At 71.4% G+C, this 226,213-nt stretch carries 212 protein-coding genes, 6 tRNA genes, 3 pseudogenes and 1 other annotated feature (1 of these 222 cut by a window edge); of the genes and pseudogenes, 127 read left to right on the forward strand and 94 right to left on the reverse strand.

The genetic code is table 11. The features are described 5' to 3' along the window. The first annotated feature begins 204 nt into the window (after positions 1–204). The gene (gene dnaA, locus GFH29_RS00005; RefSeq protein WP_153321474.1) at positions 205–1,689 is read left to right on the forward strand and encodes a chromosomal replication initiator protein DnaA; all 1,485 of its coding nucleotides are present in this window, start codon (positions 205–207) and stop codon (positions 1,687–1,689) included. On the opposite strand, the gene GFH29_RS00010 is transcribed toward dnaA, so the two are convergent. Further along, positions 1,680–2,165: a MarR family winged helix-turn-helix transcriptional regulator gene (locus GFH29_RS00010; RefSeq protein ID WP_153321475.1), complete on the reverse strand. Its 486-nt coding sequence runs from the start codon at positions 2,163–2,165 to the stop codon at positions 1,680–1,682. The genes dnaA and GFH29_RS00010 overlap by 10 nt on opposite strands. A 54-nt stretch (positions 2,166–2,219) precedes the next feature. On the opposite strand from GFH29_RS00010, the gene GFH29_RS00015 reads away from it, so the two are divergent. From GFH29_RS00015 to GFH29_RS00075, 14 genes are all read left to right on the forward strand, one after another. Beyond that, complete coding sequence (locus tag GFH29_RS00015) at positions 2,220–2,636, forward strand: organic hydroperoxide resistance protein (protein ID WP_153321476.1); 417 nt, start codon at positions 2,220–2,222, stop codon at positions 2,634–2,636. A gap of 453 nt (positions 2,637–3,089) precedes the next feature. Then, on the forward strand, positions 3,090–4,226 hold the full coding sequence (gene dnaN, locus GFH29_RS00020) for a DNA polymerase III subunit beta (RefSeq protein ID WP_153321477.1): 1,137 nt from the start codon (positions 3,090–3,092) through the stop codon (positions 4,224–4,226). 91 nt (positions 4,227–4,317) lie between these two features. Next, entirely contained in the window at positions 4,318–5,253 is a 936-nt protein-coding gene (gene gnd, locus GFH29_RS00025) for a phosphogluconate dehydrogenase (NAD(+)-dependent, decarboxylating) (protein ID WP_153321478.1), read from the forward strand. A 6-nt stretch (positions 5,254–5,259) separates the two neighbouring features. Beyond that, the gene (gene recF / locus GFH29_RS00030) at positions 5,260–6,414 is read left to right on the forward strand and encodes a DNA replication/repair protein RecF (protein WP_153321479.1); all 1,155 of its coding nucleotides are present in this window, start codon (positions 5,260–5,262) and stop codon (positions 6,412–6,414) included. Continuing rightward, positions 6,404–6,982, forward strand: a complete 579-nt coding sequence (locus tag GFH29_RS00035; RefSeq protein ID WP_228387657.1) for a DUF721 domain-containing protein — start codon at positions 6,404–6,406, stop codon at positions 6,980–6,982. Before recF ends, GFH29_RS00035 begins: the two co-directional genes overlap by 11 nt. A 260-nt stretch (positions 6,983–7,242) precedes the next feature. Further along, positions 7,243–9,414 (forward strand): DNA topoisomerase (ATP-hydrolyzing) subunit B, encoded by a 2,172-nt coding sequence (gene gyrB, locus GFH29_RS00040; RefSeq protein ID WP_153321480.1) that lies wholly within the window; start codon positions 7,243–7,245, stop codon positions 9,412–9,414. Positions 9,415–9,465: 51 nt separating this feature from the next. After that, a complete protein-coding gene (gene gyrA / locus GFH29_RS00045) occupies positions 9,466–12,204 on the forward strand; it encodes a DNA gyrase subunit A (RefSeq protein ID WP_194289570.1) in 2,739 nt (912 codons plus the stop codon). Further along, the gene (locus tag GFH29_RS00050; protein WP_153321482.1) at positions 12,204–12,878 is read left to right on the forward strand and encodes a DUF3566 domain-containing protein; all 675 of its coding nucleotides are present in this window, start codon (positions 12,204–12,206) and stop codon (positions 12,876–12,878) included. Before gyrA ends, GFH29_RS00050 begins: the two co-directional genes overlap by 1 nt. 115 nt (positions 12,879–12,993) lie before the next feature. After that, positions 12,994–13,070: transfer RNA gene (locus GFH29_RS00055), tRNA-Ile, on the forward strand. A gap of 53 nt (positions 13,071–13,123) precedes the next feature. Then, positions 13,124–13,267 carry a DLW-39 family protein gene (locus GFH29_RS20370; RefSeq protein ID WP_194289050.1) on the forward strand — a complete coding sequence of 48 codons (144 nt, stop codon included), beginning with the start codon at positions 13,124–13,126 and terminating at the stop codon, positions 13,265–13,267. A 27-nt stretch (positions 13,268–13,294) separates the two neighbouring features. After that, positions 13,295–13,367, forward strand: a tRNA-Ala gene (locus GFH29_RS00060). A 500-nt stretch (positions 13,368–13,867) separates the two neighbouring features. Continuing rightward, on the forward strand, positions 13,868–16,549 hold the full coding sequence (gene mobF / locus GFH29_RS00065; RefSeq protein WP_153321483.1) for a MobF family relaxase: 2,682 nt from the start codon (positions 13,868–13,870) through the stop codon (positions 16,547–16,549). 171 nt (positions 16,550–16,720) lie between these two features. Further along, a complete protein-coding gene (locus GFH29_RS00070; RefSeq protein ID WP_153321484.1) occupies positions 16,721–16,966 on the forward strand; it encodes a hypothetical protein in 246 nt (81 codons plus the stop codon). Further along, a complete protein-coding gene (locus GFH29_RS00075) occupies positions 16,959–17,156 on the forward strand; it encodes a helix-turn-helix domain-containing protein (RefSeq protein ID WP_153321485.1) in 198 nt (65 codons plus the stop codon). Before GFH29_RS00070 ends, GFH29_RS00075 begins: the two co-directional genes overlap by 8 nt. 320 nt (positions 17,157–17,476) lie before the next feature. Here GFH29_RS00075 and GFH29_RS00080 read toward each other — a convergent pair whose 3' ends face one another. Both GFH29_RS00080 and GFH29_RS00085 read right to left on the reverse strand, forming a co-directional pair. After that, on the reverse strand, positions 17,477–19,153 hold the full coding sequence (locus GFH29_RS00080; RefSeq protein ID WP_153321486.1) for a DNA glycosylase AlkZ-like family protein: 1,677 nt from the start codon (positions 19,151–19,153) through the stop codon (positions 17,477–17,479). A gap of 76 nt (positions 19,154–19,229) precedes the next feature. Beyond that, a complete protein-coding gene (locus GFH29_RS00085; RefSeq protein WP_153321487.1) occupies positions 19,230–20,405 on the reverse strand; it encodes a tyrosine-type recombinase/integrase in 1,176 nt (391 codons plus the stop codon). Between the two features lie 518 nt (positions 20,406–20,923). On the opposite strand from GFH29_RS00085, the gene GFH29_RS00090 reads away from it, so the two are divergent. The 4 genes from GFH29_RS00090 to GFH29_RS00105 are packed head-to-tail and all read left to right on the forward strand — an operon-like array spanning position 20,924 to position 24,580. Next, entirely contained in the window at positions 20,924–22,264 is a 1,341-nt protein-coding gene (locus tag GFH29_RS00090; RefSeq protein WP_194289045.1) for an SURF1 family cytochrome oxidase biogenesis protein, read from the forward strand. Next, positions 22,261–22,701 carry a DUF3817 domain-containing protein gene (locus tag GFH29_RS00095; RefSeq protein WP_153321489.1) on the forward strand — a complete coding sequence of 147 codons (441 nt, stop codon included), beginning with the start codon at positions 22,261–22,263 and terminating at the stop codon, positions 22,699–22,701. The genes GFH29_RS00090 and GFH29_RS00095 overlap by 4 nt, the downstream gene beginning before the upstream one ends. Before the next feature lie 26 nt (positions 22,702–22,727). Next, a complete protein-coding gene (locus tag GFH29_RS00100) occupies positions 22,728–23,552 on the forward strand; it encodes a patatin-like phospholipase family protein (RefSeq protein ID WP_153321490.1) in 825 nt (274 codons plus the stop codon). Further along, a complete protein-coding gene (locus GFH29_RS00105) occupies positions 23,549–24,580 on the forward strand; it encodes a 1-acyl-sn-glycerol-3-phosphate acyltransferase (protein WP_228387658.1) in 1,032 nt (343 codons plus the stop codon). Before GFH29_RS00100 ends, GFH29_RS00105 begins: the two co-directional genes overlap by 4 nt. A 31-nt stretch (positions 24,581–24,611) precedes the next feature. On the opposite strand, the gene GFH29_RS00110 is transcribed toward GFH29_RS00105, so the two are convergent. After that, positions 24,612–25,334, reverse strand: coding sequence for a hypothetical protein (locus GFH29_RS00110; protein WP_153321491.1), 723 nt, complete (start codon positions 25,332–25,334; stop codon positions 24,612–24,614). Positions 25,335–25,547: 213 nt separating this feature from the next. On the opposite strand from GFH29_RS00110, the gene GFH29_RS00115 reads away from it, so the two are divergent. Together GFH29_RS00115 and GFH29_RS00120 are read left to right on the forward strand one after the other, a co-directional pair. Further along, complete coding sequence (locus GFH29_RS00115) at positions 25,548–26,060, forward strand: peptidylprolyl isomerase (RefSeq protein ID WP_153321492.1); 513 nt, start codon at positions 25,548–25,550, stop codon at positions 26,058–26,060. A 129-nt stretch (positions 26,061–26,189) separates the two neighbouring features. Next, positions 26,190–27,008 (forward strand): rhomboid family intramembrane serine protease, encoded by an 819-nt coding sequence (locus GFH29_RS00120; protein WP_228387659.1) that lies wholly within the window; start codon positions 26,190–26,192, stop codon positions 27,006–27,008. A gap of 72 nt (positions 27,009–27,080) precedes the next feature. Here the strand turns inward: GFH29_RS00120 and GFH29_RS00125 are convergent, their stop codons facing one another. Together GFH29_RS00125 and GFH29_RS00130 are read right to left on the reverse strand one after the other, a co-directional pair. Then, positions 27,081–27,659, reverse strand: coding sequence for a hypothetical protein (locus GFH29_RS00125; protein ID WP_228387660.1), 579 nt, complete (start codon positions 27,657–27,659; stop codon positions 27,081–27,083). Between the two features lie 478 nt (positions 27,660–28,137). Further along, entirely contained in the window at positions 28,138–28,587 is a 450-nt protein-coding gene (locus tag GFH29_RS00130; protein WP_228387661.1) for a cell division protein CrgA, read from the reverse strand. Between the two features lie 192 nt (positions 28,588–28,779). Here GFH29_RS00130 and GFH29_RS00135 point away from each other — a divergent pair, with 192 nt between their 5' ends. Then, positions 28,780–29,481, forward strand: coding sequence for a DUF881 domain-containing protein (locus GFH29_RS00135; protein WP_228387662.1), 702 nt, complete (start codon positions 28,780–28,782; stop codon positions 29,479–29,481). On the opposite strand, the gene pknB is transcribed toward GFH29_RS00135, so the two are convergent. The 7 genes from pknB to GFH29_RS00170 are packed head-to-tail and all read right to left on the reverse strand — an operon-like array spanning position 29,423 to position 38,200. After that, positions 29,423–31,267 carry a Stk1 family PASTA domain-containing Ser/Thr kinase gene (gene pknB, locus GFH29_RS00140; protein ID WP_153321494.1) on the reverse strand — a complete coding sequence of 615 codons (1,845 nt, stop codon included), beginning with the start codon at positions 31,265–31,267 and terminating at the stop codon, positions 29,423–29,425. The genes GFH29_RS00135 and pknB overlap by 59 nt on opposite strands. Continuing rightward, positions 31,264–32,823, reverse strand: a complete 1,560-nt coding sequence (locus GFH29_RS00145) for a Stk1 family PASTA domain-containing Ser/Thr kinase (protein ID WP_153321495.1) — start codon at positions 32,821–32,823, stop codon at positions 31,264–31,266. Before GFH29_RS00145 ends, pknB begins: the two co-directional genes overlap by 4 nt. Beyond that, the gene (locus tag GFH29_RS00150; protein WP_153321496.1) at positions 32,820–34,292 is read right to left on the reverse strand and encodes a peptidoglycan D,D-transpeptidase FtsI family protein; all 1,473 of its coding nucleotides are present in this window, start codon (positions 34,290–34,292) and stop codon (positions 32,820–32,822) included. Before GFH29_RS00150 ends, GFH29_RS00145 begins: the two co-directional genes overlap by 4 nt. Then, complete coding sequence (locus GFH29_RS00155) at positions 34,289–35,689, reverse strand: FtsW/RodA/SpoVE family cell cycle protein (RefSeq protein WP_153321497.1); 1,401 nt, start codon at positions 35,687–35,689, stop codon at positions 34,289–34,291. The genes GFH29_RS00150 and GFH29_RS00155 overlap by 4 nt, the downstream gene beginning before the upstream one ends. Before the next feature lie 3 nt (positions 35,690–35,692). After that, positions 35,693–37,012: a PP2C family protein-serine/threonine phosphatase gene (locus GFH29_RS00160; RefSeq protein WP_228387663.1), complete on the reverse strand. Its 1,320-nt coding sequence runs from the start codon at positions 37,010–37,012 to the stop codon at positions 35,693–35,695. After that, positions 37,009–37,485 carry an FHA domain-containing protein gene (locus GFH29_RS00165; protein ID WP_153321498.1) on the reverse strand — a complete coding sequence of 159 codons (477 nt, stop codon included), beginning with the start codon at positions 37,483–37,485 and terminating at the stop codon, positions 37,009–37,011. Before GFH29_RS00165 ends, GFH29_RS00160 begins: the two co-directional genes overlap by 4 nt. Next, positions 37,478–38,200, reverse strand: coding sequence for an FhaA domain-containing protein (locus GFH29_RS00170; RefSeq protein WP_153321499.1), 723 nt, complete (start codon positions 38,198–38,200; stop codon positions 37,478–37,480). Before GFH29_RS00170 ends, GFH29_RS00165 begins: the two co-directional genes overlap by 8 nt. A 194-nt stretch (positions 38,201–38,394) precedes the next feature. On the opposite strand from GFH29_RS00170, the gene GFH29_RS00175 reads away from it, so the two are divergent. Then, positions 38,395–38,478 (forward strand) — tRNA-Leu (locus GFH29_RS00175). 164 nt (positions 38,479–38,642) lie between these two features. Here the strand turns inward: GFH29_RS00175 and GFH29_RS00180 are convergent. Next, on the reverse strand, positions 38,643–39,416 hold the full coding sequence (locus tag GFH29_RS00180; RefSeq protein ID WP_153321500.1) for a hypothetical protein: 774 nt from the start codon (positions 39,414–39,416) through the stop codon (positions 38,643–38,645). Positions 39,417–39,583: 167 nt separating this feature from the next. On the opposite strand from GFH29_RS00180, the gene GFH29_RS00185 reads away from it, so the two are divergent. Next, positions 39,584–40,840: a hypothetical protein gene (locus tag GFH29_RS00185; RefSeq protein WP_153321501.1), complete on the forward strand. Its 1,257-nt coding sequence runs from the start codon at positions 39,584–39,586 to the stop codon at positions 40,838–40,840. Between the two features lie 33 nt (positions 40,841–40,873). Here the strand turns inward: GFH29_RS00185 and GFH29_RS00190 are convergent, their stop codons facing one another. Then, positions 40,874–41,680, reverse strand: coding sequence for a hypothetical protein (locus GFH29_RS00190; RefSeq protein ID WP_153321502.1), 807 nt, complete (start codon positions 41,678–41,680; stop codon positions 40,874–40,876). A 221-nt stretch (positions 41,681–41,901) separates the two neighbouring features. Between GFH29_RS00190 and GFH29_RS00195 the strand changes: the two genes are divergently transcribed. Together GFH29_RS00195 and GFH29_RS00200 are read left to right on the forward strand one after the other, a co-directional pair. After that, the gene (locus tag GFH29_RS00195) at positions 41,902–42,579 is read left to right on the forward strand and encodes a hypothetical protein (RefSeq protein ID WP_153321503.1); all 678 of its coding nucleotides are present in this window, start codon (positions 41,902–41,904) and stop codon (positions 42,577–42,579) included. A 52-nt stretch (positions 42,580–42,631) separates the two neighbouring features. Next, complete coding sequence (locus GFH29_RS00200; protein WP_153321504.1) at positions 42,632–43,111, forward strand: glutathione peroxidase; 480 nt, start codon at positions 42,632–42,634, stop codon at positions 43,109–43,111. Positions 43,112–43,173: 62 nt separating this feature from the next. On the opposite strand, the gene GFH29_RS00205 is transcribed toward GFH29_RS00200, so the two are convergent. Both GFH29_RS00205 and GFH29_RS00210 read right to left on the reverse strand, forming a co-directional pair. Beyond that, on the reverse strand, positions 43,174–45,501 hold the full coding sequence (locus tag GFH29_RS00205) for an MMPL family transporter (protein ID WP_153321505.1): 2,328 nt from the start codon (positions 45,499–45,501) through the stop codon (positions 43,174–43,176). A 79-nt stretch (positions 45,502–45,580) separates the two neighbouring features. Then, complete coding sequence (locus tag GFH29_RS00210) at positions 45,581–46,177, reverse strand: TetR/AcrR family transcriptional regulator (RefSeq protein WP_153321506.1); 597 nt, start codon at positions 46,175–46,177, stop codon at positions 45,581–45,583. 94 nt (positions 46,178–46,271) lie between these two features. On the opposite strand from GFH29_RS00210, the gene GFH29_RS00215 reads away from it, so the two are divergent. Beyond that, the gene (locus GFH29_RS00215) at positions 46,272–47,348 is read left to right on the forward strand and encodes an alkaline phosphatase family protein (RefSeq protein ID WP_153321507.1); all 1,077 of its coding nucleotides are present in this window, start codon (positions 46,272–46,274) and stop codon (positions 47,346–47,348) included. Positions 47,349–47,704: 356 nt separating this feature from the next. On the opposite strand, the gene ppgK is transcribed toward GFH29_RS00215, so the two are convergent. After that, positions 47,705–48,493, reverse strand: a complete 789-nt coding sequence (gene ppgK / locus GFH29_RS00220; RefSeq protein ID WP_153321508.1) for a polyphosphate--glucose phosphotransferase — start codon at positions 48,491–48,493, stop codon at positions 47,705–47,707. Positions 48,494–48,626: 133 nt separating this feature from the next. Between ppgK and GFH29_RS20855 the strand changes: the two genes are divergently transcribed. Further along, on the forward strand, positions 48,627–50,060 hold the full coding sequence (locus GFH29_RS20855; RefSeq protein ID WP_153321509.1) for a fatty acid desaturase: 1,434 nt from the start codon (positions 48,627–48,629) through the stop codon (positions 50,058–50,060). Positions 50,061–50,110: 50 nt separating this feature from the next. Next, on the forward strand, positions 50,111–50,689 hold the full coding sequence (locus tag GFH29_RS00230; protein ID WP_153321510.1) for a TetR/AcrR family transcriptional regulator: 579 nt from the start codon (positions 50,111–50,113) through the stop codon (positions 50,687–50,689). A 15-nt stretch (positions 50,690–50,704) separates the two neighbouring features. Here GFH29_RS00230 and GFH29_RS00235 read toward each other — a convergent pair whose 3' ends face one another. Both GFH29_RS00235 and GFH29_RS00240 read right to left on the reverse strand, forming a co-directional pair. Further along, positions 50,705–51,367, reverse strand: a complete 663-nt coding sequence (locus tag GFH29_RS00235) for a pentapeptide repeat-containing protein (RefSeq protein ID WP_194289046.1) — start codon at positions 51,365–51,367, stop codon at positions 50,705–50,707. A gap of 25 nt (positions 51,368–51,392) precedes the next feature. Further along, positions 51,393–51,599, reverse strand: coding sequence for a hypothetical protein (locus GFH29_RS00240; protein WP_153321512.1), 207 nt, complete (start codon positions 51,597–51,599; stop codon positions 51,393–51,395). A 91-nt stretch (positions 51,600–51,690) separates the two neighbouring features. Here GFH29_RS00240 and GFH29_RS00245 point away from each other — a divergent pair, with 91 nt between their 5' ends. Next, complete coding sequence (locus GFH29_RS00245; protein ID WP_153321513.1) at positions 51,691–51,870, forward strand: hypothetical protein; 180 nt, start codon at positions 51,691–51,693, stop codon at positions 51,868–51,870. Between the two features lie 183 nt (positions 51,871–52,053). Here the strand turns inward: GFH29_RS00245 and GFH29_RS00250 are convergent, their stop codons facing one another. Further along, positions 52,054–53,157, reverse strand: a complete 1,104-nt coding sequence (locus GFH29_RS00250; RefSeq protein ID WP_153321514.1) for a hypothetical protein — start codon at positions 53,155–53,157, stop codon at positions 52,054–52,056. Between the two features lie 291 nt (positions 53,158–53,448). On the opposite strand from GFH29_RS00250, the gene GFH29_RS00255 reads away from it, so the two are divergent. The 11 genes from GFH29_RS00255 (at position 53,449) to GFH29_RS00305 (ending at position 65,299) form a co-directional block, all read left to right on the forward strand. After that, entirely contained in the window at positions 53,449–54,729 is a 1,281-nt protein-coding gene (locus GFH29_RS00255; protein ID WP_228387921.1) for an HNH endonuclease signature motif containing protein, read from the forward strand. A gap of 57 nt (positions 54,730–54,786) precedes the next feature. Continuing rightward, positions 54,787–56,043 carry a M15 family metallopeptidase gene (locus GFH29_RS00260; RefSeq protein WP_153321516.1) on the forward strand — a complete coding sequence of 419 codons (1,257 nt, stop codon included), beginning with the start codon at positions 54,787–54,789 and terminating at the stop codon, positions 56,041–56,043. Positions 56,044–56,079: 36 nt separating this feature from the next. Further along, on the forward strand, positions 56,080–57,057 hold the full coding sequence (locus GFH29_RS00265; RefSeq protein ID WP_153321517.1) for an NADPH:quinone oxidoreductase family protein: 978 nt from the start codon (positions 56,080–56,082) through the stop codon (positions 57,055–57,057). 93 nt (positions 57,058–57,150) lie between these two features. Then, the gene (locus GFH29_RS00270) at positions 57,151–57,495 is read left to right on the forward strand and encodes a hypothetical protein (RefSeq protein WP_153321518.1); all 345 of its coding nucleotides are present in this window, start codon (positions 57,151–57,153) and stop codon (positions 57,493–57,495) included. A 75-nt stretch (positions 57,496–57,570) separates the two neighbouring features. Continuing rightward, positions 57,571–59,529, forward strand: a complete 1,959-nt coding sequence (locus tag GFH29_RS00275; RefSeq protein ID WP_153321519.1) for a M13 family metallopeptidase — start codon at positions 57,571–57,573, stop codon at positions 59,527–59,529. Continuing rightward, positions 59,526–60,305: a 2-phosphosulfolactate phosphatase gene (locus GFH29_RS00280; RefSeq protein ID WP_228387664.1), complete on the forward strand. Its 780-nt coding sequence runs from the start codon at positions 59,526–59,528 to the stop codon at positions 60,303–60,305. Before GFH29_RS00275 ends, GFH29_RS00280 begins: the two co-directional genes overlap by 4 nt. A gap of 29 nt (positions 60,306–60,334) precedes the next feature. Further along, complete coding sequence (locus GFH29_RS00285; RefSeq protein WP_228387665.1) at positions 60,335–61,249, forward strand: alpha/beta hydrolase fold domain-containing protein; 915 nt, start codon at positions 60,335–60,337, stop codon at positions 61,247–61,249. Between the two features lie 21 nt (positions 61,250–61,270). Beyond that, positions 61,271–61,573 carry a DUF2470 domain-containing protein gene (locus tag GFH29_RS00290; protein WP_153321520.1) on the forward strand — a complete coding sequence of 101 codons (303 nt, stop codon included), beginning with the start codon at positions 61,271–61,273 and terminating at the stop codon, positions 61,571–61,573. Positions 61,574–61,793: 220 nt separating this feature from the next. Continuing rightward, entirely contained in the window at positions 61,794–62,174 is a 381-nt protein-coding gene (locus tag GFH29_RS00295; protein ID WP_153321521.1) for an SHOCT domain-containing protein, read from the forward strand. An 80-nt stretch (positions 62,175–62,254) separates the two neighbouring features. Further along, positions 62,255–64,390, forward strand: coding sequence for a RecQ family ATP-dependent DNA helicase (locus tag GFH29_RS00300; RefSeq protein ID WP_153321522.1), 2,136 nt, complete (start codon positions 62,255–62,257; stop codon positions 64,388–64,390). Positions 64,391–64,411: 21 nt separating this feature from the next. After that, a complete protein-coding gene (locus GFH29_RS00305; protein WP_153321523.1) occupies positions 64,412–65,299 on the forward strand; it encodes an LLM class flavin-dependent oxidoreductase in 888 nt (295 codons plus the stop codon). Positions 65,300–65,388: 89 nt separating this feature from the next. Here the strand turns inward: GFH29_RS00305 and GFH29_RS00310 are convergent, their stop codons facing one another. Next, positions 65,389–66,873 (reverse strand): DHA2 family efflux MFS transporter permease subunit, encoded by a 1,485-nt coding sequence (locus GFH29_RS00310; RefSeq protein ID WP_153321524.1) that lies wholly within the window; start codon positions 66,871–66,873, stop codon positions 65,389–65,391. A 96-nt stretch (positions 66,874–66,969) separates the two neighbouring features. After that, a complete protein-coding gene (locus tag GFH29_RS00315) occupies positions 66,970–67,458 on the reverse strand; it encodes a glutathione peroxidase (protein WP_153321525.1) in 489 nt (162 codons plus the stop codon). 79 nt (positions 67,459–67,537) lie between these two features. Here GFH29_RS00315 and GFH29_RS00320 point away from each other — a divergent pair, with 79 nt between their 5' ends. The 3 genes from GFH29_RS00320 (at position 67,538) to GFH29_RS00330 (ending at position 71,945) form a co-directional block, all read left to right on the forward strand. Next, positions 67,538–70,429: a DEAD/DEAH box helicase gene (locus GFH29_RS00320; RefSeq protein ID WP_228387666.1), complete on the forward strand. Its 2,892-nt coding sequence runs from the start codon at positions 67,538–67,540 to the stop codon at positions 70,427–70,429. Beyond that, entirely contained in the window at positions 70,426–71,130 is a 705-nt protein-coding gene (locus GFH29_RS00325) for an SWIM zinc finger family protein (RefSeq protein ID WP_153321527.1), read from the forward strand. Before GFH29_RS00320 ends, GFH29_RS00325 begins: the two co-directional genes overlap by 4 nt. Before the next feature lie 248 nt (positions 71,131–71,378). Beyond that, positions 71,379–71,945 carry a hypothetical protein gene (locus GFH29_RS00330; protein ID WP_153321528.1) on the forward strand — a complete coding sequence of 189 codons (567 nt, stop codon included), beginning with the start codon at positions 71,379–71,381 and terminating at the stop codon, positions 71,943–71,945. On the opposite strand, the gene GFH29_RS00335 is transcribed toward GFH29_RS00330, so the two are convergent. From GFH29_RS00335 to GFH29_RS00345, 3 genes are all read right to left on the reverse strand, one after another. Then, a complete protein-coding gene (locus GFH29_RS00335) occupies positions 71,926–72,492 on the reverse strand; it encodes a TetR/AcrR family transcriptional regulator (RefSeq protein WP_153321529.1) in 567 nt (188 codons plus the stop codon). The genes GFH29_RS00330 and GFH29_RS00335 overlap by 20 nt on opposite strands. Positions 72,493–72,572: 80 nt before the next feature. Further along, the gene (metX, locus tag GFH29_RS00340) at positions 72,573–73,682 is read right to left on the reverse strand and encodes a homoserine O-acetyltransferase MetX (RefSeq protein ID WP_153321530.1); all 1,110 of its coding nucleotides are present in this window, start codon (positions 73,680–73,682) and stop codon (positions 72,573–72,575) included. Next, positions 73,679–74,965: an O-acetylhomoserine aminocarboxypropyltransferase/cysteine synthase family protein gene (locus GFH29_RS00345; RefSeq protein ID WP_153321531.1), complete on the reverse strand. Its 1,287-nt coding sequence runs from the start codon at positions 74,963–74,965 to the stop codon at positions 73,679–73,681. The genes metX and GFH29_RS00345 overlap by 4 nt, the downstream gene beginning before the upstream one ends. 199 nt (positions 74,966–75,164) lie before the next feature. Here GFH29_RS00345 and GFH29_RS00350 point away from each other — a divergent pair, with 199 nt between their 5' ends. Further along, a complete protein-coding gene (locus GFH29_RS00350; protein WP_153337627.1) occupies positions 75,165–75,665 on the forward strand; it encodes a DUF1648 domain-containing protein in 501 nt (166 codons plus the stop codon). Between the two features lie 12 nt (positions 75,666–75,677). Here GFH29_RS00350 and GFH29_RS00355 read toward each other — a convergent pair whose 3' ends face one another. Further along, positions 75,678–76,628, reverse strand: coding sequence for an MBL fold metallo-hydrolase (locus GFH29_RS00355; protein ID WP_153321533.1), 951 nt, complete (start codon positions 76,626–76,628; stop codon positions 75,678–75,680). A gap of 73 nt (positions 76,629–76,701) precedes the next feature. Between GFH29_RS00355 and GFH29_RS00360 the strand changes: the two genes are divergently transcribed. The 4 genes from GFH29_RS00360 to GFH29_RS00375 are packed head-to-tail and all read left to right on the forward strand — an operon-like array spanning position 76,702 to position 82,300. Continuing rightward, entirely contained in the window at positions 76,702–78,285 is a 1,584-nt protein-coding gene (locus GFH29_RS00360; protein WP_153321534.1) for a carboxyl transferase domain-containing protein, read from the forward strand. A gap of 4 nt (positions 78,286–78,289) precedes the next feature. After that, a complete protein-coding gene (locus GFH29_RS00365) occupies positions 78,290–80,239 on the forward strand; it encodes an acetyl/propionyl/methylcrotonyl-CoA carboxylase subunit alpha (RefSeq protein WP_153321535.1) in 1,950 nt (649 codons plus the stop codon). 7 nt (positions 80,240–80,246) lie between these two features. Further along, the gene (locus tag GFH29_RS00370; RefSeq protein WP_153321536.1) at positions 80,247–81,194 is read left to right on the forward strand and encodes a hydroxymethylglutaryl-CoA lyase; all 948 of its coding nucleotides are present in this window, start codon (positions 80,247–80,249) and stop codon (positions 81,192–81,194) included. Continuing rightward, positions 81,191–82,300: a hypothetical protein gene (locus tag GFH29_RS00375; RefSeq protein ID WP_153321537.1), complete on the forward strand. Its 1,110-nt coding sequence runs from the start codon at positions 81,191–81,193 to the stop codon at positions 82,298–82,300. Before GFH29_RS00370 ends, GFH29_RS00375 begins: the two co-directional genes overlap by 4 nt. 158 nt (positions 82,301–82,458) lie before the next feature. Here GFH29_RS00375 and GFH29_RS00380 read toward each other — a convergent pair whose 3' ends face one another. Further along, complete coding sequence (locus tag GFH29_RS00380; protein ID WP_153321538.1) at positions 82,459–83,160, reverse strand: EcsC family protein; 702 nt, start codon at positions 83,158–83,160, stop codon at positions 82,459–82,461. Between the two features lie 55 nt (positions 83,161–83,215). Between GFH29_RS00380 and aat the strand changes: the two genes are divergently transcribed. The 3 genes from aat to GFH29_RS00395 all read left to right on the forward strand — a co-directional run bounded on the left by aat (position 83,216) and on the right by GFH29_RS00395 (position 85,557). Then, complete coding sequence (gene aat, locus GFH29_RS00385; RefSeq protein WP_228387667.1) at positions 83,216–83,902, forward strand: leucyl/phenylalanyl-tRNA--protein transferase; 687 nt, start codon at positions 83,216–83,218, stop codon at positions 83,900–83,902. A 923-nt stretch (positions 83,903–84,825) separates the two neighbouring features. Continuing rightward, on the forward strand, positions 84,826–85,224 hold the full coding sequence (locus tag GFH29_RS00390; RefSeq protein WP_153321540.1) for a hypothetical protein: 399 nt from the start codon (positions 84,826–84,828) through the stop codon (positions 85,222–85,224). 120 nt (positions 85,225–85,344) lie between these two features. Next, the gene (locus GFH29_RS00395) at positions 85,345–85,557 is read left to right on the forward strand and encodes a hypothetical protein (RefSeq protein ID WP_153321541.1); all 213 of its coding nucleotides are present in this window, start codon (positions 85,345–85,347) and stop codon (positions 85,555–85,557) included. 192 nt (positions 85,558–85,749) lie between these two features. Here GFH29_RS00395 and GFH29_RS00400 read toward each other — a convergent pair whose 3' ends face one another. Beyond that, positions 85,750–86,079: a rhodanese-like domain-containing protein gene (locus GFH29_RS00400; RefSeq protein WP_323368673.1), complete on the reverse strand. Its 330-nt coding sequence runs from the start codon at positions 86,077–86,079 to the stop codon at positions 85,750–85,752. Positions 86,080–86,227: 148 nt separating this feature from the next. Between GFH29_RS00400 and GFH29_RS00405 the strand changes: the two genes are divergently transcribed. Further along, the gene (locus GFH29_RS00405) at positions 86,228–86,908 is read left to right on the forward strand and encodes a DUF4396 domain-containing protein (RefSeq protein ID WP_228387668.1); all 681 of its coding nucleotides are present in this window, start codon (positions 86,228–86,230) and stop codon (positions 86,906–86,908) included. Here GFH29_RS00405 and GFH29_RS00410 read toward each other — a convergent pair. Beyond that, positions 86,901–87,767, reverse strand: coding sequence for an Fpg/Nei family DNA glycosylase (locus GFH29_RS00410; RefSeq protein ID WP_153321543.1), 867 nt, complete (start codon positions 87,765–87,767; stop codon positions 86,901–86,903). The two genes, GFH29_RS00405 and GFH29_RS00410, sit on opposite strands and share 8 nt — an antisense overlap. A 179-nt stretch (positions 87,768–87,946) precedes the next feature. Here GFH29_RS00410 and GFH29_RS00415 point away from each other — a divergent pair, with 179 nt between their 5' ends. The 3 genes from GFH29_RS00415 to GFH29_RS00425 are packed head-to-tail and all read left to right on the forward strand — an operon-like array spanning position 87,947 to position 90,888. Next, the gene (locus GFH29_RS00415; RefSeq protein ID WP_153321544.1) at positions 87,947–89,140 is read left to right on the forward strand and encodes an ATP-binding protein; all 1,194 of its coding nucleotides are present in this window, start codon (positions 87,947–87,949) and stop codon (positions 89,138–89,140) included. Between the two features lie 24 nt (positions 89,141–89,164). Further along, positions 89,165–89,944 (forward strand): glycerophosphodiester phosphodiesterase, encoded by a 780-nt coding sequence (locus tag GFH29_RS00420; RefSeq protein ID WP_153321545.1) that lies wholly within the window; start codon positions 89,165–89,167, stop codon positions 89,942–89,944. A gap of 11 nt (positions 89,945–89,955) precedes the next feature. Then, complete coding sequence (locus GFH29_RS00425) at positions 89,956–90,888, forward strand: DUF5926 family protein (protein WP_153321546.1); 933 nt, start codon at positions 89,956–89,958, stop codon at positions 90,886–90,888. Positions 90,889–91,050: 162 nt separating this feature from the next. Here the strand turns inward: GFH29_RS00425 and GFH29_RS00430 are convergent, their stop codons facing one another. The 4 genes from GFH29_RS00430 to GFH29_RS00445 are packed head-to-tail and all read right to left on the reverse strand — an operon-like array spanning position 91,051 to position 95,148. Beyond that, positions 91,051–92,307: an arginine deiminase gene (locus GFH29_RS00430; protein WP_153321547.1), complete on the reverse strand. Its 1,257-nt coding sequence runs from the start codon at positions 92,305–92,307 to the stop codon at positions 91,051–91,053. A 49-nt stretch (positions 92,308–92,356) separates the two neighbouring features. Continuing rightward, positions 92,357–93,595 carry a nickel pincer cofactor biosynthesis protein LarC gene (gene larC, locus GFH29_RS00435; protein WP_153321548.1) on the reverse strand — a complete coding sequence of 413 codons (1,239 nt, stop codon included), beginning with the start codon at positions 93,593–93,595 and terminating at the stop codon, positions 92,357–92,359. Then, the gene (gene larB, locus GFH29_RS00440) at positions 93,592–94,275 is read right to left on the reverse strand and encodes a nickel pincer cofactor biosynthesis protein LarB (protein ID WP_153321549.1); all 684 of its coding nucleotides are present in this window, start codon (positions 94,273–94,275) and stop codon (positions 93,592–93,594) included. The genes larC and larB overlap by 4 nt, the downstream gene beginning before the upstream one ends. A gap of 33 nt (positions 94,276–94,308) precedes the next feature. Then, positions 94,309–95,148: a prephenate dehydratase gene (locus tag GFH29_RS00445; protein WP_153321550.1), complete on the reverse strand. Its 840-nt coding sequence runs from the start codon at positions 95,146–95,148 to the stop codon at positions 94,309–94,311. A 23-nt stretch (positions 95,149–95,171) separates the two neighbouring features. On the opposite strand from GFH29_RS00445, the gene GFH29_RS00450 reads away from it, so the two are divergent. Then, a complete protein-coding gene (locus GFH29_RS00450; protein ID WP_153321551.1) occupies positions 95,172–95,582 on the forward strand; it encodes a DUF4446 family protein in 411 nt (136 codons plus the stop codon). A gap of 162 nt (positions 95,583–95,744) precedes the next feature. Here GFH29_RS00450 and GFH29_RS00455 read toward each other — a convergent pair whose 3' ends face one another. Together GFH29_RS00455 and GFH29_RS00460 are read right to left on the reverse strand one after the other, a co-directional pair. Next, complete coding sequence (locus GFH29_RS00455; RefSeq protein ID WP_153321552.1) at positions 95,745–96,527, reverse strand: GIDE domain-containing protein; 783 nt, start codon at positions 96,525–96,527, stop codon at positions 95,745–95,747. 97 nt (positions 96,528–96,624) lie between these two features. After that, positions 96,625–98,199: a YegS/Rv2252/BmrU family lipid kinase gene (locus GFH29_RS00460; RefSeq protein ID WP_228387669.1), complete on the reverse strand. Its 1,575-nt coding sequence runs from the start codon at positions 98,197–98,199 to the stop codon at positions 96,625–96,627. 100 nt (positions 98,200–98,299) lie between these two features. Here GFH29_RS00460 and serS point away from each other — a divergent pair, with 100 nt between their 5' ends. From serS to GFH29_RS00485, 5 genes are read left to right on the forward strand one after another with little or no spacing between them, the layout of a single operon-like run. After that, a complete protein-coding gene (serS, locus tag GFH29_RS00465) occupies positions 98,300–99,595 on the forward strand; it encodes a serine--tRNA ligase (protein WP_153321553.1) in 1,296 nt (431 codons plus the stop codon). A gap of 53 nt (positions 99,596–99,648) precedes the next feature. Next, positions 99,649–100,455, forward strand: a complete 807-nt coding sequence (locus GFH29_RS00470; protein ID WP_153325549.1) for an HAD family hydrolase — start codon at positions 99,649–99,651, stop codon at positions 100,453–100,455. Beyond that, positions 100,452–100,937 (forward strand): GNAT family N-acetyltransferase, encoded by a 486-nt coding sequence (locus tag GFH29_RS00475; RefSeq protein WP_153321554.1) that lies wholly within the window; start codon positions 100,452–100,454, stop codon positions 100,935–100,937. Before GFH29_RS00470 ends, GFH29_RS00475 begins: the two co-directional genes overlap by 4 nt. Continuing rightward, positions 100,934–101,785 (forward strand): Cof-type HAD-IIB family hydrolase, encoded by an 852-nt coding sequence (locus tag GFH29_RS00480; protein ID WP_153321555.1) that lies wholly within the window; start codon positions 100,934–100,936, stop codon positions 101,783–101,785. The genes GFH29_RS00475 and GFH29_RS00480 overlap by 4 nt, the downstream gene beginning before the upstream one ends. Before the next feature lie 17 nt (positions 101,786–101,802). Continuing rightward, positions 101,803–102,435, forward strand: a complete 633-nt coding sequence (locus GFH29_RS00485) for a hypothetical protein (protein ID WP_153321556.1) — start codon at positions 101,803–101,805, stop codon at positions 102,433–102,435. A gap of 23 nt (positions 102,436–102,458) precedes the next feature. Here the strand turns inward: GFH29_RS00485 and GFH29_RS00490 are convergent, their stop codons facing one another. The 4 genes from GFH29_RS00490 to mobA all read right to left on the reverse strand — a co-directional run bounded on the left by GFH29_RS00490 (position 102,459) and on the right by mobA (position 105,326). After that, the gene (locus GFH29_RS00490) at positions 102,459–103,103 is read right to left on the reverse strand and encodes a bacterial proteasome activator family protein (protein ID WP_153321557.1); all 645 of its coding nucleotides are present in this window, start codon (positions 103,101–103,103) and stop codon (positions 102,459–102,461) included. A 248-nt stretch (positions 103,104–103,351) separates the two neighbouring features. Beyond that, a complete protein-coding gene (locus GFH29_RS00495) occupies positions 103,352–104,329 on the reverse strand; it encodes an NAD(P)H-quinone oxidoreductase (protein WP_153321558.1) in 978 nt (325 codons plus the stop codon). Positions 104,330–104,358: 29 nt separating this feature from the next. Further along, positions 104,359–104,685, reverse strand: a complete 327-nt coding sequence (locus GFH29_RS00500; RefSeq protein WP_153321559.1) for a DUF6457 domain-containing protein — start codon at positions 104,683–104,685, stop codon at positions 104,359–104,361. Positions 104,686–104,732: 47 nt separating this feature from the next. Then, positions 104,733–105,326, reverse strand: a complete 594-nt coding sequence (mobA, locus tag GFH29_RS00505; RefSeq protein ID WP_228387670.1) for a molybdenum cofactor guanylyltransferase — start codon at positions 105,324–105,326, stop codon at positions 104,733–104,735. A 61-nt stretch (positions 105,327–105,387) separates the two neighbouring features. On the opposite strand from mobA, the gene GFH29_RS00510 reads away from it, so the two are divergent. The 3 genes from GFH29_RS00510 to GFH29_RS00520 are packed head-to-tail and all read left to right on the forward strand — an operon-like array spanning position 105,388 to position 107,582. Continuing rightward, positions 105,388–106,179, forward strand: a complete 792-nt coding sequence (locus GFH29_RS00510) for a carbon-nitrogen hydrolase family protein (protein ID WP_228387671.1) — start codon at positions 105,388–105,390, stop codon at positions 106,177–106,179. An 11-nt stretch (positions 106,180–106,190) separates the two neighbouring features. Then, complete coding sequence (locus GFH29_RS00515) at positions 106,191–107,315, forward strand: hypothetical protein (protein WP_153321560.1); 1,125 nt, start codon at positions 106,191–106,193, stop codon at positions 107,313–107,315. A gap of 39 nt (positions 107,316–107,354) precedes the next feature. Next, entirely contained in the window at positions 107,355–107,582 is a 228-nt protein-coding gene (locus GFH29_RS00520; protein WP_153321561.1) for a biotin/lipoyl-binding carrier protein, read from the forward strand. A 40-nt stretch (positions 107,583–107,622) separates the two neighbouring features. Here the strand turns inward: GFH29_RS00520 and GFH29_RS00525 are convergent. Then, a tRNA-Ser gene (locus GFH29_RS00525) sits at positions 107,623–107,710 on the reverse strand. Positions 107,711–107,808: 98 nt separating this feature from the next. On the opposite strand from GFH29_RS00525, the gene GFH29_RS00530 reads away from it, so the two are divergent. From GFH29_RS00530 to GFH29_RS00540, 3 genes are all read left to right on the forward strand, one after another. Then, positions 107,809–108,282, forward strand: coding sequence for a hypothetical protein (locus GFH29_RS00530; RefSeq protein ID WP_153321562.1), 474 nt, complete (start codon positions 107,809–107,811; stop codon positions 108,280–108,282). A gap of 78 nt (positions 108,283–108,360) precedes the next feature. Further along, positions 108,361–108,451: transfer RNA gene (locus GFH29_RS00535), tRNA-Ser, on the forward strand. Between the two features lie 211 nt (positions 108,452–108,662). Next, positions 108,663–108,809, forward strand: a complete 147-nt coding sequence (locus GFH29_RS00540) for a hypothetical protein (RefSeq protein WP_153321563.1) — start codon at positions 108,663–108,665, stop codon at positions 108,807–108,809. 229 nt (positions 108,810–109,038) lie between these two features. On the opposite strand, the gene GFH29_RS00545 is transcribed toward GFH29_RS00540, so the two are convergent. After that, the gene (locus GFH29_RS00545; RefSeq protein ID WP_267128520.1) at positions 109,039–110,037 is read right to left on the reverse strand and encodes an IS30 family transposase; all 999 of its coding nucleotides are present in this window, start codon (positions 110,035–110,037) and stop codon (positions 109,039–109,041) included. Positions 110,038–110,391: 354 nt separating this feature from the next. Then, positions 110,392–111,411 (reverse strand): LuxR family transcriptional regulator, encoded by a 1,020-nt coding sequence (locus GFH29_RS00550; protein ID WP_153321565.1) that lies wholly within the window; start codon positions 111,409–111,411, stop codon positions 110,392–110,394. 134 nt (positions 111,412–111,545) lie between these two features. Here GFH29_RS00550 and GFH29_RS00555 point away from each other — a divergent pair. From GFH29_RS00555 to GFH29_RS00565, 3 genes are all read left to right on the forward strand, one after another. Continuing rightward, positions 111,546–111,618 (forward strand) — tRNA-Arg (locus GFH29_RS00555). Positions 111,619–111,833: 215 nt separating this feature from the next. Next, positions 111,834–112,070: a helix-turn-helix domain-containing protein gene (locus tag GFH29_RS20375; RefSeq protein WP_194289113.1), complete on the forward strand. Its 237-nt coding sequence runs from the start codon at positions 111,834–111,836 to the stop codon at positions 112,068–112,070. Next, positions 112,063–113,307 carry a tyrosine-type recombinase/integrase gene (locus GFH29_RS00565; RefSeq protein ID WP_153321567.1) on the forward strand — a complete coding sequence of 415 codons (1,245 nt, stop codon included), beginning with the start codon at positions 112,063–112,065 and terminating at the stop codon, positions 113,305–113,307. Before GFH29_RS20375 ends, GFH29_RS00565 begins: the two co-directional genes overlap by 8 nt. A 65-nt stretch (positions 113,308–113,372) precedes the next feature. On the opposite strand, the gene GFH29_RS00570 is transcribed toward GFH29_RS00565, so the two are convergent. Beyond that, positions 113,373–114,572: an IS110 family transposase gene (locus GFH29_RS00570; RefSeq protein ID WP_228387672.1), complete on the reverse strand. Its 1,200-nt coding sequence runs from the start codon at positions 114,570–114,572 to the stop codon at positions 113,373–113,375. A 489-nt stretch (positions 114,573–115,061) separates the two neighbouring features. Further along, complete coding sequence (locus GFH29_RS00575; protein WP_153321568.1) at positions 115,062–116,138, reverse strand: hypothetical protein; 1,077 nt, start codon at positions 116,136–116,138, stop codon at positions 115,062–115,064. A gap of 417 nt (positions 116,139–116,555) precedes the next feature. Here GFH29_RS00575 and GFH29_RS00580 point away from each other — a divergent pair, with 417 nt between their 5' ends. Both GFH29_RS00580 and GFH29_RS00585 read left to right on the forward strand, forming a co-directional pair. Beyond that, positions 116,556–117,398, forward strand: a complete 843-nt coding sequence (locus tag GFH29_RS00580; protein ID WP_153321569.1) for a hypothetical protein — start codon at positions 116,556–116,558, stop codon at positions 117,396–117,398. Between the two features lie 69 nt (positions 117,399–117,467). Next, the gene (locus GFH29_RS00585) at positions 117,468–118,247 is read left to right on the forward strand and encodes a hypothetical protein (RefSeq protein WP_153321570.1); all 780 of its coding nucleotides are present in this window, start codon (positions 117,468–117,470) and stop codon (positions 118,245–118,247) included. Between the two features lie 164 nt (positions 118,248–118,411). Here the strand turns inward: GFH29_RS00585 and GFH29_RS00590 are convergent, their stop codons facing one another. Beyond that, on the reverse strand, positions 118,412–118,879 hold the full coding sequence (locus GFH29_RS00590) for a hypothetical protein (protein WP_153321571.1): 468 nt from the start codon (positions 118,877–118,879) through the stop codon (positions 118,412–118,414). A gap of 336 nt (positions 118,880–119,215) precedes the next feature. Further along, a pseudogene (locus GFH29_RS00595) lies at positions 119,216–119,725 on the reverse strand (transposase); the annotation flags it as partial. A 3-nt stretch (positions 119,726–119,728) separates the two neighbouring features. Between GFH29_RS00595 and GFH29_RS00600 the strand changes: the two are divergent. The 4 genes and pseudogenes from GFH29_RS00600 (at position 119,729) to GFH29_RS00615 (ending at position 124,087) form a co-directional block, all read left to right on the forward strand. After that, positions 119,729–120,918, forward strand: a protein-coding gene (locus GFH29_RS00600; RefSeq protein ID WP_228387673.1) for an IS3 family transposase whose coding sequence is annotated in 2 segments (ribosomal slippage) — positions 119,729–120,007 and positions 120,010–120,918 — 1,188 coding nt in all. Because the reading frame shifts where the segments join, the coding sequence is not laid out codon by codon here. A 348-nt stretch (positions 120,919–121,266) separates the two neighbouring features. Next, positions 121,267–121,665: a hypothetical protein gene (locus GFH29_RS00605; RefSeq protein ID WP_153321572.1), complete on the forward strand. Its 399-nt coding sequence runs from the start codon at positions 121,267–121,269 to the stop codon at positions 121,663–121,665. A 239-nt stretch (positions 121,666–121,904) separates the two neighbouring features. Beyond that, positions 121,905–122,471, forward strand: coding sequence for a hypothetical protein (locus tag GFH29_RS00610; protein WP_153321573.1), 567 nt, complete (start codon positions 121,905–121,907; stop codon positions 122,469–122,471). Positions 122,472–122,824: 353 nt separating this feature from the next. Continuing rightward, positions 122,825–124,087, forward strand: a pseudogene (locus GFH29_RS00615) (IS3 family transposase). Beyond that, positions 123,103–123,245 (forward strand) — a sequence feature (AL1L pseudoknot). (Overlaps the previous pseudogene by 143 nt.) Before the next feature lie 378 nt (positions 124,088–124,465). On the opposite strand, the gene GFH29_RS00620 reads toward GFH29_RS00615, so the two are convergent. Next, a protein-coding gene (locus GFH29_RS00620) for an IS3 family transposase (RefSeq protein WP_153325552.1) occupies positions 124,466–125,730 on the reverse strand; the annotation gives its coding sequence in 2 pieces (ribosomal slippage) (positions 124,466–125,373 and positions 125,373–125,730; 1,266 coding nt in all). A 33-nt stretch (positions 125,731–125,763) separates the two neighbouring features. Between GFH29_RS00620 and GFH29_RS20560 the strand changes: the two are divergent. Beyond that, positions 125,764–126,863, forward strand: a pseudogene (locus tag GFH29_RS20560) (IS3 family transposase); the annotation flags it as partial. Here GFH29_RS20560 and GFH29_RS00635 read toward each other — a convergent pair. Beyond that, on the reverse strand, positions 126,860–128,191 hold the full coding sequence (locus GFH29_RS00635) for an ISL3 family transposase (protein ID WP_153325553.1): 1,332 nt from the start codon (positions 128,189–128,191) through the stop codon (positions 126,860–126,862). The pseudogene GFH29_RS20560 and the gene GFH29_RS00635 overlap by 4 nt on opposite strands. Between GFH29_RS00635 and GFH29_RS20780 the strand changes: the two genes are divergently transcribed. Then, positions 128,090–128,512 (forward strand): integrase core domain-containing protein, encoded by a 423-nt coding sequence (locus GFH29_RS20780; protein WP_267128529.1) that lies wholly within the window; start codon positions 128,090–128,092, stop codon positions 128,510–128,512. The two genes, GFH29_RS00635 and GFH29_RS20780, sit on opposite strands and share 102 nt — an antisense overlap. Positions 128,513–128,536: 24 nt before the next feature. Here GFH29_RS20780 and GFH29_RS00645 read toward each other — a convergent pair whose 3' ends face one another. Beyond that, positions 128,537–128,698: a hypothetical protein gene (locus GFH29_RS00645; RefSeq protein WP_153321576.1), complete on the reverse strand. Its 162-nt coding sequence runs from the start codon at positions 128,696–128,698 to the stop codon at positions 128,537–128,539. A 1,022-nt stretch (positions 128,699–129,720) separates the two neighbouring features. On the opposite strand from GFH29_RS00645, the gene GFH29_RS00650 reads away from it, so the two are divergent. Next, positions 129,721–131,049, forward strand: coding sequence for a hypothetical protein (locus GFH29_RS00650; protein WP_228387674.1), 1,329 nt, complete (start codon positions 129,721–129,723; stop codon positions 131,047–131,049). Between the two features lie 118 nt (positions 131,050–131,167). Here GFH29_RS00650 and GFH29_RS00655 read toward each other — a convergent pair whose 3' ends face one another. The 10 genes from GFH29_RS00655 to GFH29_RS00695 all read right to left on the reverse strand — a co-directional run bounded on the left by GFH29_RS00655 (position 131,168) and on the right by GFH29_RS00695 (position 139,805). Continuing rightward, positions 131,168–131,407 carry a hypothetical protein gene (locus GFH29_RS00655; RefSeq protein ID WP_153321577.1) on the reverse strand — a complete coding sequence of 80 codons (240 nt, stop codon included), beginning with the start codon at positions 131,405–131,407 and terminating at the stop codon, positions 131,168–131,170. A 386-nt stretch (positions 131,408–131,793) separates the two neighbouring features. Continuing rightward, positions 131,794–133,659: an ABC transporter ATP-binding protein gene (locus GFH29_RS00660; protein ID WP_153321578.1), complete on the reverse strand. Its 1,866-nt coding sequence runs from the start codon at positions 133,657–133,659 to the stop codon at positions 131,794–131,796. After that, a complete protein-coding gene (locus tag GFH29_RS00665; RefSeq protein WP_153321579.1) occupies positions 133,656–135,386 on the reverse strand; it encodes an ABC transporter ATP-binding protein in 1,731 nt (576 codons plus the stop codon). Before GFH29_RS00665 ends, GFH29_RS00660 begins: the two co-directional genes overlap by 4 nt. Before the next feature lie 190 nt (positions 135,387–135,576). Next, the gene (locus GFH29_RS00670) at positions 135,577–135,765 is read right to left on the reverse strand and encodes an LxmA leader domain family RiPP (RefSeq protein WP_153321580.1); all 189 of its coding nucleotides are present in this window, start codon (positions 135,763–135,765) and stop codon (positions 135,577–135,579) included. Between the two features lie 56 nt (positions 135,766–135,821). Beyond that, positions 135,822–136,001, reverse strand: a complete 180-nt coding sequence (locus GFH29_RS00675; RefSeq protein ID WP_153321581.1) for an LxmA leader domain family RiPP — start codon at positions 135,999–136,001, stop codon at positions 135,822–135,824. 66 nt (positions 136,002–136,067) lie between these two features. Further along, a complete protein-coding gene (locus GFH29_RS20380; RefSeq protein ID WP_194289069.1) occupies positions 136,068–136,244 on the reverse strand; it encodes an LxmA leader domain family RiPP in 177 nt (58 codons plus the stop codon). Between the two features lie 272 nt (positions 136,245–136,516). Then, positions 136,517–137,779 (reverse strand): M16 family metallopeptidase, encoded by a 1,263-nt coding sequence (locus GFH29_RS00680; RefSeq protein ID WP_153321582.1) that lies wholly within the window; start codon positions 137,777–137,779, stop codon positions 136,517–136,519. Positions 137,780–137,781: 2 nt separating this feature from the next. Then, entirely contained in the window at positions 137,782–139,026 is a 1,245-nt protein-coding gene (locus GFH29_RS20785) for a M16 family metallopeptidase (protein WP_153321583.1), read from the reverse strand. Positions 139,027–139,044: 18 nt separating this feature from the next. Continuing rightward, positions 139,045–139,509, reverse strand: a complete 465-nt coding sequence (locus GFH29_RS00690; RefSeq protein WP_153321584.1) for a hypothetical protein — start codon at positions 139,507–139,509, stop codon at positions 139,045–139,047. Further along, entirely contained in the window at positions 139,506–139,805 is a 300-nt protein-coding gene (locus GFH29_RS00695; RefSeq protein WP_153321585.1) for a helix-turn-helix transcriptional regulator, read from the reverse strand. The genes GFH29_RS00690 and GFH29_RS00695 overlap by 4 nt, the downstream gene beginning before the upstream one ends. A 136-nt stretch (positions 139,806–139,941) precedes the next feature. Here GFH29_RS00695 and GFH29_RS00700 point away from each other — a divergent pair, with 136 nt between their 5' ends. The 5 genes from GFH29_RS00700 to GFH29_RS00720 are packed head-to-tail and all read left to right on the forward strand — an operon-like array spanning position 139,942 to position 144,624. Then, positions 139,942–140,850, forward strand: a complete 909-nt coding sequence (locus GFH29_RS00700; protein ID WP_153321586.1) for an ABC transporter ATP-binding protein — start codon at positions 139,942–139,944, stop codon at positions 140,848–140,850. After that, positions 140,847–142,073 carry an ABC transporter permease gene (locus GFH29_RS00705; RefSeq protein ID WP_153321587.1) on the forward strand — a complete coding sequence of 409 codons (1,227 nt, stop codon included), beginning with the start codon at positions 140,847–140,849 and terminating at the stop codon, positions 142,071–142,073. The genes GFH29_RS00700 and GFH29_RS00705 overlap by 4 nt, the downstream gene beginning before the upstream one ends. 58 nt (positions 142,074–142,131) lie before the next feature. Continuing rightward, positions 142,132–143,118 (forward strand): LLM class flavin-dependent oxidoreductase, encoded by a 987-nt coding sequence (locus GFH29_RS00710; RefSeq protein WP_153321588.1) that lies wholly within the window; start codon positions 142,132–142,134, stop codon positions 143,116–143,118. Beyond that, positions 143,115–143,741 (forward strand): flavoprotein, encoded by a 627-nt coding sequence (locus tag GFH29_RS00715; RefSeq protein WP_153321589.1) that lies wholly within the window; start codon positions 143,115–143,117, stop codon positions 143,739–143,741. Before GFH29_RS00710 ends, GFH29_RS00715 begins: the two co-directional genes overlap by 4 nt. A 10-nt stretch (positions 143,742–143,751) precedes the next feature. Beyond that, on the forward strand, positions 143,752–144,624 hold the full coding sequence (locus tag GFH29_RS00720; protein ID WP_153321590.1) for a hypothetical protein: 873 nt from the start codon (positions 143,752–143,754) through the stop codon (positions 144,622–144,624). On the opposite strand, the gene GFH29_RS00725 is transcribed toward GFH29_RS00720, so the two are convergent. The 8 genes from GFH29_RS00725 to GFH29_RS00760 form a co-directional block, all read right to left on the reverse strand. Beyond that, positions 144,621–145,307: a response regulator gene (locus GFH29_RS00725; RefSeq protein WP_153321591.1), complete on the reverse strand. Its 687-nt coding sequence runs from the start codon at positions 145,305–145,307 to the stop codon at positions 144,621–144,623. The genes GFH29_RS00720 and GFH29_RS00725 overlap by 4 nt on opposite strands. Positions 145,308–145,334: 27 nt before the next feature. After that, positions 145,335–146,102 (reverse strand): class I SAM-dependent methyltransferase, encoded by a 768-nt coding sequence (locus tag GFH29_RS00730; protein WP_153321592.1) that lies wholly within the window; start codon positions 146,100–146,102, stop codon positions 145,335–145,337. A 42-nt stretch (positions 146,103–146,144) separates the two neighbouring features. After that, positions 146,145–147,080 (reverse strand): T3SS effector HopA1 family protein, encoded by a 936-nt coding sequence (locus GFH29_RS00735; RefSeq protein ID WP_153321593.1) that lies wholly within the window; start codon positions 147,078–147,080, stop codon positions 146,145–146,147. Then, positions 147,077–148,195, reverse strand: coding sequence for a class V lanthionine synthetase subunit LxmK (gene lxmK / locus GFH29_RS00740; protein ID WP_153321594.1), 1,119 nt, complete (start codon positions 148,193–148,195; stop codon positions 147,077–147,079). The genes GFH29_RS00735 and lxmK overlap by 4 nt, the downstream gene beginning before the upstream one ends. A gap of 165 nt (positions 148,196–148,360) precedes the next feature. After that, positions 148,361–149,068: a hypothetical protein gene (locus GFH29_RS00745; RefSeq protein WP_153321595.1), complete on the reverse strand. Its 708-nt coding sequence runs from the start codon at positions 149,066–149,068 to the stop codon at positions 148,361–148,363. A 79-nt stretch (positions 149,069–149,147) separates the two neighbouring features. After that, positions 149,148–149,864 carry a response regulator gene (locus GFH29_RS00750; protein ID WP_153321596.1) on the reverse strand — a complete coding sequence of 239 codons (717 nt, stop codon included), beginning with the start codon at positions 149,862–149,864 and terminating at the stop codon, positions 149,148–149,150. Further along, positions 149,857–151,167 (reverse strand): sensor histidine kinase, encoded by a 1,311-nt coding sequence (locus GFH29_RS00755; protein ID WP_153321597.1) that lies wholly within the window; start codon positions 151,165–151,167, stop codon positions 149,857–149,859. Before GFH29_RS00755 ends, GFH29_RS00750 begins: the two co-directional genes overlap by 8 nt. Before the next feature lie 122 nt (positions 151,168–151,289). Further along, positions 151,290–151,508: a hypothetical protein gene (locus tag GFH29_RS00760; RefSeq protein WP_153321598.1), complete on the reverse strand. Its 219-nt coding sequence runs from the start codon at positions 151,506–151,508 to the stop codon at positions 151,290–151,292. Between the two features lie 327 nt (positions 151,509–151,835). Between GFH29_RS00760 and GFH29_RS00765 the strand changes: the two genes are divergently transcribed. The 4 genes from GFH29_RS00765 to GFH29_RS00780 all read left to right on the forward strand — a co-directional run bounded on the left by GFH29_RS00765 (position 151,836) and on the right by GFH29_RS00780 (position 154,497). Then, a complete protein-coding gene (locus GFH29_RS00765; RefSeq protein WP_228387675.1) occupies positions 151,836–152,303 on the forward strand; it encodes a DUF2867 domain-containing protein in 468 nt (155 codons plus the stop codon). A 14-nt stretch (positions 152,304–152,317) separates the two neighbouring features. Then, positions 152,318–152,761 (forward strand): SRPBCC family protein, encoded by a 444-nt coding sequence (locus tag GFH29_RS00770; RefSeq protein ID WP_153321599.1) that lies wholly within the window; start codon positions 152,318–152,320, stop codon positions 152,759–152,761. After that, a complete protein-coding gene (locus tag GFH29_RS00775; RefSeq protein WP_153321600.1) occupies positions 152,758–153,342 on the forward strand; it encodes a TetR/AcrR family transcriptional regulator in 585 nt (194 codons plus the stop codon). Before GFH29_RS00770 ends, GFH29_RS00775 begins: the two co-directional genes overlap by 4 nt. A 207-nt stretch (positions 153,343–153,549) precedes the next feature. Continuing rightward, complete coding sequence (locus tag GFH29_RS00780; RefSeq protein WP_153321601.1) at positions 153,550–154,497, forward strand: TIGR03619 family F420-dependent LLM class oxidoreductase; 948 nt, start codon at positions 153,550–153,552, stop codon at positions 154,495–154,497. A gap of 2 nt (positions 154,498–154,499) precedes the next feature. Here the strand turns inward: GFH29_RS00780 and GFH29_RS00785 are convergent, their stop codons facing one another. From GFH29_RS00785 to GFH29_RS00795, 3 genes are read right to left on the reverse strand one after another with little or no spacing between them, the layout of a single operon-like run. Next, complete coding sequence (locus GFH29_RS00785) at positions 154,500–155,036, reverse strand: nuclear transport factor 2 family protein (protein WP_228387676.1); 537 nt, start codon at positions 155,034–155,036, stop codon at positions 154,500–154,502. Then, positions 155,033–155,485 (reverse strand): VOC family protein, encoded by a 453-nt coding sequence (locus tag GFH29_RS00790; RefSeq protein ID WP_153321602.1) that lies wholly within the window; start codon positions 155,483–155,485, stop codon positions 155,033–155,035. Before GFH29_RS00790 ends, GFH29_RS00785 begins: the two co-directional genes overlap by 4 nt. A 27-nt stretch (positions 155,486–155,512) precedes the next feature. Further along, a complete protein-coding gene (locus GFH29_RS00795) occupies positions 155,513–155,851 on the reverse strand; it encodes an STAS domain-containing protein (protein WP_153321603.1) in 339 nt (112 codons plus the stop codon). Positions 155,852–155,957: 106 nt separating this feature from the next. Between GFH29_RS00795 and GFH29_RS00800 the strand changes: the two genes are divergently transcribed. From GFH29_RS00800 to GFH29_RS00835, 8 genes are all read left to right on the forward strand, one after another. Beyond that, positions 155,958–157,010 (forward strand): SGNH/GDSL hydrolase family protein, encoded by a 1,053-nt coding sequence (locus GFH29_RS00800; protein ID WP_228387677.1) that lies wholly within the window; start codon positions 155,958–155,960, stop codon positions 157,008–157,010. A 200-nt stretch (positions 157,011–157,210) separates the two neighbouring features. Next, entirely contained in the window at positions 157,211–158,620 is a 1,410-nt protein-coding gene (locus GFH29_RS00805; protein WP_194289070.1) for an ABC transporter substrate-binding protein, read from the forward strand. Positions 158,621–158,690: 70 nt separating this feature from the next. Then, positions 158,691–160,994, forward strand: a complete 2,304-nt coding sequence (locus tag GFH29_RS00810) for an ABC transporter permease subunit (protein WP_153321605.1) — start codon at positions 158,691–158,693, stop codon at positions 160,992–160,994. After that, positions 160,987–161,730, forward strand: coding sequence for an ABC transporter ATP-binding protein (locus GFH29_RS00815; RefSeq protein WP_153321606.1), 744 nt, complete (start codon positions 160,987–160,989; stop codon positions 161,728–161,730). Before GFH29_RS00810 ends, GFH29_RS00815 begins: the two co-directional genes overlap by 8 nt. Next, positions 161,727–162,473, forward strand: a complete 747-nt coding sequence (locus GFH29_RS00820) for an ABC transporter ATP-binding protein (protein WP_153321607.1) — start codon at positions 161,727–161,729, stop codon at positions 162,471–162,473. Before GFH29_RS00815 ends, GFH29_RS00820 begins: the two co-directional genes overlap by 4 nt. 8 nt (positions 162,474–162,481) lie before the next feature. Further along, positions 162,482–162,871: a hypothetical protein gene (locus tag GFH29_RS00825; RefSeq protein WP_194289071.1), complete on the forward strand. Its 390-nt coding sequence runs from the start codon at positions 162,482–162,484 to the stop codon at positions 162,869–162,871. Between the two features lie 111 nt (positions 162,872–162,982). Then, a complete protein-coding gene (gene pcaC / locus GFH29_RS00830) occupies positions 162,983–164,161 on the forward strand; it encodes a 4-carboxymuconolactone decarboxylase (protein ID WP_153321608.1) in 1,179 nt (392 codons plus the stop codon). 63 nt (positions 164,162–164,224) lie between these two features. Then, positions 164,225–164,758: a nuclear transport factor 2 family protein gene (locus tag GFH29_RS00835; RefSeq protein WP_153321609.1), complete on the forward strand. Its 534-nt coding sequence runs from the start codon at positions 164,225–164,227 to the stop codon at positions 164,756–164,758. Positions 164,759–164,762: 4 nt separating this feature from the next. On the opposite strand, the gene GFH29_RS00840 is transcribed toward GFH29_RS00835, so the two are convergent. After that, positions 164,763–165,164 carry a universal stress protein gene (locus GFH29_RS00840; protein ID WP_194289072.1) on the reverse strand — a complete coding sequence of 134 codons (402 nt, stop codon included), beginning with the start codon at positions 165,162–165,164 and terminating at the stop codon, positions 164,763–164,765. A gap of 173 nt (positions 165,165–165,337) precedes the next feature. Here GFH29_RS00840 and GFH29_RS00845 point away from each other — a divergent pair, with 173 nt between their 5' ends. The 5 genes from GFH29_RS00845 (at position 165,338) to GFH29_RS00865 (ending at position 175,210) form a co-directional block, all read left to right on the forward strand. Then, positions 165,338–165,832, forward strand: a complete 495-nt coding sequence (locus GFH29_RS00845) for a PGPGW domain-containing protein (RefSeq protein ID WP_153321611.1) — start codon at positions 165,338–165,340, stop codon at positions 165,830–165,832. 69 nt (positions 165,833–165,901) lie between these two features. Continuing rightward, positions 165,902–169,279 carry an exodeoxyribonuclease V subunit gamma gene (recC, locus tag GFH29_RS00850; RefSeq protein WP_153321612.1) on the forward strand — a complete coding sequence of 1,126 codons (3,378 nt, stop codon included), beginning with the start codon at positions 165,902–165,904 and terminating at the stop codon, positions 169,277–169,279. Positions 169,280–169,290: 11 nt separating this feature from the next. Then, positions 169,291–172,698 (forward strand): UvrD-helicase domain-containing protein, encoded by a 3,408-nt coding sequence (locus tag GFH29_RS00855; RefSeq protein ID WP_228387678.1) that lies wholly within the window; start codon positions 169,291–169,293, stop codon positions 172,696–172,698. Continuing rightward, complete coding sequence (gene recD, locus GFH29_RS00860; protein WP_153321613.1) at positions 172,695–174,530, forward strand: exodeoxyribonuclease V subunit alpha; 1,836 nt, start codon at positions 172,695–172,697, stop codon at positions 174,528–174,530. The genes GFH29_RS00855 and recD overlap by 4 nt, the downstream gene beginning before the upstream one ends. Before the next feature lie 83 nt (positions 174,531–174,613). Then, positions 174,614–175,210, forward strand: a complete 597-nt coding sequence (locus tag GFH29_RS00865) for an ACT domain-containing protein (RefSeq protein ID WP_416224786.1) — start codon at positions 174,614–174,616, stop codon at positions 175,208–175,210. 7 nt (positions 175,211–175,217) lie between these two features. Here the strand turns inward: GFH29_RS00865 and GFH29_RS00870 are convergent, their stop codons facing one another. After that, a complete protein-coding gene (locus tag GFH29_RS00870; RefSeq protein ID WP_153321615.1) occupies positions 175,218–176,672 on the reverse strand; it encodes an MFS transporter in 1,455 nt (484 codons plus the stop codon). A 383-nt stretch (positions 176,673–177,055) separates the two neighbouring features. On the opposite strand from GFH29_RS00870, the gene GFH29_RS00875 reads away from it, so the two are divergent. Beyond that, positions 177,056–178,003 carry a glycoside hydrolase family 26 protein gene (locus tag GFH29_RS00875; RefSeq protein WP_228387679.1) on the forward strand — a complete coding sequence of 316 codons (948 nt, stop codon included), beginning with the start codon at positions 177,056–177,058 and terminating at the stop codon, positions 178,001–178,003. Here the strand turns inward: GFH29_RS00875 and GFH29_RS00880 are convergent. From GFH29_RS00880 to GFH29_RS00895, 4 genes are all read right to left on the reverse strand, one after another. Continuing rightward, complete coding sequence (locus tag GFH29_RS00880; protein ID WP_153321617.1) at positions 177,996–178,613, reverse strand: sortase; 618 nt, start codon at positions 178,611–178,613, stop codon at positions 177,996–177,998. The two genes, GFH29_RS00875 and GFH29_RS00880, sit on opposite strands and share 8 nt — an antisense overlap. Further along, positions 178,613–178,756 (reverse strand): hypothetical protein, encoded by a 144-nt coding sequence (locus GFH29_RS00885; RefSeq protein WP_153321618.1) that lies wholly within the window; start codon positions 178,754–178,756, stop codon positions 178,613–178,615. The genes GFH29_RS00880 and GFH29_RS00885 overlap by 1 nt, the downstream gene beginning before the upstream one ends. A gap of 6 nt (positions 178,757–178,762) precedes the next feature. Next, positions 178,763–179,875, reverse strand: coding sequence for a glycosyltransferase (locus GFH29_RS00890; protein ID WP_153321619.1), 1,113 nt, complete (start codon positions 179,873–179,875; stop codon positions 178,763–178,765). A 135-nt stretch (positions 179,876–180,010) separates the two neighbouring features. Beyond that, entirely contained in the window at positions 180,011–180,451 is a 441-nt protein-coding gene (locus tag GFH29_RS00895; RefSeq protein ID WP_153321620.1) for a nitroreductase family deazaflavin-dependent oxidoreductase, read from the reverse strand. A 56-nt stretch (positions 180,452–180,507) separates the two neighbouring features. Here GFH29_RS00895 and GFH29_RS00900 point away from each other — a divergent pair, with 56 nt between their 5' ends. Then, positions 180,508–181,452 (forward strand): 1,4-dihydroxy-2-naphthoyl-CoA synthase, encoded by a 945-nt coding sequence (locus GFH29_RS00900; protein ID WP_153321621.1) that lies wholly within the window; start codon positions 180,508–180,510, stop codon positions 181,450–181,452. A gap of 129 nt (positions 181,453–181,581) precedes the next feature. Here GFH29_RS00900 and GFH29_RS00905 read toward each other — a convergent pair whose 3' ends face one another. Continuing rightward, positions 181,582–182,361 (reverse strand): SDR family NAD(P)-dependent oxidoreductase, encoded by a 780-nt coding sequence (locus tag GFH29_RS00905; protein ID WP_153321622.1) that lies wholly within the window; start codon positions 182,359–182,361, stop codon positions 181,582–181,584. Positions 182,362–182,593: 232 nt separating this feature from the next. Between GFH29_RS00905 and GFH29_RS00910 the strand changes: the two genes are divergently transcribed. Together GFH29_RS00910 and GFH29_RS00915 are read left to right on the forward strand one after the other, a co-directional pair. Next, positions 182,594–183,763, forward strand: a complete 1,170-nt coding sequence (locus GFH29_RS00910; RefSeq protein ID WP_153321623.1) for a thiolase family protein — start codon at positions 182,594–182,596, stop codon at positions 183,761–183,763. Positions 183,764–183,790: 27 nt separating this feature from the next. After that, positions 183,791–184,747, forward strand: coding sequence for a hypothetical protein (locus tag GFH29_RS00915; RefSeq protein ID WP_153321624.1), 957 nt, complete (start codon positions 183,791–183,793; stop codon positions 184,745–184,747). 51 nt (positions 184,748–184,798) lie between these two features. Here the strand turns inward: GFH29_RS00915 and GFH29_RS00920 are convergent, their stop codons facing one another. The 3 genes from GFH29_RS00920 to GFH29_RS20790 are packed head-to-tail and all read right to left on the reverse strand — an operon-like array spanning position 184,799 to position 187,171. Then, positions 184,799–185,209 carry a MaoC/PaaZ C-terminal domain-containing protein gene (locus GFH29_RS00920; RefSeq protein ID WP_153321625.1) on the reverse strand — a complete coding sequence of 137 codons (411 nt, stop codon included), beginning with the start codon at positions 185,207–185,209 and terminating at the stop codon, positions 184,799–184,801. Positions 185,210–185,222: 13 nt separating this feature from the next. Further along, positions 185,223–185,747 carry an FAS1-like dehydratase domain-containing protein gene (locus tag GFH29_RS00925; protein WP_228387925.1) on the reverse strand — a complete coding sequence of 175 codons (525 nt, stop codon included), beginning with the start codon at positions 185,745–185,747 and terminating at the stop codon, positions 185,223–185,225. A 56-nt stretch (positions 185,748–185,803) separates the two neighbouring features. Continuing rightward, the gene (locus GFH29_RS20790; protein ID WP_153321626.1) at positions 185,804–187,171 is read right to left on the reverse strand and encodes a VWA domain-containing protein; all 1,368 of its coding nucleotides are present in this window, start codon (positions 187,169–187,171) and stop codon (positions 185,804–185,806) included. 27 nt (positions 187,172–187,198) lie between these two features. Between GFH29_RS20790 and GFH29_RS00935 the strand changes: the two genes are divergently transcribed. Then, on the forward strand, positions 187,199–187,864 hold the full coding sequence (locus tag GFH29_RS00935; protein WP_153321627.1) for an alpha/beta fold hydrolase: 666 nt from the start codon (positions 187,199–187,201) through the stop codon (positions 187,862–187,864). Between the two features lie 10 nt (positions 187,865–187,874). On the opposite strand, the gene GFH29_RS00940 is transcribed toward GFH29_RS00935, so the two are convergent. Together GFH29_RS00940 and GFH29_RS00945 are read right to left on the reverse strand one after the other, a co-directional pair. Further along, positions 187,875–189,329, reverse strand: coding sequence for an MFS transporter (locus tag GFH29_RS00940; RefSeq protein WP_228387680.1), 1,455 nt, complete (start codon positions 189,327–189,329; stop codon positions 187,875–187,877). A 75-nt stretch (positions 189,330–189,404) separates the two neighbouring features. Further along, a complete protein-coding gene (locus tag GFH29_RS00945) occupies positions 189,405–190,268 on the reverse strand; it encodes an AAA family ATPase (RefSeq protein WP_153321628.1) in 864 nt (287 codons plus the stop codon). A gap of 93 nt (positions 190,269–190,361) precedes the next feature. On the opposite strand from GFH29_RS00945, the gene GFH29_RS00950 reads away from it, so the two are divergent. Both GFH29_RS00950 and GFH29_RS00955 read left to right on the forward strand, forming a co-directional pair. After that, positions 190,362–191,492 carry an acyl-CoA dehydrogenase family protein gene (locus GFH29_RS00950; protein ID WP_153321629.1) on the forward strand — a complete coding sequence of 377 codons (1,131 nt, stop codon included), beginning with the start codon at positions 190,362–190,364 and terminating at the stop codon, positions 191,490–191,492. 31 nt (positions 191,493–191,523) lie between these two features. After that, positions 191,524–192,762, forward strand: coding sequence for an acyl-CoA dehydrogenase family protein (locus tag GFH29_RS00955; RefSeq protein ID WP_153321630.1), 1,239 nt, complete (start codon positions 191,524–191,526; stop codon positions 192,760–192,762). 76 nt (positions 192,763–192,838) lie between these two features. Here the strand turns inward: GFH29_RS00955 and GFH29_RS00960 are convergent, their stop codons facing one another. Next, positions 192,839–194,323, reverse strand: coding sequence for a class I adenylate-forming enzyme family protein (locus GFH29_RS00960; RefSeq protein WP_153321631.1), 1,485 nt, complete (start codon positions 194,321–194,323; stop codon positions 192,839–192,841). A gap of 168 nt (positions 194,324–194,491) precedes the next feature. On the opposite strand from GFH29_RS00960, the gene GFH29_RS00965 reads away from it, so the two are divergent. Together GFH29_RS00965 and GFH29_RS00970 are read left to right on the forward strand one after the other, a co-directional pair. Then, the gene (locus tag GFH29_RS00965) at positions 194,492–195,931 is read left to right on the forward strand and encodes a carboxyl transferase domain-containing protein (protein ID WP_153321632.1); all 1,440 of its coding nucleotides are present in this window, start codon (positions 194,492–194,494) and stop codon (positions 195,929–195,931) included. Between the two features lie 72 nt (positions 195,932–196,003). Beyond that, entirely contained in the window at positions 196,004–197,002 is a 999-nt protein-coding gene (locus tag GFH29_RS00970; RefSeq protein ID WP_153321633.1) for an alpha/beta hydrolase, read from the forward strand. Between the two features lie 48 nt (positions 197,003–197,050). On the opposite strand, the gene GFH29_RS00975 is transcribed toward GFH29_RS00970, so the two are convergent. Beyond that, a complete protein-coding gene (locus GFH29_RS00975) occupies positions 197,051–197,716 on the reverse strand; it encodes an alpha/beta fold hydrolase (RefSeq protein WP_153321634.1) in 666 nt (221 codons plus the stop codon). After that, entirely contained in the window at positions 197,713–198,090 is a 378-nt protein-coding gene (locus GFH29_RS00980) for an ankyrin repeat domain-containing protein (protein WP_228387681.1), read from the reverse strand. The genes GFH29_RS00975 and GFH29_RS00980 overlap by 4 nt, the downstream gene beginning before the upstream one ends. Positions 198,091–198,236: 146 nt before the next feature. On the opposite strand from GFH29_RS00980, the gene GFH29_RS00985 reads away from it, so the two are divergent. After that, positions 198,237–198,989: an SDR family NAD(P)-dependent oxidoreductase gene (locus tag GFH29_RS00985; RefSeq protein ID WP_153321635.1), complete on the forward strand. Its 753-nt coding sequence runs from the start codon at positions 198,237–198,239 to the stop codon at positions 198,987–198,989. On the opposite strand, the gene GFH29_RS00990 is transcribed toward GFH29_RS00985, so the two are convergent. Further along, a complete protein-coding gene (locus tag GFH29_RS00990; RefSeq protein ID WP_153321636.1) occupies positions 198,950–199,969 on the reverse strand; it encodes a DUF2889 domain-containing protein in 1,020 nt (339 codons plus the stop codon). The genes GFH29_RS00985 and GFH29_RS00990 overlap by 40 nt on opposite strands. 96 nt (positions 199,970–200,065) lie before the next feature. Between GFH29_RS00990 and GFH29_RS00995 the strand changes: the two genes are divergently transcribed. The 10 genes from GFH29_RS00995 to GFH29_RS01040 all read left to right on the forward strand — a co-directional run bounded on the left by GFH29_RS00995 (position 200,066) and on the right by GFH29_RS01040 (position 212,954). Then, positions 200,066–200,353: a hypothetical protein gene (locus tag GFH29_RS00995; protein ID WP_153321637.1), complete on the forward strand. Its 288-nt coding sequence runs from the start codon at positions 200,066–200,068 to the stop codon at positions 200,351–200,353. 142 nt (positions 200,354–200,495) lie between these two features. Beyond that, a complete protein-coding gene (locus GFH29_RS01000) occupies positions 200,496–202,022 on the forward strand; it encodes an aldehyde dehydrogenase family protein (RefSeq protein ID WP_153321638.1) in 1,527 nt (508 codons plus the stop codon). A gap of 233 nt (positions 202,023–202,255) precedes the next feature. Continuing rightward, positions 202,256–203,482 carry a CaiB/BaiF CoA transferase family protein gene (locus GFH29_RS01005; RefSeq protein ID WP_228387682.1) on the forward strand — a complete coding sequence of 409 codons (1,227 nt, stop codon included), beginning with the start codon at positions 202,256–202,258 and terminating at the stop codon, positions 203,480–203,482. A 112-nt stretch (positions 203,483–203,594) separates the two neighbouring features. Next, positions 203,595–205,250: an FAD-binding protein gene (locus GFH29_RS01010; RefSeq protein WP_153321639.1), complete on the forward strand. Its 1,656-nt coding sequence runs from the start codon at positions 203,595–203,597 to the stop codon at positions 205,248–205,250. 193 nt (positions 205,251–205,443) lie between these two features. Next, positions 205,444–205,635, forward strand: a complete 192-nt coding sequence (locus GFH29_RS01015; RefSeq protein WP_153321640.1) for a ferredoxin — start codon at positions 205,444–205,446, stop codon at positions 205,633–205,635. Between the two features lie 28 nt (positions 205,636–205,663). After that, positions 205,664–207,055: a cytochrome P450 gene (locus GFH29_RS01020; protein WP_153321641.1), complete on the forward strand. Its 1,392-nt coding sequence runs from the start codon at positions 205,664–205,666 to the stop codon at positions 207,053–207,055. Positions 207,056–207,090: 35 nt separating this feature from the next. After that, positions 207,091–208,476 (forward strand): cytochrome P450, encoded by a 1,386-nt coding sequence (locus GFH29_RS01025; protein WP_153321642.1) that lies wholly within the window; start codon positions 207,091–207,093, stop codon positions 208,474–208,476. A gap of 88 nt (positions 208,477–208,564) precedes the next feature. Beyond that, the gene (locus GFH29_RS01030) at positions 208,565–210,229 is read left to right on the forward strand and encodes a thiolase C-terminal domain-containing protein (protein WP_153321643.1); all 1,665 of its coding nucleotides are present in this window, start codon (positions 208,565–208,567) and stop codon (positions 210,227–210,229) included. 54 nt (positions 210,230–210,283) lie between these two features. After that, positions 210,284–211,744, forward strand: a complete 1,461-nt coding sequence (locus GFH29_RS01035) for an NAD-dependent succinate-semialdehyde dehydrogenase (RefSeq protein WP_153321644.1) — start codon at positions 210,284–210,286, stop codon at positions 211,742–211,744. Positions 211,745–211,754: 10 nt separating this feature from the next. Continuing rightward, the gene (locus GFH29_RS01040; RefSeq protein ID WP_194289075.1) at positions 211,755–212,954 is read left to right on the forward strand and encodes an NAD(P)/FAD-dependent oxidoreductase; all 1,200 of its coding nucleotides are present in this window, start codon (positions 211,755–211,757) and stop codon (positions 212,952–212,954) included. A gap of 80 nt (positions 212,955–213,034) precedes the next feature. Here GFH29_RS01040 and GFH29_RS01045 read toward each other — a convergent pair whose 3' ends face one another. The 3 genes from GFH29_RS01045 to GFH29_RS01055 form a co-directional block, all read right to left on the reverse strand. Then, positions 213,035–214,636 carry a GMC family oxidoreductase gene (locus GFH29_RS01045; protein WP_153321646.1) on the reverse strand — a complete coding sequence of 534 codons (1,602 nt, stop codon included), beginning with the start codon at positions 214,634–214,636 and terminating at the stop codon, positions 213,035–213,037. A gap of 123 nt (positions 214,637–214,759) precedes the next feature. Further along, positions 214,760–215,017, reverse strand: coding sequence for a hypothetical protein (locus GFH29_RS01050; RefSeq protein WP_153321647.1), 258 nt, complete (start codon positions 215,015–215,017; stop codon positions 214,760–214,762). A 99-nt stretch (positions 215,018–215,116) separates the two neighbouring features. Further along, positions 215,117–216,337 (reverse strand): ABC transporter substrate-binding protein, encoded by a 1,221-nt coding sequence (locus tag GFH29_RS01055; protein ID WP_153321648.1) that lies wholly within the window; start codon positions 216,335–216,337, stop codon positions 215,117–215,119. Positions 216,338–216,675: 338 nt separating this feature from the next. Here GFH29_RS01055 and GFH29_RS01060 point away from each other — a divergent pair, with 338 nt between their 5' ends. The 4 genes from GFH29_RS01060 to GFH29_RS01075 are packed head-to-tail and all read left to right on the forward strand — an operon-like array spanning position 216,676 to position 221,239. Next, on the forward strand, positions 216,676–218,655 hold the full coding sequence (locus GFH29_RS01060; RefSeq protein ID WP_323368674.1) for an ABC transporter permease: 1,980 nt from the start codon (positions 216,676–216,678) through the stop codon (positions 218,653–218,655). A 17-nt stretch (positions 218,656–218,672) separates the two neighbouring features. Further along, a complete protein-coding gene (locus GFH29_RS01065; RefSeq protein ID WP_228387683.1) occupies positions 218,673–219,521 on the forward strand; it encodes an ABC transporter ATP-binding protein in 849 nt (282 codons plus the stop codon). Continuing rightward, entirely contained in the window at positions 219,518–220,240 is a 723-nt protein-coding gene (locus GFH29_RS01070) for an ABC transporter ATP-binding protein (RefSeq protein WP_153321651.1), read from the forward strand. Before GFH29_RS01065 ends, GFH29_RS01070 begins: the two co-directional genes overlap by 4 nt. Before the next feature lie 12 nt (positions 220,241–220,252). Next, a complete protein-coding gene (locus GFH29_RS01075; RefSeq protein WP_153321652.1) occupies positions 220,253–221,239 on the forward strand; it encodes a LacI family DNA-binding transcriptional regulator in 987 nt (328 codons plus the stop codon). Here the strand turns inward: GFH29_RS01075 and GFH29_RS01080 are convergent. From GFH29_RS01080 to GFH29_RS01095, 4 genes are all read right to left on the reverse strand, one after another. After that, the gene (locus GFH29_RS01080) at positions 221,236–222,030 is read right to left on the reverse strand and encodes an enoyl-CoA hydratase/isomerase family protein (RefSeq protein WP_153321653.1); all 795 of its coding nucleotides are present in this window, start codon (positions 222,028–222,030) and stop codon (positions 221,236–221,238) included. The genes GFH29_RS01075 and GFH29_RS01080 overlap by 4 nt on opposite strands. Continuing rightward, entirely contained in the window at positions 222,024–222,401 is a 378-nt protein-coding gene (locus tag GFH29_RS01085; protein WP_194289076.1) for an ArsR/SmtB family transcription factor, read from the reverse strand. The genes GFH29_RS01080 and GFH29_RS01085 overlap by 7 nt, the downstream gene beginning before the upstream one ends. 124 nt (positions 222,402–222,525) lie before the next feature. After that, complete coding sequence (locus GFH29_RS01090) at positions 222,526–223,608, reverse strand: 2-oxoacid:ferredoxin oxidoreductase subunit beta (RefSeq protein ID WP_153321655.1); 1,083 nt, start codon at positions 223,606–223,608, stop codon at positions 222,526–222,528. Further along, the gene (locus GFH29_RS01095; RefSeq protein ID WP_153321656.1) at positions 223,605–225,509 is read right to left on the reverse strand and encodes a 2-oxoacid:acceptor oxidoreductase subunit alpha; all 1,905 of its coding nucleotides are present in this window, start codon (positions 225,507–225,509) and stop codon (positions 223,605–223,607) included. Before GFH29_RS01095 ends, GFH29_RS01090 begins: the two co-directional genes overlap by 4 nt. 253 nt (positions 225,510–225,762) lie before the next feature. On the opposite strand from GFH29_RS01095, the gene GFH29_RS01100 reads away from it, so the two are divergent. After that, positions 225,763–226,213, forward strand: partial view of an NAD(P)-dependent oxidoreductase gene (locus GFH29_RS01100; protein ID WP_194289077.1) — the 5' portion only. It continues 428 nt past the right edge of the window; 451 of the gene's 879 nt are visible here — the first part of the coding sequence; it begins with the start codon at positions 225,763–225,765; the stop codon falls past the right edge of the window.

Below are 226,213 nucleotides of genomic sequence, written 5' to 3' on the forward strand. Positions count from 1 at the left end.
CGGACTCGGTCCAGGCGGGATTCACCAAGTCCGGAAAAGTGCCGCTGACCAGCACCGATGTCGACACCATGGCCCTGCGGGACGACCGGAGGGTGCGGTTGGCCCGCCGAGGCGGACCGAGGTCCACAGCCTGTGGACAAAGTTGTGGAGACACCGAGCGTGCGGGTGAGCGAGACGTAGGACACCAAGGAAGGGCAGGAACCCGTGGACCAGGACGCCACCGAGCTCCATGTTGCGTGGCACGGCGTGGTCGAGGACCTCCAGCCCAACCAGCGTGCCTGGCTGCGTGCCAGCGAGCCGGTCACGCTGCACGGCAACACCGCGATCATCGCGGTCGCCAACGACTTCACCCGCGGCCAGCTCGAGGGCCGGCTGCGCGGACAGCTCGAGGACGCGCTCACCGTCGCCTTCGACCGGGAGATCCGGATCGCGGTCACGGTGAACCCCGCCCTCGAGGAGGAGCGCCGCGACGCGGCGGCGGTCGCGCCGCCGCTCGCCGCCGAGCCGGCGTCGACCTCGGCTCCCGAGCGCAACGAGACGTCGAATCTCCATGTCGATATGTCGACAAATATCAGCGACCTCTCGCCCACGCCGGTCGCAGACACCCAGCTGCTCCCGCCGCCGTCCACGGGCCCGAAGCCCTCGGCGCTCGAGACCCGGCTGAACCCGAAGTACACCTTCGAGACCTTCGTCATCGGCTCCTCGAACCGGTTCCCGCACGCCGCCGCCGTCGCGGTGGCCGAGGCACCGGGCAAGGCCTACAACCCGCTGGTCGTCTACGGCGACTCCGGGCTGGGCAAGACGCACCTGCTGCACTCGATCGGGCACTACGTGCGCTCGCTCTACACCGGCGCCAAGGTGCGCTACGTGTCCAGCGAGGAGTTCACCAACGAGTTCATCAACGCGATCCGCGACGACCGGCAGGACCGGTTCAAGCGGCGCTACCGCGATGTCGACGTGCTCCTCATCGACGACATCCAGTTCCTGGAGGGCAAGACCCAGACCCAGGAGGAGTTCTTCCACACCTTCAACACGCTCCACAACGCCAACAAGCAGATCGTGCTGACCAGCGACCGACCGCCCAAGCGCCTCGAGACACTCGAGGACCGGCTGCGCAACCGCTTCGAGTGGGGCCTGATCACCGACGTCCAGCCCCCGGACCTCGAGACCCGCATCGCGATCCTGCGCAAGAAGGCCGCGATGGACCGGCTCACCGCACCCCCGGACGTGCTGGAGTTCATCGCCTCCAAGATCCAGACCAACATCCGCGAGCTCGAGGGCGCGCTGATCCGGGTCACGGCGTTCGCGAACCTCAACCGCCAGGAGGTCGACATGACCCTGGCCGAGATCGTGCTCAAGGACCTGATCCCCGAGGGCGGCGAGCCGGAGATCACCGCCGCGCTGATCATCGCCCAGACCGCGGCGTACTTCGGGCTCTCCATCGAGGAGATCACCGGCCCCAGCCGAGGGCGCCACCTGGTGATGGCGCGTCAGATCGCGATGTACCTGTGCCGCGAGCTCACCGACCTGTCGCTGCCCAAGATCGGCGCCCAGTTCGGCAACCGTGACCACACGACCGTGATGTACGCCGACCGCAAGATCAACCAGCTGCTCGCCGAGCGCCGCGCGGTCTTCAACCAGGTCAGCGAGCTCACCAACCGCGTCAAGATGCAGGCGCGTCAGTCCTGAGCTGACCCGCGTCCCGGTGCCGGGGCGGCGTCGAGGTCCTCCAGCAGCCGACCGAGCAGGTCGCGCAGCTGCGCCGCCTCGGCGGGGGCGAAGGTGAGCCCCTCCACCAGGCGGGCCGGTACGTCGGCCACGCGCTCGCGCAGCGACCACCCCGGCTCGCTCAGCTCGACCAGCACCCGGCGCTCGTCGGCCGCGTCGCGCCGGCGCGTCAGCAGCCCGGCGGCCTCCATCCGCTTGAGCACCGGCGTCAGCGTCCCCGAGTCCAGGCGCAGCCGCCGGCCCAGCCCGGAGACCGTGAGCGGGTCGGCGTCGCGGCCGTTCTCCCACAGCGCCAGCAGGCAGAGGTACTGGGGGTAGGTCAGCCCTGCCTCGGCCAGCAGCGCGCCGTAGCGACGCGTCAGCGCGCGCGTGGCGGCGTACAGGGGGAAGCAGAGCTGGGCGTCGAGGTCGAGCTGAGGGAGGTCGGGGTCGGGCACACCGAAATCCTAGACCCCTTGCCCGATCCAATTGTGCGCAATAGGTTTGCGCGCATGAAGCCTCTCTACACCGCCTCCGCCGTCGCCACCGGCGACGGCCGCAACGGCCACGTCCAGTCCGTCGACCAGATGCTCGACCTCGACGTCCGGATGCCCCCCGAGATGGGCGGCGCCGGCGGCGGCACCAACCCCGAGCAGCTCTTCGCCGCGGGGTACGCCGCGTGCTTCCACTCCGCGCTGCGCGCCGTCGCCGGCAAGGCCGGCGCTGACGTCACCGACTCCGAGGTCGCCGCCGACGTCAGCATCGGCACCCGTGACGACGGCGGCTTCCAGCTCGCCGTCCGCCTCGAGGTCGCACTGCCGGCGGTCGATGAGGAGCGCGCCCGCGAGCTCGTGGAGCAGGCCCACCAGGTCTGCCCGTACTCCAACGCCACCCGCGGAAACATCGACGTGGAGCTCGCGATCGCCTGATCCGACCCCGCCACCGACGGCGAACCACACGAATCCGGCACCCCTCGCAGGGTGTGGACTTCCTGTGGTTCGCCGTCGTCATTTCCGGGAGGGGTTGTGGAGGAACAGTGGTCCGGCGCGGAACTTGTCATTCGACTGCACAGGCGGCCGTGAGCTGTCCGGAGTTCCTCCACACCCCCTGTGGGATTGGATTGAGCGTGCTGACCTGCGTTTATTCAGTTCATCCACAGTTTCCACCGACCCTATGACTCCGACCTACCTCTACATGGATCGATTGCCAGTGAACTTCCACTCGGGCTCCAACCTGGGGACAACCTCTCCGACGACAGGTCGAGACCACCGCCGCACGACCCGGTCGAAGAACAAGTTCTGCCCCACCTCCGCTGCCGGTGCCGACCACGGCGTGGCAGGATGCGGATCCCCAGCAGCCCTCCTCCTCGAAGGACCACCACCGTGAAGTTCCGCGTCGAACGCGACGTGCTCGCCGATGCCGTCGCCTGGGCTGCCCGCAGCCTGCCGGTGCGTCCCAGCGCGCCCGTCCTCGCTGGCCTCCTCATCGAGACCAACGACGAGGGCCTGGTGCTGTCGACGTTCGACTACGAGACCTCCGCCCGCGCCACGCTGCGCGCCGACGTGACCGAGAACGGTCGCGCGCTCGTCAGCGGCCGGCTGCTCGCCGACATCTGCCGCAGCCTCCCGGCCAAGCCGATCGACATGGTGATCGACGGCACCCGCGTCTCGCTGACCTGCGGCTCGGCCCGCTTCAGCCTGCAGACGCTGCCGGTCGATGAGTACCCGACCCTGCCGGACATGCCGACGGCGACCGGCACCGTGCAGAGCGACGTCTTCGCCCACGCCGTCGCCCAGGCCGTGACCGCGGCCGGGCGCGACGACATGCTCCCGGTGCTGACCGGCGTGCGGATCGAGATCGAGGGCTCGACGATCTCGCTGCTGGCCACCGACCGCTTCCGCCTCTCGCACCGCGAGCTCGGCTGGGACCCCCGCACCCCCGACGAGTCGCTCGCCGCGCTGGTGCCGGCGAAGGTGCTCGGCGAGACCGCGAAGTCCCTCACCGCGGGCAGCGAGGTGACCATCGCGCTCGCCGCCAGCGGCGCCGGCGAGGGCATCATCGGCTTCGAGGGCGCCTCGGCCGGCGGCGTACGACGCACGACCACGCGGCTGCTGGACGGGGAGTTCCCCAAGGTCCGCAGCCTGTTCCCCAGCGAGCACCTCACGGTCGCCCGGGTCAAGAAGTCCGAGCTGGTCGAGTCGGTCAAGCGCGTCGCGCTGGTCGCCGAGCGCAACACCGCCGTCCAGCTGAAGTTCAGCGACGGCGTGGTCACCCTCGACGCGGGCTCGGGCGACGAGGCGCAGGCCTCGGAGTCGATCGAGGCGCAGATCGACGGCGAGGACATCGTGACCGGCTTCAACCCGCAGTTCCTGCTCGACGGCCTCACCGCCATCGACGAGGAGCACGTGGAGCTCGCCTTCACCCAGTCCTCCAAGCCGGTCGTCATCAGCGGCGCTCGGGAGGACGGCACCACGCCGGCCTTCCGCTACCTGCTGATGCCGCGCCGGCTGCTCTCCTGAGCCCACGCCTGCCGTCGTCTCACACGCCACGGTCTAGCGTGGGTCGGGCGAAGGACCCCGCAACCACTCCCTGATCTGGAGGAGATGTGTGATGGAGATCGGACTCATCGGCCTGGGCAAGATGGGCGGCAACATGCGCGAGCGGTTGCGCCGCGGCGGGCACACCGTGGTCGGGTTCGACCACGACCCCGAGCGTCGCGACGTCGACTCCCTCGACAAGCTCGTCGCCGCACTGCCCGCACCCCGCGTGGTGTGGGTGATGGTGCCCGCCGGGGAGCCGACCCGGCAGACGATCGCCGACCTCGGGGACCTGCTGGAGGCCGGCGACGTGGTCGTCGACGGCGGCAACTCGCGCTGGACCGACGACATCGCGCACGCCGAGCAGCTCGCCGCCAAGGGCATCGGCTTCGTGGACTGCGGCGTGTCCGGCGGAGTCTGGGGCCTGGAGAACGGCTACGCGCTGATGTACGGCGGCGACCTCGAGCACGTCGCGCTGGTCCAGCCGGCGTTCGACACCCTGCGCCCGGAGGGCGAGTTCGGGTCGGTGCACGCCGGCAAGGTGGGTGCCGGGCACTTCTCCAAGATGGTCCACAACGGCATCGAGTACGCGATCATGCAGTCCTACGCCGAGGGCTGGGAGCTGCTCGAGAAGGTCGACATGGTCGAGAACGTCACCGAGGTGTTCCGCTCCTGGCGCGAGGGCACCGTGATCCGCTCCTGGCTGCTGGACCTGCTGGTCGCCGCGCTCGACGAGCAGCCCAACCTGGAGGGCATCCGCGGCTACGCCGAGGATTCCGGCGAGGGTCGCTGGACCGTCGAGGCCGGCATCGAGCACGCGGTCGCGACCCCCGCGATCACCGCCGCGCTCTACGCCCGGTTCGTCTCCCGCCAGGACGACTCCCCTGCCATGAAGGCGGTCGCGGCGATGCGCAACCAGTTCGGCGGCCACGCGATGCACACCGCGCCGCCGGTCGGCGGCGACGCGCCGGCGGCCGCGGCCGGCGACCCCAGTCCGGTGGAGAGCTAGGCGGCGTTGTACGTCTCGCACCTCACCCTGCACGACTTCCGGTCCTACGCGTCCGTCGAGGTCCCGCTCGAGCCGGGCGTCACGGCGTTCGTCGGGCGCAACGGGCAGGGCAAGACCAACCTCGTGGAGGCGATCGACTACCTCTCGCGGCTGAGCTCGCACCGCGTCGCCTCGGACGCGCCGCTGGTGCGCGCCGGCGCCGAGCGCGCGGTGGTGCGAGCAGCGGTGGTGCGTGACGGTCGTACGGCGGTGCTCGAGGTCGAGCTGATCCCGGGCAAGGCGAACCGGGCGAAGGTCAACCGCTCGGCCCTGCCGCGCTCGCGCGACCTGATCGGCCTGGTGCGCACGGTGGTCTTCTCCCCCGAGGACCTGGTGCTGGTCAAGGGCGACCCGTCGGACCGGCGGCGCTTCCTCGACGACCTGCTGGTGCTGCGCGCGCCGCGCCTGGCGGGGGTCCGCGCCGACTACGACCGGGTGCTGCGGCAGCGCAACTCGCTGCTCAAGACCGCCGGGGCGGCCCGGCGCGGCAGCTCCTCGCAGGAGGCGGCGCTCTCGACGCTCTCGGTGTGGGACGCCCACCTGACCCGCATCGGCGCCGAGCTGCTGGCGCACCGGCTGCGGGTGGTCGAGGACCTCGCGCCGTATGTCGGCAAGGCCTACGAGACCGTCGCGCGGGGCGCGCGCCGCGACGACGCAGCGATTGCCTACCGGCCCAGCCTCGACCTGGACGGGGCACGCGAGCCGGCCGAGCTGGAGGCGGCACTGCTCGCCGAGGTGGAGCGCCGGCGCGGCGACGAGCTCGACCGCGGCGTCTCCCTGGTGGGGCCGCACCGCGACGAGCTGCTGCTCAGCATCGGCCACGGACCCGACGAGAGCCGGCTGCCGGTGAAGGGCTACGCCTCGCACGGCGAGTCGTGGTCCTTCGCGCTGGCGCTGCGCCTGGCCTCCTACGACCTGCTGCGCTCCGAGGGCGACGACCCGATCCTGATCCTCGACGACGTCTTCGCCGAGCTCGACACCGAGCGCCGCGAGCAGCTCGCCGGGCTGGTCGCGGGGGCCGAGCAGGTGCTGGTCACCGCGGCCGTCCCGGAGGACGTGCCGCCCGCGCTCGCCGGCGTGCGGTACGCCGTGGCCGGCGGTGAGGTGCGCCGTGACTCCTGACCCCGACGGCCCGGACGGCCCCGAGGTCCCCGCGCCGGGGACCGGCGGGCTGCTGCCGGAGGCCGCGGAGGAGGTGGAGCGTCGCGACGACGGCCTCGACCTGGCCCGCTCGCTGACCCGGTCGACCGCGTCCAGCTCGCCGGCCGCGCGGCGCCGGCCGCGCTCGAAGTTCCGCGCGCCGGGGCGGGTGAGCGGCTCGCACCCCGACGATCGCGACCCCCAGCTGCTCGACACCACGCTGAGCCGGCTGGTCGGGGACCGCGGCTGGGAGCTCGACCTGCGCATGCAGGGCGTCTTCGGCCGCTGGGAGCAGCTGGTCGGCGCGGAGATCGCACAGCACTGCCAGCCGGAGTCGTTCGCCGATGCCAAGCTGGTGGTCCGCACCGATTCCACCGCCTGGGCGACGCAGCTGAGGCTGCTCGCCCCGAGCCTGGTGAAGCGGCTCAACCAGGAGCTCGGGCACGGCACCGTGAGCGTGATCGACGTGCTCGGACCGCATCTGCCGACCTGGAAGAAGGGCCGGCTCTCGTCCCGGGACGGGCGTGGCCCGCGCGACACCTACGGCTGATCCGTATCGCGGGGGTCGCGCCGCACGGGCGCCCTGGTGGACATACCTCTCCCTGTCCGACCCCCTGTGCGGCGCTTCTCGGGCCGTTTGCGGACCGCCCAGGGGCATCCGGGGGGTCCAGACGACCCCACGGGCGCGGCCCGGTCCGTGTTTCCGGGCGTTCTGGCGGGTAGGATGCTCGTTGGGTCGCCGTGCGCGACCCGTCCCATGTCGGCCCGGCGTTCGCTGGGTCGCGCCCGCGTTTCCAGGAAGAGGTGGCCATGCCAGGGGAGAACGACGTCGAGCAGGGGTCCGGAACGACCCCCGAGACCAGCACCTCCCCCGCAGTCGAGACCACCGAGGACGCGATCCCGGAGGTCACCGGCCTGCGCAGCACCGCCGTCGACACCGAGTACGACGCCTCGGCGATCCAGGTGCTCGAGGGCCTCGAGGCGGTGCGCAAGCGCCCGGGCATGTACATCGGCTCCACCGGTGAGCGCGGCCTGCACCACCTGATCTGGGAGATCATCGACAACGCGGTCGACGAGGCGCTCGCCGGCCACTGCGACCGGATCGTGCTGACCCTGCGCGAGGACGGCGCGATCAGCGTCGAGGACAACGGTCGCGGCATCCCCACCGACACCGCGCCCGGCCAGGACATGCCGGCCGTCACGATGGCCCTCACCATGCTGCACGCCGGCGGCAAGTTCGGCGGCGGCGGCTACAAGGTGTCCGGCGGTCTGCACGGCGTGGGCGTCTCGGTCGTCAACGCGCTGTCCACCCACCTGATCGTCGACGTCAAGAACCGCGGCCACCTGTGGCGCCAGTCCTTCACCATCGGTGAGCCCGACGGCCCGCTCGAGCAGGTCCGCCCGCTCGAGGAGGGCGAGGAGACCGGCACCACGGTGACCTACTGGGCCTCGGAGGAGATCTTCGAGACCACGACGTACTCGTTGGAGACCATCACCAACCGCGTGCGCGAGATGGCCTTCCTCAACAAGGGCCTCGAGATCGTGGTGCGCGACGAGCGCCCCGCGGCCGAGGAGGTCGTCGACGCGGTCGAGGGCGACGCGGTGGCGGATGCCGCCGAGGGCGCCGAGACCGGTGACGGCGCGGCGATCCACCGCGCCCACACCGGCGGGCTCGAGCAGGTCTTCCGCTATGACCGCGGCCTGGTCGACTACGTCGAGCACCTCAACAAGCGCAAGGACAAGGCCAACCCGACGGTCATCTCCTTCGAGGCTGAGACGCCGCCGTCGGTCGAGAACCACATGAGCCTCGAAGTGGCGATGCAGTGGAACACCAGCTTCACCGAGTCGGTCCACACCTTCGCCAACACCATCAACACCCACGAGGGCGGCACCCACGAGGAGGGCTTCCGCGCGGCGCTCACCTCCCTGGTCAACCACTGGGGTGAGGAGTGGGGCCTGATCAAGAAGCCCGAGGACCGGGTCAAGGGCGACGACATCCGCGAGGGCCTGACCGCGATCGTCTCGGTCAAGCTCGGCGAGCCGCAGTTCGAGGGCCAGACCAAGACCAAGCTCGGCAACACCGAGGCCAAGGGCTTCGTCCAGCGCCTGATGAACGACCAGTTCGGCGCCTGGCTGGAGCAGAACCCGGCCGAGGGCAAGGACATCGTGCGCAAGGCCCAGGCGGCGGCGTCGGCGAGGATCGCGGCCCGCAAGGCCCGCGACCTGGCGCGCAACCGCAAGGGCATCCTCGGTGGCGGCGGCCTGCCCGGCAAGCTCTCGGACTGCCAGTCGACGAACCCCGCCGAGTGCGAGGTCTTCATCGTGGAGGGTGACTCCGCAGGCGGCTCGGCGCGCCAGGGCCGCGACCCGCGGATCCAGGCGATCCTGCCGATCCGCGGAAAGATCCTCAACGTCGAGAAGGCCCGCCTGGACCGGATCCTGGGCAACCAGGAGGTGCAGTCCATCGTCTCCGCGATGGGCACCGGCATCCAGGAGGACTTCGACATCGACAAGCTGCGCTACCACAAGGTGGTGCTGATGGCCGACGCCGACGTCGACGGCCACCACATCAACACCCTGCTGCTGACGCTGCTGTTCCGCTTCATGAAGCCGCTGATCGACCACGGCCACGTCTACATGGCCCAGCCGCCGCTGTACCGGCTGCGCTGGAACAAGCCCCACGAGCACGAGTTCGTCTACTCCGACGCCGAGCGCGACGCGCTGATGGCCGCCGGCATCGCCGCGGGCAAGAAGCTGCCCAAGGAGAACCCGGTCCAGCGCTACAAGGGTCTGGGAGAGATGAACGCCAAGGAGCTGTGGGAGACCACGATGGACCCCGACCAGCGGCTGATGCTGCAGGTCACCCTCGAGGACGCCGCGCAGGCCGACGAGATCTTCTCGATCCTGATGGGCGAGGACGTCGAGCAGCGCCGCTCGTTCATCCAGCGCAACGCCAAGGACGTCCGATTCCTCGATATCTAGCTCTCTAGCGCCAGAACTAGATTCCCGTAGACACGACCAGAAAGCTCCATCGTGACTGAGACACCCACCTCCGGCGGCACTCCCCCGATCCCGCCGCCCGGCGGCCGGATCGAGCCCGTCGAGCTCAAGACCTCCATGCAGCGCGCCTACATCGACTACGCGATGGCGGTGATCGTCGGGCGCGCGCTGCCCGACGTACGCGACGGTCTGAAGCCGGTGCACCGCCGCGTGCTCTACGCGATGTACGACGGGGGCTACCGCCCCGACCGCGGCTTCTCCAAGTGCAGCCGCGTCGTCGGTGACGTCATGGGTCAGTACCACCCGCACGGCGACACCGCGATCTACGACACCCTGGTCCGCCTCGCGCAGCCGTGGGTGATGCGCGCGCCGATGATCCAGGGCCAGGGCAACTTCGGCTCGCCGGGCAACGACTCCGCCGCGGCCATGCGGTACACCGAGTGCCGGATGGCGCCGCTGGCGCTGGAGATGGTCCGCGACATCGAGAAGGACACCGTCGACTTCCAGCCGAACTACGACGGTCGCTCCCAGGAGCCGACGGTCCTGCCCTCGCGGATCCCGAACCTGCTGGTCAACGGCTCGGCCGGCATCGCGGTCGGCATGGCGACCAACATCCCGCCGCACAACCTGCGCGAGGTCGCCGAGGGTGCGAAGTGGGCGCTGGAGCACCCCGACGCCACCCGCGAGGAGCTCCAGGACGCGCTCATCGCCCGCATCAAGGGCCCGGACTTCCCCAACGGTGCGCTGATCGTCGGCACCCAGGGCATCGAGCAGGCCTACCGCACCGGTCGCGGCTCGGTCACCCAGCGCGCGGTGATCGAGGTCGACGAGGACGCCAAGGGCCGCACCTGCCTGGTGATCACCGAGCTGCCCTACATGGTCAACCCCGACAACCTCGCGGTGAAGATCGCCGAGCTCGCCGACTCCGGGCGGGTGCAGGGCATCGCCGACGTGCGCGACGACACCTCGGACCGCACCGGCCAGCGCCTCGTCGTCGTGCTCAAGCGCGACGCGGTCGCCCGGGTGGTGCTCAACAACCTGCTCAAGCACACCGAGCTGCAGACCAACTTCAGCGCCAACATGCTGGCGCTGGTCGACGGCGTGCCGCGCACGCTCTCGATCGACCAGTTCATCAGCCACTGGGTCACCCACCAGGTCGAGGTCATCCGCCGGCGCACGGAGTTCCTGCTCCGCGAGGCCGAGGCGCGCGCCCACATCCTGCGCGGCCTGGTCAAGGCCCTCGACATGCTCGACGAGGTCATCGCGCTGATCCGCCGCTCCCCCGAGGTCGACGACGCCCGCCAGGGCCTGATCGCGCTGCTGGAGATCGACGAGCTCCAGGCCAACGCGATCCTCGACATGCAGCTGCGCCGCCTGGCCGCGCTGGAGCGCCAGAAGATCATCGACCAGCTCGCCGCGATCGAGATCGAGATCGCCGACTACCGCGACATCCTCGCCAACGTCGCCCGACAGCGCCAGATCGTCGCCGACGAGCTCGCCGAGATCGTGGAGAAGTACGGCGACGAGCGGCGTACCCAGATCATCGCGGCCTCCGGCGACATGTCGATGGAGGACCTGATCCCCGACGAGGACCTCGTCGTGACGATCACCCGCGGCGGCTACGCCAAGCGCACCCGCGCCGACCAGTACCGCACCCAGAAGCGCGGCGGCAAGGGCGTGCGTGGCGCGACCCTGCGCGGCGACGACGTGGTCGAGCACTTCATCGCGACCAGCAACCACCACTGGCTGCTGTTCTTCACCACCGCGGGCCGGGTCTACCGCACCAAGGCCTACAACCTCCCCGAGGCGCTGCGTGACGCCAAGGGCGGACACGTCGCCGGGCTGCTCTCCTTCCAGCCCGACGAGCACATCGCCCAGGTGCTGGCGATCCGTGACTACGAGCAGGCGCCGTACCTCGTGCTCGCCACGCGCAACGGCCTGGTCAAGAAGACCCGGCTCGGCGACTACAACAGCCCCCGCCAGGCCGGCGTCATCGCGATCAACTTCCGCGACGAGGACGACGAGCTGATCGGTGCCGAGCTGGTGAGCTCCGAGGACGACATCCTGCTGGTCTCCCGCAAGGGCCAGGCGATCCGGTTCCGCGCCGACGACACCCAGCTGCGCCCGATGGGTCGGGCCACCTCCGGTGTGAGCGGCATGAAGTTCCGCGACGGCGACTCGCTGCTCTCGCTCTCGGTGATCCGGGCCGTGCAGGTCGCGGCCGAGGAGGCCGCCGGGCTCTCCGATCACGACGAGGACTCCGCCGGCGTAGAGGCGACCAGCGAGCAGGTCGAGGAGGTGAAGGCGCAGTACGTCTTCACGATCACCGACGGCGGCTTCGCCAAGCGCACCCGGATCAGCGACTACCGCCTGCAGTCCCGCGGCGGTCTGGGCATCAAGGCGATGGCCCTGGCCAATGAGGCGCGCGGCCACCTGGTCGGTGCGTTCATCGTCGAGGACGGCGACGAGGTCCTCTCGATCACCGAGAGCGGCCAGGTCGTACGCAGCCCGATCAACGAGGACTTCCGCCCGACGGGTCGCTCGACGCAGGGCGTGAAGTTCGTGTCGCCCAAGTCCGGGGACTCGGTCAAGGTCGTGGCCCGCTCGATCGAGGCCAAGACCGAGGAGGCCGACGAGGCCGAGCCCGGCGCAGAGCCCGGCGCAGGACCCGACGAGGTCCCGACCAGCGCGTCGCCCGATGAGGACGGCAGTGCAACAATCGTGGGGACCGACACCGACGAGGGTGATGTGGACCCTGGGGATGAGGCCTGATGCCCGACCGTTCCGTCGAGAGCACCTCGACCCGCCTCCCGGCGCAGGGGACTGACGCCGCCCAGAAGCAGGGTGCCAAGCCGAAGGGCCGACCCCAGGTGTCCCCGACGGACGCGCCGACGGGCGAGACCCCCGAGGCTGGGACGGCCGCCGAGACGGACACCGAGAAGACGGCGGTACGCCCCGGACTGGGTGAGCGGATCCAGGCGAAGCTGACCGGTGCCGCTGACGAGCACCGCGCCAGCGCGAGCGCCGGTGCCGGCGCCGAGGCACCCGCTGCGGCCCCGACCGCGTCGGGCCGCCCGCCGCGCCGGGCCCGGTTGCGCCTGACCCGCATCGACCCGTGGTCGGTGATGAAGACGGCGTTCCTGCTCGCGATCGCCTTCGGCGTGGTGACGATCGTGTCGGTGCTGATGGTGTGGTCGGTGCTCGGCGCCGCCGGCGTCTGGGACTCGATCAACTCCTCGGTCCGCGACATCGTCGGCGGCGAGCAGGCCGACGAGTTCAACATCGAGAACTACCTCGGCACCGCGCGCGTGCTCGGTTTCACGACCTTGGTGGCCGTGGTCGACGTCGTACTGCTCACCGCGATCGCGACCCTCGGCGCGTTCCTCTACAACATGGCCGCGGCGCTGCTCGGTGGCATCGAGGTCACCTTGGCCGAGGACAACTGAGGTCTGCGCCACATCCCGCGCGCGGGAGCGGACCTCGTTTTGTCCGCCTCCGCGCGGGTGGGGTAACGTCTCCCCTCGGTTGCCCCGTGCGACCGCGACCGGCTTGTCCGGTTGCGGGCCTATAGCTCAGACGGTTAGAGCGCTTCCCTGATAAGGAAGAGGTCACAGGTTCAAGTCCTGTTAGGCCCACCAGTTCCACCCGCACCGCCAGCTCCACCCACGTCCGCGAAGCGCCGGGAGGCATGATGAAGAAGATCATCCTGGTGGCGCTCGCCGCCCTCGGGGCCGTGGCCGCGAAGCGCAAGATCGACGCGGGCCGCGCCGAGCAGGCTCTCTGGGCCGAGGCGACCGACTCGGTCACCGGCGCCCGTACCGCCGACCGGGTCTGAGCTCGCTCCACCGCTCTTTCCCAGCCGGGGGCCTTGGCGCAATTGGTAGCGCACCTGCTTTGCAAGCAGGGGGTTAGGGGTTCGAGTCCCCTAGGCTCCACTGAAAGACCCGAGGGCTCCACCTCGGGTCTTTCTTCATTTTGGGCCCTTGGAGGCCCTAACCCCCTGCTAAGTCGTATCGGGCTGTGGGGGACTGGTGGGGGATAGCGCTGTGGGCATCGTCTCAAGCGCCATGGACCTTGATCAGCGGCTTCAAAGCCTCGTCGCGGCTCTGGGGCCCGTGGGCGTTGCGCGACCCGACGGGACGCCATAGGGGGCTGGCGGCCTGCAGCAGGCGTGTGTCGGGAGAAGTGGCGTAGAGCTCGAAGTCGTTGAGGAGCTTGCCCAGGACGTGCTGCTTCCTCGTCCCGGGGTCGTTGCTCTGACGACACATGACGAGTTCCGACGGACCTCAGATGAGCTCCCGTTTGATCGCTTCCAGCGCTCACCAAACAGCGGCACGCATGCTACGAAGGTCCGTAGATCGGTCCGTCCCCCCGGGGCGGGCCGAGCGTCATTTCAAGGCTAGATGACGAGTACTGACGGGCGGTGACGAGGCCGATGCACGGGGGAGTGAAGTTCTACCGCGGCTCTGCAGCCGCTGCGCGCTCCTACGTCGAGGCCGACCATTCCCGCGCTGACGACTACTACCTGGCCGAAGGCAGCGGCCTGGCCGAGCACTACCTCGCCGGCCCCGGAGCTGTGCGGCGCGTCGGGGACCTCGACGGCCCGGCATACGAGCGCTGGGTCGGCGGGTACGACGTCCTGACAGACACAGCCAAGGGGCGCCTGCGCGACGACGCACGTGCGCTGCGGTTCGTCGAGGTCGTCGTCAACGGGCCGAAGTCCTGGTCGCTCGCCGCCGCACTCCACCCCGACATCGCCGCGGCGTACGACGCGGCCATGGGTCGGGCCGCGAGCGAGGTGATCGGGTGGGTGGCCGACCATGCCACCACCCGGGTCGGACCACGCGGCCGACAGGTGCAGGTGCCGGTCGAGATGATCGAGGCGGCCGTGGTGCGTCACTACACCTCGCGGGCCGGCGACCCGCACCGCCACCTCCACGTGCAGATCAACGCACGCGTCTTCGCGCGCGGAGCGTGGCGGGGCCTGCACTCGGTTGGCGTCGTCGACAGCATCGAGGCGCTCAACGGCATCGGTCATGCTGCCGTGATGTGCGACCCCGAGTTCCGGGCCGCGCTCGCTGCGCGCGGCTACAGCCTCGACGAGGACGGCGAGATCCAGCAGCTCGCGCCGTACTCCGGCCGGTTCAGTCAGCGCGCGGCCCAGATCAACCGCAACGTCGACCGGTACGAGGCCGCCTGGCGAGCCGAGCACCCAGGCCAGGAACCGGGCCCGCGGCTGCGGCGTACCTGGGATCGGCGCGCGTGGGCGGACGCGCGGCCCGACAAGGTCGTTCCCAAGGACGGCGGCGATCTGGTGACGCGATGGAACGAGGAGCTGCACGACCTCGGCTTCTGTGCGCCGGCGCCGCCGGCTGCCGAGCCATGTTTAAAGGATTTAGAGACATTGAAACGGCGTGCGCCGGCCATCGGCGCGATCAACCGCGACGTGGCAGTCGAGCTGATCCTCCTTCGACTCGACGCCAAGCGGTCGGCATGGAACGCGGCTGACATCCGCGGCGAGGCCGAACGACTGATCGCCTCCGCCGGCGTGGTCGCCGAGCGACCCGTCCGTCGCGAGCTGGTCGAGGACGTCGCCGACCGTGCCGTTGCACGATGCGTGCCGCTGCTGGACCGCGATGACGTCCCGGAGCACGTCCGCAGTCTGACGTCCGAACGTGTCCTCGCCGTCGAAGCCGACCTGGTCGACAGCATCGCTTCACGCTCCACACGGCCGGTCACTGACGCGGTCCGGCTCCGCGGCGTCGCGCACCTGGACCCCGCGCAACAGCGAGTCGTCGCCGCCCTCGCCGGCGACGCCTGCGACGCCGGTCTGATCGTGATCGAAGGCGCCGCCGGCACCGGCAAGACCACCACACTGGCCGCCGCGCGCGACGTTCTCGACGACGCCGATCGCCGGCTCGTGGTGGTCACCCCCACCCTCAAGGCAGCCCAAGCAGCGCAACAGCAGGTCGGCACCGCCGCCTTCTCCGCCGCCTGGCTCATCCATCAGCACGGCTATCGCTGGGACGAGGACGGGCACTGGTCGCAGACCGAGGCCGCGCCCGAGGCCCGCGCCCGACTGCCACCCGGCGATGTCCTCCTCGTCGACGAGGCCGGCATGCTCGACCAGGACACCGCCCGTGCGCTGTTCGCCATCGCCGACCGAGCGCACGCCGTCGTCGCGCTCCTCGGCGATCGCCACCAGCTCCCGGCCGTCGGCCGGGGAGGGGTCCTCGACCTCGCCGCACGCTGGGTGCGACCCGAAGGGCACCACGAGCTCGAGTCGGTCCACCGGTTCCGCGATCCCGCGTACGCCGACCTCAGCCTGCTCATGCGAACCGGGGAGCGGTCCGGTGAGGTCTTCGACGCCCTACTCGAACGCGGCGAGGTCGTCGTCCATGCCACCGAGGTCGAACGCACGGCGGCCCTGGCCATGATCGGCGCCGAGGGCGACCAGCTCGTCATCACCGACACCCGCGAGCAGGTCGGGACCCTCAACTCAGCCATCCGCGACCGCCGCCACGGCGAGCCTGGTGAGCGCACTGGTGAGCTCACCACACGCCGTGGTGAGCAGATCGCGCTCGGCGACCGGGTCGCCACCCGACGCAACGACCGCAACCTCGAAGTGGCCAACCGCGACACCTGGACCGTGGCCGGAGTCGGCGACGACGCCAGCCTGTTCGTCACTGGCCGCGCCGGCCAACGCACCCTGCCGGCTGCGTACGTCAGCGATCACGTCGAGCTCGCGTTCACCACCACCGCCTACGGAGCCCAGGGAGAGACCGTCGACTCCGCACACCTCGCACTCGGCGAGACCACCGGCGCCGCGTCGGCGTACGTCGGGATGACCCGTGGCCGCCACCGCAACGTCGCCCACCTCGTCGCCGAGACGGTCGACGACGCCCGCAGCCAATGGGTCGACATCTTCAACCGCGACCGCGCCGACCTCGGGCCCACGCACGCCGCAGAGAGAGCAGCGGACGACATCGACCGGTACGGACCGAACGTGGGGCCGCCCGCCCTGGGACTTCAGGCTGCGGTCTTGCGCGACGGCCCGCGTCGTCCACCCCCGCCGATTCCGGCTCCTCGACCGAGCTCCCGCGGAGTAGGTCGCTGACCTACTTCCCACGTCGACTGATCGTAGGGATCAGGCCGGTGGACATAGGTGACCAGAGAGGCTGGGGTCCCGACGGCAGCGGTCACAGGTGGCCGATCCGTTGACCGCGATGTCGCTTCTCAAGGCACCGAGTCGTCGAATCCGTCGGCGACCACAGCGAGAGGCGAAGTCATGGTGACCCCCATCGGCATCCCGGACGACTGGGACGACAACAACCTGATCCTGTTCGAGGAGTTCTGCGAGCTCATCCGTACACCGCAGCGCACCGTCCGCGACTGGCGCCGGCGCGGTGTCGGCCCGCGGTGGACCCGCTTCCAGGGAGTGGGCCGGCTCTACATCACCGTCGCCGAGGCCCGACGCTTCCTCGCCCCTGCCTCTGCCACTACCTCCCGGCCGGAGGTGCGTTCCGATGGCTGAGCGGCGCCCTGTCCCGGTCTACCTCAGCCTCGAGGAAGCGGCCGAAGCCATGTCGGTCTCGGTCAAGACCATCCGGCGCTGGATCGCCGCCGGCACGCTTCCGGCCTACCGCTGCGGCAAGCGGGCCATCCGGATCAAGCTCGAAGACCTGGAGGCCGCGCCTCGGCAGATCCCCTCAGCGCGGTGGTGACGGGCGCAACCTAGAGCCGACCCTGCGCCCTGTCCCGGGCGAGGTTCGCGGGTTCCGAGTACGTCTGGACCTGCACGGCGCGAAGCCCCCGGCCTGGCGTTGGCTCGAACTGCCCGGCGACATCGATCTGCCGGTCCGCTGGCGCGAGACCACCGGCGTCGACCTTGCCGTCGCGGCCACCGCCCGCGCGGCGATCGTTGGCCACGGAGGGCCGCCTGGAGAAGCTTGACGATTCTTCCTCCGGTAAGCCACAAATCGATGCCTCGATGCGTCGCTCCGGTTCACCCCGGGCTCTTCGGCGAGCCTGTGGGGTCGGGAGGTTAGGTGCGTGTCGCCCGGACGTAGTAGGAGCCTCGTCGTTCCCCCCGCAGTTCAAGCTCGCCAGCTTCCGTCAGCCGCTTCAGGACGGTACGAGCCTGGCCCGGACTGAGGTGACACAGTTCTGCCGCCTTGCTTCGCGTGATGCTTCCGAACTGGTCTACGTAGGCAAGGATCATGTGCTCCTGCTGGATCGGATCAGTGTCCTGGAGCCGCACGTACTCGCTCGACTGCGCGAGCCGGTAGAACGCTGCCGTCAGGTGGTGTCGCCTATTGCGTCCAGGTCCCCGTGACTCGACGAATCCCATCTCGATGAGGCGGGCGAGGTGGGTCCGAACTGACGACTCGCCCTCGTTGAGCGCCTCGACCAGTTCGCGCGTCGTCTCTGGCCCCATCGCCTTGAGTTCGTGGAGTATCTGCAACTGTGGAAGTAGGAGGACTCGGCCGTCCGCGTCCTCGTACTCGAGTACGAACCGCACCATTTCCAGGTCGGCATCGCTCGTGCTGATCTGCACGATCACGGCGTTGGCGTTCGTCGCTGAGTAGTCCGGAACACCCCGGCCAGTACGCAGCAGTTGAACGTACATCTCGCGGATGCCGCGGCCCGCGCGATCGACGATCCCCGCGCGCTTGAACGCCTCCGCCAGGATCGGGCTGCGTGGCTTCGAATCGTCGAGGAAGTTCTGGAGTGTGATGCCCGCCGGGAATCCACCGGGACTGCGCACGCGGAAGCGGTCCTCGCTGAGTTGCACCGCGACAGGACCGACCTCGGAGTAGTCGCGGTGGACAAGGGCATTAGCGATCGATTCGCGGATGGTTCCATCAGGAACTCTCGGAACGCCGATCCGGTGGAGCCCCACTATCAGCTCCTGCTCGGAGTTGCGGACATCGATAAGTTCGAAGAGGCGCTCGGCAGCTCGGAGCAGGGGAAGTCTGATCGTCTCGTTGGCGGTGACCGTGGTGCCGCGCAACTCTTGGAACACGGCTTCGGCAGTCGGCACGAAACGTTCTAGGGACGTGGATGTACCGAAGAGCAGGATCGCGCCAAGAGTGAGTTCGTTGCCGTGTTCCGGCAGTACGAGACGAAGGCTCCGCAGAAGTTCCTGGTCACTGAGTTCTGCGAGCGTGCGGTCGCCCTTGCCGGCCGCACACATACGGCGGAACCTGTCGAACTCGACGGGGTCGAGGTCCTCGATCCGCGCGCCGCGAGCGGGAGTCGCTGCGTAGTCACGACCCTGTGCCGTCAGTCCTACCGACAACATCTCGTGCAGGGGATAGGCGACGCACTCGGGCTTGCCGTCCGCGCGGAGCGAGCGCCTCACGTACTTGCCGGACTTGGAGCCGACGGGAATCGGTGCCTTGGGTACGTCGATGACTGCTACCGGCAGGCCGTCCAGTTCCACCAGCTCGATCGCCGTTGCCAGCGGCGACTCGGTCCTGTTGAGGATCATCGCTTGGAGCAGGTTTGGCTGCGTGCTCGTGCCGTGCCTGGGCTCCAGCCCGGTGATCCTGCCGTCGTCCTCGACCCCGATCAGCAGCAGGCCGCCGTCGCCGTTCGCCAAGCAGATGACGGCGTCCACGATGTCGTTGTCGCTCATCGCCGACCGCTGGCCGCGCTTGAACTCCACGGTGAAGGATTCACCTGCGGCGACCAGGTCAGCGAGTTCGTCCGGGGTCATGCCGACCATAGTTATACATAGTTATGGCGCTGGCAAGGCGACAGGCTGGTGACCTCCATAAATATGCATAGACCGTTCATTGGCGGGCGTGACTCCAAGCGTCGTACGTCTCGCCGATCCGCTCCGACAGCGCCTTGTCCCGATCGAGGGTGGCGTGCTGGTAGATCGCCATGGCGGCCTGGGATGCGTGGCCGGCACGCGCCTGCAGTTCGGCGGCGGTCGCGCCGTGTTGGCCGGCCAACGTCAGCGCGGTGTGGCGCAGGTGGTGGATGGTCAGGTCCGGGCGCCCGGCCTTCTCCCGCGCCGGCCGGTAGCGGTCCATCAGGTACCGCACGCTCATGTGGTCGGTCCGATCGCCGCCGAACAGCAGTCCAGCCGGACCGGGAGCGGTGTGCTCGAGCAGGTGCTTCTGCAGCATCGGGAGGAACGGCGGCGGGACGTGCACGGTGCGCACTCCGCTGGCGGTCTTCGGTGCGCTGATGACCCGACCGCAGTGGGGGCAGGCGTCCTTGGTCCCAGGGATCACGTCCTTGTCGACCTTGCGGGTCACGCTGACCCGACCGCTGATGCCCTCGACATCGGAGCGTCGCAGCTCCAACAGCTCACCCTGGCGGAGTCCGACGAACGCGGCGAGCACGATGAACAGGCGCAGCCGCTCGGGCATCGCCTCGGTGATGACCGCCAGCTCGTCGAGGGTCGCCGGCACGGCGACCCGCTTCACGCGAGCGGAGCCGGCGCCGCGGATCTTCGGTGGCGCACGGAAGATGAGCTCCTCCTCCTCGGCCGACTGGAGGATCGAGCGCACGAGCCGGTAGGCCGCGGCGTTGCTCGACTCGGTGGCGGGATCGAGCGAGGCGCGCCACTGCTTGATCTCCGACAGGGTGACCTCGATCAGCGGCATCTCATCGAAGTACGGCAGGATCCGCGACCGCAGCAGCTGCCGGTAGTTCCGCTGGGTGGTCGGCCGCAGGCCGCGCTCCACCACGAAGCGCTCGGCAAACGAGCCGAACGTGTTCCAGGCCGCGGCGGCCTGCCGCTTGGACTCCGCCGCCTGGCGGGCCCGGGGCGGAGTCCACTCCTCCCGGTCGACCAACGCCCGCTCGGCGGCAAGCCACGCCTCGGCGTCCATCTTGGTGGCGAGGGTGCGGGAGTAGCGGGTGCCGTCGGGCATGGCATAGCGAGCGCGGTGGGTCACCGTGCCGGTGGCGCTGACCCGCCGCTCGACCTCACCGAAGCCTCGTCGTCTGGCCATCCGAGTGCCGCCCTTCGAGCCCGATCCCTAACCCCCCTGCTTGGTTGGCAACGGGAGTCCCTGTGGGGGACTGGTGGGGGAAAGAATGTCCCCAATGGGGGAATCTTGTCCACCCGTGTCCGACGTTTCTGCAGGTCAGAGCCATCTTGCGCCTGCTCCAGGCCGATTTGCAAGCAGGGGGTTAGGGGTTCGAGTCCCCTAGGCTCCACTGAAGGACCCGGGGGCTCCACCCCGGGTCCTTCTTCATTTTCGGAGTCTTCTGGCCAAGGGCCATCGACCTCGCCGTCACAGCCACCGTCCGCGCGGTGATCCGGTCGACCTGACGCGACAGCGGGCCCGGGGCCCGGTGTCTTTTGGCGCAATTGCTGGGGAAAACACCTCCCCGGGCCGCAGACAGGTATCAATCCCAGCAATTGCGCCGATAAGGACGCACCCCCCGCCGCCCGCCCGAGTGGCGTCGGTCTCGATCGCGCCCGTGGACGTGGGGAAGCCGGGGCCGGCTCCGTACCATGAAGGTCGTGTCCAGACTGCTCGCGCCGCGTGCCTGGGGCGCGCATCTCTTCGCTCTGCTCGCCTTGGTCGTGACCGTGTGGCTCGGGGTGTGGCAGTTCCAGTCGTGGCAGGCCACGCGGGAGGCCGAGGCGGCCGACCTGACCCGGCTCGACCCGGTCCCGCTCGAGGACGTGTTCGGCCCCGACGACCCGTTCCCCGGCGACAAGATCGGCCAGCCGGTGCTGCTCGACGGCACCTGGGTGCCCGACGGCACCGTCTACATCTCCGGGCGCGAGTCGGACGGCGAGGCCGGCTACTGGGTGGTCACGCCGCTGGCGATCGGCGGCGGCGCCGACGCCCCGGCGCTGCCGATCGTGCGTGGCTGGACCGCCGACGTCGACAGCGCGCCCGCGCCGCCGTCCGGTGAGGCCGAGCTGGTGGGCTGGCTGCAGCCGGGCGAGGGCACCACCGAGGTCGACACCGACCGCAGCGACGACATCCTGCCGCAGGTGCGCCTCGCCGACCTGGTGCAGCACGTCGACCAGGACCTCTACGGCGGCTACGCGATCGTCGCCGCGCCCGAGCACGTCGCGGCGGGGAACTGGCCGACCGGCGACCGGGCCACCAACGACGGCTCCGCGGGCCTGGTGCCCGCCGAGCTCGACCAGCTGCCGAAGTCGGAGGCCTTCACCGGCCTGCGCAACTTCCTGTACGCCGTGGAGTGGTGGCTCTTCGCCGCGTTCGTGGTCTTCATCTGGCTGCGCTGGACCCGCGACGAGCTCGCCGAGGAGCGGGCCGAGAGCCTGGGCGCCGTCGGCGCCGGGCCTGACCCCGACGCGGGGGACGACCTCGTCCCGGCGGCCGCCGGGACCGGCACCGCCACCGGCGTGGCCACCGAGCCGGTCACGCCGGTGACGCCCGGGCACTCCCGCACCGACCTGGGCTTCCTGCTCTACCGGGTGATGGCGAGCGTCGTCGGCGTGCTGCTGGTGGTGCTGTGCCTGGTCGGCGTACCGCTGGCCAACTTCGACGGCACCGGCATGTGGGGGCTCTTCGACAGCACCCCCGGCCTGGTCACGCCAGGGTCGTCGGTGCAGCAGTTCGGCGATGAGATCACCACCAACCTCGGGGTGCTGCACGGCTGGCTCTACATGGGCTTCCTGCTCACCGCGATCTCGCTGGCGCGTCGCGAGCGGTGGCCGCTCGGCTTCACCGTCGTCACGCTGCTCTCGGGCACCGTGCCGGTCCTCAGCTTCTGGGCCGAGCACCGGGCGGTCGCCCGGGTGCGTGCCCGCCGCGCGGTCGCCGCGCAGGGCGAGGCCGGGACCGTTGAGACCGCCGCCACGGGAGTACGGTCGGACTCGTGAACCGCTCTCTCGTGGCCTACCGCGTGATGGCCCTCATCGTCGGTGTCCTGCTGATCGTGCTGTGCCTGGTCGGCGTACCGCTGGCCAACTTCGACGGCACCGGCATGTGGGGGATCTTCGACAGCACCCCGAGCTGGGTCGCCCCCGGCGGCTCGGCCCAGGAGGCCGGGGAGTGGATCACCGGCACCCTCGGTGTGCTGCACGGCTGGCTCTACATGGGCTTCCTGATCGCGGCGTTCAACCTCTCGCGCAAGGAGGGCTGGGAGGCCGGCTTCACGATCGTCACCCTGCTCTCCGGCACGGTGCCGGTGCTGAGCTTCTGGGCCGAGCACCGCGCGGTGAAGCGGGTGCGCGCCGACGAGGCCGCCGACCTCGCCGAGGCACAGGCCGCCGCGGCCGCCGCGTCCTCTTCTTCCTCCTCCGGCCCGCGCGGCTGACGGCCCACGGGTCAGGACCGGCGCCGATGAGGACTGCATACGTGCTCGGCGGCGGCGGCGTGCTGGGCGCGGTCGAGGTCGGGATGCTGCGCGCGCTGCTCGAGCGCGACCTGCGCCCTGACCTGGTGCTCGGCACCAGCATCGGCGCCCTCAACGGCGCGCTGGTCGCCCAGGACCCCAGCCTCGCGGTGGTGGACCGGCTCACCGAGCTGTGGCGCACCGCCAACGCCCCCGGCCGCGAGGTGTACGGCGGGCGCCCGCTGGACGCCCTGAAGCGCGCGGTCAGCAGCGGCACCCACGTCTACTCCGCCGAGCCGCTCAAGCAGCGGCTCGTCGAGGAGCTCGGCGACACGACCTTCGCCGAGCTGGCGGTGCCCTTGCAGGTGTGCGCCTCCAGCATCGAGCGTGCGGCGGAGCACTGGTTCGACACCGGCCCGGTCGTGGACGCGGTGATGGCGAGCGCCGCCGTACCCGGGCTGCTGCCCCCGGCCCGGGTCGGCGGGGAGCACTATCTCGACGGCGGCATCGTGAACTCGATCCCTCTCGAGCGTGCCGTGCGCCTCGGCGCGACCCGGATCTTCGTGCTCCAGGTCGGACGGGTCGACCGGCCGCTGACGGTGCCGCGCAAGCCCTGGGACGTCGCCCGGGTCTCCTTCGAGATCGCGCGGCGCCACCGCTTCCACCGCGAGCTGGCCGAGCTGCCCGAGGGCGTGGTCGCGCACGTGCTGCCGGTCGCGGGCACGTCCGAGCGCGACGACAAGCTGCGTTCGGCCTTCGACTTCTCCACGGTGCAGGAGCGCATCGACGACAACCATCGGGTCTCCGCGGCCTACCTCGACGGCCTCGCGTGACGGCCCGCTCGGTGGGCACCTGGCTGCTGCGGCGCTGGGTCCTCGCCCCTGCCGTGATCGGGCTGACCGCGCTGCTGTGGGTGACCGCGCCGCTGTGGCTGGTCGTCACGTTCGCGCTCTCGCCGCTGCTGCCCGGCCACTGGCGCGCGCTGCGGCTGGCCTGGATCGCGCTGCTCTACCTGAGCATCGAGAGCCTGCTCCTGCTGGTGATGCTGGGCTTCTGGGTGTCCTCCGGGTTCGGTGCTCGGCTGCGCACGGCGTACTGGGAGGGCGTGCACTACGACCTGATCCAGGGCGTGATGTGGGTCTTCTTCACCGAGGCCCGGCGGGTGCTGCGGCTGCGGATCGTGACCGACGGGCCGACGCCGGCCGCGCACCCCGGCGTACCGATCCTGGTGTGCTGTCGCCACGCGGGCCCGGGCGACTCCTTCACGCTGATCCACGCGCTGATGCACTGGTACTCGCGCGAGCCGCGGGTCGTCCTCAAGGACACCCTGGCCTGGGACCCGATGATCGACGTGGTGCTGCGGCGGGTGCCTGCGCGGTTCATCTCGCCGAACCCGCGGGCGGGGGAGGACCTGGAGGCGCAGATCGCCTCGCTGGCGCGGGGGCTCGACGAGAACGACGCGTTCGTGATCTTCCCCGAGGGCGGCAACTTCACCCCGCAGCGGCGCGACCGGGCGATCGTGCGGCTCCACCGGCTGGGGATGCACCGGATGGCCCAGCGCGCGGAGGCGATGGAGCACGTGCTGGCGCCCCGGCCCGGCGGGTTCCTCGCCGCGCTGGACGCGGCGCCGGAGGCGGACGTCGTACTCGTGGCGCACACCGGGCTGGACCACCTGCTGACGGTGGGCGACCTGTGGCGCGAGCTGCCGATGGACAAGCAGATCGTGATGCGCTGGTGGCAGGTGCCGCGCGAGGAGATCCCCGACGGCCGTGAGGAGCGCATCGACTGGCTCTACGGGTGGTGGGAGCGCATCGATGCCTGGATCGAGCAGAACCGGCCGGAGGAGCTGCGCCCGCGCTGAACGGGTGAGTCCTCCGACCGGTCCGGGGTGCTCAGGAGCGGCGCTGCTCGTCGAGGTCGACGACCTCGGCGGGGGCGTCCGGCGTGGTCGGCGCGTGCGGAGTCTCGGCCTGGTCGGCCAGCGCCTCGTCGGGCGAGGCCCCGGCCGGGTCGTCCTCCGAGGTCACCTTCGGCGCGCCGGGCGCCTTCGGCGAGGTCGGGCCGGCCGGCGGCGGCGCCGGGACGTAGGAGGACTGCCAGCTGTCGTTGCTGCCGCCCTGGAGCTTCTTGGCCACCACACCCGCGGCACCCGCGACGAGCGCGAGCAGCGCGACCTTGCGCAGCTTGCCGCCCTTCTTCTTCGGGGGCGGCGCGGGGGCGTTGAACTCCGCGATCTTGGCGTCGGCGGCGCTCTTGGCCGCGGCCGCCTTCTCGCCGGCCAACGCGACGCTCGTGGCGATGACCGGTGCGGCCTTGGCGCGCGCGTCGGCGAGTACTGGCGCGGCCTTCTCGCGTGCCTCGACAGCCTGCGCCAGCGCCTTCTCGCGCGCCTCGACGGCTTGCGTGAGCGCCTTCTCGCGGGCGTCGGCGAGCGCGGGGCCTGCCTTCGCACGGACCTCGATCAGGGTGGGGCGGGCGGTGTCGTCGACGAACTCCTGCACGGCGTCGCGTGCATGGGCGACGGCGTGCTCGACCTGGGGACGCACCACCCCGACGTAGGACTCCACGGTCTCGCTCGCCTGCTCGAGAAGGGACTTCTTCTTGCGGAGACGCATCGCGTCACTTCCTCTCGTTCGGTGCTGCCATTCGACCACGTCGCGCAAACGGCCTGTCCAGGATCGACCTTCCGGGTCGGGCTCTGGGTGGGCGTGCAAGGATCGACGGCGCGACGAGCGACGTGAGTCGTTCGTTGTCCAGCAGTACCCAGCCGGCGTACCGAAACAACGCGCCGGCCCATCCAAGACATCGGCACCATCAGAAGGGCAGCCATGGCGCAGCAGCAGGCCATCCTGAAGACCAACCGGGGCGACATCGTCCTCAACCTCTTCCCCGACCACGCACCTGAGACGGTCGCCAACTTCGTCGGTCTCGCGACCGGCGAGAAGAAGTACGACGCGGGCAACGGCCGCAGCGGCCCGTTCTACGACGGCCTCGGCTTCCACCGCGTCATCGACGGGTTCATGATCCAGGGCGGGTGCCCGCTCGGCACCGGCACCGGCGGCCCGGGCTACACGTTCAAGGACGAGCCGCACCCCGAGCTCACCTTCGACAAGCCCTACCTGCTCGCCATGGCCAACGCCGGCCCGGGCACCAACGGCTCGCAGTTCTTCATCACCGTGGGCGCGACCCCGTGGCTGAACTTCAAGCACACGATCTTCGGCGAGGTGGCCGACCAGGCCTCGCGCGACGTCGTCGACGCGATCGCGACCACGAAGACGGGCCCCGGCGACCGCCCGGTCGAGCCGGTCGTCTTCGAGAAGGTCGAGATCGTCGAGGCCTGAGGCCTCGCAGATCCGCACATGAGCGACCCGACGACTCCCCAGGCCGGGGTGCCAGTCTGCTATCGGCACCCCGGCCGGGAGTCGCACATCCGCTGCCAGCGGTGCGGGCGTCCGATCTGCCCGGACTGCATGCGCGACGCCGCGGTGGGCTTCCAGTGCCCCGAGTGCGTCGCCGAGGGCGCGCGCACCACGCGCCAGGCCCGCACGACGTACGGCGGCGTACGCCCGGGGCGGCCCGGGGTCGTCTCGCTCACCCTGATCGGCATCAACCTCGCGGTCTACGCCGCGATCATCGTCACCGGGTGGGGCAACAGCCGGCTGCTCGACTGGCTGATGCTGCGCCCGAAGGGCCTGTGCTTCATCGACCGCCGTGGCGGCTTCGATATCAGCAGCTCCCAGTGCGCCGACGTCCCGAACGGCGAGTGGCTGCCCGGCGTCGTGTCCGGCGCCCCGTGGCAGCTGCTGACCGGTGCGTTCACCCACATCGAGCTGTGGCACATCGGCTTCAACATGCTCGCGCTCTACGTGCTCGGCCCGCAACTGGAGTCGCTGCTGGGCCGCTGGCGCTTCCTCGCGCTCTACCTGCTCAGCGCCCTCGGCGGCTCCGTGGCTGTCATGTGGCTGGGCGCGGAGTACGGCGCGGTCCTCGGCGCGTCGGGCGCCATCTACGGCCTGATGGGCGCGCTGCTCGTCGTCATCCGCAAGATGGGCGGTGACGCCTCGCAGCTGATGCTGTGGATCGGCATCAACGTCGTGATCACTCTCGTCGCCGCGAAGGTCTCCTGGCAGGGCCACCTCGGCGGCTTCGTCGTCGGCGCCGCCGTCGCCGCGGTGCTCGTCTACGCCCCCCGCGGCCCCTCCCGCACCCGGGTCCAGGTGAGCGGCCTCGTCGCCGTCACCGTCCTCATCCTCGCGCTCACCGCCGCCCGTATCGCCCAGCTCGCCTGACCCCTGCGCCGAGTCGGCGCCAATGGCGCGCCCAGTCGGCTCTCGTGGCGGCGCGACGTCGTACGACGGGTCTCAGCTGCGCAGGGTCGCCAGTCGCTCGCGCACCCGGAGGTAGGCCAGCGCCCCCTCGCGTTCGGGCGCGGCGACCCGCACGACCGGCGGATGGCCCATCGCGGGGACGGCGAGGTCCCGGAGTGCATCGTGGTAGGCGCGCTGCGCCTGACGGCCTCTCGGCCCGAACGCCACGGCGCTCTTGGAGGCGCGGTAGCGGTCAGCCCGGGACGCCCAGTCGCGGCACAGGGCGCGGTACTCCCCGCGGTCGAAGCCGAGGGCTGCGGCCTCCGGATAGAGGTCCAAGGTGGCGACCCGTCGGCTGGTGAAGTGCTGGTGCTCGTCCACCTCGATGAACGTCATCGACTCCGGATGCAGGAAGTCGCCCGGGAGCGCGGTGAGCCGCTTGGCCGCCTGGTCCGCCTCCACGCCGCCGAGAGCGGTGAAGATGCGGTGCAGCGCCGGTGCAGCGGCGTGCGCCTCGGCGGGCAGGCCCAGGTGTCCGCGCTGGTTGAGCCAGGGGACGCGCGCTCGCACCAGCACGATCCCGTCGGCCGCCGCCGCATGCTGGAAGGCGTTCTCGGTGTCCCCTTGAGGCATGCGCCGACCCTAGGCCGCTCAGCTCCCGCGGCCGGCAGTTGCCGGATCCGAGCTGCGCAACCACACGCGCCGACTCGGCACGCCACACGCGCCGACTCGGCACGCCGCACGCGCCGACCCGCGCAACCACACGCGCCGACTCGCGCAACCACACGCGCCGACTCGGCGGTGGGGGGCGGGAGAGTTGTCCACAGGGGGAGGTGGGGCGGGTGGGGCCTGTGGGTCTTTCGTACCCAGGTCTCTCCCCAGCTGTGGACAACGCAGTGAAGAGGCAGGCCGGGCGGGGGTGGGCCAAATGAGGGCTGGGGAAATCTGTCCACACCTGTGCAATCACATGTGGATAACTACACGCGTGTAGTTCTCCACAGGGTTCTCCACCGCGGTGCATAACTCTGGTTGTGCACAGGCAGGGGCCCCGAAACGCCGAACGGCCCGCCGCTCAGAGCGACGGGCCGTTCGAGACGAGAAGGGGGGAGGACTACTCCCACTTGGTGGCGTAGGCGAAGCCCACGGCCATGAAGCCGATGCCGACGAAGAGGTTCTTCTGGCCCAGGTCGTTGAAGACGGGGATGCTGGAGAGGTCGTTGCTGAAGATGTAGAACAGGCAGATCCAGACCAGTCCGATGAGGAAGCAGCCGAGCATGCCGACCACCACGCCGTTGCCGCGTCCCAGCGGCGTCGAGGGGTGCGCGGCCAGGATCAGACCGATGAAGACAGCACCGAAACCGATCAGGTAGTTCCAGTTGCCGAGGTCGGCCATGAACGCCGGGGAGCCGGGGTCGCCGGTCTCCGCGCGCACGGCGAGGTAGTAGTAGGCCATCCAGGCGATGCCCGCCACCATGGCCGCGAGCGACACCAGGAACCGCACCGAGAACCGGGGCCCCGCGGTGGGATCGACCAGGTTGCTGTTCGGCTTCGACTTCGACACGCGTCGCTCCTCGTTCATCCACTTGCCGTGGCGTCGGTCCACGGGTCCCCGGCTACCCTAGTGGTCGTGGTATCTGGAACCCACGCGAGGCCGCAACCGCCTGCCGAGCGTCAGCCTGAGGCTCCCGCGCCTTCGGGCCGTCGGTGGCTACGCCGGCCGTTCAGCGCGTGGTCGCTGGGTACCCCCGTCGTCGTGCTGCTGTGCGGCGCACTGTTCATGGTGAGCGCGGAGAACAGCGACGGGACCGACCTGCGACCGGGTCGCTACACCGACCTGGCGTCCCTGGTCGCCTCCGAGTCGCGCGCCTACGAGCGGCTCCAGGAGCGGGTCGATGAGCTGAACGCCGACATCGAGACGCTCACCGGCCAGGTCGACGACCGCGACGTGAACCGCTACCGCGCGCGCATCGACGAGCTCGAGGACCCCGCCGGGATGGTCCCGCAGACCGGGCCCGGGGTCACGGTCACGCTGACCGACAGCGACCCCGAGCTCGCCGACGACGCGGCCCAGAACGCCGACAGCGGTCTGGACGTCAACTGGTTCCTGGTCCACCAGCAGGACATCCAGGCGGTCGTCAACGCCATGTGGAAGGGCGGCGCGAAGGCGGTCACGGTGCAGGGCAAGCGGATCATCTCCACCACCGGCATCAAGTGCGTCGGGAACTCCGTCACCTTGCAGGGACGCCCCTACTCCCCGCCGTACGTCATCACCGGCGTCGGCGACCAGGGCGAGATCATCAACGCCCTGCAGGAGGACAGCTACCTCCAGGAGTACCGCGCCCAGTCCGAGCGTCCCGAGATCGCCATCGGCTGGGACCTCGCCCTCAAGGACGAGGTCACAGCACCGGCGTACGACGGCCTGCTCGACCTGTCGTACGCCGAGCCGATCCGCTGAGCACGGCCGGCTCGCGACGCTCCAGCTGGCTGGGCTGGTCGGTGGGGGTCTCGTCGTCCCCGTCCTCGGGCTCCTCGGTGGGCTCCGTCGGCGAGGGCTCGGCGGTCTCGCTGGGCTCCACGAAGCTCGAGACGGTGATGTAGACGCTCGCGCCGTCGTCGGCCTCCTGACCCGCGGGCGGGTCCTGCTCGATGACGGTGCCCGCCGGCTCCCGGGTGTCGTCGGAGCGCACGACCTTGGGCACGAAGCCGCGCTCGCGGATCTTCTGCTCCGCGATCCGCTGCCGGTCGTTGACGACGTCGGGGACCTGCTCGCGCCCGTCGGAGTAGTAGACGACGACAGTGGTGCCGGTCTGCACCTGGGTGCCGGGGACCGGGTCGGTGCTGACCACCTGGTCGGCCGGCTCGTCGGACTCGGTCTCCTGCAGGTCCGGGACCAGGTCGAGCGCGACCAGCTTGGCGCGCGCCTCGTCGCGGGTGCTGCCGACGATGTCGCCGGGGATGGCCACCTCGGGCTTGCCGGTCGAGACGGTGAAGGTGACGGTCGAGCCGGGATCGACGTAGCGCCCGGCGGCGGGGTCCTGGGTGCCGGGGATGACCCGGTTGGGCCGCACGGTGTCGTGCGGGGCGGTGTCGATCGGACCGACCGCCAACCCCGCCTCACCGATCGCGGCGCGGGCCTGGTTCTCGGTCATGCCGCGCAGGTCCGGCACCTGCTCCTTTGGGGGAGCGCCCGGGAAGAGCTTGGGCCACAGCACGAAGCCGGCCACCACCAGCGCGAGCACCAGCAGCACCGCGGCGATCAGGCCGCCGCGGCCGCGACGCTCCTCGGCCTCGGGCAGCGCCGGGCGCTCGGCGGTCGGGTCGGCGATCGGCGTGCCGGCGACCGCGGTCGGCGCGGTGTCGGGGAGCGGCGGCGGCACCGTGGCCTGCACGGGGTTGCCGGCGAGGTAGCGCTCGATGTCGCTGCGCATCGCCGCGGCCGACTGGTAGCGGTCCTCCAGGCGCTTGGCGAGCGCCTTCATGACGATCGCGTCGACCTCGGGCGGCAGGTCGGTGTCGTGGTCCGACGGGGGCCGGGGCTGTTCCCGCACGTGCTGGTAGGCCACCGCGACCGGGCTGTCGCCGACGAACGGCGGGCGACCGGTGAGCAGCTCGTAGAGCAGGCAGCCCGCGGAGTAGACGTCCGAGCGCGAGTCCACGGTCTCCCCACGCGCCTGCTCGGGGGAGAGGTACTGCGCGGTGCCGACGACGGCGGCGGTCTGGGTCATCGTCGAGGAGGCGTCGCTGATCGCGCGGGCGATGCCGAAGTCCATGACCTTGACGTCGCCGGAGGGGGTCAGCATGACGTTGCCGGGCTTGATGTCGCGGTGGATGATCCCCGCGCGGTGGCTGTAGTCCAGCGCCGAGAGCACGCCGCTGGTGAACTCCAGGGCGCGCTCGGGCAGGATCTTGCGCCCCTCGCGGAGGATCTCGCGCAGCGTCCGGCCGGCGACGTACTCCATCACGATGTAGGGCTGGTAGACCCCTGAGCCGTCGGCCGCCGGCTCCTCGCCGGTGTCGTAGACCGCGACGATCGAGGGGTGGTTGAGCGAGGCCGAGGACTGCGCCTCGCGCCGGAAGCGTGCCTGGAACGTCGCGTCGCTGGCGAGGTCGGTGCGCAGCCGCTTGACGGCCACCACCCGACCCAGACGGGTGTCGACGCCCTTGCGGACCTCGGCCATGCCGCCGCGGCCGAGGAGCTCGCCGAGCTCGTACCGACCGCCCACGACGGTGGGGTTGCTCATCCGGTGGTGCCTCCCTCGGAGGGCTCGGGGGTGTCGTCGTCGGTCGGCGCCGACGAGCTGGGGGTGCGGGGGGTCTGGGTCGGCGTGGCCGGGGGTGCCCCCCAGTAGCGGACGGTGATGAGGGAGCCGCGCTCGACGTCGCCGGAGGGGCTGACGCTCTCGACGGTCCCCTCGGAGCGGTCGCCGGGGTTGTCGATCTCGACCAGCGTCACCTCGAGGCCGAGGCCCCGCAGGGCCGACTCGACCTCGCGGACGTTGCGCCCGATGTAGGTGCCCGCGACGACCTCGACGGTGTCGGGCGCCGGGGGCGCGGAGGTGGTCGGCGGCGGCGCGCTGGTGGTCGGCGGCGCGCTCGTCGTGGTCTCGGTCTGCGTGGGAGAGGGCCGCTCGGTCGGCGAGGAGGTCCGGTTGGGCTCGCGGGTCACGGAGGTGCCGGGCCGCGTCGGCCGCTCGTCGGTCGGGTCCTCGTCGTCGCCTCCGCCGAGCAGGACGAAGAGGAGTATGCCGAGCGCGACGAGCAGGAGCACGGCGAGCACCGGGACCCAGGGGAACCGGCGCTTCTTCTCCTCGCCCTGCTCGTCGGCGTCCGCGAGCGAGGTGCCGCGGGTGGGCGGCGCGAGCGGTGCCGCACCGGTGCTCAGCACCTGGGTCTGCTCTGCGGTCGAGGTCAGCGGCGCGACGCGGGTCGCCTGCTCGTCGGCCGCTGCCGGGTCGCGCAGCGCCGCGGCGAAGGCGGTGCCGTCGGGGTAGCGGGCCGCGGGGTCCTTCTCCAGCGCCCGTCGTACGACGTGGGCCAGCGCGGGCGGCACGCTGTCGGGGAGCTCCGGCACCGGCTCGCGCAGGTGCGCGAGCGCCGTCGCGACAGGGGTGTCGGCCTGGAAGGGGCGGTGCCCGGTCAGGCACTCGAAGGCGACCACGCCGAGGGAGTAGACGTCCGAGGCAGGGGTCGCGACCTCGCCGCGGGCCTGCTCGGGGGAGAGGTACTGCGGGGTGCCCATCACCTGGCCGGTCTGGGTCAGGCCCACCGTGTCGCTGGCGCGCGCGATGCCGAAGTCGGTGATCTTGATCCGGCGGTCCGGGGTGACGAGCAGGTTGGCCGGCTTCACGTCGCGGTGCACGATCCCCGCGGCGTGCGCCGCGCCGAGCGCCGCAGCCGCCTGGGCCAGCAGGTCGCGCGCGGCGTCGGGGTCGAGCGGCTGCCCGGCCCGCAGCAGGTCCGACAGCGGCCGGCCGTCGACGAGCTCCATCACCAGGTAGGGCCGCGGGGCGCCGGAGCCGTCGTCGTTGTGGGCCTCGCCGAAGTCGTACACGGAGGCGATCCCGGGGTGGTGCAGGGCCGCGGCGTGCTGGGCCTCGGTGGCGAAGCGGGCGCGGAAGTCGGCGTTGTCGGCGTACTCGGCCTTGAGCACCTTGATCGCCACGTCGCGGTGCAGCGTGGTGTCGGTGGCGCGCCAGACCACGCCCATGCCGCCGGTCGCGATGCGCGACTCGAGGCGGTAGCGGCCGGCGTCGTCGACGAAGCTGCCGGGACCGGTGCCGGTGGGTGGCGTCGTCATCGCAGCACCGCCTCCATCACGGCCTTGGCGATGGGGCCGCCGATGCGACCGCCCGCGATCTCGCCGCGGTCGATCGCGGCGGACTCGATCATCACCGCGACCGCGACCTGGGGGTCGTCGGCGGGGGCGAAGGACATGAACCAGGCGTACGGAGGGTCGTCGGTGCCGCTCTGGGCGGTACCGGTCTTGCCGGCGACGCTGCGCCCGGGGATGGCCGCGGGGCTCGCGGTGCCGGAATCGACGGTGTAGACCATCATCTTGGTCAGCTCCGCCGCCGTGGCCGGCGAGACGGCCTCGCTGCTGAACTCCTCGATCGGGGTGGTCGCGACCACGTCGAGGTCGGCCGACTGGACCTCGTCGACGACGTAGGGGCGCATGACGGTGCCGTCGTTGGCGATGCCGGCCGCGACCATCGCCATCTGCAGCGGGGTGGCGCGCACCTCGAACTGGCCGATGCCGCTCTGGCCGGTCTCCGCGGCGTCGGCGTTCTCGGGGTAGCGCGAGATCGCCTGCGGGCCGGTGCCCTCGAGGTACTCGCGGTTGAAGCCGAACTTCTCCGCCTGCTCCAGCATCTTGTCCGCCCCGACCTCGACCGCGAGCCGGGCGAAGGTGGTGTTGCACGACTGCGCCATCGCCTGGGTGAACGGGATCCGGTCGGTGCCGCAGGAGCGGCCCTCGTTGTCGATCAGGCCGGTGTCGCCGCTGGTCAGCGGCAGCTGGTAGGTCGACCCGCCGGGCACCAGGTCGTCGGCGGCGGTGTAGTCGCCGCTCTCGATCGCGGCGGCGGCGGTGACCAGCTTGAAGATCGACCCGGGCGGCAGGGTCTTCTGGATGCCACGGTTGAGCAGGGGCTCGGCGGGGTTGTCCCGGAGCTCGGCCCAGTACTTGTTGACCTCGGCGAAGTCGTGCGAGGCCAGCTTGTTGGGGTCGTAGGTCGGCAGCGAGACCATCGCCAGCACCTTGCCGGTGCGCGGCTCCAGGGCCACCACCGAGCCCTCGACGTCGCCGGGCAGCGCCGAGAGCGCCTCGTACGCCGCGTCCTGCGCCGCGCGGTCGATGGTGAGGGCGACGTTGCCGCCCTGGGTGCCGTCGTTGCTGAGCAGGTCGACCAGGCGGGTCACGAAGAGCCGGTCGTCCTCGCCGGAGAGCACGTCGTTCTGGCTGCGCTCGATGCCGCTGGCGCCGTAGGCGTAGGTGAAGTAGCCGGTGAGCGGGGCGTACTTGAACGGCTGGGGGTAGGTGCGCAGGTACTTGTACTGGTCGTCGATCGGGCGGCTGGTGGCCACCGGGTCGCGTCCGACGATGATCGACCCGCGCTCGCGGGAGTACGCCGCGTTGAACACCCGCGCGTTGCCGGCGTGGTCGTTGAGGTCGTCGGCGCGGAAGTACTGCAGATAGGTCACGTTGGCCATCAGGGCCAAGAACAGCACGAGGCAGAAGATCGAGATGGTGCGGATGGGCTTGTTCACGACAGCTTCACCACCTGGGTGGCCTCAGCGTCGGCGGCACCGTCCTCGGGCTCGGCGGACAGGTCCGGCACCGGCCGTCGGGCCTGGTCGGAGATGCGCAGGAGCAGGGCGATGATCACCCAGTTGGCCACGAGGGAGGAGCCTCCGTAGGAGAGGAACGGTGTGGTCAGTCCGGTCAGGGGGATGAGGCGGGTCACGCCGCCGATGACGACGAAGATCTGCAGGGCGAAGACGGCGGCCAGGCCGGTGGCGAGCAGCTTGCCGAAGCCGTCGCGCGAGATCAGCGCCGCGCGCAGCGCCCGCTCGACGATCAGGCCGAACATCAAGAGCACGGCGAGCACGCCGGTCAGCCCGAGCTCCTCGCCGATGGCGGCCATGATGAAGTCGGACTCGGCGTAGGAGATCCGCCACGGGCTGCCCTCGCCGAAGCCGCGGCCGATCAGCCCGCCCCAGGCCATGCCGAACATCGACTCCACGATCTGGCGGCCCTTGTCGCTGGTGCCCTCGCCGTAGTAGGCGAACGGGTCCACCCACAGGTTGACGCGGGTCTGCACGTGGCTGAAGATCGTCGCCGCCACGAAGGCGCCCGCCATGAACAGCAGCCCGCCGACCACCAGCCAGCCGGGCCGCTCGGTGGCGACGTAGAGCATCACCAGGAAGAGCCCGAAGAACAGCAGGCTGGAGCCGAGGTCCTTCTGCAGGACCAGCACCCCGAGGCTGACCGCCCACATCACCAGGATCGGGCCGAGGTCGCGGCCACGGGGCAGGTCGATGAAGAGCACGCGGCGCCCGGCCAGGGCGAGGGCGTCGCGGTGTAGCACGAGGTAGCCGGCGAAGGTGACCACCAGCAGGACCTTCGCGATCTCGCCGGGCTGCAGGCTGAACGGGCCGACGCTGATCCAGATCCGGGCGCCGTTGATCTCGCGGCCGATGCCCGGGACCATCGGCAGGATCAGCAGCACGATCGCGGCCAGGCCGCTGGTGTAGGTGAAGCGCTGCAGCACCCGGTGGTCGCGCAGCACCAGCAAGGTGATGATGAACAGCACCACGCCGACCGTCATCCAGGTCAGCTGCTGGCGCGCGAAGCTGGTCTCGCCGGCGGCCAGGTCGAGGCGGTGGATCACCGCCAGGCCGAGCCCGTTGAGCGCGGCGACCAGCGGCAGCAGCACCGGGTCGGCGTACGGCGCGACGACGCGCACCACGATGTGGGCGAGGATCACCAGCGCGGCCAGCCAGCCGCCGTACCCGACGATGTCGGCGGGGACCTCACCCTGCACCCCGATGCCGACCGCGGCGTAGGCGCCGATGCCGACCACGAGGGCCAGGAAGAGCAGGAACAGCTCCGCGCCCCGGCGCCGCCGGTGCACGAAACCCATGATCGCGCCTTGCTGAGCCATGCCTCAGCCGTCCGTCCTGGCCGCGCTCGGCTCGACCGGTGACATCTCGTCGGCGAGGTTCTGCACGATCGTGCGGGCCCGGTCGCGGTCGTCGGCGGCCATGCCCTCGGCGACCTGATCGCGCAGGTGGTCGGGGAGCCGGTCGACGACGACGTCGGTGGTCTCGTAGGGCTCGGACAGGGAGACGCCGGGCAGGTCGGCGTTGAGGCCGCGGAAGATCACGACCAGGCCGTCCTGCTCGCCGACGAAGTACTGGTGCTGGCTCCACGACCAGGCGGCCGCCGCCGCGATCCAGCCGAGGCCGAGCAGGACGAGGGTCACCATCACGCGGCGCAGCCACAGCAGCCGGTCCGGGGGTCGCGGGGCGTAGCGGGCCTGCTCGGGGTCGATCGGGTCGGCCGGGATCGCGTGCACGTCACCGGGCAGGTCCGGGACCGGCTCCAGCTCGCCGGTGTCGCCGGAGCGGTGGGCGCGGAAGATCCCGGTCATGGGGGCCCGGCCCGGACGGCGGCGCAGCTCGGCGGCTGCGCCGACCAGCATCGGGGCCAGCTCCTCGCCCTCGGCGTCGACGACGGGGGAGCCGTCGTCGGCCACCACGTCGGCGACCACGCAGGTGACGTTGTCGGAGCTGCCGGCCTCGAGAGCGACCCGCACCAGCTCGAGGGCGGCGTACGCCGCGGTGCCGTCGCCGAGCACGGCGGCCAGGCGCGGGTCGGGGAGCACGCCGCTGGCGCCGTCGCTGCACAGCAGCAGCCGGTCGCCGGGGAGCAGGTCGAGCAGGAACAGGTCGGGCTCGGTGTCCCCGGGGCCGCCCAGCGCACGCAGGATCAGGTTGCGGTGGGGGTGGACGCGGGCCTCGTCCTCGGTGATCCGGCCCTCGTCGATCAGGCTCTGGACGAAGGTGTGGTCCTTGGTGAGCTGGCTCAGCTCGCCGTCGCGCAGCAGGTAGGCGCGGCTGTCGCCGACGTGGCCGAACGCGGCGCGGTGGCCGTCGAAGAGCGCGACCGTGGCCGTGGTGCTGGTGCCGTTGAGGGAGGCGTCCTCGTCGACCAGCTCGTTGATCCGGTCGTGGGCGCGGTGCAGCGCGCCGGAGACCAGGCCGAGCAGGTCCTCGGGCGACTCGACCGTCGGCTCGGTGTCCAGGCGGCGCAGCTGGCTGATCGCGGTGGAGGAGGCGATGTCGCCGCGCGCGGCCCCGCCGACGCCGTCGCAGACGGTGAGCAGCCAGGGCCCGGCGTACCCGGAGTCCTGGTTGTCCTTGCGGACCCGGCCCACGTCGGAGACGGCGGCGTAGGAGAGGCGGAGCATCGTGGTGGCCGTCACTTGCGCAGCTCGAGGATCGTCTTGCCGATGCGGACCTGGGTGCCGAGCGTGAGCGTGGTGGGCTGGGTGATCCGGCTGGTGCCGATGTAGGTGCCGTTGGTGGAGCCGAGGTCCTCGACGAACCACTGGTCGCCGGAGGCGGCGATGCGGGCGTGGCGGGTGGAGACGTAGTCGTCGTCGAGGCGGATCGCGGCGTCCGAGCCGCGCCCGATCAGCACCGGGGCGTTGTCGAGGCTGGCCTGCTCCCCGGCGTTGGCGCCCTCGACCACGAGCACGTGGGTGGGCGAGCCGCGCCGGCGGCTGGGCGCCTTGGGCGCCCGCTCCTTCTTCGCCCGAGGACCGCGGCCCCGGTCGGCCTCGGGCACCCGGGCGCCGAACATGTCGGAGCGGATCACCGAGACGGCCGAGAGGACGAAGATCCACAGGATCGCCAGGTAGGCGATCTTGACGAGCAGGAGGGTCAGCTCAGACAACGTGGTCCTCCTCGACCACCCGCACGGTGAGGGTGGTGGTGCCGATCTTCACGACCGAGCCGTCGTGGAGCCGGGCGCGGGGCACCTTCTGCCCGTCGACCAGCATGCCGTTGGTGGAGCCGAGGTCGCGGACCTCGATGTGCAGGTCCGCGGCGCGGCCGGCCTCCTCACCGACACGGAACTCGACATGGCGCCGGCTCACGCCGGGGTCGTTGATCCGCACGTCCGCGTCGGTGCCGCGCCCCACGACCACGCCGGGCGCCTGGAGCGGCTGGCGGGTGCCGTTGACCTCGAGCAGCGCGCGGGCCCGGCGTACCTGGGTCGGGGAGGAGTGGGAGGTGACCTTGGCCTGCACCTGGCTGCGGACCCGGAACCGGCCGGTGGTGAGGTCCTCGGCTCCCTCGAAGGACAGCGTGATCGGCCCCGGGAAGGAGTAGCCCTGCTCGCGGGCGTGCTGCTGCACCTGCGAGACCAGCTCGTCGGCCATCGCGGTGTCGTACGGCGCGAGCCGCTCCAGGTCGGTGGCGGAGAGCTCGACGTGGAAGTCGTTGGGGACCAGACGACGCTCGCGCGAGAGGATCTGCGCGTTGTTGTCGCACTCGCGCTGCAGCGCGGCCGCGATCTCCACCGGCTGCACCGCGGAACGGAAGGCACGGGCGAACGCGCCCGAGATCATCTCTTCCAGGCGCTGCTCGAAGCGCTGCAACCCACGCACGTCGCCTCCTCTCGCCGGAACCCCGGATCGTGCCTCGTGCCGGTCGCGATCCGTGCCGGTTGGCCGCAGACCGAGGACCCCGGACCTGCCGGGGTACGGCCCCGATCGTAGCCATGCCCTCTCGGTCGATCTCGTTACCCGTACGCCGGTTTGGGAATCTCAGCGCGGCTGGGCTAGCCTGACGACGCTTCGGAGCGCGAGTGGCGGAATAGGCAGACGCGCACGGTTCAGGTCCGTGTGTCCGAAAGGACGTGGGGGTTCAACTCCCCCCTCGCGCACAGAAGCGAAAGGCCCCAGGTCGATGACCCGGGGCCTTTCGCCTTTTCTCTGGCTGTTCTCGGCTGGTCCTCGACTGGGCCCGCGGACTCCGGCGCAGAGACCGAGGGCCGGACCCAGGGCAGGTGATCTGCCCCGAGCCCGGCCCAGAGACGTGTGTCGCAGGTCAGCCGGCGGCGCCGAGGTCGACGACCTCGTCCTTCGCAGGGGCCTGCACGTCGAGGGGCTCGTTGAACTCCGAGAAGGTGAAGTGGCCGGGCTCGTCGCCGCCCACGACCTCCAGCTTGAGGATGTAGTGCTTGTCCTCCTCGCTGCCGACCCAGACGGTGGTCTCCTCGCCGTCCTCCTCGGAGACGATCTCGATCGCCGGGGTGCCGTCGAGGTCGGTCTCGCCGACGACCTCGCCCTGGTCCTCTGCCGAGTCGGACTCGTCGTCGTCGAGGTTGTCGAGGAAGTCGTCGAGGTCGCAGATCTCGGTGAAGTCGCCGCCGGGGACCTTCGCCCACTTGTCACCGATCAGCCCGATCAGGGCCTCGGCCTGCTTCTCGCCACCGGGACCCGCGCTCTGGGTCCAGAACTCCTTGGAGCCCTTGAGGTAGGACTCCTGACCGAGCCCGATGATCTCGGCCTCGGCGCCGTCGCTGGTGATGCTGCCGGCGCAGTCACCGGAGGTGGTGAGCCGCAGGTCCAGCGACATCTCGGCGCCGTCGCTGGTGATGGTGCCGGCCATCCGGACCGAGTCGAGCGCCTTCATGTCGGCGATCGCAGCTTCCTGGATCTCCTTCATCGGCTTGTCGGCGAAGCCGTTCTCCGAGGACTTCGACGAGGATTCCCCGGACGAGTCCTTCGACTCCTCGTCGTCGCCGCAGGCGGCCGTGGCAGTGAGCATCACGGCCCCGGCCACGGCTGCGGCCAGGCGGGTACGCCTCTTGTACGTCACGTTGTTCCTCTCAGTTCTGTGGCTTGTCGACCTCAGTGTCTCCTGTGGCCCCTGAGGTCATGCGGGGGGTGATCTCGGCCTCGTGCGCCGGATCCGCGAAACCGCTCCCGGTGCGCCCCCTGCGCTCCTAGGGTGGGTCGACTCTCCAGCGGCGAAGGAAAACCCCGATGTCCACCTCCACGTCGACGTCGGGGCGGCTGTGCGCTGCCCTGGTGTCCGCGCTCCTGCTCCTCACCCTGCCGCTCGCCGCCCCGGGCGCCCGCGCCGACGAACCGGTCCCCGAGCCGTCGGGGCCTTCCGGGCCGATGGTCGTCGGGAACCTCGGTGCCCCGGCGACTGGTGTCACCGGCCGATGGGTCCGCCTCGACGGCGGCTGGACGGTGGTGCGGGACGACGGACGGTTCGCCGTCGCGGCGCCCTCCGCGCCGGCGCGGCTGGTCGTGCTGCAGGAGTACGGCGCGGAGACGTCGCGCCTGCGGATCGAGACGGCACCGACGAACCTCTCGGCCGGGGCCGACCTGGGCGTGCTCGACGTGCCGGTGCTCGAGCCGGTCACCGTGCGGGTGGTCGACGCCGGTGGCCGCGCGGTCCCCGGCGCCGCGGTCACCCACCTGTGGAGCCTGCCGCAGTCCCCGGTGCCGGGTGCGGCGACGTGGGAGCACACCGGGCACGTCCTGTCGCATGGTCTCCCGGTGGAGCGGGCGACCATGGGGGCGTCCCTGACCACCGATGCGTCCGGCGAGGTCAGCCACAGCTTCGCCCGGTCCGCGGACGGCCGGATCCTGTCCGGCTCGGCCTCGTTCACATCCGAGAGGCACCTGCCTACGCACGTGGCGAAGTTGACCGGCGCGCAGCCGCAGCCCGACGGCAGCCTCCTGGTGCGGCTCGCGGACCTGGTGCTCCCCGAGCCGCCGGGTCCGGTCCGCAACCTGCGGGCCACCCCGGGCGATGGCGGGGTGCTCCTGCAGTGGGACCCGCCCGCGGTCGCGGGGACCTGGCGGCACTACGTGGTCACCGACGTCGCCACCGGCGTCGAGCAGAAGGTCATCTCCGAGCACGCACGGGTCGCCGCGCCCAACGGGGTGGCGGGCCGTTTCCGGGTGCGCGCGGTCGGGCTCGGTGGCGAGAGCCCGGAGGCCCTCTCCGCGCCGGTGACGCCGCGACCGCTGCGGGTCCGCCTGGTCGGCCCGCGCGACGGTGCCCTGGTGCGGGGCCCCGCGACGTACCGCGTGGTGTCGTCGCTGCCGCTGGTCTCGCTCGACTGCACGCCACGACGGCCCCAGCGGGTCCGGGTCCGCGGGTGCGCGACGGGGCGGATCACGGTGCGCGCCCAGCGCGTGGCCCGGGTGCGGTTCACGGTGACCGCGCGGGACTCCGTGGGCACCTCGGTGCGCCTGCGTCGGTCCTTCGTCCGACCGGGCTGACCCGTCCCGCCCGCCGCCCGCGGCGGGGAGAGGTCAGTCGTCGGGCTCGTCGTCGGCGCTGCCGAGGTCGACGACCTGGTTCTTGGGCGGCGCCTTCACCTTGAAGGCGTCGTTGAACTCCGAGAACGTGAACTCCCCGGGGTTCTCGCCGTCCTCGACGCGCATCTTGAGGATGTAGTGGCGCCCCTCCTCGGTGCCGACCCAGACCGTCGAGACCTCGGCGTCGTCGTAGATCTTCACCTCCACCGCGGGGGTGTCGGCGACGCTCGTCTCGCCGACGACCTCGGTCTGCGGGTCCGCGGACTCGCTCGCGTCGTCGGGGTCGTCGAGGTCGTCGAGGAACGAGTTGAGGTCGCAGAACTCGTTGAAGTCGCCGCCGGGGATCTTGGCCCACTTGCCTGCGAGCGCCGAGATCAGGGCGTCGGCCTGCTGCCCGGCGTCGTCGCCGGCGCTCTTGCGCCAGAACTCCTCGGTGCCCTTGAGATAGGAGGTGTTGCCGACCCCGATGATCTCGGCGTCCGCGCCGTCGACGGAGACCTTTCCGTCGCAGTCGCCCTGGGCGCTGAGCCGCAGGTCCACCGCCAGCTCCGAGGCGTCGTCGCGCAGCGTGCCGGCCACCCGCACGAACTGCAGGGCGCGCATGTCCTTGACCGCCGCGGCCTGGATCTCCTCCACCGACTTGTCGGCGAAGGCCTCGCTCTCGGAGTCCTCCGAGCCCGAGGCCGACGGGGACGCAGAGGCGTCGGACGCCTCCGAGGCCGACGGGGAGTCCGCGGACGAACCGTCGTCGGAGTCGTCACCGCACGCCGCCACCCCGGTCAGCAACACGGCCCCGGCCACGGCTGCGGCCAGTCTGGTTCGCCTGTTGTACGTCGTCACGTCGTACCTCCTGGGTCCAGGACCGCAGCCGGTCCCGGGTCTGCGAGTGGCGCAGCTGTGGTGCCCTGGGTTCTCCTCAGGCTCTCACGCCGCCCGCCGCCCGTCAGGGCCCGACGCCATGGGTCCTTCGGCACTGGTGCACCTGTATCCCGGGTCGTCGACGGCCCCGGGATACTGGGTCCATGCCCTCCTCGAGCGACCCAGGCCGCACCCGACGGGGCCGCGGGGCGCTGCTCCTGCTGCTCGTGCTGGTGCTGGTGAACGTCCCGACGCTGATCGGCGTGTGGAACCGCCAGCAGGTGGAGCGCTCCGGGGAGGACGTCGCGGCGAAGGTCCTGCAGACCCGGCCCACGGACTCCGGGGTGCTGGTGAGCTTCACCTATCCCAAGGACTCGGGGATCGAGGCGGACACCGCGTACGCCGTCGAGGTGGACCGCGAGACCGGCGAGCGCGCCGGCGAGACGGGCACGCTGAGCGTGCGGGTGCGCCCCGAGAACCCCGCGACGTACGTCGTGGACGGCGAGGTGAGCGACCGCTCCGCGCTGGTGCTGCCGCTCGTCCTCAACGGTCTGGTGCTGCTGATCGCACTGCTGCTGTGGCGGGTGCGCGGGCGGATGCGCCCGGAGCTGGTGCTGCGCGCCGGCGGCGACCTCGAGCCCGGCGAGGCCGAGCCGCTGCTGGAGCGCGTGGCCGGGCTGGAGTACGTCGTGCAGGGCCGGGTCGCCTCGGTGTCGGGCGGCGAGGACGGGGAGGTGCTGCTGGAGGTCGCCGACCGGCGGGTCCGGGTGCTGCTCGACGGGCACGCGAACCCGGTCGAGGTGGGCGCCGACGCCCGGGTGCAGGGGCTCATGGTCGGCTGAGCCCGCGCGCCGCTGACCAGACCGGCTTGCGGGGCACCACCAGACTGGCGCCATGCACACGCTCGCCGACTTCTCCGCCCGCTCCATCGAGGGCCAGGACATCGATCTCGCGGACTACCTCGGCCAGGTGGTCCTGGTCGTCAACACGGCCTCGAAGTGCGGGCTGACCCCGCAGTTCGAGGGTCTGCAGTCGCTCTACGACCGGTTCGGCGAGCAGGGGTTCACCGTGCTCGGCTTCCCCTGCGACCAGTTCCGCGACCAGGAGCTCGACGACGACGCGGAGATCGCGGGGTTCTGCCAGCGCAACTACGGCGTCAGCTTCCCGATGTTCTCCAAGATCGACGTCAACGGCGACGACGCGCACCCGCTCTACCGCTGGCTGCGCGCCGAGCAGAAGGGCGTGCTCAGCGACCGGATCAAGTGGAACTTCACCAAGTTCCTGCTCGACCGGGACGGCACGGTCGTGGCCCGCTACTCGCCCACGACCAAGCCGGAGAAGATCGCCGCGGACATCGAGCGCGCGCTGGGCTGAGACGGCGTACGGCCCAGGAGCACCGGAGTGCGTCCTGGGCCGTACGGCGGGTAGGGCGGGGGTCAGGCGTTGACCGGCTCCCGCTCGTCGAGGTTCATGTGCGGGCGCTCCAGGCTCTCGCCCTCGACGTCCACGTTGGGCAGGATCTTGTCCAGCCAGCTCGGCAGCCACCAGGCCTTCTCGCCGAGCATGTACATCAGCGCCGGGACCAGCGCCATGCGGACCACGAACGCGTCGAGGAACACGGCGACGGCGAGCGCGAAGCCCATCGACTTGATGATCGGCTCGTCGATCAGGATGAAGGCCGCGAAGACCGAGATCATGATCAGGGCCGCCGCGGTCACCACACGGGCGCTGTTGCGGAAGCCGTCGACCACCGCCTCGCGGGTGCTCATGCCGTGCACGTGCGCCTCGCGCATGCGGGTGACCAGGAAGACCTGGTAGTCCATCGCCAGGCCGAACACCAGCCCGATCAGGAAGATCGGCATGAAGCTGACGATCGGCTGGCCCTCCATGATGCCGAACGCGCCCTCCTGGAAGACCGCGACGGTGACGCCGAGGGTGGCGAGCACGGACAGCAGGAAGCCGAACGTCGCGGTGAGCGGCACCAGGATCGAGCGGAAGACCAGCATCAGCAGGATGAACGCGAGGCCGATGACGACGGCCAGGTAGACCGGCAGCGCGTCGTCGAGGCGGTCGGAGACGTCGGTGGTGATCGCGGTCAGGCCGGTGATGCCGATCTCGGCGCCGGTGTCGGACTCGAGGGCGTCCTGGCCGTCGCGCAGCGAGCCCAGCAGGTCCTTGGTGGCCTTGTCCTCGGCGCCGGACTCCGGCGTGATCATCACCTGCGCGCCCGTGGCCGGCTCGGTCACGGCGCCCTTGTCGTCGGTGACCTCGTTGGTGGCGATGATCTGGGCGTTGGCCACGTCGTCCTGGCCGGCGGCCCAGGCGGCGACCTCGCCGAACACCTCGCCGCGCTCCTCGGCGGGCACGTCGCCGGCGTCCACGACCACCAGCAGCGGGGCGTCACGGCCCGGGCCGAACGCCTCGGCGGTCAGGTCGGAGGCCTTGCGGGCGGTGGTGTCGCTCGAGGCGGTGCTGTCGGTCGGGAAGGCGAGGTAGAGCTCCTTCATCGGGATCGCCAGCGCGCCCAGCACGATCACCGAGACCAGGGCGACCGCCCAGGAACGCTTGCCGACGAAGCGGGCCCAGCGCACGCCGTTGTTGACGATCTTGCCGTCGTCCTCGCGGGCGGGGGCGTACTTGCGGACCTGGCCGCCGAAGGCCTTGGACTTCAGCAGGCCGAGGAGCGCCGGCAGCAGTGTGAGCGCGACCAGCACCGCGATGAACACGGTGCTCGCGGCCGCGAGACCCATGGTGGTGAGGAACGGGATGCGGACGACGGCGAGCGCGGCGAGCGCGATGAGGACCGTCAGTCCGGCGAAGACCACCGCGGAGCCGGCGGTGCCGACGGCGACGCCGACCGCCTCCTCGCTGTCGTCGGTGTGGTCGTGCTCGGCGCGGTAGCGGGCCAGGATGAACAGCGCGTAGTCGATGCCGACCGCGAGGCCGATCATCGTGGCGAGCATCGGGGTGGTGGAGCCGATCTCGGTGAACGCGGTCATGGCGGTGACCCCGGCGATGCCGATGCCGATGCCGAACACCGCGGTGAGGATCGGCAGGCCGGCCGCGACCAGCGAGCCGAAGGTGAGGACCAGCACCAGCAGTGCCACGGCGATGCCGACGAGCTCGGAGGTCATGCCGATCTCGAGCATGCCGGTCGAGCCGGAGCCGTTGGCCTCGATCTCGAGACCGTCGACGCGGTGCTCGTCCATGACGTCCCGCAGTGCCTCGATGGTCTCCGGCTCGACGTCGGCGACGGCCTCGACGTCGAACTCGAAGCTGATCTGGCCGACCCGGCCGTCCGGGGACAGCGGCGAGAGCGCCTCGGCGTTGTCCTCCGCGACGTCGCGCGGGGTGCCGGCCTGGGTGGCCTGGTCGACGATCATCTGGCGCTGCTGCTCGGCCGCCTGCACCGGGTTGGCCAGCGGGGCCTTCTCCGGCATCTGCGGCAGCGCGGCCAGGTCCTCGACGAGGTCGTCGACCTCCGCGGCGTACGCCTTGTCGGAGAGGGTGCTGCCCTCCGGGGCTGCGACCACGACGTTGACGGTGGCCTGGTCGAAGGGGTCCTTGGCGCCCGGGAAGAGCTCCGCCTGCATGTCGGCGGCCTTCTCCGAGGGGATGCCCGGGATGGAGAAGGAGTCGCTCATCGGCTTGGACTGGGTGGCCGCGAAGCCGCCGACGGCGACGAGCACGACGAGCCAGCCGACGATGAAGAACGGCCACCGCCGGAAGGCGGTCCTGCCGAGTCGGTACAAGAGGGTGGCCACGGGGGTCTCCTGGAGGAATGGGTGTGGTGCGGGGTGTGCCCGGGAGGGCGGGACGGGCCGAGGCCCGGTGGTCAGGTGGTCAGGTGAAGAGGTCGCGGGCCGCAGCCAGCGTGCGGTCGAACAGGTCGGGGATCGATCGCTCGTCGCCGGCGACGTAGGTCCCGATCGCCGACTCGAAGACGGTGACGAGCAGCCGGACGAGCAGCCGCGCGCGCACGGCGTCGACCCGCCCCTGCTCGCGCTCGACGATCAGGTCGACGAAGCCGCCGACGAACTCCTCGAACCGGTCGATCACCGCCGTGAGCAGGCGCGGCGTCGTGGTGATCAGGTGGGTGATGCGGGCGATGTCCTCGCGGTCCAGCGCGTCGCTCTGGCCGTCGAGCAGCTCGTGGGCGAGCACGGCGAGGTCGTCGACGAGCCGGCCGTGCGGGCCTCCCTCGACGAACCGCGCGCGGGTGTCCTCGGCGATCACGGGTACCGGGCCGAGGACGGCGTCCAGCTTGCCGGGGAAGTAGTTGAACAGCGTGCGGCGCGACAGCGCGGACGCCTCGGCGAGGTCGTCCATGGTGAAGCCGTCGAGACCACGCTCGGCCGTGAGGATCTGGGCGCAGCGCGCGATCCGGATCTCGGTCGCCAGGCGGCGGGCCTCCCGGGTCGAGAGGGCGGGGCTGGTCATGGCGCGATTCTTGCACTATGGCCCAAAGAGTGCAGAAATGTGACGGTGGTCACGGCCCTTGCCTCGGCGGTGGTCGGAGGCGGATCGTGGCCCGATGACCTCTCCTCGCCTGCGCTCCGCCGTCGCCCGAGCGGTGCCGGCACTCACGCTCGTCGTCACGGTGGGTCTCGCGTGCAGCCCGGGGACGGGTGCGGAGTCGGGGCCGGGTGCGGCGGAGGTGGCGCCGCGGGTGTCGGAGTCGGTGGGCGTGGCGCCGGCGGGGGTCCGGCACCGGGTGCTGGCGATCTCGGTCGACGGTCTCGCGCCCGGCGTCGTACGCCGGCTGGGGCCGCAGGGCGCGCCGACGTTCCACCGGCTGCTGCGCCGGGGCGCCTCGACCCTCGAGGCGCGCACCGCTGTCGAGATGACCGTGACCCTGCCCAACCACACGAGCATGCTCACCGGGCGGCGCATCGACGCCGGTCGCGGCGGGCACGGCGTGACCTGGAACGACGACGAATCGGACCGGGTGATCCCGCGTGACGCACGGGGGCGGCGGGTGCAGTCGATCTTCACCCAGGCGCACCGGGCCGGGCTGCGCACGGCGCTCTTCGCGGGCAAGCAGAAGTTCCACACGTTCCCCAACACCTGGCCACGCGCGATCGACCGGGTGCTCGTCGATGACGACCAGGCCCGGCTGGTGCGGGCGGTGCGCCGCGACCTGGTGCGCGGGGGGCGCGCCTTCACCTTCCTGCACCTGCGCGGTCCCGACAGTGCCGGGCACGAGGAGGGCTTCGGCTCCCCGGCGTACGTCGCGGCGGTGCGGGAGGTGGACCGGCAGCTGCGCGGGGTGCTGCGCACGGTGCGCGCCCACCCGCGGCTGCGGCGCGACGTGGTGGTGGTGCTGACCGCCGACCATGGCGGCCGCGGCGACGACGGGCACTACGTGGCGACGCGCGCGGCGAACTTCCGGGTGCCGTTCCTGGTCTGGGGGCGCGACGTGGCCCGCGGCAACCTCTACCGGCTCAGCCCCCGGCGCCAGCACCCAGGCCGGGCCCAGCCGGGCTACGCCCGGCCGCGCCAGCCGGTCCGCAACGGCGACCTCGCCAACCTCGCCGCCGACCTGCTCGGCCTCCCCGCCGTACCCGGCAGCACCATCGGCACCCGCCAGGACCTCCGCGTCCTGCGCTGACCTCCCCCGCGAGTCGGCACGAATGGCGCGCCGAGTCGGCACGAATGGTGCGCCGAGTCGGCACGAATGGTGCGCCGACTCGGCACGAATGGTGCGCCGAGTCGGCACGAATGGTGCGCCGAGTCGGCGCGAATGGCGAAGTTGTCCACAGAAGGCTGTGGAAAAGCTGTGTACAACGCGCGGCCGTGGATCCGCGCGCCAGGTGGCGGCCCCGGGCTGCGGGCATGCGCGGGGTGAGCCCCGGCTTCCCCAGAGTTATCCACAGGTTGTGGAGAGCGCCGCCATGGGCGCCGACTCGCGCAACCACGAGCGCCGACTCGCGCAACCACGAGCGCCGACTCGGCGAGGGAGCAGGGTCAGCCGCGGGCGGCGAGGAGGGCGGCACCGACGATGCCGGCCTCGTTGCGCAGGGTCGCGGGAACGATCTCGGTCTCCAGCTCGAGCAGCGGGAGGAACTCGTCGGCGCGCTTGCTGATCCCGCCGCCGATGACGAAGAGGTCGGGGGAGAAGAGCATCTCCAGGGTGGAGTAGTAGCGCTGGAGCCGCTGCGCCCAGGCCTTCATCGACAGGTCCTCGGCCTTGCGGGCGCTGTTGGCCGCCCGGCTCTCCGCGTCGTGCCCGTCGATCTCGAGGTGTCCGAGCTCGGAGTTGGGGACCAGCACCCCGTCGTGCACCAGCGCCGAGCCGATCCCGGTGCCGAGCGTCGTGACGATCACCAGTCCGCGGCGCCCGCGCGCGGCGCCGTACTCCACCTCGGCGAGGCCGGCGGCGTCGGCGTCGTTGACCACGTGCACCTCTCGCCCGGTCGCCTCGCTGAAGAGCGCGTCGGCGTCGGTGCCGAGCCAGGAGCGGTCGATGTTGGCGGCCGAGTGCACCACCCCGTGTCGTACGACGCCGGGGACCGTCACCCCCACCCGGCCCGTCGCCTCGGGGAACCGCTCGAGCAGGGCGGCGACGGTCGCGGCGACCGCCTCCGGGGTGGAGGGCTTGGGGGTCTCGACGCGGGCGCGCTCGCCGGGCTCACCGGTTGCGAGGTCGACCGGGGCGCACTTGATGCCGCTGCCGCCGAAGTCGATGCCGACCGGCGCTCCCTGGCCGGGGGAGCCCGGGGAGTCCGGGGAGCCTGGAGTGAGTGGGGTGCCCATGAACTCACGGTAGAGCCTGCCTCCACTTGACAGAAACAACCCTCTTGTCAAGCAGGTTGACATTCCCTAGGGTCTTGTCAAGCACGTGGCATGACCGCCGCCACACTCGCGGCCCGATCTCGCAGGAGGCTCCATGACGGTCCAGAGCACCATCCCGCCCGGCTCGACCGAGAAGTGGCGCGACCCCAAGCGCCGCCTGTGGCTCATCGGGCTGGTGGTGCCCTCCCTGGCGTTCGTGGCGTACGCCGGCTGGGGGCTCACCGGCTTCGGCGGGTTCTTCTGGATCGGGCCGATCGTGATCCTCGGGGTGGTCCCGGTGATCGACCTGCTCACCGGCCTGGATCGCTCCAACCCGCCCGACGACGTGATCGAGCAGCTGGAGCAGGACCGCTACTACCGCTGGATCACCTATCTCTTCCTCCCCGTGCAGTACGTCGGCTTCCTCGGCGCGATGTATCTCGTGGCGCGCGGCGACCCTTTCCTCGGTCAGGGCGACCTCGCGACCTGGGAGAAGATCGGCCTGGCGGTCTCGATCGGCTGCATCGGCGGGATCGGCATCAACACCGCCCACGAGCTCGGTCACAAGAAGGAGAGCCACGAGCGCTGGCTGTCCAAGATCGCGCTGGCGCAGAGCTTCTACGGCCACTTCTACATCGAGCACAACCGCGGCCACCACGTGCGGGTCGCGACCCCCGAGGACCCGGCGAGCAGCCGGCTCGGCGAGAGCTTCTACGCGTTCTGGCCGCGCACCGTGCTCGGCTCGCTCAAGAGCGCCTGGCGCCTGGAGAAGCGCCGCTACGCACGGCGCCAGCAGCACCCGTTCCGCCTGGGCAACGACGTCCTCAACGCCTGGGCGATGTCGGTGGTGCTGTGGGCCGCGGTCATGGTCTGGCTCGGTCCGGGCCTGCTGCCCTACCTGGTGATCCAGGCCGTCGTCGGCTTCTCGCTGCTCGAGGTCGTGAACTACCTGGAGCACTACGGGATGCTGCGCCAGAAGGTCGGCGTCGGGAAGCGCGAGCGCTACGAGCGCGTCGACCCCTCGCACTCGTGGAACTCCAACAACATCGCCACCAACGTGCTGCTCTACCACCTCCAGCGCCACAGCGACCACCACGCGAACCCCACCCGGCGCTATCAGACCCTGCGCGACTTCGAGGAGAGCCCGGTGCTTCCGACCGGGTACGCCGGGATGATCGTGCTGGCGCTCGTCCCGCCGCTGTGGCGCCGGGTGATGGACCCCCGGGTGCTCGCGCACGTCGACGGCGACGTCACCCGCGCCAACATCTCCCCGCGCCGCCGCGAGCAGGTGCTCGCGGCGTACCCGCCGCCGGTCGTGGAGACGGTCGACGCGCCGCGCGCCGACGTGACGGCGGTCGATGCCGACGAGGTGCTCGCCGCGGCCTGCCCGAGCTGCGAGTACGTCTACGAGGTCGCCGCGGGCGACGAGCACGAGGGCTTCGCGGCCGGCACCGCGTGGGCCGACATCCCCGCCGACTGGTGCTGCCCGGACTGCGGGGTGCGCGAGAAGGTCGACTTCGTGCCCCGCGAGCGGGCGATGACCGGCTGAGCCGTACGGCGGCCGGGCCGGCGCGGGGGAGCTCTTCCTAGACTGGTGCCATGTCCCTGACCACTCGCGAGCGAGTCCTCGATGCTGCGGTGGTGATGACGACCGAGGAAGGCTGGGCGAAGGTCACCATGGCCCGGCTCGCCGACCGGGTCGGGGTCAGCCGGCAGACGGTGCACAACGAGATGGGCACCAAGGCCGGCCTGGCCGAGGCGATGGTCCAGCGCGAGCTCCAGCGGTTCCTCAGCGAGGTCAGCGCGGCCTTCGACGCGCACCCCGACGACCTGGTCGCCGCGGTGCGCGCGGCCTCCCTCGGCGTGCTCGAGCACGCTCAGGACAACCGGCTGCTGCACGCGGTCGTCTCCGCCACCCACGGCGCGGACACCGAGCTGCTGCCGCTGCTGACCACCCACTCGGCGTCGCTGCTCGCCGGCGCCAAGGCGGTGGTCGCGCTCCGGGTCGCGGCGTACGACGTGGCGCTGGTGCCGGTCGAGCTCGACGCCGGTATCGACATGATCGTCCGGGTCGTGCTCAGCCACGTCATGCAGCCCTCCGGTACGCCCGCCGCCACCGCCGACTCGATCGCGTGGGTCGCCGCGCGGGTGCTGGGCGCCGAGGTGCCGGGCCGTTAGATCTGGGCCGCCGGCTCAGCGCTCGACGCGGATTCCTAGGGCGTCGGCGAGCGCCGGCGCGAGCCGGGAGAGCTGGTCCGGGCTGACGGTCGCGCCGCGCAGGTCGAGCAGCCCGTCGACGACCGCGAGGTCGGCGCCGCGCAGGTCGAGGTCGCTCAGCGTGCTGCCGCGGACGTCGAGCTGCGCCACCCGGGTGTCGGTGAGCCGCACCCGCCGCGCCTTGGCGCTGCTGAGGTCGAGCTCCTCGATCAGGCAGTCGGTGAACGCCACGTCGAGCAACTCGGCGCCGCGCAGGTTGACGAAGCTCAGCTTGCACCCGACGAAGTGCACCGAGCGCCACTGCGACTCGTAGGCCTCCAGAGACCCCAGTCGCCCGCTCACGCGTACGTCGCGCCACTGCCCGCGCGCGGCACGCACGACCGGCATGACGACGCGGTCCAGGTGCACCTCCGAGAGCCGGGCGCCCTTGAGGTCGGTCTCGTCGGCGGAGACGCTGCTCAGCTGGGTGGACGCCAGCACGGCGCCGGTCAGGTCGAGGTGGCGCAGGGTGAGGTCGGCGTACCGCACCGACTCCAGGTCGGCGTTCCGCCGCAGGTCCGCGGGGTCACCCTCGGCGAGGGTGCCGAGCCGGAGGTCGTCGATCTGGGGCGGCCGGGTGGACTTGCGGGCGGGGGGCAACGCGCGCTCCTTGGCAGGGGGTGGCTCAGCGGTGGGTGGGGTCCTGGGGCTCGCTCGGCGCCGGCGGGCGGGCGGCAAGGAGGGCCGGGTTCATGCGGATCGCGTCGTTCACGCCGTACCGCACGGCGAGCCGGATGATCCAGAACACCGCCCAGACGCAGGCGAGGGCGAAGACGGCGGTGAAGAGCGGGAGGGCGAGGGTGAAGAGCGGGAGGTCGAGGGTCTCGGACACCGGCCAAGAGTAGGTGCGGGCGGCCTGCGCACCTCTTTTCCCGGCCGCGGGCCATGGCGGTCGCGCCGGTGCCGGCGCTAGCGTCACGGGGATGGTGACCTACCGCTTCCTCGACGGCTTGGGAGAGACGCTGCTCGAGCGCGAGTTCGTCGACCACGCCGCGGCTCTTGGCTGGGCCGCCGAGGAGGACGAGCTCGACGAGGACGTGCAACGGGTCGAGTACCGCGGGCCGGATGGTGACTGGCGGTGGGCCGGGCCGTTGTTGGGGTGAGGTGGTACTGCGTTCGCGGTGAGATGACTCCAGGAAGTGCAGTATCGCGTCGCCCGGATCTCGGCGGAATGGGCTCGATCCTTCCAAGCGACCGTGGTGGCGGCCTACGCGCACATCCTCACTCGACGTTCGTGGCGACTCATGGCCAAGCGATCTGGCACCTGCGCGGGGCCTGGTCGCGTTTCAGTTCGGCGCGTCCGTCTCCATGCCCTCACCAGTGTCGTGGTCTTCGACGACTTCCACCCCGACTCCGTCGACGACTTTGATCAGTGCAAGAAGTTGTTCGGCGACCGCATCCTCGGTCGCGCCGCGCTCGGCTCCAAGGGGGAGACCAAGCGGAACGAGTACATCTCGACCGTCGGTGGGCCGCGGATAGTTCTCGATTCCGGCGGCCGTCATTGCTTCGGACAACAGTGAGACGTCCTGCGCGGTCTTTGATTGTGCTTGCGCGAACAAGGGGCCAGGCCCGTAGTGCCCCCATTGGGTCAGCCAGATACCCACCCAAAGCTTGTTTCCTTTCGGGGTCGTGACGTATCTGCCTGGGCCGGCGTCGCTACTTCCGTTCTTGGTCTTACCGGTCGAGGTTCGGTTGGCGACCGTACGAACCAAGTCCGTCAGCGCCGATAGTTGTCGGCCAACACGCTGAGGTAGGTCTCCGGGCACTGGGGGCACCCACCCTGTACGAGTCCGCCACTCCACGAGACCCCGAACCTGGGCTAGCTCTGAATCGGCATCGATGTCGCCGAACTTTGTGACAGCAGCCTGCAAACGGTTGAGCAGCGACTCCCAGGACGCCACGACAAGGACGTGCCCGGAGTGAGGAAGTGGCATCGAAGCCTGCCCGCCGTCGACCGCATCTGGTGTCAGAAGCGGCGCGGACGACGCGCCTCCGAGATTGACCGATACTGTGTTCCACACGTTTTGCATCCGGTCCATCGGGACCAGGAACACCAACGCTGCCTGAGCGCCCGTTGCGAGTTTTGCTGAATAGGCGCCACTGATCTGAGCAAGCGTCAGGTCAGCGTCAAACTTGGCTTCGAGGACCATTCGCACGCCCAGGGCGTCTGCTGCCACCATGTCCGGCCGCCCCTTGGTGCTCGGATCGATGTCTTGACCGGTGAAGACCAAGGCGTCTGTGATGACCCCGGGACAAACCTCCGCTATTAGGTCTGCGATGGCGGAAGCCGCCGCTTTCGACGTGGAGCACAAGTGCACTAAGGCGTCCGTGGCCACCGGCTCGGGCTGCAGGCCTCGAGAGGCCACGATCTGTGCGAGAAGTCCACCCATGTTCGGATGGTGCCACCTGCCGACGCGTGCCGCTCGGCCTTCGCCCATGGCGCCCACCAAATCGGGGGCGGACCCTGGAGCATCGCCGGGAAGTTTGAGCTTGTTCGCGAGGATGGTCGCTGAAGTGCTGGCCGTGACGAGGTCGGACTCGGCCAGCTTGTGTTGCTGCCAGCCCAGAGTGGGTGGATTGGCGTCTTCCCGAGCACCGGCCGGGCGCTTTCGACTCGCGCAGAAGTGTCGGTGGTCACTGCTTGACTAGACCTCAGTCGACGCAGGGAGACGACCGTGAGCATGCAGGCGGTGGCGGAGCACCCGGTGAGCCGGTGCGTGGCCGAGATGGCCGCGTCGCTGGCGGCCGTGCGCGACGTCGACGCGGCGTACCTGCCCGCCGCGGCGCACCGTGACGCGCTGGTCGAGCTCACCCGGCTCAGCGGCCAGCTCGAGGAGCTGCGGATGAGGGTCATCGACGCCGCCGGCGGTCCCGGTGGGCTGGCGCAGGACGACGGGGCGCGCACGGCGGCGGCCTGGCTGGCCTCGCGCACGTTGACCGGGTACGGCGCCGCGCGGCGGGCCGAGCTGCTGGCCTCGGCGGTCTCGCAGCGCTGGGGGCGGGTGGGAGAGGCGCTGGCCGACGGTCGCATGCGCGTCGAGCAGGCCCACGTCATCGTGAAGGCGCTCGACGACCTGCCGACCGACGAGGTGGACGCCGACGTGCTCGACCGTGCGGAGGCCCACCTGGTGGCGCTCGCGGAGACCTACGAGCCGCGCAAGCTCGAGCTGCTCGCCAGCCGCATCCTCGAGGTGGTGGCCCCCGAGCACTACGACGAGCTCGAGCGCCAGGCCCTGGAGCGCGCCCAGCGGCGCGCCAACAACGCCACCCGTCTCACCATCCACCCCCGCGGCGACGGTGCGAGCGACGTCAAGGCCCGGGTCCCCGACGCGGTCGCCTCACGCCTGCGCACCCTGCTGGAGGCCTGGGCCTCGCCGCGGCACGCCGGGTCCAGCGGCGACATCAGTGGACGCGACCCGGCCACCGGCGCGCGGCTGACCCAGGAACGCCTCATGGGCCTGGCCTTCTGCTCCCTGCTGGAGTCCGTCGACCCGGCGCGGCTTCCCGTCCACGGTGGCGCGTCCACCCAGATCGTCATCACCATCGACCTGGAGGCCCTGCGCAGCGGCCTCGGGCACGGCACCCTTGCGACCAGCGGCGACCGCGAGACCCCGGTCAGCGTCGGGGAGGTACGCCGCCTCGCCTGTCACGCCGGGATCGTCCCGGCCGTGCTCGGCAGCCGCAGCGAGGTGCTTGACCTCGGTCGCAGCAGCCGGCTCTTCAGCCCCGCCCAACGCCGGGCCGCGCTCCTGCGCCGCCACACCTGTGCCGGTGAGGGCTGCACGATCCCGGCCACCTGGTGCGAGGCCCATCACCGCCGCGACCCCTGGTCCCGCGGCGGCACGACCGACCTCGACGACCTCGAGTTCCTGTGCCTGTGGCACCACCAGCGCGCCCACGACCCGACGTACACCACCGAACGGCTGGCCAGCGGCGACGTACGGTTCGCGCGGCGGACGTGAGGTCTCGGCGGCTACCGTCGGATGCCAACACAGCATGGGTCGGACGGGGGTACGACGATGGGACTGCGGCAGACACTCGCCGCCGGCGGCATGGCCGGCGTGCTGGCCTTGGCCGCAGCGTGCGCGGAGTCGCCGTCCGAGAGCCCCGAGGGCTCCGGGCCGCCCGCGGCCGAGCGCGGATCGGGGTCCGCACCCACCGTCGACGACCAGGATCCGAAGAGCCCCGACACCTCCGCGGCCTCCACCGCGGACAACCCGTTCGCCGAGTACGCCGTGGAGCGGCCCGGTCCGCTGCGCGAGCGGCTGCTCTCCGCCGACATCCTGATCTCCACCGAGGAGACGATCCCGCGCGAGACGGTGCAGCGGATCCGCCGGCTGCCGGGCGTGACGGCGGTGGAGCCGTTGTCGGTGGCGCTGGTGAGCGTCGAGGACCGGGTGCTGTCGGTGGCCGCGGTCGACGCGGCGGGCTATCGCCGCTTCACCGGGCTCGCGACCGCGGAGGAGCAGGCGGTCTGGGACCGGGTGGCCGGCGGCGAGATCGCGGTGCGCCCGGCACTGCAGGCGCGGCTGCCCCTCGACGAGCAGGACTTCGTGCGCCTCGGCAGCGAGGAGGGCTCGCCCAGCGCCCACGTCGGGGCGTGGGCGCCGCAGGTGCCGACGATCGATGCGGTGGTCAACGAGCGCTGGGCCGAGGAGCTCGGCATGGAGCCGGGCAACGCCCTCGTGGTCTCCACGACGATCACCGCCCCGCAGGCGATCCGCGGGCCGGTCAAGCGGATCCTCGGCGCCAACGCCTCCGTGCAGCTCCTCGACATCGCGACCCGCCTCGGCCTGGACCCCGACGCCGTACAGACAGCGGTCGTGGTCGGCACCGTCGCCGACGCGGTCGGGTCCTTCAGCTACCGCACTCTCGGCGGCGGCCGGATCGCGCCCGACCCGGCCTGGGTGGCCAGCCACATCAGCACCGAGGCGGTGCCGATCCTCGGGACGATGACCTGCAACCGGGCGATCTTCCCCCAGCTGCGCGCGGCGCTCGAGGAGGTCGTGGCCAGCGGGTTGGCGGGCGAGATCCACCCCGAGGAGTACGCCGGGTGCTACTACCCCCGCTTCATCGCCGGCACGACGACGCTGTCCAACCACTCCTTCGGCCTCGCCTTCGACATCAACGTCCCCGGCAACCAGCGCGGCACCGCCGGCGAGCTGCACCGCGGCGTCGTCGCGATCTTCCAGAAGTGGGGCTTCGCCTGGGGCGGCGACTGGCGCTGGACCGACCCGATGCACTTCGAGCTCGCCCGGCTGGTCGACCCGGATTGAGCGTCGCGGGCGCTCCGGCTGGGTAGCGTGCGTCACATGCGAGCCGTCCAGGTCATCACCACCACCGGTCCCACCGACATCGAGCTGCGCGACGTACCCGAGCCGAAGGCCGGGCCCGGGGAGGTGCTCGTCGACGTGCACAGCGTCGGGGTCTCCTTCCCCGACCTGCTGCTGAGCCGCGGGGAGTACCAGCTGCGCCCCGAGCCGCCGTTCACCCTCGGCGTCGACTTCGCGGGCACCGTGGCCGCGCTCGGCCCGGGCGCGGAGGAGCGTTTCGCGGTCGGTGACCGGGTCGCCGGGGTGGGCGGGTACGGCGGCGCGGCCGAGCAGGTCGTCAACCCGGTGGACTTCACCTTCGCGCTCCCCGAGGCGCTGTCGTACGACGAGGGCGCGGCGCTGCCGATGAACTACCTCACCGCCCAGTTCGCCCTCGACGAGCGGGCCGGGCTGCGCGCCGGGGAGACGGTGCTGGTGCACGGCGCCGCCGGCGGGGTCGGTACGGCGACCCTCCAGGTGGCCCGCGGGATGGGCGCCCGCACGATCGCGGTGGTCAGCACCCCCGAGAAGGGCGACTTCGCCCGGGCGGCGGGCGCCGACGACGTGGTGCTGCTCGAGGGGTTCCGGGAGGCGGTAGGCGAGCTGACCGGGGGACGCGGCGTCGACGTCGTGCTCGACCCGGTGGGCGGCGACGCCTTCACCGACTCGCTGCGGGTGCTCGCGCCGCTCGGGCGGCTCCTGGTCGTCGGGTTCGCCTCCGGCCAGGGGATCCCGCAGGTGAAGGTCAACCGGCTGCTGCTCAACAACGTCGACGTCCGCGGCGTCGGCTGGGGCGCCTACGCGATGGCGCGCGCGGGCTACCTGCAGCAGCAGTGGGCGGCGCTGGTGCCGATGATCGCCAGCGGCGCGGTGCGCCCGCCGGTGGGCACGACGTACCCGCTCGAGGACTTCGGGCGCGCGCTCATCGACATGGACGAGCGGCGCACGCTGGGCAAGTCGGTCGTGCGCGTCCGCTGAGCCCCGGGCGCGCCGAGCCCCCGGTCGACTGAGTCAGGTCCGCGGCCCGCCCCCGTGGCGGCCGGTTCAGGTCGGGCGGGGCAGGATTGCGCCATGAGCATCGACGACATCACCCGCCAGGCCGGCCACATCATCCTCGACGGCATCACCGCCGCCGACGTGGAGACGGGCGAGGCCATGGAGGCCGCGTTCGGCAAGCTGCTCGAGATCGAGGCCATCGAGGTCACGATGGACGAGGAGGAGGGCGAGCTCGAGCTCGACATCTCCCCGCTCATGGGCGGCGTGCTCGCCGTCGTGCGCGAGCTCGTCGACGAGGTCGCCCGCCGCGACGGCTCCAGCGTCGAGGACGTCCTCGCGCTGATGCGCGGTCGCCTCGACGCGATCGAGCGCGCCGAGCCGCACGACCACGACCACGGCCACGAGGGCCACCAGCACTGAGCGACCACCAGCACTGAGCGACCCGAGCGACCGGCCCCCGGCGATGTGTCGGGGGCCGCGGCTATCGTCGTCGGGGTGAGCATCCTCGACGACGCCCGCCCGGGCATGAACCCCGACATCCGGCCCCAGGACGACCTCTTCGGCCACGTCAACGGACGCTGGCTGGAGGAGACCGAGATCCCTGCGGACCGCTCGAGCTGGGGGCCGTTCGTGCAGCTGGCCGACGCGGCCGAGACCCACGTGCGCGAGATCATCGAGCACCTCGCCGCCGGCGGCGCCCCGAGCGCCGCTGACGCCAGCGCGGCCGAGGACGCCCGCAAGATCGGCGACCTGTTCGCCTCCTTCATGGACACCGAGCGCATCGACGCCCTCGGTCTCGCCCCGGCCCAGCCGCTGCTCGATGCCGTCGCCTCGCTGCGCGAGGTCCGCGACGTCGCCCCGCTGCTCGGCGAGCTGGAGCGCCTCGGCGGGCACGGCCTGTTCGGCTCCTACGTCAGCACCGACGCTCGCAACTCCGAGCGCTACCTGTTCCACCTCAGCCAGGGCGGCCTGGGCCTCCCCGATGAGTCCTACTACCGCGAGGACAAGTTCGCCGAGATCCGCGCGACGTACGTCGACTACCTCACCCGGCTGCTGAGCCTTGCCGGCCACGCCGACCCCGAGGGCGCCGCGCGCACCACCCTCGAGCTCGACACCCGGCTGGCCGCCGGCCACTGGGAGCGCGCCGAGACCCGCGACGTGCAGAAGACCTACAACCTGCTCGGCGAGGCCGAGCTCAAGGAGCTCTGCCCGGCGTTCGACTGGGACTCCTACATCACCAACCTCGGCGGTGACGACCAGACGGTCGCCGAGGTGATCGTGCGCCAGCCGTCGTTCTTCGCCCACCTCTCCGGTCTGCTCAGCGAGGTCCCGCTCGCCGACTGGCAGGCCTGGCTGACCACCCGGGTGCTGCGCTCGGTCGCGCCGTACCTCACCGACGACTTCGTCGAGACCAACTTCGACTTCTACGGCCGCACCCTCAACGGCACCCCCGAGCTGCGCGCGCGCTGGAAGCGCGGCGTCTCGCTCGTCGAGGGCGCGGTGGGCGAGGCCGTGGGCCGCGAGTACGTCGCGCGCCACTTCCCGCCGCGCGCCAAGGCGATGATGGACGAGCTGGTCGCCAACCTGATCGAGGCCTACCGCCGCTCGATCACCGAGCTCGACTGGATGACCGAGGAGACCAAGCAGCGGGCCTTCGCCAAGCTCGACACCTTCCGGCCCAAGATCGGCTACCCCGAGAAGTTCCGCGACTACAGCGCGCTCACGGTGACCCGCGACGACCTGCTCGGCAACGTCGCGGCGGTCTCCGCGTTCGAGACCGACCGCCAGCTGGCCAAGATCGGCAGCCCCGTCGACCGCGACGAGTGGTTCATGCTCCCGCAGACCGTCAACGCCTACTACAACCCCGGCACCAACGAGATCTGCTTCCCCGCCGGCATCCTGCAGAAGCCGTTCTTCAGCCCCGACGCCCACCCCGCGGAGAACTACGGCGGCATCGGCGCGGTCATCGGCCACGAGATCGGCCACGGCTTCGACGACCAGGGCGCGCAGTACGACCCGCTGGGCAACCTCGAGGACTGGTGGACCCCCGCCGACAAGGCCGCGTTCGAGGTCAAGACCAAGGCGCTCATCGAGCAGTACGACGGGTTCTCCCCGCGCAGCCTGCCCGGCGAGAAGGTCAACGGCGCGCTGACCGTCGGGGAGAACATCGGCGACCTCGGTGGCCTGACCATCGCGCACCGCGCCTACCTGATCTCCCAGGGCGGCAGCGCCTCGGTGGAGGACCGGCGCACGCTGTTCTCCAACTGGGCCTTCGTGTGGCGCACCAAGCGCCGCCGCGAGCAGGAGCAGCAGTACCTCACCGTCGACCCGCACAGCCCGCCGGAGTTCCGCGCCAACATCGTGCGCAACCTCGACGAGTTCCACGAGGTGTTCGAGACCCGTCCTGGGGACGGCCTGTGGCTCGAGCCCGAGGCGCGGGTGCGCATCTGGTGAGCCGCGGCTCCCCGGGCCTGCGAGGCGGGACGCAGCCGGCGCACACCCAGCGCCAGGCCGTCCGCTTCGACTGGGGTCTGCCCGGGGCGCTCGCCCAGGACACCGACGTGACGGTGGTGGTGGACGTGCTCTCGTTCACCACCACGCTCACCCTCGCGCTCGAGCACGGGATCGAGGTCTTTCCGTTCGGCTCGAACGACCTGCGCGCGACCAACTATGCGCTGACCCGCGGCGCCATGCTGGCGGTCGGGCGGGGGCGGGCGCTGCCCGGTGAGGTCAGCCTGTCGCCGAGCTCGCTGTCCAGCGCCGATCTCGGCATGCACCGGCTGGTGCTGCCCTCCCCGAACGGCTCCTCGATCTGCTTCGCCCTGGCCGCCGCCCGGCCGGGCAGCACCGTCCTCGCCGCCTCGCTGCGCAACGCTGACGCGGTCGCCGACGCGGTGCGCGAGGAGGTGGCGGCCGGGCGCACGGTGACCCTCGTCGCGGCCGGCGAGCGCTGGCCGGACCGCTCGCTGCGCCCCGCGGTCGAGGACCTCTGGGGTGCGGGGGCCGTGCTGCGGAAGCTGACCGCGCGCGGGGTGGACGACCTCAGCGTCGAGGCGCGCGTCGCGGCCTCGGCGTACGACGCGGTGGCGGGCACGCTGCGCCGTGACCTGCTCGACTGCGCGAGCGGGCGCGAGCTCTGCGACCGGGGCTTCGCCCGCGACGTCGAGATCGCCGCCGGCACCGGCAGCCGCGTGGTCCCCCGGCTGCGCGGCGAGTCCTTCGCCCCCTGAGCCCCGGTGCCGCCCCGTACGCTGCCTGCGTGTCGTGGCAGATGAGGACCGTGGGCGCGCTGATGCGCGCCACGCGCAAGCGGCGCTTCGCCGACCCCGACGGCGGCCCGGCGCTGCTCGCGCGGCCCAAGGGGCCCGCTGACCCGCCCGCGTGGCTGCGTCGTCGCTGCGTCGTGGAGACCGACGTCGTGGAGGGCTACGACGTGCACCGGGTGCGGGCGCCCGGGACCGCGCCGGGAGCGCCGGCACTGGTCTACCTGCACGGCGGTGCCTACGTGAGCGAGATCGTGCGCCAGCACTGGTCGCTCGTCGCGGACCTGGCGACCGCGCCGGGACCCGGCGTCGAGGTGGTGGTGCCGATCTACGGGCTGGCGCCGCAGCACCACGCCGCCGACGCGCTGCGCCTGACCGGTGCGGCGCTGGGAGGTCTGCTCGGCGAGGACCGCCCGGTGCACCTCGCCGGCGACTCCGCCGGCGCCGGTCTGGCACTCGCGCTGGCCCTGCACCACCGCCCGGCCGCGCCCGGACTGCTGCGCGGCCTCACCCTGATGGCGCCCTGGCTCGACCTGCGGATGGCCAACCCCGGCATCGACGCCGTCGAGCCGCACGACCCCTGGCTGGCGCGGCCGGCGTTGCACGCCGTGGCCCGGTCCTGGGCCGGCGGGCTGCCGCTCACGGACCCGCGGGTGAGCCCGGTGCTGGCCACCGACGAGGCCCTGGCCGCGCTGCCGCCGGTCGAGCTGTGGGTCGGCACGCGCGACATCACGCTGCCCGACACCCGCCTGCTGGCCGAGCGGCTGCGCGCCGCGGAGGTCGCCGTACGACTGCACGAGGAGCCGGGCGCCATCCACGTCCACCCGCTCCTGCCCGTGCCCGAGGGCCGGGCCGCGCGCCGGGAGCTCGTACGCCGAGCGGTCGGCTCCCTGGCCGTCGCGCCCGCGTAGGACCCGCCTAGAATCCGGGCCGTGAGCACCTTCCCCGCCGAGGTCGTCGAGGCCGTCTGCCGCCACATGAACGACGACCACACCGATGACAGCCTGCTGATCGTGCGCGCCTTCGCGCTGCCCGAGGCGAGTGCCGCCGTGATGACCGGCGCCGACGGCGACAGCGGTCACTTCCGGGCGACCACCCCGGCCGGCGAGCAGGACGTGCGGGTGCCGTGGCCGGGGGCGCCGATCACCGAGCGCGCCGAGATCCGCCGCGAGGTCGTCGCGTTGTACGACGCCGCGTGCGCGCGCCTCGGGGTGGAGCGCCGCCCGGAGCACTGAGCGCCTGCCGCCGCCACGCGCCGACTCGCGCAGGGCTCGCCGGGGCGCGATCGTCCTACACTCATCGGGACCGATCCGGACGTACCCGCCGCCGCGCGGGTCGTGCGACGGATGCGCTGTCCGCCGGACGACGTGCGAGGGGTGGCGCGCCCGCGCCGGCCTCGAGATGCCGGCGCCCGCCGAGGGTCTCGACCCCTACGGCTCGCAAAGGACAGCGCGCATGGACTTCTGGGACGTCTTCTGGCTCATCGTCTGGTCGTTCTTCTTCATCTCCTACCTGATCATCTTGTTCCACATCGTCGTCGACCTCTTCCGCGACCGGGACCTCTCCGGCATCGCCAAGGCGATGTGGGTCCTGGCGCTGCTGGTGCTGCCGGCGCTCACCGCGCTGGTCTACCTGGTCGTGCGGGGCCGAGGCATGGCCGGCCGCGACCGGCAGGCGGCGGAGCAGGCCGCGCAGGCGACCGACAACTACATCCGCTCGGTCGCGGGGACCTCCCCGGCCGAGCAGATCGCCACCGCCAAGCAGCTGCTCGACACCGGCGCGATCACCGAGGAGGAGTACGACGTCCTGAAGTCCCGGGCGCTCGCGGCCGCCTGAGACCCGTCGGCTGCCGGGAGCCGGGGAGAAGCGGTGGAGGGGAAGTCAGGACTGTCCGGACCCGCTGGTAGACAGGTCGCATGAGCGTTTCCCAGGACTCCCCGGCAGCCGCCACCGACGTCCGCCAGCAGGCGGAGGCCCACCTTCGCGCCCTCGTCGGGCGTGAGGACGCGGTGCTGCGCGAGGACCAGTGGTCGGCGATCGAGGAGCTCGCGGTGCACCGGCGCCGCGCGCTGGTCGTGCAGCGCACCGGGTGGGGCAAGTCCGCGGTCTACTTCGTCTCCACGCTGCTGCTGCGCTCGCAGGGCGCCGGGCCCACGGTGATCGTCTCGCCGCTGTTGGCGCTGATGCGCAACCAGATCGCCGCCGCCGAGCGCGCCGGCATCCGCGCGGTGACGATCAACTCCACCAACATCGAAGACTGGGACCCCATCCACGAGGCGGTGCGCGCTGGCGAGGTCGACGTGCTGCTGGTGAGCCCCGAGCGGCTCAACAACCCCGGCTTCCGCGACGAGGTGCTGCCCCGGCTGGCCGCGACCTGCGGCCTGCTGGTGATCGACGAGGCGCACTGCATCTCCGACTGGGGCCACGACTTCCGCCCCGACTACCGCCGCATCCGCACGCTCCTGGGCGACCTGCCCGAGGGCATCCCGGTGCTCGCGACCACCGCCACGGCCAACGAGCGGGTCACCGGCGACGTCGCGGAGCAGCTGGGCAGCGACGTCCTGGTGCTGCGTGGCACCCTCGACCGCGAGTCGCTGCGGATGGCGGTGGTGCGCCTGCGCACCCCCGAGCAACGCCTGGCCTGGCTCGCCGACCACCTGGCCGAGCAGCCGGGCAGCGGCATCGTCTACTGCCTCACCGTCGCGGCCACCCAGGAGATCGCCGACTACCTGCGCAGCCGCGGACACGCGGTCGCGGCGTACTCCGGGCAGACCGACCCCACCGAGCGCAACGCCCTCGAGCAGGACCTCATCCACGGGCGGGTCAAGGCGCTGATCGCCACCAGTGCGCTCGGCATGGGCTTCGACGCGACGCTGGGGTTCGTGGTCAACATGGGCGCCCCGAACTCGCCGGTCGCCTACTACCAGCAGGTCGGCCGCGCGGGCCGCGGCACCGCCGAGGCCACGGTGGTGCTGCTGCCGGCGCCCGAGGACCGCGACATCTGGGCCTACTTCGGCTCCCTGGCCTTTCCGCCCGAGCACCAGGTGCGCCAGACCCTCGAGGTGCTCAGCGACGCCGGTCGCCCGATGAGCACCATCGCCCTGGAGACCTACGTCGAGCTCAGCCGCAACCGGCTGGAGACGATGCTCAAGGTCCTCGACGTCGACGGCGCCGTACGCCGGGTCAAGGGCGGCTGGGAGGCCACCGGGCAGCCGTGGACCTACGACGCCGAGCGCTACCGCCGGGTCGCGGAGGCCCGCGAGCGCGAGCAGCGCGCGATGCTCGACTACATCTCCACCGACCGGTGCCGCATGGAGTTCCTGCGGGCCCAGCTCGACGATCCCGACGCGGCGCCGTGCGGGCGCTGCGACAACTGCGGCGGCTTCACGGTCTCCGCGGAGGTCTCCGAGACCGCTGTCGCCGAGGCGGAGGCGCGGCTCTCGCGCCCCGGCGTGGTGCTCGAGCCGCGCAAGATGTGGCCGACCGCGCTGGCCAACCTCGGCCTGGACTGGAAGGGCAAGATCGCCGACGGCCCCGAGCCCGGCCGGGTGGTGGCCCGGCTCACCGACCTCGGTCACGGGCAGTCGCTGCGCGACCTGTTCCGCGTCGACCCCGAGCAGGGCGCCCACGACGGGCCGGTGCCGGTGCCGCTGGTGCGCGCGGTCGTCGAGGTCCTCGGCGACTGGCGCCCGCGGGTGGACGCGATCGTCCACCTCGACTCCGCCACCCGCCCCGGGCTGGTGCGCGACCTCGCCTCCGGGCTCTCGCGCTACCTGCGGGTCCCGATCGTGGGCCGCTTCGCGATCGCCGAGCCGGCGATCGGCCCGCGCCAGGGGGCGATGAACTCCGCGCAGCGGGTCGCCGCGGTCGCGCGTCGCTACGAGCTCGTGCTGGAGGACCCCACGGTGTTCCAGGGGGCGCTGGCCGGCGGCTCGGTGCTGCTGGTCGACGACCTGGTGGTGACCGGCTGGACGATGACGGTGGCGGGTCGGGCGCTGCGCCAGGCGGGCGCCGGGGCCGTGCACCCGCTGGCGCTCGGCACGGAGTCCTAGGGGGAGTCCTAGGCTCGGTCCATGCGCATCGGCCTCGCCCTCCTGCCCGACGTCCCCTGGGCGGAGGCGCGGCACCGCTGGCGCGCCACCGAGGAGATGGGCTTCGACCACGCCTGGACCTACGACCACCTGGTCTGGGGTGGGCTGCCGGACGCCCGCTGGGGTGGCGCGACCCCGCTGCTCGCCGCGGCCGCGGGCGTGACCTCCACGATCACGCTCGGCAGCCTGGTGTCCTCGCCCAACTTCCGCCACCCCTACCAGCTCTTCCGCGACGCCCAGATGCTCGAGGACGTCTCCGACGGCCGGTTCGTGCTCGGCCTGGGCGCCGGCGGCGACGTCGACTCCCGGGTGCTCGGCGGCGCCCCGATGCGCGTGCGCGAGCGGGTGGACCGCTTCCACGAGTTCGTGGAGGTGCTGACCCGGCTGCGCGAGGGCGACCGGGTCACCACGCGCGGTCGGTGGTTCTCCACCGAGGAGGCGCGCACCGTCGGGGGCCTGGACCGCACGCCGTACCTCCTCGCGGCCAACGGCCCGCGCTCGCTGCGCCTGGCCGCGCGCTCGGGCGACGCTTGGGTGACCACCGGGCCCGGCGGCGGGGTGGACCTCGAGGAGTGGTTCGCCGGCCTGGCGCGGTGCGCGGAGACCTTCACCGCGGCGTTGCACGACGCGGGGCGCGACCCTGCGATGGTGCGCCGCTACGTGATCACCGACGCCTCCCCGCACCTGTCCGACGCGGGCCGCTACGCGCTGTCGAGCGTCGGCTTCTTCACCGACCTGGCCGGACGGCTGGGCGAGCTCGGCTTCACCGACCTGGTCACCCACTGGCCGCGCCCGGACACGACGTACGTCGGCAGCGTCGACGTCCTCGAGACGGTCGCGCGCGACGTGCTGCCCGGTCTGCGCGGCTGAGCCTCACGACCCCGGGAACGCCGCGAGGCGGCCACCCCGCAGGGTGACCGCCTCGTGGCGTCGCTGGTCCGAGCGGACCGAGGGTCGGCTCAGTGGCCGACCATCAGGGTCGGGTCGGCCGGCATCTCCGCCTTGCGACGCGGCAGCAGGAACGCCGGCACCAGGACCACGAGGATCATGATCGTGGCCACCCAGAAGGTGCTGCTGAAGACCCCGGCCAGGTCGGCGAGGGGATTCGGGCCCATCAGGTCGACGTCGTTCTTCACGCCGTTGGTGAGCAGCACCGAGAAGATCGCGGTACCGATCGAGGCGGCGACCTGCTGGATGATGTTGAGCAGCGTCGAGCCGCGCGCGATCGTGGCGCCGCGCAGCGTCTGCAGCGCCGCCGACATGATCGGCATCATCGTGGCGCCCATGCCGAGGCCCTGGATGAACAGCGCCGTGCCGAGGAACCAGTACGACGTGGTGGCGTCGAGGGTGGCGAACAGGCCCATGCCGATGACGATGGTCGTGACGCCGGCCAGCACGATCTTGCCGGGGCCGATCCGGTCGCTGAGCGCGCCGGCGATCGGCATCGTCAGCATCGCGCCGACGCCCTGCGGGGCGAGCAGCAGGCCGGAGGCGAGGGCGGTCTCGCCGCGCACGCTCTGGAAGTACTGCGGGAACAGCAGGCTGGCGCCGAAGAAGGCGATCGCGAACAGCGACATCGCGATCACCGCGACGGTGAGGTTGCGGTTGGCGAAGAGTCGCAGGTCGACCAGGGGGTGCAGGTTGCGGCGGGCGAGCGCCCAGGGCACGAACGCGACGATCAGCACGGTGCCGATGAACGCGGGCACCAGGACCTCGGCGTCCTGGATGGTGCCGGTCTCGGGGATCATCGAGATGCCGTAGAGGAACAGCGCCAGGCCGGGGGAGAGCAGCACCATGCCGACCCAGTCGAAGGACTCCGACGGGGTCGGGTTGTCGGCCGGCAGCACCTTGGCGGAGTAGATCACCGCGGCGAGGCCGATCGGCACGTTGATGAGGAAGATCCAGTGCCAGCTGAGCGAGTCGATGAGCGCACCGCCCACGATCGGGCCGCAGATCGGGCCGAGCAGCATCGGGATGCCCATCACGGCCATCACGCGGCCGATCCGCTCGGGACCGGCGGCGCGGGTCAGGATCGTCATGCCCAGCGGCACGAGCATGCCGCCGCCGAGACCCTGGACCACGCGGAACGCGACGAGCATCTCCAGCGAGGTGGCCGCGGCGCAGAGCGCGGAGCCGGCCGTGAACAGCACGATCGCGGCGAGGTAGAGCCGCTTGGTGCCGAACCGGTCGGAGGCCCAGCCGGTCAGGGGGATCACGCTGGCCAGCGCCAGCGTGTAGGCGGTCATCGTCCAGGCGACCTGCGCGGTGGTGGCGTTGAAGTCCTCCTGGAAGGTCTTCAGGGCCACCGAGACGACGGTGACGTCGAGGATCGACATGATGGCGCCGAGGACGACGACGCCGGCGACCAGCAGGACGCCACGGTCGAGGCGATCGGGCTTGCCGGGCGCGCCGGACGGGGGTTCGAGGGTGGTGTCGGTGCTCACCGTGGGAGGCTACGGGGGCCGTCCGGGGAGGGCGAGGGCTGAGGCCCCGCTCCGGGCATGGGAACTCTCACGCCCGGAACGGGAATAGAACCGGTTTCAGGAAACCAGCGCGCGGACAGCGTCGACCAGCGAGGCGTCGTCGGGCTCCACCCGCGGGGAGAAGCGCGCCACGACGGTGCCGTCGGCGGCGATGAGGAACTTCTCGAAGTTCCAGGCGATGTCGCCGGCCTCGCCCTGCTCGTTGGGCGTGGTGGTGAGCTCGGCGTAGATCGGGTGCCGGCCCTCGCCGTTGACCTCGATCTTCTCGGTCATCGGGAACGTGACGCCGTAGGTCGCCGAGCAGAACTCCGCGATCTCCTCGGGCGAGCCGGGCTCCTGACCCATGAACTGGTTGCACGGCAGGCCGATGACCTGGAACCCGCGGTCGGCGTACTCCTCGTGGAGCTTCTCCAGGCCGGCGTACTGCGGGGTGAGGCCGCACTTGCTCGCGACGTTGACCAGGAGCGCGGGCTGGCCGCCGGTGAGCTCGCCGAGGGTGGTCGGCGTGCCGTCCAGGCGGGCGATCGGGGCGTCGAGGATGCTCATGGGCTCACAGTAGTGAGGTCGCCCCAGGCTGGGGGCGCTGATCGCCCGGATGTCGGTCGCGCCGACTACCGTCGTTCCGGTGAGCTTCGTCCCCGTCACCGGCCCGGCGACCTTCCGCGCCGCCGAGCCGCCCCGGGAGGGAGTCGTCGTCTTCACCGGGGACGACGGCCGCGGTCGCAGCGTCGAGCTGCCGATGCGCGCCGCGCTGCCGGTGCTGACCCGGGCCCACCAGCGCGACGACGCCCACCCCAGCGTGGGACTGCTCGCCGGTGCGGTGCTGCTGGGCATGCGGCTGGTGGCCGCGGGGCGCTTCGAGCCCGCCGACACGGTGCCGCCGAGCTGGCGCCCGGCGCCGCTCGACGAGGCCGACCTCGCCCGGGTGGAGCTGCTGGCCCAGGCCCGCGCGCACGACGGCCTCGACGAGGAGGCGGCCGCCGAGGTGGTGCGCGAGGTGCTCGCGGCGGTCGTGGACGCGATGCCGCGCAGCGCGCCCGAGGCTCCCGCGCGCACCCGCCTCGCCCCGCCCCGGCCGGCGGCCCGTCGTACGCCGCGGCGCCCGGCGGTGCCGGTGCCCGCTCCGGCGGCCGGTGCTCCCGGTGCTGCCGCGCCGGACGACGACGTACCGCTGCCGGCCGGTGAGGACCTCCCGGTCGAGGACTTCCGGGCCCGGCTCCAGGCGCGAATCGCGCGCCACCGCACCCAGACCCCCGACCGGCGTGAGCTGGCCCAGCTGGTGACGCTGTCGCTGAGGGTCGAGGCCGACGAGGAGGAGCTGGTCGGCGGCTCGGTGCGGTTGGTGCTGCAGGTGCAGGACGAGCGCGACCCGCTGCACGTCTGCGACGCCGCGCTGTTGTGGCTGGAGTCAGGGGCCGAGCACGGCTTCGGCGACCGGGCGCGCACCCACGCCATGATCGCGCTGCGCGCCGCCGCCGAGGTGTGGCCGGTGCTCGACCGGTTCCTGACGCTGCGGGTCCCCGACGAGATCACCCTCGACGCCGACGAGATCACCAGCCTGCTCGAGGACGGCGTCGCGGCACTGCGCGAGCGCGGTGTCGACGTGCTCTGGCCGCGCAGCCTGGGGCGCGACCTGACCACGCGCGCCGTGCTCGACCGCGCCCGACCTGCGGGCGGCGGCCCTCGGGCGGACGAGCGGCCGGAGGACCTGCTCAACGACGGGCTGTTCGGCAAGGACGACGCGTTCACCTTCAGCTGGCAGGTCGCGCTGCACGGCGACCCGCTGACCGAGGAGGAGATGGACGAGCTGGCGCGCGCGGCCACCCCGATCCTCAAGCTGCGTGGGAACTGGACGGTGGTCGACCCCGGGGTCGCGCGCCGCGCCCGGCGCCGGCTGCTGCGGCGCGCGAGCGCGGGCGAGGCGATCGCCGCCGCCCTCACCGGGGTGGTCCACCTGCCCGCGGGCGACGACGAGGTCGAGGAGGCCTCGGTCATCGTCGGCGCCAGCCTGGTCGGCATCAGCGAGCGGCTGCGCACGGCTCCGCGGCGCGAGCCGGTCGCACCGCCGGCGGGCCTGCACGCCACCCTGCGCGACTACCAGCTGCAGGGACTCACCTGGCTGGCCGAGCTCAGCTCGCTCGGCGTGGGTGCGTGCCTGGCCGACGACATGGGACTAGGCAAGACGATCACGCTGATCGCGCTGCACCTGCACCGCGCCGAGGAGCGCGGCGGCCCCGGCGGCCCGTCCGGTGCTCTGTCCGGCGGCCCGACGCTGGTCGTCTGCCCGGCGAGCCTGCTCGGCAACTGGGAGGCCGAGATTCACCGGTTCGCGCCGGGGGTGCCGGTGCGGCGCTTCCACGGGGGCGCCCGCACCCTCGACGGGCTCGACGGCGGGTTCGTGCTCACGACGTACGGCACGATGCGGACCTCCGCAGCCGAGCTGGCGGCGGTGCCGTGGGACCTGGTGGTCGCCGACGAGGCCCAGCACATCAAGAACGCCCGCACCTCCACCGCGCGGGCGCTGCGCACGATCGGCTCGACCGCGCGGGTGGCGCTCACCGGCACCCCTGTCGAGAACGACCTCACCGAGCTCTGGTCGATCCTCGACTGGACGACGCCCGGGCTGCTCGGCAGCCGGCTGGCGTTCCGCCGGGCCTGGGCCGCGGGCATCGAGTCGGGCACCGACCCGGCGAAGGCGCGCCGGTTCGCCGAGCTGATCGAGCCGTTCCTGCTGCGCCGGCGCAAGTCCGACCCCGGCATCGCCCCCGAGCTGCCCGCCAAGACCGAGACCGACCACCCGCTGTCGCTGACGCGTGAGCAGGTGGTGCTCTACGAGGCCTTCGTGCGCGACACCCTCGAGCGCGTGGAGCGTGCGGAGGACGAGGCCACCCGCCGCGGCCTGGTGCTGATGCTGCTCACCGGGCTCAAGCAGATCTGCAACCACCCGGCGCACTTCCTCAAGCAGTCCGGGGCGGTGCGCCTCGCCGGGCGCTCGGAAAAGCTCGACCTGCTCGACGAGCTGGTCGAGACGGTGGTGGCGGAGGACGGCGCGGTGCTGGTCTTCACCCAGTACGTCGCGATGGCCCGCCTCCTCGAGGCCCACCTGACCCGCACCGGCGTGGTCCACCAGCTGTTGCACGGCGGTACCCCGGTGCGCGAGCGCGAGGCGATGGTGAAGCGGTTCCAGGCCGGGGAGGTGCCGGTGTTCCTGCTGTCGCTGAAGGCCGGCGGCACCGGGCTCAACCTCACCCGCGCCGACCACGTGGTGCACCTGGACCGCTGGTGGAACCCCGCGGTGGAGGACCAGGCGACCGACCGCGCCTATCGGATCGGGCAGACCAAGCCGGTGCAGGTGCACCGGATGGTCACCGTCGGCACCATCGAGGAGCGGATCGGCGAGCTGCTGGCGCGCAAGAAGTCGCTGGCCGATTCGGTGCTCGGCAACGGCGAGGCCGCGCTCACCGAGCTCACCGACGCCGAGCTGCGCGACTTCGTGACGCTGCGGCGCGACCCGTGAGCGACGGCGCCGTCACCCACCGCCGGCTGCCCGCCCGCCGCGGCGGCCTGCGGTCGCGCAGCTGGTGGGCGCGGGCGTGGCTGCGCGCGGTCGAGGAAGCGGCGTACACCCCCGAGGACCTGGTCGCCGGCCGGGCCGTGGCGCGCTCGGGGCGGGTCGGGCGGATCACCGTGGAGTCCGGCGGGTTCCTGGCCGCGGTCGAGGACGAGGGCGAGGCCTGGACAGTGGTGGGCGCGGTGCCGGTGCTCGACCGCGCGGGCGCCGAGGCGTTCGTGGAGACCGTCGCCGCGGAGTCCGGCCGGGTCGCCGCGCTGCTGGCCGGCGACCTCCCGCACGCGCTGGTCGAGCACGCCGAGGAGGCCGGCGTCGAGCTGTTGCCGTACGGCGGGGAGCTGGGCGCCACCTGCACCTGCGCGGCGTGGACCGACCCGTGCCCGCACGCCCTGGGGGTGCTGCTCCAGTTGGGTCAGCTGCTCGACGAGGACCCGTTCGTGTTGCTGCACCTGCGCGGCCTGCCCCGCGACGGCCTGCTCGCCCGGCTGCACGCGCTCAGCACCGGCACCGAGCCCGAGCCGTCCGCCGCTGAGCACGACCCCGCCGAGCACGACCTCGACGCGGGCATCGACGCTGTCGAGCGCGCCCGCCGGGTCCTGGAGATCCTCGAGCAGGACCCCACCCACGGCATCGAGCACCTCCTCTGACCCACCCCCCTTTTCGCCGAGTCGGCGCCAATGGCGTGCCCAGTCGGCCCCCATGGTGCGCCGACTCGGCGCCAATGGTGCGCCGAGATGGCTGACTCGCGCCGCCATTAGCGCCGACTCGGGCAACCACGCGCGCCGACTCGGGCAACCACGCGCGCCGACTCGGGCAACCACGCGCGCCGACTCGGGCAACCACGCGCGCCGACTCGGGCAACCACACGCGCCGACTCGGCGCTAGCGTGCGCGTCATGTCTCGGACCCGGCCCCGTGCCCTGGCGTTGACGGCGCCGCTGCTGGCGATCCCGTTGCTCGCGGGCTGTGGGCTGCTCGACCCGCCGGTGCTGAGCGCCGGCGGGTTCGGGGGGACGATGGTGTCGGACGGGCGTACGAGCTGGTTCGGCACCCACCTGTGCCTCGAGGACGGCGAGGCGGAGGTCACCGTCGAGGCGGTGAGACCGCGCGGAGTGAGCGAGGACCTCGTGGAGGACTTCGACGCGCGCATCGCGTGGGCACCGCTGGCGCCCGCGCAGACCCTCAGCGGTCACCGGGGCCGCCTGCCCACCGGCTTCGAGGCGGCGGCCGGCGCCAGCGGTCCGATCGGGGAGTGCGGCGACCAGGAGAGCTATGCCTGGATGGTTCTCGGATTCCCCGATGCGGACGAGCCGATCGAGGTGACCGGCCTGGATCTCGAGTACGCCGTGGACGGCGACACCGCTTCCTCCCAGGTCGGCCTGACCTGGGTGCAGTGCCCGATCTGGGCTCGGCTCGGGCAGGGGGAGAAGGACTGCGTCCGGCTCAACCGGATGGGTTCCTGAGCGCCGCCAGCGCCATCGAGGTCAGCAGCTCGTGCATCGCCTCGTCGGGCAGCAGCCCGCTGTGCGGGGTGGAGTTCAGCAGGCCGAACGTGGCGTGCGCGGTCGCCCGGGCCCGGTCCAGGTCGAGCCCGGGGTGAAGGTTGCGCAGCTGCGCGGCCCACAGGTCGACGTACGCGCGCTGCAGCGAGCGGACCTGCTCCCGGGCGTCGGGGGGCAGCGAGGACCAGTCGCGGTCCTGCACGACGATCAGCGCGCGGTGGCGCAGCGCGAAGTCGGCGTGCCAGTCCACCAGGCGCACCAGCGCGTCGTCGGCGTCGCTCGCCGCGGCCACCAGGTCGCGCCCGACCGTGAGCAGCTCCTCGCTGATCGAGACCAGCATCTCGGCGAGCATCGCGTCCTTGGAGGCGAAGTGCTTGTAGAGCGCCGGACCCGAGATGCCGCAGGCCTTGCCCAGGTCGGTGACCGGTACGCCGTGGAAGCCGCGGGCGGCGAACAGCTCCGCGGCGGTGGCGAGGATCTGCTCGCGGCGCGTCGGGGTGCTGCTCATCCCCGCACGGTAACGCCCGCGCCGCCGCCCGCCGCGGCCGGCTCAGTCGAGGCGGGCGAGGCGGGCGAGGCGGAGGAGCCTCACTCCAGGAACGCCGCGATCCGCTCGTGGTAGCCGGGCGGCTCCAGCAGGAACGAGTCGTGCCCGAACGGCGAGGAGAGCTCGGCCAGGTCGACCTTGACGCCGCAGCGCTCCAGCCCGGCCGCGAGCGCGCGGGACTGGGCGGTGTCGAAGCGCCAGTCGGAGTCGAAGCTGGTCACCTGGAAGCGGGTCCGGGTGGCGCGCAGCCGCTCCTCGGTCCACGGGTCGGCGAACGGGTCGAAGTAGTCCAGCAGCCGGGTGAGATAGAGGTAGGACAGCGCGTCGAAGCGGTCCAGGAACGTCTCGCCCTGGTGCTGCAGGTAGCGCTCGACGGCGAAGTCGGGGCCCAGGCGCCAGTCGTCGCCGGTGCTCTCGCGGCGGTGCCCGAACTTCGTCTCCAGCGAGGCGTTGGAGACGTAGGTGATGTGGGCCATCATCCGCGCGACCTTCTGGCCCAGCCGCGGGACGGTGCCGTGCTCGATGTAGCGGCCGTCGTGGAACTCCGGGTCGTTCATGATCGCCTCGCGCGCCACCGAGGAGAACGCGATGTTCTCCGGCGTCAGCCGCGAGGACGCCGCCACCACCACCGCGCGGTCGATCTGCTCCGGGGCGTCGATGGCCCACTGGAGCACCTGCATGCCGCCCAGCGAGCCGCCGACCGCGGCGTACAGCTGCTCGATCTCGAGGTGCGCGAGCAACCGGCGGTGCACCGCGACCAGGTCGCTCATGTGCAGCAGCGGGAAGTCCAAGAAGTACGGCGTGCCGGTGGCCGGGTTGCGCGAGAGCGGGCCGGTCGTGCCCGAGCAGCCGCCGAGCAGGTTGGCCGAGACCACGAAGAAGCGGTCGGTGTCGACGGCCTTGCCCGGGCCGATCAGGTTGTCCCACCAGCCGCGCTTCTTGGCACCGAGGTGCAGCCCGGCGGCGTGCGCGTCGCCGGTGAGGGCATGGCAGACCATCACCGCGTTGTCCCGGGCGGGGGACAACCGGCCGTAGGTCTCGAAGGCGACCTCGACCTCGTCGAGGCGGCCACCGCCGCGCAGGTGCAGCGGGTCGTCCTCGGTGGCGAGGACGACCCGCTGCTGCTCGACGTAGCCGAGCGATCCGGTCACTTGCTGGCGGCCAGCGCCTGCTCGAGGTCGGCGATCAGGTCCTCGACGTTCTCGATGCCGATGGACAGGCGGACCATGTCCTCGGGCACGCCGGCGGCCTGGAGCTCCTCGGGGGTGAGCTGGCTGTGGGTGGTCGTCGCGTTGTGGATCGCCAGCGACTTGGCGTCACCGATGTTGGCCAGGTGGCTGAAGAGCCCCAGCGCCTCGATGAAGCGGGTGCCGCCCTCGCGCCCGGACTTCAGCCCGAAGCTGAGCAGGCCGCCGTACCCCTTGCCGGTGAAGGTGCGGTCCGCGACCTCCTTGTACGGCGAGTCCGCCAGGCCGGGGTAGGAGACCCAGGAGACCGCGTCGTGGTCGCTGAGGTACTGCGCGACGGTGAGCGCGTTGGAGCTGTGGCGCTCCATGCGCAGGTGGAGGGTCTCCAGGCCCTGGAGGAAGAGCCAGTTGTTCATCGGCGTCGAGGCGGCGCCGGTGTTGCGCAGCAGCACCGTGCGCGCCCGGATGATGTAGGCCAGGTTGCCGACCGCCTCGGTCCACACGACGCCGTGGTAGGCCCCGTCGGGCTGGGTCAGGCCGGGGAAGCGCTCGGCGTGCGCGGCCCAGTCGAAGCTGCCGGCGTCGACGATGACGCCGCCGATCGAGGTGCCGTGGCCGCCGATGTACTTGGTGGCGGAGTGCACCGCGACGTCCGCGCCGAGGTCGAAGACCCGGGAGAGGTACGGCGTGGGGGCGGTGTTGTCCACGATCAGCGGCAGGCCCTGGGCGTGGGCGGCGTCGGCCCAGGCGCGGACGTCGACGACGTTGATCTTGGGGTTGCCGACGGTCTCGGCGAAGACCAGCTTGGTCTTCTCATCGACGGCGGCGGCGAGCTCCTCGGGCTTCTCGGGGTCGACGAAGCGGACCTCGATGCCGAACTGCGGGAGCGTGTGCGCGAACAGCGCGTAGGTGCCGCCGTAGAGCGTGGAGAGCGCAACGATGTTGTCGCCGGTGTAGGTCAGGTTCAGCACGGCGTAGGTGATCGCCGCGGAGCCGGACGCCGTCGCGAGCGCCCCCACGCCGCCCTCGAGCTGCGCCATCCGCTCCTCGAACACCGACTGGGTCGGGTTCATGATGCGGGTGTAGATGTTGCCCGGCTCGGCCAGCGAGAACAGGTTCGCGGCGTGCTCGGTGTCGTTGAAGACGTACGACGTGGTCTGGTAGATCGGCACGGCCCGGGCGTTGGTCGTCGGGTCGGCGACCTCCTGGCCTGCATGGACGGCGAGAGTCTCGGGGCGGTAGGTCATGGCAGCTCCTGGTCGACTGTGGGAGGGGGCTCCGGTGCCGGTGGGGCACCCGTGCGCACCTCGGTCCGGCACCAGCCTAAAGTAGAGCAAAATGGTGGACTTTAGGGGTTCCGCTGGGTGAGCGGTCTGCACCGGTGCGCTCGTCCCGGCGCCTGAGATTGCGCGGCGAGGGAGGGCGTGGAGGGGAAAGGCTGGGGCGGTGCGACGAGCCTTCCTGCTGACCACCGTCCTCTATGCCGCGTCGATAGGGGTCGCCGCCGCCGTGCTGCCCGAGCGGGTGCCGCTGCACTTCACCGGCTCGGGGGAGCCCGACCGATGGGGCTCGCGGACCGAGGCGGTGCTCACCTTCGGGCTGATCGGCGCGGGGTTGGCGCTGCTCCTGGGCGGCTCGGCCGCGCTGATGGGTCGGCTGCCGCTGCGCTCCGGGATCGTGAACCTCCCGCACAAGGAGTGGTGGCTCGCCACCCCCGAGCGCGAGGCGGAGGCGCGGCGCCGGCTGCGCACGGACATGTACGGCCTGGGCGCCGTGACGATGGCGTTCCTGGTGGGGGTGCTGGGCGTGACGGTGGCGACCGCCCGCAGCGACGACCCGAGCCTGGGCTGGCCGTTCATGGTGGCCGTCGGCGCCTGCGTCGTCGGGGTGGTGCTCTGGGCGATCTGGGTGAGCGTGGTCCGCTACCGCCCGGTCGAGCGCATGTGAGCTGAGGCCCGGTCAGCTGCCGCCGGGGAGTCCGGCCCAGGGGTCCTCGCGCCGGAAGGCCGTCGGGAGGTGCAGGGCGACCCCGTCCTCGGCGGCCAGCCGGCCGAGCGCGGCCATCGTCACGTCGAGGTCGTCCCCGGCGTACGGCAGGGCGCGCAGCGGGTGCCCCAGGGAGCGGAAGAAGTCGTCCCAGTGGGTCAGCACCACGCGGCGCGCGCCGACCGCGCGGACCGTCTCGGTCCAGTAGTCCTCGAGGTAGCGCTCCGGCTGCACGCCCAGCTGGCCCACGCCGAGGTAGGCGACCTCGGCGCGGTGACCGGCCAGCGCGCCCGGGACGAACCCGGCGCTGCCCTGCACCAGTGCGGTGCGACCACTCGCGTGGGCCACCAGGAGCGACCACGCCTCGCCGCAGCGGTACGCCGTCGCCCGCACCGGCGGCACGACCGGCGCGGTGATCGCCCCGGGGAAGCGGTCCGGCGGGCAGTGCGCGGACTCCACCCAGGTCAGCGTGAAGGCGCCCCAGCCGTGCGGCCGGCCCGGCGTCACCCGGTGCAGCCGGTCCTGCGGCAGGCCGCCGCCGAGCCCGACGTACGCCGCGCTCGCGCCGCCGGCCAGGACCGCTCCGGTGCGCTGCGCGACGACCGCGGAGTCGAGGGCGTGGTCGATGTGGGTGTGGACGGGCGCGACCACCGCGAGCCGGTCCACCCCGAGCCGGGCCAGGGCGGCGTCGATGCGCCGGGGGTCCGGCGCCACCCGCCCCACCCCGACACGCAGCAGCCCGGGCCGGCTGAAGTAGCCGTCGGTCAGCAGCGCGGTCTCCCCGTCGTCGATCAGCAGCGTGGACACCCCCGCGAAGGTCACCACCGGCCACCCGCCCGGCTCGCCTGACGCGCCGCCCGCGGGCGGGACGTCGAAGCGCGCGGCGTACCGCTGCAGGTCGGGGCGTCCGGGCTTCAGTCGCATGGTCGAGGACCGTACGCCGACTCGCGGAGGAGTGGGGGTCGACCGCGAGGTTAACGTTCGCTAACCTCGCGGGGTGACCGACGACGCACGGCCCGACCTGCGGGCGCTCACCGACCAGCTGCGCGAGCGGCTCGCGACCGCCCGGCGCGGCGGGTCCCAGGCGGCCCGCGACAAGCACACCGCGCGCGGCAAGCTGCTGGTGCGCGAGCGGGTGGACCGGCTGCTCGACCCGGGCAGCCCGTTCCTGGAGATCGCCCCGCTCGCGGCGTACGGCATGTACGGCGCGGAGGGTGAGGAGCACGCGGTGCCCTCGGCCGGCGTGGTCGCGGGGATCGGCCGGGTGTCGGGACGCACCTGCCTGGTGGTCGCCAACGACGCGACGGTGAAGGGCGGCACCTACTACCCGCTCACGGTCAAGAAGCACCTGCGCGCGCAGACGATCGCGCTCGAGAACAACCTGCCGTGCCTCTACCTCGTCGACTCCGGCGGCGCGTTCCTGCCGATGCAGGACGAGGTCTTCCCCGACCGCGAGCACTTCGGGCGGATCTTCTTCCACCAGGCCCAGCTCTCGGCGCGCGGCATCCCGCAGGTCGCCGCGGTGATGGGCTCGTGCACCGCGGGCGGCGCCTACGTGCCGGCCATGAGCGACGAGACCGTCATCGTGCGCAACCAGGGCACGATCTTCCTCGGCGGACCGCCGCTGGTGAAGGCAGCGACCGGCGAGGTCGTCACCGCCGAGGAGCTCGGCGGGGGAGAGGTGCACGCCCGCACCTCCGGGGTGGTCGACCACCTCGCCGAGGACGACGCCCACGCGCTCGCGATCCTGCGCGGGATCGCGGAGACCTTCCCGGCCCCGGCCACCACGCCGTGGGAGGTGCGCCCGGTCGAGGAGCCCGCCGAGGACCCCACGACGCTGTACGACGTGGTGCCGACCGACCCGCGCACGCCGTACGACGTGCGCGAGGTGATCCGCCGGGTGGTGGACGGCAGCCGGTTCTCGGAGTTCAAGCAGCTCTACGGCGAGACCCTGGTCTGCGCGTTCGCGCACGTGTGGGGCCACCCGGTCGGGATCATCGCCAACAACGGCGTGCTGTTCAGCGAGTCCGCGCTCAAGGGCGCGCACTTCGTCGAGCTGTGCAACCAGCGCGGCATCCCGCTGGTCTTCCTGCAGAACATCTCCGGCTTCATGGTCGGGCGCGAGTACGAGAACCGCGGGATCGCCCGCGACGGCGCCAAGCTGGTCACCGCCGTCGCGTGCAGCGTGGTCCCCAAGCTCACCGTCGTCATCGGGGGCTCCTTCGGCGCCGGCAACTACGGCATGGCCGGGCGCGCCTACGACCCGCGCTTCTTGTGGATGTGGCCCAACGCCCGGATCTCGGTGATGGGCGGCGAGCAGGCCGCCTCGGTGCTGGCCACCGTGCGCCGCGACGGCCTGGAGGCCCGCGGGGAGGAGTGGCCGGTCGAGGCCGAGGAGGCGTTCAAGGCCCCGATCCGCGAGCAGTACGACGAGCAGGGCTCGGCGTACTACTCCACCGCCCGGCTCTGGGACGACGGCATCATCGACCCCGCCGACACCCGCCGGGTGCTCGGCCTCGCCCTGGCGACGACCGCGCACGCCCCGGTCCCGGCGCCCTCCTACGGCATCTTCCGGATGTGAGCAGATGAGGACCTTGACCCGCCGAGCCGCGCCGATCCGCACCCTGCTTATCGCCAACCGCGGCGAGATCGCGCTGCGCGTCATGCGCACCGCGCGCGCCCTCGGGATCCGCACCGTCGCGATCTTCACCGACCTCGACGTCGAGGCGCCGCACGTGCGCGCGGCCACCGACGCGGTCCGGGTGAGCAGCTACCTCGACGTCGACGCGGTCGTGAGCGCGGCTCGGGTCAGCGGCGCCGACGCCGTGCACCCCGGCTACGGCTTCCTCTCCGAGCGCGCCGAGCTGGCCCGCGCCCTCGACGCCGCCGGGATCCGCCTGGTCGGCCCGAGCGCAGAGGTCATCGACCTGATGGGCCGCAAGGACGCCGCCCGCGAGGTCGCGCTCGCCGCGGGCGTCCCGGTCGTCCCCCAGGGCGAGCCGGGCAGCCCCGGCGGTTACCCGGTCCTGGTCAAGGCCGCCTCGGGCGGCGGCGGCAAGGGCATGCGGATCGTCCGCACCCCCGAGGAGTACGACGCCGCGGTGGCCGCCGCGAAGCGCGAGGCGCTGGCGGCGTTCGGCGACGACACCCTGCTGGTGGAGCGGTACGTCGAGCACGGCCGGCACCTGGAGGTGCAGGTCCTCGCCGACGCGCACGGGAACGTGCTCCACCTCTTCGAGCGCGACTGCTCCACCCAGCGCCGGCACCAGAAGGTGCTGGAGGAGGCCCCCGGGCCGACCGTCGACCCGTTCCTGCGGCACCGGCTGACCACGGCGGCCGTCGAGCTGGCCCGCCAGGTCGGCTACGTCGGCGCCGGCACCGTGGAGTTCCTCCTCGACGCCGACACCGGCGAGTTCTACTTCCTGGAGATGAACACCCGGCTCCAGGTCGAGCACCCGGTCACCGAGGCGGTCACCGGGATCGACCTGGTCGCAATGCAGCTGCGGGTCGCGTCCGGGGAGGAGCTGGACTACACCCAGGACCAGTTCGTGATGGGCATCCACGGCCACGCCATCGAGGCCCGGGTGTACGCCGAGGACGCGTTCGGCGGCTTCCTGCCGCAGGCCGGCACCGCCTCGATCGTGCGCTGGCCCGGCCCGCCGGAGGCGGAGACCTCCGCGGAGGCCACGACCGTCCGGGTGCACCACGCGCTGGAGAGCGGGCAGGTGGTCTCCACGGCGTACGACCCGATGCTCGGCAAGGTGATCGTGCACGGGCCGGACCGCGAGTCGGCCCGCCTCGCGCTCCTCGACGCCCTGGCCGGCACGGCGGTCCTGGGGCTCACCACCAACACCGGCTTCCTGCATGCCCTGGTCGCGAGCGAGGAGTTCCGCGACGCGACCATCGACACCGCCTGGCTGGACACCGCCGAGGTCCCCGCGCCCTCGCCCGACCTGCCCCGGGTGATGGCGGCCTGGGTGGCCGCGATGCTGATCGCCGGCGAGGCGGACGCGGATGGGCTGGCCGACCCGTTCCGGGCCGACGGCTGGCGTTCGGCCGGCGAGCCCGCCCCGGTGCGGATCGAGCTGGACCGCCCGGTGCTCGTGGACCGGGCCCGCGGCACCGTCGACCGCGTACCCGTCCAGCAGCACTCGGCCGCCGACCACGTCCTGGTGCTCAGCATCGACGGGCGCCGGCACCGTGCGGTGGTCGACGTGCAGCCGCACCTCGCCGAGGTCGTCCACCTCGGCCAGCGCTTCGTGTTCCGCCGTCCCGACGTCCTCGCCGACCACGGGCCGGTCGTCGGCGACGGCACCGTCCTCGCCCCGATGCCCGGCACCGTGCTCGAGGTGAGCGTCGCGATCGGCGACGAGGTCGCCGAGGGCCAGGCACTGGGCATGATGGAGGCGATGAAGATGGAGCTGACCCTGCGCGCGCCGTTCGCCGGCACCCTTGCCGCGGTCGACGCGGTCGCCGGCGCGCAGGTCCCGCTCGGGACAGCGTTGTTCCACGTGGAACCAGCGGGACAGGAGTGACACACCCATGACGAGCCTGCCGATGACCGTGCGCGATCCCGCGCTGCCCGAGCGGGTGACGATCTGGGAGGTCGGCCCGCGCGACGGGCTGCAGAACGAGTCCGCGCTCGTGCCGACCGAGGTCAAGGCGGAGTTCTGCCGCCGCCTGCTCGCCGCGGGTCTGCCCGTCGTCGAGGCGACCAGCTTCGTGCACCCGCGCTGGGTGCCGCAGCTGGCCGACGCCGCCGACCTGTTGACCGCGCTCGCCGCCGAGCTCGGCGAGCCCGCCCGCGACCTGCCGGTGCTGGTGCCCAACGAGCGCGGCCTGGACCGGGCGCTGGAGCTGGGCTGTCGCCACGTCGCGATCTTCGGCTCGGCCACCGAGACCTTCGCCCAGCGCAACCTCAACCGCTCGCTGGAGGGTCAGCTGGCGATGTTCGCGCCGACCGTACGCCGCGCGAAGGACGCCGGCCTGGAGGTCCGCGGCTACGTCTCGATGTGCTTCGGCGACCCCTGGGAGGGGCCGGTGCCGATCGAGCAGGTCGTCACCGTGGGACGCCGGCTGCTCGAGCTCGGCGCCGACCGGCTCAGCATCGGCGACACCATCGGCGTCGGCACCGCCGCCCACGTCACCGCGCTGGTGGAGGCGTTCGGCGCGGCCGGCCTACCGGTCGAGCGGCTCGCGATGCACTTCCACGACACCTACGGACAGGCCCTCGCCAACGCCCACGCGGCGCTGCGCGCGGGGGTCACCACGCTGGACGCCAGCGCCGGCGGACTGGGCGGCTGCCCCTACGCGCACAGCGCCACCGGCAACCTCGCCACCGAGGACCTGGTGTGGCTGCTGGACGGGCTCGGGATCGAGCACGGGGTGGACCTCGAGGCCCTCGTCGCGACCAGCACCTGGATGGCTGCGCACCTGGGCCGACCGAGCCCGTCGGCCGTCGTACGGGCACTGGCACAATCATCTGCGTGAGCTCCCCGAAACGCCGCGTCTACCTGCACATCGGCGCACCGAAGACGGGGACGACCTACCTCCAGCGGCGGCTCGGGGCCAATGCGCGCTCGCTGGCGGGTCATGGCGTCTACGTCCCCGGCCGAGGCCCGTTCGTGCGCCCGGACATCTTCCACTTCCGCGCCGCCCTCGACCTGCTGGAGCAGGACTGGGGCGGACCGCCCGGACACGCCTCTGGCAACTGGGACGCGCTGGTGCAGCGGGTGCGCCGCCACAGCGGCTCCGTGGTGATCAGTCACGAGATCCTCGCGCCGGCCAGCGCCGACAAGATCGCCAAGGCCAAGCGCGAGCTGGGCGCCGGCGGCGCGGAGATCCACATCGTCTACTCCGCACGCGACCTGGCCCGGCAGCTGCCGGCGGCCTGGCAGGAGAGCATCAAGCAGGGACACGCGTGGCGCTTCGGGCGGTTCCTGAAGAACTATCGCGAGGGTCGTCCGTTCTTCGCGCAGGCCTTTGACCTGCCTGCGGTGCTCAACAGCTGGTCGGCGGGGCTGCCACCCGAGCAGGTGCACGTCGTGACCGTGCCGCAGCGCGACGCCGTCCTCGCGCCCGGCGACGACCTCTGGGGCCGCTACTGCCGGGCCTTCGGGATCAACCCGTCCTGGGCGCCGCGCGACCCCGAGCAGCGCAACGAGTCCCTCGGCATCGCCGAGACCCAGGTGCTGCGCCGCATCAACAAGCGCATGGGTATCGCGACCCGTCGCGAGTACGACCACGACCGGCTGGTGCGCGAGCTGGTCGCGCAGGACAACTTCGTGCACCGCGAGTCCCAGCCGGTGCGTCTGGGCCCGCAGCACTTCGACTGGGTCGAGCAGGCCAGCGAGCGCTGGATCGAGTGGATCGAGGCCAGCGGCGTCGACGTGATCGGCGACGTCGAGGACCTGCGCCCGGTGCGGCCCGCGGAGGGCGCGCGCTGGCGCAACCCCGACAAGCCGCGCTACCGCGAGGAGCTCGACGCCGCCCTGGAGGCGGTGCTGGTGCTCACCGAGGAGGCGGTACGCCGTACCGATCCGTCCCGGCGGCTGCCGGGCCGGATCAAGCTGCAGGCGGAGAAGCTGCGCGACTGAGGCGGTCTGGGCGCGGGGTCTGGGCCGCGGGCCTGGGTCGCTCCGGTGTTTTTCCGCGCAATTGCGCGGAAAAGTACCGGTTTGGGGCGGAATCGGGTGCTTTTCGGCGCAATTGCGCAGTTATGCGCACCAGCCAGCCGCGACAGAGCGCGACGCGGTCAGCTGCGGGAGCCGCCCCGGCGGGCCAGCAGCTCGCTCGCGGCGTACCGCCCCACGCGCCAGGTGGCGTAGCCGTCGGCGCTGAGACCGACCAGGCCGCCGACGACCGGGACCCGGCGCCCGACGGTGGTGGCCAGTCGCTTGCCGGCGATGCCGGTGATGATGGCGGCGGCGACCTCGGCGGCGATCACCCGGTCGAGGTCCGGGTCGTGCACGGGCGCGGTCGCCAGTGCCATCGGCGGTGCGGGCAGCTTGCGCTGGCCGACCAGCTTGTCGACCTCCTCGCCGCCGATCAGGCAGGTGATCACCGCGTTGCGTACCCGCGGGTCCTCGAGGTCGTGGCCGCGCAGGTGGGCGATGACCGCGATCATCCGGCACTGCACGAGCGCCAGGCCGGCGACGTTGGCGGGGATCGCGACCGCGGCGGTCACCAGGCCGCCCACGTTGGTCAGGAAGCCCTGCGCGCCGGCGTAGCGGACGTGGTCGTCGATCACCGAGCGGACCGCCTTCTCGACGTCGCCGTCCTTCCCCTCGAGGGCGGTCTGCGCCGCGCGCGCGGCGCCCGGCAGCGGGCCGGCGCCCTGGATCGCCCGCTGCAGCGCCTCGCGCACGAACGACGCGGTCAGCCCCGGTGCGGCGCTGAGCGCGCGGGGGCCGAGCTGGCGGCCCAGCGTCATCGCCATCGACTTCTTCATCCCCATGTCGCACCCATGCCCGCGATCCTACGAAGACGGCGGTGAGCAGTACCGTCGCTGCGTGCCCGTCGAACCGCCCCCCACCGCGTGGACCTTCCCGGACCCCGAGCGGTTCGACCCCGACGACGACCTGGTCGGGGTCGGTGCCGACCTCGACGCGGGCACGCTGCTGGCGGCGTACCGGCGCGGGCTGTTCCCGATGCCGGGCTCGCGGCGCGACCCGATGTACTGGTTCAGCCCGGTGCAGCGCGGCGTGCTCCCGCTCGACGGGCTGAAGGTGTCGCGGTCCCTGCGCCGCTCGGTGCGCGACCTGGAGATCCGCGTCGACACGGCGTTCGCCGAGGTGCTGGCGGCGTGCGCCGACCCGAGCCGCCCGGGCGCCTGGATCGACCGGCGGATCCGGGCGGCGTACACCCGGCTGCACGAGCTGGGCTGGGCGCACTCGGTCGAGACCTGGCGCGAGGGCCGCCTGGTCGGTGGGCTGTACGGCGTGGCGATCGGCGGGCTGTTCGCCGGGGAGTCGATGTTCCACCGCGAGCGCGACGCCTCCAAGGTGGCGCTGGTCGGCCTGGTCGACCTGCTGCGCGACGAGCACGCCGACGAGCGGGTGCTCGACGTGCAGTGGCAGACCCCGCACCTCGCCTCCCTCGGCGTGGTAGAGGTCCCGCGCGCGGCGTACCTCTCGCGGCTCGCCGCGACGCTGGAGGTGCCGCTGCCCGCAGCGTTCGACGACGGCGAGCGGTCCTAAGACCGCGCTCGGACCACCTGCCTGGCCGGCACCACCGCCTCCACAATCGGCGTTGGCGCGGTCCATCCACGTTTGCGTAAGTGCGGCGGGCGAGCCCCGGATCAAGCGATTCCCAGCAATGGCGTCATCGGACGGTCCTTTTCAGTGCCACGGCCCCGAACTACCCAAGTTAAGGGTTGCGGACACGCTCAGGTACCGTCCGCCGCTATGGGCGAGTTTCGGGTGGGCCGCACCAAGCACGTGGTCACGGACGCCGGGCGACACCGGACTAGTGCGCGTCTTTCATGGGGCGACACCAAGGTAGAGGCGTACTTCGAGACTGACCCCAGCGTGCCTTTCGTCACAGAGAACGTCGGCGATCTCTGGGTGAGCCCTGCACTTGTGATGGCGATGCGTCACAACCTCACGCTGCGACTGCGTGACCCCATCTCGAACGCTCGCCGCGAGGACCTGGACGTGGCTCAAGACATCATGTCTACCTGGTTCCCCGAGCGAATGAGCAAAGTCGAGATCAAGGCCCCGCGAGGCACTCCGATCAGGGGACTCGGTCTTCGGGATCCCCGTGCTGTTGGTGCGTGCTTCACGGGGGGGGGGTCGACTCCTTTCACACGCTGGTCAAGAACCGTGGGCGAGTCGGTGCGCTGATCTACGGCTTCGGGTTGGACGTGCCGCAAGGGCACACAGAGTTCGAAGCCGAAGTGGCGGCACTCCTCGAGCAGGTGGCTGCACAGGAGAACGTGCAGCTACTCACTGCTGAGACCAACCTCCGGAGAGTTCTGGGGCGTGCCGACGTCAGCTGGGGCTACGAGGGGCATGGGGCCGCTCTGGCGTCCTTGGGGACCCTCTTCTCCCCGATCATCCGGACTGTCCTAGTTCCGTCTACCCACAGCTATGACGCGGCAACTCCTTGGGGATCGCACCCGATGCTGGATCACCGCTGGTCCACCCGTCGGCTGCAGGTCGTGTACGACGGGGGCGAGTGCAGCCGGGTGAAGAAGACCCAGATGATCGCTCGCGATCCCTTGGTGCAGAAGTACCTGCGCGTCTGTTACAAGCAGTTCGACGAGCTCAACTGTGGTCGATGCTCGAAGTGCATACGCACGATGGCGACTCTGCAGGTGCTCGGCGAGCTGCAGAACTTCAGCACATTCCCCGAGCGGGTCGACCTTGCGGCTGCGAGGAACTTCCAGCTGCAAGGCAAGAACGACGCTTCCCGAATCCGAGATGTCTACCAGCTTGCCCGCCAATACCCCGCGCACGCCGAACTCGCCGGCGCTCTCGCCGAAATGCTCGATCGGTATGACGCCGCAGTTTCTGAGTAGCGTGCGGGTGGGTGCGGGCGGGGTGGCGTAGTTGAGCGTCCTGTGGATCAACTGATTCTGGGTGTAGAGGAAGATCGGAGTCGAGTCGTGGATGAAATCTCGTGGAGGCGTAATGCCTGGGTGTCCGCTGCCATCGCGGTCGTCGTGGTTGTGTCGGGCTTTCTCATAAGTCTTCTGTCCGATGATGAGGCGGACGGAAAGGCGCTGCCCAGTCTTGACGTGCACGCAGACGAGGTGATTGTCGCTTTCGTGGTCTATCCGCTGTGCGTGTTCGTTTTGGTATTCCTTCTGCTCAACGTCGTGAGCTGGCTCAAGCTCAGGTGGCGTCGTTGAGAAGGTGATCTCGCCCCGCCGTGGGAGCAGCGACCGCGCCGAACTACTCGCGCCGGGCTGGTGGGCCTCGATCGAGACGGGGGCGTGCTCGGCTGGGCCGTGGTCAGCCCGACCTCGGACCGGCGCTGGAGGTGCCGCTGCCCACGGCGTTCGACGACAGGGTGCAGTAGGGCGCGGGGGCCAAGAGCGCGCTCAGACCACCTGCGGAGCCTGGCCGGTCTCGCTGACCATCGGGCGCCCGGCGTCGGCCCAGGCGTACATGCCGCCGTCGAGGTTGACCACGTCGCGGCCCTGCTGGACCAGCCACCCGACCGCCTGGCTGGAGCGGCCGCCGACCCGGCAGACGACGAGCACCTGGCCGTCCGGCACCTCGTCGAGGCGGGACGGCAGGTCCATGAGCGGGATGTGCACGGCGCCCTCGATGTGGCCGTGCTGCCACTCCACGTCCTCGCGGACGTCGAGGACCGCGAGGCCCTCGGGGAGCGGGTTCGGTACGCCGTCGATGGAGACGGTGGGGATCACGGGGGCCTTCTCTCGTGGGGCGGGGGAGTTCGCTGTGTCCATGATCCGGGGTGTCGGGGGAGGCGCAACTCGGCAGACGGGGAACATACCCCCTGGGGGTATTGTTCCACCGGGAGCAGGAGGGTCCCGACGGCGGAGGCGAACGCTCATGACACACCCGGCGCATCACACACAGTCCCCGGCTCACGAGCACCCCGGTGGCGGGTCGCGGGCGATGGCGCTGAGCGCCACCCTGCACTGTCTGACCGGCTGCGCGATCGGTGAGATCACCGGTCTGGTGATCGGCACCGCGCTCGGCCTGGGCAACGGCTGGACGCTGGTGCTCGCGGTCGCGCTGGCGTTCCTGTTCGGCTACATGCTCTCCACGCTGCCGCTGCTGCGCGCCGGCCTGGGCGTCGGCGCGGCGCTCGCCGTCGTTCTCGCCGCGGACACGCTCTCGATCGCGACCATGGAGGTCGTCGACAACGCGGTGATGGCGCTGGTGCCCGGCGCGATGGACGCGGGCCTGGTCAACAGCGTCTTCTGGCTGGCGATGATGCTCGCCCTCGGCGTCGCCTTCCTGGCCGCCTACCCGGTCAACGTGTTCCTGCTCGAGCGCGGGAAGGGGCACGCCCTCACCCACGGCTTCCACGGCGCCGAGGCGCCGAGTGGCGCGCGCCGGTTGATCCCCGTGCTGCCGTCCGGCGCGCTCGCCGCCGTGATCGTGGCGTTCATGCTGGGCGGGCTGCTGGTCTCCGCCGCCGCGGAGCTGGGTGACGAGCCCGATGGCGGGTCAGGCGGCGGGTCGGGCGGCGGCGGGCATGCGGGGGCCGCGTCCGTGACTACTTGAGCAGCTTCGACATCCGCCGGTCGGCGAGCGGCTTGCCGCCGGTCTGGCAGGTGGGGCAGTACTGCAGCGAGGAGTCGGCGAAGGAGACCTCGCGCACCGTGTCGCCGCACACCGGGCAGGGCTTGCCGGTGCGGCCGTGGACAGCGAGGTTGCTCTTCTTCTCGCCCTTCAGCTCGCTCGCGGCCAGTCCTCGGGAGCGCTCGACCGCGGCGCCGATGGTGTCGCGCACCGCGGCGTACAGCGTGGCGAGCTCGTCGTCGTCGAGGCTGTTGGCCGGCTTGTACGGCGACATCCGTGCGGCGTGCAGGATCTCATCGGAGTAGGCGTTGCCGATGCCGGCGATCGTGCCCTGGTGGCGCAGCACGCCCTTGACCTGCTTGCGCCCCTCGCGCTGCAGGATCTCCCCGAGCGCCTCGAGGGTGAACTCGTCGGTGAGCGGGTCCGGGCCCAGCGAGGCGATGCCGGGTACGTCGGCGGGGTCGCGCACGACGTACAGCGCCAGGCTCTTGCGGGTGCCGGCCTCGGTGACGTCGAGGCCGGTGTCGTCGTCGAGCACGATGCGGACCGCCAGCGGCGACTTGTTGCTGGCCTTGGGCGGCAGCGCCGGCACCTCCTCACGCCAGCGCACCCACCCGGCGCGGGCCAGGTGGAGCACGACGTGCAGTCCGGAGGCGTCGATGTCGAGGAACTTGCCGTGCCGGGTGACGTCGTCGACGAGCGTGCCCTCGAGTGCGGAGAGCGGCGGGTCGAAGGTCTTCAGCGCGCTGAACGCGGCGACGTGGACCTTCGCGATGGCGCGCCCGGCCAGCCGGCCCCGCAGGTCCAGGGCCAGCGCCTCCACCTCCGGCAGCTCGGGCACACCGCGAGTGTAGGTGGCGGGCGGGGGAGCGGGGTTGTGCCTGCGGGGCGCGACACCCCGCGTTACAGCTGGCCGCGGGCCCCGCGGCACCCCGCCGCCAAGACCCCCGCAGGAACACGCCGCTCCGACTCGCTACGCCAATCTAGGACTGCGCCTAGACACCCCGATACCGTCGGATCGTGGACCCGATCAGGAACCCGTACGCCCCCGGCGCCGGCCAGCGCCCGCCCGAGCTGGCCGGTCGCGACGACCAGGTGCGCGCCTTCGACGTCGTGCTGGAGCGGGTCGCGCGGGGGCGCCCGGAGCGCTCGCTGGTGCTGACCGGGCTGCGCGGGGTCGGCAAGACCGTGCTGCTTAACGCGCTGCGCTCCCAGGCGGTCCGCAAGGGCTGGGGGACCGGCAAGCTCGAGGCTCGCCCCGACCAGGGCCTGCGCCGCCCGCTGTCCTCGGCGCTGCACCAGGCGGTGCGCGAGCTCGGCCACCCGGTGAGCGAGGAGTCCGACCACGTGCTCGGCGTGCTGCGCGCCTTCGCCCAGCGCGAGGCCGGGCCGGGCGCCAAGCTGCGCGAGCAGTGGAGCCCCGGCATCGACGTACCCCCGGCGCGCGGGCGCGCCGACTCCGGCGACATCGAGATCGACCTCGTCGAGCTCTTCACCGATCTCGGCGGGCTGGCCGGCGACACCGGCCGCGGGATCGCGGTCTTCATCGACGAGATGCAGGACCTCGGACCCGACGACGTCTCCGCGTTGTGCGCGGCGTGCCACGAGCTCAGCCAGTCCGGGCTGCCGGTGATCGTCGTCGGCGCCGGGCTGCCGCACCTGCCGGCGGTGCTCTCGGCCAGCAAGTCCTACTCCGAGCGGCTCTTCTCCTACCAGCGCATCGACCGCCTGGCCCGCGAGGAGGCCGACCGCGCGCTCAGCTCACCGGCGATGGAGGAGGACGCGGTCTACACCGAGGGCGCGCTCGAGGCGATGTACGCCGCCACCGGCGGCTACCCCTACTTCATCCAGGCCTACGGCAAGGCGGTCTGGGACCACGCCCCGCGCAGCCCGATCACCGCCGAGGACGTCGCGGTCGCCGCGCCCGAGGCCGAGCGCGAGCTGGCGGTCGGCTTCTTCGGCTCCCGCTACGAGCGCGCCACGCCCGGCGAGCGCGACTACCTGCGCGCGATGGCCGACGCGGCCGGCGAGGACGCCGACGTGGTGGGCTCGGTGGCCACCGCCGACGTCGCCTCGGTCCTCGGCAAGCGGCCGCAGTCGCTCTCCCCGGCACGCGACGCGCTGCTCAAGAAGGGGCTGATCTACTCCGGGGAGCGGGGCCGGATCGCGTTCACCGTCCCGCACTTCGGTCGCTACCTCCGTGAGCAGGCCTGAGCCCGGCACGGCACGATGGACCTCATGCGTCCCCAGGTCGTCGCCCACCGGGGCGCGAGCCACGAGCAGGCCGAGCACACCCTCGCGGCGTACGTCGCCGCCCTCGACGCCGGCGCCGACGGCCTGGAGTGCGACGTCCGGCTGACCGCCGACGGGCACCTGGTGTGCGTGCACGACCGCAACACCCGTCGTACGGCGCGGCACCGCGGGCTGGTCTCCACGATGGAGCTGGCCGAGCTCTCCGAGCTGGACTTCTCCTCGTGGAAGAACCCCTGGGGCGACCTCGACGACGAGGCGCCCGAGGTCGACGAGGAGATGGGCCGGGTGCTGACCCTGCGCAAGCTCTTCGAGGTGGCCGCCGACTACGACCGCCGCGTCGAGCTCGCGGTGGAGACCAAGCACCCCACGCGGTACGGCGGGCTGGTCGAGCGTCGGGTCGCGGAACTGCTGCGTGACTTCGGCTGGGAGCGCGCGGGCAGCCCGGTGCGGGTGATGAGCTTCTCCTGGACCGCCCTGCAGCGCCTGGAGCGGCTGGTGCCGGAGGTGCCGCTGGTGATGCTGTTCGAGTACGCCGAGCAGTGGCCGGTGCTGCGCCGGGTGATCGGACGCGACTGGATCCTGGGCCCCGGTGTCGAGGAGCTCGCCGCGCACCCGCGCCTCGGCCCGCGCATCGTGCGCGCCGGGCACTCGCTCAACGTGTGGACCGTCAACACCCTCGCGGAGCTCGAGCTGTGCCGCGAGCTCGGCGTCGAGGCGGTCATCACCGACCGCCCGGCGTACCTGCGCGAGCTGCTGGACCGGTAGGTTCAGTCCCCATGGCGAAGAAGTCCCGCACCAAGGCCCGTGACGCTGCTCCGCTCGCCGAGGGCGAGGTCGGCCCCCGGCAGCCCTGCCCCTGTGGCTCGGGCAAGCGCTACAAGGCGTGCCACGGCGCGGCCGGCGGCGCCGCTGCCCCGTTCGTGGCCCGCCCCTTCGAGGGCCTGCCCGGCGAGTGCGACCTGGTCGCGCTGCGCGAGCTGGTCCCCGCCGCGACCGCCCCGCTGACCCTCAAGGACTCCGACCGCCCGGTCCGGCTGTGCACGCTGCTGCCGATGGCGGCGCCCGCGATGGTCCGCGACAGCGGCGAGATCTGGCTGGGCCTGCAGGTCCAGCACTCCTTCGGCGACCCCTCGCGCGACCTGGGCGCCGTGCTGCTCGCCGCGCTCGACGCCGAGCCCGGCATCGTCGGCCTCACCTCCGACCCCGGCCCCGGCCCGCGCCTGCAGGACCTGATCTCCAACGACACCCTCGAGGTCACCGTCCACGAGGGCTTCGACTACTGGGTCTCCGACGTCGAGGACACCTCCGGCATGGAGGCCGCGCTGCAGCAGGCCAACGAGTCGGTGAACCCGACGCTGCGCCTGGCGTCGGTCGAGGCGGCGTACTGGACCAACGTCGGGCCCAAGGAGCACCTGCGCTGGGTGATGCCCGAGCCCGAGGACCAGCTGCTCGACGCCCTCGCCCGCCTGCACGCCGCCGGCCGCGACGTGCTCGTGCCCGGCTCGCGCCTGGTCGGCATGTTCCGCGCCCACGGCCTGCTCGCCCCGGTGTGGGACCTCGAGGTCGGCACCGGCGCCGAGGCGCTGGAGGACCCGGCCGCCGAGTTCCGCGCCGCCCTCGACGAGGCGCTCGCCGACACCTCCGAGCTGACCACCGAGCAGCGGGCCGCCCGCTCGGGCCTGGCCAACCGCCAGGTCACCATCCGGTAGTCGACGACGGGGTAGTCGACGTCACCCCAGGTAGTTGACTGCTCATCTTGCTCCCGTGTGTACGGGTAAGTAACGTAGAAGACGACCCGGCCGGTCTGCCCCCCGTCAGCACCGGTCGGGTCCTTCCACGTCCAGGGGCGTAGCGCCCCGGTCAGTCGCGGCTCAGCCGGCCGGGAGCGGGTCGCGGGCGACCGGACAGCTCATGCAGCGCGGCCCGCCGCGACCGGAGCCCAGCTCGGAGCCGGCGATCCGGACCACCTCGATGCCGGCCGCCTCGAGGCGGTCGTTGGTCTCGACGTTGCGCTCGTAGGCGACCGCGACGCGGGGTGCGATCGCGAGGGTGTTGTTGCCGTCGTCCCACTGCTCGCGCTCGGCAGTGACCGGGTCCAGGCCGGTGTCGATGCGGTAGAGGGTGTCGATCCCCATCGCCTTCGCCGCGGCGACCATGAACGGCTCCGCCGGCGCGACGTGCAGCACCAGGTCCGCCTCGTGCTCGGCGGGCTCCGCCAGCGTCACCGCGTGGGCGCGCAGCGAGTCGGCGATGGCGGGGTACATCACGATCTTGTCGACGTCGACCATCGTGCAGACGGTGTCGAGGTGCATCGTGGCCCGTTCTTGGGCGATCGGCACCGCGAGCACGGTGGTGGCCAGCCCGGCGTGGAAGACCTGACGGGCGAACCGCTCGGCGCCGGCCGGCGTCGTACGCTCCCCGACGCCGACGGCGATCACGCCGGGCGCGAGCAGCAGCACGTCACCGCCCTCGACGTGCTCGTGCTGCCAGCCGTGCACCGTCGGGGTGCCCGCGAAGCGCGGGTGGTGGGTGTAGACGAGCTCGGTGAGCTGGGTCTCCCGCGCCCGGGCCGGCATCGCCAGGGAGGTCACCGCCACCCGGTCGCGCACCCACACGCTGGAGTCGCGGGTGAACAGCAGGTTGGGCAGCGGGTCGATGAGGAAGTCGTCGTGGGCGAGCAGGCTGGTGACCAGACCGAACCCGCCACGGACCTCGTCGTTGCGGATGCCGGCGGTGAGATGGGCGGTGAGCTCCTCGGGTGAGGCGTCGCGCAGGTACGCCGCGAGGTGGGCGCGCAGGGTGTCGCCCAGGTGCCGCCCGTCGAGGGCCGTGGTGATCGCGCGGTGGCGGGCCTCCTCGGTGGCGAGCGCCTCGGTCAGCAGCGTGGTGAGGTGCAGGACCTCGACGCCGCGCGTGCGTAGCGCCTCGGCGAAGGCGTCGTGCTCCTCCTGCGCGCGGGCCACCCACGGGATGCCGTCGAAGAGCAGCCGGTCGTTGTTGCGCGGCGTGAGGCGCTGGAGCTCGGGGCCGGGGCGGTGCAGCACGACCGTGCGCAGCCGCCCGACCTCGCTGTCGGCGCCGTGGGGCGCGCGGGGTGCGGGGTCCTCGGGGTGCGCGGTCGCTGCCATGCGCCGACCCTAGCCAGCGGGGTGGTCGCGGCCGGGGCGCTCGGCGCGGTCAGCGTGGTCGGGGCGCGTCGCGCAGCGTGTGCGCGAGGGCCTGCGCCGCGGCCAGCACCTCCCCGAGCGGCCGGCCGAGCGCTGCGGCGGCGCGGTCCACGTCGTCGAGCTCGGGCTGGGCGTTGACCACCCGGCCGCCGAGGCGGGCCACCTTGACCGCGATCCGCTGGCCGTCGAGGTCGACGTGGGACGTCGCACGCGCCAGCGGGCGCTTGCGGACCGGGTGGTGGCGCACCCCGATCGTCGAGGTGTGGGTGAAGAGCACCTCCTCGATCGCCCCCAGCAGCCCGGGGGCGACCAGCGCCTGCACCGTGTGCGCCGGGCGGCCCTTCTTCATCAGCACCGGCGTCAGCCAGGCATCGAGCGCCCCGGCGTCGAGCAGCGCCGCGAGCACCGAGGGCCAGACCCGGGGGTCGAGGTCGTCGACGTTGGCGGCCACCACCAGCTCCTCGACGTGCTCGGGGCCGCCGGGGTCGCTCGGGTCGTGGGGCGTGGCGGTGGCAGAGGGGGAGACGCCGACCAGCAGCCGCACCACGTTGGCGTGCCCGGCGGGGTCGCGGGTGCCGGCCCCGACGCCCACCCGCTCGGTGCTCATCGCCGGCTGCGGGCCGTGCTCGGTGGCGAGGGTGCGCAGCAGGGCCGCGCCGGTCGGGGTGCAGAGCTCTCCCTCTGCGGCGCCCGGCGGGCCGGCGTACGACGGGGTGCCGGCGAGCAGCGCGACCACCGCGGGCGGCGGCACCGGGAGCGACCCGTGGGCGCTGCGGGCCCAGCCGTGCCCGACCGCGACCGGTGAGACGACGATCCGGTCCGCGCCCAGGTGCACGAAGCCGGCCGCGACGCCCACGACGTCGGCGATCGCGTCGAGCGCCCCGACCTCGTGGAAGCGCACCCGCTCCGGGGTGGTCGCGTGCACCGCCGCCTCCGCCTCGGCCAAGCGGGTGAACGCCGCCGTCGCGAGCGTCCGCACCGCCGGGTCGAGGCGGGCGGCCTCGAGCAGGCGGCGTACGTCGTCCCAGGTGCGGTGGTGGGTCGAGTCGGGGGCCGCCACCCGGCAGCGGGTGGCCGCCAGCGAGCCGCGGGTGACCTGCTCGACGCTGAGGGCGACCAGCTCGGGGGAGACCGCGTCGACGGCATCCCGCACCACCTCCAGCGGCACCCCGGCGCCGAGCAGCGCGCCGAGCAGCATGTCGCCGCTGGCCCCGGCGGTGGCGTCGACCCAGACGGTGCGCGAGCTCATCGGCGCGCGGCCCCGCGGGCCACCCGGGCGGCGTGCACGCCCGCGCCGTACCCGTTGTCGATGTTGACGACCGTGACGCCGGGCGCGCAGGAGCTGAGCATCGCCAGGAGCGCCGTGATCCCGCCGAGGGAGGCGCCGTAGCCGACGCTGGTCGGCACCGCGACCAGGGGTACGCCGCTCAGCCCGGCCACCACGGAGGGCAGCGCGCCCTCCATGCCGGCGATCACGACCAGGCAGTCGGCGGCGTCGAGACGGTCACGCACCGCGAGCAGCCGGTGCAGGCCGGCGACCCCCACGTCGGTGATGAGGTCCACGGCGGCGCCGTGCGTGCGCACGGTGGTGACGGCCTCCGCGGCGACGGGGGCGTCGGAGGTGCCGGCCGCGACGACGGCGACGGTGCCGCGGGGCTCGGGCAGCGGGCCGAGGGTGGCGGTGCGCCCGAGCGGGTCCACGGTGGCGCCGAGCTCGTCGGCGGTCCGGGCGAGCGCGTCGTCGCCGAGACGGGTCGCGAGCACCGCGCGGTCGGGGTGCTGCGCGTGCAGGGCGGCGAGGATCGCGACCACCTCGGCGGGGGTCTTGCCCGCGCCGTACACGACCTCGGGGTCGCCGGTGCGCCGGGCCCGGTCCAGGTCGACGCGTGCGAAGCCGAGGTCTGCGGTGCGCGGGTCTGGCTCGTCCACGCCGACGAACCTAGCCCCGGAAGGGGCCCTGAGTCAGGAGCGCCAGGGATCGGCGGGGTAGACGCCGAGGACGCGCACGTCGGTGGTGAAGAACTCCAGCTCCTCGAGCGCGTGCTTGAGCCCGGGCTCGTCGGGGTGGCCGTCGACCTCGCAGAGGAACTGGGTGGCGGTGAACTGCCCGCCGACCATGTAGCTCTCCAGCTTGGTCATGTTCACGCCGTTGGTCGCGAACCCGCCGAGGGCCTTGTAGAGCGCGGCCGGGATGTTGCGGACGTTGAAGACGAAGCTGGTGACGACCGGCCCGTTGCCGGCGGGGGCCTGCACGAACTCGGGGGAGAGGACCACGAAGCGGGTGGTGTTGTGGTCCTCGTCCTCGACGTCCTCGGCGAGCACGTCGAGGCCGTAGATCGGCGCCGCCATCGGGGGCGAGATCGCGGCCTGGCTCGGGTCGCCGGCCTCGACGATCTCGCGCGCGGCCCCGGCGGTGTCGCCGGAGATCACCGGGGTCAGGCCGTGCTCGCGGATGATCTTGCGGCACTGGCCGAGCGCGTGGACATGGCTGTGGACGGTGCGGATCTGGTCGAGGGAGGTGCCGGGCAGGGCCATCAGGTGGAAGCGGATCCGCAGGAAGTGCTCGGCGATGATGTAGAGCCCCGACTCGGGCAGGAAGTGGTGGATGTCGGCCACTCGCCCGGCGAGGGAGTTGTCGATCGGGATCATCGCCAGCTCGGCGTCCCCGGACGCGACCGCGGCGAACACGTCCTCGAACGACGCGCACGGGACGGTGTCCCAGTCGGGGTAGTGCTGCGCGCAGACGGCGTGCGAGTTGGAGCCGGGCTCGCCCTGGTAGGCGATGCGTCGAGGATCGGTCACCCCCACAGCCTAGGGTTTGGTCCGTGGTCCTCCTCGCCGTCATCTCGCTGCTCGTCGCCCTCGCCGCCCTGGTCCTCGCCCTCGTCTCGCTGCGCCGCGGGCAGGCCGCCGGTCAGCGGCCCTCGGAGGAGGCGCTGCCCGAGGACGTCCACGGGCTGCGCCAGGAGGTCGCCGCGCTGCGCGCCGAGACCCGCGACGCGCTGCGCCACCTCGCGGTGGTGCGCTACGACGCGTTCGGTGACATGGGCGGACATCTCTCCTGGTCGCTGGCGCTGCTCGACGACTCCGGCCACGGCGTCGTACTCACCTCGATCCACGGCCGCGCCGAGGCCCGCACCTACGCCAAGTCGATCACCGCCTGGCGCTGCGAGCAGCAGCTCTCCCCCGAGGAGTCCGAAGCCATCGAGCACGCCCGCCCCCAGCTCCACCGCTGACCTTCCCCTGACCCAGTACGCCGAGTCGGCGCCAATGGTGCGGCGAGTCGGCGCCAATGGCGGAGTTCTCCCCAGGACCTGTGCAGAACTTCGCCACACGCGCCGACTGGGGCAACCACACGCGCCGAGTCGCGCAACCACACGCGCCGACTCGGCGAGGGGTCAGGCGAGGAAGCCGAGGACGAGGGCGCCGACGGCGACCACCCCGGCCAGGGCGGAGCCGCCGGTGCAGAGCAGTGCGCGACGGGTGTGCTCGGCGTGCAGCTCTGCCTCGCTGCGCGTGGAGATGACCAGCGCGGCGGACGGGGAGTCGCGGACCTCGAGGCGCCCGGAGCGGTCGGTGGCCTCGCCCTGCACGAACAGCGGGGTGCCGGGGGTGAGCACCCACTCCTCGTACTCGTAGCCGAGGGTCTCCCGGCCGGCCGGGAGGACCAGGCGGAGCGCGCCGATGCTGACCGCGGCGCCGCTGCGCCCGGTCTCGGGGCGGAACTCGCTGCGCACCTTGCGCGGGTGGTCCACCGCCGTCTCCGGCACCACGACGACCTCACCGTGCTCGTCGCGGAGCACGAAGGGCTCGCGGCTGCGGCTCTCGGTCACCACCTCGGTGCGGGTCTGGGTGCGGCGCGTCCCCTGGGAGTCGGTGCGCCGCTCCTCGTAGCGTCGGCTGACCTTGTGGTGGTGCCAGACGCACGGGGTCCCGGAGATCTCCGAGGTGAGCAGCCCCTGCGGCCCGGGGGCAGCCACGCCGCTCAGCTCGACCCGCTCGGCGTAGCTGCGGCTGCCGACGGCGTCGCTCGCGGCGCCGGCCAGGGCGGTCAGGGTCGCGGTCGTGGAGGTCTCCGTGCCGCGCAGCCGCTGGCGGGCGCCGCGGGCCTCGTGGGCGAGATAGCCCAGCCCGACCGCGACGACGGCGGCGACGGCAGCGGCGATCAGGTAGGACGTCATCGAAGAACCTCCGGTCGGCGTGGCGGTGCGCGCCCACCCTGCCGCAGCCGGGCCGAGCGTGTCCGGAACCTGGCCGATCCTGTGGAGGAACTCCGGCTCAGCGCGGCACGCGCACCAGCAGGCGACCGTGCACGCACTGCATCCGCAGCTCGCGGCCCGCCCCGATCGAGTCGCCGTCGAGTTGGCGCGGGGTGTCCGCCGCGGCCCGGATGACGACCGAGGACCCGGTCTTGCGGTCCACGAGCTCGTCGGTGTGCGGCCGCTTGGCCAGCACCCGCCAGGCCAGCGGCAGCCAGCCCGCGAAGTTCTTGGGGTGCAGGATCACCACGTCGAGCAGACCGTCGTCGATCACGGCATCGGGCAGCAGCGGCATCCCGGCCTGGAGGAAGCCGACGTTGCCGACGACCACCGTCCGGGCTCGGTGCCGGGTGAACTCCCCTCCGTCGACGGAGATCTCGACGCGTACGGCGGGGAACATCAGCGACTTGGCGCCCGACACGACGTAGGCGATCCAGCCGACGCGCTTCTTCAGGTCCTCGTTGACGCCCGCCATGATCGCGGCGTCGAAGCCCATCCCGGCCATCACCATGAAGTGGGTGTCCTCGATGCCGTCGCCGCCGACCTCGACCATGTCGATGGCGCGGTCCTGGCCGTTGAGCCCGACGTCGATCGCGGAGCGGATGTAGAGCGGGATGCCCAGGTTGCGGGCCAGCAGGTTGCCGGTGCCGGCCGGGATGATCCCGACCGGGATGCCGGTGCCGGCGAGCTCGGCGCACACCTCGCGCACCGTGCCGTCGCCGCCGCAGACCAGCACCAGGTCGGCGCCGGCGACCGCGGCCGCCTCGGCCATGCCGGTGCCCGGGTCCTCGACGGTCGTGTGGTGCCACACCGGCGTCGACCAGCCGGCCTCGGCCGCCATCGCGCTGACGACGTGCTTGAACTGCCCGACGTCCTCCACCTTGATCGGGTTGAGGATCACGTGCAGCGAGCGCGTCGAGGCGAAGACCTCCGCCAGCGGCTCCACGCTGGCCGCGCTGCTGCGCGGCAGCGGGTTGACCACGGCGAGCCCGATCAGGACGCAGGCGAGCCCCAGCACCGTGCCGCCGACGACGTCGGTGGGGAAGTGCCGGCCCAGCAGCACCCGGTCGAGGCAGACCACGACGATGAGCGCGAGCAGCGCCGTACCGACGAGGCGTCGCACGCTGCGACGGCGTACCAGCATCGTGACCAGCACGAAGGACACCCCGGCGAGCGCGGCGACGGAGGAGGCGTGACCGGAGGGGAAGGAGTGGGTGGTCAGCAGGTCCTCGGTGAGCTGCCACTCCGGGCGGTCGCGCCCCACGGTCAGCTTGAGCAGCGTCGTGGCCACCGAGGCCAGGACCATCACAAACACGGTGAAGTACGCCGCGCGCCGGTGGCCCTTGAGGAACATCGTGGCGGCGAGCAGCACCGTCAGCACCGTCATGCCGATCGTGCCGAAGGCCAGCTCGACCGCCCGCAGCGGGGCGCGCAGCCACGGCATGTCCACCGCCCACTGCTGCGCGGGGTCGCCGCGGTCGTCGAGGGCGGCCACCGGCCCCCAGCCCTGGACAGCGGCGAGTGCGATGCCGGAGAAGAGGGCGACGCAGAGCAGGGCCCAGGTCAGGTGCACCACACGAGGACGATCCAGCACCGGGTCAGTATGACCGGGCCCCGGCGGCGCGGACGCGCCAGGGACGCGCCAGGGGAGAATGCGGGTGAGGTGGGCGACGGGGTCCCGATAACCTTGCCGCATGATCGACCCACGCATCCTGCGAGACGACCCAGACCGTGTGCGCGCTGCCCAGGCGAAGCGGGGTCTGTCCGACGAGATCGTGGACGTCGCGCTGCGTGCCGACACCGCCCGTCGTTCCGCGATCACCACCTTCGAGGCCAAGCGCGCCGAGCAGAAGAGCCTCGGCAAGCTCGTCGCCAAGGCGACCGGCGAGGAGAAGGCCGAGCTGCTGGCCCGCACCAAGGCCCTCGCGGCGGAGGTGAAGGAGGCCGAGGCGGCGCAGAAGGTCGCCGAGGAGACCTGGAACGACGCGATCCACTCGCTGCCCAACCTCGCGGCCGAGGCCGCGCCCGCCGGCGGCGAGGACGACTTCGTCGTGCTCGAGACGCTCGGCATCCCCCGCGACTTCGCCGCCGAGGGCTTCGAGCCCCGCGACCACCTCGAGCTCGGCCGCCTGCTCGGCGCGATCGACGTGGAGCGCGGCGCCAAGGTCTCGGGCTCGCGGTTCTACTTCCTCACCGGTATCGGCGCCCGCCTCGAGCGCGCACTGGTGGCGATGGCCCTCGACCAGGCCGCCGAGGCCGGGTTCACCGAGGTGATCCCGCCGGCGCTGGTGCGCCCGCGTGCCATGGACGGCACCGGCTTCCTGGGCCAGGCCGCCGACGACGTCTACCGCATCGAGGGCGAGGAGCTCTACCTCGTCGGCACCTCGGAGGTGCCGATGGCGGCGTACCACTCCGATGAGATCCTCGACGGCGCCTCGCTGCCGCGCCGGTACGCCGCGTTCAGCCCGTGCTACCGCAAGGAGGCCGGCTCGCACGGCAAGGACACCCGCGGCATCTTCCGGGTGCACTGGTTCGACAAGGTCGAGATGTTCGTCTACGCCGACCCCGCCGACGCGGAGGCCGAGCACCTGCGGCTCCTGGCCTGGGAGAAGGAGTTCCTCAGCAAGCTCGAGCTGCCCTTCCAGGTCATCGACGTGGCCGCCGGCGACCTGGGGCTGTCCGCGATCCGCAAGTTCGACTGCGAGGCGTGGATCCCGACCCAGGCCAAGTACCGCGAGCTGACCTCGACCTCGAACTGCACCGAGTTCCAGTCCCGCCGCCTCGACATCCGGGCCCGCTTCGCGGCTGACTCGGGCTCGGGCACGGAGACCCGCCCGCTGGCCACGCTCAACGGCACCCTGTGCGCCGTCACCCGCACGATCGTCGCGCTGCTGGAGAACCACCAGCAGGCCGACGGGTCGGTGCGCGTGCCGGAGGCGCTGCGGCCCTACCTCGGCGGGCTCGAGGTGCTGAAGCCGGTGGCCCAGTGACCTCGGTCCGACGCGAGGACAAGCCCGCCGTGCCCGAGGGCTGGGTCCCCCGGATGGTCGCGCTCGACATCGACGGCACGCTGCTGAAGTGGATCGAGGGCCTCGGTGCGACCCACGAGGAGATCTCCCCGGCCGTCCACGCCGCGGTGCACCGGGCCCTCGCGGGCGGGGCGCACATCGTGCTGGCCAGCGGGCGCTCCCCGCACGGCATGACCGGCATCGCCGACCTGCTCGACCTGCACGGCGAGGAGCGGGACCGGCTCTGGGTGGTGGCCTCCAACGGCGCCGTCGTCTTCCGCTACCCGCCGCTCGAGGTGGTCCACGAGGAGACCTTCGACGCCAGGCCCGCGGTCGCGGCCATCCTGGAGCGCCACCCCAACGCGCGGGTGGCGGTCGAGGAGCGCGGCTTCGGCTACCGGGTGACCCAGCACTTCCCCGAGGGCGAGCTGGCCGGCGAGATGATCGTCACCGAGCTCGACGACCTCGTCGCCGGCCCGGTCAGCCGCGTGATCATCCGCGACCCCGACGCCACCGCCGAGGAGTTCGTCGAGCTCGCCGAGGGCCTGGGCCTGCACGGCACCAACTACGTCGTCGGCTGGACCGCGTGGCTCGACCTCGCCCCGGTGGGCGTCTCGAAGGCCTCCGGCCTCGAGCACGTCGCCCGGGTGCTCGGTGTCGACGCCGCCGACGTGCTCGCCATCGGCGACGGGCGCAACGACATCGAGATGCTCCAGTGGGCCGGTCGCGGGGTGGCGATGGGTCAGGCGATCCAACCGGTCATCGACGTCGCCGACGACGTCGCCGAGAGCGTGTACGACGACGGAGCGGCGATCGAGATCGGCCGCTGGTTCCCCGCGTGAGCGCGCTGCCGGTGCTGGTCACGACCGCCCGCCTCGGGCTGCCCCTCTGGACGGCCGAGGACGTCGCCGCGATCCGTGGCGGCGGCCGGCGACCCGGCTGGCACGCCGACTTCCCGCGCCGCGACGACGTCGACGCCGCCACCTTGTGGCGCGACGGCGACACCTGGAGCTCGCGCAGCGTGGTCCGCGGCGTGACGGTGCTCGGCTCGATCGGCTTCTACGGGCCCCCGGAGCCGGCGGCCGACGGCGTCGCCGAGGTCGAGGTCGGCTACGGGCTGGTCGCCGAGGCCCGCGGCTGGGGCTTCATGACCGAGGCGCTCGGCGCGCTGGTGGGCGAGTGCGACCGGCTCGGCGTACGCGTGCGCGCCAGCGTCGCGCCGGACAACCGGGCCAGCATCAAGGTGCTCGCCACCTGCGGGTTCACCGAGCTGCGCGGGGCCAACGAGGACGGCGAGCTGGTCATGGTGCGGCCGCTGCGATGACCACCCCCACGAACCAGCCCACGCCCGTGGACCCGTCAGTGGACCAGTCTGGGACCCGCCTCCCGCGCCTGGTCGCCACCGACCTGGACGGCACCCTGGTGCGCTCGGACGGCACCATCTCCGACTACACCCGCGACGTGCTCCTGGAGCTCGACCGCCGCGACGTACCGGTCGTGTTCGTGACCGGGCGCCCGCTGCGCTGGGCCGAGGACGTCTTCGAGCACGTCGGTCGCCACGGCCTGGCGATCATCTCCAACGGGGCGCTGGTCTGGGACGTCGCGCGCAGCGCCGTCGACCTGGAGCGCGCCATCGAGCCCGGCCTCGGCCTGGCCTCCGCGCAGCTGCTGCGCGAGGCGGTGCCCGGCACGACGTACGCCGTGGAGGACGTCGAGGGGATCGGCCTGGAGCCGCACTTCATGGAGCGCTATCCGATGCCCGAGGGCTCGCGCCGGGCACCGGTCGAGGAGCTCTTCGACCGTCCCGCCCTCAAGCTGCTCGCCCGCCACGAGGAGCTGGCGCCGCAGGAGTTCTGGGACGCCGCCGAGCAGGCGCTGGGCGGTCGGCTGGTGATCACCTGGTCCTCCTCGAGCTCGCTGCTCGAGATCAGCGCGCCCGGCGTCACCAAGGCCTCCACCCTCGAGCTGCTCGCCGCCCGCCTGGGGATCGGCGCCGAGGAGGTGGTGGCGTTCGGTGACATGCCCAACGACCTGCCGATGCTCACCTGGGCCGGTACGTCGTACGCCATGGCCGACGCGCACCCCACCGTCACCGCCGCGGCGCGCCGCATCGCCCCACGCAACGACGACGACGGCGTCGCACGGGTGCTGGCTGGTGTGTTCGGTCTGTGATCTGGTCGAATGACGCCGTGTCCCGCAGCCTGACTTCCGCCCCGGCCCTGCGCCGGCCGGCAGCCCTGCTCGCGGCGCTGCTGGTCCTCGCCGCCGTCACCCTGGCCGGCGTCGTGGGTCTCGTGGGGGCCGCCGCGCCCGCCTCGGCCGCCTGCTCGTGCGGTCCCGCCGACACCGAGGCCGACGCCCGGGCCGCGCGCTACGTCTTCACCGGCACCGTCGAGAAGGCCAGCCCCCGGGGCCGCTCGTGGGTGCAGGAGGTCTCGGTCGACCGCGTCTACAAGGGCACGGTGAGCGAGTCCGCGCTCGAGGTCGTCACCGAGTCGCGCGTCGAGGACCCCTGCGGCCTCGGCCGGCTGACCCCGGGCAGCGAGTACGTCTTCTTCGCCCGCGTCGACGACGAGCGGGTCGCGGCCCCCGGCTGTGGCGGCACCGCTCCCGTCCGCGCGGGCCTGGTCCGTGCCGTGGAGGAGATGTACGGCGAGGGCGCCCCGCCGAGCATCGACCCCGGCGACGTCGAGGCGGTGATCGAGCCGGTCGGCGCCGACGCACCCGCCGACTTCACCCGCACCGCCGCGCCGGGCCTGGCGATGGTCCTGGTCGGCCTGCTCGGCCTCGTGCTCGCGCGCTGGGCGGGCCGCCGGGCCTGAGCCCGGCGTACTCCTCCCGCGACTCAGAGGTACATGCCGCCCATGCCGCCCGAGCGCTGCTCGGCGTCCGCCGCGGCCGCGGCTGCGCCGGACTGACCCGGCTGGCCGGGCTGCCCGGGTACGCCGCCGGGCTGGGCGACCATCCCCGCGGGCAGGGCGCGCCGGATCTGCTCGAACTGCGCCCGCGCGGCCATCTGCTGGGCATAGATCGCGGTCTGGATGCCGTGGAAGAGCCCCTCGAGCCAGCCGACCAGCTGGGCCTGGGCGATCCGCAGCTCGCTCTCGCTGGGCGTCGCGTCCTCGGAGAACGGCAGGGTGAGCCGCTCGAGCTCCTCGACGAGCTCGGGGGCGAGCCCCTGCTCGAGCTCGGCGATGGAGGAGCGGTGGATCTCCTTGAGGCGGTTGCGGCTGGCCTCGTCGACGGGCGCGGCCTTCACCTCCTCGAGGAGCTGGCGGATCATGCTGCCGATCCGCATCACCTTCGCGGGCTGCTCGACGAGCTCGGTCAGGGCACGCTCGCCGCCACCCTCCTCGTGCTTCGCGGCGTCCTGGCCCCCACCGTCGCCCTCCTGGGCCACCGCGGACACCGGAAGGGCCATCGGCCGGCCGTCGGGCCCGATGACGACGATCTGCTGGTCCTGCTCGCCGGGGTTGCGCTGCTCGCTCATGCATCCACGCTAGCGACCCGGGGGTGAGGCAGGGCACAGACCTCCGCCGAGTCGGCGCCAATGGCGCGCCGAGTCGGCGCCCATGGTGCGGCGAGTCGGCCCCAATGGCGCGCCGAGTCGGCGCCAATGGTGCGGCGAGTCGGCGCCCATGGCGCGGCCGTGGACGAAACTCTCGACTCACCTGGGAGAAAGTCTCGACTCAACCGTGAGGAACGCCCAACTCAACCGGGCAGTCAGGGGGGAGGGGCTCAGACGGTGAGCAGGATCTTGCCGGTGTGGGTGCCCTCGGCCATCACGGTGTGGGCGGCGGCGACGTCCGTGAGCGGCATCACCTCGTGCACGATCGGGCGGACGAGACCGTCTGCAACCAGCGGCCACACGTGCTCGACCACGGCGGCGCAGATGGCCGCCTTGTCGGCGGCGGGACGCGAGCGCAGCGAGGTGGCGATCACCGCGGCGCGCTTGTTGAGCAGCCGGGCGATGTCGAGCTCGCCCTTGGTGCCGCCCTGCATGCCGATGATCACGAGCCGACCCTCGGTCGCGAGCGCGGACAGGTTGCGGTTGAGGTACTTGGCGCCCATGTTGTCCAAGATGACGTCCACGCCGTGGCCGTCGGTCTGCTCGCGCACCACCTCCACGAAGTCCTGCTCGCGGTAGTTGATCGTGACGTCGGCGCCGAGCGAGCCGCACAGGCCGAGCTTGTCGGGGGTGCCACCCGTGGTCAGGACCCGCGCCCCGAGCTGGTGGGCGAGCTGGATCGCGAAGGTGCCGATGCCGCCCGCGCCGCCGTGCACCAGCACCGCCTCGCCCGCGGTCAGCCCCGCGACCATGAACAGGTTGGACCACACCGTGCACGCCACCTCGGGGAGCGCCGCGGCGGTCACCAGGTCGATGCCGGCCGGCACCGGCATCAGCTGCCCGGCCGGTACGGCGACCAGCTCGGCGTACCCGCCGCCGGCGAGCAGCGCGCAGACCTCGTCGCCCACCTGCCAGCCCTCGACGCCCTCGCCGAGCGCGGCCACGCGGCCGCTGCACTCCAGGCCGATGATGTCGGAGGCGCCGGGCGGCGGCGGGTAGAAGCCCTGCCGCTGGAGGGTGTCGGCGCGGTTGACGGCCGTCGCGACGACCTCGACCAGCACCTCGCCGGGGCCCGCGACGGGGTCGGGCACCTCCCCGACCGACAGGACCTCGGGACCACCATCTCGATCAGCCACCACAGCACGCATGGGCCCCACCCTAGGGACCGCGGTCTGACTCAGACCTCGAAGGTCTCGCCGACGTGGTCGACGGTGCTGTCGTCGGGGATCGGGTCGTCGACGTCGTCGGGGTCCTGGGCGCCCGCCGGGCGTTCCCAGTTCTCGGCGAGCAGCTGCGCGCGGGCGGCGAGCGCCTCCACGCCCTCGGCGTCGGCGCCCTGGCTGCCTGCGGCCAGCCCGAGCAGGTACGCGGTCACGGGGGCGGCCGGGCGCTCGACGCTGTGCGCCACGACGCGGGCCAGGTCGAGCACCAGGCCCTCGTCGATCTCCGCGTCGTCGAGGTCCAGGGCATCGGCCAGCTCATCGATCCAGTCGTGCAGATTCACGCCCCCACCTTCGCCGTCGACCGCGGGCGCCGCAAGCCCGGCGCCGCTCAGTGCGGCGGCAGGTCCGCCCAGGTGTCGACGTCGTGGTGCTCCCCCTCGACAGCGCGCACGTCGACGAGGTCGAGGGGGGCCAGCAGCCGGTGCAGCGCCATCCCGTGCTGGTCCCCGTCGGGTGGCCGGATGCCGTCCAGCGCGGCCGTGGCGAGCACCAGCGCCAGGTGCCCGCGACCGGTGTCGTCGACCAACCGGGCCCCGTCGTGCCCTTCCGCCGCCGCGCGCAGCCGGGTGACGGTGGCGTCGGTGACCGCCGGCATGTCCACGGCGAGGACCGCGACGTACGCCGGCAGACGCTCCCCGGCCAGCGCGTCGACGCCGGCGAGCAGTGCCGCCACCGGCCCGCCGTACGCCGGCTCCTCGCGGCAGAACCGCACCGGCCGCGCGGTGGCGACCGGGTCGCCCACCACCACGACCGGCGCCGCGTCGCGCAGCGCGTCGAGCCCGCGGTCGAGCAGGGTGCGGCCGCCGACCTCGAGGGTGGCCTTCTCGACGCCGCCCAGGCGGGTGCCGCGGCCGCCGGCGAGCAGGACGGCGCACAGGTCGGGCCCGGAGCGGGACACGGAGCGGGATGCCGGGCGGGCCACGGCGTCAGTCTCCCACCGGCGTCCACGGCGGCACCTCCCGTGCGGGTGGCACGCTGGATCCGTGACCAGCACTCTGCGCCTCGCCCTCGTCCAAGAAGCCTCCGCCCTCGACCCTGACGTCAACCGGGACCGGCTCGGCGAGCTCGTGCGCCGCGCGGCCACCGCCGGGGACGGCGGGCCGGTGGACCTGGTGGTGCTGCCGGAGGCCTTCGCGCGCGACTTCGGCAAGCCCGGGTCGGACGTGAGCGGGGCCGCGGAGCCGCTCGACGGCCCGTTCGCGACGGCGGTGGACAAGGCGGCCGGGGAGCACGGGACCAGCGTGGTCGCCGGCATGTTCGAGACCGGCGAGGACCCGGACCGGCCGTTCAACACCCTGGTGCTGCGCGGCGCCGCTCGCGCCGACTACCGCAAGATCCACCTCTACGACTCCTTCGGCTACCGCGAGTCCGACCGGCTCACCGCGGGCCCGCTCACGCCCTGCGTGGTGGACGTCGCCGGCTGGCGGGTCGGGCTGCTGACCTGCTACGACCTGCGCTTCCCCGAGCTCGCGCGGGCGCTGGTGGACGCCGGGGCCGAGGTGCTCGTCGTCCCGGCCGCCTGGGTCGCCGGGCCGCGCAAGGTCGACCACTGGCGCACCCTGCTGCGGGCCCGCGCGATCGAGAACACCGTCTTCGTGGCCGCCGCCGGCCAGCCCGGGCCGCGCTACAGCGGCCACTCGATGCTCGTCGACCCGCTGGGCGACGTGCTCGCCGAGGCGGGGGAGGAGGCCGCGATCCTGACCGCCGCCCTGGAGCGCGGGGTGCTCGAGGAGGCGCGGCGTACCAACCCCTCCCTGGCCAACCGGCGACTGTAATCTTTCCTCTCATGTCCCGCGCCGCTCCCCGCCGCCGTGCCGAGCCCCCGGCCCGGTCGCGCCGCTCCGGACCCGGCGCCACCGAGCGCACCGGCCGCGGGCGGCGGCCCCGGCCCCAGGACGGCGGGGTCGGCACCGCGCTGGACGCCGCGATCGAGACCACCGTCGGCGACACCCGGCTCCCGGTGGGGGTGTGGGCGGTCGCGGTCCTGAGCGGCCTCGCCCTGCTGATCGCCGGCACGGTCCCGGTCGGCCCCGGGGTCCTCGGCGAGATCGGGGCGGTGGTCGTGGCGACGGCGTACACCTGGGCGCTCGCGGCGCGCACCGGCGGTCGCCCGATCGTCTTCGGCACCCTCGCCCTGGCCGTCGGCGTGGTGGTGCTGGTCATCGATGAGAACTATCTGCGCACGGGTGCGGCGGTGCTGACCTCCGCGGTGTCCGCGGTGCTCGGGGTGATGATCACGACGCCCACCCGGCGCTTCGTGGAAGCGGCGCGCGAGTGCACCTACGCGGTGCTGGTGGCAGCGGTAGGTGCGTTCGCCACCGTCGCCTTCGAGCCCTCGATCACCCTGCTGCGCTTCGACTACGTCACCCTGGCCCTGGCCCTGGGCGGCGCGTTCGCCGTCGTCTACCGCCTCGGCGCCGGGCTGCACGGCCTGGGACGACGGGGCGCCGCGACCGTCGCGATCGGCGCCGTGCTGCTCGCCGTCACGCTGGTGTACGCCGAGCTGCTGCGGCGCTACGGCGCCTCCGGCCTGGTCGAGTCGCTGCTGGACGGCGTGCGCTGGAGCCGCGACAACCTCGGCGCGTTCCCGCGACCGCTGATGACGATCCTCGGCATCCCCGCCCTGGCCTGGGGCTGCCACATGCGCGCCCGCCGGCGGCAGGGCTGGTGGGTGTGCGCCTTCGGTGTCGCCGCCACGGTGCCGGTGGCGGACGCGCTGATGAACCCCGCCACGAGCCTGCTCGAGGCTGGGCTGTCGGTGGTCTACGGCCTGGTCGTCGGGCTGGTGCTCGGCTATCTGGTGATCCGCGCCGACCTGGCCCTCACCGGCCCTCGCGGCCGCCGCGCCCGACGCGCCGAGGAGGCGCTGGCCGGCCGGCCCGAGCCCGTCCGCACCAGCCCCCTGCTGTGAGTGCGGGAGTACCCGGAAGTAACGGCTAGGTTCGCGGTCATGGCACGCGAACAGCTCACCGAGATCGTCGCCGAGATGGTGGCCAACGTGCTCACCGTGAACGTCTCGGCAGGCGACCGGATCGACGCCGGCGGCACCGTGGTGCTGCTGGAGTCGATGAAGATGGAGATCCCGGTCCTGGTCGAGGCGCCGGGCACGGTCGTCGCGGTGAAGGTCGCGCCGGGCGACGTCGTCCAGGAGGGCGACGTGCTGGTGCAGCTGCGCTGAGCGCCGCTGTGCCGTCGGTGGCGCAGGTGCGCCGGCCTGTTGGCAGAGGGGGCGGGATTCGAACCCGCGGTGGGTCTCCCCACGACCGCTTTCAAGGCGGTTCCGATAGGCCACTCCGGCACCCCTCCACGCGGGTCCCGGGGGACCGCGCGAGGTGAGTCTAGGTGCTGCGCGAGCGGTGGCACGGATTGGCGGGCCGGGGCGCGGGGGAGGGACAATCGGGGTCATGACCGCGCCCGCCGAGCAGTCCCCGACGTACTACCGGATGAACCGGGCGCTGGTCGCCCGTCTCGTGGGCCTCGGGGTGGTGGCGCTCGCGGTCGTCGTCTTCCTGGTGACGGTGGTCGTGGCCCTCGCCGGCCTGCCGACGGCGGTGCTGGTCGTGGTTCTGCTCCTCGGTGCCGCCGCCCTGGCCGGCACGTGGTGGTGGCTGGGTTCGCGCGCCTACGTGCTGCGCTGCGACGCCCGCGGCTACCGAGTGCGGCTGATCCGCGGCGCGGGCGCTCCCGAGGCCGGCTGGCGTGACGTGCAGGACGCCGTCGCCGCCAGCCCGCGGGGCATCCCGTGCGTCGTGCTGCGCCTGCGCGACGGTCGTACGACGACCATCCCCGTCGGCGCGCTCGCGGTCGACCGGGAGACCTTCGTGCAGGAGCTGCGCGGGCACCTGCAGCGCGGCCAGGGGCACCGTCCGCTCGCCTGAGCCGCACCATGGGACACCTCGAGGGTGGCCTGATTGGTCGTGGCGGGCCCGGGGCGGGTAGCCTGTGGCCGCTGTCGGGGAGGCGTCGCCTAGTCCGGTCTATGGCGCCCGCCTGCTAAGCGGGTTTGGGGCTAAAACCCCATCGAGGGTTCAAATCCCTCCGCCTCCGCAGCTGGTCGGCCCCTTCCGGTTCGGGAGGGGCCGACCGCCATTTCGTCCCCGGGGAGCACCGGGGCGCCGGTCTGCATCATCGTGCAATGCAGGTTCTTGAGGCATCGCTGCGGACCTGCGTTCTCGCGTCTGCGCTCCACACTGATCGCGCGGGCCCCGCCCGCGCCTCTCCCCCCGAGAAGTCCCCGAACGCAGACGAGGTCCCCCCCATGAACGTTGCCCGCAAGATCGTCATCACCCTCGCCGCCGCCGGTCTCAGTGCCGGACTGCTGACCGTGACCGCACCTGCCGCGCAGGCAGACACCAGCTGGGGCTGCGGTGGCCTGTGCCGCGTTGCCCCGGGCGGAGGCCGCTGAGGCGGCACCGCCAGGGCGTGACGGGACCTGCTCGCCCCCCACGGGCATCGGTCCCGCCGCAGCCGCCCCTCCCGCGGCCCGTGCGCCCAGTGCGAGGGCGGCGACCCCCTCCCGGGTCGTCGCCCTCGTGGCATGTCCGGGGGCGGCGGGCCGGTGGTTGCTCGTTCCCGCGCAATTGCTGGGAAAAGCACCTGGATCGGGCGGCGAGGTCAATCGGTGGAAGCAACGGTCATGCTGCTGCCGGGTTGGCGAGCAGCTCGGCCAGCGCTTGGGCTGGGGTCCGTAGGTCCAGGGTAGGGCGGGGTCGCTTGTTCAGGGTCGCGGCGATGCGGGCGAGGTCGTCGGCACTGTGGGTTGAGAGGTCGCTGCCCTTCTCTAGCCAGAACCGGAGGAGTCGGTTGGTGTTCTCGTTCGACCCGCGCTGCCAGGGCGAGTGGGGGTCACAGAAGAAGACCGGCATCTCCAAGGCGGCCTCGACATCGCGGTAGTTAGCCAGCTCGCTGCCGCGGTCCCAGGTCAGCGAACGACGCAGATGCACCGGCAGCTGACCCATCTCGCGGATCATCGCCTGGGCCACTGACTCTGCGTCGTGGCGACCGGGCAGGTGCAGCAAGAGCACGAACCGCGTCGAGCGTTCGACCAGGGTCCCGACCGCGGAGCGGTTGCCGGCACCGAGGATCAGGTCACCCTCCCAGTGCCCGGGCACGGCCCGGTCAGCGACCTCGGCGGGGCGTTGGCTGATGGTGAAGGCCTCGCGGTACAGCCCTTTCCTGCGCCCGTCGGGGTCGGCGTGCGGCTTGCGTGCGCGGCGTTTGGTCAGCAGCTGCGCGGCCAGGTCCTTGCGCAGGCTCCCGCGGGTCTGGACATACAACGCCCGGTAGATCGTCTCGTGCGACACACGGGCCATCCTCGCTGCTGGATCGTGACCGGGGTGGGCGTGGCGCAGCATCGACGCGATCAGTCCTGGCGACCACCCGTCGTCCATCCAGGTCTCGATCCGACGACACAGCCCGGGGTTCTCGATCAGCTTGAACGCCTTGGGTCGGCGTCGCCGTTCGTGCGCGACACGATGCGCGATCGGGGCCCAGTAGGAGCCGTCGGGGCCGCGGTTGCGCGCGACCTCGCGAGAGACCACCGACTTGTCGCGCCCGATCAGTGTCGCGATCCGGGTCAACGCCCACCCTGCACGCAACCCTGCCGCGATCACCGCACGGTCCTCGCTGCTCAACGCCCGCCGTCGGCGTGGGCCTTCTTCGGGATTGCGTATCCCTGGCACTCCTACGGGAGCGCTTCCGGGCAGGCCACCGATCGCACCGAATTGGATGACTGGGCTCACAAGCCCCGAGGATCGCCACCAGTACGTCGCGGTTCGATGCGACACACCGACCCGATCCGCGGCAGCCTGCAGCGCGAACCCACCACAGACCAACGCGAAGAACTCCTCACGAACCTCGTACGGCACGTACCGCCTGCCCATCGCAACACCACCATCACTCGGCGTTGCTTCGACCGATGGACTCCGCCGGCCGCGGACGGTGTCTTTCCTAGCAATTGCTGAGTTCCGCGCACCCCGCGCCGACCCTCACAGTCCCGGGTTGTCGCACTCGGGGCAGGCGCCGGCTGCCTGACGTCCCATCCGGTAGCCGAGCTGGAAGCGGGTCTGGGCGTCGTGCTCGTCCTTGAGGTCGGCGACGTAGCCGGCGTACGTGCGCGGGCTGACGCCGAGCCGCTTGGCGCTGACGGCGTCGGGATGACCGGCGATCAGCATCCGGATGGTCATCGCGCGCTGCTCGGTGGCGATGTCGGCCAGCGTCGTGGACTCGGAGTTGCCGAAGGTGCGACCCCGCTCCCAGGTGCGCTCGAAGATGTCGACGAGGTAGGCCACCACCGAGGGCTCGCGCACCACGACCGCGGTGGAGAGGTCCTCGCCGGCCGGGATGACCGCGACCCGGCGGTCGCACACGATCATTCGGTTGAAGAACTCATCGAGGGTGCGCACCTCGGCCCCGCGCTGGGTCACCGCGTCGACGTACTGACGAGTGACGGCGCTGCGCCGCGCGCTGTGCTGGTACAGCGTGCGCATCCGGGCGCCGCGCTCGAGCATCGCGGTGTCGCGCAGCGCGGCGGCGGCCAGCGCCTGCGGGTCGCGGCCGGCCTGCGGCTGGGCGGTGAGCATCTCCTGCTCGCACTCGCTCACCAGCTCGGTCAGGAACACCCCGATCGCGCCCTCGTGCAGATAGGTGAACGGGCCGCGCTCCGGACTCGAGGGGGCGCGTCGCCAGGTCTGGCTCAGCGCCGCGAAGGTGCGCGACCACTCGGCGGACTCCTGGAGGAGCCGTGCGCCCTCCTGGCTGAGCGGGGAGACCACGCGGGCGTGGCCGGCGGCCGGGTCCTGCGGGACCCACCGCGCGTCGCCCTCGTCGAGACTGTCCAGGCGCAGCAGGCCCAGGTCGACCAGCAGGTCGAACTCGGCGCGGTGTGCGCCCGCGGGTGTGATGCGGGGGTCATCGACCGGGATCCCCCCGCGCGCGAGCGCCGCGTCGTACAGCTGGGCGGCGGCGTCCTCGAGCAGTGCGCGCTGCTGCGGACCGAAGCTGGTCAATCGGTTCCCTCCCGGCAGGTTCCTTGCGGCTCCATACCCCCCGTGGTCATCGTCGCACAGCGACGCGGATGCCCGATTTCGTCCTCGCCGAGACCGTCGGCTATTGTCTTCTTGTCGCTCGGCAACGAGGACGGGCGCCTGTAGCTCAACGGATAGAGCATCTGACTACGGATCAGAAGGTTTGGGGTTCGAATCCCTACAGGCGCACAGATCGGATCCACCGCATGACCTGCGCAAACAGGTTGAGAGGCCCGTCTCCCGGACAGGGACGCGGGCCTTCTGCGTCTCAGAAACTGGCTCAAAAACTCTCCGCCGGCCGCGCGGCGCGCCCCGACGGCTCGGGTCGCGTCCCCCCGCCGCGTCCCCCCGCGTCCCCCCGGCCTGGTGATCGCCGGGGACCGGTCGCCGCACCTGGGTGGCCCATGGAGACCAACACCCACCCCCGCCCCCTGACCACGACCGCGGCCGACACGCTGCTGCTCACCCTCGACGAGGCCGCCCGCCAGCTGTGCTGCGCCCGGCGTAGTGTCGAGCGCCACGTCGCCAACCACCGGCTGCGTGTCGTCCACCTCGGGCGCTCCGTGCGCGTGGAGCGCCGCGAGCTCGAGCGGTTCATCGTCCAGATGCGAGACCAGGACGCAGAGGTCCGCGATGAGTAGGCCACGCAAGCCCGCCGAGCAGACCACCTCCACGCTCTACCGCGGCGCCGACGGGCACTGGCACGCCCGCGTGACGATGGGCCGGCGCCCCGACGGCGGCACCGCGCGCAAGCACGTGCAGCGCGCGACGAAGGCCGAGCTGCGCGAGGCGGTCCGCGACCTCGAGCGTCGCCGCGACGCCGGCACCTACGTGTGGACCCGGGACGACGTCACGCTGGGTCAGTGGCTCGAGCACTGGCTGGAGTCCGTGCTGCCGATGACGGCGCGGTGGAAGACGCTGTCGACCTACCGCAGCCAGATGCGCGTCCACGTCATCCCCGCCCTCGGCCAGTGGCGACTCAGCGAGCTGCGCCCCGAGCACCTCGAGGAGCACTACCGGCGGATGCAGACCGAGGGCCACTCGACGCACGTCATCCGCGCGGTCCACCGCGTCCTGCGTTCCGCGCTGAACGAGGCGGTACGCCGCCGCCGGCTCGCCCTCAACCCGGCCCTGGTCGCGCGGCCGCCACGCGCCGAGGACGTCGAGGTCGAGCCACTCTCGGTCGAGGAGAGCCGCCGGGTCCTGGTCGCGGCCCGGTTCACGCTGCACCCAGCTCGCTGGTCGATCGCCCTCTCCCTCGGCCTGCGCCAGGGCGAGGCACTCGGACTCCTCTGGTCCGACGTCGACCTCGACGACGGCGTCCTCCGGGTCCGCCGGTCGGTCCAGCGCCACACCTGGGCGCACGGCTGCTCGGCTGCGGACGGCACGCCCTCCTGCGGGCGAAAGCGAGGCGCGGAGTGCGACCACCGCACCGGTGGCGGCCTGCAGCTGGTCGAACCCAAGACGAAGGCGTCGAAGCGGACCATCGTGCTTCCCGATCCGCTCGTCGACGAGCTGCGGACTCATCGCGCGGCCGTGCACCGCCAACGCCTCGCCGCCGGATCCGAGTGGGACGGCACCCACGACCTCGTGTTCCCGGCCCGAAGCGGTGGGCTCATCGACCCAGCCCGCGACCACACCGAGTGGAAGGCCCTCCTCCAACGAGCCGGCGTCCGGGAGGTCCGCCTCCACGACGCCCGGCACACCGCCGCGACCCTCCTGCTCTTGCAGAACGTCGACATCCGCACCGTCATGTCCATCATGGGCTGGACCGAGATGGCCACCGCCCAGCGCTACACCCACGCCGTCGACGAGCTACGACGCCGCGCCGCGCGACAGATGGGCGCGCTCCTCTGGGACGAACAGGTCGGAACGTGAACCTGGCCGCAATCTCCGGCGGAGCGATCGATCGAGGCAAGGGGCAATCCGGCTCCCCTCTGTTGTCAACCGGTGCTGGCGAGGGTTCCGACCGGTTGGCTCTTCCGCGTGCCGGGTGGTGCGGCGTAGCGTCGGGTCTGCGGGTCCGGGAGTGGCTGATCCGAAGTGTCGATGTGCGGGGGTAGGTCGACCGCGCTGGATTCTTGAGACGCCCCGCAGTGCCCTCCCGGGTCCGCGCCTTCGGCTCGGACAGCGTCGGTGACGAGCTGCTTGTAGATGGCATCTGAGATGCGTCGCTTGAGGCAGCGGAGTGCTTCTTGGGGCTTCTTGCCGTCGGCGCGTTTGCGCCGGTAGTAGGCGCGGCCTTCGGTGTCGAGCCGGAGTTGGGTGACCGCGGCGATGTGGATCATGTGGTTGACCCGGCGGTTCCCGGCGCGGGAGAGACGGTGCCGGTTCTGCTCACCAGACGAGGCGTCCAGCGGCGCGGTACCGGTCCAGGACGCGAACCGATTGCGGTCAGCGAACCTGGCGACGTCTCCGACATCGGCGAGGATCCTGGCGGCCACCACAGCACCGACACCGTGGATGTCCATCAGCCGTGATTCCCGCGCCAGGACCATCGCCTTCAACTCGGCAGTGGCCTTCTTGATCTTCGCCTCGACCGCGATCAACTCGGCCAGCTCTTCGGCAGCGATGCGGCGACGGGTCTTCCCGGCGATGTCGCGCGGGCGAACGGTGGCCAGCATCGCCTTGGCCTGACCAGTGGTGATGTCGCGTTTGGCCTGGCCAGGCAGGAGTTCTGCGAGTAGCGCCTGGAGTCGGCACACGGTCTGAACACGACGCCGGGTGAGGGCTTCGCGGCGATCGGCCAGCATCCGCATCGCCTCGAGCTCGCCGTCGACCTTGAGCACCCGCAGGTTCGTCGTGCGCACGGCTACGACCGCGACCGCGTGTGCGTCGTGGGCGTCGGTCTTGCGGTTGTGGCCGGTGTCGAAGAGCCGGACACGGACAGCAAGCTTCGCGGGCACGTCGACGACATGTTCGCCGGCTTCGAGGAGACGCTGGGCAAGTGGACGACCCGCGCCGTTGGCGCCTTCGACCGCCCACAGGCGCTTCGGCCACGTCTTGGCGTAGGCACGCATGGCGGCGTAGCCAGCCTGGTCGGTGCTGAAGCGACCGGATCCGAGGAGATGCTCGTGCTGGTCGACGACCTCGATCGTCGCGGACAGCTTGTGGGGATCGACCCCGATAACGACATGGTCCATGCGTTGCTCCCGCCTGTGCTCGTACCGATGTGGACGGCGAGGTGGGCATTGCTACTACGAGCTGGGCAGTCCCCTCTTGAGCCACGCCTCGTCAGCGGTGCCCGGTGGGCTGCAAACCGGAATCGAGCCACACCCGCGGACGGGTGGGCAGCCCAAAAGAGAGCAAGCCCGCCGGGCACCTGGACCGAGTCTGGCCGGACGCCGGTCCTACGGGAATCCTCTAGTAGCCCAGATAGACGCACATGGTCGCGCTACGGCGTCGCTGGACCGTTCTCCGTGGCGTGGTTCACGGCCAACAGTGGCTCCTGCGCTGCTGTCGTAGTGGATGACTACGTTGCCGGCGCGGACATCACCGACGACCGCGATCAGGGGTGTTGATGCCGCCGCGTGCGCCAAGCGGTGCCTCGACATCGGCCCCGATGTCGTCGCGACGCGTGATCCCCTGAACGCGTCCTTGTCGCTCTGAGGACCACCGGAAGTCAGGCCGTGTCAACCTCTCGCTGGGAGACCAAGATCTTCTCGGATCTGCTTGTCGTACAGGCCTCCTGCCGTCGCCCATTGATAGGTGATGGCCTGGATCGCTTCATAGAACTCCGACAGGTCCCACCCCATCCCGGAGTTCATGCGGGTGCTGAGCTCCGCTAGGACAAACAGGCTCGGCAGGGTGTGCCAGGCGACAGCTTCAGTGCGTTGCCAAGGCTTGAGCTTGTGTGGGAGGACGTGCTCGTCAGGCAACAGGGAGCCCGTGGCGGCTCGAGAGTGAGCGACCGCGGAAAGGGAGCGCCACATGGACCGCCCTAGATCCGGCAGTAGCTCATCGAGCAGCCGTGCGGTGGAGTCACGCTGAGAGCGCCCTTCCGCCAGGATCACCGGGGCGAGATACTTCCGTGCTGGCTGGGTCACCTTCATGCCCAACAGCGTCGCGAACGCCATGAGTTCTTGAATCTCTAGCTCATCCTCACCCTCATGACCATCAACAGGCCCGCCCATGAGCGATTCGGTCAAGTCCTGAAAGTGCAGGTTGAGCGTCCGCCGAAGTCGCTCTTCCCTCGTGACCGTCTCGTCTACGAGGTAGCAGCCCATAGCTGCGGCTTCCAGTGCGGACCGTGCCAGCGTGATCGGTGCTCGGAGATGGTCGGCACTGCTGACAAGCGTCCCGATTGCTGAGAGGTTGTCGATCACCGTATTCAGACAACGCTTGAGGTGGTCGACCCGCCACGAACTCGGGTTGCGGGTCGGGTTGGTACCGAGCCATTGCAGACTGACCGGCTTCTGAGCGGCGCAAAACTCCAGCACGTAGGGCTGAAGCCAGTCGTAGTCTGCTTCGCAGGTGCTGCCTGCCAACGGATACCACTCGTAGGTCTGCTCGGGTTCCTCGCTTCGCGCTTCGGCAGCCTCAACTCGGTAGGCGTCGAGAAACTCGTAGAACAGCCCGATGAGGGTCTTCATCGAATCCGCTAGCTCGGGCGCACTTGGGCGTGCAGCGACCACCTGGGCGTGGTCCGCCCCGCTCCTCGCCAGGTCGTCTAGAAACTTCCTTGCGTCGAACTCTGCCTCGTCTTCCACGAGGTTGACGCTAACTGCCGACGCCGACAAAACCTGCTGGCCGTGTGACCCACAGACCGAGCCACCACGCACCTGGGACGTGGTCTCCACACCGCCGACAGCCCCGGAACCGCGAGAACTGTTCCGCCCGCGGAGCAGGTCGGGGGGCGCCTGAAGGGTGGTGCGCCGCCAGCGCGGACCTTCGTCGATCTATGTGCGCGTTTAGGCCGAAACGAAGCCGGCGGTCGTGGTGTCGAGCCAAAGGTCGCCGTCGGCGGACAGTAGCTCATCAAAAGACTCGGGCCTCGGGGCTGAAACGGTAGCTCGAACGCGCCCCTTTCCGCCGAGAGCCGAGGACATCGGCCCGGCCGAAACCCGTGCAGCGACCTTGCATCATGGCTATACTCCCCCAGTTGTCGAGAGGTGAGGGCTGGATCATTGAGTACAAAGAACAACGGCGCTCGTCGCGAATCGGAACTCGGCATCACGGCTCCGGATTTGCCGATTAATGATCTTGATCCTGTTCGGATGCGGGTGGAGTGGCTCACTTCTCATGAGGGTAAGCGGTGGCCGCGAGTCGCGGCATTGGTGGGCGGGGTAATCGCGGTAGTCGGAGCGCTTTCCGGCGTCTTGATCTGGTGGCTGCTTGAGAGTGGCGGGCTCTATCCCGACTACGACGCGACTGACGCCGTCAAGGCCAGTCTCGCCGGTCTTGCGATCGCGTCATGTGCCGTGATTTACGCCGTGAATTTCGTGCGCCTGTCTTACCGTCGTCGATTCGAGGACAGCAAGATGCTGCTCGAATCGCGTGGAGCCCTGGACGAGGCAGAGGCGCAATTCGTCGACGACACGACCGAAACCGGCTTTCAGAGTCTCTGGTCTGTGACTCAGCGCCGACTGGACTACTACCACCAGATCGCTACAAGCCAGTCGCGCCAGAGTTTCATCTACGGGCAGGTTGCAGCTGGGCTCGGGCTCGCCATCGTCTTGCTATGCGCAGTTCTGGCGGCCGCTGCAGACTCGACAGCCGCCAGCGTCTCGTCTGCGCTCCTGGGGGCGGCGGGGGCTGGACTTGCCGGTTACATCGGCGCGACCTTCATGAGGTCTCAAGACATCGCTGCTCAGCAGCTCCGTGCCTACTTTTCGCAACCTCTTGAGTTCTCACGGTTCCTCGCGGCAGAGCGTCTCTTGAGCTCGATCGATGATGCGTCCGCGCGGGAGGCGGCAACCGTCCAACTCGTCGCAGCGATAGCTGCTGGCACGAGTTCGCCGACCGACTGAGTCATACCGCCGCGTTCGGCCGCCCAGATCACCGCGCTGAAAGGCTCGCCTCCGCCTACGCTCCCAAGCATGACGCTCACGCTCGTTCTCGCAGCATCCGACGGGTTCTTGGCACTTGCTGATGGGCTGAGGGTCAAGCCGACCGATGATCCGGACAGACCGCAGCTTGTTCGTGATGACGACATTAAGCTGCACACCGTTCCAAACAGCCCCGCCCTGGTGCTCTCCTCGGGCCGCGCGACCTATGACGCGGTGCCTGTAGCCGTGATCCTGACGGAGGTCCTTGAGTTGTTTGTGACGTCACGCTCGAATGGAGCAGTCGATGATGTGCCGGCGGCCCTCGACCTAGAGGCCGTCGCCCGAGCGTGCGCGGAGCGACTGACCGCCGAAGACCTGGCGACGCCGAGCCAACACAGCGCGGGACTGCTGGTCGTTGGGTTCGAGTTGGGAGAGCTCGCAGCCTTCCGTGTCGACGTCCCGGCTCGGGATTTTGGTGACGGCCGCGGAATGTCCTCAGTGCGTCCAGTACCTATCGATCCGCTGGTTCCAGTGCTCGCGAACCCCGCCGAATCCGAGACCGGCGCGATGGTGCTGCTCGGCCTAGACTCCTACGCGGATTTCCTCGCTGACGACGCGGACGACGCGGTCCCAGCTAGAGACGCGGGCTACCGATTCGCTGGGATGTCCCTGGCCGAACTTCGGCCTGCTGCGATCCACCGGCTCGGCGCCTGGTTCAGTGCCAACTCAGACATGGCCGCTAGCGATGGCGTAGGAGGGTTGTGGTCGATCGCTGAAGTCCGGAGGCATGGGGCAGTTGATGTTGAACACGGCCTGAGGCCCTTCGACTAACGGCCGGGCCACTGAACCCGGGCGTCGCTATGCCGCTCCAAGTTGACCGGCCGCCGCGACTCCGACGTTCTTGGGCGAGTGCGGCCTGCCGCAGGTCGTCATAACGCCCTGACAGAACCCATTCCGCCGCGCGACCGGCGCTCGAAACGGTGGCCGTCAACCCTTCAGGTAGGATCCAACTTCAGTAGACGCCTCGCGAGGGCTTGGAACTCGTCAACCGAGTCGACCGCTTGCTGCCGCGACGACCCAGAGGTGAAGGCCCAGGCATGCAGATGCTTCGAGGCCTCGAGAGCAGCGTCTGCGGCCTCCTTCGGCCCGATGATGAGAACCAAGTCGAGCGCACCGATAACCCGCTTCAGCGGTCCCTCGTGGCCGTGATCTCCGGGCAGCTCGCCCTGATGGTCGAAGTCATACTCGTCCGTCTCATTGATCGCCGTCTGGCACGCCGCAGCAAAACCGACGTAGGCGTCCCTTCGGCTCTCGAACCGAGCCTCATCTATCTCATGGCGTCGTTGAGACTCGTCGCGTGCAAGTTGTCTTTTCGCGGCATGGAGGTCCCGCACGAGACCTAGTCCCCCTGCGGCCAGCACGCCCGCCAATGTGCTGAGCGTTCCGATCCATTGTGGGTCCATGGGCCGACTCTGCCACGAGCCGGAAGCACCACCTCCCGACACGCACACGGATGCGTCACTCCGCCGCGAGTGAGCTGAGCAACCTGGTGGCTTTCGCTCAGCGGGAGTCGGGGGAGCGCGGAGTCGAGCTCGCCGGTCGTTCCAGGTCCGGAGTCAGCTCGCGGGCAATCAGCCGAACAGCGTTGCGCACGGGCAACCAGTCCGAGGTCGCGAGGGTTCCGTCGGCGCGGCGGCGTTCGAGGTGCGCGAGCAGTCTGCCGACAGCTTGCGGGTCGTTGCGGATGGTGCGAAGTGCCTGGTCCACGGGACTGCTGCACGATCGGGTGACAGGTTGGGTCACGCAGCCTGAGTGGCTGGCGCGGTCATGATGGTCTCGAATTCGATGGGGGTCAACCGCCCGAGAGCGGCCTGTCTACGGCGGCGGTGGTAGGTCCTCTCGATCCATCGCACGATCGCGATTCGGAGTTCTTCGCGGGTGGCCCAGGTGCGGCGGTCCAGCACGTTCTTCTGCAGTAGAGCGAAGAAGGACTCCATGGCGGCGTTGTCGCCGGCGGCGCCGACGCGGCCCATGGATCCGACCATGTTGTGACGGTTGAGTGCGTGCACGAATTTCCTGCTGCGGAATTGAGAGCCGCGGTCGCTGTGGACGACGCAACCGGCGACATCGACCCGGCGAGCCACTGCGTTGTTGAGCGCCGCGACAGCGAGTCGGGACTTCATTCGGGAGTCGATGGAGTAGCCGACGATGCGGTTGGAGTAGACGTCCTTGATCGCGCAGAGGGGGTCTGCCCCGAGTTTGGTTGACACCTGACCTGTGAGGATCCGTCCTCGCACGGAAGGATGTTCACCATGCCGAAGCCGTATCCCAAGGAGTTCCGCGACGATGTCGTGGCCGTGGCCCGCAAGGGCCAGGCGCCGCTGGCGCAGATCGCGAAGGACTTCGGCATCTCCGAAGGTTCGCTGACGAACTGGATGAAGGCCGCCGACGTCGAAGACGGCAAGCGCCCCGGCCTGACTGAGGCCGACCGGGCCGAACTGCGTGAAGCGAAGAAGCGGATCCGGCTACTGGAACAGGAGAACGAGGTCCTGCGCCGTGCTGCGGCCTACCTGTCCCAGGCGAACCTGCCGGGAAAATAGTCTTCCCGCTCGTCCGTGAGATGGCCGCGACCGGTGCCCGCATCAGGGTGCCGGTCGCGGTGGCGTGCCGGGTCCTGGGTCTGACGACTGCGGGGTACTACAAGTGGCTCAAAGATCCGGTCTCCCAGCGGGACTGGGACGACGCCCACCTCATCGATGTCCTCTACGACCTGCACGAGGACGACGCCACGCTGGGCTACAGGTTCCTCACCGACGAGCTGGCCGACGAGCACGGCCTGGTCGTGGGTGAGAACCGTGTGCACCGGCTGTGTCGCCTCGCGGGGATCTCCGCCAGCCACCACAAGAAGCGGTCCAAGGCCGGCGCCACCGGTCCAGCGCCGCACGACGACCTCCTGGCCGTCGTGGACGAACACGGCGTGATCCGCCATGAGTTCACCGCCGACGGACCGAACAAGGTCTGGCTCTGGGACATCTCAGAGCACGCCACGCGGGACGGCAAGCTGTACATCTGCGCGATCAAGGACGTGTACTCCAACAAGATCGTGGGCTACTCCATCGACTCGCGGATGAAGGCATCGCTGGCAGTCTCGGCGATGCGGAACGCGATCGCGCTGCGCTCACCTTCCGGCACGATCTGCCACTCCGACCGGGGCGGCCAATTTCGTGCCAAGAAGACCCAGCGGCTGCTCGCGAACAACGGCCTGGTCGGGTCGATGGGCCGCTCCTACGGCGCCGGGGACAACGCCAGCATGGAGAGCTTCTTCTCCCTGTTGCAGAAGAACGTGCTCAACACCCGACGCTGGGACACCCGCGAAGACCTTCGCCTGGCGATGGTCACCTGGATCGAAACCAAGTACAACCGCCGACGTCGCCAACGAGCCCTCGGCAAGCTCACCCCCGTCGAGTTTGAGATGATCTACACGGCCGCAGAAGTGGCCTGACGACCGCAAACCCCGAGTGTCAACCAGACCGGGGGCAGACCCGACCTTCGATTTCTTGCGAGTCGCGATCACGCGGAACCGTGGTCTCGCTAGGCACGTCTACTAAGGTGACGTGCCTCACTCAAGAACGAAGTAGAACCGGGGGAGCAGATGGCACACCGTGGGGTACTTCGAACAATGAAGGCGTGGGTCCTGGCAATGACGCTTGTCATAGCAGGACTCTTGGGGGTGGTGAATGCACCGACTGCAGTGGCAGATCCTGCACAGCCCGATGGGCCACCAGACGGTGGGGACCACGTGTGGTGCTACCTACCCAGCTTCCATCAGGAGGTCGCAGCCGATGCGGCCATGACGCGACTGCGCAACCAGACGGTCGTAACCACGTCTTTCCCCGGAGCTTGCGGAGACCACACCGACGTTCGCTGGCGACAGGGCGATCTCAACGGCTCCTACGGTCGAGCCGAGTGTCAACTGCGCAGGACTAACGGCACCTGCGACGTCTACAACATCACACTCGCCATGGCGACGATCGATGCCGCGGCGCGGCCGATCGAGCAACGCACCAAGACCTCGTGCCACGAACTCGGGCACACCGTCGGTGTTCAGCACTATTCGGGCAACGACTTCCCGGGCGGCGACACGGCCCACAGCTGCCTGCGCTCCGGCGAGGTCACTGCCAGCTGGACCAACCTGACCATCTACGGGCAACACCACCGCACCCAGCACATCAACCCAAACTTCAGTTGATCCGATCCGGGGGACCTCACATGACTCGCAAGCGTTCCGCTCTCGCCGCGATGGCGGCACTCACTTTGACCGGCGTTGTGGGATGCAGCGACGACGGTTCAACCGCGTCGAGCTCCTCAGAGAGGGCTGGAGCCCAGAATGCGGCACCCGGGTCAGCAGTGCCCGCAGCCAGCCCCTCCGTCGTTGACGCTTCCGTGGTCCGCGGTTGGGCGCACTATGACTACGACCCGGCACCAGCCGTGGACGCCCTCGCAAACGAGGAGCCATCGGTCACCGTGGGTGAAGTGGCGGGTTGGTCCGACGGCCGGGCGGTCGAGGAGTCCGATGGGCAGGGCTACGCCAACATCTCTCACAACGCCGTGCTGGAGGTCGTGGTCGCCGACTCTGTCAAGTCGGTCGGCGGCCAGGAGAGCGGGGGGCGAATCTTCGTTGAGGTTCCCCGAGGCGGGGAAATCCTGATCGACGGTGAACCCCCCGAGGGCACGGAGCCGGTCCTCTCGAGCATCGAGGAACTGAACGAGGCCGTGCCTCCCGGCACGCGGGTCATCGTCATCGGCAGCCGGGCCCTCACAGACGCGGCGCTGAGCGCCGAGAACGGCGGCACGGTTCTTCCACCAGCCGATGGCCAGACAGATGCGACCCTGCTCCGCCCAGACGTGCAGGGTCTGATCTTCGAGGACGAAACCGGCGCCTTCGAGAGCGGCCTCGCCGACGAAGAGCAGGAGTGGGGCTGGCTGCCACCCAGCGTTTCTCCGCGCAAGGGCTTCGACTACTTGGTCAAGCGACTCTCCAAGGTCCGTAGATGAGCTAGACCGCGCCACCGCAACCAACGACTCAGCAGGCAGGGATACGCAGGGGCCCTCGACGCAGCACCCGGGTGGGGTCTGGGGAGGGCGGGGGCCCTCCCCAGCCGAAGCGGGGAACACCACTCCCCCACTCGGCGGCACCGCCGCTGCGGGACCCCGAAGGGGTATGGGTGCCGGAGCGGGCCGACTCAGTTCTGGTCGGTTGTGGGATCTCTACAACTGTGTGGTCAAACCTGGCTTGCAGCTTCTGCCAAGCGACCGTGCTCGGTCGAAGCCGTTCGGCGTCCGTCGTTGGACAAGATGTCGCGTGCCGGGTCTGATGGAGGCTCTCATTCCACGGAAGGATGAGAGCCATGGCAGCACCGAGGAAGTACCCGGACGAGCTTCGGGAGCGAGCGATCCGGATGGCGGTCGATCTGCGGCGTGACCCAGCGACCCGGTCGGGTGCGCTGAAGCGCGTTGGTGAGCAGCTCGGGATCAACCCCGAGACGCTGCGCAACTGGGTCAACCAGGCCGAGATCGACGAGGGCCACCGGCCCGGCGTCACCACCGCCGAGGCGCAGCGCATCGCCGAGCTGGAGCGCGAGGTCAAGGAGCTGCGTCGGGCCAACGAGATCTTGCGGACGGCGTCGGCGTTTTTCGCCGCGGCGGAGCTCGACCGCAAGCTGAAGTAAGCACCGCGGTGCTGGTCGACTACATCGACCAGCACCGCGATCGGTTCGGGGTCGAGCCGATCTGCCGGGTCCTGTGCAGGCCGGGATGCAGATCGCCCCGAGCACCTACTACGCCGCCAAGTCCCGGCCACCGTCCGCACGGGCGGTCGCCGATGAGCAGCGGCTGGAGGTCATCCGCAAGGTCCATGCCGCCAACTACGGCGTCTATGGGGTACGCAAGATGCACGCCGAACTCAACCGGCGCGGTCACCGGATCGCCCGTGCACGGTGCACCGCCTGATGCGCACCGACGGGCTACGTGGGATCAGCCGTGCGAAGGGTCCGCGCACGACCGTCCCGGGGAGCGGTCCCGACAGTCGCCCGGACCTGCTGGACCGCAACTTCAAGGCGCCAGCCCCGAACCGGGTCTGGGTCGCGGACATCACCTACTGCCGCACCTTCGCCGGCTGGGTCTACGCGGCGTTCGTCATCGACGTCTACTCCCGCCGCGTCGTGGGCTGGCAGCTGTCGAAGAGCCTGCGCACCGACCTCGCGCTGGACGCCCTCGAGATGGGGTTGTGGACCCGCGAGCACGCCGGCCAGGAGACCACGGGCGTCATCGCACATAGCGACAAGGGCGTTCAGTACCTCGCGGTGCGCTACACCCAGCGACTCGCCGAGGCCGGCGCCGTCGCGTCCGTCGGATCGACGGGCGACAGCTATGACAACGCCCTGGCCGAGGCGTTCAACTCGCTGTTCAAGGCCGAGCTGGTCCGCAACAAGGGCCCCTGGAAGAACATCGACGACCTCGAGATCGCGGTCGCTGAGTACATCGACTGGTTCAACCACCGACGCCTGCACGGCGAGATCGGACTCGTTCCACCCGTTGAGTTCGAGGACGAGCACTACCGGCACAACCCGGCGCCGACTACCCTCAGCGCGTCAGTTCAGAGCCTCCACTGAACCCGGCACGCGACAAGACGCATCTCACCGCTGCGCTGGACTCGGCACAACGAGAACCGCCCCACGGTTTCAGGTTCCGTGGGGCGGTTCAGTTCGAAGGACTGAGAGCCGCAGTCCCAGTCGCCCACGCGTCGCCGTCGCGAACGGCTCGCCTCCTCGGCGGCGGCATCCACACGTCCCGGGTCTGCCCCAGATCCTGTCTCCGCCGCTGCGACCGGTCTGAGTCTCCATACTCATTCGACCGCACCGCCGATGGAGCAGACTGTCCATGTGCCCAACGTTCACGCCCCCGACCGGGTGTCCGCTGCCCCTTCTTCTGTGGCTGCCGGCCGGGTTCCGTGGATGGGCCTACCCCCGGATCTTGGACACGGTGGGTGATTACGCGGCGGTCGGCAGCGTAGCGGCCCGGCGGGCCTCGTAGGTGGACGGGGACAGGTAGCCGCACCAGCTGTGGCGGCGGCGGGTGTTGTAGCGGACGAGCCATCGGAAGACCTCCCTGCGGCAGGTCGGCTCGTCGGTCCAGCAGGCGGCGTCTTGGAGGACCTCGCGTTTCATCGTGGCGTTGAACGATTCCGCGAGCGCGTTGTCGGCCGAGGAGCCCACGGCGCCCATCGATTGGGTCACGCCGAGGTCGGCGCAGAGCTTGGCGTATGCCTTCGAGCAGTAGACCGACCCGTGGTCGCTGTGAAAGATCGCGCCCGCGAGGCTGCCGCGGGTCGCAGCAGCGGCGTTGAGGGCGTCCTCGACGAGCTCGGTGCGCATGTGGTCCGCGATCGCCCAGCCGGCGAGTCGACGTGAGTAGCAGTCGATCACGGTGGCCAGGTACAGATTGGTGCCGTCGGCGAGGGGGAGGTAGGTGATGTCGCCGACGTAGCGCTGGTTGGGCGCCGGGGCGGTGAAGTCGCGCTTGAGCAGATCCGGGTGCTTCTGCCCCGATGGCTCGGGGATCGTGGTGCGTACGCGGCGCTTCTTGACGTAGCCGGCGATTCCGGCGGCACGCATGACGCGCGCGATCCGCTTGTGGTTGACCCGCTGCTCGGCTGGGGCGCCGTCGTTGAGTTCGGCGGTGATCCGGGGTGCGCCGAGGGTGTTGTCGCCCTGGTGGATCGTGCGGATCTGTGCCTGCAGCTCGGCGTCCGCGGTGGCTCGCTCGGCGCGGGCCGGCGCGCCGGCCTTCCAGGCGTAGAACGATGAGCGCGTCACCTCGACGAGCTCGCACAGTCGCTTCACCGGGTAGGTGGCGGAGTTGTCGGCGACGAACTGGAAGCGACTCACCAGCGCGTCTCCCCGGCGAAATACTTGGCCGCCCGTTGCAGGATCCCCCGCTCGGTGGCGAGCTTGGTGGTCTCGACCTCGAGCTCGTTCACACGAGCCTCGAGCCGAGCGATCTTCTGCTCGGGCGTCTCATCGGTCGGCGCCGACGAGCTCGCCGCCGGCTGCTTGGACTGCAACGGGGTGGAGGTCAGCGTCCCGTCAGCGGCGGTCTTCTTGCCGGTCCCGTATGCCTCGAGCCAGTGCCGCAGCGTGCCGCGCACGATGCCGAGGTCCTCGGCGATGCCGCGGACCGTGGCGCCCGGGGTGGACTCGTACAAGTCGACGGCCTGACGACGGAACTCCTCGGAGTGAAGCGCCCCAGGTTTGATGCCGCTCCTGTTTGAGTCCAGGAGGATCAGCACATGCCGAAGAAGATCGATGAAGAGCTCAAGGCCAGAGCGGTACGACTGGTCAATGACCACCAGGGCGAGTACTCCTCGCTCACGGCTGCGTCGGCGGTCGTGGCCAAGCAGCTCGGGGTCGGCAAGGAGTCCGTGCGTCGCTGGGTGCTCCAGTCCCAGGTCGACGGCGGGCAGCGCCAGGGCGCGACGACCGAGGAGCTTGCTGAGATCAAGGCGCTGAAGGCCGAGAACCGTCGGCTGCGTGAGGACGTCGAGATCCTTCGCGGGGCAACGACTTTCTTCGTCGGGGAACTCGACCCCCGCAACCGCTGATCATGGGCTTCATCGACGCCATGAGGAGCCAGGGCTACGCGGTCGAGTCGATCTGTCGGGTCTTGCGTGAGCAGGGCTGCCAGATTGCCGCGCGGACCTACCGCAGTTGGAAGCAGGCCGGCAGGGTCGTTGCGGCGCGGACCGTCTCCGATGCCTACGTTGTCGACGCGGTGCGTGCCATCGCCTGGACGACCAAGCCCGACGCCGACGGGGTGCTGGTGCGCAAGCTGGCCCCGGAGGGTCTCTACGGACGGCGGAAGATGACCGCCTACCTACGACGCACCGTCATCGCAGAGGCATCTGCTGGGTCGGTCGACCGGGCGATGCGGACCCTGGGCCTGTCCGGGATCAGGCGTGACAAGGGGATCCGGACCACGATCCCGGCCAAGGACGGCACCCGTGCCGGTGACCTTCTCGACCGCGACTTCACCGCCGCCGCCCCGAACCGGACCTGGGTCACCGACTTCACCTACTGCCGGACCTGGGCCGGATGGGTCTACGTCGCGTTCATCGTTGATGTCTACGCCCAACGGATCGTTGCCTGGCACGCCGCGACGAACAAGGAGACCGACCTGGTGATGATCCCGCTACGGATGGCGCTGTGGCAGCGCGACCGCGAGGGCCACCCGATCACGGCCGGCGAGCTGATCTGCCACGCCGATGCCGGCTCTCAATACACCAGCATTCGATTCACCGAGCACCTCGCGCTCGAGGAGATCCGACCCTCGGTCGGCTCCGTCGGCGACGCATTCGATAACGCGCTGATGGAAACGATCAACGGGGCTCATCCCATTCCAGGGTGTAGTCGTGGTCTGAAGCCGCCGGTCTCGAGCAGACTTCTGGCGATGTAGTTGGTGAGGTTGCGGAACCCGAGGGCAGAGCCGCGGAGGTGTTCGAGCCGGCCATTGATGGCCTCTGTCGGGCCGTTCGATGTGCCTGGGCGGTCGAAGTAGGCCAGCACGTCGCCGGCGCGCTTCTTCAGCGTCCGCCCGAGGGTCGTGAGTTCGATGAGCGCCTTCGGGATTCCGCTGCTGATCGACCCGATCAGCTGGGCCATCAGCTCGCGCCCATGGCTGCGGTCCTCGTGCCTGTAGGCAGCGATCATCCGCTGGTAGATCCCCCAGGTCGCCTCGACCTCGACATGCTCCTCGCGCGCGAACAACGCCCGCAGCCGGGAGGCTTGCTTGTCGGTGAGCAGATCGGCGCCGGTGTGCAGGGTCCGCCGCGCGGCATACAGCGGGTCGCCCTTCATCCCGCGGTGACCGTGGATGGCCTGCTGCACCCGCCGGCGGCACCGATCGAGCGCGTCACCAGCCAGGCGCACGACGTGGAAGGGATCCATGACCGCGACCGCGGCAGGGAGCTCCTCGGCGGTGGCGGTCTTGAAGCCCGTGAACCCGTCCATCGCCACGACCTCGACACCGTCGCGCCACGCCTCGGGCCGCGCGGCGAGCCAGCTCTTGAACGCCTCCTTCGACCGGCCCTCGATCATGTCCAGCAGCCGCGCCGGCCCCGTCTTGTCACGGATGGGGGTGAGATCGATGACCACGGTGACGTACCGGTCACCGCGGCGGGTGTGACGCCACACATGTTCATCGACCCCGACGACACCGACACCGTCGAACCGGGCCGGGTCGTCGATCAGGACCCGCTTGCCTTCGGCCAGCACAGCGTCGTTGGCGGTGTCCCAGGCGACGTCGAGTCCCTCGGCGATCCGGGCGACGGTGAGGTGCTGCACGACCAGCGCTTCGAGTGCCCACCGCAGCGCACGGCGCGAGAGCTTCGCTCGCGGCTCGGCCGCGCGGGTGGTGTCTTGGCGCCACACGTGTCCGCAGCCGGTGCAGCGGTAGCGACGCACCGCGACCTCGAGAACCGTGGGTCGCCACCCCAGCGGCTCGTGGGCGAGTCGACGGATCACGGTGTCACGAGCAGCGCCTTCGGCGCCGCAGCGTCGACACCACTCATCCGGCGTCACGACCCGGCAGGCGAGCACCGCGCGGCCAGGCTCGAGGCGTTGGCCGGTCACGACGAGGTCGAGCTCGTCGAGGCGGCAGAACGTGGTCAGGTCAGGGCGGGCGAACGCGCCAGAGCGCTCGCCGACGGTAGCGTCAGACAAGTCGAGGTCTTTCAGGATGCAGCGTGTAGGAACCTCCATCCTTGGGAGACCTCGACGCCTATCCCAGGACCGCCACGCCAGCGCCCGCTACACCCTCATCTGGGAAGAGCCATCAACGGCCTCTACAAGGCCGAGTGCATCCGCACCACGGTCTTCCACGACGGGCCGTACAAGACCATCGCTGACGTCGAGTACGCCACGGCCGGCTGGGTCGACTGGTACAACAACCGACGCCTGCACTCGACCCTGGGCAACGTCCCACCCGTCGAGTACGAGCAAGCCCACTACGCTGCCCTCAACCGAGAGCCGCACCCCGTATAGGACCGGCAGAGAACCTGGGGCGCTTCAGGCGGACGAGAGGTCGTAGGTGCGCTCGCGATACGTGTCCTCCGGCTGCGGGTAGCCATTGGTCGAAGTGCCCAATAAATGGCACCACTCAGCCTGCGCGATCTCCTTGGCACTGAACTTCGCCCCTAGATGGACGTCGATCTCCAACTGGACGGTCAAGGCGAGGAACTCCTCCCAGTGCACCGAGCGGCTGTCGGTCTCGAAGACCTGATGATCGTCCCCCTTAACCCGTGTGAGGCATGCGAGTCGAGACGCGCGAGGGTCGTCGCTGCGGAGGACAACCCGGGCAGTTCGGAGCACAGCCCATGGTCGCATCACGTCCACCGACAATCCGTACATGCCGCGATCCCCGCGGTTCCGCAGGGCGCGTCATACCGCCGCTTATGAGCAACCTGGTGGCCTTCGCTCAGTCGGAGTAGGGGGGGAGCCCGGGGCCCGGGTCGCAGGCCGTTCCAGGTCCGGAGTCAGCTCGCGCGCGATCAGCCGGACAGCGTTGCGCACGGGCAGCCAGTCCGACGTCGCGAGGGTGCCGTCGGCGCGGCGGCGTTCGAGGTGCACGAGCAGTCTGCCGACAGCTTGCGCGTCGTTGCGGATGGTGCGGAGTGCCTGGTCCACAGAGGGTGCGCCGGTGGTGCGGGCCGCGCCGGTGGATGGCGATGGATTGCTCGATGTCGCCGCGGGTTCGGGCAACTCGGGCTTGGCCGCGGCTCGAGGTCGGGGCACCTCGACCACCCGGACCTCGATCGCGCCCTTGCGTGCGCCGAGTCGCTGGAGAGCGGCGTCGTTGCGGCATCGGGTTGAGCACCAGACGGGGCGGCGTCCGACGCCCTTGTAGACGACCGGGCTGGCGCAGTTCGGACACGTCCTGGTGTCATCTGGCGACGGGTCGCGGTCGGTCATCTGGCACCTCGTCGGGCCGGGGGACGGGCGTGCTTTCGCCCTTCCTTTCGCACAATCGAAACGGGACCATGCCGAGAATGCAAGAGGTGTGTGGCACTTCGTCGGGCCGTGGAATCTCGGGGGACGGTCCAGACGTGCCGGACCGCGCTGACTGTCGTCGTCGACTGGGCCTTGGGAGGGCGAGTCTCGTCGGGGGCTTCGTGCTCGCAGGGACTCTTCGAGGTGGCTGTACTTCTCGGTATTACCTCCAATGGAGCCTGTCCAGGCGTACCGTCCGGCGCATGTCTGAGGAGGCCTGGCACGAAGCACGACTGATCCCCACATCTGGCATCAGCGGTGCCGAGGAGCAGGAGCGACGAGCGACGTCCGCAGTCCTTGCCGTGATGGGCGCGGTCAAGGAGTTCAGCAAGGCCTTGCTGGGTCAGCTCGGCGCGCCAGCAGGAAACGTAGAGACCTTCATCGAGGTCCCGTTCATGCTGGGCGATAAGCGCTGCTACCCGGACGGCCTGATCCGTGTGACTCGTGGCTCCCGGTCCTGGACCGCGCTCGTCGAGGTCAAGACCGGCAAGAACGCGCTCCAGACCGAGCAGTTGGAGAACTACCTCGACATCGCGCGCGAGCAGGGATTCGACGCGCTCGTCACCATCAGCAACGAGATCCCCAGCATCGCCGGGCAGCACCCGACGAGCGTCGACAAGCGCAAGCTCAAGAAGGTCGCGCTGCACCATTGGTCGTGGTCGCAGGTGCTGTCGACGGCCGTCATGCAGAAGGAGCATCGGGGAATCTCCGATCCCGAGCAGGCCTGGATCCTCGGTGAGCTCATCCGCTACCTGGAGCACCCGCGGTCCGGGGCGATGGAGTTCGAGGACATGGGCGCCAACTGGGTCGCCGTTCGAGACGCAGTGGTCGCGGGGACGCTCCGTGCCTCGGACAAGTCGGCCCCCGAGGTCGCGGCACGCTTCGACGCGCTCCTTCACTACCTCAGCCTCCGGCTCGGCCGACAACTAGGGACCGACGTCCTTCCGGTCCTGACGCGCAAGGAGCAGGCCGACCCGGCGCTCCGCGCTCAGGTCGTCCTGTCGCGGATGGTCGAGCAGGCGGAGCTGGTCGGCGGGATCCGGATCCCGAACGCGGTCGCCCCCATTCACCTGATCGCCGACCTTCGCGCTGGTCGAGTCACCTGTTATGTCGACGTCGATGCCCCACGCGAGGGTCGCCCGACAACTCGGGTGAACTGGATCATTCGCCAGTTGAAGCACGCACCAGACTCGACACGGGTCGAGTCGTTCGTCGCTAACGCGCGCGGAGCCGGAGCGACCGAACTGCTCGGCAAGGTCCGCGAGGAACCGACCGTCCTCATCGCCGATCCGAAGAAGGACATCCGTTCCTTCCGGATCGCGCTGTCCGTGCCCATGGGGGCGAAGCGCGGACGCGGTCGCGGAGCATTCATCGACTCAGTCCTCGATCTGGTCGACACGTTCTACGGCGACGTTGTGCAGCACCTGAAGGCGTGGTCACCAGCTGCGCCGAAGTTGCGGGACCCGGTGGTGCCGGAGGAGAAGCCCGCGCTCAGCTCAACAGCGCTGTCGTCCCAAGACGGCAGCGAGTAGACCGCCCCATCCGTACAACTGACCTCTTGGTTTCCGATACGAAGCGCCCCCCGGGGCGCGCCCCTCTGTGATTGAGGGGTGATGGTCGAAGCCCCGCTGCGGAGCACGGCATGAGCCGTCACTGGTCGGGGTCGACGGCGTTCAATGCTTGCCGGACCGCGTCCCGGATCTCAGCACGGCCGATGTAGGGCGACCGCATGCCCGGCGCGTACAACGTCACGGCTTCTAGGAGATCGTCGAACCGCTCGTCATCCGGGTAATCATCGAGCAGCACGCCCTCCAAGGCGCTCACTGCGTTCGCGGAGTCGTCCCCATCGAGGATCCGCTGGGCAGCTGCCAGGAGGCGTTGGTCGTACATCCGATCAGCGTATTGCCACCGCCCGCCAGGGGTGCGCCATCGGCATGCGGGCGCCCTCGTCGTCGCGATCTGTCACACCCCGATCGCCAGGGGGGATGCATGGCATTTCCCGTCTCAAAAACGGCTCAAAATGCCCTCAGGGCGCTCTCGGTTGCGTCCTGATCCGACACCAGCGGTCGTGGCACGACTGACCTGTTGATGGCCGTCTGACCTGGTACTTTCGATCAAAAGCGGTGTCGGCCGTAGGTGCGTCGGGTCGTCGCCAGGGACCTTGTAAACCTTCTGATCCTGGCTACGGATCAGAAGGTTTGGGGTTCGAATCCCTACAGGCGCACAGGACACGAAAGCCCCAGGTCGCCGACCTGGGGCTTTCGTCATCTCGAGGATCACGCGGGCGCGAGCTGGTGGTGCTGGAGAGCGTGGTACGAGCCGCCGGCTGCGACGAGCTCGTCGTGCGTACCGCTCTCGACCACGCGCCCGTCGTCGAGCACCACGATCCGGTCGGCGTCGCGCACGGTGGCGAGCCGGTGGGCGATGACCAGGCTGGTGCGTCCCTCGCGCAGCGAGCCGAGCGCCTGCTGCACGAGCATCGCGGTGCGGGAGTCGACGGAGCTGGTGGCCTCGTCGAGGACGAGGATGTCGGGATCGGAGACGAAGGCGCGCGCGATGGTGACCAGCTGGCGCTCTCCGGCGGACAGGTTGGCCCCGTCCGCCTCGAGGGCGGTGTGCAGTCCCTCGGGGAGGGCGTCGGTGAACTGGTCGACGTAGGAAAGCGTCGCGGCCCGTCGGACCTCGGCGTCGGTGGCGTTCGGCGCGCCGTAGGCGATGTTCTCGTGGATGGTGCCCTCGAAGAGCCAGGTGTCCTGCAGCACCATCGCGATCCGGGAGCGCAGGTCGGCTCGCGACATCCGGGTGATGTCGCGCCCGTCCAGTCGGACCTGACCGGCGTCGGGGTCATGGAAGCGCAGCAGCAGGTTGACCATCGTGGTCTTCCCCGAGCCGGTGGCGCCGACGATGGCCACCGTCTCACCAGGGCGAGCGACCAGGTCGACGTCGGTGAGCACCGGGCGCTCGGAGGTGTAGGCGAACCCGACCCGATCGAACTCGATGAGCCCGGCGGTGGGGACGGGGTCCACCACGCCCGCCTCCTCCTCAGGGAGGTCGAGGAACTCCAGCACCCGTTCGGCGGAGGCGAAGCCGGACTGCAGCTCGTTGAGCATGCCCGACATCTCGGCCACCGGCTGGGAGAACTGACGTCCGTACTGGATGAACGCCTGCACCTCGCCGATCGTCATGGTCCCGCTGGCGACCCGCAGCCCGCCCACCACGCAGATCGCCACGTAGGAGAGGTTGCCCACGAACCCCATGATCGGGGCGGCCAGGCCGCTGAGGCCATGGGCGCGGACGGCGGCCCGCGTGAGTTCGTCGTTCTCCTCACGGAACCGGCGGACGTGTTCCTCCTCGCGGTCGAAGGCGGCGGCGATCTCGTGCCCCGTGATGGACTCGTCGATCGTCGTGCTCAGCGCGCCGAGGTGCTGCCACTGCGCGACGAACGAGGGCTGGGAGCGCTTCATCAGCACCCGCGTCGCGAGGACGGCGAACGGGAGGGTGGAGATCGTGACCAGTGTCAGCAACGGCGAGAGGTAGAGCATGAAGCCGAGGACGCTGAACGCCGTCAGCAGCGAGGAGACCGTCTGGCCCAGGCTCTGGGTCAGGGAGACGGTCACGTTGTCGATGTCGTTGGTGACGCGGGAGAGCAGGTCACCGCGACGGCGCCCGTCGGCGGTGGCCACCGAGATTCGGTTGATCTTGCGCGCGCAGCGGATCCGCAGGTCGCGGATCACGGCGTGGATGGCGTGGTTGAGCTGCTGGGCGATGAGCAGCTGGAGGAGCATGGAGACCAGGTAGATCAGCACCGCCCACTGCAGGATCGTCGCGACCTCGCCGAAGTCGATGCCCTGTCCGGGTACGACGTCGGCGCCCTCCACGACCGAGGCGAATGCGCCCTGGTCGCTCGCGCGCAGGCTCTCGACCGCCTCGTCCTTCGTCAGGTCGGCGGGCAGGTTCGCGCCCAGCACCCCGGCGAACAGCGCGTCGGTGGCCCTGGCCAGCACGAGCGGGCCGACCGCGCCGAGGCCGACGCTGATCAGGGAGAAGACCACCACGGTGACGACTCGCGCGCGCACGGGTCGCAGCAGCCCGAAGAACCGTCGGGCGGACCGGGTGAAGGTGGGGGTCTCGGTCGTGGTCATGCCAGCTCCTCCTGGGAGGCCTGGGACTCCACGAACTCGCAGTAGGTGCGCGAGGTGTCGAGGAGGTCGGGGTGGGTGCCGCGAGCGATGACGCGGCCGCGTTCGAGCACGAGGATCAGGTCGGCGTCGATGACGCTGGACAGGCGCTGCGAGACCACGACCGAACCGGCTCCGCGTGTCCAGCCGCGGAGTGCTCGGCGCAGGTCTGCGTCGGTGCGGAGGTCGAGGGCCGAGAAGGAGTCGTCGAACAGGTAGAAGCGCGGCCGGGACACCAGGGCCCGGGCGATGCACAGCCGCTGGCGCTGGCCGCCGGACAGGTTGGCCCCGCCCGGAGCGACCGGCGCCTCCAGGCCGCCGGGCATCTGCCGGACGAACTCCTCTGCCTGTGCCACCTCGAGGGCGTCCCACAGGAGTCGCTCGTCGGCGTCGCGGGCGCCGTAGCGCAGGTTGGACGCGACGGTGCCGGAGAACAGATAGGCCTGTTGCGGGACGACCCCGATGCTGCGGCGGACGTGCTGCAGACGGTGCTCTCGCAGGTCGACGCCGTCGAGGCGGACCTCGCCCGCTGTCGGGTCGAGCTGGCGGGCGAGGACCTGCAGGAGGGTGGTCTTGCCGGACCCGGTCGGGCCGACGATCGCGACCCGTTCGCCCGGGCGGACCTGGACCGAGACGTCGCGGAGCACCGGCTGGTCGGCGCCCGGGAGGCGCAGCGTGACGGCCCTGCTCTCCAGCCCGGCGGCGGGGTCGGGCTGCGCGGTGCCGCCGGCGCCGTCCGCGAGGGAGACCGGGGCGGTCAGCACCTCCTGGATCCGGCCGCCGGAGACCCGGGCACGCGGGAGCTGCATGACGATGGCGGTGCTCATCAGCACCGCGGACATGATTTGCACCAGGTAGGTGATGAACGCAGCGATCGACCCGATGCCGATCTCGCCCGCGTCGAGGCGGCGACCCCCGAACCAGATCACGGCGACGATGCCGAGATTCATCAGCAGGGTGACCACCGGTCCGAGCGACAAGTAGAGCCTCCCGACGCTGGTCGAGGTGGCGATCAGGTCGTCGCTGGCGCGGGAGAAGCGCTCCTCCTCGTGCCGCTCCCGGGTGAAGACCCGCACCACCCGCAGGCCGCCGAGCTGCTCGCGCAGGATCCGGTTGACCATGTCGATCTGGCCCTGCATCCGGCGGTAGCCGGGCATGGCGAGCCAGGCGAACAGCACGATCACCACGACGAGCACGGGGACGGCGACGGCCATCAGCCACGCGAGCCGGGGATCCTCCCGCACGCCCATGACGACGGCGCCGACCATGGTCAGCGGGGCGGTGATCAGCACCGTGCACACCAGCAGCAGCAGCATCTGCACGTGGGTGACGTCGTTGCCGCAGCGGGTGATCAGCGACGAGCTGCCCAGGTGTCGCATCTCGCGGGTGCCGAGGCGCATCACCTTGACGAACACCGTCTCGCGCAGGTCCCGGGCGAAGTGGTGGGCGATCTGGGACCCGGTCCAGATCGCCGTGCACGCGACGACCAGCTGAGCGACGCTGACGGCCAGCATCCACCCGCCGAGGCGCCAGACGGTGTGCTGGTCACCCTGGGCGACGCCGTCGTCGATGAGGCGCGCATTGAGGGTCGGCAGGTAGAGGCTGCCGGCCACGCTGAGGACCTGGAGGACGCCCAGCAGCACCAGTGCGCCCCGCGACGGGCGGAGGTGGGGGCGGATCAAGGTCAACATGTCTCGACGCTAGGGCCGTCGCGCTCCGGGGGACTCCCGCCAGGCGAGGATCTTCGCCGCTCGTGCGTGCGGACGACCGCGAGCCCCGTTCCTCCTCCTCGAGGGGGAGGCCGGGGGCGCGCGGAAAACGGGCGGTACCTCGTCGAGAGGTACCGCCCGTCTCCGTTCGTCGTGCCGGTCGACCGACCGATCAGCAGTTGTGGTCGAAGGTGTTGTCGACCGAGACGCTGGTGACGACGCTGACGGTGCCGATGCAGGCGGCCGAGGAGGTGGTCACCGTGGTGGTGGGCGTGATCGCGGGGGCGTCGGCGTGCGCGGTGCGCAGCTCGGCGGCGTCGGTGTAGGCGGCGTAGCCGGCGATGAGGTCCTGGGTGTTCATGGTCTTCTCCTTCGTGTGTCGTGCTTCGGTTCGGGTGGGACAGATGGGGTGCTGGATCAGCAGTTGTTCTCCTGCGTGGCCACGACGGACACCGAGATGGCGCTTCCGATGCTGGCGGCGCAGGGGCCGGACGAGGTGACCGACGGGGTGATCGCCGGGGCGTCGCCGGCGGCGTTCTCGAGCTCGGCGGCGTCGGTGTAGGCGGCGTAGCCGGCGATGAGGTCCTGGGTGTTCATGTCCTTCTCCTTCTCTCTGGTTGCTTACTCGGTTCGTGCTCGGGTGGAACTCGTGTCGGGCTGGGATCAGCAGGCGCCGTCGATCGTCTTGACCGCAGACACGGTGCTGATGGCGATGCACGCGCCCGACGAGGTGGTGACCGTGACGGTCGGGGTGATCGCGGGGGCGTCGCCGGAGGTGCTCTCGAGCTCGGCGGCGTCGGTGTAGGCGGCGTAGCCGGCGATGAGGTCCTGGGTGGTCATCTTCGGTCTCCCTCTTCGGTGACGCGCACCCGCTGGTGTCGACCGTGTGGCGATGACGCTCGGCGTGAGCGGATCGGTCGGCATACGCGGTGATCGTCGGCCGTGTTGGCTGGGTCTGAAGTCGGGCTTCAACCTGATGACCACGAACTTATGAGTGGTGCTCATCACCCGACATCGGTCGCGCGGACGATTCCTCGGGTTCGTCTCCGGGACGGAGGAGAGGGCTCAGCGAGCCGGTGCCGTGCGTCGGGTGCCGGGGCGCCCCGGCGCGGCTAGCACCCCTGCTGACCTGCGGTGACGGCTTCGATGAGGGCGTCGGGTCCCAGGTAGCGAGCGCCTGCCCGAGCGACGTCGTCGGGGGTGAGGCGGGCGACCGCTGCTGCCTGACGGCGCCACAGGTCGAAGGTGTCGCCGGCGAAGACGACCGACGCCCCGGCTGTCGCCAGGGCCGCGGGCCCGGAGATGCCGACGGTGGCAGCGTGGGTGGCGTAGCGCACGGCGGCCGCGAGCTCCTGCTCGGTCGGGCCGGCCGTCCGCAGGTCCTCGACCGCGTCGGCGACCCCGGAGCGCACCGAGGCCAGGCGGTCGGGCGCGCACTCGAGCATCACGACGTGGGTGACGGCGGTGGCCAGCACCTCGAAGCCGGTGGTGACGCCGTACACGTCGCCTCGGCGCTCTCGCAGCTCGCGCACCAGCCGGGATCCGAAGAACCCGCCGAGACACAGGGAGAACACGTGCAACGCCGGGTGGTCGGGGTGCTCGCGCACCGGTGCCGGAGCCCAGAGGCGGTAGGACTCGGTCGGTTGCCGGCCGGGGGTCGTGACGACGAGCGAGGCCCCGCGCGGACCCGGATCGGTGGGCTCGGGGACGGCGTCGCCGGGCAGGCGGGCGGTGGCGAACAGCTCGCCGAGCCGGTCGGGGAGCCCGCCCCAGTCCTTCCCGCCCCGGGTCCCGAGGTCGCCGACGACGACGATCGCCGCGTCGCGTCGCGTGAGGCGCTGGTCGGCCAGGAGTGCCAGGGACGACGCGTCGAGACCGGCGAGGTGGTCAGGGTCGGGGACGGCGTGGACGTAGGGGTGCTCGGTCCCCCACCGCTGGCGCAGCAGGGCGCCGGTCAGAGTGGTCTCGCGGTGCCCGGCGGCCGCGGCGGCGCGAGCGCGCGCCTGCGCGACCGCCTCCGACACTGCCGGCGGGGTGAAGTGCGGAGCCTGGAGGTGGTCGAGCAGGTCGGACACGACCTCCTCCGCGTGCTCGGCCGGCACGGTCAAGGACGCCGAGACGCGGTCCACGGCCCCGCCCGTGGTGAGCACGGCGCCGCGGGCGAGCAGGCGGTCCGCGGCGTCGGCGGCGCCCGCGTCGGAGGGGCCGACGCCGAGCAGGCGGGCGAGGACGTCGGCGTGCGTCGCCTCCCTCGAGGAGTGCCGGAAGAACGGGAGCACGATCCGGATCTCGAGGAAGGGGGCGGTGGGCCAGTCGACCTGGACCAGCCGAGCCCGGCCCGGCAGGGCGCGTGAGCGCGTGGGTGGCAGGTGCATGCTCATTCCTCCGGCCGCGAGACCAGGACCGTGCCGGCGTGCTGCTGTGCCAGGTACGTGGCCGCCTCGCCCAGGAGGTCGCGGTCGAGCGCTGCGGACGGATCGCACGCGTCGTCGATGGCGGGGTCGTCGTAGAGCAGCTGCGCGGCCCCGAGGCGGCGGGCACGGTGGCCCAGCCGCTGGTCGTCCTGGTAGGTCCGCAGCCGGATGCGTGCCGCCGCATGGGTCAGGACATCGGGGGCGGGGGCCCGGGCGTCCCACCGGCCCAGCAGGTCGCGGACCAGGGCGAGGAGCGGCGCGCCGCTCGCCTCGGGGGTCGGGTGGGTGGACACGACCCAGGCGTCCGGCGACCGGGCGTCGAGGGGCACGCCGTACCACCCGCAGCGAACGGTGAGCCGCAGCTCGGGGAACTGGATCGGCACCAGCATCGACAGCGCCGTGCAGGCGGCGTAGAGGTCGGGTCGCGCTGTCGGGTCGGGGAGCCGGAAGCCGGCGGCCCAGATCGGCGTGGGGACGTTGGCGGCGCGCACGGACAGGTGACGATCGGCCGTCGGTGCCGGCTCGGCGACGGTGACGGGCTCGGCCGGGGAACGCGGCGGGATCGCCGACAGCGCCGCGCGGACGGCGTCCTGCTCGGCGGCCGAGCCGACGTCGCCCTCGATCGTCACGACGATCCGGGACGGGGCGTACCAGGCGTCGAAGAAGGCCACGCAGTCGTCCACGTCCACCCGCGACAGTGCCGCCACGTCGCCGTAGCCGTCGTGGGTGTTGACCGGTGAGTCGTACATCGCCTCTGGCAGGTGCAGCCACGGAAAGCCGCCGTACGGGACCCCGAGCACCTGTTGGGCGATCTCCGCGCGGATGACCTCGACCTGGGTGTCGATCGTCCGCTGGTCGAGCCGGGGACCCAGCAAGCGGTCCGCCTCGAGCCGCACCGTGTCGAGCAGGGCGCCCGAGGGTACGACGTCGAACAGCTCGGTGTAGTCGTGCCGTGTGTGTCCCCCGACGCGGCCGCCCACTGCCTCCACCCGGTGGAAGTGGCCTCCGGGCTCGACGCAGCGGCTGCCCTGGAACATCAGGTGCTCGAAGAGGTGGGCCATGCCCGGCCGGTCGACGGGCTCGGATCTGAAGCCCACGCCGACGTGGACCGCGACGGTGGACACCCCGGCCGTGGTGGCCGGGGCGACCACCAGCGTCAGCCCGTTGTCGAGGACCTCGACGCCGGGCGCCGTCGCGTCCTTGCTCACTCTCGGCTCACTCTCGGCTCACGTCCCGCCCACGCCCTCGTCGTCGCCCGGCCGATCACGCAGGCGCCAGGTGAGCAACAGGGTGGGCCCGGCCGCGACCAGCAGGAACGCGACGAAGGCGAGGGACGGCGCCCGGTCGAGCAGGTCGGGGTGTCCGCGCTCGGCCATCCGGACCGCGGCGGTCAGCACGACGAAGAGCACGAGAAGCGCCCCCAGCGCCGCGACGTAACCGGCGCTGCGGGCGCTCTGGCGCTGCTGGAGCTCGTACTCGTCGACCTCGCTGACCCGCCGTTCGGCGATGTCGCCGATCAGCGCCCTGCCAGCGATCCAGCCGGCGACGAGCGCGAGCAGGCCGAGCACGCCGAGGACGCCGAAGGGCGCGCCGATTGAGACCGCGACCGCGTGCAAGACCCAGCCGGCGGTCCCGGCCGCGACGGCCCCGAGCGCCAGCCAGCGGCGGGGGGTGGTCGAGAGGGCGCTCATCCCTGCTCCTCGCGGTCGGGGTCGGCCGGTCGCTCCCGCTTGTACCCAGCCGCGACCGAGGGGAAGGGCTGACGACTGAACACGGCCTCGATCGGGACGTCGAAGACCTCGCAGATGCTCATCGCCAGGTTGAGGCTCGGGTAGTGGTCGCCGCGCTCGAGGGCGCCGATCGTCTGCGGGTTGACGCCCACCGAGGCCGCGAGCTCGGCACGGGAGATGCCGAGCTCAGCGCGTACGACCCGGACCCGGTTGTAGATCCGGGGTGCGTCGTCGCCGCTTCGGGTACGTCGAACCATAGATCGAGCATAGGGAGCGAAACGTTGGCTCTTCAAGGCTTTCGATCAGAACAACCCGATCAACTGTTGTATAAACCCAACGCTCTCGTTAGCGTCGAGATCACGAACCACGGAGGACCGAACCGAAGGAGGGGCAGTGCTCGCTCTCGAGAACGTCAGCAAGTCCTACGGGTCGCGACAGGTGCTCGACGACATCACCTTGCAGGTCCCACGCGGCGAGCTGCTCGGGTACGTCGGCAGCAACGGAGCCGGCAAGACCACCTCGATGCGCATCATGCTGGGGGTGACCACCGCGGACGCCGGGCGGGTGAGCTTCGACGGCGCCGAGGTGGACGACGCTTTCCGTGCCCGGATCGGCTACATGCCCGAGGAGCGGGGCCTCTATCCCGCCATGCGCATCCACCACCAGCTGCAGTTCTTCGCTGAGCTGCGCGGGGTCGAACGCCGTGCAGCGGCCCGGGCGGCGGCGTACTGGCTCGACCGCCTGGGCCTCGCCGAGCGCCGGGACCACCGCCTGGAGGACCTCAGCCTGGGCAACCAGCAGCGGGTCCAGCTCGCGGCGGCCCTCGTCCACGAGCCCGAGGCCCTGGTCCTCGACGAGCCGTTCTCGGGACTGGACCCCATCGCCGTCGACCTGATGACCGAGGTGCTGCGCGAGCAGGCGGAGCGCGGTGTCCCCGTGGTCTTCTCCAGCCACCAGCTCGACCTGGTCGAGCGGGTCTGCGACCGGGTGTCGATCCTGCGCGACGGGCAGGTCGTCGCCGCCGGCGAGGTCGACTCGCTGGCCCGGTCCCGCTCCGGCCCGGACCGCTACGAGGTGAGGTCCACCGCGCCGCCCGCGCAGTGGATCCCCGAGCTCGCGGCTGCCCTCGGCCGCAGCGACCTGGTCGAGCGGGTCGGCGAGGAGACGGTGACGCTGCGCATCACCGAGTCCGAACTCGACACGACCATCGACGTCGTACGACGCCACGGCCGGCTGGTCGAGCTGCGCGCACACCGCACGACGCTGACCGAGATCTACCGCGACCTGGTGGAGGCGGCATGAGCGCCGACACCACCACCTCCCGGCCGCACGTGCAGGTCGACCCGCGCCGGACCCGAGGGGTCGGCGGCGTGCTGATCGTGCTGCGCCGCGAGCTGGCGACGAAGTTCCTCACCCGCTCCTACCTGGTCAGCACCCTGTTCTTCGCCCTGCTGACGCTCCTGGTCCCGTTCGCCATGGGCGGCGACGACGACGAGGCGCTGCGGGTGGGCCACACGCCGGGGGCGACGCAGGTGGCTGCCGCTCTCGACGCCGCGGGGGGCGACGCCCTCACCGTGACGGAGGTGCGCGACGCCGCGGCGGCCGAGCGCCTGCTCGAGGACGGGGAGCTCGACGCCGTCGTGGTGCCGGGCGCCGACAGCCACGACGTGCTCGTCGAGGAGTCGCTGGATCCTGGGCTCGCCGCCATCCTGCAGGGCACCCTGAGGGACAAGGCCGTCCAGGACCTCGCCGTCGAGCGAGGTGCCGGACCCGGCGAGATCGCCGCCGCCCTGGACGCGGCCCGGATCGAGGTGGTCCCGAGGACTGACGGTGACGCGACAGGGGTCGGGGAGATCATGCTCGGCCTCGGGTTCGCCGGCGCCGCCGTCGTCGTGATCCTGCTGTGGGGCATCCCGCTGGCCACCGACGTGATGCAGGAGAAGGTCTCCCGCGTGGTCGAGATCCTGCTCACCAGCGTGCGGCCCTGGCAGCTCCTCGCCGGCAAGGTCGTCGCGACCACCATCATCGGGGTCACCCAGCTGGCGGTGGTCCTGGCCGCGACGTGGGTCGGGCTGAGGACGGGCGGCTCGTCCTGGGGCCTCGGCGACCTCGCGGTCAGCCAGCTCCTGACGGGAGCCGCCTGTCTCGCGCTCGCCGTGGTCACCTGCAGCACCCTGATGGCGGGCCTGGCGGCCCGGGTCGAGCGCCAGGACGAGCTCAGCAGTGCGCTGCAGCCGGCGATGGCTGTGAGCCTGCTGCCCTTCTCCGCGGCGGTCTACCTCGCCTTCGAGTTCTCGGACACGGTGTGGCTCGACGTGGCCTCCCTGCTGCCGATGTTCAACGTCTTCACCATGCCTGCCCGGATGGCCGTCGAACCGGTGCCGGGATGGCAGCTCGCGCTCACGCTGGTCATCGGCGCCCTCACCGCCGTGCTCGCGTTCGCCGTCGCGGGGCGGGTCTACGCCGGCTCGGTCCTGCGGTCGGGCGGCCGGGTCCAGCTCCGCGACGCGCTGGCCAGCCGATGACCGAGGCGCCGACCACGTCGCGTGGTTGACCGACCGACCACCACGGAAGGATCCCGCCATGAAATCGCCCCACGCCGTACGTCGTACGGACTGCTCGGTGATGTACCCGAGCTTCCCGGTCGATCCTGTCGAGCTCGAGACGTTCTCCTCCTTCGTCCGGCTCGGGGGTCTGCGGCGCCTCTACCTGGGCCAGACCATGGTCTTCGAGCCGCACACGACCTTCGCGCGGCTGATCGCCGGTGGGAGTACGACGCCGCTGGGCACCGCCGTCAGCCTGATGCCGCTGCGACACCCCGTCCTGGCCGCGTTGCACGCCCGGGAGCTCGCGCTGCTCAGCGGGACCGGCTACGTCGCCGGGCTCGGCCTCGGATCGCGTGCGTTCAACGAGTCCGTGGCCGGCGGGTGGCCGGGGAGCCCCCTGGGCTACGTGCGGGAGTACGCGACGATCGTCCGCACGCTTCTCGACGGGCAACGCGTCGACCTCGACGGTGAGCACTTCCAGGTGCACACGACGCTCGAGGGTCGCCTCGAGGCGCAGGTCGAGGTCGGGCTCGGCGTGCTGCGGCCCCGGATGACCGCCCTCGCCGGCGAGGTGGCCGACGTCGCCATCTCCTGGCTCACCCCGCCGGAGTACTGCGCGGAGCAGCTGGTGCCCGCGCTCGAGCGCGGTGGTGCCGATCGGGAGGTCCGCACCCGTCTGGCGACTGTCGTGAACCTCGCCGTCGACCGACCCGGACGGGACCCGGTGGCGCTGGCGGTGGCCGGGGTGGGCAACCACCTCAGGGCGCCCCACTACGGCGACGCCCTGCGGCGCGCGGGCTACGACATCACGATCGGCGATCGTGACCACAACGCCCGGGAGGTGGTCAAGCGAGGTCTCTACGCATTCGGCTCGCCGGCAGAGATCGTCGAGCAACTGGGCGCCTACCGCGCGGCCGGCGTCGAGGAGCTGCTCCTCAACGTCGGCGGGGTCTACAACACCGAGGGACCGGTCGCCGCGTTGCGCGACCTGGACGACGTCGCGTCTGTCCTGGACGCGGCATGAGCGCCGAGCAGCAGGACCCGGCCGAGGTCGCCCAGGCGATCGAGGAGGCGATCGCGCAGCTCGGCGGGCGCCGGATCTCGCTGGTGGTGACGGGCTCGCTCAGCGCCGCCTACCTGCCGTACTGGTTGAACTACCTCCGCGACCTCCGCGAGCGTCCCGACCTCCGGGTCATCCTCACCCGCAGCGCCACCACGATGGTCAGCCGACAGGTGGTGACGGCCCTCCTACGAGCGCCGGTGATGATCGACTCCTGGGACGAGGCCGCCCCGGGTCACGCGACTCACGTGGAGCTGGCCGAGACGACCGACGCCTTCCTCGTGCACCCGTGCACTTTCTCCTACCTGGGGCGTCTCGCCGCCGGTCTCGCCGACACCCCTGCCCAGCTCGCGATCCAGTGCTCGACCGCGCCGCTGGTCGTGTGTCCGGCGCTCCCGCCGGGCACCCTCGAGAGCGCCGCCTACCGCCGTCACCTCGCGACGCTGGCCGATCGCGACGCGCTCACTGTCCTGCCGCCCGTCCCCGGCATCAGCTCCGCGACCGGTCGGCGGGAGGGCCTGCCGCCCGCCCCCTTCCCGATGGCGCTCGCGGCCGTCGCCGGCCTGCTGGCCGATCGCGATGGCTGAGGCGGAGGAGATGCGCCGGACCGAGACCGGCTACCAGCGCACCGTCACCTCCGTGGCCGACGGGCGGGTCGTCGTACGCCGGGGCCCCGGCCCGCTGCGGGAGGACCCGCTGGCCTGGTCGCCGGAGGCGGGGCGCCGGGTCGCGGCCCGCGAGGTCGCGGGGGTGCGATGGAGCCTGCCGCACGCACCGGATCCCGACGGTGGATGGGCATACGACGTACCGGGCGAGGCCTCGGCTGCGACCCTGCTGCTGGCGGGGATGCCGGTCACGGGGATGACTCGCATGGTCGCGCCGCTCGGGGCGGCTCTGCGCGCGGTCCACGACCTCGCGCCCGGCGATCTCCCGGCACCCGCGGGGTGGCGCCGGCTGGCCCGCTGGCTGGAGAGCGGGCGCGGCCCAGGGTGCGCGGGACGGCTGCACGAGTCGGTGCTGCGGGCCGAGCCGCTCCAGCGGCGGGCGCGTCAGCTGCTGGGCGACCTCGCTGCCACGGAGCGGGTCCTGGCTCTGGGTGCGCCGGGCACCAACACTGTCTACCCGGCGCCTGATGGCGACCACGTCGTGGTACTGGTGACCGACGAGGTCGCCGCAGCACCGGCGGCCTGGGACCTCGGCTGGGTGCTGGGCGAGTTCCTCGAGCTGGCCAACGACCCCGGCGCGGTGACGACGCCCAGGTCGTTGGTCGGCCACCCGCTGGCGGAGGCCGTGCTGGCCCACTACGGCGCCGACGTCGATCGTGGCCTGGTCTCCCGCGCGGCCGTCCTGCGGTGGCTGGTCCACCTCCACGACTTCGCGGCGTACGTCGGGTGGGCCGACGACCTCGACGCCCGGGTGCACCGGGTCGCCGAGCTGGCCGCCGACCCCGACGGCGTGCTCGGCGCCTAGCCCGCCACGACGATCTCGCCCGGCCGGACCAGCCCGCTCTCGTAGGCGAGGGAGACCGCCTGCACGCGGTCGCGGATCCCCGTCTTGGTCAAGATGTGCGACACGTGCGTCTTGGCGGTGCACTCGCTGACGGTCAGCTCCGCGGCGATCTCGGCGTTCGAGAGACCTCGTGCGATCAGGCCGAGGACGTCGCGCTCGCGGTGGGTGAGGGTGTCGACGAGGCGGGGTCGGAAGGTGCCCCCGGTGGCGCGGTCACTGAAGTGGTGCAGCACCTTGGTGGTTACTCCGGGCGAGAGGTGGGCCTGGCCGCGGTGGGTGCTTCGGATGGCGGCGAGGAGCGTCTCGCCCTCGCTCACCTTGAGGAGGTAGCCGCTGGCACCGGCCTGGAGGGCGGGGAAGACGGTGTCCTCGTCGTCGAACGCCGTCAGCATGATCACCTTGCTATCGGTCTGCTCGACGATCTGGCGCGTCGCCTCGATGCCGTTCGACCCGCCCGGCATGTTGACGTCCATCAGCACCACGTCCGGCCGGTGCTCCACGGCGAGCTCCACCCCGGTCTCGGCGCTGCTGGCCTGGGCCACCACCTCCAGGTCGGGCTCGTTGTCGATGATCATGGCGACCCCGCTGCGGACGAGGTCCTGGTCGTCGACCAGGGCGATGCGGATGGTGCTGTCGGTCGTCATCGGTGTGCTCCCCTCGAGTGGATGTGCTCAGGTCCGGACCCGGTAGCGCGACACGTGGCGGACGCTGTCGGCCGTGTGCGGGGTCCCGGCCCAGTCCGACCACCGCTCGACGAGCTCCAGACCGGCCAGGCCGGCCATCAGGTCCAGCTCCGGCGCGAAGGCGTAGCGAACGATCTCCTTGACGGTCTCGAAACGCCCCCCGGGGCCGATCGTGGTGTGGCTGACGATGATCAGCTGGAGGGTGCGCTCGACGAAGGTGGTGTCGATCATCAACGACCCGTCCGGGAAGGGGTGGGAGTCGGTCCGCGCGCCCTGTTGGGCGTGGTAGTCCCGCGGCTCGAAGGCCTCGATCACGACGTCGCCGTCCTCGGCGACCTGCTCTCGCATCAGCCGCATCGTCTCCAGCTGGGTCTGCTGGGTGCGACCGACGAAGAAGGTCGACAGCGGGACGTAGACGACGTCGAAGGTCCGCCCGGTGCTCTGGGAGGTGAAGTCGAGCAGCTGGGTCTCGATGCCGCTGTCGGGGTGGCGCTCGTGCAGCTCCTCCAGCATGGCCTGCGACGCGTCCACGCCGGTCACCCGCGCGCCCGCGGCGGCGGTGAAGGCGGCGACCCGGCCGGTGCCGACGCCGAGCTCCAGGGCGGTCCCGCCGGGGCCGGCGAGCGACGCGACGTGTCTCCCGGCCGCCTCCGCGTCGGGGCTCGAGGGGTACATGAAGTCGTAGACCTTGGCGAGGCCGTCGCCGTAGGTGTTCTCGCCGAAGGCCTGGCTCGCAGTGGTGGTGGCGGTGCTCATGGTGTCTCCTTCTCGATCGGTACGGCGGACTCGGGGCGTGCGTCAGGTGAGGTTGAAGGCGGGGTCCGCCGGGTCGACGCGGGCGTCGAGGCACTCCTCGACGAACAGGTCGGCGAGCGGGGTGTCGGGGTCCTCCGCATGGCGCAGCAGTGCGTTCACGGCGACGGCGCTGCGGTGCTCGCCGAAGCTCAGCTCGCGGTACTGCGTGCGCACGTCCTGCGGCTCGTCGGCGATCGCGATGCCCGGGGCGATGCGATGGGCGTAGGCGGAGGTGTCCGGCGAGATTCCGGCATGGTCGCGGAGCGCCTCGGCCACGTGGTCGGTGACGGCGGAGACCTCGGCCGGCAGGTAGACGACGATCGAGTCGCGTCGGGGGTACCCGTCGCGGTGCGAGAGGGTCTTGGACCGGTACGGCACGCGTGCGTCGTTGAGGGTCTCGAGCACGACCCGCCAGACGTCAGCCGCGGCCTCCGGGGCGGGGGTGTGGACGTAGAGGCGTCGCAAGGGGGTCGTGCCGCTGGTCATCCCGAGGGGCCCGTCGATCAGCAGGAACCCGTGGGAGAGGGCCGGGCGCGCTGCCGGGAGCTCCAGGACCGCGAGCTCGCCGAGCGGGGTCTCCGCCGGCAGCAGGTGGTCCGGCACCTCGACCCGCACGTCACCGAAGTCGACGACCGCTGCGTGGGCATCGCGCCGCAGGACCCGTGCCCGGCGGGGGCTGGTGGGATGGGGGACCGCGCCGAGCAGGACGTCCTCGACGTCCCTTTCCCGCACGATGCGACCGAGGTCCTTCTCCTCCGCGCGTCCGGCGTGGAAGACCTCATACATCGCCCCGATCAGGACCAGGCGCAGCTCCTGGCGGGACTCGGCGGTGAGGTCGCGCGGACCGACCCGACCCGTCCACGGGTCGAGGCCGACCGCCACGTCCCCCAGGGCGGCGAGGAGATCGGCGGGCGGGGCGGGTACGGCGACGGCGCTCATGCGGCATCCTCCTGGTGGTTCGTCGGTTCGCCGGGCAGGCCCAGGGCCGGGGCCGCGGCGCGGGGATGGAGCAGGGCCTGGCGACCGATGCCGGCGGCGCCCCAGTGCAGGGCGGAGATGCGGCTGGCGCTCTCGGCGGCGGCGACCATCCGGTCGAACAGGTGCCAGCCCGCGAAGCGGGTGACGCGGTCCACGAAGTCGGGGTCGTCGTTGCCGCCCCCGGCTCCCCGGTAGCTGGCCCAGAACCTGCTGATGGCGGGTCGTCGACGCTCGAGAGCGGCCACGCCGCTCGCGATCACGTCCGCGTGGGTGAGATCGGAGTCGGCGAGCGAGGCAGCGGTGTCCGTGGCGCGGTCACCCAGCAGGTCGAGCGTCGCGCGGTGCAGCCACTCGCCGACCAGCGCGCCGATGTCGCGCGCCGCATCGCCGCGGCGGAACTCCTCGAGGTCGACGAGCAGCAGCCGGCCGTCGCCGTCGATGAGGAACTGGTCGAGCCGCGCATCGCCGTGGATCGCGTGCGGATGCGCGCGGCGCTCGTCGTCGCGCAGCGCCAGCAGGGCGGCCCGGACCCCGTCGTCGGACTGCAGGCGGTGCCAGATCTTCAGCGCCGGAGCCGAGGCGTGGTGGTACACCGGCCAGGGAAGGACATCGAGCCAGCCGACCGGCGGGAATGCCGGTTCGTGCTCGCGGGCAGGGACCCGGGACACGTCGAGTCGGTGCAGCGCCGCCAGGGCGCTGCCGATGGCGTCGAGGTGCGTCTCGACGACGGAGTCCTCGTCCTCGCTGGCGAGCTCGGCCACGCTCGTGGCGCCGTCGACCGCCTCGTAGGCGAGGAACCCGAGCTCCTCGTCGTGGGCGACCAGCAGCGCGGTCGGCAGGCTGTCGCGCACCTCCGGGTCGTCACGGCGAAGGGTGTCGAAGGCGCTGCAGGCGCGGAACCGCTCCAACGAATCCGATCCGCCCATGCGGATGCGCTTGACGAACAGCTCGCGGCCGGTCGTCGTACGGACCACGAAGTTGCTGTTGCGACCGGCCTTCTCCTTCGCGTCCTCCGGGACGAGGTTTCCGAGCCCGGAGTCGTCGAGGAACCGGTCGAGGCGGGGATCGATGCGCATCTCACGTCCTGTGGGTCGGTGGGGCTGGTCCCACCACTCTCGTGCGCGTGGAGCGTCGGCACATCGGTCCGCTGGACGACCTTCGGGCAGTTGCGCCTGCCCCGCGCGAGGGACCGCGAGGCCGTTCGCTCTCCGCCGCAGGGAGGAGGACCTCGCGGCCCCTGCTCAGGCGAGGCCGAGGCGCCAGCACTCCTCGACGAGGTGCCGCGCGAGCCGCAGGTCGAGGTCGCGGTCCTCCTCGTCGTCCTGGGCGCCGGCGCGCAGGGCCATCCGCAGCGCCGCAGCCCGGTAGACGTCGAGGTCCTCGAGGTGGCCGCCGTCGGTGAGGCCGCGGTAACCGGTGACGAAGGCGCTGAGAAGGCGTTCGAAGGCGCCGGGGTCGGTGCCGCGGGCCCGGGCCCGGTGGGACAGCTCGATGAGGTCTGCGGTGATCCAGCCGACGTCGACCGCCGCATGGACGGCGCTGAGGCCCTGGGTCGCCTCCACGACCAGGTGCGAGCTCGCCGGATAGACATGGTCCAGGCCCAGTCGGCCGTGCCCCAGGTGGTCGTCGTCGGCGAGGATCGTCGACCACTGCCGCAGGGACGCCCAGTGGGCCGGTCGTAGGGGGGAGGGTCGCTGGTCGACCCGGGCGGCGATCTCCGCCACCTCGGCGACCTCGGGGGAACCGCTCGGGCGCGGAGCCACTCCCCGGTGCAACCGGCGCAGCCACTGGCCGAGGGTCAACAGCTGCTCCAAGGTGCGCCGCTCGGCCTGGGGGGCGGCAGGAGGAGGCCACAGCAGCTCCTGCAGCGAGGCCCCCGGGACGGGCAGGTCCGTGGGCGAGGTCGCCAGGACGACGCCTCTCGCACGGTGTCGATGGTGGGGGGTCACCCCTCGATGCTCGCCGCTCGTAGCCGCCCGTACGTCGGTCGCAGGGACGACTTCGTGGCCTCCCACCTCCCGACGTCGCTCAGTCGCGCCGCGTCCCGCTCACGCCGACATCGTGGGCGAAGATGACCAGCTGCACGCGGTCCCGGGCGTGGAGCTTGGCCAGGCAGGAGGAGACATGGGTCTTGACCGTGGCCTGGCCGACCACCAGCTCCTCGGCGATCTCGTCGTTGGACAGACCGAGTGCCACGAGGCCGAGGACCTCCCGCTCCCGGCCGGTGAGCAGGTCCAGCCGGTCGCGCTGCTCGTCGGTCGGCCCCGACGGGCTGCTCGCCTCCGCGACCCCGCGGTCGATCACGTGACGAGTCACCTCCGGGGCGAGCAGGGAGTGGCCTGCCGCGGCGTTCCGGATCGCCAGGACGAGCTGATCGGGCTCGGTGTTCTTCAGCAGGAACCCGCTCGCCCCGGCCTGGAGGCTGGCGAGGACCTTCTCCTCGTCGTCGAAGGTCGTCAGCACGATCACCCGCGCGTCTGTGGCGGCGGCGATCTCCCGGGTGGCCTCGATGCCGTCCATCACGGGCATCTGGACGTCCATCAGCACGATGTCCGGGGACAGCTCGCGAGCGAGGCGGACGGCCTCTGCGCCGTCGGAGGCTTCGCCGACGACCTCGATCTCCTCCTCGACGCTGAAGATCATCCGGAACCCGGCGCGCACCAGGCCCTCGTCGTCCGCCAGGAGCACCCGCACCGGCGCGATGGCGGGCGGGGCGGTCGACCGGTTCTCCTGCTCCTCAGTCATCGGACCACTCCAGGTCGGCGACGACCTCGAAGCCGCCGTCGGCGGTGGTCGAGGTCCGCAGGGCGCCACCGTGCAGGAGCGCCCGCTCGCGCATGCCGACCACTCCCACCTGGCTGCCAGAGGTGTTGCCCTTGGGTGAGCCGTTGTCGGTGACGCGGAGGGAGGCGGTGCCCGATGTGCGGCCGGTCGGCCGGACGGCGAGGACCACCTCCACGCGGTCGGCGGTGGAGTGACGACTCACGTTGGTCAGCGACTCCTGGAGGATCCGGTGCAGCGCCAGGCCCACGGCCATCGGCACCGCCTCGAGATCGCCGGTGGAGCGCAGGTCGATCTCCAGGCCGAGCTTCTCGAACGACTCGACCGTCTCCAGGAGGCTCGACAGACCGGCCTGCGGCCCGGAGCCGCCGTGCGCCTCGTCGCGCTCGCGCAGCGCGGAGAGGAGCAGACGCAGGTCGCGCGACGCAGACCGTGCGGTCTCCTCCGCCTGCAGCATGGCGGTGGTCGCCCGCTCGGGCGCGACCTCGAAGGTCCGCCGCGCCGCGGCCGTCTGGATGCCGATCACGGCCACGTGGTGGCCGACGACGTCGTGCAGCTCGCGGGCGATCCGGACCCGTTCGGTGCCGACCGCCCGGTCGCTGAGCTGCTCGCTCTGGTCGACGACGGTCAGCGCCTGCGCACGCGTGCGCGCCTCGCGACGCGCGGACCACCACGTCGTCGTACCGGCGGCGATCGTGCTGGCATAGACGACGGCGTTCGTCAGCAGCAGCTGGACGACGGCGCCGGCGGTCGGGGAGAAGGCGCCGAGGTCGGAGCGGAGCTCGAAGGCGGCCAGGGTGTCGCGCACGGCCACCTCGACGACGACCCAGAGGAGGGAGACGGCGCCGAACAGCGCCGTCATCGCCATCGCCGCCCGGCGGTGGCGGGACCAGGCGATGGCGGTGAACAACACGAAGTAGTAGTAGAACTGGATCGCGAACACCGCCGACAGGTCGTCGGCGAGCCACGCGGTGAAGGCCAGGTGCAGGCAGCACACCGCCAGGGTGGCCAGCGGCAGCAGCCGTCGTACGGCGAGGGTCGCCGCCGGCAGCAGGATCCAGACCAGCTGCCAGGCCATGCTCAGCTCCGTCGTCGTCAGCGCTCCGACGCTGCGAGCGGCCTCCAGGGAGAGGACCCCGCCGACGGCGAACGCGACGGCGACGAGCACATCGTTCCTGAGGGTGCGGCGCCCGCTCACGGGTCGGTGCCAGTGCTCGTCGACACCGAAGAGTCCGGCCGCGAGGCGGATCGGGTCTCGGTGGATCACGTCGGGCGTCCCTTCCGGCAACGCGGTCCAGGTCGGGGATCTGGATCGCTGTGCCGGTAGTACTACCCAGTCCGGTGCTCCGACAGTCCGTCCGGTGTGCGGCAGGTCACTTCGGGCGGAGATCAGCGCCGGGTGCTGGCCCCCGAGCGCTCGGAGCTGCTCCAGACGTAGGCCACCCAGAGGCTGAAGACCGCGATGGCCGGGGCCACCACCACGTCCGGGACGACCGGCGGGTCGTAGTCGTGGACCAGCGCGATGAGACCGAGGGCGACCGCAAGGCAGATCGCCAGCTTCGGCACGCTGAAGGTGCTGCCCTGGCGCTGAGAGATACGGGAGGTCATGGGACGTCCTTTTCGTCGGTGTCGGGGCTTCGATCACGACGCTACGCATGCCGGATGCGCGGCACATCGTCCGAGCGACGGAGCGCTGTCCCCCTCTGCAGGGGGAGGACCGTCGGGTGTACCAGGTGGTACGTTCGAGGAGGACCGGCGCGTGGTGCCCGGTCTCGGCACGGGGCGAACCTGATCGGCGGACCGGCATGAGGCTTCCCGTGAGCGCCCACCACGAGCGGCCGTGGGTCATCCACGGCGTCGCGCCGGACTTCGCCGTCGAGGACGTGTGGTCACTCGAGACCCACGATCCGCGCGCCGACTTCGCCTCGCTGCTCGATGCCTTCGTGGACGACGACTTCCCCGACCGCGCGCCGCGCGCCGCGCGTCGTAGGGCTGCTGTGGCAGGCGCGCTGGGTGATCGGTCGGGTCCTGCGCTGGGACCGGTCGGATGCCGGGCTCGGTGCGCGGGTCGCCTCGCTGCGCGAGCGGCTGCCCGACGAGCTGCGTCAGGCCGAGCCCGGGCGCGAGCTTCCCGACGTCCCGTTCACCACGGTCTACGAGACCAGCGACGAGTGGGCGCTGGAGATCGCCAACCGCACGGTGCACGGGGTCCTGCACCTGGGCTGGGTCCCCGACCCGGCGGGCGGCGGCCGGGCGCAGATGGCCGTGCTGGTGCGCCCCAACGGACTCCTCGGACGCGGCTACCTGGCCGCGATCAAGCCGCTGCGCTACCTGATCGTCTATCCCGCGCTCCTGCGCGGCCTGGAGCGGCGCTGGCAAGCCGGCCTCGCCGCCCGTCCCTGACCCTGGAGGAAGTCATGACCACGCAGCACCGCACGACCGCCCGCATCGACGCACCCGTCGCGACCGTCTGGGAGGTGCTCAGCGACGTCGAACGGATGCCGCAGTGGACCCCGTCCATGCGCTCGGTGCGGATCCTGGCCGGTGACGGCCTCGCGATCGGCACCGCCGCGGAGATCCGGCAGCCGGGGATGCCCGCGATGACCTGGACCGTCGACCAGCTGACTCCGGGGCAGCACTTCCGCTGGTGGGCCCGCACCGCCGGGGTCACGACGTACGGCGATCACGCGCTGGCGCCGACCGCCGACGGCGGGACCGAGGCGACCCTGGCCGTCGAGCAGACCGGGCCGCTGGCGTGGCTGCTCGGCGCTCTCACCATGCGGCGGACCGCGCGCTACGTCGACCAGGAGCTCGCGGGACTCGCCCGGGCGAGCGAGGCGGCCGCGCGGGACGCCGGGTGACGGCGGTCGCCGAGCCCGCGGGTCCACGGGAGCGGCTGCTCGCCGCCGCCGTCGAGCTGCTGGCGCGCGAGGGGAGCGGAGGGTGGACGCTGCGCCGCCTCGCCGAGGCCCTTGGCACCAGCCACCGCATGGTGATCTACCACTTCGGCTCCCTCGACGGCCTGCTCGTCGCGGTCGTCGAGGAGGTGGAGGCCCGGCAGCGGGCGCGGCGGGTCGCCCTCGCCGACACGCACCCCGAGCCGGTCGAGGCGGCGCGGGCGCTGTGGCGCGAGCTGTCCGACCCGGCGGCGGCGCCGCACGAGCGCCTCTTCTTCGAGCTGTACGCCGCCGGCCTCCAGGGCAGCGGAGCCGCCGCGTCCCTGCCGCGGGCCGCCGTCGAGGAGTGGCTCGCGCCGCTGGCCGCGCTGTTCGCCGAGGCCACCGGGGACGCCGAGCGCGCCCCGGTCGACGCCCGGCTGGGCCTCGCCGTCGTACGCGGCCTGCTGCTCGACTTGCTGGCCACCGGCGACCGCGAGGCGCTCGTGGCCGCGCACGAGCGTTACCTGGAGCTGTACGCCTGGGCGGGGGAGGGTCGGCCCTGAGCCGGGGCCGGCCGGCGGCGCATCTTCCACCGTGCTGTGGACGCTTCCACCGCCGTACTCCACGTGTGCAGCGTCGATAACCCCGCGTTACATGCGGCTGGCGGCGGCACCCTCCCCGGGAGTGGGAGTTCCCCGGGCGGGCGGGGCCCGACGCCGCTAGGTTGACCGACCGCCTGCTCGACGTCCGACGTCACGAACGGAGCCCTCATGAGCACCGCCTCCCCGACCGCCGCGGACCCCGGTGGGCAGCCGCGGCCCCGCCGCATCGCCCTCAACCTGATGGCGATCGAGCACCTGGCCGGCGGCTCCTTCGCGGGCGTCCTCGAGGCGGCGCGGATCGCGGACCGGCTCGGGGTGCACCGGGTGGTGCTGCCCGACCACGTGGTGATGTCGGCGCAGGCGCACCGCGAGCGCGACGGGTTCCCCTACCCGCTCTCCGCGAGCTGGCTGGAGCCGCTGACCGCGCTCGCGGCGGTCGCCGGGGTCACCGAGCGGGTGCGGCTCGGCACCAATGTGCTGATCGCGCCGCTGCGTCCCGCGGCGTTCCTGGCCAAGCAGCTCGCCACCCTCGACGCGATCTCCGGCGGCCGGGTGGAGGTCGCGCTCGGCGTCGGCTGGCAGCAGGCCGAGTACGACGCCGTGGGGGCCGCCTTCGCGGGCCGCACCTCGGCCCTGGTCGAGCTGGTCGGCGCCTGCCGGGCGTTGTGGGGCGGCGCGCCGGCCGCGGCGCACCCGGCGCTGGGCGGGATCGACGACCTGCACGCCCAGCCGCTGCCCCCGCAGGGCGACCGGCTGCCGCTGTCCTTCGGGGTCGGCCTCGGTCCGCGCAACGTGGCCCGCATCGTCGAGCTCGGCGTGGGCTGGGCGCCTGCGCCGATGCCGGTCGACGACTTCGCCGCCGGGGTGGCCCGCCTGCGGGACGCCTGCGTCGAGGCCGGGCGGGACCCGGCGTCGCTGGCGGTCACCGGAGCGGTCACCCTGCTGCCGCAGGAGGTGCGGGCCGCCGAGGCCGGCGTGCCGCACCCGCTCGCCGAGGTCGAGGCGCTGTGGGCGGCCGGCGCCGACACCGTGGTCGTGCACCCGCTGGCCCACTGCGAGGAGCTCGCGGACCTGCCGGGGTTCCTGGAGCCGCTGCTGGCGGCCGGTGGGGCCTGACCTCAGCCGGCGAAGCGGGCCTGCAGCCGGCGCAGCGGGTCCTGCGGGCCCCGCTCGGCGCGCGGACCCTCGGCCTCGGACGCCACCCGGCGCCCCGCGTCGGAGCGGGTCCACTCCCGCACCGCCCAGCGCTCGCGCACCCGCCACGCGCCGTCCTCGCGGACCAGGTGGTCGACGTAGCGGAACCCGCTGGTGAAGTTGAGCCGCGCGTCGTCGGCCGGCTCGCCCCAGTGCACGGCGGTGCCGTAGCTCTCGCACACCGCCTCCTCGCCGTGCAGCTCGACGAGCTGGTTGCCGAGGATGTGCATGGTCCCGCCCAGGCGCGGCAGCAGCCGCCCGAGCCACGCGACGTACTCGTCGGCGGAGCCGTCGAAACCGGTGTGGTGGTCGATCCCGTCGCGGGCGTAGACGGCGCGGACCGCGTCGAGGTCGAGCCGGTCCACCCCGCGGCAGTACGCCGCGACCAGGTCGCGGATCTCCTGGTGGTCGTGGAGCCGGCGCAGCTCGCTGCTCATGCGCTCGGCGCTGTCCGCGCTCATCCGGCCGGGGTCGCGGCGGGCGGCTCGACGAGCTCCACCCGGACCCGGTCGGGGTCGAGCACGTAGACGCAGCGGTACCCGGCCATCGGCTCGCTGGCCACGATCGGCTCGGAGACCTGCTCCACCCCGCGCGAGCGCAGCCCGGCCAGGATGTCGTCGAGCCCGGTCACGGTGATCGCGACGTGCGCGGCGCCGACGTGGCCGTTGTCGGGGTCGAGCACGGTCGTGGAGCCGTTCTCGTACTGCAGCAGCTCGACCATCGTGGCGCCCTCCTGGGCACGCACGAACGCCTGGTGGACCACCACGCCGGGATAGCCGGTCACCGCGTCGATGCGCGGCCCGCTGCGCCGCCACGGGCCGAGGCGCTCACCCCCGAGGAGGTCGGCGTAGAAGTCCAGGGAGCGCTCGATGTCGCTCACGGTGATGCCCACGTGGTGCACGGTGGTCATGCCTCGTCCTCTCGGCGCCGGCCGGGATCAGCGTGAGCAGGGGGCGGGGGGCGTCACGCCCTGCTCGCACCGGGCGGGGGTGTGCGGGATGACCAGGATCGCCAGCACCATCTGCGCCGGGGAGCCCTTATCGGCGCAGATCGTGAACGAGCGGCCGGCGCCCTCGGAGGCCCGCATCGCACCGACGAGCTGGGAGACGGCCAGGCTGCTGAGGAACGTGGCGTCGGAGAGCTCGATGACCAGCGGGTCGAGGTGGCCGTAGAGCTCGAGGGCGCTGCGCAGCGCCGGGACGGCCAGGTCGTCGACGTCGCCGCGGATCCGCAGCACCCCGCCGTCGCGCTGGATCTCGCAGGAGAGGGAGGGCATGGCGCCAGCCTAGGCGGGGCAATGGAGTGATCGCCGCCACTAGGGTGGTACTCAAACGTACCGGCGCCGAGCCCGTGGCCGGCCGCACTCCATCGGGAGGAACCTCATGCCGTCTGCTCGTCCCCGTCTCCGTCTCCGGCGCCGGCTCGGCGCGGCGCTCGTCGCCGTCGCGCTGAGCGCCGGCACCGCCCTCGTCGCCGGGGCCGGCGCGGCCAGCGAGGTCGTCGGTGGTGACGAGCCGATCGACTACGTCGCGCTCGGTGACTCCTACAGCGCCGGCCCGCTGATCCCGGCACAGCGTGCCGACCCGCTGGGCTGCCTGCGCTCGACGCACAACTACCCGGCCTACCTCGCCGCCCACCTCGACGTGGCGACGTACGTCGACGTGACCTGCTCGGGTGCGGAGACCGCCGACCTCGACCGGCGCGAGCAGAAGACGATCCTCCCCGGGCCCTCGCCGGCGCCGCAGCTCGACGTCCTCACCGACGCCACCGACCTGGTCACCCTCGGCATCGGCGGCAACGACTACGAGCTCTTCGGCTCGATGATCGAGGTCTGCCAGGCCGTCGCGCCGCTGGCGCCGAACGGCGCGCCGTGCCGGCGGCACTTCACCAACCGCAAGGGCGTGGACACCAAGCTGCGCGACGCCGACCGGATCCGCAAGGACGTCGGCCGGGTGCTGCGCGGCATCGCGCGCCGCGCGCCGAACGCGGAGGTGTACGTCGTGGGCTACCCGCGGCTGCTGCCGCAGCGCGGCACCTGCAAGCAGGTCAGCTTCGCGGCGGGCGACTACCGCTGGGGCAACCGCGTGGAGCGTCGGCTGAACCGCTCGCTGCGCCTGGCGGCGCGCACCAACGGCGCGACCTACGTCGACCTCTACCCCGCCTCGCGCGGCCATGACGCGTGTGCGGGCAAGGAGGCCTGGATCAACGGCGACACCCTCAAGCTGTTCCGCGCCGCGGACTTCCACCCGTTCAAGCGCGGCATGCGGGGCGCCGCCCAGGAGATCTACTTCCAGCTGAGCGGCGGGCACACCGCCCCGGCCCGCGCCCTGCCGCGCCCCGCGGACGCCGCCGGCGGTCCCGTCGTACGCCGCGACTCCGCGAGCCCCGCCCGCCTGGGCGAGGCCTGGCGCGACTGGATGCGCGCCCAGGCCTGAGCGGTCGCCAACGACTCACCCCCCACGACGCCGAGCACGCCCCCGCCGGGGCGCGCTCGGCGTTCGTGCGTCCGCAGGCGCCGCCTGCCTCATTGGGGGCGAATCCGCCAGATCTAGAACAGGTTCTGGTCAAATCTGTCAGCATGCGATTCGATGTGTTCGCCGTCACACGACAGCGGCCGACAGGGGAGGACCACCACATGCGTCATCAGAGGATCGCCAGGCTGGGCGTCGTCGCAGCGAGCCTGCTGCTGGTCGCCACGGCGTGCGGCACCGACCGCGAGGAAGAGGACCCGTCCTCGACCGACGAGTCGACCACCGCCGCGGCCGCCGAGCTGCCCACCGACACCTTCGGTGACGTGGAGTCGCCGTGCGGCGACGGCGACGCCAGCGGGGCGACCGACCAGGGCGTGACCGACGAGTCGATCACGATCGGCTACGGCGACGACAAGGGCTACCCGGCCACTCCTGGTCTCAATCAGGAGATGGGTGATGCGATGGACGCGTTCATCGACTGGTGCAACGGCCTGGGCGGCATCAACGGCCGCGAGATCGTCGGCAACCGCTACGACGGCATGGTGCTGGAGTCCGCCAAGGTGATCAAGGAGTCCTGCGCCCAGGACTTCATGCTGGTCGGCCAGGGCTTCGCGCTCGACGGCAACATCGAGGCCGACCGCATCGGCTGCAAGATGCCCACCGTCCCGGGCTTCGCGATCTCCCCGGAGGCGGCGATGGGCCCGATGAAGTACGAGCCCGTCCCCGGCCCGGTCGACCTGTTCAACGACGCCGACATCGAGGTCATCGTCGAGAACTACCCGGAGTTCAAGAACGTCGGGTTCCTCAACAGCGACTCCCCGGCCGTCGACCAGGCCGGCACCCGCTACACCGACAACTTCAAGGGCCTCGGCATCACGCCCAAGGACTGCGGTGTGGAGCTGAAGTCGGCCGGCGGTGACAACTACCGCGCGATCGTGCAGAAGTTCAAGGAGTGCGACGTCGACGCGCTCTTCACCTGGACCCCGCCGTCGCCCCCGATCTACAACTTCCTCGACGCCGCCAAGGTCGAGGGCTTCGACGTGCCGCTGGCCAACGCCGCCACCTGGTACACCGACGGCGTGCTGAAGGCCAACGTCGGCGACCTGACCGAGGGCACGATCATCGCGCTGAACTTCCAGCCCTTCGAGAACGCCGACGTCGTGCCCGCCGTGGCCGACTACCGCGCCGTCCTCGAGCAGACCGGTGGCGAGCAGGGCCTGCTGGGCATGCAGAGCGCCTCCGCGTTCCTGCTGTGGGCCACGGTCGCCAAGGACTGCGGCAGCGAGCTCACCCGCCAGTGCATGGTCGACGGCCTCGCGAAGGTCAACGAGTGGACCGGTGGCGGGCTGCACGGCACCGCCGATCCCGGCAACAACACGCCCCAGGAGTGCGCGATCCTCGTGACCGTCGCCGGCCAGGGCTACGAGCAGGTCCAGCCGGGCGAGAAGGGCGAGTGGTACTGCTCCAAGAACGGCGCCCGCGAGGCGCCCGAGGCGGCCTGGGGCGTCGAGCTCACCGACGACCGGATCGCGACCACGTTCCTCACCGACGACGTGCTGACGCCGAAGGGCTGATCCGCCTCCGCCCGGCCGCCACGGCGGCCGGGCGGACGTCCATGGGCGACCGAGGGTCGGGAGGGACCTGATGGAGCTGTTCTTGACGTACACGATCGTCGGGCTGGTGCTGGGATCGGTCTACGCGATCGCGGCCTCGGGCCTGGTGCTGACCTACACGACCTCGGGGGTCTTCAACTTCGCCCACGGCGCCCAGGCCATGCTGGCCGCGTTCCTCTACTGGCAGCTCAGCGTGGGCTGGGGGCTGCCGGTCCCCGTGGCCTTCGTCCTGGTCGTGCTGGTCTTCGGCCCGCTCCTCGGCGTGGTCCTGCACCGCTTCTTGATGCACGGCCTGCGCGACGTCGCGGAGGTCACCAAGGTCATCGTCACGGTCGCGGTGCTGCTCGGCATGGTCTCGCTGTCGCAGTGGATCTGGGACCCGACCGAGCCCCGCAAGCTCGAGATGCTCTTCGGCAACGCCAGCTCGATCGAGCTTCTCGGCGTGCGGATCCGCTACCACGAGATCATCTGCCTGCTCGCCGCCGCGCTGCTCGCGCTCGGCCTGCGCCTGCTGTTCACCCGCAGCCGCCTGGGCGTGATGATGCGCGGCGTCGTCGACGACCCCGAGCTGCTGCGCCTCAACGGCCACAACCCCGACCGGGTGGCGATGGCCAGCTGGGCGCTCGGCTCCGGCCTGGCGGCGTTCGCCGGCGTGCTGGTCACCCCTGTCGCGGGCGGCTCGCTCGAGGCCAGCATGCTCACCCTGCTGATCATCGACACCTTCGCCGCGGCGATGTTCGGGCGGCTGCAGAGCATCCCGCGCACGTTCGTCGGCGCGCTGGTGCTCGGCCTCGCCTCGACGTACCTCCTGGCCTACGCGCCGAGCAGCTGGGACTGGGCGGGCAACCTCAAGACGGCGCTGCCGATGCTGGTGCTGTTCCTGGTGCTGCTCGTGCTGCCCCAGGACCGGTTGCGCGGGGCGCAGGTGCGCACCCGCGAGCGCAACCGGGTGCCCTCGGTGCGCCAGGCCCTCGTGTGGGGCGTCGTGTTCGTCGCGCTCGTCGCGCTGCTCACCCGGATCGCCGACCCGCTCATGCACGGCTCGTTCGTGGCCGGCCTGGCCTTCGCGATCATCGCGCTCTCGCTGGTGCCGCTCACCGGGTACGCCGGGGAGATCAACCTGGTCCCGCTGTCCTTCGGCGCGGTCGGCGTCATCGTGGCCTTCCACGTCGGCATCGAGGGCAGCGGGCTGGCCTCGCGGATGGGCTGGGTGGGCCTGCTCGCCGGCACCGTCGCCGCCGCGCTGGTCGGCGGCCTGGTCGCCCTGCCGGCCCTGCGCCTGCGCGGGCTCTATCTGGCCCTGGCCACGATGGCGTTCGGTGGCCTGGTCTCCACGCTGGTGCTCACCGAGATCCACCCGCGGAACTGGTTCGGCTGGGAGGGCGCAATCTTCCCGACCGGCACGATCATGGTGCCGCCGGTGCAGCTCGGGCCCTTCGACCTCGACAGCGACGCCACCGCGATGATCGTGCTGGCCGCGATCTTCTCCCTCCTCGGCGTCGGCATCGTCGCGCTGCGCAACACCGGCTACGGCCGGCGCCTGGTGGCGATGAAGGACAGCCCCGCCGCCAGCGCGATGCTCGGGCAGTCGCTGGTGCGGCTCAAGCTCGGGGTCTTCATGCTCTCCGCGGCGATCGCCGGGCTGGGCGGCATCCTGATGGCCTCGTCGGCCGGCTCGGTCTCCACCGAGGCGTTCATGATCACCGCCAGCCTCGCCCTGGTCATGCTCACCGTGGTCGGAGGCGTGGGCTACGTCAGCGGCGCCCTGTTCGGCGGGATGATGGTGGGGATGGGCTTCACGCTCATCAACGGCACCTTCCGCGACCTGGCGCTCACCCACGACGCGTGGTCCCCGGTCCTGGGGTCGATGGGCCACGTGTTCGCCGTGCTGGTCGCGCTGATGGGCGTCACCGTCAACCAGAACCCCAGCGGGATCGTCCACCAGCTCTGCGAGGGCTACCGCCCGCTGCTGCGCGCCCGCCCGGTGCTCTACGTCGCGGCCGGGGTCACCGCGCTGCTGGTCGTGCTCAACCTGCTCGACGTGATCGGCGACTGGACGCTGGCCCTCGCGATGTTCTGCGTGGTCGGGCTGACGCCCGTGCTCGGACAGGTGTGGATGGCCGAGCGGGTGCTCTCGCCCGAGGAGCTCGACGCGCTCGCGGCCCGGCGCCGGATCCTCCCGGTGGAGCGGCGGGGTCTCGACGCCCCGCTCAGCCGCGAGGAGCGCTACGACCTCGACGTCGCGCTGGGCCTGCCGCCCGCGCCCCTGCCGTCCCACGACGTCGAGGTCGCCCTGGCCGACGGCGTACCGCTGAAGGAGGCCGTCCGTGGCTGAGCACGTACCGCTGCTGCAGACCCGCGGGGTCACCGTGCGCTTCGGTGGCAACGTGGCCGTCGACGACGTCAGCCTCGACATCGCCGCCGGCACGATCACCGGCCTGATCGGGCCCAACGGCGCGGGCAAGACCACGCTGTTCAACACCGTCACCGGCATGCAGCGACCCAGCGCCGGCACCGTGCTCCTCGACGGGGAGGACATCACCCGACGCTCTCCGGCGCGGCGCGCCCACCTGGGCATCGCCCGGACCTTCCAGCGCCTCGAGCTGTTCCTCTCGCTCTCGGTGCGCGACAACGTCCGGGTCGCCGGCGACATCGTGCGCTCGCGGCACCGCCGCTCCTTCGACGTGGACGCGGAGACCGACCGGATGCTCGAGCTCACCGGGCTGAGCGGCATCGCCGACGAGGAGGTCGCCGCGATCCCCACCGGCCGGGCCCGCGTCGTGGAGGTCGCCCGGGCCCTGATGACCCAGCCGCGGCTGCTGCTGCTCGACGAGCCGGCCTCGGGCCAGACCGAGCGCGAGACCGAGGAGTTCGCCGGGCTGCTGCGCGGTCTGGCCGACACCGGGCTCGCGGTCTGCCTGGTCGAGCACGACCTGCCGCTGGTGATGCAGCTGTGCACCACCATCCACGTCCTCGACCGTGGCCGGGTGATCGCGTCCGGCACCCCCGCCGAGGTGCAGGCCTCGCCCGAGGTCGTCGAGGCCTACATCGGCCAGGAGGTCGTGGCATGAGCGACACCCTCACCGGGGCCGTCCCCCTCATGGAGGACCTGCTCGCCCCGCCGGTCCTCGAGCTCGTCGGCGTGCGCGCGGCGTACGGCCCGATCGAGGTGCTGCACGGCGTGGACCTGACGGTGCGCGCCGGCCAGGTGGTCGCGCTGCTCGGCCCGAACGGCGGCGGCAAGTCGACCACCGTGAAGGTCGCCTGCGGGCTGCTGCCCCTCACCTCGGGCGAGCTGCGCTACGCCGGGCGCAAGGTCGACGGGATCTCCGCGCAGGAGGCCGCCCGGCTCGGGGTCTGCACGATCCCCGAGGGTCGCGGGATCTTCGCCAACCTCAGCGTGCGCGAGAACCTCTGGCTCGCCACCGGCACCGGAACGTCTCGGGCCGCGATCGAGGAGGCGGCGTTCACCCGGTTCCCGATCCTCGGCGACCGGCGCAACCAGCTGGCCGGCTCCATGTCCGGGGGCGAGCAGCAGATGCTGGCGCTGTCGCGGGCGCTGGCCACCGACCCGGCGGTGCTGCTCCTCGACGAGCTCTCCATGGGCCTGGCGCCCATGATCGTCAGCCAGATGTACGACACGGTGGCCCAGCTCGTCGAGGAGGGGATCAGCGTGCTCGTGGCCGAGCAGTTCGCGCGCACCGTCCTGCCGATCGCCGACGTGGCCGCCGTGATGCTGCAGGGCCGGGTCACTGCCGTGGGCAGCCCCGCCGAGATCGACGCCGACCTGTCCACCACCTATCTGGGGGGATGATGATGACCATGTCCAGCAGCATCACCAGCAGCGCCGCCGAGCCCGCGCACAGCGGCAAGCGGGGCACGGCGTTCGCCGACGCCGTCGCGGAGAAGAGCCTCAAGTCCGACGGGGTCGCGCGCGACGGGGTGACCCGCGCGGCCGGGCTCGTCCTCGCCGTGGCCGGCATCGTGATCGCGCTCCTCGCCTGGCTGAACTCCAACGGCCTCAGCGACGGGCGCGACATCGCCTCGATGCAGATCCTGGCCATCGTCGGGGTCGCGGTCACCGTGCTCGGCTCCGGCCTCTTCGTCGCCGGGGTGGTGGCGCGGGTGCTGCGGCTGTGGCTGTTGCGCCAGCTCGTCGAGAGCCAGGACCGCACCGACCAGCTCGTGGCGGCGCTGACGACGCGCGACTGAGGCTCTCCCGTCAGGGGCTCGTGCCGCGCGTAGCCGTCGGCGCCCGGATCGGCCACACTGACGAGGTGGCTCCGCCCGGGGTCGCGCGTCCCGGCCTGCTGGAGGAGCCCGATGAGCACCGTCCACCTCACCGCCGTACGCCTCGGCGGCCGCCCCGGGATGCCGCTGCTCATCCTCGGCCCTTCGCTCGGCACCACCGCGCAGACCCTGTGGTCGCCCGTCGCACCCGCGCTCGCGCGCGACTTCCAGGTGGTCGCCTGGGACCTGCCCGGCCACGGCACGAACTCGATGGTCCCGGAGGGGCCGATCACGATCGCGGACCTGGCGGCCGGCGTCCTGGCTCTGGTCGACGGGATGGGGGAGGGCATCCACCCACCGACCTTCCACTACGCCGGCGAGTCCGTCGGCGGCGCCGTCGGGCTCCAGCTGGCGCTCGATGCGCCGCAGCGCGTGGAGTCCGCCACCCTGATCTGCACCGCCGCCCGGCTCGGCAACGCCGCCGGCTGGCAGGAGCGCGCCGAGAAGGTCCTGGCGAGCGGCACGGAGATGCTGGTCCCGGGGGCCACCGAGCGGTGGTTCGCGCCCGGTTTCGTCGAGCGTCACCCCGGCCGCGCCTCCTCGGTGCTGCACGCACTGGGCGACGCCGTCGACGAGGGGTACGCCGCGGTCTGCGGCGCGCTCGCCGGCTACGACCTGCGCGACCGGCTCCCCGAGGTCGAGGTCCCGCTGCTCGCGGTGGCCGGGGGCCGCGACGTCGCGGCGCCGCCGGAGGTGATGCGTGCGCTGGCCGAGGGCGTGCGTGACGGCCGGCTTGTGGTGCTCGAGGACGTCGCCCACCTCGCTCCGCTGGAGGACCCCGAGTCGGTCGCGCGGCTGGTGCGCGAGCACGCCCTGGGCCCGACCCGCGACCAGCACACGGTGGCCGAGCTGCGCGAGGTGGGCATGCAGGTGCGCCGCGAGGTGCTCGGCGCCGAGCACGTGGACCGGGCGATGGCCGACGCGACCGAGCTGACCCGGGAGTTCCAGCACTTCATCACCGAGTACGCCTGGGGCGGCGTCTGGACCCGCCCCGGCCTGGACCGCCGGTCGCGGTCGATGATCACCCTCAGCGCGCTGATCTCCGGCGGCCACCACGCCGAGCTGGCGATGCACCTGCGGGCCGCGCGCACCAACGGGCTCAGCGTGGCCGAGATCCGCGAGCTAATCATCCACACCGCGATCTACTGCGGGGTCCCGAGCGCCAACGTGGCGTTCCGGATCGCCCAGGAGGTCTTCGCCGACGAGTTCTGAGCCGGCCGCGCCGCGCGGCGGGTCGGGTGGAACCTGTTCTCGTTCTCTGCTCTGATGCGGGCCATGGACGAGCGCACCGGCACCTTCAGCGAGGGCGAGATCCGCGAGGCGTACGCCGCCCTGCACCAGCGCGTCCAGGGGTTCGCCGACTCCGGCGACTGGAGCGGCTTCGCGGACTGCTTCACCGAGGACGCGACCTACGTCGAGCACGTCTACGGCACCTTCCACGGTCGCGCCGAGATCCGGGACTGGTGCGTGCGCACGATGTCGTCGTTCCCGGGCTCGGCGATGGTGGAGTTCCCGCTGTCGTGGACGGTGGTCGACGTGCCGACCTCCCGGCTGATCTGCGAGATCGGCAACCGGATGCCCGACCCCGGCGACGGCTCGGTGCACAGCGCGACCAACCTGACGATCGTCACCTACGCCGGCGACGGGCTGTTCAGCCGCGAGGAGGACGTCTACAACCCGATGCGCTTCCTCACGACGACGCTGCGCTGGGCCGCGATCGCCGAGCGGCACGGCCGCCTCGACGAGGCAGGGCAGGCGTACGTCGCGGCGTACGGCCGGCGCGGCAGAGACGACCGGTCGGGTCAGTGACGGCTCAGTGGGTGTGGACGATGAACAGGTCGCACGCGGCGTGATGGGCCACCGCGCCGGCGATCGAGCCCAGGCCGCGCAGCGGGCTCTGCAGGCGCTTGTTGCCCACGACCACCAGGTCGGCGTCGAGGCGCTCGGCCTCGCCGAGGATGACGTCGGCCGGCTTGCCGGGGACCGCCTCGGTGGAGATGTCCTCCACGACCGACAGCAGCCGGGCGCGCTCCTCGGCGACGACGGCCAGCGCGCGCTCGTTGTCGTTGATCCGGTGGCGGGTCTCGTCGCCCTCGACGCGGTGCGCGCAGACGATGTGCAGGCGGGCATCGAACCGGGCAGCGATCTCGGCGGCCCGGTGAGCGGCCGCCGACGCGGTCTCGCTCCCGTCCACACCGACGACGACGATCTTCACAAGTCCTCCTGGCCGAACCGAACGGGTCCGCGCAGCGTAGCGGCCCCCGGGCCCGTCCCTCCGGGAAAAGCGCGGTCTGGTTCCCGATTGGCGTGCGGCGTCGGTCTCTCCTCGCACCCTTCCCCCAGACCGAGGGCGCGGATCCTTGCCCGTTCTGAAAAACTGAGCCAGTGATGACCGCCGCTCGCCGACTGACCCTGGAGATCGTGGGGTGGGTGCTCGTCGTGGCCGGCGTCGCCGCGCTCGTCCTTCCCGGCCCCGGCCTGCTGATGCTGTTCGGCGGCATGGCGATCCTCTCCCAGCAGTACGACTGGGCCGAGCGCCGACTGGCCCCGCTGAAGTACCGCGCGCTCAAGGGTGCCGCCGAGAGCGTCGAGGCCTGGTGGCGCATCGTGCTGACCGTCACCGGTGTCGCCCTGCTCGGCGCCTGCGGCGTGCTGTGGCTGGTCGGGCCGACCGTGCCGGAGTGGTGGCCCCTGCCCGACGGCTGGTGGCTGCCCGGCGGCGCCGCGACCGGCGTCACCCAGGTCGTCTCGGCCCTGGTCGCGCTGGGCCTGCTGGTCTACAGCTACCGCCGCTTCCACGGCAACCCCGAGGCGGTCGCCGACCTCGAGCGCGACCTGCACGAGGCCACCCGGGCCCGCGAGGAGCGCGACGCCGCGCCCTGACCCGGACGTGTCCCGGTCCCGACCACCGTGTCAGACCCCGTGTCGGAGCCCCGTGGAATGCTGCCCGCTGTGACCCTGCACCTGCACCGCGCCGCCCGCACCGACGTGCTGGCCGATGCCCTGGCGCGCCTGCTCGCGACCCCGCTCGCCGACCCGTTCGCCGAGGAGGTCGTGGTCGTGCCGGCCAAGGGGGTCGAGCGGTGGCTGAGCCAGCGGCTCTCCCACCACCTGGGTGCGGGTCCGCGCGGCGGTGACGGCATCTGCGCCGGCGTCGGGTTCCGCACGCCCTGGTCGCTGTTCGCGGAGGTCGCCGGCACCCGTGAGGAGGACCCCTGGTCGCCGGAGTCGCTGGTCTGGCCGCTGCTGGCCGCCGTCGACGACAGCATCGAGGAGGCCTGGGCGCTGCCGCTGGCGCGCCACCTCGGGCGCGGCCTGGAGGGCGAGGAGGCCGACCTGCGTCACGGCCGCCGCTTCGCGGTCGCGCGGCGCCTGGCCCACCTGTTCGCCTCCTACTCCACCCAGCGCCCCGCCCTGGTCACCGACTGGGCGGCCGGGCGCGACACCGACGGGCGCGGACACCCGCTGCCCGCCGACCTGACCTGGCAGCCCGAGCTGTGGCGCCGGGTGGCGGCGCGGGTGGGCGCGCCGACGCCCCAGGCGCGGTTGGCCGAGACCGTCGCGCGGCTGCACGACGAGCCTGCCGCCTTCGACCTGCCGGACCGGCTCTCGCTGTTCGGCCACACCCGGCTGCCGGCGACAGAGGCGACGCTGCTCGAGGCGCTCGGTCGCCACCGCGAGGTGCACCTGTGGCTGCCGCACCCCTCTGCCGCGCTGTGGGACGCCCTCGGCGCCGAGCTCGCCGGCGGCACCCGCGCCGCGGTGGACCGGCGTGCGGACCACAGCCACCGGGTCGTGGGCCACCCGCTGCTCTCGACGCTCGGACGCGACGTGCGCGAGCTCCAGCGCACGCTGACCCAGGTGACGAGCGTCGATGAGCACGTCGGCCCCGAGCCGCGCACCCCCGACACGCTGCTGGGCTGGCTCCAGCACGACCTGCGCGCCAACGCCGTGGGCGTCGCGGCGTCCCGCATGCTGCGACCCGAGGACCGCTCGGTGCAGGTGCACGCCTGCCACGGGGCCGCGCGCCAGGTCGACGTGCTGCGCGAGGTGCTGCTCGGCCTGCTCGCCGAGGACCCCACCCTCGAGCCGCGCGACGTGCTGGTGATGTGTCCCGACATCGAGACCTTCGCGCCGCTCATCTCGGCCGGTTTCGGCCTCGGCGACGTGGTCGGGGAGCAGGGCCACCCCGCCCATCGGCTGCGGGTCCGCCTCGCCGACCGCGCGCTCACCCGCACCAACCCGCTGCTCTCGGTCGCCGAGCGGCTGCTCGAGCTCGCCGGCGGCCGCGCCGGTGCCGGCGACGTGCTCGACCTGGCCCACACCGAGCCGGTACGACGCCGCTTCGGGTTCCGCGACGACGACCTCCAGCAGCTCACCGACTGGGTGCGCACCGCCGGGGTGCGCTGGGCCTTCGACGCCGAGCACCGCGCGGAGTACGGCCTGTCCTCCTACGTCGCCAACACCTGGCGCTTCGGCCTCGACCGGCTGCTCGCCGGGGTGGCCATGTCGGAGGACACCGGCACCTGGCTGGACCGCACCCTCCCGATCGACGACGTCGGCAGCGGCCAGGTCGAGCTGGCCGGTCGGCTGGCCGAGTTCGTGGAGCGGTTGCGCACGGTCACCGACCAGCTCGTCGGCGCCCATCCGCTGGAGCACTGGCTCAGCGTGCTCGCCGACGGCGTGGAGTCGCTCAGCGCCGTGCCCGCCAGCGAGGCCTGGCAGCTCGGCCAGGTCCAGCGCGAGCTCGGCCGGGTCCGCGAGGCCGCCGCCGGGCTGGCCACCACCTCGCTGCGGCTGCCCGACGTCCGCGCGCTGCTGGCCGACCGGTTCGCCGGGCGCCCCACCCGCGCCAACTTCCGCACCGGCACGCTCACCGTCTGCACGATGGTCCCGATGCGCTCGGTGCCGCACCGCGTGGTCTGCCTGCTCGGCCTCGACGACGGGGTCTTCCCGCGGGTGGGCTCGGTCGACGGAGACGACGTGCTGGCCCGCGACCCGCTGGCCGGTGAGCGCGACCCGCGCAGCGAGGACCGCCAGCTCTTCCTCGACGCGATCCTTGCCGCCACCGAGCACCTCGTGGTGACCTACACGGGCGCCAACGAGTACTCCGGCCAGCCGCGCCCACCCGCCGTACCGCTCGGGGAGCTGCTCGACACCCTCGACCTCACCGCGACCGCCCCGGAGGGCAGCGTCGCGGACGCCGTGACCGTGCGGCACCCGCTGCAGCCCTTCGACACGCGCAACCTGGTCCCGGGTGCGCTGGTGCCGGGCACCCCGTTCACCTTCGACCGGGCCGCGCTGAGCGGGGCCCGCGCGGCTGCGGGCGAGCGGCACCCGGTGGCGCCGTTCCTCAGCGGGCCGCTGCCTCCGGCCCCGCCCGAGGACGTCTCCCTCGACGACCTGGTCTCGTTCTTCTGCCGCCGCGGCGGCCCGGTGCAGGGCTTCCTCTCCCGCCAGCGCCTCGACGTCGCGCTGCCCTACGAGGATGAGCCGCTCGACGACGGCCTGCCCGTCGAGGTCGACCAGCTCGTGCAGTGGCAGGTCGGCGACCGGGTGCTGCGCGACCTGCTGGCCGGCATGGACGTCGAGCAGGCCCGTCAGCAGGAGTGGCGCCGCGGGGTGCTGCCGCCCGGCATGCTCGGCTGGCGCATCCTCGGCGACCTCCTGATGCGCGCCGAGCCGCTCGCCGCGGCCGCGCGCGAGCGGCGCACCCGCCCGCCGCGGGCCGTGGAGGTCGACGTCGACCTCGGCCACGGGCGGCGGCTGCGCGGCACCGTCGCCGACGTGTACGGCGACCGCCAGGTGCCGGTCACCTACTCCCGCCTCGGCGCCGCGCACCGGTTGCAGTCCTGGATCCGGCTGCTCGCGCTGGCCGCCACCGACGAGGACCAGAGCTGGACCGCCCACACCCTGGGCCGGCCCACCAACAGTCGTTCGCGCGAGGCCTTCGCGGTCTCGCTGCTGGGACCGCTCGACCACACCGCGGGCAGCCGGCTGCGCGACCTGGTCGAGCTGCGCGACCGCGGTCTGAGCGAGCCGCTCCCGCTGCCGTTGAAGGCGTCCTTGGCCTATGCCCGCACCCGCCGCACCCGTGCCACCCACGACGAGGCGGTGGTCAAGGCCGGCTGGGACTGGCGCGACGGGCGGTTCCCCGGCGAGCAGTCGCTGCCGGCGCACCGCACCGTGTGGGGACCCGGCGCGAAGCTGCCGGGGCTGGACGTCGCGCCGCGCGACGGTGAGGGGTTCGAGGGCGAGACCACCCGCTTCGGCGCGCTCGCGCTGCGGCTGTGGAGCCCGTTGCTGGTGGCCGAGCAGGGGAGCTGGTGATGGTGCACAGCGTGCAGTCCGTCCGACCGACCGGAGAGCAGCCGGCCGCGGCCGTGACCTCCTTCGAGGTGACCGGCGAGCTGCCGGGCGTCGGCACCACGCTGCTCGAGGCGAGCGCCGGCACCGGCAAGACCTTCACCGTCGGTGCGCTGGTGACCCGCTACGTCGCCGAGGGGGTGGCGGCGCTGGAGGAGATGCTCATCATCACCTTCGGCCGCGCCGCCAGCCAGGAGCTGCGCGAGCGGGTGCGCGACCAGCTCGTCGAGGCCGAGCGGGCGCTCGCCGACCCGGCGTCGGCCGACCGTGACAACGCGGTGGTGGCCCACCTGCTGGCGGCCGGGGAGGCCGAGCGGAGCGAGATGCGCCGCCGGCTGCGCGACGCGCTCGCGTCCTTCGACACCGCCACCATCGCGACCACCCACCAGTTCTGCCAGATGGTGCTGCGGTCCCTGGGCGTCGCCGGCGACACCGACTCGGGTGCGCAGCTGGTGGACAACCTCGACGACCTGGTCGTGGAGGTCGTCGACGACCTCTACCTCCAGCGCTTCGGCCACCTGCGCGAGCGCCCGCCGTTCGACCGCGCCTGCGCGTTGTCCCTGGGGCGCCGCGCCGTCGGCGACCCGCAGGCGGTGCTCGCGCCCGCGAGCGACCCGGCCAGTGCCGCCGGTGCCCGGGTCGGCTTCGCCCAGGCCGTGCGCGAGGAGGTCGACCGGCGCAAGCGGCGCCGCGGCATCCTCAGCTACGACGACCTGCTCACCCGTCTCGCCGCGGCGCTCGAGGACGACGACGCCCCGGCCCGGGCGCGGATGCGCGAGCGCTGGCGCATCGTGCTGGTCGATGAGTTCCAAGACACCGACCCGGTGCAGTGGCAGGTGCTGGAGCGCGCGTTCAGCGGCCACGCCCGGATGGTGCTCATCGGCGACCCCAAGCAGGCGATCTACGCCTTCCGCGGCGGTGACGTGGTCACCTATCTCGCGGCCGCCCGCACCGCCACCACCCAGGCGACCCTCGCCACCAACTGGCGCACCGACGCCGACCTGGTCGAGCGGCTCCAGGTCGTGCTGGGCGGCGCGGCGCTGGGCCACCCCGAGATCGTGGTCCGTGACGTCGCCGCCCACCACCCCTGGCCCGACCGCGAGACGCCCCGGCTGCGCGGCGCGCCGTCCCCGGCGTCGTTCCGGCTGCGCCGGCTCCCACGCGACGGCTTCCGGCTCAAGCGCGGGCTGATCGGGGCCGCCGACGCCCGCGAGGCGATCGCGGAGGACTGTGCGGCCGACATCGCCGCGCTGCTCGCCTCCGGGGCGACCTGGTGCGAGGAGCCGCTGCAGGCCCGGCAGGTGGCGGTGCTCGTGGGCGTGCGCGACCACGGCCTGCTCGTGCAGCGTGCGCTCGCGCGCCGCGGCGTACCCGCCGTGCTCGCCGGGGGCGGCCACGTCTTCTCCACCCCCGCCGCCGGGGAGTGGCTGGCGCTGCTGGAGGCGCTGGAGCAGCCGCACCGCTCCGGGCTGGTCCGCGCCGCCGCGCTCACCAGCTTCTTCGGCCACACCACCGCCGAGCTCGACGAGGGCGGCGAGCGGCTCACCGGCCGGGTCGCGGACACCCTGCGCGGCTGGGCGCTGCTGCTGCGCGGGCGCGGCGTGGCCGCCCTGGTCGAGGCGGCCGAGGAGCGCGGTCTGAGCGCCCGAGTGCTGGGCGCCGTCGACGGCGAGCGGCTGCTGACCGACCTGCGTCACCTCGCCCAGCTGATGCACGAGCTCGCCACCCGCGAGCAGCTCGGACTCACCGCCCTGCTCGGCTGGTTCCGCGAGGAGCAGCGCCGCACCACCGCCACCGAGCGCCCGCGCCGCCTCGACTCCGACGCCGCGGCGGTGCAGATCGTCACCATCCACGGCAGCAAGGGCCTGCAGTACCCCGTCACCTATCTGCCCTTCGCCTACCAGAGCTTCGAGTTCGACACCGAGGTCGCGCTCTTCCACGACGACGCCGGGCGCCGCACGCTCGACGTCAGCGGTTCCGGGCCCGGGTGGGAGGCCAACCTCGCCCGGCACCGCGCCGAGGAGGGCGGGGAGGAGCTGCGCGACCTCTACGTCGCGCTCACCCGCGCCCAGGGCCAGGTCGTCACCTGGTGGGCGCCGACCTTCAACACCCGCATCGGCGGCCTCCATCGGCTGCTGTTCGGGCGCCGGCCCGGCGTCGCGGAGGTCCCCGACGCCCAGGACGTGCGCGACGACGAGTACGCCGCCCGGGTGCTGTCCATGCTCGAGGAGCTCGGCGGCCCGGTCGCCGAGGTCGCCGAGCCGGTCGAGGCGACCGGCCCGGCCGCCGGCCCGCGCGCCGGCGACCTCGCGGTACGCCGCTTCGCGCGGGTCGTCGACGCCGACTGGCGCCGCACGTCGTACTCCGGGCTGATCCGGATCGAGGAGGAGCAGGCCCGCGCCGGGCACGGCGAGGTCGCCAGCGAGCCCGAGGTCACCGGCCTGGAGGACGAGCCGCCCGCGCCCGAGCCCGGACCCGCCGGGCTGGCTGCCGGTCTGGCCGCAGGCTCGCCCGCGATCCTCGAGGCCGCTGCCTCGGTGCCGTCCCCGATGGCCGACCTGCCCGCCGGCGCCGGGTTCGGCAGCCTGGTCCACGCGGTCCTCGAGCACACCGATCCCGAGGCCCCCGACCTGCGCGCCGAGCTGCGGCGCCACGTCGCCGAGCAGCTGATCTGGTGGCCGGCCGAGGTGGGCGCCGAGGCGCTCGCGGAGGCACTGGTGCCGCTCCACGAGACGCCGTTCGGCCCGCTCGCGCCCGGCTGGACGCTGGGTCGGGTGCCGCTGCGCGACCGGCTGCGCGAGCTGGAGTTCGAGCTCCCGCTGGCCGGCGGTGACGTGCGTGCGGGTGCCCGCCGCGAGGTGCTGCTGCGCGACCTCGCCCCGCTGCTGCGCCGCCACCTGCCCACCGGCGACCCGCTGGCGCCGTACGCCGACCGGCTGGAGACGCCGCCGTTGGGCGAGCAGCCGTTGCGCGGCTATCTCTCCGGCTCGGTCGACGCCGTGCTGCGGCTGCAGACCGAGGAGGGCCCGCGGTTCGTGGTCGTCGACTACAAGACCAACATGCTCGGCGACCCCTCGCGCCCGCTCACCGCGGCCGACTACGCGCCGCCGCTGCTCGCCGAGGCGATGCTGCACTCGCACTACCCGCTCCAGGCGATGCTCTACTGCGTGGTGGCGCACCGCTACCTGCGCTGGCGGCTGCCCGGCTACGACCCCGAGGTGCACCTGGCCGGGGTGCTCTACCTCTACGTCCGCGGCATGTGCGGCCCGGACACCCCGACCGTCGACGGCTGCCCGTCGGGTGTCTTCGGCTGGCGTCCGCCCGCGGCACTGGTCACCGCCCTGTCCGACCTGCTCGACGGTGTGCACGAGAGGGAGTCATGATCGAACGCTTCGAGGTGGAGGACCGCTTCGACGCCCGGCTGGCGATCGGCGCCGCCGGGCTGTTGCGGACCTTCAACCACGCCGGCGTGATCACTGCGGCCGACGTCCACGTCGCGACCCGGCTCGGCGAGCTGACCGGCACCGTCGACGAGGAGGTGCGCCTCGCGCTGGCGCTCGCGGTGCGCGCGGCCCGCCACGGCTCGGTCTGCGTCGACCTCGCCGCGGTGGCCGCACTGGCGGCGCCCGACCCCGACGAGGTCGCCAGCGCGGGCGAGCCCGACCCGCTCCCGTGGCCCGAGGTCGAGGGCTGGCTCGCACGGGTGGCGGCGAGTCCCGCGGCCGCCGCCTCGGTGGTGCAGGTCGAGCACGGCCAGCTCTACCTCGACCGCTACTGGCGTGAGGAGGGTCAGGTCCGCGACGACCTGCTGACCCGCGCCGCGGCGGTCGCTCCGTCGGTCGACCCCGCCCGGCTCGAGGCCACCGCCGCCCGGCTCTTCCCCGGCGAGGGGTACGCCGAGCAGCGCGCCGCCGCGCTCGCCGCCGCGCGCCAGTGGACCACCGTGCTCACCGGCGGACCCGGCACCGGCAAGACCACCACGGTCGCGGGCCTGCTGGCCCTGCTGACCGACCAGGCCGAGGCGAGCGGGCGGCGGCTGCGGATCGCGCTGACCGCCCCCACCGGCAAGGCGGCCGCCCGCCTGCAGCAGGCGGTGGAGGAGGCGCAGCGCTCGGAGCGCTTCACCGACGACGACCGGATCCGCCTCGCCGAGCTCGGCGCCTCCACGCTGCACCGGCTGCTGGGCTGGGTGCCGGAGTCCAGCACGCGCTTTCGCCACCACCGCGGCAACAAGCTGCCCCACGACGTCGTCGTGGTCGACGAGACCTCGATGCTGTCGCTGACGATGATGGCCCGGCTGCTGGAGTCGGTGCGCCCCGATGCCCGGCTGGTGCTGGTCGGCGACCCCGACCAGCTCGCCTCGGTCGAGGCCGGCGCGGTGCTCTCCGACCTCGTGCAGGGCCTGGCCGGCACCGCCCCGGACGCCGTCGCCGCGCTGCGCACCACCCACCGCTTCGGGGGCAGCATCGGGGCGCTCGCCCAGGCGCTGCGCGCCGGCGACGCCGACGAGGTGCTCACGCTGCTGACCTCCGGTGCCGACGACGTCGAGCTGATCGACCCCGACGATCCCGACGCGACCGACCAGCTGCGCGGCCTGCTCGTCCAGCATGCCCTGGCCGTGCGCGAGGCCGCCCTCGCCGGCGACGCGGAGGCGGCGGTCGCCGCCACCGACGACCACCGGCTGCTGTGCGCCCACCGCGACGGCCCCTGGGGGGTCAACCACTGGAACCGCCAGGTCGAGCGGTGGCTCGGGGAGGCGACCGGCCAGCCGGTCGGCGCCGTGTGGGGCCAGGAGTGGTACGCCGGGCGCCCGCTGCTGGTGACCGCCAACGACTACGGCCTCGGGCTGTTCAACGGCGACACCGGCGTGGTGGTCCGCGAGGACGACGAGCTGCGCGCGGTGGTGGCCGGGGTCGGTGAGCACCTCCGCTTCGCGACCTCCCGGCTCTCCGACGTCGACACCCTGCACGCGATGACGGTCCACAAGAGCCAGGGCAGCCAGGCGCGCGAGGTCACCGTCCTGCTGCCGCCGGAGGACTCCCCGCTGCTGACCCGCGAGCTCTTCTACACCGCCGTGACCCGCGCCCAGGAGCGGGTGCGGGTGGTCGGCTCGCAGGCCGCCGTACGGGCCGCGGTCGCCCACCGGGTGCAGCGCGCGACCGGGCTGCGCCAGCGGCTGCGCGCCGCGACCCAGGTGCGCGGCGCGGAGGTGTGAGGACCGAGTTCTGAGCAGGTCCGCCCCCGCCGCCGTGGGGTCGCTATGGTCGGGGCGACCGAATGGAGTGCTGAATGCCCTACCTGCTGCGCGTCGAGCTGCCCGACGTCCCCGGATCGCTCGGTCGGCTGGCGAGCGCGATCGGTGAGGCCGGCGGCGACATCGAGGCCATCGAGATCGTCGAGAAGCGCCACGAGGGGGTCGCGGTCGACGACGTGCTGCTCGAGACCGCGCCGGGCACGATGCCCGACTCGATCGTCTCGGCCTGCAACGGCCTCGACGGCGTCCGGGTGGTGTGGATCAGCCGGTACGCCGCGGGCGGCAACCTGTTCCTCGACCTCGAGGCCGTCGAGGAGCTGACCGCCGACCCCGTCCGCGCGCTCGACCGGCTCATCGACCTGCTGCCGATCACCTTCCGCGCCGACTGGGCCGCGCGGGTGAGCCGCGAGAGCGGCGTCGTCTACGCGACGCAGGCGGCGCCCAGCGACCTGGCCTGGCAGCAGCTCGGCAAGGCCGCGCGCCTGGAGACCGACGACGACAACGTGCACTGCGGGGCCCGGCTCAACAAGCACGAGATGGTCCTGATCGGGCGCCGCGGCGGCCCGGAGTTCCTCGACTCCGAGCTGGCCCGCCTGGGGCACCTGGTCGCGCTGGCGATGTCGATCTCGCGCGCCGGCTGACCCGGTCTCAGCGGACCGCGGCCGCTTGTACGCCCTCGGCGTGCTCCGGGTGCTCGATGTGGTCCTCGGCCTCCAGGCTGGCGCGCTGCGGGATGCACAGCGCGATCAGGCTGGCCAGCAGCGCCAGGCCGGCGCCGAGCAGCAGCCCGGTCTGGAACCCGGCCTTGCTCGGCACGGCGACACCACCGAAGTCGGTGGTCATCTGGGCCAGCACCACGCCCACGACGGCGGCGGCGAACGACGTGCCGAGCGCGCGCATCAGGGTGTTGACGCTGTTGGCGGAGGCGGTCACCGAGAGCGGGACCGAGCCCATGATCAGCGCCGGCATCGCGCCGTACGCGAACCCGACGCCCATCGAGCAGATGCAGACCGCGACCAGCAGGCCCCACGTGGAGCTCATCAGGAGCGTCGCGCAGACGTAGCCGACCGCGACGACGAAGCCGCCGAGGGCGAGGGTGATCTTCGGGCCGCGCGCGTGCGAGATCTTGGCGCCGACCGGCGACATCGCCATCATCACGAAGCCGCCCGGCATCATCCACAGGCCCATCTCGATCATCGACTGGCCCAGGCCGTAGCCGGTCTCGGCGGGCAGCTGGAGCAGCTGCGGGATGATCAGCGACTGCGCGTACATCGCGAAGCCGATCACCAGCGAGGCGAGGTTGGTCAGCAGTACGACGGGGCGCGCGGTGACCCGCAGGTCGACCAGCGGCGCGGCGCTGCGCAGCTCGTAGGCGCCCCAGGCCACCAGGACGACGGCCGCACCGATCAGCAGCCCGAGCGTGGTGGCGCTGCTCCAGCCCCAGTCGGCGCCCTTGGAGACGCCGAGCAGCAGGCTGACCAGTCCGATGCCGAGCCCGACGGCTCCCACGGCGTCGAACCCGCCGCTGCTGGTGACGGGCGTGGCCGGGATGAAGAAGAAGATGAGCGCAGCCACCACGACGGCCAGTGCCGTGGCGCCCCAGAACAGTGCGCGCCAGTTGGCGTTCTCGGCGACGGCGGCCGCGATCGGGAGGCCGAGGGCGCCGCCGATGCCCATCGAGGCGCTCATCAGGGCGATCGCCCCGCCGAGCTTCTCGGCGGGGATCAGGTCGCGCATCGCGCTGATGCCGAGCGGGATCATGCCCATGCCGATGCCTTGGAGGCCGCGGCCGATGATCATCGGCACGACCGTCGTGGCCAGTGCCCCGACGACCGACCCGACGATGAGCGAGCCGGCGCAGATCAGCATGATCCGGCGCTTGCCGAACATGTCACCGAGGCGGCCACTGATCGGCGTCGCCACCGCCGAGGTGAGCAGCGTCGCCGTGATCACCCACGAGGCGTTGGACGCGCTCGTGTCCAGGATCCGGGGCAGGTCCTGGATCAGCGGGATCACGAGGGTCTGCATGAGGGCGGCGGTGATGCCCGCGATGGCGAGGACGACGACCACTGCCCCGGGGCGCACGGGCGCGGCGGAGCGCACAGAATTAGTTGACACGAGCAATCACTGTACGGACATCGACCCGGGGTTGTGCTGCTGATGACTCGGATTCGGACGTAGAGACCGATGTCGCTACGGCGCCGGGGACCGAAATTGTTGACCGAATGTTGACCAGATGTGGACAAACCGTGCCTGTTGTCGGCGTGTGACCGGTAGGGATAGTCACCCCCCTTTCACCGATGGCCCGCCGAGGATGACCCATGCTGAACGTCCGACGCCGGCAGAGGGGTGCGGTGCCCCTGCCCCGGACCCTGGCCGCGCTGAGCTTGACCGCCCTCGTCCTGGCTGGCCTGGGTGTCGGTCCCGGTAGCTCGCCCACCGCCTCGGCTACGGTCTCCACGACCACCTCGCCGAAGATCGCAACCGTGAAGGCAGCACCTGTGAAGACGGCACGCGTGACGACGGCGCCGTCCGGCGCCGCCCGGATGCGGGCGGCGCGGCGCCTGGTCGACCGGGTCGAGTTCGGCGCCTACGTCGACGGGATGACCCACGCCCCGCAACGGCTGGCCGCGTTCGAGTCGCTGGTCCGCGCTCCCACCGACATCGCCTCCTACTACTGGGGGTTCGGCGACATCTTCCCCGGGGCGATCGAGCGGTCCTTCGCCCGGAACGGGACGCGCAAGGTCCTGCTCTCCTGGGACATGGGTCCGACCCGGTTCTCGGAGTGGACCAACGGCCAGCACGACGACTACCTCGACGATCTCGTTGCTGCGTCGCTGGCCTACCCGTGGACGGTCTATGTGCGTCCCTGGCCGGAGATGAACGGGGACTGGCAGGAGTTCCAGCCCACCGCCGACGGCGCCCGCCCCTACGGCGGCACCTACGCCGAGTTCCGCGCGGCCTGGCGCTACCTGGTGACCTACTTCCGAGCGCGCGGCGTGACCAACCTGCGCTGGGTCTTCAACCCGACCGTCGACGTCTATGTCGGCACCACCCCGGTGGGGCTGATCTGGCCCGGCGCGGCCTACGTCGACGTGCTCGGCATCGACGGCTTCAACTGGGGTCGGGACTCCAAGTGGGGGCGCTGGAAGTCCTTCGAGCAGACCTTCGCCCCGATGTATCGCCGGCTGACCGCCCTGCACCCCACCGCGCCGGTGTGGATCTGCGAGGTCGGCTCGAAGGAGCCGTCCCGCAGCGACGGGGCGCCGCGGGACCTCCGACAGAGCAAGGCCCGCTGGACCAAGGACGCGCTCACCACCCGGAGCTTCCCGCGGCTGCGTGTCGTGGTCTGGTTCCACGCCCGCAAGGAGCGCGACTGGCGGGTCAACTCCTCGCCGGGAGCGCTGCGGGTGCTGCGTCGGGCGCTCAGGTAGTTCTCGGACCGACCCCGGCGAGCTCGCCGCGCACGTACAGACGTGCCAGCGAGCCGTACTTCGGCCAGCAGGTGGTCAGCGTGAGCTGGTGGCCCGGGAGCGGGTCGAGGACCCAATCGGCGTCGGTGTCGATCTTCCGCGGGGTGGTGGTGAGCCGGTAGGTCCAGGTGTGCTCGCCCTGGCTGATCCGGACCTCGTCGCCGGGGCGGAGCTCATCGAAGTCCAGGAACGGCGACCCGTGGCCGGCCCGGTGTCCGGCGAAGGCGACGTTCCCGACCACGCCGGGCAGCGGTGTTCCGGGATAGTGGCCGATCCCGTCGGCGAGCACGTCGTCGTCGGTGCCCTCGAGCGCCGCCCACCGCCAAGAGTCCCCGAGTCGGGGGATCTCCATGACCGCCAGTGGGCGGCCGTGCTCCACGCTGGTGGCCACCGCCGGGTTGCTGCTCGCCTCCGGGCCCGAGCCGCCGGCGGTCGCCGGCGGCTCGAGCTCCTCGAGGAGATCGGACTGTGCGCGCTGCGTCTGCAGGCCGCTCACCCCCACCTGCGCCGCCGGGACGACGAGGAGCGCGGCCAGCAGCGCGCCCAGGACCAGGAGGAGGCGGCGGCGCATCAGCGCAGCCGAGGCAGGATGCGCGCCACCGCCAGGATGCCGGCGAGGATCGCGAAGGCGGCGAGGAAGATCCAGACCGTGTTGAAGGCGATCCCGGTTGCGGCGAGCGTTCCGCCGGCAGTGATCGAGCCGTTGTTGTACATATCTTGTCACCACTTTCTGTCGGTGCCCAGGGCAACCTGGGCGAACGCGCGGGCTTGCGCGAGCTGAAGGAACAGGTCGAAGACCATCTCGACCACGATCACCGCGCCGAGCAGCATCTGCCGCAGGCCGCGGGAGCGGACAGTGACGACCCGTTCGAGCATGAAGACGCCGGTCAGGGCCAGCCAGAACCAGTGCAGCTCGATTCCCAGGAACATCCCGACCGCCAGGCTCATCAGGTACAGCACACTGGCGAGCACGCCGATCGCGCTCAGCAGCTGCCGGCCCCAGTAGCGCCGGGTCACCGGCGTCCAGCCGTAGTCGAGCAGGTTCTCCAGGGCGCCGCGTTTCCAGCGCAGCCGCTGGTCACCGAGGGCCTTCCAGGTGCACATGACCTCGGTCTCGAGCGTGCACTCGTGGGGAGCCTTGATCTGATAACCCAGGTGCAACAGGGCCAGCGAGAGCTCGTTGTCCTCGGTGAGGACGTGCACGTCGTAGACCGCCCCTGCCCCCGACTGGTCGGGGAGGCGCAGCTCGCGGCGGGCCGCGGCGACCTCCTCGAGCACCGGGACCGGGAAGACCGAGGCGGTGCCGGTCAGCACCAGCGCCCGCCCCTTCAGTCGGCGTACGTCGCGCTCGTAGCGGGCGTACTCGTTGCGCTGGAAGGTGCCGAGCAGACCACCCCCGGGGCCACCGCGGAAGGTGCCGCCGACGCCCCCGAGCCGAGGATCGGCCAGCGCGGCACGCGCTACCTGGAGGAACTGGGGGTCCAGGCTGCAGTCGGCGTCCATCACCAGGACCAGGTGGGCGGGGTCCAGGGTCGGCAGGAGCTGGGCGAGGGCCTGGTTGAGCGCGCCGGCCTTCTTGTGGACGTTGCCCACGGTGACGAGGACCTCGGCGCCGTGACTGCGGGCGATCTCGGCGGTCCGGTCGGTGCAGTTGTCAGCGACGACGAGCACGCGGCTGGGCGGCTCGGTCTGGTTGGCCAGGGAGGTCAGGGCCGCCCCCAGCACCGCCTCTTCGTTGTGCGCGGGAAGCACTGCGACCACGGAGTCGAGCGCGCGGCGCCCCCCGACGGTCGCGCCGTGGATCTCGGCGCGCGTGGTAGTGGTGGTGGTCATGCACTGATCATCGAGGCGGAAAAGCACCTCAAGAACTGACTTCGGGCTACCTAGAGGTGACCGCGAGGAACTAGAGGAAACATCTGGTGATCCTGGCGGTCACCTCAGGTCGCGAAGGCTCCGGCGGCCCCTGGGTCAGACCCGCTCGAGCACGAACACCGGGATCTCCCGCTCGGTCTTCTCCTGGTAGGAGGCATACGTCGGCCAGGTCTGCACGGCGTACGCCCACCAGTCCTCGCGCTCGGCGCCGGTGACGATCCGGGCGCGGTAGGTGTGCTTCTCGGCCCCGTCCTGGAGCTCGACCTCGGGGTGCGCGACGAAGTTGTAGTACCAGGTCGGATGCTTGGGTGCGCCGCCCAGCGAGGCGATCGCCACGTAGGTGCCGTCGCGCTCCACGCGCATGACGGGGTTCTTGCGCAGCTTGCCCGACTTCGCGCCGACCGACGTGATCACCACGATCGGGTCGTCGCTGTCGCGCAGGGTGTTCGCTCGCTGGCCGTTGGAGGCCTCGAACTCCGCGACCTGGTCGCGGACCCACTGCTCGGGACTGGGTTCGTACTCGCCTGTCAGTGCCATGTCCTTCCATTGACCAGGCGAGGGGAAGGTATTCCTCCGGCGATAGCCTGCGCACCATGAGTGCGATCGACGGCGTCTCGGAGATCTTCGACCCGGCTGACTGGGACGAGGTTCCGGGGTTCGCGGACCTGACCGACCTGACCTACCACCGGGCCAAGGCCCACGGCACCGTGCGGATCGCCTTCGACCGCCCCGACGTGCTGAACGCCTTCCGCCCGCACACCGTCGATGAGCTGCTGCGCACGCTCGAGCACGCGCGCCAGTCCGCCGACGTGGGCTGCGTGATCCTCACCGGCAACGGGCCGAGCGCGAAGAACGGCAAGTGGTCCTTCTGCTCCGGCGGCGACCAGCGGATCCGCGGCAAGGCCGGCTACCAGTACGAGGACAAGGCGATCGGCGCCGACGACACCGGCGCCGAGGAGCCGTCGGTGATCGACAAGGCCAAGCTGGCGCGCCTGCACATCCTCGAGTGCCAGCGCCTGATCCGGTTCATGCCCAAGGTCGTCATCTGCGTGGTTCCCGGCTGGGCCGCCGGCGGCGGCCACTCGCTGCACGCCGTCGCCGACCTGACCCTGGCCTCGCGCGAGCACGCCCGCTTCAAGCAGACCGACGCCGACGTCGGCTCCTTCGACGGCGGCTACGGCTCGGCGTACCTCGCCCGCCAGGTCGGGCAGAAGTTCGCCCGCGAGATCTTCTTCCTCGGCGAGGAGTACTCCGCCGAGGAGATGTTCGCGATGGGCGCGGTCAACCGCGTCGTCGAGCACGCCCAGCTGGAGAAGGTCGCGCTGGAGTGGGGCCGCAAGATCAACGGCAAGTCGCCCACCGCCCAGCGGATGCTGAAGTACTCCTTCAACCTCCTCGACGACGGCCTGGTCGGCCAGCAGCTCTTCGCCGGCGAGACCACCCGCCTGGCCTACATGACCGACGAGGCGCAGGAGGGCCGCGACCAGTTCCTCGAGAAGCGCGAGCCCGACTGGTCGCCGTACCCCTGGTACTACTGAGCAGTCCGTCCCTTGCGCCGAGTCGGCGCCAATGGCGGCGCGAGTCGGCGCCAATGGTGCAGAAACTCTCGACTGAAGCGTCAGAAGTCTCGATTCGACCCCTCAGCACGTGACCGCCGCCAGGGCCCGTCAGCTGGGCTTGGCGGGGAAGCGGAGGGCGCCGTCGATGCGGATCGTCTCGCCGTTGAGGTAGTCGTTCTCGATGATCTGCAGGGCGAGCTGGGCGTACTCGTCGGCGCGGCCCATCCGCTTCGGGTTCTGGATGGCCTGACCGAAGCGCGTGTAGGCGTCCTCCTCGGACATCCGGAAGGCCGGGGTGAAGAAGGTGCCGGGGGCGATCGTCATGACGCGCACGCCCACGGGGGCGAGGTCGCGGGCCGCGGGCAGGGTCAACCCGATGACGCCCGCCTTCGCCGCGCCGTACGCGGTCTGGCCGACCTGGCCCTCCAGGCCGGCGATGCTCGCCGTCTGGATCACCACGCCGCGCTGTCCGGAGTCGAGCGGCTCGTTGGTGGCCATCGACGCCGCGGCGAGACGCAGGGCGCGGTAGGTCGCGAGCAGGAAGATCTCGACGGTCTTGTCGAAGCTCTCCTGGGCGACCGCCTGGCCGTCGCGACCGACGAGGCGACCGCCGCCGCCTTGGGCGCTGCCGTGGACGATGACGACCGACCGGAGCGGGCCCAGCTCCTGGGCCTCCGCGAACGTCGCCGCGAGCGAGTCGTCGCTGAAGACGTCGGTGCGGGCGTAGTAGGCGTTGTCGCCCAGCTCCTTGGCGAGCTCCTCGCCGCGGTCGTCGTTGATGTCGGCGATGACGGTCTGCACGCCTTGGGCGACCAGGCGGCGTACCGTCGCGGAGCCGAAGCCGCCGGTGCCGCCGATGACGACTGCGGAGGTGCCGGAGAGGTCCATGTCGTGTCCTGCTTTCTAGGCCGTGGGCGGGATGGCGGGGAAGCGAGGGGCGCCGCCGCAGGGGCGGGACACCGCCGGCTTCCCGCAGCCGCATATATCTAACTTGTTTACATGTATGCGTCGATGAACCTAGCATGCGTGTGACGAGTGTCGCCACGTCACCGCAACGTCCACGCAACGCGTCGGCCGATGGCTTCGGGCGACCACCACGCAGAGAACGAGGTGCTCAGCAATGCCCAAGGCCGTAGTCATCGGAGCAACCCGCACCGCGGTGGGAACCGCCCGCAGAGGAACCCTGACCGAGACCTCCGCCGAGGTCCTGGCCTCGCACGTCGTCCAGGAGGTCGTCGCCCGCTCGGGCCTGCCGGGTGACCGGTACGACGACGTCTACTTCGGCGACGTGCTGTACGGCGGCGGCGACATCGGCCGCTACGCCGCCGACGCCATCGGGCTCGAATCCGTTCCCGGGATCTCGGTCAACCGCCACTGCGCCAGCAGCCTGACCACGACAGGTCTGGCCGCCGCGACGATCATGTCCGGGATGGAGTCGGCGATCATCGCGGGCGGAGTGCAGGCCAGCTCGCTCGGCCCGATCTCGAGCTTCCGCAAGCCGCACACGGAGGCGGACTACGAGCAGCGGATGCCGCCCACCTTCCAGCATCGCGACGGCGTCGACGACAACGTGCAGTTCACCGTCGGGTGGAACCTGGCCCAGAAGTTCGGCATCAGCCGGGAGCGGCTCGATGCCTGGGCGCTGCGCTCGCACCAGCGAGCCGTCGCCGCGATCGACGAGGGCAGGTTCCTCGAGGAGATCACCCCCATCACGGTGGTGAACAAGGCGGGAGAGACGGTCGAGTTCAAGGTCGACGAGCACCCGCGGCGCGACACCACGATGGAGAAGCTCGCCGCGCTGAAGCCGCTCCGCCCGGACATCGAGGGCTTCTCGATCACGGCGGGCAACGCGGCGGGCGGCAACGACGCGGCCTCAGCCCTGGCGCTGGCCAGCGACGAGCTCGCCGCGAGCGAGGGCCTCGAGGTGCTGGCCGAGATCGTGGCCTGGGGATCGGTCGGGGTCGACCCGAGGTACACCGGGACCGGCGCGCTCGCTGCCGCGGACAAGGTGCTCAAGCGGGCCGGCCTGCGGATCGAGGACATCACCCTCTGGGAGATCAACGAGGCCTTCGCGACGGTGCCCGTCGTGGCCTGCCAGGAGATGGGCATCGACGAGGAGCTCGTGAACTTCTCCGGCAGCGGCTGCTCGATCGGCCACCCGGTCGCCGCGTCCGGTGGCCGGATGCTCAACACCCTGATCTATGAGCTGCGCCGTCGCGGTGGCGGTCTCGGCATGGCGACCATGTGCGCCGGTGGCGGTCAGGGCGGCGCAGTTCTCATCAGGGTCTGAGGCCCACCAACAGGAGGAGCGGACAGCATGGCGATCAAGCCGGTCACCAAGACCAGCGAGTACGGCATCGGGCAGATGGTGCATGCCATCCATATGACCGACGACGTGCCGAAGCTGCAGAAGTGGTGGGAGGAGGTCTTCGGCGGCTTCACCTACTTCGGCGTCGACGAGCCGAACTACCTGCCGATCGAGGATCGGCGCGCCTGCCTGCTCATGGTGCGCGACCTCTGCATCGAGGTCATGGCGCCGGCGATGAACGAGGCGGGCGAGGTCAACAGTCCCCAGCTCCCCGTGGGCAGGTTCTACTCCAAGTTCGGACAGCACCTGCACTCGGTCGGCTACTACGTCGAGGACATCGTGGGGCTGGGCAACCACATGATCGATAACGGCATCTACATCGGCAAGCCCGGTGGCGGTGCGGTGGAGTCGATGGACGACCCCAACCTCATGTACTTCTACCCGAGCCCGAAGTACACGGCGGGCCTGATGGTCGAGGTCTCGAAGCACCCGATGCCGAACGACCCGCGGGAGAAGGAGGAGTGGTCGTCGCTGTGGAACGTCACCTCGCACCACCCCCTCACCATCGAGCGCTTCTCCTACGTCACGCTCGGCGTCCGCGAGCTCGAGCCCGCGGTGGAGGTCTACGTGAACGCCTTCAAGGCCGTACCGCTCGAGGAGGGCATCGACGAGGACCTCGGCGCGAAGTACGTCAACCTCCACCTCGGCGACTGCTTGCTGCAGATCGCCCAGCCCCTCGAGCCGACGTCGGACCTCGGGAAGCACGTGGAGCAGTACGGCAACTTCATCTACGGGCTGCGCTTCAAGGTGAGCGACGTCGACTCGGCTGAGCGCTGGCTGAAGACGAAGGGCGTGCGGACCACGCGCCCCCGCCCCGGCCTGCTCGTGCTCGACCCGAGCGACACCTTCAACGCGCCGATCTTCCTCTCCGACGAGGAGATCGCGGGCGACCCGTTCGCCGGCTGAACGACGCGAGACCACCAGAGCCCCGGCGAACGCCGGGGCTCTGGTGGCAGGTCACCAGATCTCGACGACCGCGGAGCCGGGGGCCATCTTCTTGCCGTCGGCGTTCTCGGTCCACACGTCGAGGCTGACCACGGACGTGTCGGCCTCCTGTGACACCGCTGTGACGACGGCCTTCGTGGTCACGACCCCCTTGGTGTTGGGCGCGCGGAAGTCGCAGCTGAGGCTCCTGATGCGGCCCTGGTCGCCCAGCCAGCTGCGCAGGAGGACGTGGAGGTAGGACCACTGCAGGTTGCCCATGCCGAACGCGCCGGGCATGCCAGCGGCGCGACCGGCCTCGTCGTCCATGTGGATGGGCACGAACTCGTAGTTCACCGCCGCATAGCGGTTCCAGTTGTGGAACCCGGTGTCGCGGACGAGCGGAGGGAGCTCGGCGCCGACCTCGGGTGCGGGAGACAGAATCATCGCGGGTCCTTTCTCAGTACCGGATCAAGGTCATCGTCGAGCGCTTCACGAGGTCGCCGTCCTGGTTGGTCCAGGTGTCGACGGTCGTGCTGAAGAGCATCAGGCCGAGGCGTCCTTCACGCTCGGCGTACTCGCCCAGCGTCCGCACGCTCGTGATGACGTCGCCGGCCCGGATCGGAACGCCGTACTCGACGCTCATGCCGCCGTTGAGCATCTTCGTCAGGCCCGGCCCCTCGACCCCCACCTGGTTCTCGGTCATGTCGGGGTTGATGGTCAGGTCGGGCCGCTCGATGGCCTCCGCCGAGCGCTGCGAGGAGGCCGGTCGCCAGGCCGAGGACATGGCGTTGAACTCCTCCGGCGCGATCATCGGGCTGCCGTCGGCGGGCGCATCGAGGTACCTGGCCGGCGGATCGTCGGGCCAGTACGTCGCGATGGCCCACCTGCGGATGTCGTTCTCGCCGACCGGATAGCTGACGGTACGGCCGATCTCGGTGCCGACCGCTTTGCTCATGGCCGCCGAGACGTAGGACTCGGTCACGGTGTCTGTCTCCTTGTGGTGGGTGCCGTCGTGGGGGTGCTGTTGCGGGTCTGGCGTCATCGGGCGTGCCGGACGACGAACTCCTCGAGCTGACGGATGTTGCGCACCTCGAACACGCCGCTGCAGTGCGGCTGGTAGGTGTCGATGAGGCAGTCGCCGTCGTGCCACGTCGCCTTCCGCTCCGGGCTCAGCCAGAAGACTCGGCCGGCGCGTCGGGCGATCGCCTTCAGGCAGTCCTCCTGGGCGTCGCGGTAGTTGCCGCGCGCGTCGCCGAGCACCATCACGATGGTGCTCGGGTCGAGCTGGTGGCCGCAGGAGCGCCAGAACTGCTGGAAGGTGCGGCCGTAGTCGGAGTGCCCGTCGAGATGTACGCCGAGGCGGTGCGCGTCGATGTGCGCCGCGGTCCGCCGCAGGTCGGTGCTGTCGTGCAGCAGGTCGCTGACCTCGTCCGGGCCGTCGACGAAGACGAAGCTGCGCACCGAGTGGAACCTGCGGTGCAACCCGTGGGCGAGGGAGAGGGTGAAGCGCGCGAAGGAGGCCACCGAGCCCGAGATGTCCGCGAGCACCACCAGTCCCGGCTTCGGTGGACGGCGTGGATGGAAGGCCGGGCGGGCCGGCACGCCTCCGGTCGCCATCGACGCGCGCAATGTCCTGCGGATGTCGAGGCGACCGTCGGGCGGGCGGGCCGCCGCGTGCGCGAGCCGCCTCTCGAGCCGCGAGGGCAGGGTGTCCATGACCGACGACAGCCGGAGGATGTCCTGGGTCGAGGCGGTGAGGAAGTCGACGTCCTCGGGCAGGCCTGCGCGTACGGCGTCGGCGACGGAGCTCGCTCCGCGGTCGTGCACCAGGCGGCGGCGCACCTCCGTCTCGATCGCCTGGCGCAGCACCTCGAGGCGGCGGTCGACCTCGTCGCGCCAGAGTCGCGCCCTCAGCGAGGAGAGGGGGTCGTGGTCGCTGCGCGGGAGCTCGCCCTCGAGCTCGTCGCGGAGCCGGTCGGGACCGACGGCACGGTAGGCCTTCATCACATGGACGTTGCCGGCGACGGGCGCGCCCGGCTGGATCGTGACGTGACGCTCGACGAGCTCGTGGGCGGCGACCGTGGTGGCGACGGCGTCGCGGCGGGACAGGGCGGTGCGGGCGAACTCGCGCAGCGAGTCCTGGTCCAGGCCGCGCAGGTGGCGGGCGACCACGTCCGAGCCGTCGGTCCCGGCGGTCTCCGCCGCGGTGTCGGCGAACAGCGGCGCGATGCTGGCCAGCGCCCGCCGCGCCTCGTCGTCTTTGACCAGCACCATCTCGAGGGCGAGCATCGCCCGCTCGGCGCCGACGACGGCGAGGGCGGCGTAGGTGTCTCGGATCTCCTCGGTCGACACCGGGACGCCGATCGACCGCAGGTGCTGCGCGAGCCCGAGCACGTCGTAGGACATAATAAGGTAGATGATAGTGTGAATTGCATGCACAAGCCACCCGTCATCTTCGTGCACGGCCTGGGCAGCACCTACGCCGCCAACTGGGTCCGGTCGGGCTGGGCCGACCTGGTGGCGGCCGAGGGGCGCACGCCGCTCGGCCACGACATGGCCGGCCACGGCGACGCGCCGCTGCTCGAGCCTCCGGACGACACCGGACCGGGCCGGCTGTGCCGGCAGATCGAGGAGTCGGGCGGGCCGGCGGACGTCGTCGGGTTCTCCGCCGGCTCCGTGCTCGCGCTGACCGCCGCGGTGCAGCGGCCCGACATCTTCCACCGCCTGGTCCTGATGGGCACCGGCGACCGGTCCTACCTGCTCACCCTCGAGCAGAAGCGGGCGAGCCTCGCGGCCGGGATGGACAGCCCGACGATGGCCGGCGTGCGCTTGGCCGCCGAGCGCGCCGGCAACGACTTCGCGCAGGTACTGGAGTCCTCGCATCACACCCATCCGGTCCCGTCGTTCGAGGAGATGTCGGTTGTGAGGTGTCCGGTGCTGATCGTGCTCGGCGAGGACGACTTCGTGGGTCCGGCCGACCGGCTCCTCGACGCTCTTCCGGACGCGCGCCTCGTCAGCCTGCGGCGCACCGACCACTTCTCCACCACGCAGCGCTTCGAGGCGCAGGAGGCCGTCCTGAAGTTCCTGGCCGAGGACTGAGCGCCGAGACTCAGAGCGCGCGCGGGTCGGCCTGGCGGGGGATCCTCAGCGCGACCAGCAGCGCGAGCACGCTGGCGCCGAAGCAGATCCAGAACAGGGTCCGGAACGCCGTCCACTCGGGCATCTCGTGCCCGTCGATGTCGATGACCTGCATCGCCAGGATCGTGCTGCCGGCGGCGCTCGCCAGCGAGGAGCCAAGCGCGCGGAAGAGGGTGTTGAGCCCGTTCGCGGCCGCGATCTCCGAGCTCGGCGTGTTCGCCGTGATCAGCGCCGGCATCGCGGCGTAGGCGATGGCCGTGCCGGCGCCGATCACGCCGGTGGCGGCGGCGATCATCCAGATCTCGGCAGAGAAGAACACCCGTGCCAGCCAGCCCAGCGCGACGATGCCCGCACCGAGGGCCAGCGTGTAGTGCGCTCCCCATCCGATGATCAATCGGGCCGAGAGCGGGGTGAGCAGCAGCATCGCGATCGCCATCGGCAGCATCGTGAGCGCCCCGCCCATCGTCGAGGCCCCGAACCCGTAGCCGGTCGCCTCCGGCGCCTCGACGTACGTCGTGGTGGCGATCAGGGAGGCGAACAATGCGGCGCCGAACAGCAGCGAGGACAGGTTCGTCAGCACGATCGGCTTGCGGCGCAGCGCGACGAGGTCGACCAGCGGGTCGGTGACCCGCCGCTGGCTCCGCACGAACACCGTCGTGAGCGCTGCGGAGACGAGGAGCAGCCCGATCGTCCAGGGATCGCCCCATCCCCACGTCGGCGCCTGTGCAAGGGGGAGCAGCAAGGTGACGAGCGCGCCGCTCAGCGTCACGACGCCCATGACGTGCACCCGGCCGCCGGTGCGCGACGGCGCCTCCGGGACGACCAGCAGGATCCCGACGAAGGAGAGTGCCCCCACGGCCGCGGCGATCCAGAAGAGGTGGTGGAAGTCGGAGTGCTCCCCGAAGATGCCGCCCAACGGCATACCGAGCGCCGATCCGATGCCGATCGTGGCGCTGATGAACGCCATCGCGCCGGGCCGCTTGTCGTGGGGCAGCAGTGCCGCGCACAGGCTGATGCCGAGCGAGATGGTCGCACCCGCCGCGCCCTGGATCGCGCGGGCGACCAGCAGCACCGCCAGGTTGTCGCCGGCGAGCGCGCCCAGCACGGATCCGGCGACGAGGATCGCGATCGAGATCAGCAGCATCCGACGCTTGCCGAACATGTCGCCCAGGCGGCCGAACAGCGGGATCGAGACCGCGGAGGCGATCAGGGTGACGGTGAGCAGCCAGGTGACCTCGCTCGCCGTCGCGTCGAGCTGGGCGGGAAGGACGCCGAGCAGCGGCACCAGGACGGTCTGGGTCAGTGCGACGGTGAGGCTGGCGCCGCCGATGAGTGCCACCTCGAGGCGGGCCCGCCCCGGGGAGGTGTGGCGGGCGATGTCCTCCTCCGGGGCCAGTGGGGCCTGCGGATCGTGGGCGAGCGGCACGGCACGTACTCCTTCGGGCAACGGCCCGGCGTGGTGGCGCGGGGGTCTGACGCGGTGAGGGTCAGGAAGGGACTGTCAGGCCCTGGCGAGCTCGGTCAGCGCGAGCTCGATGTCGCTCTGGCTCTTGAGTAGGAGCGGGAGCGCCTGCCTGATCGCCTCGAGGTCGATCTGCTCCTTCGGCAGCACCAGCAGTGACTGCGCCCAGTCGAGCGTCTCGGCAACCGACGGCTTCTTGCGCAGGTCCAGCGAGCGCAACGTCGCGACGGCGGTGGCCACCTGCTCGGCCATCTCGGCGCGGAGCCCGGGCACGTCGTTCATCACGATGTCCCGCTCGCGCTGCGGGTCCGGGTAGTCCAGGTGCAGGTAGAGGCAGCGGCGGCGAAGTGCCTCCGAGAGCTCGCGGGTGTTGTTGGACGTGAGGATGACCGGGCTGATCTGCCGGGCGGTGATGGTGCCGAGCTCGGGCACCGTGACCTGACGCTCGGCCATGAACTCCAGCAGGAGTGCCTCCGCCTCCACGCTGAGGCGGTCGACCTCATCGACGAGGAGGATCACGTCGTCGTCGGCGCGCAGGGCATCGAGCAGGGGGCGCACGAGGAGGTACTCCTCGGCGTACACGTCGTGGACCGTGGCCTCGTCGTGGTCGCCGCGACCGGACTGGATGGCGAGGAGCTGCTTGCGGTAGTCCCACTCGTAGAGCGCCCGCGACTCATCGATCGCCTCGTGGCACTGGAGTCGGATGATCCGGGCGCCGGTCGCGGCCGCGAGTGCCTTGGCGAGTGCCGTCTTCCCGGTGCCTGCCGGCCCCTCGGCGAGCAGTGGGCGGCCCAGGCGGGTCGCGAGAAGCACCGCCGTGGAGGTCTCCTCGTTCGGCAGGTAGCCGGTTGCGCGCAGGGCGTCGCCGACCTCCTCGACGCTCATGAAGGGCTTGGCTGGCATCGACTCTCCCTGATACAGTCCATACAGTAAGATAATTAGTACGTTAGCAGTCGCGTCGTCACGGCGCCACGGCGTTCACACCAGGAGGCCTCGATGCAGCTCGACCTCAACGACGACCAGAAGACGTTCCAGCAGACCGCTCGGCGAGCGATCGAGAAGGAGATGCCCCTCAGCAGGATCCGCGAGATGGTCGAGGTCGGCGCGACCTTCGATCGTCGCTGGTGGCAGTCGGGCGCCGAGCTCGGCTGGGCCGCGATGCTCGTGCCCGAGGAGCTCGACGGCGGCACCATCTCGGGCGACGGTCTGTGCGACCTCGCGATCGTCGCCGAGGAGTTCGGTCGCGGTGTCGTGCCGGGGCCGCTCCAGGCGGTGAACACGGTGATCGCCGGCCTGGTCGAGGTCGTCGGCGAGCAGGAGCGCCACGCCGAGACCATCGGTGGGCTCTTCTCCGGCGAGCTCATCGCCAGCTGGGCGGTCTACGAGCCCGGCAGGGAGTGGGACCCGCTCAACCCGAGCGTGGTGGCCAAGGTCAACGGCGACAGCATCGTCATCGACGGCGTGAAGGACCGCGTCGAGCACGCCACGTCGGCAGACCTCTTCCTGGTCACCGCCTCCGGTCCGGAGGGCGTCATCCAGGTGCTGGTGCCTGCGGACGCTGCCGGGGTCACCGTCACCCGGCAGGACGGTGTCGACCTCGCCCGTCCCTTCGGCGAGGTGAGGTTCGAGAACGTCGAGGTCGCCGCGGCGAACCAGGTCGGCACGAGCTCCACCACCCCCGCGGTGGTGGAGCGACAGTTCCAGGTGGCCGTCGCCCTCCAGTGTGCCGAGACGGCCGGCGTCGTGGGCCGCGCGTTCGAGATGTCCTGCGAGTGGGCCTTCGACAGGTACTCCTTCGGTCGCCCGCTCGCGTCGTACCAGGCGCTCAAGCACCGGTGGGCCGACCAGAAGACCTGGCTCGAGGCGATCCTCGCGACCACCGACGCGGCGGTCGAGGCCGTCAGTCGGCGCTCCTCCAACTCGGCCGAGCTCGTCAGCGTCGCGGCCAACTATGTCGGTGACAAGTCCACCGAGATCATCCAGGACATCGTCCAGCTCTTCGGTGGCATCGCGATCACCTACGAGCACGACATCCACTTCTACTTGCGCAGGGCCACCATCAACAAGCACCTCTACGGCACGCCGACCGAGCACCGGCGCCGCGTCGCCCAGCTGATCCCCGCCTGACCGGCCACCGAAGAGTTGAAGGACGAGAGCAATGACGACTGAGACCGTCGAGGAGTTCGAGGCCCGGGCCCGCGCCTGGGCTGCGGAGAACCTGCCCCCGGAAGACCCTGACAACCCGCCCCACTTCGAGGACGACCTCGAGGACTGGAGCCGTCAGCGTGAGCTGCAGAAGAAGGTGTGGGAGGGCGGCTTCGCCGGCATCTGCTTCCCGCAGGAGTACGGCGGACTCGGCCTGTCGACCGCCTACCAGGAGGCTTACGGCCGGGCGATCCACGGCTATCAGACCCCGACGCGGCTCAACCTCCCGACGTTCGCCATCGTCGCGCCGGTCATCCTCGACCACGGCACCGAGGAGCAGAAGCAGAAGTACGTCCGCGGGGCGCTCATGGGCGACGTCATCTTGTCGCAGTTCTTCTCCGAGCCCAAGGGCGGCAGCGACCTGGCCGGCGTGATCACCCGCGCCGAGCGCGACGGCGACACCTGGGTGCTGAACGGCAACAAGATCTGGTCGACGGCGGCGTACGGCGCCGACTACGGCATCTGCCTGGCGCGCACCGACTGGGACGCACCGAAGCACCGCGGCCTGTCGATGTTCATGGTGCCGATCAAGGAGCAGGCCGGATTCACGCTCAACCGGATCCGGATGGTCACGGCCGACTCCGACTTCTGCGAGGAGTTCTTCGAGGACCTGGTCCTGCCTGCGGACGCGCTCGTCGGCGAGGTGAACGACGGCTGGACGGTCGCCTCGCGACAGCTGGTCTACGAACGCACCGCTGTCGGGGGCGGGTCGCAGTACACGCAGGGTCCGCGCATGCCGCGGCCGCAGAACCACGACGTCCAGTCGCCGGCCGAGCTGGCGAAGAGCCTGGGCAAGCAGGACGACCCCTATGTGCAGGACCGGGTGGGGCTGGCCCACACCTACGAGGTGATCCACGGGCAGATCAACCACCGGGTCGGCCAGGCGATGCGCCGGGGCGCCCTGCCGCCGCCGGCCGCCTCGATCATGCGCCTGTTCCACGCGGAGAGCATGTGGACCACCCGCGACGTGATGATGGACGTCGCCGGGGGACTGGCGGTCGCTCCGAACGGTCACTACGCCGGCGCGATCACGAACGGGGTCGAGGACTACCTGATGCGCCAGAGCGCGTCCCTCGGTGGCGGTTCGACGGAGATGGCCCGCAACCTCATCAGCGAGCGGGTGCTCGGCATGCCGCGGGAGTACGCCGCGGACCGCGACGTCCCGTTCCGTGAGGTGCGGCAGGGGCGGTAGCGCGCGCAGTCTCACCGCAGACGCACGAGAGGGCCCGCTGCTTGAGCGGGCCCTCTCGTGCGTCTCGGTCGACGGATCAGCTCACGCTGGCGACCAGGTCCTTGCGCAGGATCTTGCCGGTCGGCGTGGCCGGGAGCTCGGGCAGGAAGTAGACGCGGTCGGGCGTCTTCGAGCCGCGCAGGTGCCCACGCGCGAACGCCTTGATCTCGTCCTCGGTGCAGGTCCTGCCGTCCTTCACCACGACGAAGACGGCGATCGCGTTGCCCCACTCCTCGTCGGGGACGCCGGCGACGCAGACCTCGAGCACGGCGTCGTGACGGACCAGCACGTCCTCGATCTCCGCGGGTGCGATGTTCTCCCCGCCCCGGATGATCGTGTCGTCCGCCCGACCCTCGACGAAGAGGAAGCCCTCCTCATCCAGCCAGCCGCGATCGCGGGTCGGGAACCAGCCCTCCCCGACGAGCTTGGAGCCCTGCTCCAGGTACTCGCCGGCGACCTGGGCGCCGCGGACGTAGATCTCGCCGGGCGTGTTTGCCGGGACCTCGTTGCCGGCCGAGTCGCGGATGGTGGCCTCCACGCCGGGAAGCACTCGGCCGACCGAGCCGATCCGGGCGCGTTCCCTCGGATCGGTCGCCGCGAGTGCCGCACGGTGGTCCTCAGGACCGAGGACCGCGATCGACGATGACGTCTCCGTGAGCCCGTAGGCATTCACGAACCCGGTGGTGGGGAACAGGGCGAGCGCTGCCTCGAGGACCGTCGGCGGGACCTTGGCGCCGCCGTAGGACAGGCCCTTCAGTGTCGCGGGGCCCTTGCGCCCGGTCTCCTCGAGATGACGCACGATGCGGGCGAGCATCGTCGGCACGACCATCGCGTTGGTGATCGCCTCCTCGGTGACGATGTCCACCCAGTCCTCGGCCGTGAATCGGTCGAGGTAGACGATGCGCCGCCCGGCGTACAGGTTCGACAGCAGGTTGGCGACCGCCGCGATGTGGTACGGCGGCACTGACACGATCGTCGCGTCCTGCTCGTCGGCGCCGGCGAACTCCACGGTCTGCATGACGTAGGACGTCAGGTGGTGGTGGCGCAGCACGGCGCTCTTCGGCGCGGCGGTCGTGCCGGAGGTCATCAGCAGCACCGCGATGTCCTCGATGTCCGCCGGGATGATCGGTGCGTCCGGGTCGGAGAGGATCGCGAGGACGTCGTCGGTGCTGATGACCTCGGTGGCGGCGGGCGCGAGGGTGCGCGCGCGCTTGGTGTCCTCGGCGATGAGCAGGCCGGTGTGGCGGCGCAGGATCTCCTCGAGCTGCTCGTCGGCGAGCCGGTAGTTCAACGGCAGGAAGGGCTTGTGGGCGGCGGCCGCGCCGAACAGCGCAATCGCGAACGCGGGGCCGTTGCCACCGAGATAGAGAACCTTCTCCGCGTCCTTCCCGGCGAACAGCACCCCCGCGGCGGCGGACCGGTCGCGCAGCGCCTGGGCAGTGAGGCCGTCCTGGCGGCGGCCGAGCAGGACGCGCTCGCCCATCCCGCCGGCGGTCATTTCGAGAAGTGTCAGCAGATCCACGATGGGTCCTTCGGTTCGATCGCGGGGATGTCGCCTATAGATTATGCTAATTAAACCGGTTCTGACACCCGTGTGGCCGAAGTGGTCGAACTCGCCGATGCGTGGCCGGGCCCGCCGGTCGTCGTGTCCGGTCCCCTCGGCCCCGTCTCTCGAGCAGGAGGAAAGCACATGGCACAGCGTTGGAGTGCTCGCCAGCTGATCGAGCTCGTCCTCGATGCGGGCTCGTTCGAGTCCTGGGACTCGCCCGTCGACACCTCCGGCTTGTCGGAGGACTACTGCGCTGAGCTCGCCGCCGCCTCCCTCAAGGCGGGTACTGACGAGTCGGTCCTCACGGGCCGGGGCCTGGTGCGGGGGCGGCCGGTCGTCGTGGTCCTGAACGAGTTCGCCTTCCTGGCCGGTTCGATCGGCAGGACGTCGGCGAACCGGATCGTCGAGGCGATCCGGCGCGCGACGGCGCTCGGGCTGCCGGTGCTGGCAAGTACCGCCTCCGGGGGGACGCGGATGCAGGAGGGTACGCCGGCGTTCGTGCGGATGATGGACATATCTCGGGCGGTGATGGAGCACCGGTCGGCGGGGCTTCCGTACCTCGTGCACCTGCGTCACCCGACGACGGGCGGGGTGTATGCCTCATGGGGCTCGTTGGGGCACGTCACGGTCGCCGAGCCCGGGGCGCTGGTCGGCTTCCTCGGACCCAAGGTCTTCGAGGCCCTCGAGGGCCATTCGTTCCCTCAGGGGGTCCAGGTGGCGGAGAACCTTGCCGCCAAGGGCGTGATCGACGCGGTGGTGGCGGCTGCTGACCTGCCTGACGTGGTCGACCGCGCGCTCGCGGTGCTCCTGGACCCTCCGGTTCCCTCCGTGTTGGCACGGCGCACCGGTCGACCGGATGCGGGCCTCTCGGCCTGGTCGGCGATCAGCGCCACGCGAGCGGATGGCCGGATCGGTGTTCGTGACCTGCTGCGGCAGGCCGGGGACTCCATTGTGCGCCTCTCGGGCACGGACACGGGGGAGCGTGACGCCTCGGTGCTGACGGTCCTCGCTCGCGTCGACGGTGAGCCGTGCGTCCTTATCGGTCAGGACCGCTCGAGACAGGGGTCCGGCTCCCGGATGGGCCCCGCAGCGCTGCGACAGGCCCTCCGTGCGATGGCGCTCGCCGAGGAGCTCGGCCTCCCGCTGGTGACGGTCATCGACACCCCGGGGGCCGACCTCTCCGTGCGGGCGGAGGAGGGTGCGATCGCCGGCGAGATCGCTCGTTGCCTCGGCGCCATGGCGAGGATGAAGGTGCCGACCGTGGCGGTGATCCTCGGTCAGGGCTGCGGCGGTGGCGCGCTGGCACTGCTGGCCGCGAAGCGGGTCATCGCCACGGAGCGGGCCTGGCTCACGCCGTTGCCGCCGGAGGGAGCGAGTGTCATCGTCCACGGCGACATCACGCACGCAGCCGCCATGGCTGAGCAGCAGCGGGTCCGCGCCGTCGACCTGCTCGCAGACGGCGCCGTCCACCGGGTGGTTCCCGAGCCGGTCGGTGACAGCGTCCCCGAGCTGGCCGCAGCCGTCGGGGCGGAGATCGCCCACGCCCTGCGCAGCCTGCGCAGGCAGCCGGTCTCGCGCTGAGGCTTGCTGCTTGGCGGCGCACAGTACAGACTTCCAAGTAATATTATTACACCTATTCACCCTGGAGTGCCGATGCCCATTGAGATCCACGAGCTCCGCGTGCCCACGCCCGGCCCCGCCGGGCAGCCCTGGGAGCTCGCCGCGACCGTCTTCCTCCCGGCTCCGTCGGCGTTGCCCGCCGGTCCCAACCTGCTTGCGCTGATCCCCGGTGCGGGCTACAGCCGCGGCTACTTCAACCTGCCGGTGCCGGGTGCGAGCCAGGCGATGTACCACGCGGGCCGCGGCAACATCATCGTGACGATCGACCCGCTCGGTGCCGGCGACAGCAGCCCGGCCCAGGACGCCACGGCGGCAGACGCGGCCGCCGCGCTCGACGCGGCGGTCCACCAGGTCGTGGGTGGCCTCGGGGCCGGGACGCTCATCCCCGGCCTGGGGCCCGTGGCCATCGGTGCCACCGCCGGGGTGGGCCATTCCTTGGGGGGCCACCTGGTGACCGTGACGCAGGCCGAGCACGGAACTTTCAAGGGTGTCGGCCTGCTCGGGTGTAGCGTCCTCGGCACTCGGTTCCCGCTCGCTGGCGGCGGGTCGACGGACTCACCGGCGGAGGCCGACTTCACCTACGCCTTCCACTGGGGTTCGGTCCCGGAGGTCGACCCGACCGCCGAGCCGACGGATCTCGCGTCCCTCGCGGGGATCGATGTCGCGCTCGGGCTGCCGGTCCGTCACGACGACGCGCCCTGGGTGAGCCGATCGATCCCGGGTTACGTGTCGGAGCTGCTCGGGGCGTCCGCCGTCCGGGCCGGCGACATCGAGGCCGAGGTGCTGCTCGCCGTCGGTGACCGCGACGTCACGCACCCGATCGAGGAGGAGGCGGCGGCGTTCGCCAGTGCGCACGTCGACACCTTCGTGCTGCGTGAATCGGCCCACCAGCACAACTTCGCCGCGACCAGCGAGGAGCTCTGGAAGGTGGTCGACACCTTCGTCCACCACTCCTCGACGTTCGATCGTCGGGTCCAGTCCACCGAGTTCGCGGGCCGGTTCCAGGCCGCCACCGAGGACGAGGCGGAGTAGATCGAGACGGCCCGCGCGCCGGTCGCCGCGGCGACCGGCGCGCGGCCCTCACGCCATCAAGAAGTCGAGCACGACGAGCTTCGCTTCGAACTGCGACGTGGTGGCGAAGTGGTCGGTGTCTCGCAGGGTGACCAGCTGCGCCTGTGGCAACGACGCCAGGAGCTCGTCCGGCTCGCCCAGGAAGTCCCGTTCGCCCAGCACCAGGAGGACCGGCGCGGTGACCCGCGCGAGGTCGGCGAAGCGAGGTGGCGCCTCCGCGCGGCGCGCCCAGTCCAGGACTGTTGCGACGTCGTTCCCCGCTCGCTCCGCCGCTCGTCGCACGCTCCGCATCACGGGGGAGTCCAGGTCGTTCGCGCCGGCGCGCATCGACTCCCGCGTCACCCGGAGCTGGGTGTCGGCCAGGCCGAGGAACACCAGTCGCCGGAAGAGCTCCGGGCGGCGTACGGCGGCACTCAGGCTCAGCACCGAGCCGGCCGAGAAGGCGACGAGGTCCACCTCGCCGTAGGACTCGCACAGCTGTAGGAGGCGCCCGACGCCGGTGTCGGTGGCGTCGGTGAGGCCGGGGGAGCGTCCGTGACCGGGCAGGTCGAACCCGACCACCGCCCGCCCCTCCGCCTCGAGCATGTCGACCCAGCCGTGCCGTCGCCAGTTGTGCTCGAAGGTGCTGCCCATGCCGTGGACCAGAACGACTGGCGGCTTCTCGGTCACGGTCATCGGGACTCGGGCAGCGCGCGCTGGAACATCTCGGCCGCGTCGCGCCCGGTGGGAGTGCCGACGTCGAGGCTGGCGCCGTGTCGCAGTAGGACCGCGGTGACGTCGTCGTATCCCTTGAAGAGAGCGCCCGCGATCGCCACCTGGTCGCGATCGTTCGCGGTGTCGACGCCGGCGCCTCGCTCGGCGAGGCCGTCGACCAGGGATGCGTGGCCGTGGTACGCCGCGAGCAGCAGGAGCGTGTTGCCCTGGTGGTCGGTCAGGTCGACCGGCACACCGGCGTCGACGTAGGCGAGCACGCGGGCGGTCTGTCCGTCGCGGGCCGCATCGAACAGCTCCAGCGCGACCTTGATCATCTCTTCGGTGGGTTCGCTCACCGCGCCATCCTCACGCACTGACACCGAAAAGGCGACCATCAGGTGGATTATCTGGATCATTGACATGAACAAGGGGCCGCCCTAGCGTGCACCTGGGCCGGGAGGCCCCGGCCGCGGCTGACCCACACGACAGGGAGTGAGCGGACATGACCGAGCGGAACCTCGAGGGCAAGGTCGCCGTCGTCACCGGCGCGGGCCGCGGGGTGGGGCTCGGCATCGCGCTCGAGCTCGCTGCCCGCGGTGCCGCCGTCGCGATCAACGACGTCAGTGCCGAGCGCGCCGAGCAGGCCGTCCGCGCCGTCACCGACGCCGGCGGCAAGGCCGTGTCGGCGGCCGGCGACATCACCGACGAGGGGGCGGTGAAGGAGATCTTCGCCCGCGCCGACCGGCTCGGTGCCGTGGACATCCTGATCAACAATGCCGGCATCCCCCCGCAGGGCATGGGCCTGTCGTCGTTCGTGGAGGAGGCCACCGAGAGCTGGAAGCGCTTCGTCGACATCAATGTCTACGGCGTCGCGTTCATGACACGGGCCGCGCTGGCCCCGATGATCGAGAAGGGCTGGGGCCGCGTGGTCACCATCGTCTCCGACTCGGCCCGCGTCGGCGACCCGAACCTGGCGATGTACGCCGCCTCGAAGGCGGCTGCGGCGACGATCATGCGCTCAGTGGCGGGCGAGGTCGGCAGGTACGGCGTGACCTGCAACTCGATCAGCCTCAGCACGATCGCCGCTCCGGGGATGCCCGAGGAGGTGGCGGCCAAGCTCGCGAGCCGGTACGCCGTCAAGCGGCTGGGGAGTCCCGCAGACGTCGCTGCGGCGGTCGCCTACTTCTGCTCGCCCGCCGCCGAGTGGGTCACCGGTCAGACACTGTCGGTCGACGGCGGGTACGTGCGCATCTGACGCCGGGGGACGTCGGGCTCGAGCAGCGCCGGCACCAGCCGCAGCGAGCGGAGCTCGTCGTTCAGGTGCGTGCAGCCGGTGGGGCCGGCCATGGCGCGCCGTACCGTCGGTTCGATCTGCGAGACTGGGAGGCCCCCGAGCGCGAGTGCCGACCGGGCAGCGAGGGGGCAGTGCTCCAGCGGCAGGTTGCCGGGCACCGCCTCGACGGTGTCGAGCACGAGCGGGTCGCCGGACAGCGCCGCGACGAGGCCGTACTCGTGGACGACCACCTCGACGCCGTCGGGTCGCACGAAGGTGTCGCGGAAGTAGCCGGTCACGGCCGTCCTGCGGTCCTCCATCGGTGCGACCTGCAGCATCCGCCGACGCCGGAACGAGCCCGGCGACACGGGCGGTTCGTCGTGCCAGACGAGCGGGTCGGCAATCACGAACTCGACGCTGGGGGCCTTGGTGGCGAAGTACGCCGGGACGTCGAACTGCTCGCCGCGTCGGTCCATCGTGCTGAACCCCACGCAGGTGAGCCGCATCAGCGACGGGAGCCGGCCGCCGTCGGCCTGCGCCGAGCCTTCGTAGAGCCGCGCGTAGCCGCTGGCGAGACAGGTGCCGACGACGTCGTCGAGCAGCGTGTCGGTGAGACCGCCGACCGGTCCGAACGCGTCGTCGCCGCGGTCGCCCAGCCCGGCACGCAGCCGTGCCACCGTCTTGCGCAGTCCGCGTTGTGCCGAGAGTCCCCGCAGCTCCTCCGGCAGGGTGTGCCCGCCCGCGCGCGGGACGATCAGGCCCGCGGCGTCGAGGTCGAAGGAGAGCTGCTCGTCAGTCGTCCGGACGTCCCCGTCGGACCGGCGCAGGTCGCGCCCGGTCGCGATGACGCCCTGCCCGTTCGCCCAGGAGCCGTGTGGGGTGATCAGGATGCTGGTCGTACGCCGGGTCGCCCCGACCGACACGGGAGGGATCGTGGGCCCGCCGCCCGGGACTGCGCTCACGCCGGCTCCTCATACTTCGAGAACACTCAATCAGTTGAATCTTTATGGTGATGTACCTTACGCTGCCATCACCGATCTCGATAGGGGAGTAACAACGTGAGCCTGACTGCTGGAGCCCGCCTCAAGACGACGACGTCCGCCCTCGAGGTGGTGGTCGTGACGCCGCCGAGCATCGATGAGCAGCTGTTGGCCGCCGGTGAGCCGATGGCGGCGGACGTGACGCCCGGCCCGGCGGGCGACGCGACGTACGCGATCGGCAAGCGCTACGTCGAGGAGACCTCCGGCATCGAGGTCCTGGTGGTCAAGCCGGGCCCGGGCCCGTTGACGATCGGCGGCAACGAGCTGGCCATGAAGGTCGCCAAGCCCCTCCCCGCCTCCGACTGAGGACCGACCGGCGCGGCGCTCGACGCCTCTGTTGCGAGTCGGCGGGCCTTCCTTTAATTCATTGAACTGGTTAGTGTGACGTGGCGCACTTGCCCCTCGGGCTCGCACCGCCCCGACCTGGATCACCGAAGGAGCACACGGCATGACCGCAGTAGAGAACACGAGTGGTGTCCTGGCCGGCGAGCAGCGGATGCTCGTCGGTGGCGAGCTGGTCGAGGCCGAGGGCGGTCGTCGGTTCGACGTCGAGAACCCCGCCACCGAGGAGATCATCGGCCAGGTCGCCGACGGCACTGTCGCCGACATGGAGCGCGCGATCGGCATCGCCCGCCACGCCTTCGACAGCAACCGCCAGTGGCGTGAGGACGTCGAGTTCCGCCACCATTGCATGACCCAGCTCAGCGAGGCGCTCGACCGCCACCGTGAGGAGCTGCGCCGCATCATCGTCAGCGAGGTCGGCACGCCGGTCAGCGTGACGGCGTCCCAGGTCGACTCGCCGCTGCTCGAGCCCGCGTTCTGGGCGGAGAAGGGCAAGAGCTGGAACTACCTCGAGGACACCGGGCTCCATGAGGGCTACGGGATGAAGTCGCGCCGTCTGACCCAGTGGTCGCCCATCGGCGTGGTCGGCTCCATCACCCCCTGGAACACGCCGCTCTACCTCAACATCGCCGAGACGGTTCCGGCCCTCATGGCCGGCAATGCGGTGGTCCTGAAGCCGGCGCAGCTGACGCCGTACTCGGGCACCACCTATGGCCGGATCATCCTCGAGGAGACCGACATCCCCGCCGGGATCTTCCAGGTCGTCTCCTCCAATGACAACGAGGTCGGCGCCGCCCTCACCCGTGATCCGCGCGTCGACATGATCTCCTTCACCGGCTCCACCGCGACCGGCCGCCGGATCCTGGAGGCGGCATCCGCCACTGTCAAGAAGACGGTGCTCGAGCTCGGCGGCAAGTCGGCGCACATCCTCACCGACGACGCCGACTTCGCGACGTTCCTCCCCGGGGCGGCGATGATCGCGTGTGTCATGTCGGGACAGAGCTGCGTGCTCCCCAGTCGCATCCTGCTGCCCCGCAGCCGCTACGAGGAGGGGCTGGAGATCCTCAAGGCCGCCTTCGAGCAGTTCCCGTACGGCGACCCGTGGGACCCGAGCAAGCTGCAGGGCCCGCAGGTCGCTGGTCTGCAGTGGCACAAGGTCCAGGGCATGATCCAGCGTGCCATCGACGACGGGGCACGTCTGGTGACAGGTGGTCTCGGTCGTCCCGAGGGCTTCGAGAAGGGCTGGTACACCCGCCCGACGCTCTTCGCCGACGTCCGCCCCGGCACCGACCTGTTCGAGAACGAGGTGTTCGGCCCGGTGCTCGCGGTCACGCCGTACGACGGCGACGAGGAGGCCATCGCGCTGGCGAACGACAGCGTCTACGGCCTCTCCGGCCAGGTGAGCGCCGGCGACCCGCAGCGGGCTTTCGACATCGCCAGCCGCATCAACACCGGCAGCATGACCGTCAACGGCGGTGGCTACTTCGGCCTCACCAGCCCGTTCGGCGGCACCAAGCAGTCGGGGCTCGGCCGGCGCAACAGCGACGACGGCTTCGCCGAGTACATGGAGTCCAAGACCGTCGGCGTGCCCGCTGACTTCCTGCCCGCCGGAGCCCGCCCCGCCGGTCACTGACGGGCTGCGGGCCGGTCGTCCCGGTTGCGCCCCTGCGGGTCGGACCCGCAGGGGCTGCTCGGCCATGCGCTGCGGCGCGAGCCGAGCGGCCGGTCCGGCGCCGCGAGCCTCGCCACAATTAGTGAGATGATTGGCCTTTTCTGTTCCCCCTGAGGCCCGCGTCACGTTATGTTCCCAGCGTCACATCCGGCTCCGAGCAATGGCTCCGGAGCCCCATCCGAAGGAGTGTTGCCGTGGTCCTCCCCATGCAAGGGATCCGCGTCCTCGAGGTCGCGCAGTTCACGTTCGTGCCGGTTGCCGGTGCCGTCCTTGCCGAGTGGGGCGCCGACGTCATCAAGGTGGAGCACGCGGAGAAGGGCGACGCCCAACGCGGGCTGCTGACGGTCCTCGGCCTCGCGGGCGCGTCGGAGGGCTCCTCCTTCGTCCCGATCATGGAGGGTCCGAACCGGGGCAAGCGCAGCATCGGACTGGCGCTGGAGAAGCCCGAGGGTCGCGCGACACTGCTCGAGATGGCCAAGGAGTGCGACGTCTTCCTGACCAACTTCACCCCTAGTGCCCGCGAGAAGCTCGGCATCACCCTCGAGGACATCCGCGCGGTCAACCCCAACATCATCTACACCGTCGGGAGCGCGTTCGGTCCGCTGGGACCCGATGCACGCAAGGGCGGGTACGACGGCAGTGCGTTCTGGGCGCGCGGCGGCAGCGCGGAAGGCGCGACCCCGGCGGACTCCCCGTTCCTGGTCAACCAGCCCGGTGGCGCCTACGGCGACAACGTGGGCGGCCTGACCATCGCGGGTGCGATCGTCACGGCGCTCTTCCACCGCGACCGCACCGGTGAGGCGACCACCGTCGACGTGTCGCTGCTCGGCATGGGTGCCTGGGCTACGCAGTTCAACATCAACCTGGCGATGATGGTCGGTGGCCACCTGCCGAAGGGGCCGATGAAGCGCGAGGGCGGCAACCCGCTCACGCACACCTACGAGACCCAGGACGGCCGCTGGATCACCCTGATGATGCTGCAGCCGGCCGCGTACTGGGCCGAGACCTGCAAGACCCTCGGTCTCCCCGAGCTCATCGACGACCCGCGGTTCGGCTCCTCGGAACAGATCATGGCCAATGCGGAGGAGGCCAAGCGGCTGTTCCAGGCGCACTTCTCCACCAAGACGTTCGAGGAGTGGGGAACGATCCTCCACGAGCTCAACGGCCAGTGGGCCCCGGTCCAGGATGGCTGGGACATGGCGAGCGACCCGGACCTGATCGCCAACGGCCAGATTCAGGAGGTCGTCGACGCCGACGGCGCCCCGCGTCGTCTGGTGACCAACCCGATCCTGTTCGACAAGACGCCGCTGCCGACGACCCGCGCGCCGCAGTTCGCCGAGCACACCGACGAGATCCTGACCGAGTTCGGCCTCAGCGAGGAGCAGATCCTCGATCTCAAGATCGCCGGCGCCGTCACCTGAGCGGACCCACCATCTCGGAACCGCCCGTGGGCCCGTCCGCGGGCGGTTCCGGCACCACGCGCCCCATCCCGTACCGCAGCATCACGTCCTTCGTCTAGCGCTGGGAGTCCTCATGTCCGAGTGGGATCACACCGTCGACCTCGTCGCGGTCGGCAGCGGCGGAGGCGGCCTGATGGCGGCGATCGCCGGCAGCGACGCCGGGCTCTCCACCCTCGTCGTCGAGAAGCAGCCCCACGTCGGGGGCTCGACGAGCATGTCCGGCGGCGTCTTGTGGGTGCCGGCCAACCCGCTCATGCGGGAGGAGGGCGTGCTCGACTCCGTCGAGAACGGCATGGCCTACTTCGACTCGGTCGTCGGCGACGTCGGCGCCTGCTCCACGCCCGCCAAGCGTGAGGCCTACATCCGCCGCGGTGGCGAGGTCATCGAGGACCTGCGGGCCAAGGGTGTGGAGTTCATCCGCGCCGAGGGGTACGCGGACTACTACAGCAGCCGGAAGGGTGGCGTGGATCGCGGCCGCTCCGTCGAGTGCAGGCCGTTCGACGCCAGCCAGATCCCCGAGTACGCCGACAAGATGCTGCCCGGGATCGCCAGCATGATCGGCATGACCGTGTACACCAATGAGCTGCGCTCGATCCAGTACGTCAACCGGTCACCGCGGGCGTTCCTCGTGGCCGCACGCGTCGGTGCCCGCACCGCCATGGGCAAGCTGCGGCGCAAGCGGCTGCTCACCAACGGCTCCGCGCTGATCGCCAACCTGGTGAAGATCGCCCGGGACCAGCAGGTGCCGATCTGGCTGGAGACCCCCGTCCAGGAGCTCGTCGTCGAGGCCGGCCGCGTCGTCGGTGTCGTCGTGGTCAAGGAGGGCAGGCCCTTCCGCGTCCGCGCCACCCGCGGGGTCCTGCTGGCCGCCGGCGGCTTCAGTCGGAACGGGGAGATGCGCAAGAAGTTCAGCGAGCACACCCAGCCGGCGGACGAGACGTACTCGGTGTCCAACCCCGGCGACACCGGCGAGGTGCTGGAGCAGGCCATCGCCCTCGGCGCGAAGACCGACCTGCTCGACGAGGCATGGTGGCTCCCGAGCGCGATCCCGCAGCTCGCCCAGACCACGATCGGTCAGGGACGCCAGCGTCCGAACACCATCCTCGTGAGCGACAAGGGTCGGCGCTTCGTCAACGAGGCCGACTCGATGGTCGAGGTCGCGCAGGGCATGTTCGCCCACAGCGACGGCACCGCGTGGCTGATCCACGACGACGACTACCGCAAGCGCTACGTCAACGGCAAGGGCCGCCCCGGCATCCTGCCCCCGAACGTGGTCGAGGAGGGCTTCCTCAAGCGCGCCGACACGATCGAGGAGCTCGCCGTACAGATGGGGATCGACCCGACAGTGCTCGCCGGGACGGTGTCGGCGTGGAACAAGGGGGCCGTGCGCGGTCTCGACCCCGAGTTCCACCGCGGCGAGTCGACGTACAACAGGTGCATGGGCGATCCGAGCCGCAAGGTGCCGAACCCGGCCGTCGGTCCCATCCTCGCGGCGCCGTTCTACGCCGCGAAGATCATTCCCGCGGACGTGGGCACGTGCGGCGGCGTGCTCACCGACGAGCACGCGCGCGTCCTGGGCGAGGACGACCGGCCGATCCCCGGCCTCTACGCGACCGGCAACATCACCGCGACGGTGATGGGCCGGGCCTACCCGGGCCCCGGCGCGAGCATCGCGAACACGATCGTCTTCGGCTACGCGGCAGCGAAGCACGTCGCGGGCGCCCGGTGATTTTCTGCACGGTGTGACGCGTGCAAGAAGATCGAACCTTTATACAGGTAAATCATTGACTGTTAGATAGACGCTTCAGTAGCGTCACCGTGCTGGCTGTGATCCCCGTCACCCGCTCCGCGCCTGTGGCGCACGAGCCGTCGCGTCGCCCACAGCCGGTGCCACCCACCGCACCACGAGGAGAGGTCCGCCCATGAAGGTCAAGGTCGACGGCTCCATCTGCCAGGGCCACACCCTGTGCGCGATGGCAGCGCCGAAGGTGTTCCAGCTCGACGACGAGGACGGCCACGCCTCCCCGGTCTCCGAGACCGTCCCGCCGGAGCTCGAGGCCTCCGCGCACGAGGCCGCACGATCCTGCCCCGAGCAGGCCATCACCATCTTCTGACCCGCTCACGGAGACAACGGAGAACGACATGACGACCGACGAGCTCGAGGCCCCCGAGGACATCCAGAAGAAGGCGTTGCTGTTCAGCATGAACCGCCACGACGCCGGCTATCGCATCGACTTCGAGGCCAACGCGGCTGCCATGCAGTCGAGGTGCCCGATCGCCTGGAACGACACGCACGGGGGCTACTGGTTCGTCGCCGGCCACCAGGAGCTGTTCGACGTGGCGCGTCGTGCCGACGTCTTGTCCAACGAGAGCGACCCGTACGGCGTGCTGCACGGGTACGACGGCATCTCGATCCCGGCGCCGGACAAGGAAGCCGTCAAGGCTCGCGGGTCGGTCGGTGGGTTCTTGGAGATGGACCCGCCGCGGCAGCGGCACTGGCGCCAGGCCTTGAATGCCTACCTCTCGCCGGCGGCAGTGGCTCGCTGGAAGCCGATCCTCGACGAGATCGCGCGCGCGACCGTCGATGAGTTCATCGAGAAGGGCGAGGTCGACTTCGTCGACGAGCTGGCCAACATCGTGCCGGCCATCATGACCATGGGCCTGCTCGGCTGGCCGCTCGACCAGTACGAGCCGTTCGTCGAGCCCACTCACGCGGGCGTCTACACCTCACCCGACGACGTGGCGGGCCAGGCGCGACTGCGGGAGACCGGCACCCAGATGGTGATGGCGCAGTACCGCCTCATGGAGCAGGTCAAGCAGACACGGGCGCCCGGCCTGGTGGAGGGGATGCTGAGAGCCGAGATCGATGGCGCGCCCGCCGAGGAGTCCGAGGTCAGGGGCAACATCGGGCTCCTGATCGGTGGCGGCTTCGACACCACCACGTCGCTGACCGCGCATGCGCTCGAATGGCTCTCGGACCACCCCGACCAGCGGCAGCGCCTGATCGATGAGTGGGACACGCTGATCGACTCCGCGACCGAGGAGTTCCTCCGCTTCTACACCCCGGCCTCGGGCGACGGGCGGACGATCGCGCAGGACGTCGAGATCGACGGCGTGCGGTTCGAGGAGGGGGAGCGGCTGTGGCTGTCGTGGGCGATGGCCAACCGTGATCCGAAGGTGTTCGAGAACCCCAACGAGATCATCCTGGACCGCACCGGCAACCGGCACGCCAGCTTCGGTCTGGGCATCCACCGCTGCATCGGCTCGAACGTCGCGCGCTCGATGTTCAAGGCGATGCTCAAGGAGGTGCTCGACCGGCTGCCCGACTTCACCGTCGACCACTCGCAGTCGGTCCACTACGACACGACCGGCGTCATCAACGGCATGAAGCACCTCAAGGCGACCTTCACCCCGGGCGAGCGGCGCGGCCCGAACCTCGCGGAGACGATGGCGGCGATGCAGAAGGTGATCGACGAGCAGCGCATCGCCGAGCCCGTCACTCGCAAGAAGGAAGCCGCAGACCTCGTCGGTTGATCGTTCCACGACTGGCACCGCCCTAGGGAGACGACATGACGACCGACGAGCTCGAGGCCCCCGAGGACATCTCGAAGAAGGCGTTGCTGTTCAGCATGAACCGCCACGACGCCGGCTATCGCATCGACTTCGAGGCCAACGCGGCTGCCATGCAGTCGAGGTGCCCGATCGCCTGGAACGACACCCACGGGGGCTACTGGTTCGCCGCCGGCCACCAGGAGCTGTTCGACCTGGCCCGTCGCGCCGACGTGCTCTCCAGTGACGACGACCCGTTCGAGGTGCGGGCCGGCTACCAGGGGATCTCCATCCCGCCGCCGCCGAAGGCGTATCGCCAAGGCTCTGCGGCACCGAGCTTCCTCGCGATGGACCCCCCGCGGCAGCGGCACTGGCGCCAGGCCCTGAACGCCTACCTCTCGCCGGCGGCAGTGGCTCGCTGGAAGCCGGTCCTCGACGAGATCGTGCGGGCGAGCGTCGATGAGTTCATCGAGAAGGGCGAGGTCGACTTCGTCGATGAGCTGGCCAACGTCGTGCCGGCCATCATGACGATGGGTCTGCTCGGGTGGCCGCTGGCCGAGTACGAGCCGTTCGTCGAACCGACGCACGCGCAGGTCTATCTCTCTCCCGACGACCTGGACGGCCGGGCACGGCTCCAGGAGTCGGTCGCCGAGATGCGCGACGCGACCCTTCGTCTCTACGCAGGGGTCAAGGAGACGCGCAACCCCGGCCTGGTCGAGGCGATGCTCGATGCCGAGCTCGCCGGGGGGCCGCCCGAGGACGCGGAGGTCCTGGGCAACATTGCGCTCCTGATCGGTGGTGGCTTCGACACCACCACCGCCCTCACGGCCCACTCGCTGGACTGGCTCTCCGGGCACCCCGAGGAGCGGCAGCGCCTGATCGATGAGTGGGACACGCTGATCGACTCCGCGACCGAGGAGTTCCTCCGCTTCTACACCCCGGCCTCGGGCGACGGGCGGACGATCGCGCAGGACGTCGAGATCGACGGCGTGCGGTTCGAGGAGGGGGAGCGGCTGTGGCTGTCGTGGGCGATGGCCAACCGTGATCCGAAGGTGTTCGAGAACCCCAACGAGATCATCCTGGACCGCACCGGCAACCGGCACGCCAGCTTCGGTCTGGGCATCCACCGCTGCATCGGCTCGAACGTCGCGCGCTCGATGTTCAAGGCGATGCTCAAGGAGGTGCTCGACCGGCTGCCCGACTTCACCGTCGACCCGGCGAGCGCCGTCTACTACGACACGACCGGCGTCATCAACGGCATGAAGCACCTCAAGGCGACCTTCACCCCGGGCGAGCGGCGCGGCCCGAACCTCGCGGAGACGATGGCGGCGATGCAGAAGGTGATCGACGAGCAGCGCATCGCCGAGCCGGTCACCCGCAACGCCCGCATCGCCGAGGTCACGTGAGGTGAGGGTCGCCGGGGGCGCCGCGTGCGGCTCGGCGGCGCGCATCGACCCGTTCACCCGTGCCACGCACCATCAGGTTGGAGACCCCGTGACCGAGCTTCACGTCCGCACCCCCTTCGTCGCCCCGGGCAACGAGTACTTCTTCGACGAGGGCGGCGACGGCCAGCTGCGGATCAAGCGCTGCCAGGACTGCAGCCGCTACATACACCCGCCGAAGCCGGTGTGCGACGCGTGCCGCAGCTTCCGTGTGGTGCCCGAGGTCGTCTCGGGCAAAGGCATCCTCTTCGGCTACAGCGTCAACGTGCACTTCTCGTTGCCGGGCTTGCCGCCGCCGCCGTACGTCACCGGCACCGTCGCGCTCGACGAAGCGCCCTACGTCAAGGTCCAGGCCTTGATCACCGATCTCGACCCGGAGAAGGTCGAGCACGGGATCCCGGTCGCGGTGACGATGGTCGCCACCGACCACGACAAGTTCGTGCCGACGTTCCACCCGGTGGAGGGCGAGATCCGCGAGCTCCCGGAGGACGAGCTGACGCCGGCCAAGATCCGCGCCCTCGTCCGCCCGGCGCCGACCACGAAGAAGTACGAGGACGACTCGATCATCTCCGGTATCGGCACCTCGAAGATCGCCCGCCGCCAGATGGTCGACCCGTTGTCGCTCACGGTCGAGGCCTGCCTCAAAGCCATCGAGGACGCCGGGCTCACCCCGGAGGACATCGACGGCCTCGCGACGTACCCCGGCGGTGGCCTGGAGTTCGGCATGGGTGAGGGCGGGGTCACCGCTCTCGAGGCGGCGCTGCGCCTGCGGCCCACCTGGTTCAACGGCGGCGGCGAGACCTTCGGTCCGGGCGGGGCGGTGATCGGCGGCGCCATGGCCGTGTCCTCGGGACTGGTGAAGCACGTCTTGTGCTTCCGGACCCTGTGGCAGTCGACCAACGAGACCCTCATGCGCGAGGGGAAGATCAAGCTGGGCGGCGGCCAGTCGGCTCACGACTCGGCCTGGGGCGCGCCCGCGGGTGCGTCCTCGGCGAGCCACGTCCTCGCGCAGCATGCCCACCGCTACTTCGCCAGGTACGGCGCGAGCCGCGAGACGCTCGGCTGGATCGCCATCAACCAGCGCACGATGGCTGGCCGCAACCCGGACGCCATCTACCGCGACCCGATCACGATGGATGACTACCTGGGTGCCCGGATGATCACCACGCCGTTCGGGCTGCTCGACAACGACGTCCCGTGCGACGGCGCCATCGCGGTGGTCGTCTCGACGAAGGACTACGCGAAGGACGCGCCGCAGAAACCGGTGTACTTCGAGTCCCTCGGCACCCAGCTCATCGAGCCCGTCGAGTGGATGCAGAGCACCTCCTGGCACGAGCCGCAGGTGATCGGACCGGCCGCGCACATGTGGTCACGCACCCACCTCACGCCGGCCGACGTCGACGTCGCCCTCCTCTACGACGGCTTCAGCTTCAACTGCCTCTCCTGGCTCGAGGGCCTCGGCTTCTGCGAGATCGGCGAGGCCAAGGACTTCCTCGACGGCGGGAAGAACATTGCCCTGGACGGCCTGTTCCCGGTCAACCCCCACGGAGGGCAGCTGTCCGCGGGCCGCACCCACGGCATGGGGCTCCTCCACGAGGCGGTCGTGCAGCTGCGCGGTCAGGGCGGGGACCGACAGGTGAGGGACGCCGGGATCGCGGTGGTGAGCAGCGGCGGACTCACGCCGAGCGGCGCCATGCTGCTGCGGAACCAGGACTGAGCCGGCGCCATGCCTTTCGACCCCATGCCTTTCGCCGCCAGGCCTTTCGACGCCATGTCATTCGACGCGGGCACCCTCTTCATCGACGGGAAGTGGCAGGCCGCCGACGGTGACCTGACCTTCGAGGTCACCGACCCCGCGACCGGCGAGGTCATCGGCACGGCCTCCGACGCCGGCGCCGGCGAGACGGCCCGGGCGATCGCGGCCGCCTCCGACGCCCTGCCGAGCTGGAGCCAGGAGACGGCGTATCGGCGGGCCGAGGTGCTGTGGGCCGCGCACGACCTCATGGTGGAGCGCACCGAGGACCTAGCCCGGCTGATGACGCTGGAACAGGGGAAGCCGCTCAAGGCAGCGCGCAACGAGGTGAGGTACGCCGCCGACTTCCTGGCGTGGTTCGCCGAGCAGGCGAAGCGGGTCTACGGCCAGACCATCCCGTCGAGCCGCAACGACCACCGGTTCATGGTGCTCAAGCAACCCGTCGGCGTGGTCGCCGCGATCACGCCGTGGAACTACCCCATGTCGATGATCACCCGGAAGCTCGCTCCTGCCGTCGCGGCCGGCTGCGCGATGGTGCTGAAGCCGGCCGAGCAGACGCCGTGGTGCGCGGCCGCCGTCTTCCAGGTGCTGGAGGACGCCGGCCTGCCTCGCGGCGTGGCCAACCTGGTCACCACCAGCCGCCCGGCGGAGGTCGGGGACCGGCTGCTGGACGACGCGACCGTCCGCAAGCTCACCTTCAGCGGGTCGACGGAGGTCGGCAAGCTGCTCGCCGCCCGTGCGGCCGCGACCATGAAACGAGTCTCCCTCGAGCTCGGCGGGCACGCTCCGATGGTCGTCTTCGACGACGCGGACCCCGTGCACGCGGCCAAGGGCGCTTCGCTGGTGAAGTTCTTGAACACCGGCCAGGCGTGCATCAGCCCCAACCGGATCTACGTGCAACGCGGCATCGCCGAGAGGTTCACCGAGGCCCTGGTGGCCCGCACCTCCGCCCTCGTCGCGGGCAGGGGAGAAGAGCCGAAGGTCGGCATCGGCCCGCTCGTCGACCAGGCCGCCCTCGACAAGGTGCAGCGCCAGGTCGACGATGCCGTCGCGCGGGGAGCGCGGCTGCTCCACGGTGGTCATCGTCTGGTGGACGAGGGCCTCGACCGCGGGTTCTTCTTCGCGCCCACCGTGCTTGCCGACGTCGACGAGTCGATGGTCATCTACCACGAGGAGACCTTCGGACCCGTCGCTGCAGTGATCGAGTTCGACACCGAGGACGAGGTGATCGCGAAGGCGAACGACACGGAGTACGGCCTCGCGTCGTACATCTACACCCACGACCTGAGCCGGGCGGTGCGCGTCTCGGAGGCGCTCCGATTCGGCATCGTCGGGGTCAACGACATCAATCCCACGGGCGCACAAGCGCCCTTCGGTGGCACGGGCGTGAGCGGGCTGGGGCGTGAGGGTGGTGCCGAGGGCATCGATGAGTACCTCGACGTCAAGCTCGTCGGCCTCCTGCTCTCATCAGAAAAGTAAGGAAGAGACTGTGGCTCACATCGTTCCCAAGTCGATAGTCGTCATCGGTGCAGGCCTCGCGGGGTTTCGCGTCTGCGAGCAGCTGCGCACCCAGGGCTACACCGGCACGATCACCCTGGTGGGCAAGGAGGACGCGCTCCCCTACGACCGCCCGCCGCTCTCGAAGCAGGTCCTGACCGGCGCCTGGGAGCCCGAGCGGGCCAGCCTCTGCGACGCCCAAGCGATCAAGGAGCTGGACGTCGACCTCAGGCTCGGCGTGTCCTGCGTAGGTCTCGGTGTCTGGACGGCCCACCTCAGTGACGGCGCGGAGCTGCGCACCGACGCCACGATCATCGCGACCGGATCCGTGCCGTGCACGATCCCCGGTCAGCCCGAGGGCGTCCTGACGCTCCGGACGCTCCAGGACTCCCTCGCGCTCAAGGACAGGCTGGTGCCCGGCTCCAGCCTGCTGATCGTGGGCGGCGGCTTCATCGCCGCCGAGGTGGCGACAGCGGCCCGTGCCGCCGGCGTGGACGTGACGGTCGTGGAGGCTGCCGCTCAGCCCTGCGTGCGCCAGCTCGGCGAGCGGGCCGGCGAGCTGGTCGGCCGGCTGTTCGAGGAAGCGGGTGTCGCCCTGCGCACGCGGACGCCGATCGCGGGCTTCGTCGACGCGACCACCGTCGAGGTGGCGGGAGGGGAGAGGATCACCTCCGACAACGTCCTGGTCTCGGTGGGGTCGACGCCCGACGTCGCTTGGTTGCAGGGGACCGAGCTGCCCATCGGTGAGGGCATCCTCGCGGGCGGGACCGGCCGGGTGCCCCCGTTGCCGATGGTCTGGGCGCTCGGGGACTCGACGTCGTGGTGGGACCAGCCGCGACGAGGCTACGCCCGCAACGAGCACTGGACGAGCGCGAGCGACCAGGCGCAGATGGTCGCGGCGGACATCCTGCTCAAGGACACACCCACCCTCGCGCCGCCGTACATCTGGTCCGACCAGTTCGGCATGAAGATCCAGGTGCTCGGTCGCCCGGACATCGCCGACGAGGTGGTGCAGCTCGAGGGGGACGGCCTCGAGGGTGGTCCGGTCAAGGGCGCCGTGCTCGGCTACCGCAGGGGTGGCCACCTCCTCGGCGTGGTCTCCTTCGGCGCTCCCGCGCGTTTCGCCGGCTACCGCGACCAGGTCGTCGCGGGGACCAAGGCGATCACCACCGTGGCCGTGGAGATCGACTGACCGCACTCGCGCCACACGGAAACGCCACGGGCCGCCCGATCCTCGGATCGGGCGGCCCGTGGCGTTGGAGGACCAGGACCTCAGCGGTCGGCGTCGATCATCTCCGCCGCGCGCCAGGCCATGGCCATCATCGGGGCGTTGAGGTTGCCCGCGACCATGCGCGGCAGGATCGAGACGTCCACGACGCGGAGCCTGTCGACCCCACGGACGCGACACTTCGCGTCGACCGGGTCCGTGTCCTCCGGGCCCATGACTACCGCGCCCGAGGCGTGGTAGCCCGCGCCTCCGAACATGCCCGCGTGGGCGAGGACGGCCTGGTCGCCCTGGATCAACGGCCCGGGAACAGTCTCGATCACGACCTCCTCGGCGATCGGCGACTGCTTGATGAGCTCGCGCATCTTGGCGAACATGCCGAGCGAGACCTCGCGGTCGTGGTCGGTGGCGAGGTAGTTGGCCCGGAGTTGTTGCGGCACGTCGGGGTTCGAGGACGTGATGTGGACAGAACCGAGGCTGTCCGGGCGCAGCGCGAAGCCGAGCATCTGGAAACCGGGTCGCCGCTCGATGCCGTAACCCGTGAGGCCGACGCCCATGGACATCGGCGTGACCAGCACCTGCGCGTCCGGGCGCTCGGCCTCGGCCGTCGCCTTGAAGAACCACAGCATCTCGTAGGCGGGCGTCGCGATCGGGCCCTTCCGGGTGAACAGGTACTTGAAGCCCTGCCAGTTCTGGTGCTTGTTGTCGTAGATCAGCTTGTTGTGCCCGAGGTCGCTCTTGATGCGGACCTGCATCGGGATGCAACGGTGCTCACGCAGACCGTTGCCGACGCCGGGGGAGTCGACGACGACGTCGACCCCGGCCTCCTTGAGCACCGTCGAGGGGCCGATGCCGGAGAGCTGCAGGAGCTTGGGCGAACCGAGGCTTCCCGCCGAGACGATCACCTCGCCGCGCCGGCTCGTGCGGAACTCGACGGGCGACCCGTCCGCCTTGCCCGTCACGCCGACGGCCGTGCCGTCCTCGATGAGGACCTTCGTGATCTCCACGCCGGTCCGGACCGTGAGGTTGGGGCGAGTCATCGCCGGCTTGAGGAAGGCCTTCGCGGCGCTCTGGCGCCGGCCCTTGCGGATGTTGCCGGGCGTGTAGCCGATCCGCTCGTCGTCGGAGGCGTTGACGTCCACGACGCGCTTGTGCCCCAGCTTGGTGGCCGAGTCCATGATCAGCGGCGACAGGTCGTCGTCGTAGGTGCGGACGCCGACCTTCAGCGGACCTCCGGCGCCACGAGTGTCGCTGGCGCCGAGCTCGTGGTCCTCGATGGTCTTGTAGACACGGAGCATCTCGTCCCAGCCCCAGCCGGGGTTGCCCTGCTCCACGATGCCGTCGAAGTCGGCCTGGAAGCCGCGGTTGTAGACCATCCCGTTGATGGCGCTCGAGCCGCCGAGACCGCGGCCGCGGAACCACGTCTCCTGGATGCCGAACGGTTCGATCGGCTCGGTCTGGTTGTAGATGGCGTAGTTCGGGTCGCCCGCGGTCTTCGAGAAGCCCTTGGGCACCTCTACCCAGAAGCTTTTGTTGTCACCGCCCAGCTCCAGCAGTAGGACGGTGGTTCGCTCGTCGGCGCTCAGCCTGTCGGCGAGCACGCAGCCGGCCGAGCCTGCTCCGACGATGATGTAGTCATACGACGCCACGATGGCTCCTCTGAGATGTCGGGCCCGGTGAGGGGTGTGGTCATGGTAGGCCCCAACGGGCCATTCAGGCTATATATCTGACTGTTTGTTGCTGTGACCTGCTGCGCCGCGCCGGAGCGCCGCTCATGCCTGGTCGGGGTCCCAGCGCTCCCGCAGGTGGGCGAGCTCGAGCTGGACCCGCCCGAAGCCGAGCGGGGGAGCGGACTCGACGGTGAACTTGGCGACCGGCTGACCGTGGGGGCCGTCGGCGATCTCGATGCCGACGATGACGCCCTTGTGATAGCTGGCGTCGAAGCTGAAGCGGGGTGCGTAGACCACGCCGTCGCCGACCTGCCACCCGCCGGCGGGGCCGTCCTGGTCCGCCTCGTTGTTCGTGCTCATCCAGTGCTCCTTCTGTGGTGCCCATGCCGTGACGCAGGCAGCGGCCCGGATGCGGCGTGCATCCGGGCCGCTGAACCCGGTGGTGCTTGGCTGCGGCGCCTAGATCTTGTCGCCGCAGATCGGCTCCTCGCTGACGGGGACGAACTCCTTGCCGGTGAGCTTCACGTAGTAGCTGCACTGCTGGTCGCCGGCCTCAGCGGAGCCGAAGTCACGCGGCAGCGGCAGCAGGCCCGAGCCATCCCAGGTGTTCGTCTCGCGCAGGGCGGCCATGATCTCCTCGCCGTTCGAGTCGCAGCCGGCCTCCTCGAGCCCGAAGATCAGCATGTCGGCGGCCAGGTAGCCCTGGTCCTCGGCGAAGCCGGCGATGCCGGAGTCGTTGCCGATGGTCTTGAGGGCCGCGCTGCGCTTCTCGGTCGCCTCGTTGTGCAACTCCATCGGAGCCGAGGAGGTGGAGAACGAGACGTCCTGGCCTGCTTGGACCGACGGCTCGGACTCGAGGAGCTGGGCGCTGTAGCCGATCGGGAGCTGGACGAGCTTCATCTCGTGCCCGGCCTGCTTGAGGCCGCCGATCACGCCGAACGCCGTCTCGGGGTTCAGGCTCGTGATGAGCGTGTCGACGCCCGCGTCGATCATGCCCTGGGTCACGGCCCCGACGTCGGTCGAGCCGTACGGGATCTTGAGGTTCTCGTAGGCGACTTCCAGGCCGGAGGCCTTGATGGAGCGGATCGTCGCCTCAGCCGAAGGTGCCGAGCTGGGGTTGTCGTAGGCGATGACGGCGGCCTTCGTGCCGCCGACCTTCTTCATGAGCTCGCCATAGGTCGTGTAGGTCACCTCGAAGTCGATCGGAGCGAAGTTCGCGAAGACGTTGTTGTCGGTGCTCATGTAGACCGGGGCGCCGTCGAAGCCGCCACCCAGGACCGGGATCTTCTTTGCTGCGGGGTCGGTGGTGAGGAACTGCGAGGCACCGTAGAACGCTGCGGTGCCCTGCAGGATGACGTCGACCTTGTCCTGCTGGACGAGCCGCTGCGCCATCCGCAGGGCGCCCTCGGGCGTGTTGGTGTCGTCGGCCTTGACCAGCTCGTAGCCGTCGAACCGGTCGGCGCACTCGCCGCCGTCCGCGACGTACTGCTTGATCCGGGCGTCCGCGGCGTCCGGAGTCACCTTGAAGGTCTCCGAGGACGGGCCGGTGAGGGAGGCGATGACGCCGACCTTCAGTGGGCCCGAATCGTTGCCTTCCGCCGTGCCGTCATCGCTTCCGCAGGCGGTCAGGGCAAGTGCCAGCGACGCGGTGACACAAGCTGCTGCTGTTCTAGTGCGCATGTGCTCTTCCTCAGGGTTCTTGTCGAAGCGTCGAACTGGACTTGGCTCGACCCGAGGCTGATAGTGCACCACTGGTGTGATTGGCGTCACGTGTTTAGAACCACAAAATTATGACGGAGTGTCAAGGTCACCCAGTTCGATGAAATTGTGGCGCCCGCCACATCAAAATGGGTCAACCCATTGACCTAGATGCACCGGATGCAGCACGCTGCGGCGATCAGGTGGCCGCACATCGACTGCTGCGCTTGCCGCCGAACTCGTTGTGATCGGGCATGCCGCCGGCACTGCCTGCACCGAAGTCAGATGGAGTTCACGTGCTCTCGTACATCTTTGCCGGCTTGGCGACTGGCTCGATCTACGCCATCGCAGCCAGCGCCCTGGTGATCACCTACGTAGCGTCCGGAGTGTTCAACCTGGCCTTCGCGGCTATGGCGTTCACCGTCGCGCGCTTCTACTACGAGCTGCACGTCGAGGCCGGATGGGGGATCCTTCCCTCCGCCCTGGTGTCGCTCGGGGTCTTCGCGCCGCTGTTGGGGACGCTCCTCTACGTCATCCTCTTCCGCTTCCTGCAGGGCCGGTCGACCATCGTGAAGCTGATGGCGACCCTCGGCCTGTCGGTCGCGCTGCCACCCCTCGTCGAGCTCGTCCTCGGGAAGCTCGCGGCGGTCACGGCCCCCGGCCTGGCGCCGGTGCCGCTCAAGGTCTTCAAGGTCTTCGGCGCCGTCGTGAACGCCGACCAGCTCGCGATGGTGCTGGGACTCGTCGTGGTCCTGGCGGTGGGTGTGGGCGTGCTCCGCTTCACCGACATCGGCCTGAAGGTCCGTGCACTGGTCGACTCGGGCGCGCTGACCAGCCTCAACGGCTCCAGCCCGACGCGGATCTCGATGGGGGTCTGGGCGGTCAGCACCACCCTCGCGGGCCTCACCGGCATCCTGATCGCGCCGACGTCAGGTCTCACCGCGGCCGGTATGACGCCGCTCATGGCGACCGCGTTCGCCGCCGTCGTCGCCGCTCGTCTCAAGAGCCTGCCGGTGGCGGTGGGCGTCGGCCTGCTCATCGGCCTCGCCGGCTCGGTGCCCCAGAAGTGGATCGACCCGAACGGCACGCTGGCGCAGTACCTGCTCCCGAGCGTTCCGTTCATCTTCATGCTGCTGGCGCTGCTCTACTTCGCGCTTCGAGGGCAGACCGGCGACCAGGCCGCCGGCGGCGCGCTCGACAAGGCGATCACCGTCGAGGGCGGTGACCCGAGCCTGGTCCCGAGCGCGGGGTTGAAGATCGGCCGCTACCCGATGCCGGTCGTGCTCTCTGTCGTGTTCATCGCCGTCGTCGCGATCCTGCCGCTGGTCTTCGACGTCTACTGGGCGGGCCTGACCGCGAGCGGCATCGTGCTGGCCATCGTCCTGCTCTCCTACACGCTGGTGACAGGTGAGGGCGGCATGCTCTGGCTGTGCCAGATCAGCTTCGCGGGCATCGGCGCGATCATGGTCGCGGAACTCTCGACCATGCACGGCTGGAACCCGCTCGTCGCGGCGATCCTCGGCCCGATCGCGATCGTGCCGATCGGCATCCTGATCGGTGTGCTCACGGTCCGCCTCGGTGAGCTCTACATCGCGCTGGTCACCCTGAGCGCCGGCATCCTCGCCCAGTCCCTCGTGGTCACCCAGGACCGTTGGTACAACTGGGGATCCGGGACGATGGTCAGCCGGCCCAGCTTCGCCGTGGACAACCAGGCCTTCACCTACCTCGCGCTCGGGGCGTTCTTGGTGCTGGCGTTCCTCATCATCAACCTGCGCCGCTCGACCGCCGGTCTGGCGCTCGGCGCCGTGCGCTGGAGCGAGAGCGGTGCGAAGACGATCGGGCTCTCGGTCGTGCAGTCGAAGGTGCTGGTGTCGGCGCTCGCGACGTACGTCGCGGCCCTCGGCGGCACGTTCATCGCGATGGACAAGCAGACCACCTTGCCCGACTTCTTCCAGCCGTTCACCGGTCTGGTCTGGCTGGCGGTCCTGATGACGCTGGGCTCGCGCTCGGTGATGGCGGCCCTCGCCACCGGCCTCATGTACTACATGGTCCCGGCGCTGTTCCAGCAGTACCTGCCGACGGAGGTCGGCGAGATCCCGATCATCCTCTTCGGCCTCGGTGCGGTCGCGTTGGCCTCCCACCCCGAGGGCGCCTTCGCCCAGGGGGCGGGAAACCTGGCGAAGCGGCGAGCGAAGAAGTCCGAGAAGAGCGTGCCCACGTCGGCGCCCGCCGTCCCGCCCGGGGCCGCACCGACCGTCCAGCCGGGTTCTGCGCCGGCCACCGTGGGTGAGCGCGCATGAGTGCGAAGGAGAACAGCGTGAGCAACCACCCGCGCATCGAGGCCAAGGGGGTGACCATGAAGTTCGGCGGCCTGGTCGCGCTGGCCGACGTCGACCTCGCGGTCCCCGCCGGTCAGATCGTCGGGCTGGTCGGCCCGAACGGCGCCGGCAAGAGCACGCTCTTCGGTGTGCTGTCCGGGCTGCTGAAGCCGACCGCCGGCACCGTCTTCATGGACGGTGAGGACGTCACCCACGCGACGCCGCAGTTGCGTGCACGCAGGGGCCTGGCCCGCACGTTCCAGCACCCGGAGCTCTTCGCGTCGCTCACGGTGCGTGAGCATCTCGCCCTCGGCTACCGGGCGCGGCACAGCAAGAGCCGCATCTTCACCGATCTCGTCACCGGGCGCGGCCTCTTCCCCAAGGAGGACGCCGTCGAGAACGCGCGCGTCGACGCCCTTCTCGATGAGCTCAACCTGACCGAGATCCAGCACCGTCCCGTCATGGGGCTCCCGCTGGGCACGAGCCGGCTGGTGGAGATCGGTCGCGCCCTCGCGACCGATCCGAAGGTGATGCTGATGGACGAGCCCTCCTCCGGCCTCGACGTGGCCGAGACGGAGGACCTCGCCGCCACCATGCGCAGGGTCGTGGCGGAGCACGGCGTCTCGCTGCTTTTCGTCGAGCACGATGTGCCACTGGTCCTGGGCCTGTGCGACTTCGTCTACGTGGTCGACTTCGGGGTGAAGATCGCGGAGGGCGACCCCGACCAGATCCGCAGCGACCCCGCCGTCCGCGCGGCGTACCTCGGCGAGGAGAGCCCGGCGATCGAGGTCTACGAGAGCGAAGCCGATGCTTCGCTGGCATCGACGAGTGCAGGAGACCTGGCATGAGCACACCACTGTTGAAGGTCACCGACCTCAACGTCCACTACGGACCCGCCCTCTCGCTTTCGAACATCTCCTTCGAGCTCGGCTCCCGGCAGTCGATCGCCGTGCTCGGGTCGAACGGCGCGGGCAAGTCGACGCTGGCCCGCGTGCTCTCCGGGCTGGTGCAGGCGACGTCGGGCACCATCGAGCTGGAGGGTCACGACCTGACGCACAAGCAAGGTCACGTCTGGCGCCGCGCCGGGGTCGTCCACCTCCCCGAGGGCCGCGGCGTCTTCCGCGGGCTGACGGTCATGGACAACCTCCGGATGGCGCTGGCGGCGGAGAAGGGCATCGACAAGAACGCCGCCCTCGCGCACGCCTTCGAGATCTTCCCGGTGCTCGGCAACCGCCGTCGCCAGCTGGCCGGGACCCTGTCCGGCGGGGAGCAGCAGATGCTGTCGCTGGCCCGCGCGCTGATGATCGACCCCAAGGTCGTGATCGCCGACGAGATGTCACTCGGCCTGGCGCCACGACTCGTCGACGTCGTCTTCGACGGGCTCGAGCGAGCGCGGGACAAGGGTGTCGCCGTCATCATGATCGAGCAGTTCGCGTCCCGCGCGCTGGAGTTCGCCGACGACGCGCTGATCCTCCAGCGCGGTACGCTCGCGTGGTCGGGGCCGGCGTCCGAGGTCGGCGACGAGCTCACCCGCAGCTACCTCGGCGAGGGTGCGGTTGCCGTCTAATACGCTGCCCAGGTGAGCGAGCGCCCGCCTCGAAGCATCGATGTGGCCCGTCGCGCGGGAGTGTCCCGCGCGACGGTCAGCCATATCCTCAATGGTCAGGGCGGCCGTTTCTCCCCCGAGACGTTGCAGCGGGTCCGCCGGGCGGCCGAGGACCTGGGCTACGTGCCCTCCTCCGCGGGCCGGTCCTTGGTGAAGGGTCGCAGCGATCTCGTGATGATCGTCTTCCCGTTCATGACGATGACCGATCTGCAGGACATCGTCGACGTCTTGTCCGAAGGGCTGGCCGAGCACGGTTTCAACACCATCGTGCAGCTCTCGGGCCCGGTCGGTTCCGAGGCCCACCTCCGGTTGCGCCACGTTGCGGACTCGCTGCGGCCCGCCGGCATCATCGACCTCGGCGGCCTGACCCGGAAGGACCACGAGGAGTTCCGACGGCTGGGCCTGCCGGTCGTCGGCACCGCGGTGGACTCGCGCGGTGCGGGCAGCGACCTCGCCCTCGGGCGGGTGCAGGCCGAGCACCTCGTGGCCCGGGGCTTCCGGCAGGTGGCGTACGCCTCGCTCACCGACGAGCGCGGCCACCCCTTCGACCAGGGTCGCGCGGAGGCGACGCGTGCGGTGTGCGCGGAGAACGGGCTGCCCGAGCCCTACCTCTTCGGCGTCCCCCTCGACGCTGACGGTGCGACCAACGCGCTCGCGGCGATGCTGAAGAGCATCCCGGCCCCGGTCGGCATCGCCTGCTTCAACGACGACGTGGCGCTGGCGGTGCTGCACGCGACCCGCACCCTCGGGCTGGACGTGCCATGCACGATCGGGGTCCTCGGGATGGGGAAGGGACCGCTCGGCCAGCTCGCCGAGCCCAGGCTGTCGACCGTCTGGGGCGACATGCGGCCGATGCTCGTCGCTCTCCTCGACGCCCTGCTCATGGAGTTCGGCGGCGCGGACCGGATCACCGAGGTCGACTTCGCGAGCCTCCGTGTCGAGCAGGGCGAGACGACCTAGCGTCCGGTGAACCTCGGCCTGCGGCCGGCGCGGAACGCCTCGATGCCCTCGTGGATGTCCTCGGTCGTCAGTGTCACCGGTTGCGCGAGCGCCTCCCAGCGGATCGCCGCCTCGAGACCTGCGGCCGATGCGTCCAGCCCCGTCTTCGTGAGTCGCGCGGCGATCGGTCCTGCCGCGGCGATCCTGGTCGCCATCGCGATGGCGTGCTCGACCACGTCCGGGACGACCTCAGAGACCAGCCCCCACTCCTGTGCCTGCTCGGCACGGACCTCCCGCCCGGTGAAGAGCATCTCGCGGGCGCGCGTCTGACCAACCGCCTCGGGGAGCAGGAAGGTGGCGCCCATCCCGGCATGGGTGCCGAGGTGGATGAAGGGAGCACTGAAGACGGCCTGCGGGCTGGCGTACCGCACGTCGCAGGCAAGGGCGAGGCACAGGCCTGCGCCGATCGCCGCGCCGTTGACAGCGGCGATCACCGGGTAGGGGAGACGCCGCGGCCGTAGCCAGCTCTCGTAGAAGGGCAGCATCCGGCTACGGAGGCGGTCGATGGTGGTGTCGGGGCTCCCCTGGTCGAGCCACGAGAGATCGGCACCGGCGCAGAAGGAGCTACCGGCGCCGGTGACGACGAGGCAGCGGGTCTCCCCGCCCTCGTCCAGCTCGTCGAGGGTGCGGTTCCACGCGCTCGTCAGCTCGCCGTTCATCGCGTTGCGGATGCCCGCGCGGTTGAGCGTGAGCAGCCGGACGCCGTCGGCGGGCTCGGTCAGCTGGACGGCAGGATCGGGGTTGCTCACCATGTCGGGAGCATCTCCGGATCGGCGAACTCGCCGGTGACCGGAGGACCCTGGGCCAGCTGGCCAGGGGAGGCTTCGGTGTCCGGGACCAGACGGAGGCCCGGGACGAGGTCGTGCAGGTGGTCCAGCAGACTGCCCAGCACGTCCTGGCGCACCGTGTAGTAGTGGTTGCGCCCGCGCTTGCTGGCCTCGATCAGGCCCGCCTGAGTCAGGATGCGGATGTGGTAGGAGATCGTGGGGCGCGAGATCGGCAGCGACTCCTCGAGGACGGACCCGGCAAGCTCGGGCTGCGCCGCGATGGACTGCATGATGGACCACCGCACGGGATCCCCGAGCGCCTTGAAGGCATCCGGTGCGGTCGAGCGGTGCTCCACGGTGCCTACCTCGATCTTCTTGTTCGATACGTTGTGGGCTATCGAACTACACTGCACCCGGTGCGGCAATACCTGAGGGGATGAATCCCCCTCACGATCGTCCCGGCGCTCGGACCGGCCTGGGTCAGCCGACGACCCAGGTGTCATTGCCGTCCACGATGCTCTGCAGGTCGATCGCGCCCGTCGCGGCGGCCGATGCCTGCGCCTGGATCACGTGGCCGCGCACGACGTCGTCGTACACGGGCCGGTCCGCGGCGCGGAAGATCCCGGTGACGACGTGGGTCAGGTCGGTCGTCGTCAGCCTGGCGAGCAGGGTGGGAAGGTGGGGGTCCTTCACGTCGTGCACGACGATGTCGCCCGGGTCGACGTCCGCGACGGGGCGTACGCCGAGCCCGTAGCCGTCCCTGACGACCGCCCAGGTGCCTTGGCCGTCCTCGCCCGTCGGTCCGAAGACGATCGGCTCGCCGTCGGTGAGCTTGATCAGCCGCTGCGGCGCGCTGTCCGGCTTGCGCAGGACGTCGAAGCTCGCGTCGTTGAAGATCGGGCAGTCCTGGAGGATCTCGACGAGGGCGGTGCCGCGGTGTGCCGCGGCGGCGTTGAGCACGGCGGTGAGCCCGGCGCGGTCGGAGTCGAGAGCACGTGCGACGAACGTCGCCTCGGCGCCGAGCGCAAGGGCGATCGGGTCGAAGGGGTGGTCCGCGGAGCCCATAGGAGTGGACTTGGTGACCTTGCCGACCTCCGAGGTGGGCGAGTACTGGCCCTTCGTCAGGCCGTAGATGCGGTTGTTGAACAGCAGGATCTTGATGTTGACGTTGCGGCGCAGCGCGTGGATCAGGTGGTTGCCACCGATCGAGAGCGCGTCACCGTCACCGGTCACGACCCAGACGGACAGGTCGGGGCGTGCCGTCGCGAGACCGGTCGCGATCGCCGGCGCACGACCGTGGATGGAGTGCATGCCGTAGCTGTCGATGTAGTACGGGAATCGGCTGGAGCAGCCGATGCCCGAGATGAACACGGTGTTCTCTCGCGTGATGCCGAGCGTCGGCAGGAAGCTGCGGACCGCGGCCAGGATGGCGTAGTCACCGCACCCGGGGCACCACCGGACCTCGGCGTCGGACGTGAAGTCCTTGGCGGTCAGCTTGTCGCTCGCGCGCGGCACCCCGTCGAGTCCGCCGATGGTGGGGAGGCCCAGGTCAACCGTGGTCATGAGTCAGCTCCGGTCAGGTAGGTCAGCAGCACGTCCTGCAGCTCCTCCGCGGCGAAGGGCAGGCCGGCCACCTTGGTGTAGCTCTGGACATCGACGAGGTACTTCGCTCGCAGCAGCTGCGCGAGCTGGCCGAGGTTCATCTCGGGAAGGAGGACCGTCTGGTAGCGGGCCAGGACGTCGCCCAGGTTCGCCGGCAACGGATGGAGGTTGCGCAGGTGGACACGTGCGACGCGGTGGCCCAGGGTGCGGACGCGACGCACGCCCGCGAGGATCGGTCCGTACGTCGACCCCCACCCCACGACCAGCAGGTCGGCATCACCGGTCGGGTCATCGACCTCGGCATCGGGAACCACGATGCCGTCGATCTTGGCGGCACGAAGACGGACCATCGCCTCGTGGTTGCCCGGCTCGTAGTTGACGGTACCGGAGCCGTCGGCCTTCTCCAGACCGCCGATGCGGTGCTCGAGGCCGGGGGTGCCCGGGACAGCCCACGGGCGCGCCAGCGTCTCAGGGTCCCGGAGGTAGGGCCAGAACTCGCCGGACCCGTCCGGAGCGTTGGGCCGCGTCGCGAAGGCGGGATCGATCGGCTCGATCGCGCCGACGTCGGGGATGTGCCAGGGCTCGGAGCCGTTGGCGATTGCGCCGTCGGACAGCACGATCACGGGGGTGCGATAGGTGATCGCGATACGCGCGGCGTCGATGGCCGCCTCGAAGGCGTCCCCGGGGGAGTGCGGGGCGACGACCGGGACCGGCGACTCGCCGTTGCGGCCGTAGAGGGCCTGAAGCAGGTCGGCCTGCTCGGTCTTGGTCGGCAGCCCGGTCGAGGGGCCCCCACGCTGCACGTTCACGATGAGCAGCGGCAGCTCGAGCATCACCGCGAGGCCGATGGCCTCCCCCTTGAGCGCGATGCCGGGGCCGCTCGTCGTGGTCACCCCGAGGGCGCCGCCGAACGCCGCACCGAGAGCGGCGCCGATGCCGGCGATCTCGTCCTCCGCCTGCACGGTGGTGACGCCGAGGGCCTTGTGCTTGCTGAGCTCGTGCAGGATGTCCGACGCCGGCGTGATCGGGTAGCTACCCAGGAACAGCGGCAGACCGGACGCCTGGCCGGCGGCGAGCAGACCGTACGCCAGGGCTGTGTTGCCGGTGATCTGGCGATAGCGGCCGGCCTCCAGTGGAGCCGGTGCCACCTCGTAGGTGACGGCGAAGGCCTCGGTGGTCTCGCCGAAGGCGTGGCCAGCGCGGAAGGCGATGATGTTGGCCTCGGCGATGGCGGGCTTCTTCGCGAACTTCTCGCGCAGGAAGAGCTCGGTGCCCTCCTGCGGCCGGTTGTACATCCACGTCAGCAGACCCAGGGCGAACATGTTCTTCGCGCGTTCGGCCTCCTTCTTCGACAGGCCGGTCTCGGCGAGCGCCCCGAGCGTCAACGTCGCCATCGGGACGCTGTGCACCTGGTACTGCTCGAGCGAACCGTCCTCGAGCGGGTCGGCCGGGTAGCCGACCTTCGCGAGGTTGCGCTTGGTGAAGTCGTCGGAGTTGACGATGAGGACGCCGCCGGTCGCGAGGTCGTCGATGTTGGCCTTGAGTGCGGCGGGGTTCATTGCGACGAGCACATCGGGGCGGTCGCCCGGCGTGAGGATGTCGACGCTCGCGAAGTGGAGCTGGAAGGAGGAGACGCCCGGGATGGTGCCAGCAGGTGCGCGGATCTCGGCCGGGAAGTTCGGGAGCGTGGCGAGGTCGTTGCCGAACCGTGCCGTCTCCGTGGTGAACCGATCACCCGTCAGCTGCATCCCGTCACCGGAGTCCCCGGCGAAGCGGATGACCACCCGGTCCCGTCGGACGACCGTCGAGGGGCCGGGCGGATCGTCGACCAGCGTCGCCTGCTGGCACGACTCCTGATTCATAGCTTCTCCATCGAGTAGGCCACCGGAAGTGGGGGACGCAATAGTGCAATCCTCCATACTGTTCGACATATGCGCAACCGTCGGCAGACAATCGGGCGATCGCTGCACGGAGTGCCGAAAATGGCGCGAGAAAATTTCTAGTATCACGTGTCACCAATCCCTTGAGTTCGATGAAACCTGCGCTGTAACGTGCCGCCCCAGTGGCGCTGATCACACGGCGCTCTCGATGACACACGTTCAGGACGGAGGAGCAGTGACATCCACTGCACCCGCTACCACGCTCAAGGTCGGCTGGATCGGCCTCGGCAGCCAAGGCGGTCCGATGGCCCGGGTGCTGGCCGGTTCCGGCGTTCCGGTTCAGCTGTGGGCTCGCCGCCCCGAGTCGCTCACCGCGTACGACAACACTCCGGCCACCACGTCGAGTACCTCGCTCGGTCTCCTCATGGAGAACGACGTCGTCGTGCTCGTGGTGCGTGACGACGACGACGTGAAGGACGTCCTGTTCGGCGCCTGGCAGCCGCAGGTGATGGGCGGGTTCGGGGCCAAACCACCGATCGCGTCGATGAAGCCCGGCTCGGTGGTCGTCATCCACTCGACCGTCCACCCCGACACGATCCGCGAGATCGCCGCGGTCGCTCATGAACACGGCGTCGGCGTCGTCGACGCTCCCGTCAGCGGGGGCGGACACGCCGCGGAGGACAAGT

The organism is Nocardioides sp. dk884, from assembly GCF_009557055.1.
Lineage (GTDB): Bacteria > Actinomycetota > Actinomycetes > Propionibacteriales > Nocardioidaceae > Nocardioides.

Coding starts and splice junctions, on each gene's coding strand:
- GFH29_RS00425 (WP_153321546.1), top strand. CDS start 89,956: ATGGCGAAGAAGTCCCGCACCAAGGCCCGTGACGCTGCTCCGCTCGCC.
- ppgK (WP_153321508.1), bottom strand. CDS start 48,493: ATGGGCACCCCACTCACTCCAGGCTCCCCGGACTCCCCGGGCTCCCCC.
- GFH29_RS00085 (WP_153321487.1), bottom strand. CDS start 20,405: ATGGCCAGACGACGAGGCTTCGGTGAGGTCGAGCGGCGGGTCAGCGCC.
- GFH29_RS00750 (WP_153321596.1), bottom strand. CDS start 149,864: ATGACTGAGGAGCAGGAGAACCGGTCGACCGCCCCGCCCGCCATCGCG.
- GFH29_RS00215 (WP_153321507.1), top strand. CDS start 46,272: ATGACCTCTCCTCGCCTGCGCTCCGCCGTCGCCCGAGCGGTGCCGGCA.
- GFH29_RS00910 (WP_153321623.1), top strand. CDS start 182,594: ATGCCCAAGGCCGTAGTCATCGGAGCAACCCGCACCGCGGTGGGAACC.
- GFH29_RS00195 (WP_153321503.1), top strand. CDS start 41,902: ATGCCCTCCTCGAGCGACCCAGGCCGCACCCGACGGGGCCGCGGGGCG.
- GFH29_RS00810 (WP_153321605.1), top strand. CDS start 158,691: ATGGAGCTGTTCTTGACGTACACGATCGTCGGGCTGGTGCTGGGATCG.
- GFH29_RS00305 (WP_153321523.1), top strand. CDS start 64,412: ATGCGCATCGGCCTCGCCCTCCTGCCCGACGTCCCCTGGGCGGAGGCG.
- GFH29_RS20790 (WP_153321626.1), bottom strand. CDS start 187,171: ATGTCCTACGACGTGCTCGGGCTCGCGCAGCACCTGCGGTCGATCGGC.
- recD (WP_153321613.1), top strand. CDS start 172,695: ATGATCGAACGCTTCGAGGTGGAGGACCGCTTCGACGCCCGGCTGGCG.
- GFH29_RS00300 (WP_153321522.1), top strand. CDS start 62,255: ATGAGCGTTTCCCAGGACTCCCCGGCAGCCGCCACCGACGTCCGCCAG.
- GFH29_RS01015 (WP_153321640.1), top strand. CDS start 205,444: ATGAAGGTCAAGGTCGACGGCTCCATCTGCCAGGGCCACACCCTGTGC.
- GFH29_RS00315 (WP_153321525.1), bottom strand. CDS start 67,458: ATGAGCATCCTCGACGCCCCGATCGCCCGCCTGGACGGCACGCCGACC.
- GFH29_RS00145 (WP_153321495.1), bottom strand. CDS start 32,823: ATGACGACGCCACCCACCGGCACCGGTCCCGGCAGCTTCGTCGACGAC.
- GFH29_RS01000 (WP_153321638.1), top strand. CDS start 200,496: ATGACCGCAGTAGAGAACACGAGTGGTGTCCTGGCCGGCGAGCAGCGG.
- GFH29_RS00790 (WP_153321602.1), bottom strand. CDS start 155,485: ATGACCACCGTGCACCACGTGGGCATCACCGTGAGCGACATCGAGCGC.
- GFH29_RS00820 (WP_153321607.1), top strand. CDS start 161,727: ATGAGCGACACCCTCACCGGGGCCGTCCCCCTCATGGAGGACCTGCTC.
- GFH29_RS00050 (WP_153321482.1), top strand. CDS start 12,204: ATGCCCGACCGTTCCGTCGAGAGCACCTCGACCCGCCTCCCGGCGCAG.
- GFH29_RS00420 (WP_153321545.1), top strand. CDS start 89,165: ATGCGTCCCCAGGTCGTCGCCCACCGGGGCGCGAGCCACGAGCAGGCC.
- GFH29_RS00530 (WP_153321562.1), top strand. CDS start 107,809: ATGACCGCGCCCGCCGAGCAGTCCCCGACGTACTACCGGATGAACCGG.
- GFH29_RS00070 (WP_153321484.1), top strand. CDS start 16,721: ATGGTGACCCCCATCGGCATCCCGGACGACTGGGACGACAACAACCTG.
- GFH29_RS00905 (WP_153321622.1), bottom strand. CDS start 182,361: ATGGACCTCTCCGGCACCTCCGCAGTCGTCATCGGCGGCACCGGCGGC.
- GFH29_RS00945 (WP_153321628.1), bottom strand. CDS start 190,268: ATGCCAGCCAAGCCCTTCATGAGCGTCGAGGAGGTCGGCGACGCCCTG.
- GFH29_RS01055 (WP_153321648.1), bottom strand. CDS start 216,337: ATGCGCACTAGAACAGCAGCAGCTTGTGTCACCGCGTCGCTGGCACTT.
- GFH29_RS01050 (WP_153321647.1), bottom strand. CDS start 215,017: ATGAGCACGAACAACGAGGCGGACCAGGACGGCCCCGCCGGCGGGTGG.
- GFH29_RS00075 (WP_153321485.1), top strand. CDS start 16,959: ATGGCTGAGCGGCGCCCTGTCCCGGTCTACCTCAGCCTCGAGGAAGCG.
- GFH29_RS00970 (WP_153321633.1), top strand. CDS start 196,004: ATGCCCATTGAGATCCACGAGCTCCGCGTGCCCACGCCCGGCCCCGCC.
- GFH29_RS00885 (WP_153321618.1), bottom strand. CDS start 178,756: ATGTACAACAACGGCTCGATCACTGCCGGCGGAACGCTCGCCGCAACC.
- GFH29_RS00185 (WP_153321501.1), top strand. CDS start 39,584: ATGTCCACCTCCACGTCGACGTCGGGGCGGCTGTGCGCTGCCCTGGTG.
- GFH29_RS00735 (WP_153321593.1), bottom strand. CDS start 147,080: ATGAGCGCCGTCGCCGTACCCGCCCCGCCCGCCGATCTCCTCGCCGCC.
- GFH29_RS00915 (WP_153321624.1), top strand. CDS start 183,791: ATGGCGATCAAGCCGGTCACCAAGACCAGCGAGTACGGCATCGGGCAG.
- GFH29_RS00780 (WP_153321601.1), top strand. CDS start 153,550: ATGAGCACCGCCTCCCCGACCGCCGCGGACCCCGGTGGGCAGCCGCGG.
- GFH29_RS00900 (WP_153321621.1), top strand. CDS start 180,508: ATGAGTGCGATCGACGGCGTCTCGGAGATCTTCGACCCGGCTGACTGG.
- GFH29_RS00390 (WP_153321540.1), top strand. CDS start 84,826: ATGCTGGATCACCGCTGGTCCACCCGTCGGCTGCAGGTCGTGTACGAC.
- GFH29_RS00365 (WP_153321535.1), top strand. CDS start 78,290: ATGAGGACCTTGACCCGCCGAGCCGCGCCGATCCGCACCCTGCTTATC.
- GFH29_RS01025 (WP_153321642.1), top strand. CDS start 207,091: ATGACGACCGACGAGCTCGAGGCCCCCGAGGACATCTCGAAGAAGGCG.
- GFH29_RS00515 (WP_153321560.1), top strand. CDS start 106,191: ATGTCCCGCGCCGCTCCCCGCCGCCGTGCCGAGCCCCCGGCCCGGTCG.
- GFH29_RS00540 (WP_153321563.1), top strand. CDS start 108,663: ATGAACGTTGCCCGCAAGATCGTCATCACCCTCGCCGCCGCCGGTCTC.
- GFH29_RS20370 (WP_194289050.1), top strand. CDS start 13,124: ATGAAGAAGATCATCCTGGTGGCGCTCGCCGCCCTCGGGGCCGTGGCC.
- GFH29_RS20855 (WP_153321509.1), top strand. CDS start 48,627: ATGACGGTCCAGAGCACCATCCCGCCCGGCTCGACCGAGAAGTGGCGC.
- GFH29_RS00835 (WP_153321609.1), top strand. CDS start 164,225: ATGGACGAGCGCACCGGCACCTTCAGCGAGGGCGAGATCCGCGAGGCG.
- GFH29_RS00800 (WP_228387677.1), top strand. CDS start 155,958: ATGCCGTCTGCTCGTCCCCGTCTCCGTCTCCGGCGCCGGCTCGGCGCG.
- gyrB (WP_153321480.1), top strand. CDS start 7,243: ATGCCAGGGGAGAACGACGTCGAGCAGGGGTCCGGAACGACCCCCGAG.
- GFH29_RS00920 (WP_153321625.1), bottom strand. CDS start 185,209: ATGATTCTGTCTCCCGCACCCGAGGTCGGCGCCGAGCTCCCTCCGCTC.
- GFH29_RS00155 (WP_153321497.1), bottom strand. CDS start 35,689: ATGGCTCAGCAAGGCGCGATCATGGGTTTCGTGCACCGGCGGCGCCGG.
- GFH29_RS00955 (WP_153321630.1), top strand. CDS start 191,524: ATGACGACTGAGACCGTCGAGGAGTTCGAGGCCCGGGCCCGCGCCTGG.
- GFH29_RS01035 (WP_153321644.1), top strand. CDS start 210,284: ATGTCATTCGACGCGGGCACCCTCTTCATCGACGGGAAGTGGCAGGCC.
- GFH29_RS00015 (WP_153321476.1), top strand. CDS start 2,220: ATGAAGCCTCTCTACACCGCCTCCGCCGTCGCCACCGGCGACGGCCGC.
- GFH29_RS00965 (WP_153321632.1), top strand. CDS start 194,492: ATGGCACAGCGTTGGAGTGCTCGCCAGCTGATCGAGCTCGTCCTCGAT.
- GFH29_RS01010 (WP_153321639.1), top strand. CDS start 203,595: ATGTCCGAGTGGGATCACACCGTCGACCTCGTCGCGGTCGGCAGCGGC.
- GFH29_RS00270 (WP_153321518.1), top strand. CDS start 57,151: ATGAGCATCGACGACATCACCCGCCAGGCCGGCCACATCATCCTCGAC.
- GFH29_RS00880 (WP_153321617.1), bottom strand. CDS start 178,613: ATGCGCCGCCGCCTCCTCCTGGTCCTGGGCGCGCTGCTGGCCGCGCTC.
- GFH29_RS00245 (WP_153321513.1), top strand. CDS start 51,691: ATGGTGACCTACCGCTTCCTCGACGGCTTGGGAGAGACGCTGCTCGAG.
- GFH29_RS00230 (WP_153321510.1), top strand. CDS start 50,111: ATGTCCCTGACCACTCGCGAGCGAGTCCTCGATGCTGCGGTGGTGATG.
- GFH29_RS00715 (WP_153321589.1), top strand. CDS start 143,115: ATGAGCGCCGAGCAGCAGGACCCGGCCGAGGTCGCCCAGGCGATCGAG.
- larC (WP_153321548.1), bottom strand. CDS start 93,595: ATGAGCTCGCGCACCGTCTGGGTCGACGCCACCGCCGGGGCCAGCGGC.
- GFH29_RS20375 (WP_194289113.1), top strand. CDS start 111,834: ATGGAGACCAACACCCACCCCCGCCCCCTGACCACGACCGCGGCCGAC.
- GFH29_RS00765 (WP_228387675.1), top strand. CDS start 151,836: ATGCCTTCGTGGACGACGACTTCCCCGACCGCGCGCCGCGCGCCGCGC.
- GFH29_RS01070 (WP_153321651.1), top strand. CDS start 219,518: ATGAGCACACCACTGTTGAAGGTCACCGACCTCAACGTCCACTACGGA.
- GFH29_RS00725 (WP_153321591.1), bottom strand. CDS start 145,307: ATGACGACCGACAGCACCATCCGCATCGCCCTGGTCGACGACCAGGAC.
- GFH29_RS00730 (WP_153321592.1), bottom strand. CDS start 146,102: ATGAGCACCGCCACCACCACTGCGAGCCAGGCCTTCGGCGAGAACACC.
- GFH29_RS00985 (WP_153321635.1), top strand. CDS start 198,237: ATGACCGAGCGGAACCTCGAGGGCAAGGTCGCCGTCGTCACCGGCGCG.
- GFH29_RS00680 (WP_153321582.1), bottom strand. CDS start 137,779: ATGCACCTGCCACCCACGCGCTCACGCGCCCTGCCGGGCCGGGCTCGG.
- GFH29_RS00590 (WP_153321571.1), bottom strand. CDS start 118,879: ATGGACCCACAATGGATCGGAACGCTCAGCACATTGGCGGGCGTGCTG.
- GFH29_RS00570 (WP_228387672.1), bottom strand. CDS start 114,572: ATGGACCATGTCGTTATCGGGGTCGATCCCCACAAGCTGTCCGCGACG.
- GFH29_RS00470 (WP_153325549.1), top strand. CDS start 99,649: ATGGTCGCGCTCGACATCGACGGCACGCTGCTGAAGTGGATCGAGGGC.
- GFH29_RS00335 (WP_153321529.1), bottom strand. CDS start 72,492: ATGAGCAGCACCCCGACGCGCCGCGAGCAGATCCTCGCCACCGCCGCG.
- GFH29_RS00605 (WP_153321572.1), top strand. CDS start 121,267: ATGACGCGACTGCGCAACCAGACGGTCGTAACCACGTCTTTCCCCGGA.
- serS (WP_153321553.1), top strand. CDS start 98,300: ATGATCGACCCACGCATCCTGCGAGACGACCCAGACCGTGTGCGCGCT.
- GFH29_RS20380 (WP_194289069.1), bottom strand. CDS start 136,244: ATGACCACCCAGGACCTCATCGCCGGCTACGCCGCCTACACCGACGCC.
- GFH29_RS00110 (WP_153321491.1), bottom strand. CDS start 25,334: ATGCGTCTCCGCAAGAAGAAGTCCCTTCTCGAGCAGGCGAGCGAGACC.
- GFH29_RS00935 (WP_153321627.1), top strand. CDS start 187,199: ATGCACAAGCCACCCGTCATCTTCGTGCACGGCCTGGGCAGCACCTAC.
- GFH29_RS00330 (WP_153321528.1), top strand. CDS start 71,379: ATGTCTCGGACCCGGCCCCGTGCCCTGGCGTTGACGGCGCCGCTGCTG.
- GFH29_RS00805 (WP_194289070.1), top strand. CDS start 157,211: ATGCGTCATCAGAGGATCGCCAGGCTGGGCGTCGTCGCAGCGAGCCTG.
- GFH29_RS00200 (WP_153321504.1), top strand. CDS start 42,632: ATGCACACGCTCGCCGACTTCTCCGCCCGCTCCATCGAGGGCCAGGAC.
- GFH29_RS00655 (WP_153321577.1), bottom strand. CDS start 131,407: ATGTACGACCAACGCCTCCTGGCAGCTGCCCAGCGGATCCTCGATGGG.
- GFH29_RS00430 (WP_153321547.1), bottom strand. CDS start 92,307: ATGGCAGCGACCGCGCACCCCGAGGACCCCGCACCCCGCGCGCCCCAC.
- GFH29_RS01095 (WP_153321656.1), bottom strand. CDS start 225,509: ATGAATCAGGAGTCGTGCCAGCAGGCGACGCTGGTCGACGATCCGCCC.
- GFH29_RS00490 (WP_153321557.1), bottom strand. CDS start 103,103: ATGAGCGAGCAGCGCAACCCCGGCGAGCAGGACCAGCAGATCGTCGTC.
- pcaC (WP_153321608.1), top strand. CDS start 162,983: ATGAGCACCGTCCACCTCACCGCCGTACGCCTCGGCGGCCGCCCCGGG.
- GFH29_RS00120 (WP_228387659.1), top strand. CDS start 26,190: ATGCGCGACGCCGCGGTGGGCTTCCAGTGCCCCGAGTGCGTCGCCGAG.
- GFH29_RS01090 (WP_153321655.1), bottom strand. CDS start 223,608: ATGACCACGGTTGACCTGGGCCTCCCCACCATCGGCGGACTCGACGGG.
- GFH29_RS00355 (WP_153321533.1), bottom strand. CDS start 76,628: ATGCGACTGAAGCCCGGACGCCCCGACCTGCAGCGGTACGCCGCGCGC.
- GFH29_RS00455 (WP_153321552.1), bottom strand. CDS start 96,527: ATGACGTCCTACCTGATCGCCGCTGCCGTCGCCGCCGTCGTCGCGGTC.
- GFH29_RS00950 (WP_153321629.1), top strand. CDS start 190,362: ATGCAGCTCGACCTCAACGACGACCAGAAGACGTTCCAGCAGACCGCT.
- lxmK (WP_153321594.1), bottom strand. CDS start 148,195: ATGCGCATCGATCCCCGCCTCGACCGGTTCCTCGACGACTCCGGGCTC.
- GFH29_RS01020 (WP_153321641.1), top strand. CDS start 205,664: ATGACGACCGACGAGCTCGAGGCCCCCGAGGACATCCAGAAGAAGGCG.
- GFH29_RS00565 (WP_153321567.1), top strand. CDS start 112,063: ATGAGTAGGCCACGCAAGCCCGCCGAGCAGACCACCTCCACGCTCTAC.
- GFH29_RS00670 (WP_153321580.1), bottom strand. CDS start 135,765: ATGAACACCCAGGACCTCATCGCCGGCTACGCCGCCTACACCGACGCC.
- GFH29_RS00480 (WP_153321555.1), top strand. CDS start 100,934: ATGACCACCCCCACGAACCAGCCCACGCCCGTGGACCCGTCAGTGGAC.
- GFH29_RS00785 (WP_228387676.1), bottom strand. CDS start 155,036: ATGAGCGCGGACAGCGCCGAGCGCATGAGCAGCGAGCTGCGCCGGCTC.
- GFH29_RS00080 (WP_153321486.1), bottom strand. CDS start 19,153: ATGACCCCGGACGAACTCGCTGACCTGGTCGCCGCAGGTGAATCCTTC.
- GFH29_RS00210 (WP_153321506.1), bottom strand. CDS start 46,177: ATGACCAGCCCCGCCCTCTCGACCCGGGAGGCCCGCCGCCTGGCGACC.
- GFH29_RS00895 (WP_153321620.1), bottom strand. CDS start 180,451: ATGGCACTGACAGGCGAGTACGAACCCAGTCCCGAGCAGTGGGTCCGC.
- GFH29_RS00675 (WP_153321581.1), bottom strand. CDS start 136,001: ATGAACACCCAGGACCTCATCGCCGGCTACGCCGCCTACACCGACGCC.
- GFH29_RS00495 (WP_153321558.1), bottom strand. CDS start 104,329: ATGCGTGCTGTGGTGGCTGATCGAGATGGTGGTCCCGAGGTCCTGTCG.
- GFH29_RS00720 (WP_153321590.1), top strand. CDS start 143,752: ATGCGCCGGACCGAGACCGGCTACCAGCGCACCGTCACCTCCGTGGCC.
- GFH29_RS00250 (WP_153321514.1), bottom strand. CDS start 53,157: ATGGGTGGACTTCTCGCACAGATCGTGGCCTCTCGAGGCCTGCAGCCC.
- GFH29_RS00260 (WP_153321516.1), top strand. CDS start 54,787: ATGGGACTGCGGCAGACACTCGCCGCCGGCGGCATGGCCGGCGTGCTG.
- GFH29_RS00705 (WP_153321587.1), top strand. CDS start 140,847: ATGAGCGCCGACACCACCACCTCCCGGCCGCACGTGCAGGTCGACCCG.
- GFH29_RS00380 (WP_153321538.1), bottom strand. CDS start 83,160: ATGGGGATGAAGAAGTCGATGGCGATGACGCTGGGCCGCCAGCTCGGC.
- GFH29_RS00585 (WP_153321570.1), top strand. CDS start 117,468: ATGACGCTCACGCTCGTTCTCGCAGCATCCGACGGGTTCTTGGCACTT.
- GFH29_RS00405 (WP_228387668.1), top strand. CDS start 86,228: ATGACACACCCGGCGCATCACACACAGTCCCCGGCTCACGAGCACCCC.
- GFH29_RS00845 (WP_153321611.1), top strand. CDS start 165,338: ATGACCGCCGCTCGCCGACTGACCCTGGAGATCGTGGGGTGGGTGCTC.
- GFH29_RS01080 (WP_153321653.1), bottom strand. CDS start 222,030: ATGGTGAGCAACCCCGATCCTGCCGTCCAGCTGACCGAGCCCGCCGAC.
- GFH29_RS00890 (WP_153321619.1), bottom strand. CDS start 179,875: ATGACCACCACCACTACCACGCGCGCCGAGATCCACGGCGCGACCGTC.
- GFH29_RS00710 (WP_153321588.1), top strand. CDS start 142,132: ATGAAATCGCCCCACGCCGTACGTCGTACGGACTGCTCGGTGATGTAC.
- GFH29_RS00650 (WP_228387674.1), top strand. CDS start 129,721: ATGTCTGAGGAGGCCTGGCACGAAGCACGACTGATCCCCACATCTGGC.
- gnd (WP_153321478.1), top strand. CDS start 4,318: ATGGAGATCGGACTCATCGGCCTGGGCAAGATGGGCGGCAACATGCGC.
- GFH29_RS00345 (WP_153321531.1), bottom strand. CDS start 74,965: ATGACCTACCGCCCCGAGACTCTCGCCGTCCATGCAGGCCAGGAGGTC.
- GFH29_RS00265 (WP_153321517.1), top strand. CDS start 56,080: ATGCGAGCCGTCCAGGTCATCACCACCACCGGTCCCACCGACATCGAG.
- mobF (WP_153321483.1), top strand. CDS start 13,868: ATGCACGGGGGAGTGAAGTTCTACCGCGGCTCTGCAGCCGCTGCGCGC.
- GFH29_RS00660 (WP_153321578.1), bottom strand. CDS start 133,659: ATGACCACGACCGAGACCCCCACCTTCACCCGGTCCGCCCGACGGTTC.
- GFH29_RS00760 (WP_153321598.1), bottom strand. CDS start 151,508: ATGACCTCCCGTATCTCTCAGCGCCAGGGCAGCACCTTCAGCGTGCCG.
- GFH29_RS00770 (WP_153321599.1), top strand. CDS start 152,318: ATGACCACGCAGCACCGCACGACCGCCCGCATCGACGCACCCGTCGCG.
- GFH29_RS00690 (WP_153321584.1), bottom strand. CDS start 139,509: ATGAGCGCCCTCTCGACCACCCCCCGCCGCTGGCTGGCGCTCGGGGCC.
- GFH29_RS00975 (WP_153321634.1), bottom strand. CDS start 197,716: ATGACCGTGACCGAGAAGCCGCCAGTCGTTCTGGTCCACGGCATGGGC.
- GFH29_RS00825 (WP_194289071.1), top strand. CDS start 162,482: ATGTCCAGCAGCATCACCAGCAGCGCCGCCGAGCCCGCGCACAGCGGC.
- GFH29_RS00255 (WP_228387921.1), top strand. CDS start 53,449: ATGCAGGCGGTGGCGGAGCACCCGGTGAGCCGGTGCGTGGCCGAGATG.
- GFH29_RS00520 (WP_153321561.1), top strand. CDS start 107,355: ATGGCACGCGAACAGCTCACCGAGATCGTCGCCGAGATGGTGGCCAAC.
- GFH29_RS00125 (WP_228387660.1), bottom strand. CDS start 27,659: ATGCCTCAAGGGGACACCGAGAACGCCTTCCAGCATGCGGCGGCGGCC.
- GFH29_RS00795 (WP_153321603.1), bottom strand. CDS start 155,851: ATGCCCTCCCTCTCCTGCGAGATCCAGCGCGACGGCGGGGTGCTGCGG.
- GFH29_RS00370 (WP_153321536.1), top strand. CDS start 80,247: ATGACGAGCCTGCCGATGACCGTGCGCGATCCCGCGCTGCCCGAGCGG.
- GFH29_RS00115 (WP_153321492.1), top strand. CDS start 25,548: ATGGCGCAGCAGCAGGCCATCCTGAAGACCAACCGGGGCGACATCGTC.
- GFH29_RS00695 (WP_153321585.1), bottom strand. CDS start 139,805: ATGGTTCGACGTACCCGAAGCGGCGACGACGCACCCCGGATCTACAAC.
- GFH29_RS00295 (WP_153321521.1), top strand. CDS start 61,794: ATGGACTTCTGGGACGTCTTCTGGCTCATCGTCTGGTCGTTCTTCTTC.
- GFH29_RS00665 (WP_153321579.1), bottom strand. CDS start 135,386: ATGTTGACCTTGATCCGCCCCCACCTCCGCCCGTCGCGGGGCGCACTG.
- GFH29_RS00100 (WP_153321490.1), top strand. CDS start 22,728: ATGAGGACTGCATACGTGCTCGGCGGCGGCGGCGTGCTGGGCGCGGTC.
- pknB (WP_153321494.1), bottom strand. CDS start 31,267: ATGAGCAACCCCACCGTCGTGGGCGGTCGGTACGAGCTCGGCGAGCTC.